This is a genomic window from Micromonospora sp. WMMD735 (assembly GCF_049178995.1).
Lineage (GTDB): Bacteria > Actinomycetota > Actinomycetes > Mycobacteriales > Micromonosporaceae > Micromonospora > Micromonospora wenchangensis.
This window is the reverse complement of record NZ_JBMHMJ010000002.1, coordinates 1157974-1388659: the sequence shown is the minus strand read 5'-3', so window position 1 is coordinate 1388659 and position 230686 is coordinate 1157974. Positions and strand designations below refer to the sequence as shown.

General features: G+C 73.5%; 199 protein-coding genes, 1 tRNA gene, 1 pseudogene and 2 riboswitches (2 of these 203 running past the window's edge). Of the genes and pseudogenes, 113 read left to right on the top strand and 88 right to left on the bottom strand.

Annotated elements, in window-relative coordinates; translation table 11 throughout:
- Positions 1 to 386: the 3' portion of a hypothetical protein gene (locus ACN268_RS06085; RefSeq protein WP_421482154.1), read on the top strand. Its footprint begins 334 nt before the window's first position; the window shows 386 of its 720 coding nt (coding positions 335-720); its start codon lies beyond the left edge, outside the window; the stop codon is at positions 384 to 386.
- A 54-nt stretch (positions 387 to 440) separates the two neighbouring features.
- Here the strand turns inward: ACN268_RS06085 and ACN268_RS06080 are convergent, their stop codons facing one another.
- The 3 genes from ACN268_RS06080 to ACN268_RS06070 form a co-directional block, all read right to left on the bottom strand.
- Positions 441 to 2066: an alkaline phosphatase D family protein gene (locus ACN268_RS06080; RefSeq protein ID WP_421482153.1), complete on the bottom strand. Its 1626-nt coding sequence runs from the start codon at positions 2064 to 2066 to the stop codon at positions 441 to 443.
- 123 nt (positions 2067 to 2189) lie between these two features.
- The gene (locus ACN268_RS06075) at positions 2190 to 3611 is read right to left on the bottom strand and encodes an MFS transporter (RefSeq protein ID WP_421486822.1); all 1422 of its coding nucleotides are present in this window, start codon (positions 3609 to 3611) and stop codon (positions 2190 to 2192) included.
- A 121-nt stretch (positions 3612 to 3732) separates the two neighbouring features.
- Positions 3733 to 3969, bottom strand: a complete 237-nt coding sequence (locus tag ACN268_RS06070) for a hypothetical protein (protein WP_204928348.1) — start codon at positions 3967 to 3969, stop codon at positions 3733 to 3735.
- 140 nt (positions 3970 to 4109) lie between these two features.
- Here ACN268_RS06070 and ACN268_RS06065 point away from each other — a divergent pair, with 140 nt between their 5' ends.
- Positions 4110 to 5267 (top strand): geranylgeranyl reductase family protein, encoded by a 1158-nt coding sequence (locus ACN268_RS06065; protein ID WP_421482152.1) that lies wholly within the window; start codon positions 4110 to 4112, stop codon positions 5265 to 5267.
- Between the two features lie 23 nt (positions 5268 to 5290).
- Here ACN268_RS06065 and ACN268_RS06060 read toward each other — a convergent pair whose 3' ends face one another.
- Entirely contained in the window at positions 5291 to 6325 is a 1035-nt protein-coding gene (locus ACN268_RS06060; protein WP_421482151.1) for an NAD(P)-dependent alcohol dehydrogenase, read from the bottom strand.
- Between the two features lie 79 nt (positions 6326 to 6404).
- Between ACN268_RS06060 and ACN268_RS06055 the strand changes: the two genes are divergently transcribed.
- Positions 6405 to 6581, top strand: coding sequence for a hypothetical protein (locus ACN268_RS06055; protein ID WP_421482150.1), 177 nt, complete (start codon positions 6405 to 6407; stop codon positions 6579 to 6581).
- A gap of 70 nt (positions 6582 to 6651) precedes the next feature.
- Here the strand turns inward: ACN268_RS06055 and ACN268_RS06050 are convergent, their stop codons facing one another.
- The gene (locus ACN268_RS06050; RefSeq protein WP_421486821.1) at positions 6652 to 8454 is read right to left on the bottom strand and encodes a bifunctional metallophosphatase/5'-nucleotidase; all 1803 of its coding nucleotides are present in this window, start codon (positions 8452 to 8454) and stop codon (positions 6652 to 6654) included.
- 234 nt (positions 8455 to 8688) lie between these two features.
- Between ACN268_RS06050 and ACN268_RS06045 the strand changes: the two genes are divergently transcribed.
- Positions 8689 to 9591, top strand: a complete 903-nt coding sequence (locus ACN268_RS06045; protein WP_421482149.1) for an SDR family oxidoreductase — start codon at positions 8689 to 8691, stop codon at positions 9589 to 9591.
- Positions 9592 to 9634: 43 nt separating this feature from the next.
- Here ACN268_RS06045 and ACN268_RS06040 read toward each other — a convergent pair whose 3' ends face one another.
- Positions 9635 to 10288: a nucleotidyl transferase AbiEii/AbiGii toxin family protein gene (locus ACN268_RS06040; protein WP_421482148.1), complete on the bottom strand. Its 654-nt coding sequence runs from the start codon at positions 10286 to 10288 to the stop codon at positions 9635 to 9637.
- Positions 10285 to 10617, bottom strand: a complete 333-nt coding sequence (locus ACN268_RS06035; RefSeq protein ID WP_421482147.1) for a hypothetical protein — start codon at positions 10615 to 10617, stop codon at positions 10285 to 10287. The genes ACN268_RS06040 and ACN268_RS06035 overlap by 4 nt, the downstream gene beginning before the upstream one ends.
- A 386-nt stretch (positions 10618 to 11003) precedes the next feature.
- On the opposite strand from ACN268_RS06035, the gene fdh reads away from it, so the two are divergent.
- The 8 genes from fdh (at position 11004) to ACN268_RS05995 (ending at position 20334) form a co-directional block, all read left to right on the top strand.
- Complete coding sequence (gene fdh / locus ACN268_RS06030; RefSeq protein WP_421482146.1) at positions 11004 to 14309, top strand: formate dehydrogenase; 3306 nt, start codon at positions 11004 to 11006, stop codon at positions 14307 to 14309.
- Entirely contained in the window at positions 14302 to 15375 is a 1074-nt protein-coding gene (locus tag ACN268_RS06025; protein WP_421482145.1) for a 4Fe-4S dicluster domain-containing protein, read from the top strand. Before fdh ends, ACN268_RS06025 begins: the two co-directional genes overlap by 8 nt.
- The gene (gene nrfD, locus ACN268_RS06020; protein ID WP_421482144.1) at positions 15372 to 16571 is read left to right on the top strand and encodes an NrfD/PsrC family molybdoenzyme membrane anchor subunit; all 1200 of its coding nucleotides are present in this window, start codon (positions 15372 to 15374) and stop codon (positions 16569 to 16571) included. Before ACN268_RS06025 ends, nrfD begins: the two co-directional genes overlap by 4 nt.
- Positions 16572 to 16616: 45 nt before the next feature.
- Positions 16617 to 16712: transfer RNA gene (locus ACN268_RS06015), tRNA-Sec, on the top strand.
- Positions 16713 to 16739: 27 nt separating this feature from the next.
- Positions 16740 to 18035: an L-seryl-tRNA(Sec) selenium transferase gene (gene selA, locus ACN268_RS06010; RefSeq protein ID WP_421482143.1), complete on the top strand. Its 1296-nt coding sequence runs from the start codon at positions 16740 to 16742 to the stop codon at positions 18033 to 18035.
- A 1-nt stretch (position 18036) separates the two neighbouring features.
- Positions 18037 to 19794 carry a selenocysteine-specific translation elongation factor gene (gene selB / locus ACN268_RS06005; protein WP_421482142.1) on the top strand — a complete coding sequence of 586 codons (1758 nt, stop codon included), beginning with the start codon at positions 18037 to 18039 and terminating at the stop codon, positions 19792 to 19794.
- Positions 19795 to 19867: 73 nt separating this feature from the next.
- Positions 19868 to 20065: a hypothetical protein gene (locus tag ACN268_RS06000; RefSeq protein WP_421482141.1), complete on the top strand. Its 198-nt coding sequence runs from the start codon at positions 19868 to 19870 to the stop codon at positions 20063 to 20065.
- 104 nt (positions 20066 to 20169) lie between these two features.
- On the top strand, positions 20170 to 20334 hold the full coding sequence (locus ACN268_RS05995; RefSeq protein ID WP_421486820.1) for an amidophosphoribosyltransferase: 165 nt from the start codon (positions 20170 to 20172) through the stop codon (positions 20332 to 20334).
- A gap of 12 nt (positions 20335 to 20346) precedes the next feature.
- Here the strand turns inward: ACN268_RS05995 and ACN268_RS05990 are convergent, their stop codons facing one another.
- Positions 20347 to 20997 carry a hypothetical protein gene (locus ACN268_RS05990; protein ID WP_421482140.1) on the bottom strand — a complete coding sequence of 217 codons (651 nt, stop codon included), beginning with the start codon at positions 20995 to 20997 and terminating at the stop codon, positions 20347 to 20349.
- Between the two features lie 131 nt (positions 20998 to 21128).
- Here ACN268_RS05990 and ACN268_RS05985 point away from each other — a divergent pair, with 131 nt between their 5' ends.
- Positions 21129 to 21329, top strand: coding sequence for a hypothetical protein (locus tag ACN268_RS05985; RefSeq protein WP_421482138.1), 201 nt, complete (start codon positions 21129 to 21131; stop codon positions 21327 to 21329).
- A gap of 78 nt (positions 21330 to 21407) precedes the next feature.
- On the opposite strand, the gene ACN268_RS05980 is transcribed toward ACN268_RS05985, so the two are convergent.
- Together ACN268_RS05980 and ACN268_RS05975 are read right to left on the bottom strand one after the other, a co-directional pair.
- Positions 21408 to 21617, bottom strand: coding sequence for a phosphatidylethanolamine-binding protein (locus tag ACN268_RS05980; RefSeq protein WP_145919976.1), 210 nt, complete (start codon positions 21615 to 21617; stop codon positions 21408 to 21410).
- Positions 21618 to 21708: 91 nt separating this feature from the next.
- Positions 21709 to 22599, bottom strand: a complete 891-nt coding sequence (locus ACN268_RS05975; RefSeq protein WP_421482137.1) for a universal stress protein — start codon at positions 22597 to 22599, stop codon at positions 21709 to 21711.
- Positions 22600 to 22758: 159 nt separating this feature from the next.
- On the opposite strand from ACN268_RS05975, the gene ACN268_RS05970 reads away from it, so the two are divergent.
- From ACN268_RS05970 to gcvP, 16 genes are all read left to right on the top strand, one after another.
- On the top strand, positions 22759 to 23934 hold the full coding sequence (locus ACN268_RS05970) for a PP2C family protein-serine/threonine phosphatase (RefSeq protein WP_421482136.1): 1176 nt from the start codon (positions 22759 to 22761) through the stop codon (positions 23932 to 23934).
- Positions 23935 to 23981: 47 nt separating this feature from the next.
- Entirely contained in the window at positions 23982 to 24452 is a 471-nt protein-coding gene (locus ACN268_RS05965) for a MarR family transcriptional regulator (protein ID WP_421482135.1), read from the top strand.
- A 278-nt stretch (positions 24453 to 24730) separates the two neighbouring features.
- Positions 24731 to 25357 (top strand): CDP-alcohol phosphatidyltransferase family protein, encoded by a 627-nt coding sequence (locus ACN268_RS05960; RefSeq protein ID WP_421482134.1) that lies wholly within the window; start codon positions 24731 to 24733, stop codon positions 25355 to 25357.
- The gene (locus tag ACN268_RS05955) at positions 25354 to 26307 is read left to right on the top strand and encodes a DUF881 domain-containing protein (RefSeq protein WP_421482133.1); all 954 of its coding nucleotides are present in this window, start codon (positions 25354 to 25356) and stop codon (positions 26305 to 26307) included. Before ACN268_RS05960 ends, ACN268_RS05955 begins: the two co-directional genes overlap by 4 nt.
- Positions 26304 to 26636: a small basic family protein gene (locus ACN268_RS05950; protein WP_067311500.1), complete on the top strand. Its 333-nt coding sequence runs from the start codon at positions 26304 to 26306 to the stop codon at positions 26634 to 26636. The genes ACN268_RS05955 and ACN268_RS05950 overlap by 4 nt, the downstream gene beginning before the upstream one ends.
- 9 nt (positions 26637 to 26645) lie before the next feature.
- Complete coding sequence (locus tag ACN268_RS05945) at positions 26646 to 27602, top strand: DUF881 domain-containing protein (RefSeq protein ID WP_421482132.1); 957 nt, start codon at positions 26646 to 26648, stop codon at positions 27600 to 27602.
- 54 nt (positions 27603 to 27656) lie between these two features.
- A complete protein-coding gene (gene gcvH / locus ACN268_RS05940) occupies positions 27657 to 28037 on the top strand; it encodes a glycine cleavage system protein GcvH (protein WP_204928412.1) in 381 nt (126 codons plus the stop codon).
- A 217-nt stretch (positions 28038 to 28254) separates the two neighbouring features.
- Positions 28255 to 28707 carry an oxoglutarate dehydrogenase inhibitor Odhl gene (odhI, locus tag ACN268_RS05935; protein WP_067311506.1) on the top strand — a complete coding sequence of 151 codons (453 nt, stop codon included), beginning with the start codon at positions 28255 to 28257 and terminating at the stop codon, positions 28705 to 28707.
- A 50-nt stretch (positions 28708 to 28757) separates the two neighbouring features.
- Complete coding sequence (locus tag ACN268_RS05930; RefSeq protein ID WP_204928411.1) at positions 28758 to 29453, top strand: MerR family transcriptional regulator; 696 nt, start codon at positions 28758 to 28760, stop codon at positions 29451 to 29453.
- 181 nt (positions 29454 to 29634) lie between these two features.
- The gene (locus ACN268_RS05925) at positions 29635 to 30099 is read left to right on the top strand and encodes a bifunctional nuclease family protein (protein WP_088647333.1); all 465 of its coding nucleotides are present in this window, start codon (positions 29635 to 29637) and stop codon (positions 30097 to 30099) included.
- Positions 30100 to 30275: 176 nt separating this feature from the next.
- Positions 30276 to 30878 carry a MerR family transcriptional regulator gene (locus ACN268_RS05920; RefSeq protein ID WP_357927684.1) on the top strand — a complete coding sequence of 201 codons (603 nt, stop codon included), beginning with the start codon at positions 30276 to 30278 and terminating at the stop codon, positions 30876 to 30878.
- Between the two features lie 395 nt (positions 30879 to 31273).
- Complete coding sequence (locus ACN268_RS05915; protein ID WP_421486819.1) at positions 31274 to 32476, top strand: nitric oxide synthase oxygenase; 1203 nt, start codon at positions 31274 to 31276, stop codon at positions 32474 to 32476.
- A 2-nt stretch (positions 32477 to 32478) separates the two neighbouring features.
- Positions 32479 to 33708 (top strand): globin domain-containing protein, encoded by a 1230-nt coding sequence (locus tag ACN268_RS05910; RefSeq protein WP_421482131.1) that lies wholly within the window; start codon positions 32479 to 32481, stop codon positions 33706 to 33708.
- On the top strand, positions 33705 to 34340 hold the full coding sequence (locus ACN268_RS05905; protein ID WP_421482130.1) for a hypothetical protein: 636 nt from the start codon (positions 33705 to 33707) through the stop codon (positions 34338 to 34340). The genes ACN268_RS05910 and ACN268_RS05905 overlap by 4 nt, the downstream gene beginning before the upstream one ends.
- 58 nt (positions 34341 to 34398) lie before the next feature.
- Positions 34399 to 35271: an NAD-dependent protein deacetylase gene (locus tag ACN268_RS05900; protein WP_421482129.1), complete on the top strand. Its 873-nt coding sequence runs from the start codon at positions 34399 to 34401 to the stop codon at positions 35269 to 35271.
- Positions 35272 to 35338: 67 nt separating this feature from the next.
- Positions 35339 to 35436: riboswitch (glycine riboswitch) on the top strand.
- Between the two features lie 78 nt (positions 35437 to 35514).
- A complete protein-coding gene (gene gcvP / locus ACN268_RS05895) occupies positions 35515 to 38337 on the top strand; it encodes an aminomethyl-transferring glycine dehydrogenase (RefSeq protein ID WP_421482128.1) in 2823 nt (940 codons plus the stop codon).
- A 119-nt stretch (positions 38338 to 38456) separates the two neighbouring features.
- On the opposite strand, the gene ACN268_RS05890 is transcribed toward gcvP, so the two are convergent.
- Entirely contained in the window at positions 38457 to 38657 is a 201-nt protein-coding gene (locus ACN268_RS05890) for a DUF5999 family protein (protein ID WP_088647339.1), read from the bottom strand.
- 123 nt (positions 38658 to 38780) lie between these two features.
- On the opposite strand from ACN268_RS05890, the gene ACN268_RS05885 reads away from it, so the two are divergent.
- The 3 genes from ACN268_RS05885 to def are packed head-to-tail and all read left to right on the top strand — an operon-like array spanning position 38781 to position 41308.
- Entirely contained in the window at positions 38781 to 39974 is a 1194-nt protein-coding gene (locus ACN268_RS05885) for a chorismate-binding protein (protein WP_421482126.1), read from the top strand.
- 28 nt (positions 39975 to 40002) lie between these two features.
- Positions 40003 to 40788: a TetR/AcrR family transcriptional regulator gene (locus ACN268_RS05880; RefSeq protein ID WP_421482125.1), complete on the top strand. Its 786-nt coding sequence runs from the start codon at positions 40003 to 40005 to the stop codon at positions 40786 to 40788.
- Positions 40789 to 40798: 10 nt separating this feature from the next.
- Complete coding sequence (gene def, locus ACN268_RS05875) at positions 40799 to 41308, top strand: peptide deformylase (RefSeq protein WP_421482124.1); 510 nt, start codon at positions 40799 to 40801, stop codon at positions 41306 to 41308.
- Here the strand turns inward: def and ACN268_RS05870 are convergent.
- Positions 41288 to 42082, bottom strand: coding sequence for a GNAT family N-acetyltransferase (locus tag ACN268_RS05870; RefSeq protein ID WP_421482123.1), 795 nt, complete (start codon positions 42080 to 42082; stop codon positions 41288 to 41290). The genes def and ACN268_RS05870 overlap by 21 nt on opposite strands.
- Positions 42083 to 42085: 3 nt before the next feature.
- On the bottom strand, positions 42086 to 42433 hold the full coding sequence (locus tag ACN268_RS05865) for a winged helix-turn-helix transcriptional regulator (protein WP_421482122.1): 348 nt from the start codon (positions 42431 to 42433) through the stop codon (positions 42086 to 42088).
- A gap of 97 nt (positions 42434 to 42530) precedes the next feature.
- On the opposite strand from ACN268_RS05865, the gene ACN268_RS05860 reads away from it, so the two are divergent.
- Entirely contained in the window at positions 42531 to 43145 is a 615-nt protein-coding gene (locus ACN268_RS05860) for a malonic semialdehyde reductase (RefSeq protein WP_421482120.1), read from the top strand.
- A gap of 54 nt (positions 43146 to 43199) precedes the next feature.
- Here ACN268_RS05860 and ACN268_RS05855 read toward each other — a convergent pair whose 3' ends face one another.
- Positions 43200 to 43958 (bottom strand): sulfite exporter TauE/SafE family protein, encoded by a 759-nt coding sequence (locus ACN268_RS05855; protein ID WP_421482119.1) that lies wholly within the window; start codon positions 43956 to 43958, stop codon positions 43200 to 43202.
- A gap of 190 nt (positions 43959 to 44148) precedes the next feature.
- On the opposite strand from ACN268_RS05855, the gene ACN268_RS05850 reads away from it, so the two are divergent.
- Positions 44149 to 44928 (top strand): endonuclease/exonuclease/phosphatase family protein, encoded by a 780-nt coding sequence (locus tag ACN268_RS05850; RefSeq protein ID WP_421482118.1) that lies wholly within the window; start codon positions 44149 to 44151, stop codon positions 44926 to 44928.
- On the opposite strand, the gene ACN268_RS05845 is transcribed toward ACN268_RS05850, so the two are convergent.
- Both ACN268_RS05845 and ACN268_RS05840 read right to left on the bottom strand, forming a co-directional pair.
- Positions 44851 to 45840, bottom strand: a complete 990-nt coding sequence (locus ACN268_RS05845) for a bifunctional 5,10-methylenetetrahydrofolate dehydrogenase/5,10-methenyltetrahydrofolate cyclohydrolase (RefSeq protein WP_421482117.1) — start codon at positions 45838 to 45840, stop codon at positions 44851 to 44853. The genes ACN268_RS05850 and ACN268_RS05845 overlap by 78 nt on opposite strands.
- Before the next feature lie 13 nt (positions 45841 to 45853).
- Positions 45854 to 45930, bottom strand: a riboswitch (ZMP/ZTP riboswitch).
- A 41-nt stretch (positions 45931 to 45971) separates the two neighbouring features.
- The gene (locus tag ACN268_RS05840; RefSeq protein ID WP_421482116.1) at positions 45972 to 46976 is read right to left on the bottom strand and encodes a tyrosine-type recombinase/integrase; all 1005 of its coding nucleotides are present in this window, start codon (positions 46974 to 46976) and stop codon (positions 45972 to 45974) included.
- A gap of 503 nt (positions 46977 to 47479) precedes the next feature.
- Between ACN268_RS05840 and ACN268_RS05835 the strand changes: the two genes are divergently transcribed.
- Together ACN268_RS05835 and ACN268_RS05830 are read left to right on the top strand one after the other, a co-directional pair.
- On the top strand, positions 47480 to 48895 hold the full coding sequence (locus tag ACN268_RS05835; RefSeq protein WP_421482115.1) for an OFA family MFS transporter: 1416 nt from the start codon (positions 47480 to 47482) through the stop codon (positions 48893 to 48895).
- Positions 48892 to 49017 carry an MFS transporter small subunit gene (locus tag ACN268_RS05830; RefSeq protein ID WP_421482114.1) on the top strand — a complete coding sequence of 42 codons (126 nt, stop codon included), beginning with the start codon at positions 48892 to 48894 and terminating at the stop codon, positions 49015 to 49017. Before ACN268_RS05835 ends, ACN268_RS05830 begins: the two co-directional genes overlap by 4 nt.
- Before the next feature lie 20 nt (positions 49018 to 49037).
- Here the strand turns inward: ACN268_RS05830 and ACN268_RS05825 are convergent, their stop codons facing one another.
- Complete coding sequence (locus tag ACN268_RS05825) at positions 49038 to 49766, bottom strand: SDR family oxidoreductase (protein WP_421482113.1); 729 nt, start codon at positions 49764 to 49766, stop codon at positions 49038 to 49040.
- Positions 49767 to 49929: 163 nt separating this feature from the next.
- Between ACN268_RS05825 and ACN268_RS05820 the strand changes: the two genes are divergently transcribed.
- Positions 49930 to 50391: a peroxiredoxin gene (locus tag ACN268_RS05820; protein WP_421482111.1), complete on the top strand. Its 462-nt coding sequence runs from the start codon at positions 49930 to 49932 to the stop codon at positions 50389 to 50391.
- A 66-nt stretch (positions 50392 to 50457) separates the two neighbouring features.
- Entirely contained in the window at positions 50458 to 51159 is a 702-nt protein-coding gene (locus ACN268_RS05815; RefSeq protein ID WP_421482110.1) for a hypothetical protein, read from the top strand.
- A gap of 72 nt (positions 51160 to 51231) precedes the next feature.
- Here ACN268_RS05815 and ACN268_RS05810 read toward each other — a convergent pair whose 3' ends face one another.
- From ACN268_RS05810 to ACN268_RS05800, 3 genes are all read right to left on the bottom strand, one after another.
- Complete coding sequence (locus ACN268_RS05810; RefSeq protein ID WP_421482109.1) at positions 51232 to 52434, bottom strand: GNAT family N-acetyltransferase; 1203 nt, start codon at positions 52432 to 52434, stop codon at positions 51232 to 51234.
- A 115-nt stretch (positions 52435 to 52549) separates the two neighbouring features.
- Positions 52550 to 53548, bottom strand: coding sequence for a cytochrome d ubiquinol oxidase subunit II (gene cydB / locus ACN268_RS05805; RefSeq protein WP_421482108.1), 999 nt, complete (start codon positions 53546 to 53548; stop codon positions 52550 to 52552).
- 14 nt (positions 53549 to 53562) lie between these two features.
- Entirely contained in the window at positions 53563 to 54969 is a 1407-nt protein-coding gene (locus tag ACN268_RS05800; RefSeq protein WP_421482107.1) for a cytochrome ubiquinol oxidase subunit I, read from the bottom strand.
- 172 nt (positions 54970 to 55141) lie between these two features.
- Between ACN268_RS05800 and ACN268_RS05795 the strand changes: the two genes are divergently transcribed.
- Genes ACN268_RS05795 through ACN268_RS05780 form a run of 4 tightly spaced genes read left to right on the top strand, consistent with a single transcriptional unit; the run spans position 55142 to position 58911 of the window.
- Positions 55142 to 55918 (top strand): lysophospholipid acyltransferase family protein, encoded by a 777-nt coding sequence (locus ACN268_RS05795; protein ID WP_421482106.1) that lies wholly within the window; start codon positions 55142 to 55144, stop codon positions 55916 to 55918.
- Positions 55919 to 55971: 53 nt separating this feature from the next.
- On the top strand, positions 55972 to 56739 hold the full coding sequence (locus tag ACN268_RS05790) for a glycerophosphodiester phosphodiesterase (RefSeq protein ID WP_421482104.1): 768 nt from the start codon (positions 55972 to 55974) through the stop codon (positions 56737 to 56739).
- 15 nt (positions 56740 to 56754) lie between these two features.
- On the top strand, positions 56755 to 58149 hold the full coding sequence (locus tag ACN268_RS05785; protein ID WP_421482103.1) for an MFS transporter: 1395 nt from the start codon (positions 56755 to 56757) through the stop codon (positions 58147 to 58149).
- A gap of 45 nt (positions 58150 to 58194) precedes the next feature.
- Positions 58195 to 58911 carry a thymidine kinase gene (locus ACN268_RS05780; RefSeq protein ID WP_421482102.1) on the top strand — a complete coding sequence of 239 codons (717 nt, stop codon included), beginning with the start codon at positions 58195 to 58197 and terminating at the stop codon, positions 58909 to 58911.
- A gap of 31 nt (positions 58912 to 58942) precedes the next feature.
- On the opposite strand, the gene ACN268_RS05775 is transcribed toward ACN268_RS05780, so the two are convergent.
- The gene (locus tag ACN268_RS05775) at positions 58943 to 59401 is read right to left on the bottom strand and encodes a hypothetical protein (protein ID WP_421482101.1); all 459 of its coding nucleotides are present in this window, start codon (positions 59399 to 59401) and stop codon (positions 58943 to 58945) included.
- Positions 59402 to 59512: 111 nt separating this feature from the next.
- On the opposite strand from ACN268_RS05775, the gene ACN268_RS05770 reads away from it, so the two are divergent.
- Positions 59513 to 61219: an acyl-CoA dehydrogenase family protein gene (locus ACN268_RS05770; RefSeq protein ID WP_421482100.1), complete on the top strand. Its 1707-nt coding sequence runs from the start codon at positions 59513 to 59515 to the stop codon at positions 61217 to 61219.
- On the opposite strand, the gene ACN268_RS05765 is transcribed toward ACN268_RS05770, so the two are convergent.
- The 5 genes from ACN268_RS05765 to ACN268_RS05745 form a co-directional block, all read right to left on the bottom strand.
- Positions 61212 to 61799 carry a TetR/AcrR family transcriptional regulator gene (locus tag ACN268_RS05765; protein WP_421482099.1) on the bottom strand — a complete coding sequence of 196 codons (588 nt, stop codon included), beginning with the start codon at positions 61797 to 61799 and terminating at the stop codon, positions 61212 to 61214. The genes ACN268_RS05770 and ACN268_RS05765 overlap by 8 nt on opposite strands.
- Positions 61800 to 61845: 46 nt before the next feature.
- A complete protein-coding gene (locus ACN268_RS05760) occupies positions 61846 to 62844 on the bottom strand; it encodes a tyrosine-type recombinase/integrase (protein WP_421482097.1) in 999 nt (332 codons plus the stop codon).
- 127 nt (positions 62845 to 62971) lie between these two features.
- On the bottom strand, positions 62972 to 63394 hold the full coding sequence (locus tag ACN268_RS05755) for an Hsp20/alpha crystallin family protein (protein WP_421482096.1): 423 nt from the start codon (positions 63392 to 63394) through the stop codon (positions 62972 to 62974).
- Between the two features lie 117 nt (positions 63395 to 63511).
- The gene (locus ACN268_RS05750) at positions 63512 to 63589 is read right to left on the bottom strand and encodes a hypothetical protein (RefSeq protein ID WP_421486818.1); all 78 of its coding nucleotides are present in this window, start codon (positions 63587 to 63589) and stop codon (positions 63512 to 63514) included.
- A gap of 55 nt (positions 63590 to 63644) precedes the next feature.
- The gene (locus tag ACN268_RS05745) at positions 63645 to 64757 is read right to left on the bottom strand and encodes an FAD-dependent oxidoreductase (RefSeq protein ID WP_421482095.1); all 1113 of its coding nucleotides are present in this window, start codon (positions 64755 to 64757) and stop codon (positions 63645 to 63647) included.
- 48 nt (positions 64758 to 64805) lie between these two features.
- Here ACN268_RS05745 and ACN268_RS05740 point away from each other — a divergent pair, with 48 nt between their 5' ends.
- The 5 genes from ACN268_RS05740 to ACN268_RS05720 all read left to right on the top strand — a co-directional run bounded on the left by ACN268_RS05740 (position 64806) and on the right by ACN268_RS05720 (position 70539).
- Positions 64806 to 65495 (top strand): TetR/AcrR family transcriptional regulator, encoded by a 690-nt coding sequence (locus tag ACN268_RS05740; RefSeq protein ID WP_421482094.1) that lies wholly within the window; start codon positions 64806 to 64808, stop codon positions 65493 to 65495.
- A gap of 294 nt (positions 65496 to 65789) precedes the next feature.
- Positions 65790 to 66020 (top strand): hypothetical protein, encoded by a 231-nt coding sequence (locus ACN268_RS05735; RefSeq protein ID WP_421482093.1) that lies wholly within the window; start codon positions 65790 to 65792, stop codon positions 66018 to 66020.
- Positions 65993 to 66304: a hypothetical protein gene (locus ACN268_RS05730; RefSeq protein WP_421482092.1), complete on the top strand. Its 312-nt coding sequence runs from the start codon at positions 65993 to 65995 to the stop codon at positions 66302 to 66304. The genes ACN268_RS05735 and ACN268_RS05730 overlap by 28 nt, the downstream gene beginning before the upstream one ends.
- 92 nt (positions 66305 to 66396) lie before the next feature.
- Positions 66397 to 66774 carry a hypothetical protein gene (locus tag ACN268_RS05725; protein WP_421482091.1) on the top strand — a complete coding sequence of 126 codons (378 nt, stop codon included), beginning with the start codon at positions 66397 to 66399 and terminating at the stop codon, positions 66772 to 66774.
- A 105-nt stretch (positions 66775 to 66879) separates the two neighbouring features.
- Complete coding sequence (locus tag ACN268_RS05720) at positions 66880 to 70539, top strand: hypothetical protein (RefSeq protein WP_421482090.1); 3660 nt, start codon at positions 66880 to 66882, stop codon at positions 70537 to 70539.
- A gap of 384 nt (positions 70540 to 70923) precedes the next feature.
- On the opposite strand, the gene ACN268_RS05715 is transcribed toward ACN268_RS05720, so the two are convergent.
- On the bottom strand, positions 70924 to 71829 hold the full coding sequence (locus ACN268_RS05715) for an alpha/beta fold hydrolase (RefSeq protein ID WP_421482089.1): 906 nt from the start codon (positions 71827 to 71829) through the stop codon (positions 70924 to 70926).
- Between the two features lie 144 nt (positions 71830 to 71973).
- Here ACN268_RS05715 and ACN268_RS05710 point away from each other — a divergent pair, with 144 nt between their 5' ends.
- Complete coding sequence (locus tag ACN268_RS05710) at positions 71974 to 72678, top strand: hypothetical protein (RefSeq protein ID WP_421482088.1); 705 nt, start codon at positions 71974 to 71976, stop codon at positions 72676 to 72678.
- 82 nt (positions 72679 to 72760) lie between these two features.
- Here the strand turns inward: ACN268_RS05710 and ACN268_RS05705 are convergent, their stop codons facing one another.
- Entirely contained in the window at positions 72761 to 73489 is a 729-nt protein-coding gene (locus tag ACN268_RS05705; RefSeq protein WP_421482087.1) for a TetR/AcrR family transcriptional regulator, read from the bottom strand.
- 87 nt (positions 73490 to 73576) lie between these two features.
- On the opposite strand from ACN268_RS05705, the gene ACN268_RS05700 reads away from it, so the two are divergent.
- Positions 73577 to 74473 (top strand): NAD(P)H-binding protein, encoded by an 897-nt coding sequence (locus ACN268_RS05700; protein WP_421482086.1) that lies wholly within the window; start codon positions 73577 to 73579, stop codon positions 74471 to 74473.
- A gap of 52 nt (positions 74474 to 74525) precedes the next feature.
- Positions 74526 to 75110, top strand: coding sequence for a maleylpyruvate isomerase N-terminal domain-containing protein (locus ACN268_RS05695; protein WP_421482085.1), 585 nt, complete (start codon positions 74526 to 74528; stop codon positions 75108 to 75110).
- 8 nt (positions 75111 to 75118) lie between these two features.
- On the opposite strand, the gene ACN268_RS05690 is transcribed toward ACN268_RS05695, so the two are convergent.
- Both ACN268_RS05690 and ACN268_RS05685 read right to left on the bottom strand, forming a co-directional pair.
- Positions 75119 to 75595, bottom strand: a complete 477-nt coding sequence (locus tag ACN268_RS05690; protein ID WP_421482084.1) for a DUF1992 domain-containing protein — start codon at positions 75593 to 75595, stop codon at positions 75119 to 75121.
- 80 nt (positions 75596 to 75675) lie between these two features.
- Positions 75676 to 76224 (bottom strand): GNAT family N-acetyltransferase, encoded by a 549-nt coding sequence (locus ACN268_RS05685; RefSeq protein ID WP_421482083.1) that lies wholly within the window; start codon positions 76222 to 76224, stop codon positions 75676 to 75678.
- 120 nt (positions 76225 to 76344) lie between these two features.
- Here ACN268_RS05685 and ACN268_RS05680 point away from each other — a divergent pair, with 120 nt between their 5' ends.
- Entirely contained in the window at positions 76345 to 76995 is a 651-nt protein-coding gene (locus ACN268_RS05680) for a LysE family translocator (protein WP_421482081.1), read from the top strand.
- A 5-nt stretch (positions 76996 to 77000) separates the two neighbouring features.
- Here the strand turns inward: ACN268_RS05680 and ACN268_RS05675 are convergent, their stop codons facing one another.
- A complete protein-coding gene (locus tag ACN268_RS05675; protein ID WP_421482079.1) occupies positions 77001 to 78287 on the bottom strand; it encodes an O-antigen ligase family protein in 1287 nt (428 codons plus the stop codon).
- Between the two features lie 10 nt (positions 78288 to 78297).
- On the bottom strand, positions 78298 to 80391 hold the full coding sequence (locus tag ACN268_RS05670) for a beta-galactosidase (protein WP_421482078.1): 2094 nt from the start codon (positions 80389 to 80391) through the stop codon (positions 78298 to 78300).
- 155 nt (positions 80392 to 80546) lie between these two features.
- On the opposite strand from ACN268_RS05670, the gene ACN268_RS05665 reads away from it, so the two are divergent.
- The 5 genes from ACN268_RS05665 (at position 80547) to ACN268_RS05645 (ending at position 90263) form a co-directional block, all read left to right on the top strand.
- Positions 80547 to 82883, top strand: a complete 2337-nt coding sequence (locus ACN268_RS05665) for a TIM-barrel domain-containing protein (RefSeq protein WP_421482077.1) — start codon at positions 80547 to 80549, stop codon at positions 82881 to 82883.
- 205 nt (positions 82884 to 83088) lie between these two features.
- A complete protein-coding gene (locus ACN268_RS05660) occupies positions 83089 to 84309 on the top strand; it encodes an ROK family transcriptional regulator (protein WP_421482076.1) in 1221 nt (406 codons plus the stop codon).
- Positions 84310 to 84544: 235 nt separating this feature from the next.
- Positions 84545 to 87007: a glycoside hydrolase family 3 C-terminal domain-containing protein gene (locus ACN268_RS05655; RefSeq protein WP_421482075.1), complete on the top strand. Its 2463-nt coding sequence runs from the start codon at positions 84545 to 84547 to the stop codon at positions 87005 to 87007.
- The gene (locus ACN268_RS05650) at positions 87004 to 88062 is read left to right on the top strand and encodes a LacI family DNA-binding transcriptional regulator (protein WP_421482074.1); all 1059 of its coding nucleotides are present in this window, start codon (positions 87004 to 87006) and stop codon (positions 88060 to 88062) included. The genes ACN268_RS05655 and ACN268_RS05650 overlap by 4 nt, the downstream gene beginning before the upstream one ends.
- Positions 88059 to 90263, top strand: a complete 2205-nt coding sequence (locus ACN268_RS05645) for a glycosyl hydrolase family 95 catalytic domain-containing protein (protein WP_421482073.1) — start codon at positions 88059 to 88061, stop codon at positions 90261 to 90263. Before ACN268_RS05650 ends, ACN268_RS05645 begins: the two co-directional genes overlap by 4 nt.
- Before the next feature lie 28 nt (positions 90264 to 90291).
- Here the strand turns inward: ACN268_RS05645 and ACN268_RS05640 are convergent, their stop codons facing one another.
- Positions 90292 to 90801, bottom strand: a complete 510-nt coding sequence (locus tag ACN268_RS05640; RefSeq protein WP_421482072.1) for an NUDIX hydrolase — start codon at positions 90799 to 90801, stop codon at positions 90292 to 90294.
- Between the two features lie 81 nt (positions 90802 to 90882).
- Here ACN268_RS05640 and ACN268_RS05635 point away from each other — a divergent pair, with 81 nt between their 5' ends.
- Positions 90883 to 92010, top strand: a complete 1128-nt coding sequence (locus ACN268_RS05635; RefSeq protein WP_421482071.1) for a hypothetical protein — start codon at positions 90883 to 90885, stop codon at positions 92008 to 92010.
- Here the strand turns inward: ACN268_RS05635 and ACN268_RS05630 are convergent.
- A complete protein-coding gene (locus tag ACN268_RS05630; protein ID WP_421482069.1) occupies positions 91995 to 92909 on the bottom strand; it encodes a molybdopterin dinucleotide binding domain-containing protein in 915 nt (304 codons plus the stop codon). The genes ACN268_RS05635 and ACN268_RS05630 overlap by 16 nt on opposite strands.
- On the opposite strand from ACN268_RS05630, the gene ACN268_RS05625 reads away from it, so the two are divergent.
- On the top strand, positions 92895 to 93062 hold the full coding sequence (locus ACN268_RS05625; RefSeq protein ID WP_421482068.1) for a hypothetical protein: 168 nt from the start codon (positions 92895 to 92897) through the stop codon (positions 93060 to 93062). The two genes, ACN268_RS05630 and ACN268_RS05625, sit on opposite strands and share 15 nt — an antisense overlap.
- Here ACN268_RS05625 and ACN268_RS05620 read toward each other — a convergent pair.
- On the bottom strand, positions 93047 to 95131 hold the full coding sequence (locus ACN268_RS05620) for a molybdopterin-containing oxidoreductase family protein (RefSeq protein ID WP_421482067.1): 2085 nt from the start codon (positions 95129 to 95131) through the stop codon (positions 93047 to 93049). The genes ACN268_RS05625 and ACN268_RS05620 overlap by 16 nt on opposite strands.
- Positions 95132 to 95372: 241 nt before the next feature.
- Here ACN268_RS05620 and ACN268_RS05615 point away from each other — a divergent pair, with 241 nt between their 5' ends.
- On the top strand, positions 95373 to 95714 hold the full coding sequence (locus ACN268_RS05615) for an RNA polymerase-binding protein RbpA (RefSeq protein WP_007070998.1): 342 nt from the start codon (positions 95373 to 95375) through the stop codon (positions 95712 to 95714).
- Between the two features lie 55 nt (positions 95715 to 95769).
- Here the strand turns inward: ACN268_RS05615 and ACN268_RS05610 are convergent, their stop codons facing one another.
- The 9 genes from ACN268_RS05610 to ACN268_RS05570 all read right to left on the bottom strand — a co-directional run bounded on the left by ACN268_RS05610 (position 95770) and on the right by ACN268_RS05570 (position 106102).
- Complete coding sequence (locus ACN268_RS05610; RefSeq protein ID WP_421482066.1) at positions 95770 to 96300, bottom strand: FxsA family protein; 531 nt, start codon at positions 96298 to 96300, stop codon at positions 95770 to 95772.
- 99 nt (positions 96301 to 96399) lie between these two features.
- A complete protein-coding gene (locus ACN268_RS05605; RefSeq protein ID WP_421482065.1) occupies positions 96400 to 97173 on the bottom strand; it encodes a polyprenol monophosphomannose synthase in 774 nt (257 codons plus the stop codon).
- A gap of 22 nt (positions 97174 to 97195) precedes the next feature.
- On the bottom strand, positions 97196 to 98791 hold the full coding sequence (gene lnt, locus ACN268_RS05600; protein ID WP_421482063.1) for an apolipoprotein N-acyltransferase: 1596 nt from the start codon (positions 98789 to 98791) through the stop codon (positions 97196 to 97198).
- 525 nt (positions 98792 to 99316) lie between these two features.
- Positions 99317 to 100663 (bottom strand): glutamate mutase L, encoded by a 1347-nt coding sequence (locus ACN268_RS05595; RefSeq protein WP_421482062.1) that lies wholly within the window; start codon positions 100661 to 100663, stop codon positions 99317 to 99319.
- Positions 100660 to 101052 (bottom strand): hotdog domain-containing protein, encoded by a 393-nt coding sequence (locus tag ACN268_RS05590; protein ID WP_421482061.1) that lies wholly within the window; start codon positions 101050 to 101052, stop codon positions 100660 to 100662. The genes ACN268_RS05595 and ACN268_RS05590 overlap by 4 nt, the downstream gene beginning before the upstream one ends.
- Entirely contained in the window at positions 101049 to 101801 is a 753-nt protein-coding gene (locus ACN268_RS05585) for an OAM dimerization domain-containing protein (protein ID WP_421486817.1), read from the bottom strand. Before ACN268_RS05585 ends, ACN268_RS05590 begins: the two co-directional genes overlap by 4 nt.
- Positions 101802 to 101857: 56 nt before the next feature.
- On the bottom strand, positions 101858 to 103417 hold the full coding sequence (locus ACN268_RS05580) for a lysine 5,6-aminomutase subunit alpha (RefSeq protein ID WP_421486816.1): 1560 nt from the start codon (positions 103415 to 103417) through the stop codon (positions 101858 to 101860).
- 64 nt (positions 103418 to 103481) lie between these two features.
- Positions 103482 to 105047: an amidohydrolase gene (locus tag ACN268_RS05575; protein WP_421482060.1), complete on the bottom strand. Its 1566-nt coding sequence runs from the start codon at positions 105045 to 105047 to the stop codon at positions 103482 to 103484.
- Positions 105048 to 105052: 5 nt separating this feature from the next.
- On the bottom strand, positions 105053 to 106102 hold the full coding sequence (locus tag ACN268_RS05570) for a zinc-binding alcohol dehydrogenase (protein WP_357761254.1): 1050 nt from the start codon (positions 106100 to 106102) through the stop codon (positions 105053 to 105055).
- Between the two features lie 173 nt (positions 106103 to 106275).
- Between ACN268_RS05570 and ACN268_RS05565 the strand changes: the two genes are divergently transcribed.
- Complete coding sequence (locus tag ACN268_RS05565; RefSeq protein ID WP_421482058.1) at positions 106276 to 107682, top strand: KamA family radical SAM protein; 1407 nt, start codon at positions 106276 to 106278, stop codon at positions 107680 to 107682.
- 55 nt (positions 107683 to 107737) lie between these two features.
- Here the strand turns inward: ACN268_RS05565 and ACN268_RS05560 are convergent, their stop codons facing one another.
- Both ACN268_RS05560 and ACN268_RS05555 read right to left on the bottom strand, forming a co-directional pair.
- On the bottom strand, positions 107738 to 108073 hold the full coding sequence (locus ACN268_RS05560; protein ID WP_421482056.1) for a YnfA family protein: 336 nt from the start codon (positions 108071 to 108073) through the stop codon (positions 107738 to 107740).
- A 64-nt stretch (positions 108074 to 108137) separates the two neighbouring features.
- Entirely contained in the window at positions 108138 to 108329 is a 192-nt protein-coding gene (locus ACN268_RS05555; protein ID WP_088647084.1) for a CsbD family protein, read from the bottom strand.
- Positions 108330 to 108520: 191 nt separating this feature from the next.
- Between ACN268_RS05555 and ACN268_RS05550 the strand changes: the two genes are divergently transcribed.
- Positions 108521 to 109087: a histidine phosphatase family protein gene (locus ACN268_RS05550; protein ID WP_421482055.1), complete on the top strand. Its 567-nt coding sequence runs from the start codon at positions 108521 to 108523 to the stop codon at positions 109085 to 109087.
- Positions 109088 to 109103: 16 nt separating this feature from the next.
- Here the strand turns inward: ACN268_RS05550 and ACN268_RS05545 are convergent, their stop codons facing one another.
- Genes ACN268_RS05545 through ACN268_RS05535 form a run of 3 tightly spaced genes read right to left on the bottom strand, consistent with a single transcriptional unit; the run spans position 109104 to position 111022 of the window.
- Positions 109104 to 109595, bottom strand: coding sequence for an Lrp/AsnC family transcriptional regulator (locus ACN268_RS05545; protein ID WP_421482054.1), 492 nt, complete (start codon positions 109593 to 109595; stop codon positions 109104 to 109106).
- A gap of 59 nt (positions 109596 to 109654) precedes the next feature.
- The gene (locus tag ACN268_RS05540; protein WP_088647100.1) at positions 109655 to 109870 is read right to left on the bottom strand and encodes a DUF433 domain-containing protein; all 216 of its coding nucleotides are present in this window, start codon (positions 109868 to 109870) and stop codon (positions 109655 to 109657) included.
- 9 nt (positions 109871 to 109879) lie between these two features.
- Positions 109880 to 111022, bottom strand: coding sequence for an acyl-CoA dehydrogenase family protein (locus ACN268_RS05535; RefSeq protein WP_421482053.1), 1143 nt, complete (start codon positions 111020 to 111022; stop codon positions 109880 to 109882).
- A gap of 187 nt (positions 111023 to 111209) precedes the next feature.
- Here ACN268_RS05535 and ACN268_RS05530 point away from each other — a divergent pair, with 187 nt between their 5' ends.
- Positions 111210 to 112322 (top strand): glycoside hydrolase family 5 protein, encoded by a 1113-nt coding sequence (locus ACN268_RS05530; RefSeq protein ID WP_421482052.1) that lies wholly within the window; start codon positions 111210 to 111212, stop codon positions 112320 to 112322.
- Between the two features lie 16 nt (positions 112323 to 112338).
- On the opposite strand, the gene ACN268_RS05525 is transcribed toward ACN268_RS05530, so the two are convergent.
- A complete protein-coding gene (locus ACN268_RS05525; RefSeq protein ID WP_421482051.1) occupies positions 112339 to 113406 on the bottom strand; it encodes a DUF4037 domain-containing protein in 1068 nt (355 codons plus the stop codon).
- Positions 113407 to 113495: 89 nt separating this feature from the next.
- Between ACN268_RS05525 and ACN268_RS05520 the strand changes: the two genes are divergently transcribed.
- The gene (locus ACN268_RS05520) at positions 113496 to 114449 is read left to right on the top strand and encodes a 5'-3' exonuclease (protein WP_421482049.1); all 954 of its coding nucleotides are present in this window, start codon (positions 113496 to 113498) and stop codon (positions 114447 to 114449) included.
- A gap of 25 nt (positions 114450 to 114474) precedes the next feature.
- Here ACN268_RS05520 and ACN268_RS05515 read toward each other — a convergent pair whose 3' ends face one another.
- Both ACN268_RS05515 and ACN268_RS05510 read right to left on the bottom strand, forming a co-directional pair.
- Positions 114475 to 115362 (bottom strand): MHYT domain-containing protein, encoded by an 888-nt coding sequence (locus tag ACN268_RS05515; protein WP_421482048.1) that lies wholly within the window; start codon positions 115360 to 115362, stop codon positions 114475 to 114477.
- A gap of 167 nt (positions 115363 to 115529) precedes the next feature.
- Positions 115530 to 118328 carry a DEAD/DEAH box helicase gene (locus tag ACN268_RS05510; protein WP_421482047.1) on the bottom strand — a complete coding sequence of 933 codons (2799 nt, stop codon included), beginning with the start codon at positions 118326 to 118328 and terminating at the stop codon, positions 115530 to 115532.
- Positions 118329 to 118414: 86 nt separating this feature from the next.
- On the opposite strand from ACN268_RS05510, the gene ACN268_RS05505 reads away from it, so the two are divergent.
- Together ACN268_RS05505 and ACN268_RS05500 are read left to right on the top strand one after the other, a co-directional pair.
- Positions 118415 to 119182: an HAD family hydrolase gene (locus tag ACN268_RS05505; RefSeq protein WP_421482046.1), complete on the top strand. Its 768-nt coding sequence runs from the start codon at positions 118415 to 118417 to the stop codon at positions 119180 to 119182.
- Positions 119179 to 120069 (top strand): EamA family transporter, encoded by an 891-nt coding sequence (locus tag ACN268_RS05500; protein ID WP_421482045.1) that lies wholly within the window; start codon positions 119179 to 119181, stop codon positions 120067 to 120069. The genes ACN268_RS05505 and ACN268_RS05500 overlap by 4 nt, the downstream gene beginning before the upstream one ends.
- Here ACN268_RS05500 and ACN268_RS05495 read toward each other — a convergent pair.
- Together ACN268_RS05495 and ACN268_RS05490 are read right to left on the bottom strand one after the other, a co-directional pair.
- Complete coding sequence (locus tag ACN268_RS05495) at positions 120032 to 120958, bottom strand: diacylglycerol kinase family protein (protein WP_421482044.1); 927 nt, start codon at positions 120956 to 120958, stop codon at positions 120032 to 120034. The genes ACN268_RS05500 and ACN268_RS05495 overlap by 38 nt on opposite strands.
- Positions 120959 to 121064: 106 nt before the next feature.
- On the bottom strand, positions 121065 to 121931 hold the full coding sequence (locus ACN268_RS05490) for an oxidoreductase (RefSeq protein ID WP_421482043.1): 867 nt from the start codon (positions 121929 to 121931) through the stop codon (positions 121065 to 121067).
- Between the two features lie 102 nt (positions 121932 to 122033).
- Between ACN268_RS05490 and ACN268_RS05485 the strand changes: the two genes are divergently transcribed.
- Complete coding sequence (locus ACN268_RS05485; protein ID WP_421482042.1) at positions 122034 to 122867, top strand: helix-turn-helix transcriptional regulator; 834 nt, start codon at positions 122034 to 122036, stop codon at positions 122865 to 122867.
- 465 nt (positions 122868 to 123332) lie between these two features.
- Here the strand turns inward: ACN268_RS05485 and ACN268_RS05480 are convergent, their stop codons facing one another.
- On the bottom strand, positions 123333 to 123656 hold the full coding sequence (locus ACN268_RS05480; RefSeq protein ID WP_421482041.1) for a TraR/DksA family transcriptional regulator: 324 nt from the start codon (positions 123654 to 123656) through the stop codon (positions 123333 to 123335).
- Positions 123657 to 123994: 338 nt separating this feature from the next.
- Here ACN268_RS05480 and ACN268_RS05475 point away from each other — a divergent pair, with 338 nt between their 5' ends.
- The 3 genes from ACN268_RS05475 to ACN268_RS05465 all read left to right on the top strand — a co-directional run bounded on the left by ACN268_RS05475 (position 123995) and on the right by ACN268_RS05465 (position 128056).
- Positions 123995 to 125653 carry an FAD-dependent oxidoreductase gene (locus ACN268_RS05475; RefSeq protein ID WP_421482039.1) on the top strand — a complete coding sequence of 553 codons (1659 nt, stop codon included), beginning with the start codon at positions 123995 to 123997 and terminating at the stop codon, positions 125651 to 125653.
- Entirely contained in the window at positions 125650 to 127101 is a 1452-nt protein-coding gene (locus ACN268_RS05470; protein WP_421482038.1) for an ATP-binding protein, read from the top strand. The genes ACN268_RS05475 and ACN268_RS05470 overlap by 4 nt, the downstream gene beginning before the upstream one ends.
- 199 nt (positions 127102 to 127300) lie before the next feature.
- Positions 127301 to 128056: a MerR family transcriptional regulator gene (locus ACN268_RS05465; protein WP_421482037.1), complete on the top strand. Its 756-nt coding sequence runs from the start codon at positions 127301 to 127303 to the stop codon at positions 128054 to 128056.
- Between the two features lie 20 nt (positions 128057 to 128076).
- Here the strand turns inward: ACN268_RS05465 and ACN268_RS05460 are convergent, their stop codons facing one another.
- The 3 genes from ACN268_RS05460 to ACN268_RS05450 all read right to left on the bottom strand — a co-directional run bounded on the left by ACN268_RS05460 (position 128077) and on the right by ACN268_RS05450 (position 132504).
- Positions 128077 to 130899 carry an ATP-binding protein gene (locus ACN268_RS05460; RefSeq protein ID WP_421482036.1) on the bottom strand — a complete coding sequence of 941 codons (2823 nt, stop codon included), beginning with the start codon at positions 130897 to 130899 and terminating at the stop codon, positions 128077 to 128079.
- A 181-nt stretch (positions 130900 to 131080) separates the two neighbouring features.
- Positions 131081 to 131767 (bottom strand): DUF305 domain-containing protein, encoded by a 687-nt coding sequence (locus ACN268_RS05455; protein ID WP_421482034.1) that lies wholly within the window; start codon positions 131765 to 131767, stop codon positions 131081 to 131083.
- On the bottom strand, positions 131752 to 132504 hold the full coding sequence (locus tag ACN268_RS05450; RefSeq protein ID WP_421482033.1) for a lytic polysaccharide monooxygenase: 753 nt from the start codon (positions 132502 to 132504) through the stop codon (positions 131752 to 131754). The genes ACN268_RS05455 and ACN268_RS05450 overlap by 16 nt, the downstream gene beginning before the upstream one ends.
- Positions 132505 to 132639: 135 nt before the next feature.
- Here ACN268_RS05450 and ACN268_RS05445 point away from each other — a divergent pair, with 135 nt between their 5' ends.
- The gene (locus ACN268_RS05445) at positions 132640 to 133800 is read left to right on the top strand and encodes an MGDG synthase family glycosyltransferase (protein ID WP_421482032.1); all 1161 of its coding nucleotides are present in this window, start codon (positions 132640 to 132642) and stop codon (positions 133798 to 133800) included.
- Entirely contained in the window at positions 133797 to 134525 is a 729-nt protein-coding gene (locus ACN268_RS05440; protein WP_421482030.1) for a polysaccharide deacetylase family protein, read from the top strand. The genes ACN268_RS05445 and ACN268_RS05440 overlap by 4 nt, the downstream gene beginning before the upstream one ends.
- A 79-nt stretch (positions 134526 to 134604) precedes the next feature.
- Here the strand turns inward: ACN268_RS05440 and ACN268_RS05435 are convergent, their stop codons facing one another.
- The 4 genes from ACN268_RS05435 to ACN268_RS05420 are packed head-to-tail and all read right to left on the bottom strand — an operon-like array spanning position 134605 to position 137802.
- The gene (locus tag ACN268_RS05435; protein WP_421482029.1) at positions 134605 to 134967 is read right to left on the bottom strand and encodes a hypothetical protein; all 363 of its coding nucleotides are present in this window, start codon (positions 134965 to 134967) and stop codon (positions 134605 to 134607) included.
- The gene (locus ACN268_RS05430; RefSeq protein WP_145920058.1) at positions 134964 to 135827 is read right to left on the bottom strand and encodes an extradiol ring-cleavage dioxygenase; all 864 of its coding nucleotides are present in this window, start codon (positions 135825 to 135827) and stop codon (positions 134964 to 134966) included. The genes ACN268_RS05435 and ACN268_RS05430 overlap by 4 nt, the downstream gene beginning before the upstream one ends.
- A gap of 35 nt (positions 135828 to 135862) precedes the next feature.
- A complete protein-coding gene (locus tag ACN268_RS05425; RefSeq protein ID WP_421482028.1) occupies positions 135863 to 136660 on the bottom strand; it encodes a citryl-CoA lyase in 798 nt (265 codons plus the stop codon).
- A complete protein-coding gene (locus ACN268_RS05420) occupies positions 136642 to 137802 on the bottom strand; it encodes a CaiB/BaiF CoA transferase family protein (protein ID WP_421482027.1) in 1161 nt (386 codons plus the stop codon). The genes ACN268_RS05425 and ACN268_RS05420 overlap by 19 nt, the downstream gene beginning before the upstream one ends.
- A gap of 247 nt (positions 137803 to 138049) precedes the next feature.
- Between ACN268_RS05420 and ACN268_RS05415 the strand changes: the two genes are divergently transcribed.
- The gene (locus tag ACN268_RS05415; protein WP_421482026.1) at positions 138050 to 139510 is read left to right on the top strand and encodes an amidohydrolase family protein; all 1461 of its coding nucleotides are present in this window, start codon (positions 138050 to 138052) and stop codon (positions 139508 to 139510) included.
- Between the two features lie 62 nt (positions 139511 to 139572).
- Positions 139573 to 140391 (top strand): IclR family transcriptional regulator domain-containing protein, encoded by an 819-nt coding sequence (locus ACN268_RS05410; protein WP_421482025.1) that lies wholly within the window; start codon positions 139573 to 139575, stop codon positions 140389 to 140391.
- Between the two features lie 61 nt (positions 140392 to 140452).
- Here the strand turns inward: ACN268_RS05410 and ACN268_RS05405 are convergent, their stop codons facing one another.
- Positions 140453 to 141103: a TetR/AcrR family transcriptional regulator gene (locus ACN268_RS05405; protein ID WP_421482024.1), complete on the bottom strand. Its 651-nt coding sequence runs from the start codon at positions 141101 to 141103 to the stop codon at positions 140453 to 140455.
- Positions 141104 to 141253: 150 nt separating this feature from the next.
- Here ACN268_RS05405 and ACN268_RS05400 point away from each other — a divergent pair, with 150 nt between their 5' ends.
- Together ACN268_RS05400 and ACN268_RS05395 are read left to right on the top strand one after the other, a co-directional pair.
- A complete protein-coding gene (locus tag ACN268_RS05400; protein ID WP_421482023.1) occupies positions 141254 to 142420 on the top strand; it encodes an acyl-CoA dehydrogenase family protein in 1167 nt (388 codons plus the stop codon).
- Positions 142410 to 143549 (top strand): CaiB/BaiF CoA transferase family protein, encoded by a 1140-nt coding sequence (locus ACN268_RS05395; protein ID WP_421482022.1) that lies wholly within the window; start codon positions 142410 to 142412, stop codon positions 143547 to 143549. Before ACN268_RS05400 ends, ACN268_RS05395 begins: the two co-directional genes overlap by 11 nt.
- Before the next feature lie 91 nt (positions 143550 to 143640).
- Here ACN268_RS05395 and ACN268_RS05390 read toward each other — a convergent pair whose 3' ends face one another.
- Positions 143641 to 144354: a DUF2238 domain-containing protein gene (locus ACN268_RS05390; protein WP_421482021.1), complete on the bottom strand. Its 714-nt coding sequence runs from the start codon at positions 144352 to 144354 to the stop codon at positions 143641 to 143643.
- A 158-nt stretch (positions 144355 to 144512) separates the two neighbouring features.
- Here ACN268_RS05390 and ACN268_RS05385 point away from each other — a divergent pair, with 158 nt between their 5' ends.
- The 3 genes from ACN268_RS05385 to ACN268_RS05375 all read left to right on the top strand — a co-directional run bounded on the left by ACN268_RS05385 (position 144513) and on the right by ACN268_RS05375 (position 148000).
- Complete coding sequence (locus ACN268_RS05385; protein WP_421482019.1) at positions 144513 to 146123, top strand: RICIN domain-containing protein; 1611 nt, start codon at positions 144513 to 144515, stop codon at positions 146121 to 146123.
- 75 nt (positions 146124 to 146198) lie between these two features.
- Entirely contained in the window at positions 146199 to 147176 is a 978-nt protein-coding gene (locus ACN268_RS05380) for an ATP-binding cassette domain-containing protein (protein ID WP_421482018.1), read from the top strand.
- Positions 147173 to 148000, top strand: coding sequence for an ABC transporter permease (locus ACN268_RS05375; RefSeq protein WP_208565998.1), 828 nt, complete (start codon positions 147173 to 147175; stop codon positions 147998 to 148000). Before ACN268_RS05380 ends, ACN268_RS05375 begins: the two co-directional genes overlap by 4 nt.
- On the opposite strand, the gene ACN268_RS05370 is transcribed toward ACN268_RS05375, so the two are convergent.
- Positions 147960 to 151181 (bottom strand): BTAD domain-containing putative transcriptional regulator, encoded by a 3222-nt coding sequence (locus ACN268_RS05370; protein ID WP_421482016.1) that lies wholly within the window; start codon positions 151179 to 151181, stop codon positions 147960 to 147962. The two genes, ACN268_RS05375 and ACN268_RS05370, sit on opposite strands and share 41 nt — an antisense overlap.
- A 48-nt stretch (positions 151182 to 151229) precedes the next feature.
- On the bottom strand, positions 151230 to 152348 hold the full coding sequence (locus ACN268_RS05365) for a hypothetical protein (protein WP_421482015.1): 1119 nt from the start codon (positions 152346 to 152348) through the stop codon (positions 151230 to 151232).
- A 272-nt stretch (positions 152349 to 152620) separates the two neighbouring features.
- On the opposite strand from ACN268_RS05365, the gene ACN268_RS05360 reads away from it, so the two are divergent.
- From ACN268_RS05360 to ACN268_RS05350, 3 genes are all read left to right on the top strand, one after another.
- Positions 152621 to 154267: an ABC transporter transmembrane domain-containing protein gene (locus ACN268_RS05360; protein ID WP_421486815.1), complete on the top strand. Its 1647-nt coding sequence runs from the start codon at positions 152621 to 152623 to the stop codon at positions 154265 to 154267.
- Positions 154264 to 155997 (top strand): ABC transporter ATP-binding protein, encoded by a 1734-nt coding sequence (locus ACN268_RS05355; protein ID WP_421482014.1) that lies wholly within the window; start codon positions 154264 to 154266, stop codon positions 155995 to 155997. Before ACN268_RS05360 ends, ACN268_RS05355 begins: the two co-directional genes overlap by 4 nt.
- Positions 155998 to 156129: 132 nt before the next feature.
- Positions 156130 to 156834 (top strand): VOC family protein, encoded by a 705-nt coding sequence (locus tag ACN268_RS05350; RefSeq protein ID WP_421482013.1) that lies wholly within the window; start codon positions 156130 to 156132, stop codon positions 156832 to 156834.
- 57 nt (positions 156835 to 156891) lie between these two features.
- Here ACN268_RS05350 and ACN268_RS05345 read toward each other — a convergent pair whose 3' ends face one another.
- Both ACN268_RS05345 and ACN268_RS05340 read right to left on the bottom strand, forming a co-directional pair.
- A complete protein-coding gene (locus ACN268_RS05345; RefSeq protein ID WP_357927539.1) occupies positions 156892 to 157191 on the bottom strand; it encodes an STAS domain-containing protein in 300 nt (99 codons plus the stop codon).
- A complete protein-coding gene (locus ACN268_RS05340) occupies positions 157188 to 161297 on the bottom strand; it encodes a SpoIIE family protein phosphatase (RefSeq protein WP_421482012.1) in 4110 nt (1369 codons plus the stop codon). Before ACN268_RS05340 ends, ACN268_RS05345 begins: the two co-directional genes overlap by 4 nt.
- Positions 161298 to 161657: 360 nt before the next feature.
- On the opposite strand from ACN268_RS05340, the gene ACN268_RS05335 reads away from it, so the two are divergent.
- Complete coding sequence (locus ACN268_RS05335; protein WP_421482011.1) at positions 161658 to 162674, top strand: LacI family DNA-binding transcriptional regulator; 1017 nt, start codon at positions 161658 to 161660, stop codon at positions 162672 to 162674.
- Between the two features lie 59 nt (positions 162675 to 162733).
- On the opposite strand, the gene ACN268_RS05330 is transcribed toward ACN268_RS05335, so the two are convergent.
- Positions 162734 to 163384: a formylglycine-generating enzyme family protein gene (locus ACN268_RS05330; RefSeq protein ID WP_421486814.1), complete on the bottom strand. Its 651-nt coding sequence runs from the start codon at positions 163382 to 163384 to the stop codon at positions 162734 to 162736.
- A gap of 59 nt (positions 163385 to 163443) precedes the next feature.
- Entirely contained in the window at positions 163444 to 165102 is a 1659-nt protein-coding gene (locus ACN268_RS05325) for an FAD-binding dehydrogenase (RefSeq protein ID WP_421482009.1), read from the bottom strand.
- Between the two features lie 96 nt (positions 165103 to 165198).
- Between ACN268_RS05325 and ACN268_RS05320 the strand changes: the two genes are divergently transcribed.
- From ACN268_RS05320 to ACN268_RS05305, 4 genes are all read left to right on the top strand, one after another.
- The gene (locus tag ACN268_RS05320) at positions 165199 to 166443 is read left to right on the top strand and encodes a PucR family transcriptional regulator (protein WP_421482008.1); all 1245 of its coding nucleotides are present in this window, start codon (positions 165199 to 165201) and stop codon (positions 166441 to 166443) included.
- Positions 166444 to 166475: 32 nt separating this feature from the next.
- The gene (locus ACN268_RS05315; protein ID WP_421482007.1) at positions 166476 to 168113 is read left to right on the top strand and encodes a copper resistance protein CopC; all 1638 of its coding nucleotides are present in this window, start codon (positions 166476 to 166478) and stop codon (positions 168111 to 168113) included.
- 114 nt (positions 168114 to 168227) lie between these two features.
- Complete coding sequence (gene kynU, locus ACN268_RS05310; protein ID WP_421482006.1) at positions 168228 to 169481, top strand: kynureninase; 1254 nt, start codon at positions 168228 to 168230, stop codon at positions 169479 to 169481.
- An 80-nt stretch (positions 169482 to 169561) separates the two neighbouring features.
- On the top strand, positions 169562 to 171127 hold the full coding sequence (locus tag ACN268_RS05305; RefSeq protein WP_421482005.1) for a Na+/H+ antiporter: 1566 nt from the start codon (positions 169562 to 169564) through the stop codon (positions 171125 to 171127).
- 71 nt (positions 171128 to 171198) lie between these two features.
- Here the strand turns inward: ACN268_RS05305 and ACN268_RS05300 are convergent, their stop codons facing one another.
- Positions 171199 to 171531 (bottom strand): hypothetical protein, encoded by a 333-nt coding sequence (locus tag ACN268_RS05300; RefSeq protein ID WP_421482004.1) that lies wholly within the window; start codon positions 171529 to 171531, stop codon positions 171199 to 171201.
- A 335-nt stretch (positions 171532 to 171866) separates the two neighbouring features.
- Here ACN268_RS05300 and ACN268_RS05295 point away from each other — a divergent pair, with 335 nt between their 5' ends.
- The 4 genes from ACN268_RS05295 to ACN268_RS05280 all read left to right on the top strand — a co-directional run bounded on the left by ACN268_RS05295 (position 171867) and on the right by ACN268_RS05280 (position 176782).
- The gene (locus ACN268_RS05295; protein ID WP_421482003.1) at positions 171867 to 172034 is read left to right on the top strand and encodes a hypothetical protein; all 168 of its coding nucleotides are present in this window, start codon (positions 171867 to 171869) and stop codon (positions 172032 to 172034) included.
- A 141-nt stretch (positions 172035 to 172175) separates the two neighbouring features.
- A complete protein-coding gene (locus ACN268_RS05290) occupies positions 172176 to 173879 on the top strand; it encodes a pectinesterase family protein (RefSeq protein WP_421482002.1) in 1704 nt (567 codons plus the stop codon).
- 127 nt (positions 173880 to 174006) lie between these two features.
- Positions 174007 to 175386: a carbohydrate-binding protein gene (locus ACN268_RS05285; protein WP_421482001.1), complete on the top strand. Its 1380-nt coding sequence runs from the start codon at positions 174007 to 174009 to the stop codon at positions 175384 to 175386.
- Between the two features lie 58 nt (positions 175387 to 175444).
- A complete protein-coding gene (locus ACN268_RS05280) occupies positions 175445 to 176782 on the top strand; it encodes an MFS transporter (protein ID WP_421481999.1) in 1338 nt (445 codons plus the stop codon).
- On the opposite strand, the gene ACN268_RS05275 is transcribed toward ACN268_RS05280, so the two are convergent.
- Together ACN268_RS05275 and ACN268_RS05270 are read right to left on the bottom strand one after the other, a co-directional pair.
- Positions 176694 to 178529 (bottom strand): right-handed parallel beta-helix repeat-containing protein, encoded by a 1836-nt coding sequence (locus tag ACN268_RS05275; protein ID WP_421481998.1) that lies wholly within the window; start codon positions 178527 to 178529, stop codon positions 176694 to 176696. The genes ACN268_RS05280 and ACN268_RS05275 overlap by 89 nt on opposite strands.
- Positions 178530 to 178696: 167 nt before the next feature.
- Positions 178697 to 180889 carry a carbohydrate-binding module family 20 domain-containing protein gene (locus tag ACN268_RS05270; protein WP_421481997.1) on the bottom strand — a complete coding sequence of 731 codons (2193 nt, stop codon included), beginning with the start codon at positions 180887 to 180889 and terminating at the stop codon, positions 178697 to 178699.
- 301 nt (positions 180890 to 181190) lie between these two features.
- Between ACN268_RS05270 and ACN268_RS05265 the strand changes: the two genes are divergently transcribed.
- On the top strand, positions 181191 to 182486 hold the full coding sequence (locus tag ACN268_RS05265; RefSeq protein WP_421481996.1) for a low temperature requirement protein A: 1296 nt from the start codon (positions 181191 to 181193) through the stop codon (positions 182484 to 182486).
- Between the two features lie 97 nt (positions 182487 to 182583).
- On the opposite strand, the gene ACN268_RS05260 is transcribed toward ACN268_RS05265, so the two are convergent.
- A complete protein-coding gene (locus tag ACN268_RS05260) occupies positions 182584 to 184059 on the bottom strand; it encodes a pectinesterase family protein (protein ID WP_421481995.1) in 1476 nt (491 codons plus the stop codon).
- A 203-nt stretch (positions 184060 to 184262) separates the two neighbouring features.
- Between ACN268_RS05260 and ACN268_RS05255 the strand changes: the two genes are divergently transcribed.
- From ACN268_RS05255 to ACN268_RS05225, 7 genes are all read left to right on the top strand, one after another.
- The gene (locus ACN268_RS05255; RefSeq protein ID WP_421481994.1) at positions 184263 to 185195 is read left to right on the top strand and encodes an STM4015 family protein; all 933 of its coding nucleotides are present in this window, start codon (positions 184263 to 184265) and stop codon (positions 185193 to 185195) included.
- A 6-nt stretch (positions 185196 to 185201) separates the two neighbouring features.
- Positions 185202 to 186152 (top strand): STM4015 family protein, encoded by a 951-nt coding sequence (locus ACN268_RS05250; protein ID WP_421481993.1) that lies wholly within the window; start codon positions 185202 to 185204, stop codon positions 186150 to 186152.
- Between the two features lies 1 nt (position 186153).
- Entirely contained in the window at positions 186154 to 187272 is a 1119-nt protein-coding gene (locus ACN268_RS05245) for an STM4014 family protein (RefSeq protein WP_421481992.1), read from the top strand.
- Entirely contained in the window at positions 187260 to 188063 is an 804-nt protein-coding gene (locus ACN268_RS05240; protein WP_421481991.1) for an STM4013/SEN3800 family hydrolase, read from the top strand. The genes ACN268_RS05245 and ACN268_RS05240 overlap by 13 nt, the downstream gene beginning before the upstream one ends.
- Positions 188060 to 189385, top strand: a complete 1326-nt coding sequence (locus ACN268_RS05235) for an STM4012 family radical SAM protein (RefSeq protein ID WP_421481990.1) — start codon at positions 188060 to 188062, stop codon at positions 189383 to 189385. Before ACN268_RS05240 ends, ACN268_RS05235 begins: the two co-directional genes overlap by 4 nt.
- Positions 189382 to 190440 (top strand): STM4011 family radical SAM protein, encoded by a 1059-nt coding sequence (locus ACN268_RS05230; RefSeq protein WP_421481989.1) that lies wholly within the window; start codon positions 189382 to 189384, stop codon positions 190438 to 190440. The genes ACN268_RS05235 and ACN268_RS05230 overlap by 4 nt, the downstream gene beginning before the upstream one ends.
- Before the next feature lie 125 nt (positions 190441 to 190565).
- Positions 190566 to 193529 (top strand): COR domain-containing protein, encoded by a 2964-nt coding sequence (locus ACN268_RS05225; RefSeq protein WP_421481987.1) that lies wholly within the window; start codon positions 190566 to 190568, stop codon positions 193527 to 193529.
- 13 nt (positions 193530 to 193542) lie between these two features.
- Here the strand turns inward: ACN268_RS05225 and ACN268_RS05220 are convergent, their stop codons facing one another.
- The 7 genes from ACN268_RS05220 to ACN268_RS05190 form a co-directional block, all read right to left on the bottom strand.
- On the bottom strand, positions 193543 to 195033 hold the full coding sequence (locus tag ACN268_RS05220; RefSeq protein WP_421481986.1) for an MFS transporter: 1491 nt from the start codon (positions 195031 to 195033) through the stop codon (positions 193543 to 193545).
- On the bottom strand, positions 195030 to 196814 hold the full coding sequence (locus tag ACN268_RS05215) for an IucA/IucC family protein (protein WP_421481985.1): 1785 nt from the start codon (positions 196812 to 196814) through the stop codon (positions 195030 to 195032). The genes ACN268_RS05220 and ACN268_RS05215 overlap by 4 nt, the downstream gene beginning before the upstream one ends.
- Positions 196811 to 197386 carry a GNAT family N-acetyltransferase gene (locus ACN268_RS05210; protein ID WP_421481984.1) on the bottom strand — a complete coding sequence of 192 codons (576 nt, stop codon included), beginning with the start codon at positions 197384 to 197386 and terminating at the stop codon, positions 196811 to 196813. Before ACN268_RS05210 ends, ACN268_RS05215 begins: the two co-directional genes overlap by 4 nt.
- Positions 197383 to 198675, bottom strand: coding sequence for a lysine N(6)-hydroxylase/L-ornithine N(5)-oxygenase family protein (locus ACN268_RS05205; RefSeq protein WP_421481983.1), 1293 nt, complete (start codon positions 198673 to 198675; stop codon positions 197383 to 197385). The genes ACN268_RS05210 and ACN268_RS05205 overlap by 4 nt, the downstream gene beginning before the upstream one ends.
- 46 nt (positions 198676 to 198721) lie before the next feature.
- A complete protein-coding gene (locus ACN268_RS05200; RefSeq protein ID WP_421481982.1) occupies positions 198722 to 200251 on the bottom strand; it encodes a pyridoxal phosphate-dependent decarboxylase family protein in 1530 nt (509 codons plus the stop codon).
- A gap of 144 nt (positions 200252 to 200395) precedes the next feature.
- Entirely contained in the window at positions 200396 to 201637 is a 1242-nt protein-coding gene (locus ACN268_RS05195; RefSeq protein WP_421481980.1) for an MFS transporter, read from the bottom strand.
- A complete protein-coding gene (locus ACN268_RS05190; RefSeq protein WP_421481979.1) occupies positions 201634 to 202344 on the bottom strand; it encodes a siderophore-interacting protein in 711 nt (236 codons plus the stop codon). Before ACN268_RS05190 ends, ACN268_RS05195 begins: the two co-directional genes overlap by 4 nt.
- A gap of 106 nt (positions 202345 to 202450) precedes the next feature.
- On the opposite strand from ACN268_RS05190, the pseudogene ACN268_RS05185 reads away from it, so the two are divergent.
- Together ACN268_RS05185 and ACN268_RS05180 are read left to right on the top strand one after the other, a co-directional pair.
- Positions 202451 to 204469 (top strand): annotated as a pseudogene (locus tag ACN268_RS05185) (penicillin acylase family protein); the annotation flags it as partial.
- Between the two features lie 36 nt (positions 204470 to 204505).
- Positions 204506 to 205066 carry a GNAT family N-acetyltransferase gene (locus ACN268_RS05180; RefSeq protein WP_421486813.1) on the top strand — a complete coding sequence of 187 codons (561 nt, stop codon included), beginning with the start codon at positions 204506 to 204508 and terminating at the stop codon, positions 205064 to 205066.
- Between the two features lie 54 nt (positions 205067 to 205120).
- On the opposite strand, the gene ACN268_RS05175 is transcribed toward ACN268_RS05180, so the two are convergent.
- Positions 205121 to 205711: a hypothetical protein gene (locus tag ACN268_RS05175; protein WP_421481978.1), complete on the bottom strand. Its 591-nt coding sequence runs from the start codon at positions 205709 to 205711 to the stop codon at positions 205121 to 205123.
- Positions 205712 to 205933: 222 nt separating this feature from the next.
- Positions 205934 to 206401 carry a hypothetical protein gene (locus tag ACN268_RS05170; RefSeq protein ID WP_421481977.1) on the bottom strand — a complete coding sequence of 156 codons (468 nt, stop codon included), beginning with the start codon at positions 206399 to 206401 and terminating at the stop codon, positions 205934 to 205936.
- A 116-nt stretch (positions 206402 to 206517) separates the two neighbouring features.
- Between ACN268_RS05170 and ACN268_RS05165 the strand changes: the two genes are divergently transcribed.
- Complete coding sequence (locus tag ACN268_RS05165) at positions 206518 to 206745, top strand: hypothetical protein (protein ID WP_204924296.1); 228 nt, start codon at positions 206518 to 206520, stop codon at positions 206743 to 206745.
- A gap of 40 nt (positions 206746 to 206785) precedes the next feature.
- Here ACN268_RS05165 and ACN268_RS05160 read toward each other — a convergent pair whose 3' ends face one another.
- Complete coding sequence (locus tag ACN268_RS05160) at positions 206786 to 207283, bottom strand: DinB family protein (RefSeq protein WP_421481976.1); 498 nt, start codon at positions 207281 to 207283, stop codon at positions 206786 to 206788.
- Between the two features lie 185 nt (positions 207284 to 207468).
- Between ACN268_RS05160 and ACN268_RS05155 the strand changes: the two genes are divergently transcribed.
- Complete coding sequence (locus ACN268_RS05155; protein WP_421486812.1) at positions 207469 to 208167, top strand: GyrI-like domain-containing protein; 699 nt, start codon at positions 207469 to 207471, stop codon at positions 208165 to 208167.
- On the opposite strand, the gene ACN268_RS05150 is transcribed toward ACN268_RS05155, so the two are convergent.
- Complete coding sequence (locus tag ACN268_RS05150) at positions 208152 to 208499, bottom strand: hypothetical protein (RefSeq protein ID WP_421481975.1); 348 nt, start codon at positions 208497 to 208499, stop codon at positions 208152 to 208154. The two genes, ACN268_RS05155 and ACN268_RS05150, sit on opposite strands and share 16 nt — an antisense overlap.
- Positions 208500 to 208869: 370 nt before the next feature.
- Between ACN268_RS05150 and ACN268_RS05145 the strand changes: the two genes are divergently transcribed.
- From ACN268_RS05145 to ACN268_RS05125, 5 genes are all read left to right on the top strand, one after another.
- Positions 208870 to 209337, top strand: a complete 468-nt coding sequence (locus ACN268_RS05145; RefSeq protein ID WP_421486811.1) for a hypothetical protein — start codon at positions 208870 to 208872, stop codon at positions 209335 to 209337.
- On the top strand, positions 209337 to 210734 hold the full coding sequence (locus tag ACN268_RS05140) for a hypothetical protein (protein ID WP_421481974.1): 1398 nt from the start codon (positions 209337 to 209339) through the stop codon (positions 210732 to 210734). Before ACN268_RS05145 ends, ACN268_RS05140 begins: the two co-directional genes overlap by 1 nt.
- Positions 210731 to 212263 carry a VWA domain-containing protein gene (locus tag ACN268_RS05135; RefSeq protein ID WP_421481973.1) on the top strand — a complete coding sequence of 511 codons (1533 nt, stop codon included), beginning with the start codon at positions 210731 to 210733 and terminating at the stop codon, positions 212261 to 212263. The genes ACN268_RS05140 and ACN268_RS05135 overlap by 4 nt, the downstream gene beginning before the upstream one ends.
- Before the next feature lie 14 nt (positions 212264 to 212277).
- Positions 212278 to 213390 carry an ATP-binding protein gene (locus tag ACN268_RS05130; RefSeq protein WP_421481972.1) on the top strand — a complete coding sequence of 371 codons (1113 nt, stop codon included), beginning with the start codon at positions 212278 to 212280 and terminating at the stop codon, positions 213388 to 213390.
- Between the two features lie 74 nt (positions 213391 to 213464).
- Positions 213465 to 216284, top strand: coding sequence for a DUF5682 family protein (locus ACN268_RS05125; protein ID WP_421486810.1), 2820 nt, complete (start codon positions 213465 to 213467; stop codon positions 216282 to 216284).
- A 151-nt stretch (positions 216285 to 216435) separates the two neighbouring features.
- Here ACN268_RS05125 and ACN268_RS05120 read toward each other — a convergent pair whose 3' ends face one another.
- Entirely contained in the window at positions 216436 to 218073 is a 1638-nt protein-coding gene (locus ACN268_RS05120; protein ID WP_421481970.1) for a hypothetical protein, read from the bottom strand.
- A gap of 528 nt (positions 218074 to 218601) precedes the next feature.
- Here ACN268_RS05120 and ACN268_RS05115 point away from each other — a divergent pair.
- The 3 genes from ACN268_RS05115 to ACN268_RS05105 all read left to right on the top strand — a co-directional run bounded on the left by ACN268_RS05115 (position 218602) and on the right by ACN268_RS05105 (position 224874).
- Positions 218602 to 220107 carry a phosphoesterase gene (locus tag ACN268_RS05115; protein WP_421481969.1) on the top strand — a complete coding sequence of 502 codons (1506 nt, stop codon included), beginning with the start codon at positions 218602 to 218604 and terminating at the stop codon, positions 220105 to 220107.
- A 274-nt stretch (positions 220108 to 220381) separates the two neighbouring features.
- Entirely contained in the window at positions 220382 to 223201 is a 2820-nt protein-coding gene (locus ACN268_RS05110; RefSeq protein ID WP_421481968.1) for a M14 family zinc carboxypeptidase, read from the top strand.
- Between the two features lie 116 nt (positions 223202 to 223317).
- Positions 223318 to 224874, top strand: coding sequence for a class I SAM-dependent methyltransferase (locus ACN268_RS05105; RefSeq protein WP_421481967.1), 1557 nt, complete (start codon positions 223318 to 223320; stop codon positions 224872 to 224874).
- 69 nt (positions 224875 to 224943) lie between these two features.
- Here ACN268_RS05105 and ACN268_RS05100 read toward each other — a convergent pair whose 3' ends face one another.
- Positions 224944 to 225834: a hypothetical protein gene (locus tag ACN268_RS05100; protein ID WP_421481966.1), complete on the bottom strand. Its 891-nt coding sequence runs from the start codon at positions 225832 to 225834 to the stop codon at positions 224944 to 224946.
- A gap of 483 nt (positions 225835 to 226317) precedes the next feature.
- Between ACN268_RS05100 and ACN268_RS05095 the strand changes: the two genes are divergently transcribed.
- Positions 226318 to 227787: an RICIN domain-containing protein gene (locus ACN268_RS05095; protein WP_421481965.1), complete on the top strand. Its 1470-nt coding sequence runs from the start codon at positions 226318 to 226320 to the stop codon at positions 227785 to 227787.
- 164 nt (positions 227788 to 227951) lie between these two features.
- Positions 227952 to 229079: a helix-turn-helix domain-containing protein gene (locus ACN268_RS05090; RefSeq protein ID WP_421481964.1), complete on the top strand. Its 1128-nt coding sequence runs from the start codon at positions 227952 to 227954 to the stop codon at positions 229077 to 229079.
- A 3-nt stretch (positions 229080 to 229082) separates the two neighbouring features.
- Here the strand turns inward: ACN268_RS05090 and ACN268_RS05085 are convergent, their stop codons facing one another.
- Positions 229083 to 230686, bottom strand: the 3' portion of a protein-coding gene (locus ACN268_RS05085; RefSeq protein WP_421481963.1) for an ATP-binding protein. The gene runs 634 nt beyond the window's last position; 1604 of the gene's 2238 nt are visible here — the last part of the coding sequence; its start codon lies off the right edge, out of view; its stop codon occupies positions 229083 to 229085.

Sequence of the window (230686 nt, the reverse complement as noted above, 5' to 3'; positions counted from 1 at the left end):
CGCTCGACGACGCGCAGCTCGCCAACGCCAAGGAGATCATCGCCGAGGCCAAGCGCAGCGGCGTGGGCGAGCGCGGCGCGGTGATCGGCGTGGCCACCTCGCTGCAGGAGTCGAAGCTGTACAACCTGGGGCACCTCGGCGCGTACAACGACCACGACTCGCAGGGCCTGTTCCAGCAGCGCCCGTCGTCGGGGTGGGGCACGCCCGAGCAGGTCACCGACCCCCGGTACGCCTCCCGGGCGTTCTTCGGCGCGTTGAAGAACGTGCACGGGTGGCGGGACCTGCCGCTGACCACCGCCGCGCAGACCGTGCAGGTCTCGGCGTACCCGTACGCGTACGCCCAGTGGGAGCAGCAGGCGGCGGACATCGTCCAGCAGCTCTGGTGACCCACGACCGGCCGGCCCCCGTCGCGGGGGCCGGCCGGTCGGCGTCTGTCCGGGTCAGGCCGGCGCGTCCTCCCGGCGCAGCTTCGCCGACCCGACGCCGACGGAGAACCCGGCGGCCCAGCGGCTCGCGCTGTCGGGCCGGGTCCGGTCGACCAGGTGGTACCAGTCCATCCGGCAGCGCTGCGGGGTCACCTCCAGCACGCCGTAGCCGTGCCCGTCCAGCTCCGTCCACTTCACGTGCGGGTTCGTCGAGCGCAGCAGGGTCGCGCCGAGCAGGCTCAGCCCGTTGCCGGCCGGCAGCCCGAGGACGTCGTCGAGGTTGTCGCTGGTCACCGAGGGCACCACGAACTCGGCGGCGGCCGGGTTGGTCAACCCCGTCGAGCGGGTGGTCACCTCGCTGGCCCACGAGGTGTGGATGTCGCCGGTGAGGAAGACCACGTCCCGGGTGCCGGTGGCCCGCAGGTGGTCGACCAGCCGGTCCCGGTCGGCGTTGTAGCCGTCCCACTGGTCGGGGTTGAGCACCGCGCCGTTCTGCGGGATGCCGAGCAGCTTGGCCAGCGGGCCGAGCAGCCACGCCGGCAGCGAACCGAGGTCGACCCGGGCCATCATCACCGGGTTGCCGACCAGCTTCCACTGTGCCGTCGAGCCGGACAGGCCGTCGGCGAGCCACCGCAGCTGGGCCGCGCCGGCGATGGTGCGGGCCGGGTCGTCCACCGCCGTGCCGCCGGCCTGCTGCGACCGGTACGACCGCAGGTCCAGCATGGACAGCTCGGCGAGCCGGCCGAAGCGTAACCGCCGGTAGATCGTGCCGTCCGCGCCGATCCGTACCGGCATCCACTCCTGGTACGCCTGCCGGGCGGCGGCGACCCGGTCGGCCCACGCGCCCTCGCTGCCCGGGGTGTGGTTCTCCGCCCCGCCCGACCAGGCGTCGTTGGCGACCTCGTGGTCGTCCCAGGTGATCACCCAGGGCAGGGCGGCGTGCAGCGCCTGCAGGCCCGGGTCGGTCTTGTAGAGCGCGTGCCGGACCCGATAGTCGGCCAGGGTGAGCGTCTCGTGCTCGGGCGCGACCGGGCGCACCACCGTGCCGCCGGCGTCGAACTCGCCCGTGCCGTACTCGTAGAGGTAGTCGCCGAGGTGCACGACCAGGTTGAGGTCACCCCGGTCGGCCAGCCGCCGGTAGGCCGCGAAGTGCCCGGCCTCCCAGTTCGCGCAGGACACCACGCCCAGCCGCAGCCGGTCGATCGCCGCGTCGGCCGCCGGGGCGGTCATCGTCCGGCCGGTCGGCGACCAGGTGTCACCGTGACCGAACCGGTACCAGTAGGTCGTCGCCGGGGCCAGCCCGGTCACCGTGACCTTGACGGTGTGGTCGCGGGCCGGGCCGGTCGGTGCCACGCCCTGCGCGGTCACCGTGGCGAAGTCGGGGTCGGCGGCGACCTGCCAGCGTACGTCGACGTCCGGGCCGAGGCCCGAACCGGGCAGCGCCTCCGGAACGGGGGTGACCCGGGTCCACAGCAGGATGCCGTCGGGCAGCGGATCGCCGGAGGCGACCCCGTGCCGGAACGCGCCGTCCGCCGCGTGGGCGGGACCGCTCGCGGCGAGGGTGGCGCCGGCGAGGACGGCGGTGCCGGCGGAGGCACCGGCGAGGCGCAGCATGGTACGACGGTCGAGGGTGTTCGTCATGGTCTATGTGTCTACCGGGTGCTGCGGTACGTGCGCAGCCCCGCGCGGTGAGTGTTCGCCGACGGTTCCCCCGCGGTTGGTGTCGCCTGTGGACTCCGGTTTCGGCGGCGGTGCTCGGCGGACTCAGTGGCGGTGGGCGGCGCGGTGGTTCAGCACGATGTCGGTCGCCGCGGCGACCAGGGCCAACGCGACGATACCCATGGCCAGCAGCAGGGAGTGCCGGAACGCGGCGGCCCACTGGCCGTCGGTGCTGGCCAGCGACGAGAAGAACAGCGCGCCGACGGCGGCGATGCCGGCGGCCGACCCGATCCGCTGCCCGGTCTGCAGCATGCCGGCCGCGCTGCCCGCCTGCGGCACCGGCACCTCGGACAGGGTCAACGTCTGGTTCGGGGTGATCACCAGGCCGCTGCCCAGTCCGGCGAGCAGCAGGGGCAGCGCGGTGAGCAGCGGGACCGAGCCGTGCGGGTCGCCGCGCAGCACGAACACCACCCCACCCAGCCCGACCAGCACCATGACCAGCCCGATCCCGACCAGCGGCCGGCCGAACCGGGTGACCAGCCGGCCACCCAGGGCGGCGGCCAGCGCCGAGCCGAGGGCGAACGGGGTGATCGCCAGGCCGGCGGTCAACGCCCGGTAGCCGAGGCCGTTCTGCAGGTAGAGGGTGAAGATGAAGAAGATCGCGGTGAAGCCGCCGAAGTAGATGAGCGCGATCACCGCCCCGATCGTGTACGACCGCAGCCGGAACAACCCCAGGTCGAACAGGGGGGTGCGGGTGCGCCCGTACCGGTGCTCCCAGAACCCGAAGCCGGCCAGGACCACCAGCCCGGCCGGGATCAGCGCCCACTTCCACGGGCTGGGCCACTGTTCCCGCTGCACCAGCGGCAGCAGCAGGAGCGTCACGCCGACGCCGAGCAGCAGCACCCCGACCGGGTCGAGCCGGTGCCGGTCGAGCCGGCCGGCGGCCCGGGTGGGCAGCAGCCGCCAGCCGAGCAGCACCGCGAGCACCCCGACGGGGACGTTGACGAAGAACACCCACCGCCAGCCGTGGTCCTCCCCGCCGAGTTGGATGAGCAGGCCGCCGAGCAGGGGGCCGACGGCGGTGGAGATGCCGATGGTCGCGCCGAGCAGGCCGAACGCGCGCCCCCGCTCCGCGCCCCGGAACAGCTGCTGGATCAGGCCGGTCACCTGCGGGTTGACCACGCCGGCGGCGACGCCCTGCAGGAGCCGGGCGGCGACCAGCCAGGTCGGTGACTGGGCCAGCCCGGCCAGCGCGCTGGTGACGGTGAACAGGGCGACCCCGACGACGAAGGCGTTACGTCGCCCCCGGGCGTCGCCGAACCGGCCGGCCGGCACCAGGACCAGGCCGAAGGTCAGCGCGTAGCCCGACAGCACCCACTGCAGGTCGCTCGGGCTGGCCTGCAACGCGCGGTCCATCGACGGGACGGCGACGTTGACGATGCTGACGTCCAGCAGCGTCATGAACGCCGCGACCAGGCCGACGCCGAGGGCCTGCCAGCGGCGGCGGTCGTCGGTGGGGCCGCTCATGGGACCGTCGGCGGTGGTGCGGTCCCGCACGGACCGGTGATCGGGCATGCCGCAGCGCTACCCGGGGGCGGGGGTGGCAAACCGGTGTCCGGCCCGGCCGTCCGGCGGGGTGCGACGGTGCTCACGCCGGCTGGCGGGCGCACCAGCGGGGGCCGAAGTCCAGCCCGGCCAGCGGCGAGTCCTCCCGGTGCAGCAGGCCCTTCTCGGTGAGCTGGCGCAGGGGCGCGTGGACGTCCTGCTCGGCCAGCCCCGCCTCCTCGGCGATCAGGTCGGGGTAGGGGACCTGACTGCGTGTCTCCAGCACGCTGACCGCCTCGTAGACGCGCACCTCGACCTCCGACAGACGTACCTGCTGCATGGTGCCCCTCCTTGCCGTGGCCCCGGCCGGCCGGTCGGGCGGTCCGGGTGGCGCGGCTTACCCGCTGGCCGCCCGACGATGCCTGCCGGACGGCCGGTCGTGCGCGCCACCGGACGGGCCGGTGCCCTAGGCTGGGCGGCATGATCATCTGGGATCTCGTCGTGGTCGGTGCCGGGCCGGCCGGGCTCAGCGCGGCCCGGGAGGCCGCCGCGGCCGGCGTGCGGACGCTGGTGCTGGACCGGGCCGTGCATCCCCGTTACAAGACCTGCGGAGGTGGCCTGATCGGCACCTCGCTGTCGATGGTGGCCGGCCGGATCGAGGTGCCGGCGCACGACCGGGTCGACCGGGTCACCTTCACCCGCGACGGCCGGTGGGGCTTCACCCGCCGGCACGGCACACCCCTGGTGACGATGGTGCGCCGCGAGGAGTTCGACGACCGGCTGCGCGCGGCGGCGGTGTCCGCCGGGGCCGAGGTCCGCGAGGGCGTCGCCGTGCGCGCCCTCGACCAGGACCCCGACACGGTACGCGTCCGACTGGCCGACGGTTGCACGGTGACCGCCCGGACGGTGATCGGGGCCGACGGTTCCGCCGGGGTGACCGCCCGGCACGTGGGGGTCCGGTACGGGCAGGTGGACCTGGGCCTGGAACGGGAGTTGCCGGTGTCACCCGCGCAGGCGGCCCGCTGGCGGGGGCGGCTGCTGCTGGACTGGGGCCCGTTCCCCGGCGCGTACGGCTGGGTGTTCCCCAAGGGGGACCTGCTCACCGTCGGCGTGATCGGGGCCCGGGGCGAGGGCGAGCGCACCCGCGCCTACCTGCACAGCTTCCTCGACCGGCTGGGCCTGGCGCAGGTGCCCGCCGCGCACGACTCCGGGCACCTGACCCGGTGCCGGGTCGACGACTCCCCGCTGCGCCACGGCCGGGTGCTGGTGGCCGGCGACGCGGCCGGCCTGCTGGAGCCGTGGACCCGGGAGGGGATCAGCTACGCGCTGCGCTCCGGGACGCTGGCCGCCGCGGCGGTCGCCGCCGGTGACCTGGACCGCTACCCCCGCGACGTGCACGAACGCCTGGTGCCGTCGATGCGCGCCGGCCGGCGGATGCTGACCCTGTTCGCCCGCCGCCCGCAACTGTGCCACGCGTTCGTGGCGACCCCGGCCGGCTGGTCGATGTTCGTCCGGTTCTGCCAGGGCCGGCTGAGCTTCGACCGGACCATGGACCGGCTGCCGGTGCGGGCCGTGGAGGCCCTGCTGGACCGGCTGCCCGCCCGGGGTCCGCAGCCGGCCGGGCCGTCCGGCCGCTGACCCGCCGGGCCGACGGAGCCGGGTCAGGGCACGATCACCGCACGGCCGTGGATCTCGCCGGCCCGCAGCAGGTCGTACGCCTCGGGCGCGCGGTCCAGCGGGAAGGTCTGCACGTCGGCGGTGAGCAGCCCGGCCCGGCCCAGGGCGATCACCTCCCGGAGTTCGGCCCGGGTGCCCCAGAACGGGACCGTGACGCTGGTCTCGAACGGCACGGTGGGCGGCTCGTCGGCGACCGGCCGCACCGGCAGGGTGCCGCCGCCCAACCCGACCAGCAGCAGCCGGCCGCCGGTGGCCACGACGCTGCGGGCGGTGGTGAGGGTGGCGTCCACCCCGACGCAGTCGATGACCACGTCCGCGCCGTCGGGCGCCGGGCCGACCAGCTCCCGGAGCCGGTCGACCGTGTCGGGGCCGGCCGGTACCACGTGGTGCGCGCCGACCCGGGTGGCCAGGTCGAGGGCGGCGACGTTGCTGTCCACCGCGATGATCCGCACGGCGGTGGTGGCGGCGAGGATCTGCACCGCCATGTGCCCCAGTCCGCCGATGCCGATCACCACGACCGACGTCCCGGGTCGCAGCGCCGGCCGGGCCAGCTCGATCGCGTGGTACGGGGTCAGCCCGGCGTCGGTCAGCGGCGCGGCCTGGGTCATCTCCAGGTCGCCGACGGGCAGCAGCCGGGAGGCAGGCACCACCACGTGCTCGGCCAGCCCGCCGTCGCGGCTGAGCCCGATCCCGCCGGGAGGCACGGTGCGGCACTGGTTCTCCGAGCCCCGCAGGCAGCCCCGGCAGGTGCCGCAGCCGATGATCCCGTAGACGGCGACCCGGTCCCCGGCGGACCAGCCGGTGACGCCGTCGCCGGGGGTGTCCACGGTGCCGGCGATCTCGTGGCCGAGGGTGATCGGGGTGGGGTAGAGGCCCGGCGGGGCGTCGAGGATGTGCAGGTCGGAGTGGCAGGCACCGACCGCGCCGACGCGTACCAGCACCTCGCCGGGGCCGGGCGTCGGGGTGGGCACCTCCACCTGTTCGAGCACCCCGGGGGCGGTCATCCGTACCGCGCGCATGGTTTCGTCCTCTCGTCGCCGACGGTCCCGCGCGCTTACCCCTCCCGCCGGCCTTGATGCCGGGCGCACACTGAGCGTCATGAGCGAACCGTTCACCGACGAGCAGTACGCGTTCCTGCGGCACGCCCGTTTCGGCGAGCTGCCACCGGCGGTACGTCCCGACGAGCGGTCGGCGTCGACCGAGACCGACCCGCCCCGCTACCAGCCCGATCCGACCCCCGGCCAGTACGAGCAGGACCTGCGCGCGGGCGGCTGAACCGACGGGCCCCGGGATGCCACCCCGGGGCCCGTCGGGCAGGCCGTGCGGTGAGCGACGGCCGGTCGGCTCAGAAGACCGGCACGCCGGCGCGGACCAGTCGCCAGTTCGGCACGAAGAAGTCGGCCGGGTCGATGGTGCCCCGGGCCTGCGCCCAGTCGATGAGCAGCTGGCGGATCTCCTGCTGCGCGTTGTAGACCTGGGTCTTCACGATGCCGGGGAAGTTCCCGCCGCCGCTGCGCCGGTAGTTGTTCACCGCGACCACGAACTGCGCGTCGGCGGCGACCGGGGTGTCGGTGCCGGGTAGCACCAGCCGGGTGATCCGCTGCCCGACCGGCCGGGAGACGTCGACGTCGTAGTCCAGCCCGGAGATCACGTCGTAGTTGTAGTCCGGCACGGCCGGGTCGCTGATCGTCGCCGGGTCGACAGGTGCGCCGACCGGCAGCGTGGTGAAGTACTTCGCCGAGTACTCCAGGTACGCCTTCACCTCGGCGCCGGTGAGCACCACCGCCTCCAGGGTGTTGTCGTAGACGTACAGCCCGGCGACGTCCCGGATGCGCACGTCACCCTGCGGGAACACGGCGGTGCGGCTGAACGGCGCGGCGATCGACAGCACCGGCAGCGCCGCGTACGGGCCGCCGGTGAGCGCGGCGGTGACCACCTCGGTCTGCACGTGGTTGATGAAGTCCAGGATCGGGGTGTCCCGGTAGCGCGACTCGGCCGCCGACAGTTCCTGCGCGGACCGGGCGACCACCGTGTTGACGTACCCGACGGTCGTGGCGTGCTGGCCGCGTACGGCGGCGAGCACCGTCGGGTCCTCGACCACGGTGTTGGTGTTGAGCATGGTGGCGCCCTTGGCGACGACCTTCCAGCGGCCCCGCTCCCGGGTGAGGGTGAAGTCCATCCGGGTCAGCCGCTGCCCCCACTTGGACGGTTCGGCGGTGAGCACCTGCGCACCGGTGGCGGTGTTGGTGACGAACTTCTCCACCACCTCGTTGTGGGCGTGGCCGAACAGGATCGCGTCGATGCCGGGGACCTGCTGGGCGATCAGCGCGACCGGGTTCTCGTTGGGCAGCTCCGGGCCGTAGCTGGAGGTGCCGCTGTCGCCGCCGTGGGCGGAGACGATGACCAGGTCCGCGCCGCGTGCCCGCATGACCGGCACCCACTTCGCGGCGGTCTCCACCATGCCGGGGAAGACCAGCTTGCCCTCCACGTTGCCCTTGTCCCAGATGGCCACCCCGGGGTTGGTCAGGCCGAGGATGCCCACGGTCAGGGTCGGCGAGCCGGGCCCACCGGGCCGCACCCGCTTGAGCACGTACGGCTGGAACGCCGGCCTGCCGGTCTTCGCGTTCACCGCGTTGGCGGCCAGCGCCGGGAAGCCCAGCTGGCCGATCCAGGTGGCCAGCAGCGGCAGCCCGTAGTTGAACTCGTGGTTGCCCAGCGTCACCGCGTCGTACCGCAGGATGTTCATCGCGCGGGCCATCGGGTGCGTCGCGCCGGTGACGGTGATCGGCTCCTGCTTGGCGTAGTACGTGGCCAGCGGGGTGCCCTGGATGGTGTCGCCGGCGTCGAGGACCAGGGTGGCCCGGCCCCGGCGCTCGGCGCGGATCTGGTTGACCAGGGTGGCGAGCTTGGCGATGCCGACGTCGTTGTGCTTGCTGTCGTCGAACTCGGCGTCGCGGTAGTAGTCCCAGTTGTAGACGTTGCCGTGGGTGTCCGAGGTGCCCAGGACGGTCAGGTCCCAGGTTTTCGGACCCTTCGGGCCCTGCCGCCCGGCCGCCCGGGCGGGCGCGCCGGCGATCAGCGGGGCGGTGGCCGCGGCGGCGGCGACGGCCAGCACCTGGCGGCGCGACGCGCCGGGGGAGGAGGTCATGGGGGTGCCCTTCGACGGGGATGGACGCGCCTCGTAAGCGCCGTTGCGCACCATAACGACCAGCGGTCGCTCCTGCCACAGTGGCCCGCACTGTTCCACCACCACGCCGTCGCCGGTCACCTGCCGGTCACACCACCGTCGACGGGTGTCAGGCACGGGTTGTTTCCGGCCGACCCGTCGGGGTAGGTGACCGAGAGACCCAGAACGGACCAAAGCAGACAGGGGAGCCGCACGGTGAGCCAGGACCAGTACACCCCGCAGGACCCGAACACCCAGTACGGCCACCAGGAGGGTCAGCCGGCCCAGCAGCAGTCGACGCCCGGCCGGACCGACCGGATGGGCCCGGAGCCCGACCACGGCGAGACGTCGTACCGGGGCAGTGACCGGTTGGCGGGCAAGCGGGCCCTGATCACCGGCGGCGACTCGGGCATCGGCCGGGCGGTGGCGATCGCGTTCGCCCGGGAGGGCGCCGACGTGGTGGTGTCCTACCTCGACGAGGACGAGGACGCCGACGCCCGGGAGACCGTCCGGCTGATCGAGGAGGCCGGCCGCCGGGGGGTCGCGGTGCGCACCGACCTGACCGACGAGCAGCACTGCCGTGACCTGGTCGACCGGACGGTGACCGACCTCGGCGGGCTGGACATCCTGGTCAACAACGCGGCGTACCAGATGGCCCAGGACGACGGCATCGAGGCGATCAGCACCGACCAGTTCGACCGGGTGATGAAGACCAACCTGTACGCGATGTTCTGGCTCTGCCGCAGCGCCCTGCCGCACCTGAAGGAGGGCGCGACGATCATCAACACCACCTCCATCCAGGCGTTCGACCCGTCGCCGCCGCTGCTGGACTACGCCACCACCAAGGCGGGCATCGCCAACTTCACCAAGGGGCTCGCCGCGCAGCTCGCCGACCGGGGCATCCGGGTCAACGCGGTGGCGCCCGGCCCGATCTGGACGCCGCTGATCCCGGCGACCATGCCGCCTGAGAAGGTGGAGAAGTTCGGCACCGACACCCCGCTGGGCCGGGCCGGGCAGCCCGCCGAACTGGCCCCCGCGTACGTCTTCTTCGCCTCGCAGGAGTCCAGCTACGTCACCGGGGAGATCCTGGGCGTGACCGGCGGCCGGTTCACCAAGTGACCGCCCCGTCCGCCGGGCCGGGGCCCCGGTCCCGGTCCGGCGGTCAGCGGGGCCAGTCCGCCAGCCGGCGACGCACCTGCGCGATCTGCGTCGGGTCCAGGCCGTAGCGGGCGAGCCGCCGGTCCGGCAGCCGGTCCAGGTAGCGGCCGGCGGCCCGCACGTCCTCGTCGGCCAGCGCCGGGTCCACCTGCCGGGCCAGCATCAGCAGCTCGTCGACCGGGTACTGCGCCAGCGCGGCGGCGACGTCGATGTAGTCGCGGGCCTCCCGCCGGTTGACCAGGGCGGCGGTCTTGTTGGCGATCAGGTCGCGGACGTCCATCACCGGACCGAGGTCCATCACCACCGGTGAGCGGTAGCGGTCGAGCCGGGCCAGGCTGAGCCGGATCTGCCGGTCGTCCCGGCCGACCACGAAGTCCCGGATGTCCCGGTCGAAGCCCTCGAACAGGTCGCCGAGGTCGCTGTCCGGGTCGGCCGGCGCGACGGTGTACCCGGCGCGTTCCAGCGCGGCGCACACCTCCGCCGCCGCGGCGGCGGCCGCCCCCTCCACGTCGGCGAACAGGTCGACGTCCTCGGTGGGGCGGGTGACCAGGCCGTGCGCCGCCCACGCCACCCCGCCGCCGAGGACGAACCGGTGCGGCCCGGCCGCGGTGAGGGCGACCCGGGCGACCTCCCGGTAGAAGTCGTGCAGGTGGGTCACGCGGTCCGCAGACCCCGGTGCCGGCTCTCCCAGGCCGACCGGACCCCCCGGGGCAGGTTGAGCCGCCGCCACACCCGGCGCAGGGTGCGTCCGTCGATCAGTGCCCGCAGGTCGTCGGCGCGGGTGGTCTCGCGCAGCACGTTCTCGTACAGCCAGAGCAGGTCGTCCGGTTCGGCCAGGTCGAACGTGCGTTCGCTGCTCCACATCAACCGGACCGGCAGCTCCACCACCCCGCCGGTGGGGCCGGTCAGCTCCGCCAGGGTGCGCGCCACCACCACCGGCCGGCCGGGCCGGGCCAGGTGGGTGGTGGTCGCCAGGGTGGCCTGCATGGTGTCAGGGTAACGCCGCCGCGACCTGCGCCGGCACGCGACTTTCCCCGGACCCGCCTGCGCCGGCACGCGCCGGCCCTGCGCGACCGGGGCGCGGACGGTCGGCGCGGGGTATCCTGGTGGGCAGGAGCGTCGGTGTGTCCAGTGTCCCCGGGCCTCACCTGAATTGCCGTCGCGGAGTTCCGTTCGGCTGGAGCCGCGTTGCGCCACGCGCCGAGAGGCGACATGCACACCGGCGCTCCGCCACCGTGATACGGCGTTGCCCCCGACCGGCCCGGTCGGGGGCAACGCCGTATCCGTGCACGGAGATCCCCACCCGGGTCGCATCCTCCGCTCCGCTGGCCTATGTTCAGTAGGTCGGATCATGCCCGGGAGGGAGGTGCGCGGTGGGTCTGCGGACGTTCATCGCGGGCTGGCCGGTCTACCGGCAGCTCACCGGCACCGACCCGCTCGGCCGGGGCGCGGCGGCACAGTCGGACCGTTCCGCCGGGCTGACCGCCCGCACCGGGACCGCCGACCGGGTGGCCCGTTCGGTCTGTCCGTACTGCGCGGTCGGCTGCGGGCAGCGGGTGTACGTCTCCGACGACCGGGTCACCCAGATCGAGGGCGACCCGGACAGCCCGATCTCCCGGGGGCGGCTCTGCCCGAAGGGCTCGGCCAGCAGGAGCCTGGTCACCAGCCCGCTGCGGCAGACCACGGTCCGCTACCGCCGACCGTATTCCACCGAGTGGGAGGATCTCGACCTCGACACCGCGCTGGACATGATCGCCGACCGGGTCCTCGCCGCCCGCGAGCAGACCTGGGAGGACGTCGACAGCGACGGCCGGCCGCTGCACCGCACGCTGGGTATCTCCAGCCTGGGCGGGGCGACGCTGGACAACGAGGAGAACTACCTCATCAAGAAGCTGTTCACGGCGATGGGGGCGCTCCAGATCGAGAACCAGGCCCGCATTTGACACTCCGCCACCGTCCCCGGTCTGGGGGCCAGCTTCGGTCGCGGTGGCGCGACGGACTTCCAACAGGACCTCGCCAACGCTGACGTCATCGTCATCCAGGGGTCGAACATGGCCGAGGCCCATCCGGTGGGCTTCCAGTGGGTCATGGAGGCCAAGCGGCGCGGCGCGAAGGTCTTCCACGTCGATCCCCGGTTCACCCGCACCAGCGCGGTGGCCGACTCGTACCTGCCGATCCGGGCGGGCACCGACATCGCCCTGCTCGGTGGCGTGGTCCACTACATCCTGGACAACGAGCTGGACTTCCGGGAGTACGTGCTGGCGTACACGAACGCGGCGACGATCGTCAGCGAGCAGTTCGCCGACACCGAGGACGGCGACGGCCTGTTCTCCGGCTACGACCCGAACACCGACAGCTACGTGCAGACCAGCTGGCAGTACGCCGGGCACGAGGGGGACTCCGGCAGCGGGCACACCGCCAAGGAACGCGACAGCGCGGCCGGCCTGCGGCACGAGTCGCACGGTGCGGAGGTGGACGGGCGGGTCCAGCGGGACGAGACGCTCCAGCATCCGCGCTGCGTCTACCAGATCCTGCGCCGGCACTTCGCCCGCTACACCCCCGAGATGGTGGAGCGGGTCTGCGGCATCCCTGCGGAGAAGTTCCTGGAACTGGCCCGCGCCTGGACGGAGAACTCGGGCCGGGACCGCACCGGCGCGCTGGTCTACTCGGTGGGCTGGACCCAGCACAGCGTCGGTGTGCAGTACATCCGCACCGGGGCGATCATCCAGTTGCTGCTGGGCAACATGGGCCGGCCGGGCGGCGGCATCCTGGCGTTGCGCGGGCACGCCAGCATCCAGGGCTCCACGGACATCCCGACACTGTTCAACCTGCTGCCCGGTTACCTGCCGATGCCGCACCACGCCGACCACCCGACGTTCGACGAGTGGGTGGACAGCATCCGTCACCCCGGCCAGAAGGGCTTCTGGGGCAACGCGCGAGCGTACGCGGCGAGCCTGCTCAAGGCGTACTGGGGGGACGCGGCGACCCCGGACAACGACTTCTGCTACGACCACCTGCCCCGGATGACCGGCGACCACGGCACCTACCAGCAGGTGCTGAACATGATCGACGGCAAGATCAGGGGATACTTCCTGCTCGGCCAGAACCCGGCGGTCGGCTCGGCGCACGGGCGGGCGCAGCGCCTCGGCATGGCCAACCTGGACTGGCTGGTGGTCCGCGACCTGTTCATGATCGAGAGCGCCACGTTCTGGAAGAACGGCCCCGAGGTGGCCACCGGCGAGATCGTCCCGACCGAGTGCCGCACCGAGGTGTTCTTCCTGCCGGCGGCCTCGCACGTGGAGAAGGAGGGCACCTTCACCCAGACCCAGCGGCTGTTGCAGTGGCGGGAGAAGGCCGTCGAACCGCCGGGCGACGCCCGATCCGAGCTGTGGTTCTTCTACCACCTGGGGCGGCGGCTGCGGGAGAGGTTGGCCGGTTCCCCGCACCGCCGCGACCGTGCCCTGCTCGACCTGGCCTGGGACTACCCCACCCACGGCCCGCACGACGAGCCGAGCGCCGAGGCGGTGCTGCGCGAGATCAACGGCTACGACGTGTCCACCGGCCGCCCGCTGTCCTCGTTCACCGAGGCGAAGGACGACGGCAGCACCGCCGTCGGCTGCTGGATCTACTCCGGCGTCTACGCCGACGGCGTCAACCAGGCCGCCCGCCGCCGGTCCCGGCACGAACAGGACTGGGTGGCCGCGCAGTGGGGCTGGGCGTGGCCGGCGAACCGGCGCATCCTCTACAACCGGGCGTCGGCCGACCCGCAGGGCCGACCGTGGAGCGAGCGCAAGAAGTACGTCTGGTGGGACCCGCAGGCCGGCGAGTGGACCGGCTACGACGTGCCGGACTTCGAGAAGACGAAACCGCCGGGGTACCGCCCGCCGCAGGGGGCGTCCGGGCCGGCGGCGCTGGCCGGCGACGACCCGTTCATCATGCAGGCCGACGGCAAGGGCTGGCTGTACGCGCCGAGCGGGGTGCTCGACGGTCCGCTGCCGACGCACTACGAGCCGGCGGAGTCGCCGATGCGTAACCCGCTCTACGGCCAGCAGGCCAACCCGACCCGCAAGGTGTACGCCCACCCGGTGAACTCGGTGAACCCGAGCCCGCCGCAGGAGCACAGCCAGGTCTTCCCGTACGTGTTCACGGTCAGCCGGCTCACCGAGCACCACACGGCCGGAGCGATGAGCCGCACGGTGCGTCCGCTGGCCGAGCTGCAACCGGAGATGTTCGTGGAGGTGTCCCCGGAGTTGGCCGCCGAGGCGGGCCTGACCCACCTCGGTTGGGCGCACCTGATCAGCGGGCGTGCGGTGATCGAGGCGAAGGTGCTGGTCACCGACCGGCTCACCCCGTTGCGGGTGGACGGTCGGATCATCCACCAGCTCTGGCTGCCGTACCACTTCGGCTACGAGGGCCTGGTCACCGGCGACTCGGCCAACGACCTGTTCGGCATCACCCTGGACCCGAACGTGCTCATCCAGGAGAGCAAGGTCGGCACCTGTGACGTCCGGCCGGGCCGGCGACCGACCGGCCCGGCGTTGCGGGACCTGGTCGAGGACTACCGTCGACGGGCCGGGATCGTGCCCGGCGAACGCCCGCCGACGGTGACGACCCCGGTGCTGCGACCGGCCGGTCGCAGCGACGACGGCCCACGGGAGAAGGGCGCCGACCATGCCTGACGCCAACAGCCTCTACGGCCCGCTCGATCCGGCCCCGGACGCGGGCTGGACGGCTGCCGGGCCCCGGATGGGGTTCTTCACCGACACCAGCGTCTGCATCGGCTGCAAGGCGTGCGAGGTGGCCTGCAAGGAGTGGAACGCCGTCCCCGAGTCCGGCTTCGACCTGCTCGGCATGTCGTACGACAACACCGGCGCGTTGACCGCGAACTCCTGGCGGCACGTGGCCTTCATCGAGCAGCCGGTGCCGGCCGGGCACCGTACGGCGACCTTCGCCGGGAACCCGACCGGCGGCTCGGCGGGCGCCACGTCGGCGGCGGTGGCCGCCGGCACCGGCAGCGCCAGCGGCACGAACCCGGGCGTCCCGCCGGGTGACGCCGACGCCGCCGCCCGGATGGCCGACGCCGGGTCGCCAGTCGCCCCGGACGGCACGGGCACCCGGTTCCTCGGGATGCCGGGGGCCGCACCGCCCGGCCGGGGCACGGGGGCCGAGACCCGCACCGACTTCCGCTGGTTGATGATGTCGGACGTCTGCAAGCACTGCACCCACGCCGCCTGCCTGGACGTCTGCCCCACCGGGTCGCTGTTCCGCACCGAGTTCGGCACCGTCGTGGTGCAGGAGGACATCTGCAACGGCTGCGGCTACTGCATCTCCGCCTGCCCGTACGGGGTGATCGACCAGCGCAGGGGCGACGGCCGGGCGTGGAAGTGCACGCTGTGCTACGACCGGCTCGGCGCGGGCATGACCCCGGCCTGCGCCCAGGCGTGCCCGACCGAGTCCATCCAGTACGGCCCCCTCGACGAGCTGCGGGAGCGGGCCGCGCAGCGGGTCGCCACGCTGCACGAACGGGGTGTGCCGCAGGCCCGGCTCTACGGCCACGACCCGACCGACGGTGTCGGCGGCGACGGCGCGTTCTTCCTCCTCCTCGACGAGCCCGAGGTGTACGGGCTGCCCCCGGACCCGGTGGTCACCACCCGGGACCTGCCGAGGATGTGGCGGCGGGCGGGGCTTGCCGCGCTGGCGATGACGGCGGCGGCCGTCGCCGCGTTCGTCGGGGGGTCGTCGTGACCGCCGGCCGGGTTCCGGTGGGGGAGCGGTTCCGGGGCTTCCGCGCCCGGCTCGCCGCCGACGGTGTGTTCCGGCCGCAGCGTTCCTCGGCGCGGCTCGGCCACGGCCCGAAGGTCGGCGTCGGCCCGATCGACGCTGCGGGCCCGACCGGTGCGGTGGGCGCTGCCGACGCACCGGTCGTCGTACCGCCCCGGGACGTTGCACCGGTGGCGAGGCGGCGGCGTGGCCGGGGTGGGCGCGGCGGCGAGGAGCTGCGCGTCCCGGAGGCGGAGTTCACCTCCTACTACGGCCGGCCGATCCTCAAGGCCCCGGTGTGGCGGTGGGACATCGCCGCGTACCTGTTCACCGGTGGGTTGGCCGCCGGGTCGTCGCTGCTGGCCGCCGGAGGGCAGCTCACCGGCCGGCCGGCGCTGCGCCGGGCGGGTCGGGTCACCGCGTTGGGCGCGGTCACCGCCAGCGCCTACTTCCTGATCCACGACCTCGGGCGGCCGGCGCGCTTCCACCACATGCTGCGGGTGGCGAAACCGACCTCGCCGATGTCGGTGGGCACCTGGATCCTCACCGCGTACGGCCCGGCCGCCGGGTTGGCCGCCGTCGCCGAGGGCGCACCGCTGCTACCGGCACGCGGCGTGTTCGCCCCGGTGCGTCGGCTGCTGCCGCCGGCCGGGCAGGTCGCCGGGTTGGCCGCCGCCGCCGTCGCGCCGGCGCTGGCCACGTACACCGGGGTGCTGTTGGCCGGCACGGCGGTGCCGTCCTGGCACGAGGCGTACCCGGAGCTGCCGACCATCTTCGCGGGCAGCGCCCTGGCCAGCGGCGCCGGTGTCGGGCTGCTGGCCGCGCCCTGCGCCCAGGCCGGCCCGGCCCGGCGGATGGCGGTAGCCGGGGCGGCCCTGGAACTGTGGGGCGCGCACTCGGTGGAGACCCGGCTGGGGCTGCTCAGTGAGCCCTACCGGCTCGGTACGGCGGGTCGGCTGCTGCGCGCCGGTCGCCTGCTCACCGCCGCCGGGGTGGTCGGGGCGCTGGCCGGGCGACGCAGCCGGGTGCTGTCCGCGCTGTCCGGCACGGCGCTGCTGGCCGCGTCGGTGGCCACCCGGTTCGGCATCTTCCACGGCGGGGTGGCCTCGGCACGGGACCCGAGGTACACGGTGCTGCCGCAGCGGGAACGGATCCGTCGCCGCGAGGCCGGGCAGGTCTGACACCTCGCCGCGCCACCGCCACGGCCCTGTGGTTGACTCGGGGGCGGAGGCGTTCAGGCGGCTGGTGCCCCTCCCAGCCTTCAAAGCTGGTGTGGTCCGGGACCCGGGCCAGGCGGGTTCGATTCCCGTCCGTCTCCGCCAAACCGTCCGCGGGGGAGATGACGACGCATGGGTGAGGCGGTCGATCCGCGTCGGCGGGTGCCCCGCACCGACGCGGTGCTGGCCGACCCGGCGCTGGCCGCAGCGGTGGCGACCCTCGGCCGGGCCCGGGTCAAGGCCGCCGTCGCCGACGCCCAGCAGCGGGCCCGGCACGGTGAGATCGGCCCCGAGCAGGTCCGCGACGCCGCCCTCGCCGCGCTGCCCGCCCCGAACTCCCGGGCGGTGCTCAACGCCACCGGGGTGGTGCTGCACACCAACCTCGGTCGGGCCGTGCTGTCCCCGGCCGCCGTCGACGCGCTGGTCGCCGCCGCCGGCAGCACCGACGTGGAGCTGGACCTGGGCACCGGCCGGCGCGCCCGCCGTGGCCGGGAGGCGCTGGCCGCGCTGGCCGCCGCGGTGCCCGACGCCGCCGCCGTGCACGTGGTCAACAACGGGGCGGCGGCCCTGGTGCTCGCCGCGACCGCGCTGGCCGCCGGCCGGGAGATCGTGGTCAGCCGGGGTGAGCTGGTGGAGATCGGCGACGGGTTCCGCCTGCCCGACCTGCTGGCCAGCACCGGCGCCCGGCTGCGCGAGGTCGGCACCACCAACCGCACCACCCGCGACGACTACGCCCGGGCGCTCGGCCCGGACACCGGTTTCGTGCTGAAGGTGCACCCGTCCAACTTCGTCGTCACCGGCTTCACCTCCGCCGTCGGCGTCGACGACCTGGCCACCCTCGGCGTGCCGGTGGTCGCCGACATCGGCTCCGGCCTGCTCACCGCCGACCCGCTGCTGCCGGCCGAGCCGGACGCGGCGAGCACCCTGCGGGCCGGAGCCCACCTGGTCACCGCCAGCGGCGACAAGCTCCTCGGCGGCCCGCAGGCCGGGTTGCTGCTCGGCGACGCCGACCTGGTCGACCGGTTGCGTCGGCATCCGCTGGCGCGGGCGCTGCGGGTCGACAAGCTGACCCTCGCCGCGTTGGCGGCCACCCTGCACGGGCCGAGCACCCCGACCCGCGACGCCCTGCACGCCGACCCGGCCGTGCTGCGGGACCGCTGCGAACGGTTGCGCGACGCCCTCGGTGCCGAGGGGCGCAAGGCCGAGGTGGTGCCCAGCGTCGCCGTGGTCGGCGGGGGCGGTGCCCCGGGCGTCGAGCTGGACTCCTGGGCACTGGCCCTGCCCGAACGGTACGCCGCCGCCCTCCGGGAGGGCGACCCGCCGGTGCTCGGCCGGGTGGTCCGGGGCCGGCTGCTGCTGGACCTGCGCTGCGTGTCCGCCGACGCCGACGACACGCTGCGCGACGCGGTGCTGCGGACGGTCGACTGAGATGCACGTCGTCGCCACCGCCGGGCACGTCGACCACGGCAAGTCCACCCTGGTCCGGGCGTTGACCGGGATGGAACCGGACCGGTGGGCCGAGGAACGCCGCCGGGGGATGACCATCGACCTCGGCTTCGCCTGGACCGCCCTGCCCGGCGGCGACCAGGTCGCCTTCGTCGACGTGCCGGGGCACGAACGGTTCGTGCCGAACATGCTCGCCGGGGTGGGGCCGGTGCCGGCCGCCCTGGTGGTGGTCGCCGCCGACGAGGGGTGGATGCCGCAGTCGGCCGAACACCTGGCCGCCCTGCACGCCCTCGGGGTGTCCCACGGGCTGCTGGTGGTGACCCGGGCGGACCTGGCCGATCCGGGGCCGGCGACGGCACAGGCCCACGCGCGGCTCGCGGCGACGTCGCTCGGCGCGGTGGAGTCGGTGGCGGTCAGCGCGGTCACCGGCGTCGGCCTGCCGGAGCTGCGCGCCGCCCTGGACCGGCTGGTCGCCCGGCTGCCCGCGCCGGACACGGACCGGCCGGTGCGGCTGTGGATCGACAGGGCGTTCACCATCCGGGGCAGCGGCACCGTCGTCACCGGCACCCTCGGCGGAGGTGAACTGCGCGTCGGCGACCGGTTGACGCTCGCCACCACCGGCGAACCGGTCCGGGTGCGGGGCCTGCACCGGCTCGGGACGCCCGCGTCCCGGGTCGCCGCGGTCGCCCGGGTGGCGGTCAACCTGCGCGGGGTGCCCCGGGAGCGGCTCGGGCGCGGCGACGCGCTGCTCACCCCCGACCGGTTCCACCGGACCGACCTGGTCGACGTGCGGCTGGCCGGTGATCCGGCAGGTGACCTGCCGGCGACGCTGACCCTGCACGTCGGGTCGGCGGCCGTTGCCGTCCGGGTCCGGCCGTTGGGCGGCGACACCGTACGGTTGCGGCTGGCCCGGCCGCTGCCGCTGCTGACCGGGGACCGGGCGTTGCTGCGTGACCCGGGTCGGCACCACGTCTGCGGCGGGGTGACGGTGCTGGACGTGGCTCCGCCGCCGCTGTCCCGCCGGGGTGCCGCCGCCGCCCGCGCCGCCGTCCTGGCCGACCTGGACGGGCGTCCCGACCTGGCCGGGGAGCTGCGCCGCCGCCGGCTCGTGCGGGCCGCCGAGCTGACCCGGATGGGCGTCACCGGCGACGCGACCCCGGTCGTCGGGGACTGGCTGGCCGACCCGGCGCACTGGCGGTGGCTCAGGGAGCGGCTGGTCGAGGAGGTGGCCGCCTGGGCGGCCGCGCACCCGCTGGAGCCCGACGCCCCGACCGAGGCGGTGCGGCAGCGTCTCGGCCTGCCCGACCGGGCCCTGGTGGAGGCGCTGGTCCGGCCGCCGTTGACGCTGCGGGCCGGCCGGATCGGCACCGGCGTCCCCGGGCTGCCCGAGCCGGTGGCCCGCGCGATCGACCGGGTCCGGGGCGAGTACGCCGCCCATCCGTTCCGCGCGCCGGAGGCCGACCGGCTCACCGCGCTGGGTCTGGGCCCCCGGGAGGTGGGCGCCGCCGTACGGGCCGGCGCGCTGCTGCGGCTGGCGGAGAACGTGGTGCTGCTGCCCGACGCCGCCGACGACGCGGTACGGGTGCTCGCCCGGCTGCCGCAGCCGTTCACGCTCAGCGCCGCCCGGCAGGCCCTGGACACCACCCGTCGGGTGGCGGTGCCGCTGCTGGAGCTGCTGGACCGGCGTGGGGTGACCCGACGGCTGCCCGACGACGCCCGGATGGTCGTCGGCTGCGGTTGACCGGCAGGTGTTTCCGGTTCGCGGTGCCGGCGAACAGCCCTCGGCCCGGTCCGGGGTCGCCTACCGTGACGCCATGGACCCTTCGGCGGTCTGGCGGGACCGGAACCATCGCTGGCGGATCGAGGCGTACCGGGTGCCGGACCTGCGGTTCGCCATCTTCGCCACCAACGGCCCCACCGAGTCGGCCCCGCTGTGGTTGTTCGGCATGGCGGCGCTGGCCCGCTGGTTGATGACCCACGCTATCTCCCTGGACGACCTGGAGACGGTCTGACCGGGAGCGTCGCCCGGACGGGGGAATCCGCCCGGAACGTCGGCCTGCGCGCCGGGGACGCGCTTACGGTGCGGGGCGTGAAGGACCGAGGAATACGGACGTTTCTGGCGGTGCTCGCCGGCCTCGCGGTGTTCTACTTCGGGGTGACCGGGCACCGTTCCACCGAGGACGGTGGCGGGGTCTCCGGCGGTGTGGTGCTGCTGGCCCTGCTGGCGGCCCTGCTGGTGTGGTACCTGACCAGGCCGGCGGGCAACAAGCCGGTCGACTGACCGACCGTCCCCCTAGCGGGCGGCGGTGCGGGTCACCTCGCCCGCCGACTCCTCACCGAGGGCCACCCGCACCAGCGCCGACGCGAGCCGGCCGAAGTCCGGCGCGGCGACCAGCCCGGCCAGCCCGTGCGGATCGGCCGGGAGGCCGAGGCGTTTCGCCCCGGCCAGGGTGCGCCGGTCGGCGTACGGGCGGACGTCCGGCCAGACCGTCTGCACCTCCCGCAGGAAGATGTCCGCCCCGGTCGGGCCGATCCCGGGGAACTCGGTCAGCCGTCGCCGCAGCGCCGCCGGTTCGCCCTCGGTCTCCCGGTGCATCCGCCGCAGGTCACCGTGCCAGCGGTCCAGGCACAGCCGGGCACCGGTGCCCAACATGGTCGCGGTCCGCTCGTCGTAGCGGCGGTAGTGGCCGCGTCCCAGCGCGTCGACCCGGTCCTGCCAGCCCGACGCCTCCATCGCCTGCGGGGTACGCCAGCCGGCGGCGAACAGTTCGCGGGCGGCGGCCACCGCCACCTGGGCCCGGATCCGGGTGCTCAGCAACGTGGTCAGCACCAGCAGTTGGTAGAGCGGACCGGGCCGGTCGGCCAGCGTGATGCCGGCGTCCTCGGCGTAGGTGCTGCCCTGGCGGGCCAGCAGCGTCCGGGCCACCCGTCGGTCGTCTCCCATCACCCGGTACTACCCGTCCTGGCGCCGCTCAGCCCTGCTCGGGCGCGGCGGTCCGCATGCGCACCGTGCTGGCGGGTAACCCGACGACGGGCGCGGAGCAGCCGTGCCCGTCCACCCGGAAGGAGACACCCGTGACGAACGTGCAGCAGCCCGAGATGCGCCGCAACGGGAAGAACCCGACCGTGCAGGACAGCAAGGGGCCCGGCGCGACCGGTCACCCGGCCAACCCCGGCAGCTCGGCGGGGGACCGGGGCCGCCCGACACCCCGCGGCCAGGCGTCCCCGTACGGTCCGGGCGCGTCGACCGCCGACGACGACAGCGACCGCCGCTGACCGCGCCGCCGCATGACCGCCGGGCGGCGTGAGCGACGGCCGGGCCGACGCCCCTGTGGGGAGCGTCGGCCCGGCCGCTCACTTCGGGTCGCCGGGTCCGCGTTCGCCCTTGGGGCCGTAGGCCCGCTCACCCCGGACCATGCCGCGCTGGCCCCGGTCCTCCTGGAGGATCCGGTTGGCGACCTGGTTGGCCTCCTGGTCCGACGCGCGTCCCGACTGTTCGATCAGGTCGCGCAGCCGCGCCCGTTCCTTGTCGTACGCGTTGCTTCCCGGCCGTGGTCCTGGCATGTCGCCTCCTCGGTGGTCCGCCTGCGGTACCCGCGCCGACTACCCGTCCCCGGCCCGGCCAACCGCCCCCCGCCGGGTGCCGGAGGGTGGCCTACCGGTCGGTCGCCGGCTCCCGTACCACCGCCACCGGGCAGACGCTGCGGTGCAGCACCCCGTGGCCGACCGAGCCGAGCAGCAGCCCGGCCAGTTCGCCGTGGCCCCGGCCGCCGACCACGACCAGTTGGGCCCGGCGGGACGCCTCGGTGAGGGCGGCGACCGGGCGGGCGCGTACGGGCTCCCGGTCGACCGGCAGGTCGGGGTGGCGGTCGGCGAGCCCGGCGAGGCTTGCGGCGAGCACGTCGTCCTCCTCGTCGCGCAGCCGGGCCTCGTCGTACACCAGGGGTTGGAAGTCACCGGGGCCGGCGGAGGCCGGATGGGTGTAGGCGTGCACGGCCCGCAACCGGACCCCACGCCCGGCGGCCTGCGCGGCGGCGAAGTCCACCGCGGCGCGGGAGGCCGCCGACCCGTCGACCCCGACCACCACCGGGCCGTCGTCGGTCGGGGTGCCCCGGGCGACCAGCACCGGGCAGTCGGCGTGGGTGCTGACCTGGATCGCCACCGAGCCGACCACCAGGGCGCCGAAACCACCGAGACCCCGGTCGCCGAGCACGATCATCGCCGCGGCGGGGGAGGTGCCGAGCAGCACCGCCGACGCCTCACCGTCGATGATCTCCCCGGTGACCCGGAGGCCGGGGCTGACCGCGCGGGCCTGCGCCACCGCCGCCTCGACCAGGTCCTGGGCGGTGCGGCGCAGCCCGCCGCCGGGCGGGTCGGCGGCGACCGGGTCGACCGGGGTGTGCAGCAGCGGCCAGATGAAGCCGTGCACCACCCGCAGCGGTCGGCGCTGGCGGGCCGCCTCGGTCGCGGCCAGCCGGACGGCGCGCAGTGCCGGCTCGGAGCCGTCCACGCCCACCACGATCGCCGCGTCGTCCGTCGAGTCCACCGTGCGCACCTCCTGCCCGGGTCAGTATCGCGGCTGGTGGGGGCCGGCGGGCCGATACCGCCGCCGGTTCCTCCCGGGTCGCCCGGTGCCCCGGGTGGGGGTGGACCGGCCGCTCCGTATGATGCTTGCTCTGTAGCAAGAATCTCGGAGGACAAAACCATGCCGGACGCGCTCGCAGCGATGTCGCGCGCGCTACGTGAGGCCCCGCCCGACCAGGTGGTGGAGGCCGCCGATCGGGCGCTGCGGTCGGAGTTGGCCGCGGTGCGGGTCGACGCGTTCCTGGCCGACTACCGGATCAGCGGGTTGTGGTCGGTGCTCGATCCGGAGGCGTCCGCCGGGTCGCTCACCGGCCGGAGCGCCGCCCAACGCTGTTTCTCAAGCCAGCAACCGGTGCGCGAGCCGTCCGACGGCGGATGCTGTCGGGTCTGGGTGCCGCTGACCACCCGGGGGGAGCGGCTGGGGGTGTTCCTGGTCGAGCTGGCCGTCAGCCCGGACGATCCGACGGTGGAGCTGATCGTCGACCTGGGCGTCGACCTGGCGACCACGTTGCGGGCGGCCGACCGGGAGACCGACAGGTACCGGCGGACACGGCGTCGGGAGCGACTGAGCATGGCCGCGGAGATGCAGTGGGACCTGCTACCGGGGCGCAGCGTCACGCACGAGGCGTTCCTGCTGGCCGGGCAGCTCGAACCGGCGTACTCGGTGGGCGGTGACCACTTCGACTGGTCGGTCGACCCGGGGCGGCTCACCCTCACCGTCCTCAACGGCGCCGGCACGGGCCTGTCGGCGGCGATGCTCACCGCGCTCACCGTGAACGCCATCCGCAACGCGCGCCGCTCGGGCGGCGGGCTGGTGGAGCAGGCCGAGTTGGCCTCGGACACGCTGTTCTACCAGCACCGGGGGCAGCGGCACGTGGCGACGCTGCTGTTGTCGGTGGACACCGCCACCGGCCGGGCGCGAGCGGTGGACGCCGGTTCGCCGCGGGTGCTGCGGCTGCGGGGGACCACTGTCGAGCGGATCGCCCTGGAGCAGCAGTTGCCGTTGGGCATGTTCGCCGAGACCCGCTACACGGTGCAGGAGTTCGACGTACTGCCCGGTGACCGGCTCTTCGTGGTCAGCGACGGCGTGTACGACGCGCAGCCGGGCGGTCAGGAGGCCTACGGTGAGCGGGCGATGGCCCGGTCGATGCGGTCGACTCGGCTGCAACCGGCGACGGAGGCGGTTGGTACGGTGATGCGCGAGCTGTTCGCCTATCATGCCGACACTGATCTACGTGACGACGCCGTTGTCGTGTGCCTGGACTGGTGCGGGCCGGGCGGGCGGCGCGAACGGTGATCGGCCGTCAGCGACTTACGACAGCGGACAATCGCAGGGGACAGCGGGTGGAGCGACCTCCGGATCTTGCTGCGGCGATCGATGCCGCGGCTGAGGCGCTCGTCGGCGTGCTCGATTCCGCCACCTCCCGTCACCAGGTGGCGGTCCCGCCGACCCAGCTGCGGGTGCTGGCGCTGATCCGGGACCGGCCGGAGACGAACGTCAACGGGCTGGCCGAGCTGCTCGACGTGGTGCCCTCGTCGGCCAGCCGGCTCTGTGACCGGCTGGAGGCGACCGGGTTGCTGCGTCGGACCCCGGACCCCCGGGACCGGCGGGAGGTGCGGTTGGTGCTCACCGCTGCGGCGGTGAGCCTGCTGACCGAGCTGCGGGAGCGTCGGCACCGGGCGGTGCAGGCGGTGCTGGACCGGATGCCACCGCGGGTCCAGCACGAGCTGCTGCTGGCGCTGTTGGCGTTCGGGCAGGCGGCGGCTGCGGGCACGCCCACCGCCCAGCCCGACACCCCCGCCCGCACCGCGTGAACCGTTCCCCCATCGTCCACTAGTGTCCTAGGATGCCTTAGCGGTGGTGACGCACCACACACACCGCCGGACCACCCCGAGGAACGCGCGCCCCGCCGGGGCAGCCGTCCGCGCCCGATATAGTGGCTGCCGGTCCGGGGTGCCGAGCGCCCCGGACCACACCAGGGGGAGGTCCCGGCCCGGGATCACCGAGACACCGGCGAGCGCCGGTCCGGTAAGCGCACGGCTGACCGTGGTGCCCACCCGGGCACCCGGACCGTGCTGCGGGGGGAGGTTCGGTGTCACGTCGGGCTCGGGCAGAGCATCCGCGCGGACCGGGCGGTGACGCCGCCGACCGGGTGCTGACGTTGCCGAACCTGATCAGCTTCGTCCGGCTGCTCGGCGTACCCCTGTTCCTCTGGTTGTTCCTGGTCGTGGAGGCGGACGTGGCGGCGATCGTGGTGCTCGCCATCGGCGGCACCTCCGACTGGGTGGACGGCTGGATCGCCCGCCGCCTCGGGCAGGTCAGCCGTCTGGGCGAGCTGCTCGACCCGCTGGCCGACCGGCTCTACATCCTCGCCACGCTGCTCGCCTTCACCGCCCGGGAGGTGGTGCCGTGGCAGTTCACGGCGGCGCTGCTGGCCCGGGAGGTGCTGTTGCTCGGTTCGTTGGCGGTGCTGCGCCGGCACGGGTACGGGCCGCCGCCGGTGCACTACGTCGGCAAGACCGCCACCTTCCTGCTGTTGGCCGCGTTCCCGGTCCTGCTGCTGGCGGCGGCGACCACGTCGGTGACGGCGACGACCGCCGCGGCCATCGGCTGGGGGCTGGCCTGGTGGGGTCTGGTGCTGTACTGGGTGGCCGGCGCGATGTACGTGGTGCAGGCGGCCCGGCTGGTCCGTGCGGTCCGGCGGGGGGTCGCCGCGTGAGCGCGCCGGGGGACGGGTCGAAGCGTCCGACGCGGTTGTTCACCCCGGACTTCCTCACCGAACTGTTCCAGAACCCGTTGGACCCGGGTTACACCGACGCGGCGGCCCGGCGGCGGCGGGACCCGGCGTCGGGTTCCGGGTGGCGGGGGGCGTCCGCGCGGGCGGTGGCGGTCGTGGTGGTCGCCGCGGTGGGGTTCCTGTTCGCGGTGGCGTACCGGGAGACGATGGCCGACGAGCCGAGTCGCAGTCAGGCGCGGGCCGCGTTGATCGCGCAGATCAAGCAGCGGGAGGCGGAGACCGACGCGATGACGGCGCGGGCGGCGCGGTTGCGTGAGGAGGTCGGTCGGCAGCGGGACGCGGCGTTGAGTGGTTCGCAGGCGGCCCGGTTGCGCAACCTGGAGGCGGGTACGGGGCTGGGCCGGGTGCGGGGTGACGGGGTGGTGGTGACGTTGACCGACGCCGCGGTGCAGGACGGCGGCGCGGTCAACGGCGACTCGTCGGCGGGTCCGTCGCGGGTGATCTATTCGGATCTGCAGAAGGTCGCCAACGACCTGTGGGCCGCGGGCGCGGAGGCGATCGCGATCAACGGGCAGCGGTTGACGGCGACGTCGACGATCCGTTCGGCGGGGGCGGCGATCCTGGTCGACTTCCGTCCGGTGACCAGCCCGTACGAGGTGTCGGCGATCGGGCCGCGGTCGTTGCGGGACCGGTTCGACGACAGCCGGTCGGCGTATCTGATGCGTCGGGTGGCCCGGGACACCGGGTTGTCGTTCGAGGTGCGCCGGGCGGAGGACCTCACGTTGCCGGCCGCGCCGGAGCCACGGCTACGCTACGCGCAGCCGTCGGTCAGTCCGAGTCCGTCGCCGGCGGGTTCGGGTGCTGTCGGTTCGTCCGGTGCCGGGTCGTCCGGTCCGGGTTCGTCTTCCCGTCCCTCCGGAGGTGTCCGATGATCGCGGTGCTGGCGTTGCTCGCCGGTGTGGTGCTGGGGATCTATCTCGATCCGACGGTGCCGGCGGCGTTGCAGCCGTACCTGCCGATCGCTGTGGTGGCCGCGCTGGACGCCGTGTTCGGTGGGGTTCGGGCGAAGCTCGACCGGATCTTCGACGACAAGCAGTTCGTGGTGTCGTTCATCTCGAACGTGTTGGTGGCGGGTCTGATCGTGTATCTGGGTGACCAGTTGGGGGTGGGTGGGCAGTTGTCCACGGGTGTGGTGGTCGTGTTGGGGGTGCGGATCTTCGGGAATGTGGCGGCGATCCGTCGGCACCTGTTCCGGGCGTAGGTTGGTGTCGTGAGCGACGAGCATCGGGAGACGGGTACGGGGTGGCCGCAGCCGGTGGAGCCGGTGCGTCCGCCGGGGCCGGCGGGTGAGCCGGATCCGCGGCCGGACGCGCCGGATGCGGACGAGTTGAGTCCGTTGGTGCCGGATGAGCCGTCGCGGGAGCGGCCGTCGGGGTCGGGTGACGACGACGGGGCGACGGTGAACCTGGCGGAGGTGGCGTCGGCGGAGCCGTCGGGCGCGGCCGGGCCCTCGTCGGCGGGTCCGGCGGGGCGGAAGGTGTCCTCGGCGGCGGTGATGATCGCGGCGTTGCTGGCGTTGTTGGGGTTCACGTTGGTGGTGCAGTTGAAGACGACTTCGACGGATCCGACGTTGGCGGCGACCCGGCAGGAGGACCTGGTGCGGATCTTCTCGGATCTGGATTCCCGGGAGAAGCGTCTGCAGCAGGACATCGAGGGCCTGGAGGACAGCCAGCGGCAGTTGCGTTCGGGTGAGCAGGGTCGGCAGGCGGCGTTGGAGGAGGCGACGAAGCGGGCCGACGAGTTGGGCATCCTGGCGGGTACGTTGCCGGCGCGGGGGCCGGGGTTGGCGGTGCGGTTCGAGCCGGGTGGTAAGCCGATCCGGGCGGACCGGGTGTTGGACGCGGTGCAGGAGTTGCGGGGTGCGGGTGCGGAGGCGATGCAGATCTCGGGTGGGGATCGGGCGTCGGCGCGGATCATCGCCTCGACGTACTTCCTGGACGGGGCGGGGGACGTGTTGGTGGTGGACGGGCGGCCGTTGACGGGTCCGTACACGATCACGGTGATCGGTGACCCGGAGACGATGCGTACCGCGTTGAACATTCCGGGCGGGGTGGCCGCATCGGTTCGCGGTGACGGCGGTAACGTGAGCGTCGAGGATCGTGAGGTTGCCGAGGTTTCGGCGCTGCACGCGCCGTTGAAGCTGGAACACGCCCGTCCGGTCTCCTGACCGGCGCGGCCGCGCCGGGTGGTCCCGGTGCACCGATGGATGAGGGACGCGCTGGTGATTCCTGAGGATCTGCGTTACACCGCCGAGCACGAGTGGGTGGTGGGTGCCGAGGGCGGTAACGTCCGGGTGGGTATCACCCAGTTCGCGCAGGATGCGCTGGGTGACATCGTGTTCGTCCAGTTGCCGGACTCCGGTGCGGTGGTGGAGGCCGGTGAGTCGTTGGGTGAGATCGAGTCGACCAAGAGCGTGTCGGAGATCTACGCGCCGGTGAGTGGGACGGTGGCGGCGCGCAACGAGGCGTTGGCCGACACTCCTGAGGTGATCAATTCTGATCCGTACGGTGCGGGTTGGTTGGTGGAGATCGTGCCGGCGGACCCGGCGGCGGTGGACGGGTTGTTGACCGCTGCCGCGTATCGTGAGCTCACCGAGAGCTGAGTGGTGTCGTGCCGGGCGTGGGTGTTTGTGCCGCGCGTCCGGTTGCCCTGCATTTCGGCGCTGGCTAGGCTCGCCCAGTCGACCGAGAACCCCAAATTGGTGCAGTGTTGGGTGATTGCCTTTCGTGGGCAGGGGGAGCCAGCCGTCGGGTGATCTTCCCGGGGGCCGTACCCGCCGTTATCCTGTGCTGACCGAAACTGATCCGTGAGGTGGTCCCATGACGCGCCCAGGCGACGAGTTCCCCCCGCTCGACGTCACTTCGACGCTCAATCTCGGTTCGTTGGACGAAGTGCTGGAGGGTCCGGACACCGATGTGGTGCCGAGTCGGATGTCCGGCTCGTTGCCGCCGGGTATGGCGCTGCTGGTGGTTCGTCGGGGCCCGAATGCGGGTGCCCGGTTCCTGTTGGACCATGATGTGACGACGAGTGGCCGGCATCCGGACAGTGACATCTTCCTGGACGATGTGACGGTGTCGCGGCGGCATGCGGAGTTCCATCGGGATTCCGGGACGTTCACGGTGCGGGATGTGGGGAGTCTGAACGGCACCTACGTGAACCGGGAGCGGGTGGAGGCTGCCACGTTGAGTAATGGCGACGAGGTGCAGATCGGTAAGTTCCGGGTGGTGTTCATCGCCGGTCCTCGCCCGGAGGAGGAGGCCGGCCGGGGGTGAACGAGCCTGCGGCCTCCATGCCGTCCGGGGCGGCCCGGTCGCACCCGCTGATGAGTATCGGTGAGGTGTTGGGTCAGCTGCGGGTGGAGTTTCCGGACGTCACGATTTCGAAGTTGCGGTTCCTTGAGGCCGAGGGTCTGGTGGAGCCGCAGCGGACGGCGGCGGGGTACCGGAAGTACAGCTGGGATGATGTGGCCCGGTTGCGGTTCGTGTTGACTGCGCAGCGTGATCAGTATCTGCCGTTGCGGGTGATTCGTGAGCAGTTGGCGCAGTGGGACGGTGGTGAGGAGGCGCCGGGTCGGCAGCGACCGACGTTGGTGGCGGTGGGTCCCGGTGGTGAGGTGCCGGGCCGGTCGGCGGAGGAGCCTGAGTCGCAGGTGCGGCTCGGGCGGGCCGATCTGGTGGCGCGTAGTGGGATCGCCGAGTCGACGTTGGGTGAGTTGGAGCGGCTCGGGGTGTTGGTGCCGGATCCGCCGGGGTGGTATGACGCGGATGCGTTGATCATCGCGCGGGCGGTGGCGGGTTTGGCGGCGTACGGGTTGGAGCCTCGTCATCTGCGGGGTTACCGGTCGTCGGCGGATCGTGAGGTGGGTTTGTTCGCGCAGTTGGTGGCGCCGTTGGCGCGGCAGTCTGATCCGGCGGCGCGGGCGCGGGCGGCGGAGACGGCGCGGGAGTTGGTGGCGTTGTCGCAGCAGTTGCATGCGGCGTTGGTGCGGGTGGGGTTGCGGTCGACGTTGGGTCGGTGAGGGGTTCGGCTGGTGTGTGCGGAAGGTTCTGCCCCGGGAAGCGTGCCGTAGGCTTGCCGGGGTAACCCCTTTTCCGGCGCGGTGCGGGGCTGGTGCGGTGGGGACTGCCGTGTCGTGGTCCGTGTACCGTGCAGGGACGGGGCGCGGTGCGGGTGTAGGCGACAACGACACGGAGGCGGCGGTGCGCGAGCTGAGCGTGGTCGGGGTTCGGGTGGAGCTGCCCAGCAACCAACCGATCGTCCTGCTCAGGGAGGTCGAGGGCGACCGCTATCTGCCGATCTGGATCGGTGCGGTCGAGGCCACGGCCATCGCTTATGAGCAGCAGGGGGTCAAACCGGCCCGGCCGTTGACGCATGATCTGTTGCGGGACGTGCTGGCGGCGTTGCAGGCGCCGTTGCGGGCGGTGGAGATCACCGAGTTGAAGGAGAACGTCTTCTACGCTGATCTGTTGCTGGGTGACGGGGTGCGGGTGTCGGCCCGGCCGAGTGATTCGATCGCGTTGGCGTTGCGGGTGGGTGCGCCTATTCGTTGTGCGGAGCAGGTCCTCAGTGAGGCGGGGATCGTGATTCCCGACGAGCAGGAGGATGAGGTGGAGAAGTTCCGGGAGTTCCTGGAGCAGGTGCGTCCGGAGGATTTCGCGGGCTGATCGTGGCTTCGTCGTGGGTGTCGCGGTGGCGATGCCGGTGTCGTGGTGTGTCGTCGCGCGGCGTGTCGCGGCGGTTTCTCCGTGGTAACCGCTTGGTGCGGCGTTAGGGTTGCCGTGTCGAGGGGTGTGCGTCGGTGGCACCGGCGTGTTACCGCACTGACGGGGAGGTTGTCGGGATGCACGAGCCGCGGGAGCCTGAGCCAGGTGTGGAGCGGGGCGAGTCGGTGGCGCCGTCGGTGCCGGTGGACGGGGACGGTGCGGTTGGTTACCGGGGTGTGACGGCCTGTCATGCGGCGGGGATCAGTTACCGTCAGCTGGACTACTGGGCGCGGACGACGCTGGTGGTGCCGAGTGTGCGGGACGCGTCGGGTTCGGGGACGTCGCGGTTGTACTCGTTCCGCGATCTGGTGGTGTTGAAGGTCGTGAAGCGGCTGCTGGACGCCGGGGTTTCGTTGCAGAACATCCGTAAGGCGATCGAGGCGTTGCGGTCGCGTGGGGTGGAGGACCTGGCGGGGATCACGCTGATCTCGGACGGGACGACGGTGTACGAGTGCCGGTCCCCGGAGGAGGTGGTGGATCTGTTGCAGGGTGGCCAGGGGGTGTTCGGGATCGCGATCGGTGGGGCGTTCAAGGAGATCCAGGGTTCGTTGTCGCATCTGCCGGCGGAGCCGGCGGTGCCGGGTGGTGGTGAGGTGGTACCGGCGGCGCAGGAGGGTGTGTCGTCGGAGGTGGTGGGGGACGAGTTGGCGGCGCGGCGGGCGCGGCGTCGGGCGGGTTGATTCAGGTGGTGTGGACGCCGCGGCCGGGTTCCGGTCGCGGCGTCGTCGTGTCCGGGTGGTGCCGGAATTCGGCTCGGTGTGCCGGGTGGACTCTGGTGGTCCCGGGGGTGGGTCGGGCCGCCGTTGCCGTCCATAAGGGACGTTCTGGGATGGAGCGCTGTTGTTGACAGGTGTTCTCCGGCCAGGAATCCTGTCCAGGGCGATCACCAGAGACACCGATCGGGTCACGGTGAGTGACGGTTGGTGGTGGCGTCGAGCTGATGCGTGGAGCATGGTGCGGGGGTCGCATCCGTGGTCCCGCCGAGGACGGGAAACGAACCGAAGTGCACATCGATCACTATGTCGGCCTGGGTTCCGCGCGGGCCGGCGGTGCTGTCGCCGATCATGCCGCCGAGTTGCGTTGCCCGGTCACCGCCGCGTCGCCTGCCGAGCCGGTCGGCTCCGATGGGGACGTGCTGGCCGAGGCGACGGAGTTCCTGGGGGCGTTGCACGCCGAGCGGCAGCTGCCGGGGTTGGCGGCGCGGCTGGCGGAGGTGCGGGAGGAGGTCGCGTTGACCGGCTCGTACCGGCACACCCGGGAGGAGTTGGAGTACGGGGCGAAGGTGGCGTGGCGGCAGTCGGCGCGGTGTGTGGGTCGGGTGCGGTGGGCGGGGTTGCGGGTGCGGGACCGTCGGCACGTGACGACGGCGGCGGGGATCGCGCAGGAGTTGGCGGCGCATCTGGCGGCGGGGGACAACGGGGGTCGGATCCAGTCGGTGATCACGGTGTTCGCGCCGGACCGGCCGGGGGTGGGTCCGCGGGCGCGGATCTGGAACGACCAGTTGGTGCGGTACTGCGGTCATGTGCGTGCCGATGGCGGGGTGTTGGGTGATCCGGCGCAGGTGGCGATGGTGCGGGCGGCCCGCCGGTTGGGGTGGCGTCCGCCGCCGGTGCCGGGTCGGTTCGATCTGTTGCCGTGGGTGATCGAGACGGCGCACGAGTCGCCGTCGGTGTGGGAGGTGCCGCGGGAGTTGGTGCGGGAGGTGGCGTTGACCCATCCGGATCATCCGTGGTTCGCGGATCTGATGCTGCGTTGGCATGCGCTACCGGTGATCAGTAACATGCGTCTGCGTATCGGCGGGGTCGACTACAGTTGCGCGCCGTTCAACGGTCACTATCTGGGTGACGAGATCGGGACCCGGAACATGGGCGATCGGGAGCGGTACGACCAGTTGCCGGTGGTGGCGGCGGGGTTGGGGTTGGACACGTCGCGGGAGGACACCCTGTGGCGGGAGCATGCGGCGTTGGTGTTGAACCAGGCGGTGCTGCACTCGTTCCGGGTGGCGGGGGTGCGGGTGTCCGATCCGCACACCGAGTCGGAGTTGTTCATGAAGTTCTGTGCGCAGGAGGAGCGGGCGGGTCGGCCGGTGCACGGTGACTGGTCGTGGTTGAACGGGAGTGTGGGGTGGGCGGCGTTGCATGCGGTGCATCACCGTTACTACGACACCCGGGTCCCGAATCCGAATCTCTGGCAGACTGACCGCGTTTACGACCCGGATGGTGTGGTGGCGATGACGTTGCGTGAGCGTCACGACGTGGCTCGCGCGCAGGAGGACTGACGATGGACAACGCGGCGTTGCGCCAGAGTTGGAGCCAGTTCTCCGCCGCCGGGCCGGAGGCGGCGAAGTATTTCTATGCCACGTTGTTCGTGGTGTCGCCGGAGGCCCGGTCGATGTTCCCGACGAACATGCAGTACCAGGAGGACAAGCTCCTGGCCGCGTTGGGTCACATCATCACCAGTTTGGACGATCCGGAGGCGTTGACGGCGTTCGCGCAGCGGTTGGGTGCGGACCACCGGCGGTTCCACGGCCACGACCAGCGGGGTAACCCGGTGGTGTTGGGGGAGCGGCACTACATCTGGGTGGGTCAGGCGTTGCTGGCCACGTTGGAGCGTTTCCTCGGCCCGTACTTCACCCCGGCGTTGCGGGCGCAGTGGGCGGCGGCGTACGAGCTGGTGGCGAAGATGATGCTCGACGGGGCGGCGGAGGCGGAGCTGTCGTCGCCGCCGCACTGGGAGGCGGAGGTGGTGACGGCGGAGCGTCGTCGCGCCGACATCATGGTGTTCACGGTGCGTCCGAACTATCTGTGCAACTACCGGCCGGGGCAGTCGTTGCCGGTGCAGGTGCCGCAGTTGCGGACGTGGCGGTACCTGTCGCCGGCGAACGCGCCTCGGGCGGACGGGACGATCGAGTTCCACGTGCGGGCGGCGGGCCGGTTCTCCACGTATCTGGTGCGCCGGTTGCGGGCGGGGGAGCGGTTGTTGTTGGGGCATCCGACGGGGTCGGCGTTGTCGTCGTACGACCGGTCGCCGCACCTGCCGTTGTTGCTGATCGCCGGTGGGACGGGGTTGGCGCCGTTGCGGGCGGTGGTGGAGGCGGTGCAGCAGGGCGCGGGGCGGCGTACGACGCTGGTGGTGGGTGGTCGTACCCCGGATGACCTGTACGACGAGGCGGCGTTGTCGCGGTTGGCGGCGATGCCGCCGGCGGCGGGGTGGCAGCATGCGGGCGCGGGGTGGTTGCGGTATGTGCCGACGGTGGAGACGGGCTGGGGTTGGCAGGGGGCGATCGGTCGGGCGGGTGACACGGCGGTGCGGTTGGGGCCGTGGGTGGACACGGAGATCCTGGTGTGTGGGAGTCCGGAGATGACCCGGGACACGGTGGCGATGCTGGTGCGTGCGGGTGTGGCGCCGGAGCAGATCCTGACCGAGAGCTATGATCATTCTCTCTATCCGCCGCTCGCCGAGGCCGGTGCCGTGGGCCCGCGCGACTTCAGTGGGACAGGTGCCCGATGAGCGTCGACCACTCCGACCGGGTTTTGGCCGAGCAGGGTGAGATCGCCCGCCAGTTGTCGGTGTTGGAGGAGCGGCGGTTCCGGGGCAGCCACTGGTTGTCCGCCGACGAGGTCGCGGCGGTGGTGCGGGCGGCCGACGACCGGATCGGGTTGCTGACGGCGGAGTTGGAGCGGCAGCGGCGGGAGAACCAGGGGCTGCTGAGTCAGGTGGAGATGCTGCGGCACGGGACGTTGCCGAGCACCGCGCCGCAGGGACCGGATCCGATGACCGTCGAGTTGGCGATGCGGGCGCAGGACGAGGCGAACCGGACGATCGGTGAGGCCAGCGCGGAGGGCGCGGAGATCATCGCCGATGCGCGGCGGCAGGCGGAGGAGATCCTCGCCGATGCGCACCGGCGGGCCGGTGAGGTGGGTGCGGCGGTTGCGCCGGCCGCCGTGCCGTCGCCGGAGTTGGCGGGGAAGTTGCAGGCGTTGGAGGAGCGGCACGCGGCGGCGTTGGCGGCGGTCGCTGCGGCGCAGCAACAGCTCAACCGGTGGCAGTCGTATCTTGCGGCGCAGTCGGAGCAGCTGCGGGCGGACGCGGCGGCGGCCGGTGGGGCCAGTGCGCAGCTGCGGGCGGTGCTGGGCGGTTGACCCCGTGCGACCCGCACGCGCGTGTGCGGGTCGCCGCGGGTGGGGTCGCTGAGGCAGCATGGGACGGGTGACGGAGACGATCGACGCGGTGGCCGCGCTGGTGGCGGCCGGTGGGGTCGTGGTGGTGAGTGGGGCGGGCCTGTCCACCGAGTCGGGTATCCCCGACTACCGGGGGCCGACGGGTGCGGCCCGCCGGCACACACCGATGACGTACCAGGCGTTCGTCGGGGATGCGGCGGCGCGGCGACGGTACTGGGCGCGTAGTCACCTGGGGTGGCGCACGATCGTGGGGGCGACGCCGAACGGCGGGCACCGGGCGGTGGCCCGGTTGCAGGCCGCCGGCCTGGTCGACGGGGTGATCACGCAGAACGTCGACGGTCTGCACACGGCGGCGGGCAGCGGGCAGGTGGTGGAGTTGCACGGCCGCCTGGACACGGTGGTGTGCCTGCGCTGCGGTGACCGAACGGCGCGGGCGCAGCTGCACCGGCGGCTGGTGGCGGCGAATCCGGGGTTCGACGCGACGGTGGCGGTGGTGAATCCCGACGGTGACGTGGATCTCGATGACGCCCGGGTGGCCGGGTTCCGGATGGTCGACTGCGGCTGTTGTGGCGCGGGGATGCTGAAACCGGACGTGGTGTTCTTCGGGGAGTCGGTGCCGGCGGCGCGGGTGGCGCGGTGTTTCGCGATGGTCGACGCGGCGCGGGCGGTGCTGGTGCTGGGGTCGTCGTTGACGGTGTTGTCGGGGCGTCGGTTCGTGCTGCGGGCGGCGAAGTCGGGCATTCCGGTGGTGATCGCCAACCAGGGTCCCACCCGCGGTGACGGGTATGCGACGCTGCGGGTGGACGCACCGCTGGGCTGGTTCCTGCCGGCGCTCGCCGACCGGGTGGCGGCGGCCGTGCCACCCGGGTCGGGTCTGGTGCCGGCCGGCTGACATCCACCCGGGCGGGGGTACGACATCCGTCGGTAACGGGGGCGCTGGTAGCGTTGACCATGCCGACACCACCCGCGCGGGAGAGATCGCCCAGCAGTATCCGGGCGGCGCCGAAGGGGCAGATTCTCCCCGGAACCTCTCAGGCAGAAGGACCGCGACGGGCAGGCACTGTGGAGCGCCCGTGGCGTGACTCAGGGGGAGGCCGATCCGTCGACCTCGCCGCCTGAGTCAGGAGCGTCACGCATGACCGTAGAGCAGTTCGCCGACCGGCACATCGGTCCCGGCCCGGACGACGAGCGCCGCATGGTGGAGGCCGTCGGGTACGGGTCGATCGACGAGCTGATGGACGCGGCGATCCCCGAGGTGATCCGCTGGCACGGGGCGTTGGATCTGCCGGCGCCGGCCACCGAGCGGGAGGCGATCGCCGAGCTGCGGGCGTTGGCGTCCCGGAACACGGTGGCGGTGTCGATGATCGGTCTGGGTTACCACGGCACCCACACCCCGGCGGTGATCCGCCGCAACGTGCTGGAGAACCCGGCCTGGTACACGGCGTACACGCCGTACCAGCCGGAGATCAGTCAGGGCCGGTTGGAGGCGCTGCTGAACTTCCAGACGATGGTGACGGACTTGACCGGTCTGGCGACGGCGAACGCGTCGATGCTCGACGAGGCGACCGCGGCGGCGGAGGCGATGACGTTGGCGCGGCGGGCGTCGAAGAGCCGCAGCGCCGTGTACGTGGTCGACGCCGACGCGTTGCCGCAGACCGTCGCGGTGCTGTGCGGTCGGGCCGAGCCGTTGGGTATCGAGGTGCGGGTGGTGGACCTGGCCGTCGAGGAGTTGCCGGCGGAGTTCTTCGGGCTGCACCTGCAGTATCCGGGGGCGTCGGGGCTGGTGCGGGACCATGCGCCGCTGGTGGCGGCGGCGCACGCGGTGGGCGCGTTGGTGACGGTGGCGGCGGACCTGTTGGCGTTGACGCTGCTGCGGGCGCCGGGGCGGATCGGGGTGGACATCGCGGCGGGCACCACCCAACGGTTCGGGGTGCCGATGGGCTTCGGGGGGCCGCACGCCGGTTACCTGGCGGTGCGGGCCGGGTTGGAGCGGATGCTGCCGGGTCGGCTGGTCGGGGTGTCCCGGGACGCGGCCGGTGAGCCGGCGTACCGGTTGGCGTTGCAGACGCGGGAGCAGCACATCCGGCGGGAGAAGGCGACCAGCAACATCTGCACCGCGCAGGTGCTGCTGGCGGTGATGGCCGGCATGTACGCCGTGTACCACGGGCCGGACGGGCTGCGGCGGATCGCCGACCGTACCCGGTCGATGGCGCTGCGGTTGGCGGCGGGGCTGCGCGCCGGTGGCGTCGAGGTCGTCGACGGGGTGTTCTTCGACACGGTGACGGCGGTGGTGCCGGGTCGGGCGGCGCGGGTGGTGGCGGCGGCGCGGGAGCGGGGGGTGAACCTGCGGCTGGTCGACGCCGACCGGGTGGGGGTGTCGTGTGACGAGACGACCGCCGGGGGGCACCTGGCGGTGGTGTGGGAGGCGTTCGGGGTGGACCCGGTCGTCGGGGACGTGGCGGAGGCGGTGCCGGCCGGGTTGGCGCGGGACACCGACTTCCTCACCCATCCGGTGTTCCGCAGCCACCGGTCGGAGACGGCGATGCTGCGGTACCTGCGTCGGCTGGCGGACTTCGACTACGCCCTGGACCGGGGCATGATCCCGTTGGGGTCGTGCACGATGAAACTGAACGCGACCACCGAGATGGAGCCGGTGACGTGGCCGGAGTTCGCCCATCTGCATCCGTTCGCCCCGGACGAGCAGACCGCCGGTTACCGGGAGCTGATCGGGCAGCTGGAGGGGTGGCTGGCGGAGGTGACCGGCTACGACGCGGTCAGTGTGCAGCCCAACGCCGGGTCGCAGGGGGAGCTGGCCGGGTTGTTGGCGATCCGCGCGTACCACCGGGACCGGGGTGACGGTCACCGGGACGTGTGTCTGATCCCGTCGTCGGCGCACGGCACGAACGCCGCGTCGGCGGTGATGGCCGGGATGCGGGTGGTGGTGGTCGGCTGTGACGCCGACGGCAACGTCGACCTGGTCGACCTCGACGCGAAGATCGACAAGCATCGGGACGCCCTCGCGGCGATCATGGTGACGTACCCGTCGACGCACGGCGTGTACGAGACGGGCATCGCGTCGCTGTGCGCGAAGGTCCACGACGCCGGCGGCCAGGTGTACGTCGACGGGGCGAACCTCAACGCGCTGGTCGGGTTCGCCAAGCCGGGCCGGTTCGGGGCGGACGTGTCGCACCTGAACCTGCACAAGACGTTCTGCATTCCGCACGGCGGCGGCGGGCCGGGGGTGGGTCCGGTGGCGGTGCGGGAGCACCTGGCGGCGTATCTGCCGGGTGACCCGTCGGGTGCCCGGGTGGCGGGTGCGCCGGCGATCTCGGCGGCCCGGTACGGGTCGGCGGGCATCCTGCCGATCCCGTGGGCGTACCTGCGGATGATGGGCGCGGCGGGGCTGGCCCGGGCGACGGGGGTGGCGGTGCTGGCCGCGAACTACGTGGCGGTGCGGCTGCGCGACCACTTCCCGGTGCTGTACACCGGCAACAAGGGCCTGGTGGCGCACGAGTGCATCCTGGATCTGCGGCCGTTGACGAAGGCGACCGGGGTCAGTGTCGACGACGTTGCGAAGCGTCTGATCGACTACGGGTTCCACGCGCCGACGATGTCGTTCCCGGTGGCGGGGACGCTGATGGTGGAGCCGACCGAGAGTGAGGACCTGGCCGAGCTGGACCGGTTCTGCGACGCGATGATCGCCATCCGGGCGGAGATCGACGAGGTGGCGTCGGGGCGGTGGCCGGCGGGGGACAACCCGCTGAGCAACGCCCCGCACACTGCGGCGATGGTGTCCGGGGACGAGTGGCCGCACCCGTATCCGCGGTCGGTGGGCGCGTACCCGGCCGGGGTGGACCGGGTGGGGAAGTACTGGCCGCCGGTGCGGCGCGTCGACGGCGCGTACGGCGACCGGAACCTGGTGTGTTCGTGTCCGGCGCCGGAGGCGTTCCAGGACTGAGGCGCGGTGCCGGGGCGGCGGTCGTGTGCCGCCCCGGTGCGGCGACCGGGGGAGGGCGGCCCCCACGTGGGGGCTAGCCTGGTGCGACGGGTCGGCGTCGCCGACGCATCGTGATCGGGTCAGGCGACGAGGGCGTGCCGGGCCGGCCCGCGGTGCGGGGCGATGGTGCTGCCGTCAGGGAGGAGTTCACCGGTGTCCTCGAAGACGATGACACCGTTGCAGAGCAGGCTCCAGCCCTGCTCAGGGAAGCAGGCGATGACTCGGGCGGCGTCCCGGTCGGTCGCTTCGGCGGAGGGACAGGGGATCTGGTGCTGGCACATCGGGTTCTCCGGACTGTGGGGGCACTGTGTCATGGTTCACATGACCAGTGACGCACAGTACCAAGGGACGGCGCACCGGATCGAGCAGCCTTCCGCCATGTTGCCCGGAAATCCGCTGAACGGATGAGGAGGAATCAGCCACCCGGCGTGGAAACGCTCCCAACGGTCCCGGTCGACGTACCCGCAGTGCCGGCCCCCTGCCGCAGCGTGCTCGTCGAACGCGACCGCTACGAGTGGCAGATCACCGACGGTGGTGACCCGGCCGCGCAGATCACCGCTTTCCTCACCGCCCACGGCCTGCCCGTCGACGACCTGACCCGCCCGGCGGCCCACCGCGCCGACGGCCCCTGCGGCGCCGCCCTGTTCGTCTCCGCCGCCGCCGGGGCCCGGATGGCCGGCGCACCCACCGGCCCCGCCAGCCCCGTGCCCGCCCTGCCCGACGTCGCCGTCGTCGTCTACGACCACGGCCCCCGCCGCCCGCCGCCCGCCGCACCGGCACCCGACCGGCTGCGGCTCGGCCCGTGGCGGGACAGCTGGACCGGCACCCAGCACGCCGACGCCGTACGTGCCGTCCGCGCCGCCATCGCCCGCGGCGACGTCTACCAGGTCAACGTGGTCGGCCACGCCGCCGCCACCTACACCGGTGACCCCCGGCCCGCCCTGGCCCGCCTCGCCGGACTACCCGGCGCCCGCTACGGCGGCACCCTGCACGGCGACGGCTGGAGCATCGGCTGCGCCTCACCGGAAACCCTCGTCGCCGTGCACGCCGGCCGGGTCGTCACCCGCCCCATCAAGGGCACCCGCCCCGCCACCCCGGCCGGCCGCCGCGACCTGCTCGCCTCCGCCAAGGAACGCGCCGAACACATCATGATCGTCGACCTGGAACGCAACGACCTCGCCCGCATCGCCCGCACCGGCTCGGTGACCGTCGACGACCTGTTCACCGTCCGCCGCTGGTGTGACCTGTGGCAGGCCGAGTCGACCGTGTCGGCGGCCCTCGCCGACGGGGCCGGCCTGACCGACCTGCTGCGCGCCACCTGCCCCGGCGGCTCGGTCACCGGCGCGCCCAAACACGCCGCGCTGGCGCTGATCGCCGCCGTGGAACCCGTCGGCCGGGGCGCCGGCATGGGCGCGTTCGGCTGGATCGGCCCCGGCCACCTCGATTTGGGCCTGACCATCCGCACCGCCGCCGCCGACCACGACCGGCTGCACCTGTGGGCCGGTGGCGGCATCACCTGGGACAGTGACCCCACCGCCGAGGTCGCCGAGGCCGCCGCGAAGGCCGCCCCGCTACGGGCCCTGCTCGCCGCCGGCTGAGCGCACCCGGGCCGTTAGGGTGGCGGACATGCACGTCGAGTACAGCGGCACCGGTGACCCCGCCCGCAGCCTCGCCCTGCTGTGGCGCACCCGCGAGCGGGTCAGCCGCAGCGGCGACCTCGGCGTCGACCAGATCGTCCGGGCCGCCATCGACGTCGCCGACGCCGAGGGGCTCGCCGCGCTGTCCATGCGTCGGGTCGCCGAACGTCTCGGCGTCGGCACCATGTCCCTCTACACGCACGTGCCCGGCAAGGGGGAACTGCTCGACGTCATGCTCGACACCGTGCACGGCGAAACCCCCCGCCCCACCGACGTCCCCGGCGGCTGGCGCGGCCGACTGGAGCGCATCGCCCGGGACAAGTGGGCGTTGTACCTGCGCCACCCGTGGCTGCTGCAGGTCGCCACCACCCGCCCCCCGCTGGGCCCCCAGGTCACCGCCCGCTACGACTACGAACTACGCGCCGTCGAGGGCACCGGCCTGACCGACCTGGAGATGGACGCCGTGGTCACCCTCGTCGACTCCTACGTCCACGGCGCGGTACGCGGCGCGGTGGAGACCGCCCAGGCCACCGGTCGCACCGGCCTCACCGACGAACAGTGGTGGCACGCCCACGCCCCCTACCTGGAGAAGGTCATGGACCCGGCGAGGTTCCCCACCGCCGCCCGGGTCGGCGCCGCCGCCGGGCAGGAGTACCAGGCCGCCACCGACCCGACCCGCGCCTTCGAGTTCGGCCTGGCCCGCGTCCTCGACGGCATCGCCGCGCTCATCGCCGACCGGTGCGCCGACTCACCGCCACCGGCGACCCCCCGATAGCCTTCCCGACATGACCGTACGCCCGATCCGGATCATCGGTGACCCCGTCCTGCGCACCGCCTGCACCCCGGTGACCCGCTTCGACGCCGCCCTGCAGCAGCTCGTCGACGACCTGATGGACACCCTCACCGGCGAACCCGGCCGGGCCGGTGTCGCCGCCCCCCAGATCGGCGTCGACGCCCAGGTGTTCGTCTACGACGCCGACGGCCACCGGGGACACCTGATCAACCCCACCATCGAACTGTCCGACGACATCCAGGACGACGACGAGGGCTGCCTGTCCATCCCCGGCCTGTACTTCCCGACCCGCCGCGCCCTGCACGCCACCGTGCACGGCGTCGACCGGCACGGTGACCCGCTGACCATCTCCGGCAGCGGCTTCCTCGCCCGCGCCCTGCAACACGAGACCGATCACCTCGCCGGCCGGCTCTACGTCGACACCCTGCGCGGCGACGTCCGCCGCAAGGCCCTGCGGGAGATCCGCGCCGGCCGGTTCGACTCACCCCGCCGACGCGGCTGACCCCGCCCCGACGGTCAACGTGTACTCGCCGAACCCGGCGACGCGGGTGAACCCCAACCGTTCGTAGAGGCGCACCGCCACCGCGTTGTCGGCCCGCACGTTCAACGTCACATGGTCGACGCTCGCCGCCAACCGGGCACACAACGCGGCCACCACCGCAGCGCCCAGACCCCGCCCCCGCACCTGCGGGCGGGTGGTCACGTTCCCCACCGCGGCCACCCGGTACGTCGGCGACCACACGTGCACCCCGGCCACCGCCAGCAGCGCGTCGCCCTCGCGTATCCCCACGTAGTGGCCGGTGTCGAGCATCCGCGCGTCGAACCAGTTCCCCGGGTACGCCACCGCGTACAGGTCCCGCAACGCCGGCAGGTCCGCCGCGTCGAGCACCTCACCGGTGGCGGCGGTGCCGGCGAGCCGCCCCGGGTCGGTCAACGCCATCCGCAGGTGCGCCCCGGCCGGGGTGAGGACGTACCGGCCCGCGAGGACCCGCTCCAGGCCGGGGGACAGGTGCGCGTACAGGCGGGCCGGCAGCACCGGGGCCACCTCGTCGAGCAGCGCCGCCATGGCCGCGCTGTCGCGCTGCGCGGCGAACGCCAGCAGCACCGGCTCGACCGCCCCGTGGTAGAGCAGCACCACCTGGTCACCGCGCCGGAACCACGACGTGTACGGCCAGAAGAACTCGTCCAGGTCACCCAGCTGGTAGGCGTGCAGCACCGGATCACGGCGCAGCAGCGCGGCCAGCACGGCACGGTCGTGTTCGGCGCGGACCGGCACCGGTCAGCAACGACCCGTGGGAAGGTTCTCGTCGGCCCACCGGGCCAGCTCGTCCAGCGCCGGCAGCAGGGCCGCGCCCCGCCCGGTCAACTGGTAGCTGACGCCCAGCGGGGGACCCTCGCGCACCGTGCGGCTGACCAGGTCCACCCGGGCCAGCTCACCGAGTCGGTCCGACAGCACCGACTCGCTGATGCCGGGCAGCGCCCGCGCCAGCTCGGCGAAGCCGGCCGGCCCCTGGGCGAGGGTGCCGAGGATCATGCCGTTCCACCGCTTGCCGAGGAACGCGAACGCCCGGGACAGCCCCCCGGGGCAGGCGCGGGGCCCGCCGTCGGTCGGGGAGCACGTCGTCATCGTCCCAGCATACGTGGTCCGCAACTCACCCTAGTAGCTTCGAAAAAACTAGCTGCTACTCTGGTCGCAGTAATCGTCGTTCCGACCGGAGGACACCATGACCGACGTACTGCCCGGCCACCTGATCACCCTCGACCCGCAGGCCCAGGCCCAACTGTTCACCGAAGCCCGCACGGCCAACACCTTCACCGACACCCCCGTCAGCGACGAACAACTCCGCGCCATCTTCGACCTCGCCAAGTACCCACCCACCGCCATGAACGTCCAACCCCTGCGCGTCCTGTTCGTCCGCCCCGGCGACGGCCGCGACCGCCTCCTCACCCACGTCGCCGAGGGCAACCGCGCCAAGACCGCCACCGCACCCGTCGTCGCCGTCCTCGCCGCCGACACCGACTTCCACGAACACCTCGACACCGTCTTCCCCATCCGCCCCGGCATGCGCGAACACTTCGCCGCCGACCCCGCCACCCGCGACGGCATGGCCCGCTTCAACGCCGGCCTCCAGGTCGGCTACTTCCTCCTCGCCGTCCGCGCCGCCGGCCTCGCCGCCGGACCCATGGGCGGATTCGACGCCACCGGCGTCGACAACGAATTCTTCACCGGCACCGGCTGGAAGTCCCTGCTCCTGGTCAACATCGGCCACCCCGGCCCCGACGCCTGGCACCCCCGGCTGCCCCGCCTCGACTACGACACCGTCGTCCGGCACGCCTGACCCACCGACACACCCCGCACCAACCCCGGCTGGCCGGCCGAGCGCCACCCACGCTCAGCCGGCCAGCCACTGGTCGTACCCCAACTTCGCCACCAACGCCAACACCACCACCAGCAACACCACCCGCACGAACCCCGCACCCCGACGCAACGCCATCCGCGCCCCCACCGCCGCCCCCGCCACGTTGCACACCGCCATCACCGCACCCAACGCCCACCACACGTGCCCAGTCAACCCGAACACCACAAGCGCACCCAGATTCGTGCCAGCATTCACGACCTTCGCCATCGCCGAGGCGTGCACGAAATCCGAACCCAGAATCGCCGTGAACGCCAACACCAGGAACGTGCCCGTACCCGGCCCGATCAACCCGTCGTACAGGGCGATACCCAGACCCGCCACCCCCACCGCCACCACCACCCGCACCGGCGTCCGCCGCTGCGGCCACGCCACCACACCCAGCGACGGCCGCGCGAGCACGAACACCGCCACCGCCACCAGCACCACGAGCACCACCGGCCGGTACGCGCTACCCGGAACCGCACCCGCCAACGCCGCACCCAACCCCGCCGTCAGCACCGCCAACCCCGCCGCCGGACCCGCCACCGCCCAGTCCAGCTCCGTCCGCCGCGCATACGTCACCGCCGCCGTCGACGTGCCGAAGATCGCCGCCAACTTGTTCGTCCCCAACGCCGTCGCCACCGGCACCCCCGGCGCCGCCACCAACAACGCCGGCAACAACAACAACCCACCCCCACCCACCACCGCATCCACCCACCCCGCCAGGGCAGCCGCAGTCAGCAGAGTCGTCAACGACACAGCATCCACGGCCCGCCATTCTCCCCACCCCACCCGGCCACCCACCCACCCGAGTGGCCCACCTCACCGCCCACGCCGCCTGCGCAACCACATCCCCACCACACCCACCGCCACGAACACCAGCACCGAACAACACAACAACCTGATCATCCAGCAACTGTCCCACGCCACGTAGGGTGCACACGTGCGCCTGGCCACCTTCAACCTGCTCCACGGCCGCTCCCTGACCGACGGACTCGTCGACCCCGACCGGCTCACCGCCGCCGTCCACGCCCTCGACGCCGACATCCTCGCCCTCCAGGAAGTCGACCGCGACCAGTCCCGCAGCGGCCACCACGACCTCACCACCATCGCCGCCCACGCCCTCGACGCCCCCGAACACCGCTTCGCCGCCGCCGTCGTCGGCACCCCCGGCGAACACTTCCGCCCCCTACGCCACGACGACGACGGCCACGGCGAACCCTGCTACGGCATCGGCCTGATCAGCCGCCACCGGGTCCGCAGCTGGCACGTCACCCGCCTCAAACCCGCCCCCATCCGCTCACCCCTCTACGCCCCCGGCCCCGGCGGCGGCCTCATCCTCCTGCGCGACGAACCCCGCGTCGTCCTCGCCGCCGTCCTCGACACCCCCCACGGCCCCCTCACCGCCGCCGCCACCCACCTGTCCTTCGTCCCCGGCTGGAACGCCTACCAACTCCGCCGCGTCGTACGCGCCCTACGCGCCCTACCCGCCCCCCGCATCCTCCTCGGCGACCTCAACCTCCCCGCCGGCCCCGCCCGCCTCCTCACCGGCTGGCAACCCCTCGCCCGCCACCCCACCTACCCCGCCACCGCACCCCGCGTGCAACTCGACCACATCCTCGCCGACCCCCACGACCGGCACCGGCTACCCCCGGTCACCGCCACCGCCACCCCCCGCTCCACCATCTCCGACCACCGCCCCCTCGTCGTCGACCTCGGCTGAACCGCCCCACCCGGGCACCCCCGCCCCGCACGCCCGCCGCGCCGCCCGCAACGCGTTACGGAACAACATCGCCACCGTCGTCGGACCCACCCCACCCACCCGCGGCGTGATCGCCCCCGCCACCCGCGCACACGACTCGTCCACATCCGGCAACAACCGACGACCCTCGTACCGCACCCCACCACCCACCACCACCGCACCCGGACGCACATGCTCCGGACGCACGATCCCCGGCACCCCCGCCGCCGCCACCAGGATCTCCGCCCGCCGCGTGTACCGCGGCCAGTCCGCCACCCCCGTGTGCACCACCGTCACCGCCGCGTTCGCCGTCGGCCGCTTCTGCGCCAACAACATCGCCAACGGACGCCCCAACGTCGCACCACGACCCAACACCACCACCTCCCGCCCCGCCACCGGCACCCCGTGGAACGCCAACAACGCCTCGATCCCCGCCGGCGTACACGGCAACGGCCCCGGCAACCCCAACGCCAACCGGCCCATGTTCACCGGATGCATCCCGTCCACGTCCGAATCCGGATCCAACACCTCCAACGCCCGGTCATAGTCCAGATGCCCCGGAACCGGATGCTGCACCAACACCGCGTGCACCCCGGCGTCGTCGTTGAAATCCCGCAACACCCGGTGCAGATCCGCCTGCGACGCCGACCCGGGCAACCGCACGTGCGGCGACGCGAACCCCAACTCCGCCGCCTGCCGAGACTTGATCCGGATGTACCCGGCACTGGCGTCGTCGTCACCCACCAGCACCGTCGCCAACGCCGGCACCACCCCGACCGCCCGCAACGCCGCCACCCCCTCGGCGACCTCGGCGAGAATCCGCTCCGCCACCGGCCCACCCGGCAACAACCGGGCCGGACCGGACGTGGGGGACAGGGAACAGGAAACAGACATGGCTCACCTCGACCACGGAGGCCCAGGCGGTCGACCCCCGCGACGAGCTCCCTGATGGTTGACCCATCCCCGTGCCGCCAGTCGCGTCCACCCACACCATCCCACACCCACCCCCTGACACACCGCCCCGATCACTCACCCGGCCCACCCGACACCAACCCCACCAACACCCGGTTCGTCCGGTTCGACCGCACCGCCGCCCGCTGCTGACCCGCCGTCACCTCGATGTACGTCTGCGACGACGCCAACGACGCATGCCCCAACAACCGCATGATCTCCGCCGCCCCCGCCCCGTCCTCGGCCAACCGGGTCGCGAACGTGTGCCGCAACGCGTGCAACCGCGCACCCGCCGGCACCCGGTCGGTGATCCCCGCCCGCCGATAACAGGAATCCACCAGATACTGCAACCCGCCCCGACGCAACGGCTCACCCCGCCGGTCCACGAACAACACCCCGTCCGGTCGGACGCTGCGCGCCCCGAACCGCCGCCGCCGACTGTCCAGGTAGGCCGACACCACCTCGTCCAACTCCGGCTCGACCGGCACCACCCTCGGCCGACCGCCCTTACCGGCCACCGCCACCCGACGCTCACCGGCCCGCCCCGACACCGACGACACCCGCAACGCCAACAGCTCCGCCAGACGCAGCCCCGCGCACAACGCCAACGCCAACACCGCCACGTCCCGCTCCGGCCACGGGTCACGCTGCCGCGCGTCCTCCCGCGACACCGACTCCAGCAGCAGCTCCGGGGTGTCCTCACCCCGCAACGGCTTGGGCTGGGGGAGCGGCGCCCGGGGACGCCCCACCGCCGGCATCGGATTGCCCGCCACCACCTGCTCGGCCACCAGGAACGAGAAGAACCCGTTCCAGCTCGACCAGGCCCGGTGCACCGACGCCGCCGCCCGGGGCGCGGCGAACCGGGCGAACGCCGCCCGCATCACCCGGGGGGAGAGGGTGGAGATCATCAACTGGTCGGGGGACAGGGGAGGGGTGCACTCCTCACCGGCCAGTGTCGCGACGGCCAGCAGGTCCCGCCGGTACGCCTCCTGGGTGTGTGGGGAGGGCTTGCGGGTGGCCCGCGCGGTCAGGAACTCCTCGATGAGCCGTCCAACCGATTCGTCCTGTTTGTCATGCATAAGGGATATTATGCAGCTTTCTCGGGTTGCCGGCCACCCAGGGGAGGGGAGCGACATCAGGCTGTTCCGCAGTGCATCCGGACCGGGCCGGGTTCCACCTGCCGGCATCCGCTCGGGTCGTTGTCCGCACCGGCAGTCCACGCACACCAACTGACGTCCCACGGGGACACCGGTGGCTCGTCGGCTGCCTGACCCGCACAGGCGTCCCGTCGGATCAGCGCGGCAGGGCGCGGCCCGCCGTTGTGCGGCGTCTACCGCGCGGGTGCGGGAAGCGGTTGCGGCCCCGAAGGTGGGCAGTCGCATCCAGGGTGTCCGAAGGCCGGCAGGGGGCTCCTCTCCCGGTTTACTTTACATAATGCACATTATCGAATCAGCATCGGGGCGGCTGCGGTGACCGTCCGGCTCACCGGGGCGACCGCTGGGCGCGGCACCGGTTTGCCCGCCGTGGGCGGCGGGGGCATGTGAGGGGCACGTCACCGCGATGTCCCGGAGAGGAAGCACCGATGCTGTCCGCACTCGACCGTCGGCACACCGTCGCGCCGCCCGGGTACAGCCGCTGGCTGATCCCCCCGGCGGCGCTGGCGATCCATCTCTGCATCGGCCAGGTCTACGCGACCAGCGTCTACAAGAACTCCCTGATCGCGCACTTCGACGCGAGCCAGACGGCGATCGGGGTGATCTTCAGCATCGCGATCGTGATGCTGGGGTTGTCGGCGGCGGTCGCCGGCACCTGGGTCGAGGCGAACGGGCCGCGCAAGGCGATGTTCGTCTCGGCGTGTTTCTGGGCGGCCGGGTTCGGCGTCGGCGCGCTGGGCATCGCCACCGGGCAGCTGTGGCTGTTGTACGTCGGGTACGGGCTGTTGGGCGGGATCGGGTTGGGTATCGGCTACATCTCCCCCGTGTCCACGTTGATCAAGTGGTTCCCGGACCGGCCGGGGCTGGCCACCGGTCTGGCGATCATGGGTTTCGGTGGTGGGGCGATGGTGGCCTCTCCGTTGTCGCGTCAGCTGCTGTCGTTGTACGACTCCGGGTACGACCCGGCGGACGCCGGGTCGACGGCCTCGGGACCGGCGTTGGTCTGGTTGTTCGTCACGCTGGGTGTCGGCTACTTCGTGATCATGATGTTCGGGGTGGTCAACGTGCGGGTGCCGGCGGCGCACTGGCGGCCGGACGGGTTCGATCCGGCTGCGGTGGCGGCGAAGCCGCTGGTGACCACGGCGAACGTGTCGGCGGCGAACGCGGTGCGGACCCGGGCGTTCTGGCTGCTGTGGGTGGTGTTGTTCTGCAACGTGACCGCCGGCATCGGGATCCTGGAGCAGGCCAGCCCGATGATCCAGGACTTCTTCCGCGACGGGGGCGGCTCGGCGGTGTCGGTGGCCGCGGCGGGCGGGTTCGTGGGCCTGTTGTCGTTGTTCAACATGGCCGGTCGGTTCGTCTGGTCGTCGACGTCGGACGTGCTCGGCCGCAGGCCGGTCTACCTGGTGTACCTGGGTGTGGGGATGGTGCTGTACGCGGCGCTGGCCCTGGTCGGGCAGACGGCGACGGCGCTGTTCGTGCTGCTGGCCTGCGTCATCCTGTCGTTCTACGGTGGTGGGTTCGCGACCGTTCCGGCGTACCTGCGGGACCTGTTCGGCACGGTCGAGGTGGGGGCGATCCACGGCCGGTTGCTGACCGCGTGGTCGGCGGCGGGGGTGGCCGGGCCGTTGATCGTCAACGCGTTCCTGGACGCGCAGGGTGAGCCGGGGACGTTGACGGCGTCGGCGTACCGGCCGGCGTTGTTCACGATGGTCGGGGTGCTGGCGGTGGGCTTCGTGGCGAACCTGCTGGTGCGTCCGGTGCCGCAGCGGTACCACGAACGGGCCGGTGGGCGGGACGGGGATACGGATGTGGTGACGACGCGGAGGGGTGGCGCGCGATGAACGAGGACGGTCCCCGGGGGCAGCGGGTCCGGTTGTGGGTTTCCTGGTCGCTGGTGTCGGTGCTGCTGGGTTACGGGGTGGTGCAGACGGTGCTGACGGCGGCGAGGCTGTTCACCGGGTGAAAGGGTATGGCGCTGGGCGGTCAGAGGCCGCCGGCGACGCGTAGTACCGCGCCGGTGGTGTAGGTGGCTTCGGGTCCGAGCAGCCAGGCGACGGCGCCGGCGACCTCGTCGGGTTCGCCGGCGCGGCCGAGGGGGATGCGCCCGGCGGCGGTGTCGGCGCGGTCGGGTACGCCGGAGTCGGTGTGGATGTCGGTGCGGATGATGCCGGGGGCGACGGCGTTGACCCGGATGCCGCGGGGGGCGAGTTCCTTGGCCAGGCCGATGGTGAGGGTGTCGGTGGCGGCTTTGACGGCGGCGTAGTGGATGTACTCCCCCGGGCTGCCGAGGGTGGCGGCGGCGGAGGAGATGTTGACGATGGCGCCGCCGTGGGTGAGCCGGTGGGCGGCCTGTTGGGCGCAGAGGACGTACCCGATGAGGTTGACGTCGACGACGCGGCGCAGGTCGTCGGGGCGCAGTGCGGTGAAGGGGCCGATGGGGCTGGTGACGCCGGCGTTGTTGACCAGGGCGGTGAGGGGGCCGAGGTCGGCGGCGGTGGTGAAGAGGCGGTCGATCTGGGTGGGGTCGGTGGTGTCGGCGGGGACGGCGACGGCGCGGCGGCCGAGGCGGTGGATGTCGGCGACGACGGCGGCTGCGGCGGCGTGGTCGTGGCGGTAGCCGATGGCGAGGTGGTGGCCGGCGGCGGCGAGCCGTCGGGCGGTGGCGGCGCCGATGCCTCGGCTGCCGCCGGTGATGACGGTGACCGCGGTCATTGTCCCTGCTCCCCTGCCGGTGCGGTGTGCGGTGGTGTGACGGTACCGTCCGCGCCGGTGGGTGGGCAGGGTGTGGGTGCTCACGTGGCGCGGTGGCGCGGCGGTGGGTGGGGTGATCGCTTACGCTCACCGCGTTTCGGACGGATCGGATCGGTGGAGGTGTGTGGTGGGTGTGAGTGTCGGTGATCGGGTGGAGGATTTCGTGCTGCCGGATCAGACGGGTGCGCCGCGGCGGTTGTCGGAGTTGTTGGCGGCGGGGCCGGTGGTGTTGTTCTTCTATCCGGCGGCGATGACACGTGGGTGTACGGCGGAGAGTTGTCACTTCCGGGATCTGGCGGCGGAGTTCGCGGCGGTGGGGGCGCAGCGGGTGGGGATCAGTCGGGACCCGGTGGAGAAGCAGGCGGAGTTCTCCCGGATGCACGGGTTCGACTATCCGTTGTTGTCGGATGTCGACGGTGTGGTGGCGCAGGCGTTCGGGGTGCGGCGGCGGTTGCCGTTGGGGCCGTTGAGCACGCGGCGGATGACGTTCGTGATCGGTCAGGACCGGCGGGTGCTGGCGGTGGTGCACAGCGAGTTGGGGATGAACGAGCACGCGGACGAGGCGTTGCGGGTGCTGGGGGGCTGATCGTCGGGTTGTCGTGGTGGGCTGGTATCAAGGCAGGATCAGACACGTGTACGAAAGAGGGTTGTGATGGCGGGCCAGGGTTTGTCCGATGACGAGGTGCGGGGTATCCGGGAGGCGTTGGCGGCGGGGCGGAAGCCGAGGGTGGTGTTCACCGCGTCGGCGGGGCAGATCGCCGGGCAGGTGGGTCAGGTGGTGGAGGTGACTGATCCGGCGGTGTCGGACGAGTTCGTGGTGGTGCGGTTCGGGCGCGACGAGTTGCCCTTCTCCCCCGCCGATCTGGCGGTGGCGCCGCGGGGTGCGGGTCGTCGGGTGGTGGAGGCGAAGTCGGAGCCGGTGGTGGAGCAGGTGGAGCCGGCGGCGAAGGTGGAGCCGGAGTTCGTGTTGGACACGCCCCGGGTGCCGGTGCAGAGGCGGGAGGAGCCGAAGGTGGAGCAGCAGTCGGTGGCGGTGGAGAAGCCGGCGGCGCGTCGGCCGGCGAAGGTGGCGAAGCCGAAGGGGCCGGCGGGTTTGACGGTGACGTTGGCGTATGCCGACGGTGAGTGGACGGTGGCGGCGCAGCAGGGGGCGAAGGCGTTGGCGAAGCCGTACGTGGTGAAGCCGGCGGAGGCGTTGCGGATGGTGGCGTTGGTGGATGTGCCGGGGGTGCAGGAGGCGGTGGAGCAGATCCTGTCGGCGGAGCGGTCGGAGGCGGAGCAGCAGGCGGAGAAGTTGCGGGCGGAGTTGGCGGAGATCGAGGCGCGGTTGGCGGAGTTGCGTGAGGCGCGGTGAGGTGGGGCCGGTGACGGCTGTGGTGGGGGCCGGTGGGGGGCGGTCGCCCCGCAGGCCCCCGGTGGGGGTGGGTCAGAAGTAGTCGCCGAGTTGGGCGGGGCCGCCGGCGGCGAGCAGGTCGAGTGGGGTGGGGTCGGTGCCGGTGGGGTGGTGCAGCAGGCCGGCCTGGGCGACGGTGCGGGCGGTGGCGGCACCGGTGTAGAGCAGGGCGAAGCCGCGGACGGTCAGGTGCAGGTCGGCGGGGGTGGTGGTGCGGCGCAGGTCGGCGTGGCCGTCGGTGATCTCCAGGTGCCAGGTGCCGGTGTTCCAGTCGGCGAGGGGGTCGTCGAGGGTGAAGGTGGCGGTGCCGTGCAGGTGTGGTGGCCAGCCCCGGTCGCGGATGGCGCGGGTGATGTCGACGGGGCGGTGCATCCAGGTGTCCTGTTCGTGTTCGCGGGCTTTTTCCACGGGCAGGTGGGGGGTGAGGGGGTCGCCGGGGAGCAGGGTGAGGCGCAGGGTGGGGGCGACGCTGTGCCAGCTGGCGAGGATGCCGACGAGTTCGCGGGCGGCGTCGGCGGTGGTGGCGGCGAGGTCTTCGACGGTGATGGTGCCGTCGTCGCCGTAGTGGTTGCGGCGGTCCCAGCCGGCGTAGCCGACGAGGTGGCCGTGGTGTTCGACGAGGGTGAGGCCGTCGTAGGGCAGGGTGTCGTCGGTGGTGTGGCGGGTGCGGTGGTGGTCGTGCAGGGGGCCGCTGCGGGCGAGTAGGCCGCGGCGGTGGCGGACGGTGCGGGTGTGTAGTTCGTCGACGGCGGTGAGGTCGGCGGCGGTGCCGGGGCGGACGGTGAGGTGTGGGCTGGGGTGGTGGCGGGTGAGCAGGGCGGTGGGGAGGTTGACGGTGCGTAGGGTGCCGGCGGTTTCCCAGCCGCAGGCGCGGTAGGGGGCGGCGACGGTGGGGAACAGCGCGCTGACGGCGGCGCCCCGGTCGTGTGCGCCGCGTAGGAGGGTGGTGAGCAGGGCGCGGGCGATGCCGCGGCCGCGGGCTTCGGGGGTGACGGCGACGCCGGCGATGTCGGCGGCGGCGATGGTGCGGCCGTCCCACCACTGGTGGTGGTGCAGGTCGACGGCTTTGCCGATGAGGCGGCCGGTGTGGTCGAACGCGCCGTAGCGGGTGGTGCCGGGGGTGGTGGTGGGTGGTGGTGCGGGTTGCGGGTCGGAGCCGAAGGCGGTGCGGCCGAGGTGCCAGGCGGCGGCGTGGTCGTCGTCGGTGAGTTCCCGGACGTGGGGGTCGTGCGGCATGCGGCGACGATAGCGGTGGGTGGGCGGGTCGGCGACGGGTTTGTGGTGGACGCGTTGCGGGGCCGGTGCGACCCCCTCGCTCCGGCCCCGCGTCCCCGCGCCCCTCGCGCGTCTTTCAGTGTTGCGGGATGTTCTGTACCCCGATTCGCTTGCGGAACACCCAGTAGGTCCAACTTTGGTAGGCGAGGACGATCGGGGTGAAGACGACGGCGACCCAGGTCATGATTTTCAGCGTGTAGGGGGTGGAGGCGGCGTTGGTGGCGGTGAGGGTGCCGGTGGGGTCGCCGGTGGAGGGCATGACGTTGGGGAACAGGGCGGTGAAGAGGGTGGCGACGGCGAGGGCGATGGCCAGGGCGGTGCCGGTGAAGGCCCAGCCTTCGCGGCGTACGCGGGCGGCGGCGAGTGCGCCGAGCAGGGCGAGTGCGGCGGCGGCGGCGAGGACGATGGCGGCGGGGTTGGAGCGGATGGTGAGGGTCCAGGTGAGGAAGGCGACGGCGACGACGGCGGTGCCGACGCCGAGGGTGACGGCGAGGGTGCCGGCGCGGTGGCGGATGTCGCCGGTGGTCTTGAGGGCGAGGAAGACCGCGCCGTGGGTGAGGAAGAGGCCGAGGGTGGTCAGGCCGCCGAGCAGGGCGTAGGGGTTGAGCAGGTCGAGCAGGCCGCCGACGTATTCGTGGTCGGCGTCCAGGGGTACGCCGCGGAAGATGTTGGCGAAGGCGACGCCCCAGAGCAGGGCGGGGATGGCGGAGCCCCAGAAGATGGCGTGGTCCCAGCGGCGTTTCCAGGCGGCTTCGGGGCGCTTGTGGCGGTATTCGAAGGCGACGCCGCGGGCGATGAGGGCGAGCAGGATGAGCAGTAGGGGTAGGTAGAAGCCGGAGAAGAGGGTGGCGTACCACTCGGGGAAGGCGGCGAACATGGCGCCGCCGGCGGTGATGAGCCAGACCTCGTTGCCGTCCCAGACGGGGCCGATGGTGTTGATGAGGACGCGGCGTTGCCGGTCGTCGCGGCCGAGGACGGGTAGGAGCATGCCGACGCCGAAGTCGAAGCCTTCGAGGATGAAGTAGCCGGTGAAGAGCACGGCGACGAGGAGAAACCAGATGGTGGTGAGTTCCACGGTGGGGCTCCGGGTCAGTAGGCGAAGGCGAGCGGGCGCTCGGCGTCGTCGGTGTCGTCGGGGGTGGGGGTGACGTCGGGTACGCCGGCGCGGGCGTAGCGCAGGAGGAGTTTGAGTTCGATGACGGCGAGGGTGGCGTAGATGAGGGTGAAGGCGGTGAAGGAGGTGAGGACTTCGGTGAGGGAGACGCTGCGGGAGACGCCGTCGCGGGTGAGCATCTCGCCGAAGACGATCCAGGGTTGGCGGCCCATCTCGGTGAAGATCCAGCCGAAGGAGTTCGCGAGCAGTGGGAGCACGGGCATGATCAGGCCGGCGCGCAGCAGCCATCTGTTGGTGGGGGTGCGGCCCTTGCGTTGGGTCCAGAGGATGAGCAGGGCGATGGCGGCGGCGGCGAGCCCGAAGCCGATCATGAAGCGGAAGCTCCAGTAGGTGACCGGGATGATCGGGGTGTAGCTGCCGGGGCCGTACTGGCTGGCGTACTGGGCCTGGAGGTCGTTGATGCCGTGGACGGTGCCGTTGGGGTCGCCGGTGCCGAGGTAGGACAGCAGGTAGGGGATCTTGAGGGCGAAGACCTCGCGGCTGCCGTCGAGGCTGCCGACGGTGAGTACGGAGAACGAGGCGGGGCTTTCGGTGGTGTAGAGGCCTTCGGCGGCGGCCATTTTCATGGGCTGCACCTGGGTCATGATCTTGCCTTGGATGTCGCCGGTGAGGACGACGAGGGTGGCGGAGATGAGCACGACCCAGGCGCCGAAGCGGGTGGCGTGACGGTAGGCGTCGGTGTCGGGGGTGTCGCGGCGGCGCATGACGTGCCAGAGGCCGACGGTGGTGACGAGGGCGCCGGCGACGAGGAAGGCGCCGGCGAGGGTGTGCGGGAAGGTGATGAGGGCGACCTTGTTGGTGAGGACGGCGACGAAGTCGGTGAGTTCGGCGCGTCCGGTGTCGGGGTTGAAGCGGTAGCCGACGGGGTTCTGCATGAACGAGTTGGCGGCGAGGATGAAGTAGGCGGACAGGTTGGTGCCGATGGCGGCGGCCCAGATGCTGGCGAGGTGCAGGCGTTTGGGGAGCCGGTCCCAGCCGAAGATCCACAGGCCGATGAAGGTGGATTCGAGGAAGAAGGCGACGAGGGCTTCGATGGCCAGGGGTGCGCCGAAGATGTCGCCGACGAAGCGGGAGTAGTCGGACCAGTTCATGCCGAACTGGAATTCCTGCACGATGCCGGTGACGACGCCCATGGCGAAGTTGATCAGGAAGAGTTTGCCGTAGAACTTGGTGAGTTTGAGGTACTTCTCGTCGCCGGTGCGGTGCCAGCGGGTCTGGAGGATGGCGACCAGGACGGACAGTCCGATGGTCAGTGGTACGAAGAGAAAGTGGTAGACGGTGGTGACACCGAACTGCCAGCGGGCGACGTCCAACGCGTCCACCGGGATCCCCCTGCCATTGATACTACGAGACGTAGTAGATACTACCGCGCGTCGTAGGTCGTCGGGCAGGGTCGGGGGTCCCGACCCGACCCGGGACCAATGACCCTGATCACCACGGGCCGCACGACCCGGCTCCGGTCCTCCCCCACGCCCGTGCGACCATCGGCGACTGATGGACACCCCGCGCCCCGGCTGGCAGCCACCACGGTTCTGGCGTGCCGCCCAACTGCTCGCCCGGCTGGTCGTCGCCCTGTGCGCCCGACTGGAGGTCAGCGGGGACGTCCCCGAGCACCTGCGCCGGGGGCCGCTGATCCTGGCCGCCAACCACATCAGCCCCTTCGACCCCATCGTGCTCGGCGCGGCCTGCCGGGCCCGGGGCGTGTCGCCCCGCTTCATGGCCACCGGTGGGCTGTTCCGCACCCCGGGCCTCGGCGCGCTGATGCGCCACGCCGGGCACCTGCGCGTCGACCGGGGCACCACCGGCGTACGCCGGGCACTCGACGACGCCGCCGCGGCGGTCACCGCCGGGTCGGTGGTGCTGGTCTACCCGGAGGGACGCATCGGCCTGGACCCCGGCATGTGGCCCGAACGCGGCAAGACCGGCACGGCCCGCCTCGCCATGGCCTGCGACGCCCCGGTGGTGCCCGTGGCCCAGTGGGGGTCGCACGAGGTGCTGCCCTACCGGGCACCCCGGGGGATGCTGCGCGCGCTGGGCCGGGCGCTGGTGCGCCGCCCGGTCATCCGGGTCCGCTTCGGCGTGCCGCTGCACCTCGCCGACCTCTCCCCCGACGCGCCCGGCGCGGCCCGCCGGGGCACCGACCGGATCATCGACGCGATCACCGCCACCCTGGTGCCGCTGCGGCCCGACGAACCGGACCGGCCCCGCCACGTCGACCCGGGGCGTCCCGTCGACACCAGCCGGGTCCACCGCCGCCCCACGTCGGCCTGACCCGCCGCCGGTCGGCCGCCCGCCGGCCAGCGGGGGCGGGCATACTGCGCTGCGTGTCGACCCGAGCCGGCTACCTGGATGCCCCCACCCCGCTGGCCTTCGCGCACCGCGGTGGCGCCGCCGACGGCGACGAGAACACCGTCGCCGCGTTCACCCGGGCCGTCGAGCTGGGCTACCGGTACGTGGAGACCGACGTGCACGCCACCGCCGATGGGGTGTGCGTGGTCTTCCACGACGCCACCCTGCGTCGGGTCACCGGGCAGCGGGGCCGCATCGCCGACCTGCGCTGGGCCGACCTGGCGACGGTGCGGGTCGGCGGCGCGGCGGTCGTGCCCCGGCTCGACGAGGTGCTGGCCGCCTGGCCGCAGATCCGGTTCAACATCGACGTGAAGGCCGACACCGGCGTCACCCCGGCGGTCGGAGCGGTCACCCGGGCCGGCGCGGCCGACCGGGTGCTGCTGGCGTCGTTCAGTGACGCCCGGTTGGCGCGGCTGCGCGCGGCCACCGGCGGCCGGGTCGCCACCGGCCTGGGCGCGCGGGGGGTGGCCCGGCTGTGGCTGGCGTCGCGGCACGGCCGGCCGGTGCGGTTGCCGCCGTCGGTGGTGGCCGCGCAGGTGCCGCCCCGCTACGCCGGGGTGCCGGTGGTCGACCGTCGGTTCCTGGCCTACTGCCGCCGGCTGGGGGTGCAGGTGCACGTCTGGACGATCGACGAACCTGCCCGGATGCACGACTTACTGGATCGTGGTGTGGATGGCATCATGACCGATCACGTCGGCGTGCTGCGCGACGTCTACCGCAGCCGCGGCCTCTGGGCCGCCTGAGCCCCGAGGACCGCGATGGCCGACCCGGTCGCCACCACCCCCACCGCCACCGGCACCCCGGCGGGCCTGCGCCGGGAGCGGCGTGGCTGGTACCTGTACGACTGGGCCAACTCGGCCTTCCAGACCACCGTGATCACGGTGTTCCTCGGCCCGTTCCTCACCACCGTCACCGAACTGGCCGCCGGCTGCGAACTCGGCGCGGACACCTGCGACGGGTACGTGCACCCGCTGGGCATCCGGGTCGCCGCCGGCTCCTACTACCCGTACCTGATCTCGCTGTCGGTGCTGTTGACCGTGTTCGTGCTGCCGGTGGTGGGGGCGATCGCCGACCGGACGGTGCACAAGAAGCGGCTGCTGGCGGGGGCGGCGTTCACCGGTGCCGGGGCGACCATCGCGATGGCGCTGGTCACCGGCGAGCGGTACCTGCTCGGTGGGGCGTTGTTCCTGGTCGCCAACATCGCCTTCGGCGCGGCGGTGGTGGTGTACAACTCGTTCCTGCCGCAGTTGGCCGGCCCGGACGAACGCGACGCGGTGTCCAGTCGCGGCTGGGCCATCGGCTACCTCGGTGGTGGTCTGCTGCTGGCGTTGAACCTGGTGGCGGTGACCCTGCTCAGCGAGGACGACAACCCGCAGCGCACCCTGGACCTGGCCCGCTGGTCGATCGTGTCGGCCGGGGTGTGGTGGGCGGTGTTCACCCTGGTGCCGCTGCGGTGGCTGCGGGAGCACCCCACCGCCGAGGCGTTGCGCGGGGCGGGCCGTAACGTGGTCACCGACGGGTTCCGGCAGCTCGGGCGGACCCTGCGGGAGATCAAGGCGTACCCGTTGACGCTGTTCTTCCTGCTGGCGTTCCTGGTCTACAACGACGGTATCCAGACGGTGATCACCCTGGCCAGCCAGTACGGCACCGAGGAGCTGCGGCTGGGGCAGAGCACGCTGATCGTGACGATCCTGCTGGTGCAGTTCCTCGCCTTCGGCGGGGCGTTGGCGTTGGGGGCGCTGGCCCGGCGCATCGGTGCGTGGAAGACGGTGCTGCTGTCGCTGGTGCTGTGGACCGGGGTGATCATCGGGGCGTTCCGGTTGCCCGCCGGGGCCCCGCTGCCGTTCATGATCCTCGGTGGGGCGATCGGTCTGGTCCTCGGCGGCAGCCAGGCGTTGAGCCGGTCGCTGTTCAGCCAGCTCATCCCCGCCGGCAAGGAGGGCGAGTACTACGGGTTCTACGAGATCAGCGACAAGGGCACCAGTTGGCTCGGCCCGCTGGCGTTCGGCCTGGTCTTCCAGCTCACCTCCTCCTACCGGGTGGGTCTGGTCTCCCTGCTGATCTTCTTCGTGGTCGGGTTCGCGCTGCTGGCCGCGGTGCCGATCCGCCGGGCCATCGTCGCCGCCGGCAACACCCCGCCCCGGGTGCTCTGACCATCGGCCCGATCCACCCGCACCGATGGGCTAGGCTGCCCCGACGTGACCGACGACGCCGCTGCCACCCCCACCTGCCTGGCCCGTCCCCTGCCCGGCCCGCACGACGGGGGGACCGGCTGCGCCGCCGCCCGGGGCGTCGACGGCCGCCCGTTGCACGCCGCCGCGTTGAAGTTCTTCTGGGGTCCGATGGACTGCGGCAAGTCGACGATGGCGTTGCAGATGAACTACAACCACGCCCGGCAGGGGCGGCGGGGCCTGGTCACCACCCGCATCGACCGCTCGCTGGGGCCGCGGGTGACCACCCGCATCGGGTTGGCCCACACGGCGGTGGAGGTGACCGACGAGCTGGACCTGCGGGCCCTGGTCCGGGACACCTGGGCCGAGGGGGTCCGCATCGACTACCTGATCTGCGACGAGGCGTCGTTCTACGACGTGGCGCACGTCGAGCAGATGGCCGAACTGGTCGACGGCTACGACGTCGACGTGTACGCCTTCGGTCTCGCCACCGACTTCCGGTCGTGCCTGTTCCCGGCCGCCCGGCGGCTGTTCGAACTGGCCGACGAGGTGGCCCGCATCCAGGTGGAGGTGCTGTGCTGGTGCGGGCGGGAGGGGCTGCTCAACGCCCGCGTCGTCGACGGGCGGGTGGTCCGTGAGGGCGCGCAGGTCGTCATCGGGGACACCGTCGACACCGCCGACGTGCGCTACCAGGTGCTGTGCCGGCGGCACTACCGCTCCGGCGACCTGGGCCCGCGCGCCTGACCCGGCCGGCGGTCAGTACGGGTCGCCGTGGTCAGTACGGGTCGCCGCAGATCCGCCACTTCCCGTCCTCCTTCACCACCGGCAGCCGCCGCTGCTCGTCGGCCCCGCCGTCGCGGGTGACCCGCACCGCCACCTCCCCCGCCGGCCGGCCCCCCCTGGTGCGGACCGACACGTCGAGGATCTCGTAGCCGGTGACCACCGGCGGGGTGCGGACCCAACCGGCGAACCCGACCTCGCTCCACCGGCCGCGCGTCGGCGCGCACAACCGCCGGTACGCCTGCTCCACCTCACCGGCGGACAGTTCCCGCAGGAACCCGTCGGCGGTCTCCCGCACCGGGCCGGTGGCGCCCGCCACCACCTGCACGTTCCACAGCCCCAGCCCGGCCACCCCGACCAGGCACAGGCCGACGGCCAGACCCCCCAGGAACAGGCCGGTGCGCACCGGGCGACGCCGCCGCGCCGGTCGGGTCCACGCCTGCTGCACGCTCATCACCTGCGACGGTAGGCGGGCGGGTCGGGGCGGCGCAGGCGGTTCGCCCCCTGTCGCACCGCCGGGGCGATCGTCTACGGTCGGCGCACACCCCTGGTGAAGGAGCGACGGATGAGCCGCTACGTGCAGCCGGTGCCGGACATCGACGACCCGTACGCCGGTGACCGGCTGCTGCGGTCGTGGCTGACCCGGCAGCTCGGCGCGGACGGGCACACCGCTGCCCGGGACCGGCTGACCGCGCTGGCCGCCGACGTCGCCGGGCCGCTGCGCGCCGCGCACGCCGACGCCGAGGCCCACCCGCCGACGCTGGTCCGCTACGACCCGTGGGGCGCCCGCGTCGACCGGATCGACACCAGCGCCGGCTGGCAGGCGCAGCGGGCCGCCGCCGCCCGCCACGCCGTGGTCGCCCTGCCCTACCTGGATTCGGCGCGCGGCACGTGGGGGGCCGCCGCTCGCGTCGTCCAGCACGCCCTGCTGCACCTGTACGGGCCGGAGTCGGCGACGTTCTCCTGCCCGGTGGCGATGGCCGACGGTGCCGCCGCGCTGCTGAGCACCCCCGACGTCGACGCACAGGTGCGCGACGCGTGGCTGCCCAGGCTGGTCGCGACCGACCCGGACACGGCGATCGTCAGCGGGCAGTGGATGACCGAGTCGCAGGGCGGCTCCGACCTGTCCGGCACCGGCACCCTCGGCCGGCCCGCCGCCGACGGGTCGTGGCGGTTGAGCGGGGAGAAGTGGTTCTGCTCGGCCGCCGACGCGGCGATGGCGGTGGCGTTGGCCCGGCCGGAGGGCGCCGGGCGGGGCAGCCGGGTCCTCACCCCGTTCCTGGTGCCCCGCTACGCGGCCGACTCGCCGCTGGCCGGTGCCACCGCCGCCCCGGACGGCCCGGCCCCCGGGGTGGTGGTGCGGCGGCTCAAGGACAAGCTGGGCACCCGGGCGTTGCCGACCGCCGAGATCGGGTTGCGGGACGCGTACGCGCTGCCGTTGGGTGATCCGGCGGTGCCGGGGCTGGTGCGGGCGATGACCCTGGTGGTGGTGACCCGGGTGCACAACGCGTCGGCCGCCGCGTCGGGAATGCGTCGGGGCCTGTCCTATGCGCTGGCGTACGCGCGTGCCCGGCGGGTGGCCGGTGGGCTGCTGGCCGACAATCCGCTGCACCGGGCCACCCTCGGCGCGTTGGCGGTCGACGCGGCGGGCGCGTTCGCCCTGGCCGGGCACGCGTTCGCGTTGCTCGGCCGGGTCGAGGTCGGCGGCGACCCGCAGGCCGCCGCGGAGCTGCGGGTGGTCGCGCCGCTGGCGAAGCTGGCCACCGGACGGCTGGCGGTGTCGTCCGCCGCCGAGTACGTGGAGGCGTTCGGTGGGGCCGGCTACGTCGAGGACACCGGCGTGCCGAGGCTGCTGCGGGACGCGCAGGTCCTGCCGATCTGGGAGGGCACCACCAACGTGCTGGCGGTGGACGTGCTGCGCGCGGTCACCCGGGAGGACGCGGCCGGTCCGCTGCTGGCGCGGCTCACCGCCGCCGCCGACGTGGCCCGTCCGCTGTCCCCGGTCCTGGCCGACACCCTCGCCGCGGTGGCCGCGGAACTGCGGGCCACCCTCGGTGAGGTCACCGCCGACCCGGCGTCGGCGACGGTCCTGGCCGGCGCGCGTGCCCTGGCCCTGCGGATGGCGTACGCGCTGGCGGCGGCGCTGCTGGTGGAGCACGCCGCGTGGGGTGACGGGCAGGCCGAGGTGGCCGCCCGGTTGTGGGCGCGGCGGTGGCTGCGGCACGAGGACATCTGCGCCGACGCCCACCACCACCTCGACCTGCTCACCTGACCCGGGTCAGCGCGCCGTGCAGGAACAGGTCGACCAGGTCGGTGGTGGACGGCGTCGTGGTGGCCAGCGGGCCCGGCGGGGACAACAGACCGAGGAACAGGTCGGCGAGCTGGTCGGGCGGCAGCCGTAGCCGGTCGACGTCGGGGGTGAACAGGGCGGCCACCGCCGAGCGGACCGCCGTCGCCGCCGTGCCGGCCGGTGGCGGGTCGGGGCGGGCCCGACCGGTGGCGTGCAGGGCACCGAGCACCGCGCCCAGCCGGGCCAGGTGGGCGTGGACCGCCCCGGCGGCCTCGGTGAGCCGACCGGCCAGGGGCTGGCGTCGGTCGATGCGGGCCAACCGGTCGAGCAGCGGGTCGGGGCGCAGGGCCTCGGCCACGCAGGCGTCGAGCAGCGCCTGCTTGTCGGCGAAGGCGCGGAACACGGTCGCCTCGCCGATCCCGGCGGCCCGCGCCACCTCGGCCGTGGTCAGGGTGGTGCCCCGGCGGGTCAGCAGGGGCAGCGCGGTCTGCACGATCATGGCGCGGCGGCGGTCGGCGGCCATGGCCGGCGCGCGTCGTCGGCGTCCCCCGGGTGCCGTCATGGCACCACACTCGGGAGTGAGCGCTTACTCCGTCAACCGGTTTTCCTCAGCCGCGCCGCCGGGCCCGCGCTGCCCAGATGACGTACGCCGGGTCCCGGTCGAGGTTGTGCCGGTCCCGGTCGTAGCGGCGGGTGGTCCGCGGGTCGGCGTGCCCCATCGCGTCCTGGACGTCCTCCAACGGCACCCCCTCCTCACGGGCGGTGGTGGCGAAGGCGTGCCGCAGCGAGTGTGGGGACAGCTTCGCCGCCGCGGCGATACCCGCCGTGGCGGCCAGCCGGCGCACCAGCCGGAACACCGAGTGCCGGTCGAGTCGACCGCCGGTGGTGGTGGCCAGCAGCGGGCCGGTCAACGCCTCGACGGCCACCCCGGCCGTCGCCGCCCGCTCGGTCAGGTAGGCGTCGAGGGCGTACGCGGTGCCCGGGGTGAGCGCCCGGCGGCGGGACTTGCCGCCCTTGCCGACGAACCGGACGCTGCGGTGCCCCCGTTCGGCGCCGAGGTCGGCCAGGTCGAGGGAGACCAGTTCACCGACCCGCAGGCCGAGGTCGGCCAGCAGGGCGACGGCGGCCCGGTTGCGGGCCGCCGTCGGTCCGGTGTCGGCGTCGGCGGCGGCCAGCAACGCGTCGACCTCCTGCGGGGTGAGGCCGACGGTGGCCGAGTGGTCCCGGTCGATGCGCGGGCGGTCGGCCCCGGAGACCGGGTTGGCGTCCACCGCCCGCAGCTTCACCAGGAACTCGTACCAGCTGGACAGGGCGGACAGTTTCCGGGCGACGGTGGCCGGGGTCAGCGGCCGGCCGCTGCGCGCCGCCGGGGTGGCCTCCAACTGCCGGGCGTAGGCGTTGACGTCGAGGAAGGTGGCCCGCAGCGGGTCCAGGTCACCGCCGGCACACCAGGTGAGCCAGCCGGCGATGTCGCGCCGGTACGCGTCGCGGGTGTGCGCCGACAGTCGACGGTTACGCAGCCACGCCTCGGTGAAGTCGACGGGTGTGCCGGTCAGCGCCGGGCGGGTCGCGGTGCGGGGCAGGACGGGGCCGTCGGGACGCAGCATGCGAGAAAGACTCTCAGCCCCGGTCGGTAATCACGGTGAGGCGCGCCCGAGCGGATTGCCCGACGCCCGGGCGCGACGACGTCGGGCCCGGTGGGGGCCGGTGCGGCCCCCACCGTGGGCGTGGTGGTCAGGCGGTGATCTGCCGGTGTCCGTTACCGGCAGTGACCGGGACCCGACGCGGCTTGGCCCGCTCGGCGATCGGGATGCGCAGCGTCAGCACCCCGTGCTCGTAGGCGGCCTCCAGCCGGTCGGTGTCGAGGGTGTCGCCGAGGAACAGCTGCCGGGAGAAGGTGCCCATCGGCCGTTCGGCGGCGACCAGTTCGACGCCGTCGGAGGTGGGACGGCGGCGCTGCGCGCGGACGGTCAGCACGTTGCGCTCCACCGTGCAGTCGATGCTGTCGGGGTCCACCCCGGGCAGGTCGAACGCGGCGTGGAAGTGGTCGCCGTCGCGCCAGGCGTCCAGGTGCATCACCGCGGGGCGGCTGGTGGTGCCGAAGAGCTGCTCGGCGAGCCGGTCGATCTCACGGAAGGGGTCGGTACGCATCAGCATGGTCGTGCCTCCTCGGTTTCCTCGGGCCGAAGGTTTCCGGTGAAGTTGAGCCGGGTCGACTCAACTCGTACTTCAGTATTTACCTCGTCCCGGCGCGCCCGTCAACCCCGTCGTCGGTCACGGCCCGGTACGCCGGTAGACCCGCTGGTCACGGCGCAGCAGGGCCCCGTCGACCAGGTGCCGGCGGACCGTCACGTGGTCGGTGCCGCGCCGGCAGACGTTCTCCGACCGGTCCCGGGAGCCGGGGCGGTCAGGAGGGCTGGACCTCGTCGAACAGGGCGAGTGCGGTGGCCGGGTCCGGGCCGACCAGGCGTTCCAGACCGGCCGTGGTGATCGCCGCCCACCTGCCGGCCCGCGCCCACATCCGTTCCTCCCAGACCCGCACGACCCCGTCCAGATCGTCCGGGTCGGCGGCGACGGACTCCGCGAGCTCGGCGCCGTCGAGCATCGCCAGGTTCGCCCCCGCCCCCAACGGCGGCATCAGGTGCGCGGCGTCGCCCAGCAGCGTCACCCCACGCACGTGGGCCCACGTGTGGGACACGGGAAGGACGTGGATCGGACGGTGGACGAACGCGGTGCCCCGCCCGAGCAGGTCACGCACCGGTTGCGCCCACCCGTCGAACAGGGCGAGCAGAGCCGACCGCGTCGCCTCCACATCGGCCAGGTCCAGCCCCGCGTGCCAGTCCAGCGGCGCGCGGAGCTGCGCGTACACCGTGACGTGGCCGCCGCTGTTGCGTTGGGCGACGATCGCGCGGTTCACCCCGTACACGGCGAGCGCGCCGTCGCCGATCAGCTCGGCCAGGTCGGGGTGGCGGGTGTCGACGTCGTCGAGGGAGGTCTCGACCGCGGTGACGCCGGTGTAGTACGGGGTCGCCGGCGACACCGCGGGCCGCACCCGCGACCACGCGCCGTCCGCGCCGACCACGAGGTCGAACGTCTCCTGCCGGCCGTCGGCGAGGTGCACGAGCGCGCCGTCGGTGGGCACCACCTGGGTCACCTTCTGGCCCCACCGCACGTCGAGCGAGTCGAGCAGCAGGCCACGCAGTTGCCCACGGTCGATCTCCGGATTGGCCCGCTCGTCCGGTCGGGGTCGCCAGTCCCGCAGCACGGTTCCCGCCGGGTCGAGGATGCGCATGGCCTGCCCCTCGGGACGGGACAGCTCGCGGAACCGTGCCGTCAGCCCCGCCTTGTCCAGCGCCAGTTGGCCGAGCCCCTCGTGCAGGTCGAGGGTGCCTCCGGGGGGACGGGAGTCGGGCCCGTGATCGCGTTCCAGGACGGCGACGGGATGGCCGAGGCGGTGCAGGACCCGGGCGAAGGTGAGGCCACCGGGCCCGGCACCCACCACCGCGATACGCTGTCTCATGGCGATACACTGTATCGGTCGTGAACGTGTCGTCGCCAGCAGCCGGAGGTGACCGTGACCGTGTGGGACCGGCCGGAACCGCCGCCTCCCCCGGTGCCGCTCGACCGGGAGCGGATCGTCGTCGCCGCCGTCGCGCTGGCCGACGAGGGCGGCCTGACGGCGGTGTCGCTGCGCAAGGTCGCCGCTCGCCTGGACGCCGGCCCGATGCGGCTGTACGGCCACCTCGCCACCAAGGACGAGCTGCTCGACCTGATGGTGGACGCCGTCCACGCCGAGATCCTTCCCGACGAACCGACCGCCGACTGGCGGGAGACGCTGCGGGTCGTCGCCCACCGCACCCGGCGTACCGTGCTGCGGCACGAGTGGCTGGCCGACCTGCTCGGCGGCCGCCCCACCCTGGGACCCAACGGCCTCGCCGTGACCGAGACCCAGCTGGCCGCCCTCGACGGGCTCGCCGACACCGACACCGTCCTGCGTGCCGTGGAGACCGTCGGCGCCTACGTCACCGGCGCGCTCCGGCGGGAGGTCGCCAACCTGCGGGCGGAACGCGCCACGGGCCTGTCCAAACGCGACTGGCAGCGCGCCCACGGCCCGCACGTGACGAGGATCCTGGCCACCGGCCGCTACCCGGCACTGGCCCGGGCGGTGCACGACGGCACCGAGGTGGACGCCGAGACGTCCTTCACCGCCGGCCTGGACTGGGTCCTCGACGCCGTGGCCACCCGACTGCCCGGATAACCCGGTTGTCGTCGACGAGGCCGTCGGTGACGGTGTGCCCATGTCCCACGAACTGTTCGCCGTCGTCGCGGCCACCGGCGCCCTCGGCCGCCGCGCCGTCACTCGGCTGCGTGAGCGGGTCGTGGCCGTCGTCCGCGATCCCCGCCGCGCCCGCCCTCTGGCGGTTGCCGTACGCCACGGCGACTACGACATCCCCGACACGCTGGTCGAGGCGTTCGCCGGGGTCACGCGACTGCTGTTCGTCTCGTCCCCCGAACTCGATCCCGCCTGTCGCACCGAACAGCACCGCGCGTCGTGGCGGCGGCAGAGCGGGCCGGGGTCACCGATGTGGTCTACACCAGTTTCCATCCGATCGCCGGCCTCTTCGACGCCCACCGGGCCACCGAGGAGGCGCTCGCCGCAGCGGGCCCGGTCCACACGGTGCTGCGGAACCCGTTCTACACCGCGAGCCGTTCGTCGACGCGGCGCTCCGGGACGCCACATCCGGGGCGGCGTTGGTGCACGCGACCGGGGGCCGGAACCTGACCACCGCCACCCGGGCCGACCTAGCCGATGCCGCAGCGGCCGCCCTGCTGCGCCCCGACACCCGGGGGCGGACCTACACCCTCAACGGCCCGCCGTGGACGTACCAACAGGTGGCCGCCGCGCTCGGCGTCGAGGCCCGAACCGGCGTGGTGACCGGCCCGATGGGCTGGCTGCACGGATTGGCCCGTGCCGGCACCCTGGACGTGTCGACCGACCACCTACGTGAACTGCTCGGACGGACGCCGGCCGGCATCCTCGACGACCTCCCTCGGGCCAACTGCTGACCCGGGTTTGTCAACCGCGGGACGGGACTGGTGAACAACTCCGGCCTGCCCTATCTCTGGAGCGCAGGCACCCTTCGATGGAGGAGAACAGGATGCGAACCAGACCCAGTCTCGCGGCGGTCATGACGCTCGCCGTGACGGCCGCAGCGATGACGGTGGCCGATCCAGCACTGGCCCTCAATCAGAAAACCTGCCAGGTGAAATACGACGGCGTCGACCGCGACTGCATCACCCAGACGCTGGATCTCGCCGGATCGAACCTGTTTCACGTCGCCTCGACCGGTGCCCCGGCAGACCAGTCCTGGCTGTTGATCGTCACGGATGTGAACAACGGCAAGGTCGTCGTCAATGATCCCCCAATCTGGGGCAACGCGAACGTCTGGCGGACCAAGGTCTACTCCGACTACACCGCCTACGCGTGGTGTAACCGGCCCTGCCCCGGACTGACGCTGTACTTCGCCAACGGCTGACCTGGATGCCCTGCTGGCGTGAATCCGACTTCACCGACGGCTTCGGCCTCTTCTCACGTGATGCTGATCCCACGTGATTAGTTGAAGTCGGTGGATGTGAGGGCGATGCCGCGTCCGGAACGTTCGATGGATCCTGCTGCCGGTCCGGTGCAGATGCTGGCCACCGAGCTTCGTGACCTGCGTCGACGTGCGGGGAACCCGGGATATCGGGAGCTTGCTTCCGAGGCCGGCTACTCGGTCACCGCCCTGGCCAACGCCGCCGGGGGCCGGCGTCTGCCGAGCTTGCCGGTGACGTTGGCGTTCGTCCGGGCGTGTGGTGGCGACCCGTCCGTCTGGGAGCGGCGGTGGCGGCAGGCGTCGGCCGAGTGGGCGGCGTCGCAGGGCCACGGCGCACGGCGGCAGTCCCCGGCAGCGGACGGGCGGCCGCCCTATCTCGGACTGGTCGGTTACGGCGTGCAGGACGGGGACCGCTTCTTCGGGCGGCGGCGGATCCTGGCGCAGTTGGTGCAGATGCTGGAGGAGCACCGGTTCGTCGCGGTGTTCGGCGCTTCTGGTAGCGGTAAGTCCTCGCTGTTGCGGGCCGGTCTGATCCCCGCCATCCGGTGCGGTGACCCGGCCCGCGGCGGCGGACACGTCGTACTGATCACCCCGGGTGCCGAGCCGACCAAGGCGTTACGCAAGGCGTTGGAGCAGGTGCCGGCCACCACCTCGGTGCTGCTGGTGGTGGATCAGTTCGAAGAGCTGTTCACGCTGTGCCGCGACCCGCTCGAACAAGCCGCCTTCATCACCGTGCTGACGGCCTCGGTCGTCGACGCGGACGCGGCGGAGGACACCGCGCCGCGGATGCGGGTGGTGATCGGGGTCCGCGCCGATTTCTACGCCCGCTGCGCGGAGTCCGCGCCACTGGCCCAGCTGCTCGCCGGGGCCAACGTCCCCGTAGGCCCGCTGGCCCCGGACGAGCTGCGCGAGGTGGTCACCGAGCCGGCCCGGCGCGCCGGTCTGACCGTCGAACGGGCCCTCCTGACCAAGATCGTGGCCGATGCCGAGGCACAACCGGGAGCCTTGCCGCTGGTCTCGCACGCCTTGCTGGAGACCTGGCGGCAACGCCGCGGCGAGGTCCTGACACTGGCCGGGTACGAGGCCGCGGGCGGGATGAGCGGTGCGATCGCCCAGACGGCGGAGTCGGTGTACCAGGGTCTGAACGCGCGCGATCGGGAAACGGCCCAGCACGTGCTGACCCGGTTGGTCGCGCTGGGCGAGGGTGTGCCGGATACCCGGCGCCGGGTACGACGTGACGAGTTGGACCGGCCCGGGGTGGGTGCGGTGCTCACGAAACTGGCCGACGCGCGCCTGCTGGTCCTCGGTGTCGACACCGTCGAGATCGCGCACGAGGCGCTGATCAGGGCCTGGCCCCGGCTGGACGACTGGCTGCACGACAACCGGGACGAGCTTCACCTGCGCCGCCAGCTCACCGAGGCGAGCCAGATCTGGCTGTCCCATGACCGCGACAGCGGCGCGCTCTACCGCGGCGCGCCGCTGGCCGCCTGGGACGGACGCAGCCTTCAGCCTCTCAACGTCCTGGAACGCGCCTTCCTGACGGCCAGCCGCGATCGGCAGGCCCACGAGATGACCACCCGGCGCCGCCGCGTCCGGCTCGCGCTGACCGGTCTGACCGTCGCTGTGGTGGTGATGAGCGTGCTGGCCGCCATCGCCGGGGTCCAGGCGCGTCGGGCGAACGAGCAGCGTGACCTTGCCCGCTCCAGCCAGCTGGTGGCTCAGGCCCGCGCCCAGTTGCAGGTCGATCAGGAGGTCGCACTGTTGCTCGCCGTCGAGGCGTACGACACCGAGCCCACCGGGGAGGCGCAGTCGGTCCTGCGGCAGGCGGTGGCCTATTCGCGGGGGCGGGCCACCGTGGCCGCCGGCCAAGGCCAGGTGCTTGAGGTGGCGTACAGCCCGGACGGCCGCACGGTCGCCAGCGCCGGCGACGACGGCACGGTCCGCCTGTGGCAGCGCGCCGAGCCGGAGGGACTGCAAGCTGCCCCACGAGTCCTGCGGCGTGGCGACGCGGCACTCAACGGTCTCGCCTTCAGCCGGGACGGGCGGTCGCTCGTGGCAGGCGGGGATGACGGCCTCGTCACTGTGTGGAATCTGGCCGGCGGCGCCCCGGTGGTGCTGCGTGGGCACGGTGGCGTCGTGCACGCGGTCGCGTTCAGTCCGGACGGCCGGTGGGTCGCCAGCGGCAGCGACGATCGCACCGTCCGAATCTGGGACTCCGCGGGCCGGCGACATCCGGTGGTGCTGACGGCCGGGAGTCCCGCGCTCGGCGTCGCCTTCAGTCCGGACGGCAAGCAGGTCGCCGCCGGCGGCACTGGGACGATCCACATCTGGGATGCGACCGGCCGGGGCGCGCCGAGGGTGCTCACCGGCCATGAGTGGACGGTCAAGGATGTGGAGTTCAGTCCGGACGGAAGCCGGCTGGCCAGCGCAGGCAGCGACGGCACGGTGCGCATCTGGCCGACCTCGGGCCCGGCGATGCCGGTGGTCCTTCATGGCAACGACTCCTACGTCGAGTCTGTGGCGTTCAGCCCGGACGGCCGCCGGGTGGCCAGCAGCCACAGCGGCAGCAACACCATCCGGGTGTGGAACACGACCGGCGAGCAGGACCCGGTGGTGTTGCGCGGGCATGACGGAGCGGTGTGGAGTGTCGCGTTCAGCCCGGACGGGCGGCGGCTGGCCAGCGCGAGCACCGATGGCACGATCCGGTTCTGGGATCCCGGCGTCGCCGGGAGCCCGCTCGTGCTGCGCGGTCATCACGGGGAGGTGTGGACCGTCGCCGGCAGCGCCGACGGGCGGCTGATGGCCAGCGGCGGGGTGGACGCCACGGTGCGCGTCTGGCGAGACCCGTGGCGCGCCGACCCGTTGGTTCTGCGGGGCAATCAGGACGAGGTCCTGGTGGTGGCGGTCAGCGCGGACGGCCGCTGGGTGGCGAGTGGCGGACTGGATCAGACCGTCCGCGTCTGGAACGCGCAGACCGGCGAGGAGCGGGTGGTGCTGCGCGGCCACACGGGACCCGTGTTCGGCGTCAGCTTCAGCCCCGACGGGCAGCGCCTGGCCAGCGCCGGCAGAGACGGAAGTGTACGCGTCTGGTCGCTGGCCGGCGGCGCACCACTGGTGCTGCGTGGCCACGAGGGCGGCGTCCGTGCGATCGCATTCAGCCCGGATGGACAGCGCGTGGCCAGCGCGAGCACCGACGGCACAGTCCGGATCTGGTCCGCCGACGGTACCGGGACCCCGACGGTGGTGCAGGACCAACCGTCCGGCCGCCCGGTCTGGGCCGTCACGTTCAGCCCGGACGGCAGGCGTCTGGCCGTCAGCGCAGGACGGCGCCGTGCGGATCTGGTCCAGCGACGGCCACGGACCACCGGTCTCCCCCTGCAGGGTCACCGCGATGTCGTCTGGAGCGTCGATTTCAGTCCGGACGGCCGGCTACTCGCCAGCAGCGGCCAGGACAACGACGGCGTACGGGTCTGGCAAACCGCAACCGGCCGGGAGTTGGTCACCATGCGCGGCCACGGTGCCTCGGTCGAACAGGTCAGGTTCCTCCCCGACGGTCGACTCGCCACCGCGCACGGCGACAGCACCGTCCGGATCTGGCGATGCGACGTCTGCGGACCGATCACCGAGGTGCGCGCCAAGGCGGACACCTTGGCCACCCGGACCCTCACCGCCCAGGAACGCGAGACCTTCGTCCTTCCCACCCGGTGACCTGCCGTTGTCACCTCCGGACCGGGCTGCCAGGAGGTGTTGCCGCCGGCTGCGGTAGGTGGGATGCAGCCGAGCAGGGCGGAACCCGTCATCAGGTTCACCGAGTTGCCTCCCGGGCCCGCAGGTCATCGGTGCAGACGGCCGACGCGTAGCGATCTCAGGCGGATGGAAGGGTTGCAACAGAACAGACATTATGGTGCTCCACCGTTATGCCCGTTTTGACCGCCCTAATTAACGGTTTGTCATTACCGGTTATTCGTTAATTCGCCAGCACGGGTTGGGGTGACCACCGGGGCGGGCCGTCGCCGCCCCGCCGGACCAACAGCCCGCCGTCACCCCGCACCCGGGCCACGGACCATCCGCCCGGGTGCGGGGTGACGTGGTTCAGGTCGTGTGGCGGATGATCGAGCCGGCGATCCGCTCGGTGAGTCCGGGGGCGAAGAACGGGTGGTGGCCCATCCCGGGCACGATCTCCAGTTGCGCCGTGGGGATCTGCGCCGCGAGTGCCTCGCCGTGGGCCGGCGGGAACAGCGGGTCGTCGCTGCCGTGCAGGACCAACGTCGCGGCCGTGATGCCGGACAGCGACGCCCGCCGGTCGTCGTCCCAACGCCGACCGGCCAGATCGTGGTTCGCCGCGGCGGCGAGGTTGCCGGCCCGGTCGTGACAGTGTTCGACGAACCGCCGCGCGGCCGGCTCGTCGAAGGGCAGCACGTCACCGTTGAGCACCCGCCAGGTCTGCACGTCGGCGTCCACCCGCTGCTGCGCCGTCGCGCGGGGTGCCCTCGCCGCGCCCATCAGGTGGTCGAGGAACCGTGCCGTCGGAGGTGGGAGTTCACCCTCCGCGGCCGGTTGACCCGCCAGCGCCCGCGCCCACGCCGGTCCGGGGTTGTTCCCCATCGGGGAGGAGGCCATGGCCGTCAGCGTGCGGACCCGGGCCGCCCGGTGCACGGCGAGCCACTGCCCGATCGCCGCACCCAGCGACGTCCCCACGATGTGCGCGGCGGCGACACCGTACGCGTCCAGGACGGTGACCGCGTCCGAGGCCAGGTCGGCGAGCGCGTAGGGGTGCGTCGCGAAATCGACGGAGTCGGACCGGCCGGTGTCACGGTGATCGAAACGGATCACCTGCCGGCCGCTGTCCACCAGGGCTTCGACCAGTTCGTCGGGCCAGCCGACGCCCTGGGTGGACGTGCCCATGACCAACAGGACGGTGGGGTCGTCCGGGTGCCCGAAACGCTCGGTCCACAACCGGACGGCCCCGCGAACGAACTTCTCCTCGCCAGTAAGCATGGCGGCACGGTAGCGGTCACCAGTTCACACGTATGCCACTACCCTTTGTAGTGAAGAAACGCGCCCGTGAGATAATAGAGGGGCAGGACGGCGCCTACGGCGAGCCGGCTGCGGTCGTCGACCCGCCGGCCCGAGAATCGACGGATGGCGACGGCCCTGCGCTACCACGCGGCTCTGCACTACTACGTGGTCCACGACGGTGCCGGCGAGCCGGAGGGGTTGCTGGCCGAGGAGTTCCTCCTCGCGGCGGACCACTCCTGCATCGGGTTGGTGGGTGGCGGCTGGAGCCGCTCGGAGCACCGGTGGCACGACGCGTCGGCCACCAGCCGGCGGCTGCGCGTCGATCCCGCGCTGCGGGCCCGGCTGACGCCCGTCAGCCGGGACGGGGCGGCGACGCTCTACCGGGAGCTCTGCGGTGCCGCCCTGCCGGACGAGGCCGCGCTGCGGACGTGCTTCGGTGCGCCTTCCGCGCCGCCGTCACCGCCCCTGTCGCTGCATCGGCCCGAGGCCACACCGGGGTTCCGCGAGACGCGCACCTACCGGATCCTGTTCGCCGGCGGGCTGGCCCCGGGTGGGCTCACGGCGCTCGGCGGAGCGTGGCAGATGCCGCTCACCGGCGATCTCGCGGATACCGGGGTACGCGTCCTGGGCACGGTGTGCCGTCAGGTCGGCCGGGACGCCTTCCGCTGGGAACTGCGCCGCATCGCCGCGGGCGCCGCGTGGGGACTGGACGTGACGTGTGACCTGACGGGCGACCGTGACGAGGCGGTCGGTGTGCTCCTGCGCGCCCTGACGACGCAGGTGCAACTCCAGGGGCTGGTCCCCGTCACCGTCGACCGGTTCCGCTGAGCGCTGGCTGCGTGAGGCGGTGGGCTGAGGATCGCGTCGTGGCCAGGCGGGGTGGGGGACGGTGACGTCGGGTCCGGGCCGGCTAGGGCTGCGGGTGGCGTAGCCGGGCCAGTGACCGGTTGAGCCACTCGGTCAACAGCGCGCGTTCGGCGTCGGTGAGGCCGGGCAGGTCCGGCGTCAACGCCGCGAGGGTCACCGCGACCGTGCGCAGGGTCGGGTCGGGGGTCACCGGGGCGGCGGTGAGGATGCCGCCGAGGACGGCGTCGAACACGGCGTCGCCCAGTCCGGGGTCGCGTTGCGACGCGGGGGTCCCCAGCAGGGTGAGGATGACGCCGGTGCCGGCGGCGTGGATCATCATGGTGGCCCGCTGCTCGTCGACCCGCAGCCGGCCGGCGGCGGCGAGCCGGCGCACCCGCGAGCGCAGCACCGTCAGGCCCGCCACCGACGCCGGGGACGGGTCGCCGGGCCCGCGCGTGCCGAGCAGCCGGAACAACTCGGGGTTGGCCAGGCCGAACTCCACGTGCGTACGCCACCCGGCACGCAGGTCGGCCACCGGATCCTGCGGCGCGGTGTCCGTGGCCATCGTCTTGGTGGCGACGTAGCTGGCCAGCACGTGTTCGGCGACGGCGTCGACGAGGCCGTTCTTGTCCCCGAACAGCCGGTAGATGGTGGGTGCCTGCACGCCTGCGGCCTGGGCGACGGCGCGGGTGGTCACCGCGTGCGCCCCGTGCTCGCGCAGCAGGCGGGCGGCTGCCGTGACGATGTCGGATCGCACGTCGTCGCGGGGCGGGGTGTCGGGCGTCACGGTCACGAATCAACGATAACAGCACCTTGTTAGCAGCGAAGTATCGATGTTAACGTCTGCGCCGTAACGCTGGTTCGTCGAAGGGGTCCCCTCGTGTACGTCATCACCGGTGCCACCGGGCAGCTCGGCTCCCGGATCGTCGACCAACTGCTGGCCCGGGTGCCCGCCACCGCCGTCGGGGTGAGCGTGCGCGACACCGACAAGGCCATCCACCTGGCCGAACGAGGCGTACGGGTCCGTCGGGGGGACTTCACCGACCCCGCCACGCTGGAGCGCGCCTTCGCCGGGGCCGACCGGGTGCTGATCGTGTCCGCCGCCATCCGGGGCGGCGACGCGGTCACCGCGAACCGGGCCGCCGTCGACGCCGCCCGCGCCGCGGGAGCCGCCCGCATCCTGTACACCAGCCACCAGGCCGCCTCCCGCGACTCGCTTTTCCCCGCCCAGGTCACCCACGCCGCCACCGAGGAGCATCTCGCCGCGACCGGGGTGCCGTTCACCGCCCTGCGCAACGGCTTCTACGCCGGCGCCCTCGGGTTCGCCATCGGCGACGCCCTGACCACCGGCCGCCTGGTCGCGCCGGCTGACGGGCCGGTGTCCTGGACCGCGCACGACGACCTGGCGGAGGCCGCCGCCATCGCGCTGACCGGCCAGGGCGTGCTCGACGGCGTCACCCCCGCGTTGACCGCCGGGCAGGCCCTCGACCTGGCGGACGTCGCCGGCATCCTCACCGACCTCACCGGGCGCACCGTCACCCGGCTCGTCCTCGACGACGACGAGTGGCGGGCCGCCGCCGTCGCCCGGGGCATGCCCGCAGCCGCCGCCGACTTCACCCTCGGCATGTACCGGGCCGCCCGGCGGGGCGAGTTCGCCGTCACCGACCCGACGCTGGAGGCTCTCCTCGGTCGGCGTCCGACACCCGCCCGGCGGGTGCTGGAAACCCTCGTCGCCGCCGCGTCCCCCACCGGTCCGCAGCCGGTACGTCGGGCCTGAGCCGCGCCACACGGCCCGGCGCGCGGGACCCGGCGGTGCGAGGATCGGTCGCATGCCCACCGAGGAACGACTGGCCGGTCGCGGGGTCCGGGACGCCGTCGACGAACTGACCCGTACGCTCGGCCCGCACACCGACCGGGACTGGAGCGCCCCCGCCGGGGACCTGGAATGGTCGTGCTGGACGACCGCCGCGCACGTCGCCTACGACCTGCTCGGCTACGCCACCCAGCTCACCGGTCGGCCCGACACCGGGTACCTCCCGCTCGACCTGCGGGTACGCCCCGACGCCACCCCCGCCCAGGTGCTGGTCGTGGTGGCCGCCTGCGCAGGGCTGCTCGCCGCCGCGCTCGACACCGTCCCCGCACGCACCCGCGCCTGGCACTGGGGTCCCTGCGACCCGGCCGGCTTCGCCGCCATGGGCATCGCCGAGACGCTGCTGCACACGTACGACATCACCCGGGGGCTCGGGGTGACGTGGCGGCCGCCGACGGCACCCAGCGCGGCGGTGCTGGGGCGGCTGTTCCCCGACGCGCCCGCCGGTGATCCGGCCGACGTGCTGCTGTGGATGACCGGGCGGGCCACCCTGGGTGAGCGGCCCCGGCGCACCGCGTGGACCTGGCGGGCCGCCGTCGACTGACCCGGCGGCTACGCCGGCGGTCGCCGCCACGGCCAGCGGAACCGGGGGCGTCGGGCGGGGGGCGCGGGCGTCGGAGCGGATGCAGCGGGCACGGCGCGGGTGGCGCGGTGGGCCCGCCACTGGCGCAGCACCGCCTCGGTGTCGACCGGGCGGACCGCCACCCGGGGCCCGGTGGGATACCGCAGCCACGCCACGATCTCCTGGTTGAGCAGCCCGACGAACTCCCGGACCGACTCCTCGGTGGGCAGGTCACGGACCTCGTCGGGCACCTGCTCGACCCGGCGGCGCAACTGCAACGGGGTGGGCAGCAGCAGGTCGGTGGGCAGCGCCTCCCGCTCCAGGAAACTGGTGATCCACCAGGACTCGTCGTAGGGGACGTCGCGGCCGGGGATCGGCTTGCCCATGCCGGGCAGGTTGTCGAACTCGCCCCGTTCCTGGGCGCTGCGGATCTGCGCCTCGACCGAGGCCTCCCACGCGTCCACCATCCTCCGGACACCTCCCCCGCCACCGTATCCGCCCGGCCGTCACCGGTGCAGCGCCCGCGGGGCGGGCGGCATTCCCCGGTTCAGCGGTGGTGCCGCACGTGGCGGTGCCCGTCGAGGGGGAACGGCGGCCGGGCGGGCAGCACCTCGACGAACGGGAAGCCGCTCTTCTCCGCCACCCGGCAGGACGCCGGGTTGTCCAGTTGGTGCAGCAGCTCCAGCCGGGCCAGCCCGGTCGCGGCGAACCGGGTGAACGCCCACCGGCTCACCGCGTCCACCGCCCGGGGCGCCACCTGACGGCCGCGTGCCGGCCCGGCCGTCCAGTAGCCGATCTCCGCGTCGGCGCGGCCCGGCACCACGTCCTTGAGCAGCACGCAGCCGACCACCAGGTCGCCGTCGGGGGTGGGTTCGCAGACGGCGAAGCTGAACCGGCGGCCCGCCGCCCAGCCCTGCCGGTTGCCGTCGACCCAACGTCTGGCCTGTGCCGGGGTGGTCAGCGGGTTACGGGTCCGGGCCCGCAGCTCCGGATCCCGGTGCGCCTCGACCAACGCGTCGACGTCGTCGTCGCGCCAGCAGCGCAGGAGCAGTCCGGGTGCGGTGACGGTGGGGGCGGCCCGCAGGGTCACAGACATCTGAGCAGTGTGGCCGCTGTCCGGCCCGTCCGGAACCCCCGACAGGGTCGGGCACCACGGGGCGTCGCCCGACGACGGCGCGGCGTAAGGTGCGGGGCAGGACGGCGGACGGGGGCGGCGATGGTCACGGTCGGTGCGGTGGCGGGAATCGCCCTGGTGGCGCTCGGTCTGGTGCTCACCCCGGGGCCGAACATGGTCTACCTGGTGTCCCGGTCGGTCAGCCAGGGCCGCCGGGCCGGGCTGGTGTCCCTGCTCGGGGTGGCCGCCGGGTTCGGCGTCTACCTGGCCGCCGCCGTCGCCGGCATCGCCACGGTCTTCGTGCTGGTACCGCCGCTGTACACGGCGGTGAAGCTGGCCGGTGCGGCGTACCTGCTGTGGTTGGCGTGGCGGACGCTGCGCCCCGGTGGGCGCTCGGCGTTCACGCCTCAGGAGCTGCCGGTGGACCGGCCGCGCCGGCTGTTCGCCATGGGCCTGCTCACCAACCTGCTCAACCCCAAGATCGCCATCCTGTACGTGTCGTTGCTGCCGCAGTTCGTCGACCCCGCCCGGGGTGACGTGGCGGTGCAGAGCCTGCTGCTCGGCGGCACCCAGATCGCCGTCGCGTTGACGGTGAACACGCTGATCGTGCTGACCGCCGGGTCGGTGTCGGCGTTCCTGGTGCGCCGGCCGGGCTGGGCGCGGGTCCAGCGGTGGGTGACCGGCAGCGTGCTCGCCGCGATGGCCGTGCGGATCGCGGCGGACCGGTCCCGGGCCGCGGTGGCGACCGGTTGATCCGCTCAGACCGGTGACGGCCGGGGTGCCGCCGCCGGCAGTTCCCGGTTCACCGGGCCGTCGACCGCGGCCACGGCCAGCCCGATCGCGTAGAACATCACCGACAGGTTCATGTCGGTGAAGCCGTAGAACGGGGCGAGGGCGAGGGCGACCACCGGCACCACGCTCAGCCACCTGCCGGCCGCGGACACCGCGACGGCGGTGCTGCGGACCAGCACCACGAGCAGGGCCAGCAGCGTCAGCAGGGCGGGGATGCCGTAGCTGTACATGGTCAACCAGACCTGGCCCTGGGTGCCGAGGGGTTCCGCGCCGGTGGTCGTGTCGGCGCTGCGTGGGGTGCCGTAGCCGAGCAGCGGCGAGTGCAGGACCGCGTCGAGGGTCTGCCGGTACAGGTCGGCGCGGTCGCGGGTCGAGTCGGTGTTCTCCACCCGGTTCATGATCATGTCGCCGACCGGGACGACCAGGGTGACCACCCAGGCCACGGCCATCCCGGCGGTGATCGTGCCGATCAGCCGGACGTCGCCGCGCACCAGGGCGCGCAGCCCCAGGTAGAGCAGGCCCACCCCGAGGCCGACGAACATGCCCCGGTTGAGGGTGAGGAACGCCGGCACCAGCGCCAGCGGCAGGGACACCAGCAGCACCCGGCGCAGCGGTCCGGTGCGCACCGTCGACAGGTACGCCAGCACGCACGGCACGAGCAGCGCGAACCCCGTACCCCAGTTGTTGGTGTACGGGTACGGGGCGGCCGTGCGGTAGTACGGGTTGCGACCGGTGGGGTTGAACTCGGTGGAGTGCACGTGGGTGACCGCCCGGATCATCCGCTGCCCGGCCAACCCGTCGGGCAGCAGCACCTCCACCGGGGTGGTCAGCGCGAGCCGGGGGGCCAGCACGCCGAGCCAGCCGAGCGCCACCATCCCCAGCCAGAAGAACAGCACCGGTTGGAACAGCCGGTCCCAGCGGGCCCCCTGCCGGGCAGCGGTGTAGACGTACAGGTAGACCACGAGGGCGGTGAGGACGAAGCCCAGCCGTAGGCCGTAGCCGAGCAGGCTGCTGGCCTTCTCCAGCCGGGTGGCGCTGACCACGACGAGGCCGACGAGGACGAACCACAGCGCCGAACCGGGTGGCCAGGACACCCGGCCGTGGGTGAGCAGGACCACCGCCAGCAGCATCCCGAACAGCGCCCAGCCGAGGTAGAGGCCGCCGAGCGCCCACCACAGCGGCATCGCCGCGAACATCAGGTACAGCGGCCAGAGCGGCAGCGTGCGCGGTGCCGTCGTGTTTCTCGTCCCCACCGGGGCAAGGTTAGGCCGGTGGGGTCCGGTCGGTCATCGGCGGAGTGGCTGTGACGGACACCATCGGGGCCGTTTCCTCGCGGATCACCGCGACGCCGCCGGCCGGCAGGACCACCGTGCCGTCGGCGGGGGCGTCGGTGAGCAGGTCGACGCCGGTGGTGGGCACCCGCTGCGGCCGGTCGGTGTGGTTGAGCAGGAACAGCCAGCTCCCCTGCGGGCCGGCGCGGCGGACCGCCTCCACCCCGGGTGGGGCGTCCGGGCAGACCGGGGCGAGGCCGGCGGTCCGGGCCACCTCGGTGAGCAGCCGCCGGTAGGTGCGGTCGTCGGGCCGGGTCGACAGGTACCAGGCGGTGCCGTCGCCGGTGCGGTGCCGGGTCACCGCCGGTCGGCCGTCGAGGACCCCGCCGACGTACGTGCCGACCGGTTCGGCGCCGCACAGGTGCACGGTCTCCGACCAGATCCGGCCGGTCCCGCCGCCGGAGAGCAGCACCTGTTCGTCGGCGGCGAGCGGGTGGAACTCCTCCACCCGCAGGCCGAGCAGGTCCCGGTACGCGCCGGGGTAGCCGCCGAGGTGTACCCGGCCGTGCGGGTCGGCCACCCCGCTGAGGTAGCTGACCAGCAGGTGTCCGCCCGCCTCGACGTGGGCGCGGACCCAGCCGGCGGTGGCGTCGTCGGCCAGGTAGACGGCGGGCAGGACGAGCAGCCGGTACCGGTCGAGCGGGTCGCCGGGGACGACGATGTCGCAGCCGTACCCGGCCCGCCACAGCGCCCGGTGCGCGGCGGCCAGTTCGGCGTGCCCGTCGAGCAGGGTCGAGGGCATGCCGGGGTGGCGCAGCGCCCAGCCGCTGGCCGCGTCGAAGGCCAGTGCGACCGATGCGGTCACCTCGCCGGCGGTGACCTCGGCGAGCCGGTCGAGGTGCTCGCCGAGGCGGACCGTCTCACGGAAGACCCGGGTGTCCGGGCCGGTGTGCGGCACCAGCGCGGAGTGGAAGCGTTCCGCGCCGCCGGCCGGGGCCCGCCACTGGAAGAACATCGCCCCCCGGGAGCCGCGGGCGACGTGGGACAGGCTGTGCCGGGCCATCCGGCCGGGTTCCTTGGTGTGCGAGCGGCCGGTGGTGTGGATCTGGCTGGCGGCGCTCTCCATCAGCAGCCAGGTGGCCGGCCCGTCGGCGGGAGGCGCGCCGCGTCGGGTGGTGGCCCGGCGGCGGCCGTGTCGCGCCCAGCCGCGGGCCAGGTCGGCGGCGAGGGCGGTCTGTTCCTCGGCGCCGCCGTCGACGGCCGACGGGTAGTGGTCGACGGCGACCAGGTCCACCTCGGCCGCCCAGCGGGCGTGGTCGACCGGCACCCAGTCGCCGAGGACGTAGTTGGTGGTGACCGGCAGCGCCGGGTTGGCCGCGGTGAGCAGGTCACGTTGTTCGACGTACGCGGCGAGCAGGGTGTCGGACCAGAACCGCCGGAAGTCCAGCAGCTGGCCGGGATTGCCGAGGTACTGGGTGGCCCGGGGGGTGCTCACGTACGCCCAGTCGGTGTAGTGCTGGCTCCAGAAGCTGGTGGCCCAGGCGTCGTTGAGGGTGTCGAGGTCGCCGTGGCGTTCGATGAGCCAGCGGCGGAACGCGGCCTCGGCGTGCGGGCAGTGGCAGGTGGTGCCGTACTCGTTGTGCACGTGCCACAGGGCGACGGCCGGGTGGTGGGCGTAGCGGGCGGCGAGGGTGGCGGCGATGCCCCGGGCGGCGGCCCGGTAGGCGGGGGCGGCGGCGCAGTAGGTGTCGCGGCTGCCGTGGTGCAGTCGGACGCCGTCGGCGGTGACCGGCAGCGCGTCGGGGTGCGCCAGGGAGAACCAGGGTGGTGGGGACGCGGTGGGGGTGGCCAGGGCGACCCGGATGCCGCCGTCGTGCAGCAGGTCCAGCACCTCGTCGAGCCAGCCGAGGTCGTAGCGGCCGGGGGCGGGTTCGAGGCGGGACCAGGCGAACACGCCGACGGTGACCAGGTTGATCCGGGCCCGGCGCATCAGGGCGACGTCCTCGCGCCAGGTGGCGGCGGGCCACTGCTCGGGGTTGTAGTCACCGCCGTAACAGAGCCGCCCGTCGTCCCACATACCCACCATCCCGTCGACTTTGTTTGATAGATGTCCAAACTATGGAGGTGATTTACCCATGTCAATCGGGTAGACCGCTGGTCAATCGAAGTCGCTCGTTGACAGTTCGTTGGGAAGGCAAAGAAACTGTCGGTACCGCCGGAAAACGTGCCGAGGAGACGCCGATGCCGTACCGACCGCCACTGGTCCCGTACGAGACGTTCGTGGCCGACCCGCCCGACCTGCCCGTACGGGAACCGGGCGAGGACGGGGTCGCCACCGTCGGCCGGGCCGAGGTCGTCGCCACCGACGGGCACGGCGTCACCGTCAAGGCCACCCTGTCCGACGGCGGCAGCCTGGTGGTCCGCCTCGACGCCGCCGGCCACGGCGTGATCCGGGTCCGCCTCGCCGAGGACCCCCAGGCCCGCAGCCGCTCGGCCCGCGCGCTGCCCCTGGTCCACCCCCGGGCCCACCCCGCCGCGATCACCGTGGACGACACCCACGTGCTCATCGACGCCGGCGCGGTCGTCGCCGAGATCCGCCTCGACCCCTGGCACCTGCGGTTCCTCACCCCCGACGGACGGGTGCTGCTCGACCAGGACCCCGGCACCCGGGACATCAGCGGCCGCCGCCGCACCCTGCCGTTCGGCCGCAGCAGCGTCGACGGCACGCCCGTCGCCTGGCACGAGAGCTTCGTGGCGTTCGGCGACGAACGGTTCGTCGGCTTCGGGGAGAAGTTCACCCCGCTGGACAAGCGTGGCCAACGGGCCCTGATGTGGAACTACGACGCCTTCGGCGGGGAGTCCGAGCGGTCCCACAAGAACGTGCCGTTCTACCTGTCCGACCGGGGCTACGGGGTTCTCGTCGACAGCGGCATGCCGGTGCAGTTCGACGTGTGCCAGTCCACCCACAGCGCCGTGCAGATCCTCGTCCCCGACGACCTGCTCGACTACTACGTGCTCGCCGGCCCCACCCCCGTGGAGGTGCTGGACCGGTTCGACGAGCTGACCTGCCGGCCGTACCTCCCGCCGAAGTGGGCCTTCGGGGCGTGGATCTCCTCCGGGTTCTACCCCGACAGTCAGCAGCGGGTGCTGGAGCGGGCCCGCCGCATCCGGGACCGCGACATCCCCTGCGACGTGCTGCACCTGGACTGCTACTGGCAGGTCGCCGGCCGCTGGTCGGAGCTGCGCTGGGACGACGAGGCGTTCCCCGACCCGGCCGGGATGCTGACCACCCTCGCCGGGCAGGGCTTCCGGGTGTGCCTGTGGATGAACCCGTACCTGATGACCGACAGCCCGCTCTACGCCGACGCGGCCCGCGCCGGCTACTTCCTGCACCGCGCCGACGGCAGTACCTACGTGGCGGACGTGTGGCACGGCAGCTACCCGGCCAGCGCCATCGTCGACTTCACCAACCCCGACGCCGTCGCCTGGTTCCGGGGACTGCTGCGCCCCCTGCTGGAACAGGGGGTGGCGGTGTTCAAGACCGACTTCGCCGAGGGGGTGCCGGCCGACGCGGTGGCGCACAACGGCATGACCGGCGTCGAACTGCACAACGTCTACACCCTGCTGTTCAACGACATCGTCGCCGACCTCACCGAGGAGGTCGCCGGGCACCGTACGGTGTGGGCCCGCTCGTCGTACCTGGGCGGGCAGCGGCACAGCGCGCAGTGGAGCGGCGACGTCAACGCCACCTGGCCCGGACTGGCCAGCACCCTGCGCGGCGGCCTGTCGCACGGGCTGTCCGGGGTGCCGTTCTGGAGCCACGACACCGGCGGTTTCCACGGCACCCCCGAGGCGGACCTGTACGTGCGGTGGACCCAGTTCGGGGCGCTGTCACCGCTGGTCCGGCTGCACGGCACCACGAGCCGGCTGCCGTGGGACTTCCCCGCCGACACCGAACGCGACGCGGTCGCCGCGCTGCGGCTGCGCTACCGGCTGATGCCGTACCTGTGGTCGGCGGCGGTGGAGTCGGCGCGTACCGGAGCGCCGATGATGCGGGCGCTGCTCGTCGACACCCCCGAGGACCCGACCGCGTGGACCACCGACCTGCAGTACCGGCTCGGCACCGACCTGCTCGTCGCCCCGGTCACCGACCCGTCCGGACGGCGGGCCGTCTACCTGCCCACCGGCGACGACTGGATCGACGCCGGCACCGGCGAACGGCACGGCGGCGGCCGGCACCTGCGGGTGGCCGTGCCGCTGCACCGGTTGCCGCTGTTCGTCAGGTACGGCGCACTGGTGCCGCTCGTCGCGGCCTCAGGCACCGTCGGCGACGGCCCGTTCGACGACGTCACCCTGGTCAGCTGGGGTGGTGTGGACGCCCGTACGGTGCTGCACGACGTCGACGGCGACACCGTGGTGCAGGCGCTGCGTGACGGCGACACCCTACGGGTCCGCACCGACGGGCCGCTGCGGGTCCGCCGGCTGAGCGTGGTCGGCGACGACGCCCCCCGCCGGCTGCTGCTCAACGGCGAACCGGTCACCCCGACGCCGTTCACGCCGTGGTTCCCGCCGGACTGACCCCACCGGGCCGGGTGGCTGTCCGGGCTCCGGACGTGCCGCTAGAGTTAGTTGAGTTTCCAGCCGAACAGACGCACCGACGGCGCACCGGCCCGCCGACGGCGTCGCCCACCGGCCGACCCGGCGTGCCCGTGCGGGGTCGACGGTGGGCGATGACGCACCGGCACGGCACCACCCACCGTCGGGCGCAGGGAGCGGACAGACCGTGATCAGCATCCACAACGAACCGCAGCCGACCGACCTGGGCGACGTCCGGGTGGCCAACCGGGCCGTGGTCCTGCGGCACGTCCGCCTGCACGCCCCCTGCTCCCGGGCCGACATCGCCGCCACCACCGGGCTCAACAAGGCCACCGTGTCCAGCCTGGTCACCGAACTGCTCGACAGGCGGCTGGTCCGCGAGACCGGGCTGACCGGCAACCGGGTCGGCCGGCCGGCCACCATGCTCGTCCTCGACGGCTCCCCGTACGCGGCACTGGGCCTGCAGATCGGCGCGGACGACCTGGTGGTGGTCGCCGTGGACCCGGGCGGCAACCGGCTGCTCACCTGGCGACGGGCGTTCCCCGCCCCCACCGCCTCCCCCGCCGACACCGTCCGGGCGCTGGTCACCCTGGCCCGCCGCGCGATCGGCCGGGTCACCGGGCAGGGCCGCACCGTGCTCGGCCTGACCGTCGGGGTGCCCGGCCTGGTCGACACCGCCGGCGGGGTGCCCCTGGCCAGCGGCCTCGGCTGGCGGGACGTCCCGCTCGCCGCCGACCTGCGGGCCGCGCTGCGGGAGACCGGGTTCACCGTCGCGGTGGACACCGACGCCAACCTCGCGGTGCTGGCCGAACAGCGCCACGGCGCGTACGCCGGCGCCACCGACCTGGTCCACGTCACCGGCGGGGTCTCCGTCGGCGCGGGGGTGCTCGCGGGTGGCCGGCTGCTGCGGGGCGGCCGGGGCCACGCCGGTGAACTCGGCCACCTCTGCCTCGACCCGGCCGGGCCACCGTGCCCGTGCGGCCGACGTGGCTGCCTGGCCGCGTCGACCGCGCTGCCGGCCGTGGTGGCCCGCCTGCTGCCCGACGCCACCCAGGACGGCCCGGTCACCGACTACCTGCCGGAACTCGACCGGATCGTGGCGTCGGCCCGGCAGGAGGACCCGGCCGTGCTGGCCGGGCTCGCCGAGATCGGCCGGCACCTCGGGCACGGGGCGTCGGTCCTGGCGAACCTGCTCAACCCGGAGGCGATCGTGGTCGGCGGGCACTTCGCCACCCTCGCGCCCTGGCTGCTGCCGTCGGCCCGCGCGGAACTGGTCGCCCGGACCCTCGCCCCGCAGGCAGGGGGCTGCCGCCTCGACGCCTCCACGCTGGACTCCGCCGCCCCCGCGCTGGGCGGTGCCACCGCCGCGTTGGCCACCATCGAGGCCGGTCGACTCCCCGCCGGCTGATCCGGGGGCCGGTCACCTCTTGACCGGCCGACGCGCAGGTGCCAACCTCGAACCGCCGCCCCGTCGTTCGGGCACCCGGGGCGGCACGTTTTCCGCAGTCGTCGAAGCGCTTCGCCGCTCCGGGCCGACGACCGCCACCACCCTCACTCCGCGATGCCGCACGTCACCACGACCGTCGAAACGCTTCGACGGTCGGCCGGACGCCTCACCGCGAGCCACCGGAAGGTAACCGCAGATGAACGACCCCACCGGACCGTCCCCCGAAACGCACGCCGACGAGCTGCTGGCCCAGCTCACCCTGCCGGAGAAGATCGGCCTGCTGCACCAGTGGCAGGCCCCCGTGCCCCGGCTGGGCCTGCCCGGCTTCCGCACCGGCACCGAGGCGTTGCACGGGGTCGCCTGGCTCGGCCCGGCCACCGTCTTCCCGCAGGTCGTCGGCCTGGCCAGCAGCTGGAACCCCGACCTGATCCGGGCCGTCGGTGACGCCGTCGGCACCGAGGTGCGGGTCAAACACCAGGCCGACCCCGCCGGCGTCGGACTCAACGTGTGGGCGCCGGTGGTCAACCCGCTGCGCGACCCCCGCTGGGGCCGCAACGAGGAAGGCTGGTCGGAGGACCCGTGGCTGACCGGCCGGCTCGCCACCGCCTACGCGTCCGGGCTGCGCGGCGACCACCCCCACCGGCTGCGCACCGCCCCGACGGTGAAGCACTTCCTCGGCTACAACAACGAGACCGACCGGGCCACCACCTCCAGCGACCTGCCACCCCGGGTCCTGCACGAATACGAACTGCCCGCGTTCCGCGCGCCCCTCGCCGCCGGGGCGGCGGTCGCCGTGATGGCCTCCTACAACCTGGTCGACGGGCTGCCCGCGCACCTGAGCCCGCTGCTCAACGACGAACTGCGCCGGTGGACCAGCGACGAGGTGATGGTCGTCGGCGACGCCGGGGCGGTCACCAACATCGCCGGCGTGCAGCGCCACCTGCCCGACCACGTCACCGGATTCGCCGCCGCCCTGCGCGCCGGCATCGACAACTTCACCGAGGACGACACCGACAGCGCACCGACCGTCCAACGCCTCACCGAAGCCCTACGCCGGGGACTCGTCGACGAATCCGACGTGGACCGGGCGGTCCGCCGCATCCTCAGCGTCCGCATCCGCCTCGGCGACCTGGACCCACCCGGACAGGACCCGTTCGCCGGGGTCTCCCCCGACGTGCTCGACAGCCCCGCCCACCGGGACCTGGCCCGCGAGGCCGCCCGCCAGTCGATCGTGCTGCTCGACAACGACGGGCTGCTGCCACTGCCCATCCGCACCCCACCCCGGGTCGCGGTCCTCGGGCCGCTCGCCGACACCGTGTACGAGGACTGGTACAGCGGCACCCTGCCGTACGCGGTCACCGTCCGGGAGGGCCTCGCCCGGGAACTGCCCACCGTCACCCACCACTGCGGGGCCGACCGGATCGCGTTGCGCGTCGGCGACCGGTACGTCCGCTGCCCCCGCTCCTCCGAGGGTGGGCCGCTGACCGCCGACGACGGCCGCGACGGCACCTGGTTCGACGTGTTCGACTGGGGACAGGACGTGGTGGCGCTGCGCGCCGTCGCCAACGGCCGGCACGTCGGCGCCGACGACGACGGGGCCCTGGCCAACGACCGCCCCGGACCGGGCGGCTGGATCGTGCGGGAGACCTTCCGCTTCCGGCACCGCCCCGACGGCACCACCCTGCTGCACCACCTCGCCACCGGCGCGTACGTGCGGGTCGACGAGGACGGGCGGCTGCGCGCCGACGCCACCGACCCGGACACCGCCACCACGTTCACCGTCGAACCCGTCGCCGACGGCGTGGCCGAGGCCGCCGCGCTGGCCGACGCCGCCGACGTGGCCGTCGTCGTCCTCGGCAACCACCCGATGGTCAACGGCCGGGAGACCGAGGACCGCGTCGACCTGGCCCTGCCCGCCGGGCAGGAACGGCTGCTGCGCGCCGTGCACGCCGCGAACCCGCAGACGGTGCTGGTGCTCACCAGCAGCTACCCGTACGCGGTGGGCTGGGCGCACGAGAACCTGCCGGCGGTGCTGTGGTCGGCGCACGGCGGGCAGGAACACGGCACCGCCCTGGCGCAGGTGCTGCTCGGCGCAGCCGACCCCGGTGGCCGACTCACCCAGACCTGGTACCCCGACGCCGCCGACCTGCCCGACCTGCTCGACTACGACGTGATCGGCGCCGACAGCACCTACCTCTACTACCGGGGTGAGCCGCTGTACCCGTTCGGCCACGGCCTGAGCTACGCCCGGTTCCACTACGCTGACCTGCGGGTGGACCAGCCGACGGTGACCGCCGGCGGCGAGGTCGAGGTGAGCGTCGAGGTCACCAACACCGGCGACCGGGAGGGTGAGGAGACCGTGCAGCTCTACACCCGGCAGCGACGGTCCCGGGTCAAGCAGCCGCTGCGGCAGCTCCGCGACTTCACCCGGGTCACCCTCGCCCCCGGCCAGCGGCGCACCGTCACCCTGCGGCTGCGCGCCGACGACCTGACCTGGTGGGACGAGCAGCGCGGCGGCCCGGTGCTGGAGGACGCCACCCACACCCTGCTGGTCGGCCGCTCCGCCCGCGACATCCGCGCCGTCGGCGCGGTGACCGTGCACACCCGCGCCGCCGCGCCCCGGCCCCGCCCCACGGTGACCGCCGGCGGTGCCCGGTGACCGGCGCGTCCGGGCGCAGCCGCAAATCGCCCGACCAGGTCACCATCGTCGACGTCGCCCGGCACGCCGGAGTGGCGGTCAGCACCGTGTCGTACGTGCTCAGCGGCAAACGGGCCATCTCCGAGGTGACCCGCACCCGGGTCCTGGCGAGCATCCGGGAACTGGGCTACCACCCCAACGCCGGGGCACGGGCGCTGGCCAGCCGACGCGCCAACACCATCGCCCTGGTGCTGCCGTTACGCGCCGGCATGCAGGTGCCGGTGGTGATGCAGTTCGCGATCGCGGTGGTCACCACGGCCCGCCGCTTCGACCACGACGTCCTGCTCGTCACCTCCGACGAGGGGCCGTCGGGGCTGCGCCGCATCGCCGGCAGCGCCATGGTCGACGGGATGCTGGTGATGGACGTCGAGCTGGACGACTCGCGGGTGCCGCTGCTGCGGGACCTGACCCGACCCAGCGTCCTGATCGGCGTCCCCGCCGACCCGACCGGCCTGACCTGCGTGGACCTGGACTTCCACCGCGCCGGTCAGGTGTGCGTGGAACACCTGGCCCGGCTCGGGCACCACCGGGTGGCGCTGCTCGGCGCTCCCGCCGCCGTCTACGACCGGGGCACCGGCTTCGCCCACCGCACCCGCGCCGGGGTGGCCGCCGCCGCCGACCGGCACGGCGTCACCGTCGTCACCCAACCCTTCGAGGAGGGGCCCGCGGCGATCCGTCAGGAACTCGCCGACCTGCTCGACCGGCACCCCGACCTGTCGGCGCTGGTGGTGCAGAACGAGGCGGCCGTCGGGCCGGTGCTGGCCTGCCTGCCTGCCCTTGGCCGGCGGGTGCCGCAGGACATGTCGGTGGTGGCGATCTGCCCCGACCAGTTCGCCGAACAGGCCGCGCCCCGGATCACCTCGGTGCCGGTGCCCGCCGAGGAGATCGGCCGGCAGGCGGTCGCGTTGCTGATGCGCAAACTGCACGACGAGCCGGTGCCGGAGGTGACGCTGCTGCCACCCCGGTTGACCATCCGGGACAGCACCGCCGCGCCGACGGCCCGGACCCCCCGGTGACCGGCGGGCCACCCCCGTCGGCACACCGCATCTGGGACGACGCACCGGCCGCCGACTGGACCGACGCCTTCCTCACCGGCAACGGCGAGTACGGACTGATGGTCCCCGGTGACCCGCACGCCGAACGGCTGGTGGTCAACCACCACCGGTTCGTGCTGCCCAACGGCACCCACGACGCGCGGGCCCCGCACCTGGCCGCGTTGCTGCCCCGGATCCGGGAACTGGTCCTCACCGGCCGCCGCGCCGAGGCCGGTGAACTGCTCACCGGCGGTCGGGACCTGGCGTGGACCCAGTCGTACCATCCCGGGTTCGCGCTGACCGTCGACGCCCCCGCGACGACGGTGCGGGACTACCGGCGGCACACCGACTTCACCACCGGCGAGGTGGTGGTGCGGTGGTCCGGGCGGCGACGACGCAGCTTCGTCTCCCGCGCCGACCGGCTGGTCGTCACCCACCTGGACCAGGGCGACTGTGTCGTCGGGGCGACAGGTGACCTGCCCGGCCGCCCCGACACGGTGCACTACGACACCACCGCCCACCGCCACGACGGGCTGGTGTTCCTGCGGGTCCGGGGCCGCTACCCCGACGTCGGCGGCGCGTACGGCTTCGAGGCGGTGACCCTGGTCCGGGGCGACGCCGAACCCGCCGGTGACCGGGTGCTGGTACGCGGACCGGCGCTGCTGACCACCGCCCTGGAACGCACCGCCACCGCGGCGTGGCCCACCGCCGCGCAGCAGCGGCGACTCGCCGACGGCCCGACCGACTACCCGACGCTGCTGGCCCGGCACGTCACCCGGCACACCGGCCCCTACCGGCGGGTCGACCTGGACCTGGCGGTGCCGGCGGCGGACCGGGACCTGCCCGTGGGTGCGCTGCTCGCCCGGCAGGTCACCGCCGGTGACCGGTTGGACCCGGCGCTGCTGGAACGGCTCTTCCACGCCGGCCGGTACCTGCTGTTCAGCGCCAGCGGGGTGCTGCCACCCCGGCTGACCGGCATCTGGACGGGTTCCTGGGACGCGGCCTGGGCGGGGGACTTCACCACCGACGCGAACCTCAACCTGCAACTGGCCGGCGCGAACGTCGGCGCGTTGCCGGAGGTGACCGCCGCGCACGCCCGGCTGGTCCGCGCCCAGGTCGGACACTGGCGGGCCAACGCCCAGGCCGTCTACGGGGCACGGGGTCTGCTGGCGCCCAGCCGCACCGACGGTGAACACGGGCACCTGTTCCACGTCCACCCGCACTGGCCGTTCACCGCGTGGCTGGCCGGCGCGCACTGGCTGCTGCACCCGCTGTACGAACACCACCAGGTGACCGGGGAACCGTTGGGGGAGGTGGCGGGGTGGCTGGCCGAGGTGGCCGACTTCTTCACCGACGTGCTCACCGACGTCGACGGGCAGCCGGCGCTGGTGCCGTCGTACTCGCCGGAGACCGGCCCCCTCGACGACACCGACCGGCCGGTGCCCGTCGCCGTGAACGCCACCATGGACGTCGCCGCCGCCCGGCACGCCATGACCGTCGCCGCCGAGGTGACCGGGTCGCAGCGGTGGGCGGCGGCCCGGGACCGGCTGCCCGGCTACCGGGTCGACGCGCGGGGCGCGTTGGCCGAGTGGGCGTGGCCCGGCTACCGCCCCGACGACGACCACCGGCACGTCAGCCACCTCTACCCGGTGTGGCCGACCGGGGAGATCGACCCCGACGACACCCCGGAGCTGGCGGCGGCGGCGCACCGGGCGTTGACGCTCCGCGGCGACGAGGACGGCTCCGCCCACGGCACCCTGCACCGGGCCCTGGTGGCCGCCCGGCTCGGCGACGGGCCGCTGGTCGGGGCGTACCTGCGGCGGATCGTCGCGGCGGACATGTTCTTCCGGTCGTTGATGAGCGCCCACAACCCCGGCCGGGTGACCTACAACGCCGACGCCGCGCACACCCTGCCGGCGGTGCTGATCGAGGCGCTGGTGCAGTCCCGGCCGGGACTGCTGCGGCTGCTGCCGGCACTGCCGCCGGGCCTGCACCGGGGGACGCTACGCGGGGTGACCTGCCGGGGCCGGATCACCGTCGAGGAACTGACCTGGGACGACGGTCGGGTCACCGCCCGGCTGGTCGCCGCGAGCAGCCGCCGGATCCGGGTCCGCAGCCCCTACGGCGACACCGGCTGCGACCTGCCGGCGGGCACGGCGGTGCGGGTGACCCACCGCCGGTGACCCGCCCAGGGGCCGGCAGGCACGCGGGTCACAGCGCGTCGGGTCGGCACAGGGCGGGATGCCGCTGCCCGGGGCGCGCGTACCAGGGGGCGGCGTCGGGGGCGGCGGCGGTGTCCAACCGCAGCCGCGCCCACTCGTCCAGCTGCGGCAGCGCGTCGGGGGCGAACCAGCCCACCTCGGTGGACTCGTCGCCGTCGGCGCGGGGCCGCCCACCGACCGGCCGGCACCGGAACCACACGTTGAGGTATTCGCAGGCGTCGCCGTTGGGGTAGACCACCGGGTGGGTGGCGACCCCGGCGAGCCGGTCGACGACGACCCGCACCCCGGTCTCCTCCCACACCTCCCGCACGACCGCGTCGGCGGGCTGCTCACCCGGGTCGACGACGCCGGCCGGCAGCGACCAGCGGCCGTTGTCGCTACGGCGGGCCAGCAGCACCCGACCGGCGTCGTCGTGGACCACCCCGGTCACCCCGGGCAGCAGCAGCAGGTCGTGTCCGACGTGGGCGCGCAACTTCACGATGTACGGGGAGACGGCCACCGGCCCACCGTAACGGTCCCGGCGGCGCGGGTCGTACCGGTTGCGGTGGCGTGCCCGGGCAGCCTCTAGACTTCCCCGTCGATGGACCCGCAGCCCACCACCCCCGCCGACCTGCGTCCCTGCGCGTACTGTGGACGTGACGTCCCGCAACGTGCCGGTGCGGGACGCCCGTTCCGGTACTGCCGGGACAACGACGGCGCCTGCCAGCGGGCGTCGCGTAACTCGCGGATGCGCCACCGCAACGCCCCCGGACTCCCCGGCCAGGTGGCCCGCACCTGGGAGGTCGTCGACCGGCTCGACCAGGTGGTGGAAACCCTCACCGAGGCGTTGCACGCCGAGTTGTCCCCGGCGGGGGTGCAGCGGCAGCTCGCCCAGGCCCGCGCCGACGCCGCCACCGAGATCGCCGCCGCGCACACCGCCCGCGACGAGGCCCGCGAGGCCGCCGAGACGGCCGCCGCCGACACCGCCCGCGCCCGGCAGGAGACCCGGGCCGCGCTCGCCTCGGCCGACGCGGCGCAGCAGCGCGCCGAGCAGGCCGACACCCGCGCCGCCGCCGCCCGGGAACAGGCCGACCAGGCGCTCACCGCCGCCGACACGGCCCGCCGCGACGCCGCCGCCGCCCAGGCGCTGCGGGTGCAGGCCGAACGGGACCGCGACGCCGCCCGCCACGAGCTGCGGACCCTGCGCGCCGAACGGGACAACGCCCGGCAGCTCGCCGCCGACCTGACCGTCGACCGGGACGCCGCCCGCGCCGACGCCGCCCGGCACGCCGCCGACGCGCAGCGGGCCGTCGCCGACGCCACCGCCGCCCGCCAGGAGACCCGGCAGGCGCAGGCCGCCGCCACGGCGGCCCGCGCCGACGCCACCGCCGCCGCCGACCAGGCCCGGCAGGCGCAGGCCGCGACGCAGGAGGCCCGCCGCGACGCCGACGCCGCCCGCGAGGAGGCCGCCGCGCGGACCGCCCGCGCCGGGGAGGAACTGGCCGCCGCGCTGGCCCGGGTGGACGCCCTGACCACCGAGCTTGCGCAGGCCCGCGCCGAGGTGGCGCGGGCGCACCAGGCGTCGGCCGCCGACCGGGCCCGACTGGCCGAGCTGGACCGGGCGCTGGCTGACCGGGACGCCGCCCAACGCCGTGCCGCTCAACTCGCCGACCAGGTCAGCGACCTGGCCACCGCGTTGGCGCGGATCAGCGCTCAGTCGCCGGGCTGATCGGGCTGAATCGTGCCGGTCGGGGCGGCCTGCACCTCGACCCGGGTGTCGTGGAACGTCGGCCCACCACCGAGGTCGGTGTCACGGACCCCGGTGACCGCGTTGACGGTGCTGCCGCCGGGACTCAACCGCGCCCAGTACGCCTTGTAGGTGAACGCCAGCCCCGGGCGGGTGGCGTCGTCCACGGCGACGGTGGCCAGGAACTCCCCCCGGTCGTTGTGCACCCGCGCCGGGTCGCCGTCGGTCAGGCCCCGGGCGGCGGCGTCGACGGGATGCAGGTGGATGCGGGGCGGACCGGTGCGGCTGCGGTGCCACGGCAGCGACGCGAACGTCGAGTTGAGGAAGAACCGGCCGGCCGGGGAGATCAACGCCAGCGGGAACCGGCGGGCCAGCGCGGCGTCGGCCACCTCCACCGGCGGCGTGTACCCGACGAGCGGGTCGACGCCCTGCCCGGTCAACCGCGGATCGTGGAACCGGGCCCGCCCGTCGTGGCTGGGAAACCCACCCTCGGCGTACGGGGCGGAACCGACGGGCACACCGGTGGCCCGCACGTACGTCCGGCGGGTCAACTCGTCGTAGTCGACGCCGGTGCCGTCGAGCAGCTGCCGTGCCAGGTCCTCGTCGCTGTCGCGCAGCCGGGGATGGTCCAACCCGAGCGCGGCGGCGATCCGCCGGAAGATCTCCGTGTTGGGCAGCGCCTGCCCCGGCGGGTCGAGCACCGGCCGGTTCAGGGTGGCGTAGTGGTGGCCGTAGGAGGTGTGCAGGTCGAGGTGTTCCGGCTGCATGGTGGCCGGCAGCACCACGTCGGCGAAGTCGCAGGTGTCGGTCCAGCGCTGGCCCGGGTGGACGCCCTGACCACCGAGCTTGCGCAGGCCCGCGCCGAGGTGGCGCGGGCGCACCAGGCGTCGGCCGCCGACCGGGCCCGACTGGCCGAGCTGGACCGGGCGCTGGCTGACCGGGACGCCGCCCAACGCCGTGCCGCTCAACTCGCCGACCAGGTCAGCGACCTGGCCACCGCGTTGGCGCGGATCAGCGCTCAGTCGCCGGGCTGATCGGGCTGAATCGTGCCGGTCGGGGCGGCCTGCACCTCGACCCGGGTGTCGTGGAACGTCGGCCCACCACCGAGGTCGGTGTCACGGACCCCGGTGACCGCGTTGACGGTGCTGCCGCCGGGACTCAACCGCGCCCAGTACGCCTTGTAGGTGAACGCCAGCCCCGGGCGGGTGGCGTCGTCCACGGCGACGGTGGCCAGGAACTCCCCCCGGTCGTTGTGCACCCGCGCCGGGTCGCCGTCGGTCAGGCCCCGGGCGGCGGCGTCGACGGGATGCAGGTGGATGCGGGGCGGACCGGTGCGGCTGCGGTGCCACGGCAGCGACGCGAACGTCGAGTTGAGGAAGAACCGGCCGGCCGGGGAGATCAACGCCAGCGGGAACCGGCGGGCCAGCGCGGCGTCGGCCACCTCCACCGGCGGCGTGTACCCGACGAGCGGGTCGACGCCCTGCCCGGTCAACCGCGGATCGTGGAACCGGGCCCGCCCGTCGTGGCTGGGAAACCCACCCTCGGCGTACGGGGCGGAACCGACGGGCACACCGGTGGCCCGCACGTACGTCCGGCGGGTCAACTCGTCGTAGTCGACGCCGGTGCCGTCGAGCAGCTGCCGTGCCAGGTCCTCGTCGCTGTCGCGCAGCCGGGGATGGTCCAACCCGAGCGCGGCGGCGATCCGCCGGAAGATCTCCGTGTTGGGCAGCGCCTGCCCCGGCGGGTCGAGCACCGGCCGGTTCAGGGTGGCGTAGTGGTGGCCGTAGGAGGTGTGCAGGTCGAGGTGTTCCGGCTGCATGGTGGCCGGCAGCACCACGTCGGCGAAGTCGCAGGTGTCGGTCCAGCGCTGCTCCAGCACCACCGTGAACAGGTCGGCGCGGGTCAGGCCGCGACGCAGCCGGTTCTGGTCGGGGACGGTCGCGACCGGGTTGGTGTCGAAGACCACCAGCGCGGTGACCGGCGGGTCGGCCTCGTCGGTGAGCGCGGCGGCGAGCCGACTCATGTTGATCGACCGGGCCGGCGGGGCGGGCATCCCGGCGGGCCGGGCGACCCGGTCGGCGTCGATGCGGTGGTGCCCGCTGGTGGTGGCCAACGCCCCACCGCCGGGATACCGGAAGTCCCCGGTGAGCAGGGGGATCGCCGCGATCGCCCGGACCGCCTGCCCGGCCCCGGCGTGCCGCTGCAGACCCAACCCGATGCGGATGGCGGTGGGGCGGGTGGTGGCGATCCGCTCGCCGAGGTCCCGCACCACTTCGACGTCGAGACCGCACTCGGCGGCGGCGCGGGTCACCGGCCACTCGTCGAGGCGGGCCTGCAACCGGTCCCAGCCGACGGTGTGCGCGGCCACCCACGGCAGGTCGACCGCGCCGAGATCCCGGATGTGCCGCATCAACCCCAGGGCGAGCGCGGCGTCGGTACCGGGCAGCGGCGCGACGTGCGTGTCGCTGCGGGCGGCGGTGTCGGTGCGCAGCGGGTCGATGGTGACGACGTGGGCGCCGCGCTGCTGGGCCTGCCGCACGAACGGCCAGTGGTGCAGGTTGGTGGAGAGCAGGTTCGCCCCCCACAGGACGACCAGTTTCGCCTCGACCACCGACTCCGGTTCGAAACCGACGGACCCGCCGTAGACCGACGACAGGGCGGCCCGGGACGCGGCCGTGCAGATGGTGGTCCGCAGCCGCGACGCCCCCAGGTGCGCGAACAGCCGCGGCCCCATCGACCAGCCCTGCACCAACCCCATCGTGCCGGCGAAGTAGTAGGGCAGGACCGACTCCGGGCCGTGCACGTCGATGCTGGCGCGCAGCCCGTCGGCGACCCGACGGACCGCCTCGTCCCAGCCGGCCGGCCGGTACGACACCGGCCCGACACCCTTCGGGCCGACCCGCACCAGCGGAGTGGTCAGCCGGTCCGGCCCGGTGACCGCGTCGAGGTACCGGTTCACCTTGCCGCACAACGCGCCCCGGGTGAACGGATGCTCCTGGTCGCCGCGCAGCGCCACCGGTCGACCGTCGGTGACGGTGAGCTGCCACACGCAGGTGTCGGGGCAGTCCAGGGGGCACGCGCCGGGATGCACGGTGGTGGCCATGCCGCGGATGCTATCGTCACCGGCCGCCCCGCAACGGCCCGTCACCGCTGCCACCGCATCCGGCGGCGGCTACCATCGCGGTGCACACACCGATGTCGACCCGGCCGGGACGAACCCGCCGGGTCGGTGTGGTGGCCGGCTACCCTTGCGGGGGTCGTCCCACCCGTCGGGGCGGGAATGCCCCGGCGGTGACCGGCCGTTACACCGGAAGACCAGCACCACGAGCGAGGGGAAGTCGAACATGGGCGAGCGCATGCTGCGCGGTAGCCGGCTGGGCGCGGTCAGCTACGAATCCGACCGCAACACCGAGCTCGCGCCGCGCCAGACCCGCGAGTACCTCTGCGCCAAGGGCCACCAGTTCGAGGTGCCGTTCGCCGTCGACGCCGAGGTCCCCACCACCTGGGAATGCAAGTTCGACGGCAGCGTCGCCCGGCTCGTCGACGGCACCGAACCGGAACAGAAGAAGGCCAAGCCGCCGCGCACCCACTGGGACATGCTCCTGGAGCGGCGGTCCATCGCCGAGCTGGAGGACATCCTCGCCGAACGGCTCCAGGAGGTCCGCACCCGCCGCGGCCGCGCCTGACCCCACCGCGACGACGACGCCCCCGGGACCTCCCGGGGGCGTCGTCGTGTCCGGTTCAGGGCCGGCGGGGCTCCACGATCTCCCCCTCGATGGCCCGACCCTCGTCGACCACCTGCGCGGCCACCACATCCTGCTCGGCCGGCGGCGCGCCGGCCGGTTCCCCCCGCCGCACCCGCACCGTCCGCGGACCGAACAGGTCACCGGCGACCATCGACGACACCCGACGCTCGGTGGCCCGCTGCACCCCGGCACGCGCCAACCGGCGCACCGGCGGCACCAGCAGCAACACCCCCACCAGCCCACTGAGCAGGCCGGGAATCGCCAGCAGCAACGCACCGGCCAACCCGACCAGCCCGTCGGTCACCTGCCGGCCCGGCGGCTGCCGGGACTCCACCGACGTGCGGAACCCCCGCCAGGCGCGCATCCCCTCCCGGCGCAGCAACACCAGCCCCAGCAGGGACGCGGCGAACACCAGCAGCACCGCCGCACCGAACCCGACGGCCCGGCCCACCCCGATGAACACGGCCAACTCCGCCACCACCGCCAGCAGCAGGGCCGGTGGCACGAACCTCAGGTATCGGCGCATCTCACCTCATCCGCGTCGCGCGGCAACCCGCTCACCGCCACCGGCCGGACAATGCCCGCGGGGCGACAGGCCCGCTCCTCCAGCATGCCACGCCCCCACTCACGGCCACCGGTCGTGACCGCGACGCCACCGCACCGGCCGCCGGTCCCGCAACCCCCAGGTGGTGATCCGCCACAACGCCTCGGCCACGATCAGCGGACTCATCTTGCTGGCCCCCCGCTCCCGCTCCACGAACGTGATCGGCACCTCCACGATCCGCACCCCCGCCCGGTGCGCCAACCGCGACAACTCCACCTGGAACGAGTACCCCTGCGAACACACCGACTCCAGCCGCATCGCCCGCAACGCCGACAACCGGTACACCCGGAACCCGCCTGTCGCATCCGACACCGGCATCCCCAACGCCATCCGCGCGTACAGGTTCCCGCACCGCGACAGCAGCAGCCGCCGCCACGGCCAGTTCACCACCCGCGCCCCACCCACCCACCGCGACCCGATCACCACGTCGGCGTCCCGGGCCGCCGCCAACAACGCCGGCAGGTCCTCCGGGGCGTGCGAGCCGTCGGCGTCCATCTCCACCACCGCGTCGTAGCCGTGCTGCCGCGCCCACCCGAACCCGGCCAGGTACGCCGCCCCCAACCCCTGCTTGCCGGGCCGGTGCAGCACGTGCACCTGAGCGTCGGTGCCGGCCATCGCCTCCGCCAACGTCCCCGTACCGTCGGGGCTGTTGTCGTCGGCGACCAGCACGTCCACCGCCGGCGCGGCCCGGCGCACCCGGGCCACCACGTCGGCGACGTTGTCGGCCTCGTTGTAGGTGGGGATGACCACCAGCACCCGGCCCACCCCCGGCTGTCCCCCGGCTGCCTCGCCCACCGTCTCCCCCGTTCCTGCCGGCTCACCCGGCGGCGGTGACCTCCCGGCGACGCCGCAACGCCCCCGCGACAACCAGCGCCACGACCGCCAGCCCGGCCAACGCCACCTCCGGCCACCGTCCGGCCCGGGTGGCCGGGGTACGCCCCTCGGCGAGCGTCACGTCCCGCACCACCACCGCCCGGGTGTTGAACCCGGTGGCGTCGCTTACCCGCCCGTCCGGGGCGACGAACCCGGACACCCCCACCGTCGAGGCCATCAACGCCGCACGACCGTGCTCCACCGCCCGCAACCGCACCATCGCCAACTGCTGCCGGGCCTCCGCCACATCGAACGTGGCGTTGTTCGTCTGCACCACCAGCAGCTGCGCCCCACCGTCGACGGTGTCGCGCACCAGCCCGTCGTAGGCCACCTCGAAACAGATCACGTCCCCGAGCACCACCGCACCCGCATCGACCACCCCCGGCGACGCCCCCGGCACGAAATCGGCCCGCACCCGGTCCACCTGCTTGGACACCGCACGCGCCAACGACCGCATCGGCACGTACTCGGCGAACGGCACCGGATGCCGCTTCGTGTACACCTGACCCAGATCCGGCCCGCCACCCGGCCGCCACAGGATGCCCGCGTTACGGACCTCACCCTCACCCGGGCCGGCGAGCACCGCACCGACCAGGATCGGCGCGCCGATCGCGTCGGCGGCCTGCGAGATCCGCGCCCCGGCCGCGGCGTTACGCAACGGGTCGATGTCCGAGGAGTTCTCCGGCCACACCACCAGGTCGGGACGCCGCTCGACACCCGCACCGACGCGCTCCGCCAACTTCAACGTCGCGTCGACGTGGTTGTTCAGCACCGCCTGCCGCTGGGCGTTGAAGTCCAGACCCAACCGGGGCACGTTGCCCTGCACGATCGCCACCCGCACCGTACGGCCCCCCGTGCCGGCCCCCGACGGCACCAGCCACCCCACCGCCACCAGCGCCACCACACCCGCCGCCACCCCGGCCACCGGCTGCCACCGCACCCCCGGCCACCGCCGCCACACCGCCACCAGCAGCAACCCGCCGACCACCGCCACCACCGCGGTGACCAGCGGCGCACCCCCCAACCACGCCCACCCCAGCAGCGGCGACGCATCCTGACCGAACGCCAGCCGCCCCCACGGGAAACCCCCGAACGGGGTACGGTCCCGCAGCGCCTCCTGCCCCACCCACAACACCCCGGTCACCGGCGGCCACGCCCACCGCCACCGGTCCACCACCGGCGACACCCACGCCGTCGCCGCACCCAACAGCGCCAGGTAGCCGGCCTGCAACAGCGACAGCAGCACCCACGGCAGCAGCCCGGTGTGCAGGTTCGTCCACGCCAGCAGCGGCCCGAACAACGCCACCCCGGTCAGGAAACCCAACCCGGCGCCCGCGCGCAGCCGACGCCGGTGCGTAGCCGCCGCCAACCCGGCCACCCCGACCGCCGCCAACGGCCACCAGCCGTACGGCGGGAACGCCACCAGCAACGCCAGCCCGGCGGCCACCGCCACCGGCACCGCCACCCGCAACGGCAACGGCGACCGCACCGGCCGCACCACGGTCGGGGTACGCGTCTCATCCCGGTCGAGCGTCGTCACCGGCACCTCACCACGATCACGGGCCGAAGGCTACCCGCCCCACCCCGCCACCCCGAGACCACCGAGCCCGAACCGACCGAGGTCACCCCGCCCCCACCCGCCCTGATCCGGGGACCGGTCGTGGTGGGCGGACACGAAATCGGGGCGCGGCCTAAGCCGCGCCCCGATGCTCCCAGGCCCTTCCCGGCCGGTGGGGCGAGAATGAGCGGCGCCGACCTTCGGACCGACCCGACGGTGGACTGGCTGCCCCCGCCTGGCCGTTGTCTACTGGCCGTGCCCCTCACCCTGCCCGTACACCGGTAACCGCGGCCGGTTCGCGCCGCCCCGCCGACCCCCGCCCGCTGGACCTGGCCGCCGCGACGCGATGCACCAACAATGTCGCTCGGCCAGCGGACGAAGGGACGAAGCGAACAACAGCCGCTTCCCGTAGTAGGACTCAAAGACGGTACGGCCTACACCCCCGCCGCTGTCAACCCACCCACGGCCAGTCGCACCCGCCGACCCGGCGTGTCGCGTCGGCGGGTCTCAATCCCCACCCAGATGCCGCCGCAGCAACGCCCCCGCCGCCGCCCGATGCTCCGCGGCGAGCAACCCCCCGGCAGCCAGCACGTAATCCACGTCCACCACCGGCCGCGCCGCCCGCGGCAACGGCCACCCCCCGGCATGATCGGTCAACACCTGCGTCAACACGCCCACCGCCGCCCCCGCGTCAGCGTGACGCAACACACCACCGGAACCCACCAGCAACCGCACGTCCCGCAGATCCCGCCCCGCCCGCTCACCCGTCGCCGCACCCCGGGCATGCCGCCGCAACGCCACCGTCGCCGCCAACGCCGCGATCCGCCCCTCCACCACCCGGTCCCGGCCGTCGACCGGCAGGAACCCCGGATCGGCCGCCCGCACCGCCGCCGCCACCCCCAACGCCTCCTGCTCCACCGCATCGAGCAGCCGCTCCTCCACCGCCGCCCGCACCACCCCCGGCGCGCTCCACCGCATCCCCAGATCACCCTCCACCGTGCGGGCCCGCCACAGCGACCCCGCCACCTCCCGACCCGGCCCGTCGGCCCGCTCGTCCGGCGTCAACACCGAATACACGTCGGTCGTCGCCCCACCCACGTCCACCACCACCAGGTCACCACCCACCACGTCGGCGAGGACCTCCACCCCCGTCAACACCGCATCCGGGGTCGCCGCCCGCACCAACCGGCCGAACCGGGCCCCCCGCGACAACCGCTTCCCCCCGATCACGTGCCGCAGGAACACCTCCCGGATCGCCGCCCGCGCCGACACCGGCGCCAACACCCCGATCCGGGGCAGCACGTTGTCCGCCACCGTCACCGGCACCCCCGCCGCCGCCAACACCCCCCGCAGCGCGTCCCGCACCTCCACATTGCCCGCCAGCACCACCGGCACCCGCCACCGCGCCCGCGCCAACCGGGTCGCGTTGTGCGTCACCGTGTCGACGTCCCCACCGTCGGTGCCACCCACCAGCAACACCACGTCCGGGCGGGCCGCCCGCACCGCCGAAAGCTCCGCCGCCCCCAACCGGCCCGCCGCCACGTGCACCACGTTCGCGCCCGCCGACAACCCCACCCGCCGACCCGCCTGCGCGGTCACCAACGGCTCGTAACCCACCACCGCCAGCCGCAACCCGCCACCCGCCGACGAACACACGTACCACGGCAGCACCCCGGCCGGCCCCACGCCGGCCCCGTCGGCCGCCGCACCCACCGCCGCGTCCAACCCGTGCAGCACATCCGTGCCCACCGACGTGGGCGCCGACGCCGCCCCCACCAGCCGGCCCGCGTCCAGATCCACCACCGCCGCCTTCGTCCAGGTCGACCCGACGTCGGCGCAGACCGCCAGCCTCACGCCGCCGCCGGAACGACCACGGTGCCCGTCGCCGTCACCGCCACCACCGGCTCCGCCAACACCTCCGCCGCCGACCCACCCCGCTCCGGACGACCCCGGCACACCACCCGCGCCACGAAGTCGATCCCCCGGCTGCGGGTACCCACCCGCACCACCGTCGCCGTCACCTCCACCAAGTCACCCGCCCGCACCGACGACACGAACTGCACATCCGAGTACGACGCGAACAACCCCTCGTCACCATCGGTACGGATACACACCTCCGTCGCCACGTCCCCGAACAACCCCAACACGTACGCCCCGTCCACCAGGTTCCCCGCATAGTGGGCATGCGCGTACGGCACGTACCGCCGGTGCGTCACCGTCAACCCCAACCGTTCGTCACTCATCCCCGCGCCTCCCTGTCCGTCACCAACGCATGCACCAGGTACGACGCCACCTCACCCGGCGTGGTACCCCGACCGAAGATCCGGTCCACCCCCAGCTCCGCGGTCATCGTCTCGTCGAACCGCGGCCCACCCACGATCAGCAACGGCCGCCTCCCCGCCGGCATCGCCTCCCGGAACGCCGCCGACATCTCCCGCGTGTTGTGCAGATGCGCGTCCCGCTGCGTCACCACCTGCGACACCAGCACCGCATCCGCCCGCTCCCGCCGCGCCGCCTCCACCAACTCCGGCACACTCACCTGCGCACCCAGATTGGTGACCTTCAACTCCCGGTAGTACTCCAGGCCCTTCTCCCCGGCGATACCCTTCACGTTCAGGATCGCGTCGATACCCACCGTGTGCGCGTCCGTGCCGATACACGCCCCCACCACCGACAGCTTGCGACGCAACCGCCGCTTCACCACCGCGTTGACCTCCTTGGCCGACAGCAACGGATAATCCCGCTCCACCACCTGCACCGCCGCCAGGTCCACCAGATGGTTCACCCGCCCGTACACCACGAAGAACGTGAACCCGTCACTCATCGGCTTCGCGTGCACCAGCATCGCCGGATCGATGCCCATCTTGTTCGCCAACTGCACCGCCGCACCCTCGGCCCGCTTGTCGTGCGACACCGGCAATGTGAACGACACCTGCACCATGCCGTCACCCGTGGTGTCCCCGTACGGCCGCACGACCGTCTTCTCACTCATGAGGCTGCGCTGGCCGGGCATGGGTTCGCGGCCCTCGCTGCGCTCGGTGCGCTCACTCATGCCGCCTGCTCCAGGATCTCCGTGGCCGGGTTGTAGTAGTCCACCTCGTGCCGCGCCACCCCGGACAGGCCCTTGCCCCGGTCCGCCGGCCGCTTCATGATCCCGAACGTGCCCTCGGCGATCGCCGTCAACAACGACTGGTCCCCGATCCGCTCCAGCAGATCCACCGCCTCACCCAACACCCGGTGCGCCCGCTGCTGGATGAACCCACCAGGCGCCGGCACGAAATCCTCGTGCAACCCACCCGCCGCACCCAACACGTACCGCACGTTCTGCAACGCGATGTCCCGGTCCGACAACCACGGCGTCACCACCGCCTCGGTCATCATCCCCACCAGCAGGATCCCCTGCCCCGTCATCGTCCCCACCAGATTGAAGAACCCGTCCAACAGATTCCCCCGGAACACGTCCCCCGTCATGTGCTTCGTCGGCGGCATCCACTTCAACGGCGCATCCGGGAACAACTCCCGCGCCAACAACGCATGCGCCAACTCCAGCCGCAACGACTCCGGCACCTCCGGATTGATCTCGAACGCGTGCCCCAACCCCAACTGGGCGTCGGCCAACCCCGCCTCGTGCGCGAAGAACTCGTTGAGCAACTGCGACACCGTCACCGTGTGCGCCTCGTCCACCGCATCCGCCGTGGTCAGGTAATTGTCCTCACCGGTGTTGATGATGATCCCCGCCCGCGCGTGCACCTGCCGCGAGAACCGCTGATCCACGAACGTCCGAATCGGATTGATGTCCCGGAACAGAATCCCGTACATCGAATCGTTGAGCATCATGTCCAGCCGCTCCAGGCCGGCCAACGTCGCCATCTCCGGCATGCACAACCCCGACGCGTAGTTCGTCAACCGCACGTACCGGCCCAACTCCCTCGACGTCTCGTCCAACGCCGCCCGCATCAACCGGAAGTTCTCCTGCGTCGCGTACGTACCCGCGAACCCCTCCCGGGTCGCCCCCTCCGGCACGTAGTCCAACAACGACTGCCCCGTCGACCGGATCACCGCGATCACATCCGCACCCGCCCGCGCCGCCGCCTGCGCCTGCGGAATGTCCTCGTAGATGTCCCCCGTCGCCACGATCAGATAGATCCACGGCCGCTGCTTCGGATCCCCGTACCGCTTCACGAGGCGATCCCGCTCCGCCCGCCGCCTGTCGATCCGCCGCACACCCGCAGCCACCGCCCTGCGCGCCGCCCGACGCGCCACCGTCGCAGCCCTGCCAGCGGGCAGCGTGAACCGCACCGAACCCGCCGCCGCCTTCTGCGCCAGCAACGTCACGTCGTCCAACTGCTCCCGCACCAACGCGTCGAACACCGGCGCCGCCACCCCGTGCCCCAGACCCACGTCCGCGACCACCGCGTCCACCAGGCGGTTCACCCACGGAATACCGTCCGGGTCCGCGCCCGCCACCCCCGCCAGGCGCAGCACCGCCCGCTCCACCGACACCGTGGTGTGGGTACGCGCCAACTCCACCACCGGCTGCCCGGCCCGACGCGCCAACTCCCGCGCCCGCGCCACCAGCACCGGATCCAGGTCGAGCTTCCCGCTCACCACGACGACCCGCCGCACCCGACGACGGCACGGACCCGCGCCGGCACCTCAATGGTCCGCTCGCTCACGACACGCCTTCCTCGTAGATGACCTCACCGCGCAGCACCGTCGCCCGACACACCGGCAACGGCGTCGGATCACCCGGCCCCCGCAACTCCGGATCGTCGGACTGCACCACCGGCAACCCCCGCTCCACCCCCGCCGGGGCCTCCCACACCGCGAACGTCGCCGGCGCCCCCTTGGCGATCACACCCTCGTTGTCCAGATGCACCGCCCGCCACCCGCCCCGGGTGTGCGCCGCGAACGCCGCCCGCACACTCATCCGCTGCGCCGGATTGTGGTGCGCCGCCGCCGCCCGCACCGAACCCCACGGATCCAGCGGCGTCACCGGCGAATCCGACCCGAACGCCAACGCCACCCCCACCGAGTGCATCGCCCCCATCGGGTTCGACTCCCACGACCGGTCCAACCCCAACCGCGACTCGTACATCCGGCCCGCACCACCCCACAACCGGTCGAACGCCGGCTGCATACTCGCCACGATCCCGTACTCCACGAACCCGGCGATCAACCGCTTGCTCATGATCTCCGCATGCTCCACCCGGTGCCGGGCCGCCCGCACCCGATCCGTGCCCAACACCGCCACCGCCCCCGCGAAACCCGCCAGCACCGTCCCGATCGCCGCGTCACCGATCGCATGGAACCCGCCCTGCACCCCGTGCGCCGCACAGTCCAGCAGATGATCACGCACCTGATCCGCGCTCAGATACCCGTGCCCACACCCCTCACCATCGCGGTACGGCCCCGACAGATGCGCCGTACGCGACCCCAACGCCCCGTCCGCGAACAGATCACCACCCGCACCCACCGCCCCCAACTCCCGCGCCCGCGCCGCCCCCGACAACTCACCCCAGTACCCGTACACCTCCGGCACACCAGCACCCGACAGACCCAACAGACCCGTGAAATCCTCCTCGTCGGAGATCTCCGGCCCACCACACTCGTGCACCGCCCCGATCCCCAACGACGCCGCCCGCGCCAACGCCACCCGCTGCGCCGCCACCCGCTGCCCCCGCGTCACCCCGGCCCGCGCCGCCGCCCGCACCACATGGTGCGCGTCCCGCCGCAACCACCCCGACGCGTCGAAACCCGGCAGCTCCACCACCTGCGGACACGCCGCCAGCAACGCCTGCGACACCAACGCCGAATGGATCGACGCCTGCGACAGATACACCCGCCGGCCACCCGCCGCCCGGTCCAACCCCGCCGCGTCCGGCAACGCCGCATCCACCCAACCCGACTCGTCCCAGCCGTGCCCCAACACCACCGCGTCCGACGGCAGACCCGCCGCGAACACCGCCACCGCATCCAGCAACTCCGCCGCCGACCGCACCGACGACAGATCCAGGCCCGACAACACCAACCCGGTGTCCGTGGCGTGCACGTGCGCGTCCACGAACGCCGGCGTCACCAGCGCCCCACCCAGCTCCACCACCCGGTCGGCGACCGGCGCGTCCGCGTCCGCACCCAACCAGGCGATCCGCCCGTCCCGCACCAACAGCGCCGTCGCGCTCGGCTCCGCCGGACAGTGCAGCACTCCACCGCGGTACAACGTCGAGGGGTTCGTCATGGCACTCAGTCTGCCGCCAACCGGGACGCGAAGAGACCACGTACCCCCGGCTCCGACCGCACCAACCCCAACGCCAACTCCGCGTGACCCGGCACGTAACCGTTGCCCACCAGCATCGTCACGTCCGCCGCCAACCCCTCCGCGCCCAGGGCCGCCGCCGCGAAACTCGTCGCCATCGAGAAGAAGATCACCGTGCCGCCGTCCGCCGTGGCCAACACCGCGCCGTGCTCACACCCCGGCACGTCCACGCACACCACCGTCACGTCCGCCGGCCCACCCAACGCCGTCGTCACCGCCGACGACACCCCCACCGGATCCCGGGCGTCAGCCAACGCCACCACCGACGCCAGACCGGCCGCCACCAGCGCGTCCCGCTCCGCCGCCACCGGCACCACCCCCACCGTACGACCAGCACCCGCCCGCCGCGCCGCCGCCAACGACAACGACCCGCTCTTACCCGCCCCACCGATCACCGCCACCGTCACCGGCGACCCGTCACCCGCCCGCTCCCGCCGCGCCACCTGCTCGGCGACCACCCGGGCCGTCAACGCCGGCGCCCCGCACACGTCCAGCACCGCCAACGCCAACTCCGGATGCAGATCCGCCGGCAACACCGCCGCGATCGACCGCGCGAACAGGATCGCGTACCCGTCACACGGCACCTGCTCGCTGCGCCCGTCCCAGCGGGCCAACCCGTCGAGGATCACGAGCGGGGTCAGCGTCAACGACACCAACGTCGCCACCCGGTCACCCACCGCCAACCCCAACGGCGACCGCCGGCCGGCCTCCTCCACGGTGCCGATCAGCATCCCACCCGACCCGGTCACCGGATTCTGCATCTTGCCCCGCGCCGACACGATCTCCAGCACCTCGGCACGGACCTTCTCCCCGTCCCCGCCGTGCTTCTGCGCCAACTGCCGGAAACTCGCCGCGTCCAGGTTCAGCCGCTCCACCCGGATGCGCACCTCGTTGGGGGCGATCCGCGGGTCGGCGTCCAACCGCCAGGCCGCCTGCGGCAGCACCCCCGCCGGTTCCACGACACGGTGCAGACCCACAGGTGACGTCACGCCGACCTCCCCTCTCCACCGCCCGAAGCCCCGATCAGGACTCGCATCGCGGGAAAACTTACGGCAGACTAATTTCTTCGCCGGATATTTTCCAGTAGCCTTCGGATCTACCGATCATCGCCCGCCGGTCAACCCGGCCGCACGCACCACGAGGAGGGGCCGTGACCCAGACCCAACCGATGGCGACCATCCCCGGCCCCCGCCCCGCCCCGGTAGCCGTACCGACCGCCGGGCAGCCCTACGAATACCGCCGCAGCCCCCTGGTCGAACCCGACTGGACCCGCTTCCCCGGCTGGCGGGACGTCACCCGCGAACAGTGGGAGAACGCCCAGTGGCAACGCGTCAACTGCGTCAAGAACACCAAGCAGCTCCGCGCCGTCCTCGGCGACACCGTCGACGAGAGCTTCTACACCGACCTCGCCGCCGACCAGCAGGCCCTGGCCACCATGTCGATGCTGGTCCCACCCCAGATGATCAACACGATGGTGCCGTTCGCCCCGATGACCACCGAGGCGTTCCGCGCCGACCCCATCCGCCGCTACATGATCCCCGTCGCCGCCGACCGGCGCACCGACTGGCCGTCACACCCCTACGCCAGCCGCGACTCCCTGCACGAACACGACATGTGGGTCGCCGAGGGCCTCACCCACCGCTACCCCACCAAGGTCCTCGCCGAACTGCTCTCCACCTGCCCCCAGTACTGCGGCCACTGCACCCGGATGGACCTCGTCGGCAACTCCACCCCCGCCGTCGACAAGCTCAAGCTCACCCTCAAGCCCGTCGACCGCTACGACGCCCACATCGCCTACCTCAAGGCCCACCCCGGCGTCCGTGACGTCGTCGTCTCCGGCGGCGACGTGGCCAACGTCCCCTGGCGCAACCTCGAGTCGTACCTGATGCGGCTGCTCGAACTGGAGACCGTCCGCGACATCCGGCTCGCCACCAAGGCCCTGATGGGCCTGCCCCAGCACTGGCTGCAGAACGACGTCGTCGAGGGCCTGGAACGGGTCGCCCGCACCGCCGCCCGACGCGGCGTCAACCTGGCCATCCACACCCACGTCAACCACGCCCAGTCGATCACCCCGCTGGTCGCGAAGGCCGCCCAGACCGCCCTCGACGTCGGCGTCCGCGACGTGCGCAACCAGGGCGTGCTCATGCGCGGCGTCAACGCCACCGCCCCCGACCTGCTCGACCTGTGCTTCGCCCTGCAGGGTGAGGCCGGCATCCTGCCGTACTACTTCTACATGTGCGACATGATCCCCAACGCCGAGCACTGGCGGGTCCCCGTCTGGCACGCCCAGCAGCTCCAGCACGACATCATGGGCTACCTGCCCGGCTACGCCACCCCCCGGATCGTCTGCGACGTGCCCTTCGTCGGCAAGCGCTGGGTGCACATGCTCACCGAGTACGACCGGGAACGCGGCATCTCCTACTGGACCAAGAACTACCGCACCTCCATCGAGTCGGCCGACCTGGAGGCGCTCAACAAGCGCTACGCCTACTACGACCCGATCGACACCCTCCCCGAGGCCGGCCAGCAGTGGTGGGCCGCCCACCGCGACGACTGACCCGCACCACCCCGTCGCCCCCGTGACCCGGACCTGGTCGCGGGGGCGACGGCCGTCACGCCCCGCGCGGGGCGTACATGATCACGGCGACGCCGAGCAGGCAGATCGCCGCGCCCGCCAGGTCCCACCGGTCCGGCCGGAAACCGTCGACCAGCACCCCCCACGCCAGCGACCCCGCCACGAACACCCCGCCGTACGCGGCCAGGATGCGCCCGAAGTTCGCCTCCGGCTGGAACGTCGCCACGAACCCGTAGACACCCAACGCGAGCACCCCCGCGGCGACCCACCACAGACCCCGGTGCTCCCGCCAGCCCTGCCAGATCAGCCACGCCCCACCGATCTCGGCGAGCGCGGCCAGGACGAACAACACCAGCGAACGGGCGACCAGCATGCCCGCACGCTAACCCGGGTGGCCCCCGCACCGGGTCCGGGGGCCACCCGACCGGCGCGGACCGTCACCGCATGGCGTCCCGGACGTCCCGACCAGCGTCCTTGACGTGCTCGCCGGCCTGCCGGGCCCGCGCCTCGCTCTGCTCGGTGGCGCCCTCGGCCCGCATCCGCTCGTTGTCGGTCATGTCGCCGAGCCGCTCCTTCGCGGCGCCGGTCAGCTCCTGGGCCTTGTTCTTCGCCTTGTCGGTGAAGCTCATGTCGCCTCCTGTCGCTGCGGCGGTCACGGAGCCGCTGCCCCGTACCGGTGGCGTCCCCGATCCGGCCGACCCGAAACAAAACCGCGCCGCAGGCGCTGGTCAGAAGGGGTGCGCCGGGGCGCACCATCTCTAGGGCATCCTAGGACAATAGGTGGCGGGCTGGGACCGGCGGATGCTGGTTGACTGGGCGGATGAGCGAGATCATCCTGATCCGGCACGGCGAGACGACGTGGAGCGCCAGCCGACGGCACACCTCGTACACCGACCTGGAGCTGACCCCCGACGGCGAACGGCAGGCGCGCGCCCTGGCCGGGGTGCTGACCGGGCAGCGCCCCGCCACCGTGCTCGCCAGCCCCCGACGACGGGCCCTGCGCACCGCGCAGCTCGCCGGCCTCACCGTCGACGCCACCGACGACGACCTCACCGAGTGGAACTACGGCCAGTACGAGGGCCGCACCACCGCCGACATCCGCACCGAGCGCCCCGACTGGGACCTCTGGACCGACGGCTGCCCCGGCGGGGAGACCCCCGACCAGGTCGGGGCCCGGGTAGACCGGCTGCTAGCCCGGGTCACGCCACTGCTGGACCGGGGCGACGTGGGGCTGGTCGGGCACGCCCACCTGCTCCGGGTCGTCGGTGCCCGGTGGATCGGCCTGCCCGCCGCCGGCGGCGGCAAACTACGCCTGGACACCGCCACCGTCAGCGCGCTCGGCCACGAACACGGCCGACCGGTGATCCTGCGCTGGAACGGCCGCTGAGCGCACGGGGCGGCAGCTACGCCGGGGCCTCCGCGCCACTGCGGCCACGGCTCCGCAGCTCCCCCACCGCCACCTTCGGCGGACGCCCCTCGTACGGCGTGGACAGCACCACCGTGGTGCGGGTGGTGACGTTCGCGGCGGTGCGGATCTCCTGGAGCACCCGTTCCAGGTCCGCCGGCCCGGCCACCCGCACCAGGAGCAGGTAGAAGTCCTCCCCCGCCACCGAGTAGCAGGAGTCGATCTCGGGCAGGTGGGCCAACCGCTCCGGCGCGTCGTCCGGCTGCGACGGATCGAACGGCCGGATCGCCACGAACGCGGTCATCGGCAGGTCCAACGCCTCGAACGACACCCGGGCGGTGTACCCGTTGATCACGCCGCGCTGTTCCAGCCGGCGGACCCGCTGGTGCACGGCCGAGACCGACAGGCCGACCCTCTCCGCCAGGTCCGTGTACGACAGGCGGCCGTCGGCGGTCAGCGCGGCGACGATGGCACGGTCGATCTCCTCCACCCGTGCAACCTACCCGGTGGAGCGCTCCCCTGGCGACGACGTCCCGCCCGATGTGACGCTCAGCGGGCCGCCCGGTCGCGCACCGCGTCCGCCGCGAAGTTGAGCACCTCGGCCAGATCCTCCTCGTCGAGGAAGGGCAGATCGGTGAGGATGTCCGTCACCGACATCCCCTCCGCCATCATCGCCAGCAGGGTCGCCACCGGGACGCGGGACTGCCGCACGCAGGGCGCGCCGCCCATCACCTCGGGGTCGATGGTGATCCGGGGAAACGTCACCGGCACAGGCTAGTCCCTCGCCATCGCCCGGGAGATCACCAGCCGCTGGATCTGGTTGGTGCCCTCGACGATCTGGAGCACCTTCGCCTCGCGCATGTACCGCTCGACCGGGTGGTCGGCCACGTACCCGGCCCCGCCGAGCACCTGCACCGCGTCGGTGGTCACCCGCATCGCCACGTCGGTGGCGAACAGCTTCGCCTTGGCCGCCTCGATCGAGTACGGCCGGCCGGCGTCGCGCAGCCGGGCCGCCGCCAGGGTCAACGCCCGCGCGGCGGAGATCTGGGTGGCCGCGTCGGCCAGCAGGAAACCCAGCCCCTGGAAGTCGATGATCGACCGGCCGAACTGCTGCCGCTGGCGGGCGTAGCCGACCGCGTAGTCCAGCGCCGCCTGGGCCAGGCCCACCGCACAGGCCGCGATGCCCAGCCGCCCCGAGTCCAGCGCCGACATCGCGATGGTGAAACCCGCGCCCTCCCCGCCGATCAGCCGCTCGGCCGGCACCCGGGCGTCGTCGAAGGCGATCTGCGCCACCGGCGACGAACGCAGCCCCATCGTCCGCTCGGCCGCCTGCGGGGCGATGCCCGGCGTGCCCCGGTCGGCCAGCAGGCAGGAGATGCCCTTCGGGCCCGGCCCGCCGGTCCGGCAGAACACGTTGTAGAAGTCCGCCACCTGGGCGTGCGTGATCCACGCCTTGACCCCGGTGACCCGGTAGTCGTCGCCGTCGCGGACCGCCCGGGTGGTCAACGCGGCGGCGTCCGAGCCGCCCTGCGGCTCCGACAGGCAGTACGCCCCGAGCAGCTCCCCACCCACCAGCTCCGGCAGCAGCTTGCGCTGGGCGTCGGTGCCGAACGCGGCGAGCGGGTAGCAGGACAGGGTGTGCACGCTGACCGCCTCGGCGACCGCGAGCCACCGGCCGGCGAGGATCTCCAGCACCTGGAGGTAGACCTCGTACGGCTGGGCCGCGCCGCCGTGCTCCTCGGCGTACGGCAGGCCCAGCAGGCCGGCCCGGCCCAGGGTGCGCAGCACCTCGCGGGGGAACTCGGCGCGCTCCTCGAAACCGGCGGCCCGGGGCGCGAGTTCCCGGTCGGCCAGTTCGGTGGCGAGGTCGAGCAGGTCGTGGGCCTCGTCGGTGGGGAGGATGCGGTCGACAGTCATAGCGCGATGAGCTCCAGAGGTGGGTGAGCCGTCGCCCGTCGTCCGTCGGGCGCCACCCCGCAAGCTTAACGGTCGTTCGGGTCGGGGCCCAGTCCGGCGTCTGCCGGCACCCCGGTGAACCGCGCCCGCCGCAGTTACGTACCACCTGACGCCTTCCCCGGTCCCGACGAGCCCGACCGGAGTCCCCATGCACCGACGCGCAGCACTGACCTCGACGGCGGTGGCCCTCGCCGCGCTCGTCGCCGGCTGGGCGGCCCTGACCGTCCCCACCGCGAACGCCGAGACCGACGCCGCACCACCGGCCGCCACCAGCCCGGCCGGCACCGCGACGCCCGCCCCGCCACCGGCCCCCGCCACCGCGACGCCGGCCGCCGCGCCCGCCGGGTCCCCGGTGGACCGGCACGGCCGGCTGCGGGTGTGCGGGGTGCACCTGTGCGACGCGGCCGGCGAGCCGGTCCAGCTGCGCGGGATGAGCAGCCACGGCCTCCAGTTCTTCCCTGACTGCCTCAACCCCGACTCGCTGGCCGCGCTGCGCACCGACTGGCGGGCCGACTTCGTCCGGGTGGCGATGTACGTCCAGGAGGGAGGGTTCGCAACCGACCCGGCCGGCTTCACCCGCCGGGTCGACGAGGCGGTGCAGACCGCCAGCGCGCTGGGCCTCTACGTGGTGGTCGACTTCCACGTCCTGACCCCCGGCGACCCGCTGGTCAACCTGGACCGGGCCCGGTCGTTCTTCGCCGAGGTCGCCGCCCGGCACGCCGCACGGACCAATGTGCTCTGGGAGATCGCCAACGAACCCAACGGGGTCGACTGGGCCACCATCAAGAGCTACGCCGAGCAGGTCATCCCGGTGATCCGGGCCGCCGACCCGGACAGCGTCGTGCTGGTCGGCACCCGGGGCTTCTCCTCCCTCGGTGTCTCCGAGGGCGCCGACGAGACCGAGGTGACCGACGACCCGGTCGACGCCGGGAACATCATGTACACGTTCCACTTCTACGCCGCGTCCCACCGGGACCTGCAACGCGACACGGTGACCCGGGCCGCCCGGAGCCTGCCGCTGTTCGTCAGCGAGTTCGGCACCCAGACGTTCACCGGCGACGGCCCCAACGACCTGGACAGCGCCACCACCTGGCTGGACCTGCTACAACGCCTGAAGATCAGCTACTCGATGTGGAGCTACTCCGACGGCCCGGAGAGCAACGCGGTGTTCCGGCGGGGCACCTGCGCCGGCACCGACTTCACCGGCACCGCCGTGCTGACCGAGTCGGGAGCGTTCATCCGCACCCGGCTGCGGCGCTGACCGGTCGCCGGGTCCGTCAGCCGGCGACGACCGCCGAGACCCGGCGGACCCGGTCGGCGTGGGTCAGCACGTCCACGCTGTCGACGTACTGGTCCACCGCGCCGACCAGCGGCCGGGCCCGCAGCGCCGGGTCGACGATCGCGGCCCGCAGCGCGGTAGCCAGGCGCGGCGCGTCCAGCACCAGGAAGGGCCGCCCGTGAAAGGGCCGGGCCGCGACGTCGACCGGCCCGGCCAGCCCGGTGTCGTTGGTCCACCCGGCGACCGTCTCCAGCGCCCGCACCAGCCCCGCCTGCCGGTGCGGCCAGTCACCCGGACCGAGCGCGTCCCCCAGCGCCGCCACCACCGGGCCGGCGTCCGGCAGCGCGGCGAACACACTGCCGAGCCACTTGTCGTACGGCGGCCAGCGGCGACGGACCAGCAGGCCGAGCCGCATCAGGTCCCGGGCCACCCGGGCGGCCACCAGCCGGCTGCCCAGCTCGTCACCCACCTCGGCACACCTGCCGACGAGATGCTCGGCCTGCCCCACCCGGGTCCACCCGGCGGCCAGCACGTGCCGCCACACGTCGTCCGGATACCAGGCCAGGGCGGCCCGGACCGCGCCCACCGTGCCGGACAGGCCGTCGTGGAACACCGCCCCGCCGGTCAGCTCGGCCAGCCGCTGCGTCGGCAGGGACAGCCAGTCGTCGGTGGTGACCGCGACGCGCGGATCGAAGCCGAGCCGGCCCCGCAGCCAGTCCCGCCACGGGAACACCTGTACCCCGCTGCGGTCCCCGCCGACGTCGGGCACCCCCAGCCGGGCGGTCGGCCAGCTGAGGAACCGGGTCGGCCGGCCCAGGAACGAGGCCGGCAGATCGGCCAGCGCCGCCCGTACCGACGCCACCTCGCTCGCGTCGGCCAGGAAGACCTGCGCCCGGGGACCCCAGTCGTGGTCGGTGGAGCGCTCGGTGTCCAGCCCCAGCAGCTCCGAACCGCCGTCGAGCAGCCCGGCGGAGTAGCGCAGCCCCGGCAGACGCCGCGCCAGCAGCGGCCCGACGACCTCGTCGTGGAAACGCCGGCACAGCACCAGAGCGGGCACGAACTCCATGCCCGCAGTCTCGCCCGGCGGCAGCCGTGCCGTCACGCCGGTTTCCCCGACGTGCCGACCGTGGCGGGTACGGCCGGTGGGCGTCCCCCATGTCGTCGGTTAGGTGTGCCACGCTGTCGGGCGTGGCAGACCAACAGCCGATCCTGCTGATCGACGCCCCCAGCCTCTACTTCCGGGCCTACTTCGGGGTGCCCGAGTCGGCGGCACGGACCGACGACGGCCAGCCGGTCAACGCCGTGCGCGGGTTCCTCGACATGCTCGCCCAACTGGTCCGCACCCGCCGGCCCGACCGGATGGTCTGCGCGCTCGACCACGACTGGCGGCCCGCCTGGCGGGTCGAGCTGCTGCCGTCGTACAAGGCGCACCGGGTCGCCCCGGCCGGCGGCGAGGAGGTGCCGGACACCCTCTCCCCGCAGGTGCCGGTGATCCTCGACGTGCTGGCCGCGATCGGCATCACCGCCGTCGGCGCGACCGGCTACGAGGCCGACGACGTGCTGGGCACCCTGTCGGTCACCCAGCCCGGCCCGGTGGAGGTGGTCTCCGGCGACCGGGACCTGTTCCAGCTCGTCGACGACGAGCGCCGGGTCCGGCTGCTCTACATCGGTCGTGGGGTGGCCAAGCTCGACGACTGCGACGACGCCGCCGTCCGGGCCCGCTACGGTGTCCCCGCCGACCGGTACGCCGACTTCGCCGCCCTACGCGGTGACCCGAGCGACGGCCTGCCCGGGGTGCCCGGGGTGGGCGAGAAGACGGCCGCCCGGCTGATCGACCGCTACGGTGGCCTGCCCGGCATCCTCGCCGCGCTCGACGAGCCCGGCTCCGGGTTCGCCCCGGGGCTGCGCGCCAAGCTCGACGGTGCCCGCGACTACCTGGCGGTCGCCCCCAAGGTGGTCCGGGTCGCCACCGACGTTCCGCTGCCGGCACTGCCGACCGCGCTGCCGACGGCACCCGCCGACCCCGACCGGCTGCTGGAGCTGGCCCAGCGGTGGAACCTGGCCGGCTCGTGCCGGCGACTGGTCGACGCCCTCGCCGCGCGGCCCTGACCGGCCGCCGGCGTCCCGACGCCGGTCAGCGTGGCGGTGGGGCGTCCCGGCGGGACGGGAACGGGGTACCCGGCCGGCCCAGGGTGGTCGACCGGGCACGCAGGCCCACCGGGTCGGGGGCCGTCTGCGGTTCGACGACCGGCGCGTCGACCTGCCGGGCCTGCAGGTAGGCGGCGGCGGCCCGGTCGTCGTCGGTGGGCGCGGCCAGCAGCGCGTAGACCAACCCCACCACCACGAAGATCACCGCGAGGACGATCGGCACCAGCAGGGTGCTCACCCCCGCGCCGGTCACCTCGCCGCGCTGCCCGTGCAGGTGCACCGACAGGGCACTCATCCCGGTGAAGTGCATGCCGTTGACCGCCACCCCCATCAGCAGGGCGGAACCGACGATCGCCAGGCCCCGGCGGACGGTCATCGCCAGCCACAGGGCCACGGTGGCCGCGACGATGGCGATGGCCACCGACAGCCCGACCCGGGTGGCGTCGTAGTTCAGGTCACCGTTGAGCCGCATCGCGGCCATCCCGGTGTAGTGCATGGCCGCGACGCCGATCCCGGTGAACAGGCCGCCCCCGAGGACCTTCGCGGCACCGAGCCGGCCGGTGCCGACGATGGCCAGGCCGATCCCGACGGCGGTGACGGCGATCACCGTGCTCGCGGCGGTCAGCGGCACGTCGTAGCGGATGCGGGTGCCGGTGACCGCGAACCCGAGCATGGCCATGAAGTGCATCGCCCAGATCGCGGTGCCACCGATCGCCCAGGCGGCCAGCAGGCCCCACCAGAACCGCTGGCCGGAACCGGTGGCGGTACGGATCCGCCCGGCACAGACCAGACCGAGGAACGAACCGAGCACGGACAGCGCGTAACTCAGCGCCGGTGTGATCCACCCGTACTCAAAGTGATTGATCTCCGCCACGGCGGTCTTCCCCCCACTCGTTACCGGCGCGTAGGCGACCGCGCCCGAGCAATGATCGGGGAGCCTGCAAGCAGGCGCAACAGCGACCCCCCGGCAATCCGGGGGGTGCTGTCACGGTGACCGTCCGATGCGTCGATTCACCGCCCGACGGTGACCGAAAGTGATGATCAGGCGGAGGGGTAATGGGCGAGTACGCCCCGGTTCACGGCGGCGATCGCCTGCCGCGCGGTAGCCCGCAACTCCGTCGACGCCCCACCGGAGTCGGATAGTTGACCGAGCAGGTCGGCGACCTGTCGGGCCCAGCGGACGAAGTCCCCGGCCGGCATCTCCCCGTCGAACTGGTGCCCACTGGCGAGCACCTTGGCCAGGGTCTCCCCCCGCGCCCACCGGTAGATCGGCCAGGCGAACCCGAGATCCGGCTCCCGGGTGGCGGTCAGGCCCCGCTGCGCCTCGTCGGCCTCGATCTCGCTCCACAGCTTGAGCGTCTCGTCGACCGCGTCGGCGACCGGCCCACGCGGCAGCGACGCCCGCTCGTCGACGTCCCGCCGGGCCTCGAACACCACCACCGAGACGGCGGCGGCCAGCTCCGCCGGGGACAGACCGTCCCAGACGCCCCGCCGCAGACACTCGGCGACCAGCAGGTCGGCCTCCGTCCAGATCCGGCCCAGCATCCGACCGGCGTCGGTCACCCCACCGTCGGCGGACAGGTAACCCCGTGCCGTCAGCAGGGCGACGATCCGGTCGAAGGTGCGGGCCAGGGAGCCGGTGCGCCCCGACACCCGCTGCCGCAGCTCGTCGGTGTCCTTCTCCAGCCGCCGACGCCGCTCCGCCCACCGGGCGTGGTCCTCCCGCTCCGGGCAGGCGTGGCAGGGGTGCCGCCGCAGCTCGGTGCGAAGCTGGCTGAGCCGGTGGTCCTCACCGGCGGCCTGCTTGGACCGGCCGCCCCGCCGGCCACCGTGCCGGTCCAGCCCGGTGCCGCTGACCTCGGCGGCGAGATCCCGCCGCGCGGCCGGCGAGCGGTGGTTGAAGTGCTTGGGCACCCGGATCCGGGCCAGCACCTCGGCCGGGGTGGTGAAGTCGCCGGGACTGACCCGCCCCGCCCAACGGTCCTGGGTCAGCACCAGCGGCCGGGGCTCACCGAACCCCCCGGTCGCCGGATCGAGGACGACCGCGAGCCCGGCCCGCCGCCCGGACGGCACCCGGATCACGTCACCCACCCGCAACCGCTCCAACGCCGCCACCGCGGCGGCCTTGCGCTGGGTCTGCCCCTGCCGGGCGATGGCCCGCTCCCGGTCGGCGATGGCCACCCGCAGCGCGAAGTACTCGTCGAAGTCACCCTGGTGACACGCCGCCTCGGCGCCGTACGCGTCGATGGTCTCGGTGTTGCGCTGCACCTGGCGGGCCAGCCCGACCACCGACCGGTCCGCCTGGAACTGGGCGAACGACGACTCCAGCAGCGCACGCGCCGGCTCGGCGCCCACGCTGCCGACCAGGTTGACCGCCATGTTGTACGACGGCCGGAAGCTCGACCGCAGCGGATAGGTACGGGTGGAGGCCAGGCCCGCCACGTGCCGGGGATCGGTCTCGGGTGACCACACCACCACGGCGTGCCCCTCGACGTCGATGCCCCGCCGCCCGGCCCGCCCGGTGAGCTGCGTGTACTCCCCCGGGGTCAGATCGACGTGGGCCTCGCCGTTGAACTTGACCAGCCGCTCCAACACCACGCACCGGGCCGGCATGTTGATGCCCAACGCCAGGGTCTCGGTGGCGAAGACCGCCTTGACCAGCCCCCGGACGAACAGCTCCTCGACGACCTCCTTGAACACCGGCAGCATCCCGGCGTGGTGGGCGGCCAGGCCACGTTCCAAGCCGTCGAGCCACTCCCAGTAGCCCAGCACGCTCAGGTCCTCGCCGGGGATCGCGGTCACCCGGGACTCCACCACCCGACGGATCTCGGCGCGTTCCTCCGCCGAGGTCAGCCGCAGACCGGCCGCCAGGCACTGCTGCACGGCGGCGGCGCAGCCGGCCCGGCTGAAGATGAACAGGATCGCCGGGAGCAGCCCCTCCCGGTCGAGCCGGTCGACGATGTCCGGACGCAGCGGCCCCCGCCAGCGCGGCCCCCGCCGACCGCCGCCGGGACCGGCACCGCGCCCCTCCCCCAGCTCCAGCCGGCGGGTCTGCTCCCGGGTGTAGCGCAACAGCTCCGGGTGCACGTCGTGCTTGCGGGCCGCGTCGGCGTCGTGGAACAGGTCGAACATCCGCCGGCCGACCAGCATGTGCTGCCACAACGGCACCGGCCGGTGCTCACTGACCACCACCGCCGTCTCACCGCGCACCGTGACCAGCCAGTCGGCGAACTCCTCGGCGTTGGAGACCGTCGCCGACAGCGACACCAGGGTCACCGAGGAGGGCAGGTGGATGATCACCTCTTCCCAGACCCCGCCCCGGAACCGGTCGGCGAGGTAGTGCACCTCGTCCATCACCACGTAGGCCAGGCCGGCCAGGGTGGTCGACCCGGCGTAGAGCATGTTGCGCAGCACCTCGGTGGTCATCACCACCACCGGGGCGTCCCCGTTGATCGCGTTGTCGCCGGTGAGCAGCCCCACCTGGGCGGCGCCGTAACGCTGCACCAGGTCGTGGTACTTCTGGTTGGACAGCGCCTTGATCGGCGTGGTGTAGAAGCACTTGCGCCGGGGAGCCGGGGACGCGTCCCCGGCCGGCGACGCCGCACCCGGCACACCCCGCAACGCCAGGTGCACGGCGAACTCGCCGACCACCGTCTTGCCCGCCCCGGTCGGGGCGCAGACCAGCACCCCGCTGCCCCGCTCCAGCGACTGGCACGCCTCACGCTGGAAGTCGTCGAGGTCGAACCCCAGGTCGAGGGTGAACTCCTCCAGGGCCGGGAACTGGGCGGCCTGGGCAGCCCGGCGACGGGCCTCGGCGTACCGCTCGGCGGGGCTCGACATGTCAGCAAGATTAATCGGTACCACCGACACCCACCGCCCAAGGCCGTCCGGCACGGCCGTCGGGGCGGGTCGGTAGGGTGCACGACGTGCCGGATCATGCCGAACCGTCCCCCACCCCGAACGGCGTCACGCACGCCACCCGGGCGGGCGCGTCCCGCCATCGCGTCCAGGCGGTGCTCTTCGACTTCCACGGCACCCTCGCCCAGGTCGAACCGGCCCACGACTGGGTGGTCGCCGCCGCCGCGACGTGCGGGGTCGAGCTGGAGCGGATGCGGGCCACGGCGCTTGCCGACCGGCTGCTCACCGCCGGCCGGGCCGGCGGCCCGCTGCCGGCCCGGGTACCGCCCCGGCTCGCCGAACTCTGGGCCGACCGGGATCTCTACGAGCACGCCCACCGGGCCGCGTACACCGGGCTGGCCGAGACGGTGGACGCCGGGATCGACGGCTTCGCCGAGGCGCTCTACGAGCGGGTGCTGACCCCCGACGGCTGGGTGCCCTACCCGGACACCGCGCCGGTGCTCACCGCGCTCCGCGACGCCGGGATCCCGGTGGCGGTGGTCAGCAACATCGGCTTCGACATCCGCCCCCACTTCGCAGCGTGGGGCCTGGCCGACCTGGTCGACGCGTACGCGCTGTCGTACGAGGTGGGGCGGTGCAAGCCGGACCCGGGCATCTTCCTGCGCGCCTGCGGGATGCTGCGGGTGGACCCGGAGCGGACGCTGATGGTCGGGGACACCCCGGCCGACGCCGGGGCGGTCGCCGCCGGCTGCGGGGTGCTGGTGCTGCCGGCCGCCGGACCGGGCCGACCCAGCGGCCTCGGCACCGTGCTCGACCTGGCCCTGCCCTCCCCGTGACCGGCTCGTCCGGCCGGGCGACGGCGGTCGGGCTGGTGCTCGGCGGGGCGTTGTCGGTGCACTTCGGCTCCGCCGTCGCCGCGCTGCTCTTCCCCCGGGTCGGCGTCCCCGGCACGGTCACCCTGCGGCTGGCCATCGGGGCGGCGCTGATGCTGCTGGTCTGCCGCCCCCGGTTGCGCGGGCACGACCGGGCCGACTGGCTGGCCGTCGGCGCGTTCGGGCTCGCCCTGGCCGGCATGAACTCGGTCTTCTACCAGGCCATCGAACGGATCCCGCTCGGCCCGGCGGTGACCCTGGAGGTGCTCGGGCCGCTCACCCTGTCGGTGCTGACCGCCCGCCGGTGGACGGCCTGGTGCTGGGCGGGTCTCGCGCTGGCCGGGGTGGCGCTGCTGGGCCAGGGCGGCTTCGACCGGCTGCACCCCGTCGGCGTCGGCCTCGCGCTCACGGCCGGTGCGCTGTGGGCCGCGTACATCGTCTGTTCGGCGCGGGTCGGCGGGCGGTTCCCCCGGGCCGACGGGCTGGCCCTCGCGCTGGCCCTGGCCGCGCTGCTGTCGCTGCCGTACGGCCTGGCCGACGCCGGGGCCCGGCTGTGGCATCCGGGGGTGCTGGCCCTCGGGGCGGGGCTGGCGCTGCTCGCCTCGGTGCTGCCCTACACGCTGGAACTGTTGGCCCTGCGCCGGCTGGCCACGTCGACCTTCGCCGTGTTGATGAGCCTCGGTCCGGCGCTCGCCGCGCTCGCCGGCTGGCTGATCCTGGGGCAGGACCTGCACCCGGTCGAGGTACTGGCGATCGGCCTGGTGGTCGTCGCCAGCATCGGCGCGGTCCGCGCCGCCGCCCCCCGGGGGCCGCTCACCGCAGCAGACGCACCGCCCGAGGCACCGCGCTGATCCGTACCGGCAGGTCCAGGGACCGTTCCCCGTCGGCGTACGTGGTGATGCCCTCGGCGGCCAGTTCGACGGTGCGGGCCCGGAAGCTGCTCGCCAGCGGATGCGTCACGTGGGTGCCCGCGTAGATGCGGGGTTTGACCCGGATCAGGGTGCGCCTGTCGAAGCGACCGCCGACCACCACGTCCAGCAGCCCGTCGGTGAGGTCGGCGGCGGGGCAGATCCGCATACCGCCCCCGTAACGGGCACCGTTGCCCACCGCCACCAGCACCGCGTCCACCTCGTGCGCGACACCGTCGAGGCGCAGCGTGTAGCGGCGCGGGCGCAACCGGGCCAACTCGACGAGGATCGCCACATCGTACCGGCGGGGGCCGCGCGGCCAGCGCATCCGGTTGGCCCGCTCGTTGACGATCGCGTCGAAGCCGGCGGCGAGGACCGCCCCGTACCAGCGGTGGGTGCCGTCGCCGCCGGTCATCCGGGCCAGGTCGACCGCACGGGTACGGCCGGCCCGCAGCGCGGCGGCGATCACCGCGACGGCGGCGAGTGGATCGGCCGGGAACCCCGCGTCGGCGGCGAAGTCGTTGCCGGTGCCGACCGGCACCGGGGCGAACGGCACCGGCGTGCCGCCTACCGCCTGCAGCGCCCGGTGGACGGTGCCGTCGCCACCGACCGCGACCAGCGCGGACGCACCGTTGGCGACCGCCGCGTGGCAGGCCGCCTCGGCCCCGGCGGGGTCGCGGGCGGTGAGCAGTTCCACCGGGTGGCCGGCGGCGGCGAGGCCGTCGAGGACCCGGGGCAGCAGCGCCCGGTGCCGCCCCCGGCCGGCGACGGGGTTGGCGAGCACGGCGACCGGGCCGGCCGTCCGGCGATCGTCTGCGGTCACGGCGAGCACCGTACCGGCTCGACCGGCCCGTGGGCCGACCCCGATCCCCCCTCTCGACGGGTGGAGTGGGCCATCACCCCTAAGGCATCCTAGGCTGCTAGGTGGGTTCCCTCAGCTACGGCCTGCTCGGCAGGGGGAACGTGGTGGCCGTCATGCTCTCGGAGAGGGCCCAGAGGCGGCGGGCGAGTTCGGGGTCTCGGGCCGCCTTCGACGGAGTGGTGACCCTGGGGCGGCCCCGGGACTGGGTCACGCCGCTCGGTGAGACGTAGCTGTTGCCGGGCAGGTCGGCGGTGGCGGCGTGCACGGTGGTCCGGGCGCCGCCCACGTCGGACTGGGACAGGGGGCGCAGCAGGGCGTTCGTCCAGCGGGCCGCCCGGCTGCCGCCGTGACTGAGCAGGTTGGTGGCGGCCAGGCCGGGGTTGGCGGCGGTGGCGAGGACGGCCGAGCCGGACGCGGTGAGGCGGCGCTGGAGTTCGGCGGTGAAGAGCAGGTTGGCGAGCTTGGACTGGGTGTACGCCGGGAACGGCCGGTAGGGGCGGTTCCTCCAGTGCGGATCGTCCAGGTCCAGGGTGCCGGCCCGGTGCCCGCCGGCGGACACGGTGACGACCCGGCCGGTGATCCGCGGGAGCAGTAGGTTGGTGAGGGCGAAGTGGCCCAGGTGGTTGATGCCGAAGTGCGGTTCGAAGCCGTCGACCGTCAGATCCGGCGGTGGCATCATCACCCCCGCGTTGTTGATCAGCACGTCGACGGGTTCGGTCCAGGCCGCAGCGAACGCGCGGACCGAGGACAGGTCCGCCAGGTCGAGGCGCCGCACCTCGGCCCGGCCGGGCATGTCGGCGGCGGCGGCGCGGCCCCGGTCCAGGTCGCGGACCGCGAGAACGACGCGGGCACCCCGGGCTGCCAGGGTACGGGCGGTGGCGCGGCCGATGCCGCTGTTGGCTCCGGTGATCACGACGGTACGCCCGGCGAGAGATGGTGTCATACGTCGAGGGTCGTCTGGTGCCGGCCGGGTAGCCAGGGCCCGCCGCTACGGTAGGAACGGCGTTACCAGGCAACCCGCCGGGAACGCGGCCATCATGGGGCCATGACGAACGATCTCGGCAGTCTTCTGCGGGCGTGGCGGGACCGGTGCTCCCCCACCGACGTGGGCCTGTCCGGGCACGGGCGGCGTCGGGCGCAGGGGCTGCGCCGTGAGGAGCTGGCCGGGTTGGCCGGGGTGAGCGTCGACTATCTGGTCCGCCTGGAGCAGGGCCGGTCGCGGCGGCCCAGTCAGCCGGTCGTGGCCGCGCTGGCCCGCGCCCTGCAACTCGACGAGGCACAGAACGCCCTTCTGCACCAGGCCGCCGGGCTGCCGGTGCCGGCCGGCCGGGTGGTGCCGGTGCACATTCCGCCCGGGGTCCAGCGGCTGGTCACCCGGATGACCGACTACCCGGTGGCGGTCTACGCGGCGGACTGGAGCCTGATCACCTGGAACACCATGTGGAGCGCCCTCTGCGGTGACCCGGCGGGCAGTCCGGCCGCCGACCGCAACGTGATCCGGGCGACCTTCTGCGCGCCCCCGAACTGGGCTGACACCCACGGGCCGGACGAGGAGATCGAACGGGCGCTGGTCGCCGACCTGCGTCAGGCCGTCACCACCTATCCGCAGGACGAGGAGCTGCGTACCCTCGTCGCCGAGGTCTCCGCGGCCAGCCCGCGCTTCCGGGACCTGTGGCGGTCGGGCGCGGCGGGACGGCATGTCAGCTCCCGCAAGACGGTGCACCACCGGCTGGTCGGTGACCTGGAGCTGGACTGTGACGTGCTGACCGTCACCGGCTCCGACCTGCGGATCACCGTCTACACCGCGGCGGCCGGCAGCGCCGCCGCCGAGCGCCTGGAGTTCCTGCGGGTCGGCGCGGTGCACACGGTCACGCCGTGAAACAGGTCCGGACGATCCGCGTCAGCGACCTCACACCGGACAGTCGGTCCGCCACCGCCCCGGCCACGTTGACCTGGGCCCTCCGTACGGGCGTCGAACGTCAGGAACGTCGGGATCATCCTCGGCGTCACCACGCGTTCCGAGATTCCTCACGGGCCGGACGTACGGGGCAGGGATGGTCGTTGCGCGTCCTTTCGATCTGACGACGTCGACGACTCAACTCCGGTCAGCCGATGTCGGCCGGCACGGACGGGTGTGACACCGGCGGCGGGTGGAGGCGTTGCGGCGGGTGATGCGTCGACGTCATCAGCTCGAAAGGACGCGGACCACCCACCGGTCCCGCCCGCCGGTGCCGGGCCCCACCGTCTCCCCGTCCCCGCAGGGGCCCGACACCGGCCGACCATCCCGCCGGCCGGAGCCGGCGGTGGCACACGCCACCGCCGCGCCGGGTCCGGGTCGGACGGGTCAGCCGTGGGCCTTCTGCTGGCAGGGGACGCAGAAGCGGGCCTGCGGCAGCACCTCCAGCCGTTCGGCGGGGATCGCCACCTGGCAACGTTCGCAGCGGCCGTAGCTCCCCTCGGCGATCCTGCGCAGCGCGCCGGCCAGGTGGTCCAGGCTCTGCCGGGTGGCCGCGATCAGCGCGCCCCGGGTGTGCGCCTCGGCCGGGTCGCCGGTGTCGGCGGTCAACTCGGTCAACCGGGCGGTCTGCGACGCGAACTGGTCGGTGAGGCTCTGGCGGAGCATGGTCAGCCGGTGCTGGTCGGTCTGGTCGTGCAGATCGGTGCTCATGGACGGGTCCTTTCGGGCTCGGTGTCCGGGTACGGGGTCGGGAAAAACAAAAAGGGCCGAAGCCTGCTGGCTTCGCCCTGGTGGCCGTTGCGGAGGATGTCCGGTCTCCGGGTGGGCCACGCCCGGCGGGGATCGGGCTCGGCCGCCGGTGGGTGGGCACGACCACCGCCACCGGGGAACCGGTGGCGGTGATGCGGGGGCTGACGGCCGGGTACATGGGGGCAACCATAGGCCGGGTCCGGGAGAAAACCAACGGATAACCACCGTCGGCCCGGCCGCTCCCGGACCGCGTCGGCGGCACGGACGCCCGGCCCGACGGCTGTGCTTACATGGGCACCATGGCACAGCCGGTGATCCTCACCATCGACGACGACCCCGCCGTCTCCCGGGCGGTCGCCCGCGACATCCGCCGCCGGTACGGCGACCGCTACCGGGTGGTCCGGGCCGACTCCGGCCCCGGCGGCTTGGAGGCGCTGCGGGAGATCAAGCTGCGGGGCGAACGGGTGGCGGTGATGCTGGCCGACTACCGGATGCCCGAGATGAACGGCATCCAGTTCCTGGAGGCCGCGATGGACCTCTTCCCCGCCGCCCGCCGGGTGCTGCTGACCGCGTACGCCGACACCGAGGCGGCGATCGACGCGATCAACGTGGTCGACCTGGACCATTACCTGCTCAAGCCGTGGCACCCGCCGGAGGAGAAGCTCTACCCGGTGGTGGACACCCTGCTGGAGGCCTGGGCGGCCAGCCCCGACCAGGCCAGCGACGAGATCCGGGTGGTCGGGCACCGCTGGTCGGCCCCGTCGTTCGCGGTCCGCGACTTCCTCGCCCGCAACCTGGTGCCCTACCGCTGGCTGCTCTCCGACGACCCGGAGGGTGGCCGGTTGCTCGCCGCCGCCGGGGCCGACGCCACCGACGTGCCGCTGGTGGTCACCCCGGACGGCAAGGCGCTGGTCGCCCCGACGGAGGCGGAACTGGCGGCGGTGGCCGGGCTCACCGTCGCCCCGTCCGCCGACTTCTACGACCTGGTGGTGGTCGGTGGTGGGCCGGCCGGGCTCGGCGCGGCCGTCTACGGGGCGTCGGAGGGGCTGCGCACCGTGCTGGTGGAGCGGCGGGCCACCGGCGGCCAGGCCGGGCAGAGCAGCCGGATCGAGAACTACCTCGGTTTCCCCGACGGGGTCTCCGGTGCCCAGCTCACCGACCGGGCCCGCCGGCAGGCGCTGAAGTTCGGCGCGGAGCTGCTCAGCACCCGCGAGGTGGTGGGGCTGGAGAGCGCCGGGGCGGCCCGGCTGCTGCACTTCGGCGACGGCAGCACCATCGCCGCGCACACGGTCGTGCTGGCCACCGGCGTGTCCTACCGGGTGCTCGACGCGCCCGGCCTGGCCGACCTGACCGGGCGCGGGGTGTTCTACGGCGCGGCGTCGACCGAGGCCCCGAGCTGCGTCGACCAGGACGTCTGGATCGTCGGCGGGGCCAACTCCGCCGGCCAGGCGGCGGTGCACTTCTCCCGGTACGCCAGCCGGGTGCACCTGCTGATCCGGGGCGCCGACCTGACCGCGTCGATGTCGTCGTACCTGATCCAGCAGCTGGACCGGATCGACCGGATCGTGGTCCACCCGTACACCGAGGTGGTCGGCGGCGACGGTGACGGGCACCTGGAACGGTTGCGGCTGCGGGACACCCGCGGCGGCGACGTCCGCGAGGTGGACGCCTCGTGGCTGTTCATCTTCATCGGCGCGGAGCCGCGCACCGAATGGCTGGACGGGGTGCTGGTCCGCGACGGGCGGGGCTTCATCGTCGCCGGCCCGGACCTGACGGCCGGTGGCCGCAAACCACCGGGGTGGACCCTCGCCCGCGACCCGTACCACCTGGAGTCGAGCCTGCCCGGGGTGTTCGCCGCCGGTGACGTGCGGGCCTCCTCGGTCAAGCGGGTCGCCTCGGCGGTCGGTGAGGGTGCCATGGCCGTCTCGCTGGTACACCGCTACCTGGAGGCACAGTGAGCGACTCCGACGAACGACTCACCCCGGACCAGGTGCGGGAGCTGTTCCTGTTCGCCGCCCTCGACGCCGACCAGCTCGACTGGCTGGCCGAACACGGTCGGGTCGAGCACCGGGCCGCCGGCACCGTGGTCTACGCCGAGGGCGAGGAGGCGACCTGCTTCTTCACCCTGCTGTCCGGCACGGTGTCGATGAGCCGGCGGGTGCACGGCGACGACCTGGAGGTCACCCGCACCGACCAGCGCGGCGTGTACGGCGGGGCCACCCAGGCGTACCTCGGTGGGCAGGTCGACCAGGTCTACCTGAACACGCTGCGGGCGGTCACCGACGCCGCGTTCCTGGTGCTGCCCGCCGAGACGTTCGCCCACGCGGTACGCACCTGGTTCCCGATGGCCATGCACCTGCTGGAGGGGCTGTTCTTCGGGATGCGTGACACCCAGACCATCATCGGCGAGCGGGAACGGCTGCTCGCCCTGGGTTCGCTGTCGGCCGGGCTCACCCACGAGTTGAACAACCCGGCCGGCGCGGCGGTACGGGCCACCTCGGCGCTGCGGGACCGGGTCGCCGGGATGCGGCACAAGCTGGCGATGATCGCCGACAGCCGGCTCGACGGCCGGCGGCTGCACACCCTGGTGGAGTTGCAGGAGGAGGCGGTGAAGCGGGCCGCCCGCGCGCCGCAGCTGTCCCCGATGGCGGCCAGCGACGCCGAGGACGCCCTGGCCGACTGGCTGGACGAGCAGCGGGTCACGGCCGGCTGGGACCTCGCGCCGACGCTTGTCGCCGCCGGCCTGGACACCGCGTGGCTGGAGCAGGTCCGCGAGGTGGTCGGCCCGCAGGACCTGGAGTCGGCGGTGCGCTGGCTGTCGTACACGTTGGACACCGAGCAGTTGATGGCCGAGATCGACGACGCGGTCACCCGGATCTCCACCCTGGTCGGTGCGGCCAAGCAGTACTCGCAGCTCGACCGGGCCCCGCACCAGGTGGTGGACGTGCACGACCTGCTCGATGCCACCCTGGTCATGTTCAAGGCGAAGGTGCCGCCGGGGGTGCGGGTGGTCCGGGCGTACGACCGGGACCTGCCCCCGATTCCCGCGTACGCGGCCGAGCTGAACCAGGTGTGGACGAACCTGATCGACAACGCGCTGTCGGCGATGGGCCCTGCGGGCACCCTGACGCTGCGCACCGGCCGGGCCGGCGACCTGCTGGCCGTCGAGATCGTCGACACCGGGCCGGGGATTCCCGAGGCGGTCCGGCCGCGTATCTTCGAACCGTTCTTCACCACCAAGGCCGTCGGTGAGGGCACCGGGCTGGGGTTGGACATCTCGTACCGGATCGTGGTCAACAAGCACCACGGCGACATCCGGGTGGACAGCGTGCCCGGGTCGACCGTGTTCCGGGTGCTGCTGCCGTTCACCGCCCCGGCCCGCGCCACCGACGCCCCGGGACGCTGACAGCGAATCCGGCCGTCCGGGGATACTGTGATCGCGCGGTCACGGAGGATAATGGTTCGTCGCCGCCGGAGGCAAGTAGTGGTTCCCCTCATGTCGCCGGGGAGTGCCCGGCCATACGCTCGGCCACGGGGGGTCTGCCGTCCGCCGCAACCGGCCGGCAGGTCGCCGTACCCCGTCCCCGACGCAGGCGGAGGCTACCGTGACCATCGACCGGGTGACTACCGGGCCGGCGAACGCCGGCACCGCGGTCGGCTACACCGTTGAGGAACTCGCCCGCAAGGTGGGCATGTCGGCGCGGAACATCCGCGCCCACCAGGCCCGCCGGCTGTTGGCACCCCCGGTGCGCCGGGGCCGGGTCGCGCTCTACGACGACTCCCACGTGCGCCGGCTGGAGGCCATCCTGACCCTGCAACGGCAGGGTTTCAACCTGGTCTCCATCGAGGCGATGCTCGGCGTGCGGGGCGGCGACGACACCCCCGACGGGCTGACCGCGATGCTGCAACGGCTGGCTGCCGAACGGCCCGCGTTGACCCACGCGTTGACCCGGCACGGGGTGATCGGCCGGGCGCCGGACGGGACGGTGCGCACGGTGCGGCCCCGGCCGTTGCGCGCCGCGTTGGACCTGCACCGGGTCCGGATGGGGACGGTGCCGGCGTTGCAGGCGCTCAGTGAGGTGCTCGACAGCGTCCGGCCCCTGGCCGACGAACTGGTCGCGGAGGTCACCGCCCGGATGTTGACGCTCGCCCCCGAGCTGGGTGGCGGCGGGCCCCGGCCGTCGTGGTCCGACGGGGACCGGGAGACGATCCTGCTGACCCAGGGGGTGGTCAACGTACTCACCGAGGCGTTCCGGTTGGCGGTGGAGCACCAGGCCGAGGCGCACATCGCGGGCCTGTTGGACACCAACGCTCCACAGCAGACATCCGTCGGGGAGGGCGCTCTGGCCGACAAGGGCTGACGTCGCCGCGGCGGCCCGGGTCAGCGGTCGGTGTCGTCGAACCGGGACACCCAGGCGACCAGACCGGAGCGGGACTCCACGCCCGCCTTGCGGTAGATCCGGGTCAGGTGCGCCTCCACCGTGCGGGGGCTGATGTGCAGCTGACGGCCGATCAGCCGGTTGGTGACGCCGGTGCTGGCCAGCCGGGCGATGTGCCACTCCCGGTCGGTCAGGGCGGTCTCGGCGAGCGCCCGCACCGGCCTAGCCAGTCGCAGGCCGACCCGTTCGGTGCCGCACCGGGCGGCCAGTTCCTGTGCCCGGCGACGGGCCCGGCCGGCGGGGCCGTGCTGGTCCACCGCCTCGGAGGCGCGGGCGATGGCGACCAGGGCGAGGCTGTGCCGCAGTGTCATGCCGGCGGCCCGGAACCGGTCCGCCGCGGTGCGCAGGTACGGCAGCGCCGTCAGCACCTCGCCCCGGGCGAGCAGCACCTCCCCGTACGCCGACTCGGCGAAGGCGTGCTGGCCGGGCAGGCCGAGCAGGTCGGCGGCGGCCAACGCGGCGCGGGCCCGCCGGTACGCCTCGGGCAGGTCCCCGGCGGCCAGGGCGGCGGAGCAGAGCAGTTCGTGCCACATCGGTCGCAGGGAGGCCTGCAGGCGGGTCAGCCGGCTGTCGCCACCGGCGTCGGTGAGCATCTCCACGCAGGTGTCGGGATCCCCGGCGAGCAGCGTCGCGGTGGCCAGCGCGGTCGCCGCGGTCCGGCCCGACCAGCTGTCGAGGTCGTTGGCGAGCTCCACGGAGGTGCGGGCCAGGGCCACCGCGCGCTCGTCGTCACGTGGGCCGCCCCGCCACGCGGTGGCCTGGGCCTCGAAGGCGAGGGCGAAGCTGAGCAGGGAACGGCTGCCGATCCGGCGGGCGATGCCGCCGGCCTCGGTGGTCAGCCCGATCACGGTGGCGAGCTGCCCCCGGTGGTAGGCGACCTGGCTGCGGCCGAGCAGCAGTTGGCAGAGCCCGTCGTCACGGTGGGCGTCACGGACCAGGGTGATCCCCCGGTCGAGGTGCCGGGTGGCGTCGGCGGGTCGTTCCAGGAACAGCTCGGCCAGCCCGACCGCCAGCAGGCAGTCGGGGCGCTCGCGCAGGTCCCGGTCGGGCAGCGCGTCGACGATCGGCGTGCCGGCGGCGAGCAACTCCCGGGCGATCCGCACCTCGCCGTCGTGGGCGGCGGCGAGCCCGCGGACGGCGAGCAGGCCGGCCCGGTCGATGCCGCTGGCCTCGCCGTCGGGTGCGCCGCCGGGCACAGGCGACGGGTGACCGGACAGGATGCCGATCGCGCCGAGTTCGGTGGCGAGCTGGAACGCCCCGGCGGTCGGTGTCCCGACCAGTTCCCGGCGGCTGATCGCGGCGGCCTCGGCGTAGTTGCCGAGCAGGCGCTCCACCCGTACCCACTGGGCGACGGCTGCGGTCCGGCGGCCGGTCGGGTCGACGGGCAGTTCGGGGACGACCTCCCGCAGCAGGGTGCGGCTCTCGGCGAGGTTGCCCATCTCGCCGGTGATCCGGGCCAGCAACAGGGTGACGGCGTGCCGGCTGTCCGGGGAGCCGGCCGGCGGGCGTACCGCGCGCAACGCCGTACGCAGCCAGCGGACGGCCGACTCAGGGGCATCGCCACGGATCTCCTCGGCGGCCCGGCAGAGCACGTCGACGTAGGGTTCGACCGGCCGGCCGTGGGGCAGCCCGAGCAGGTGTTCGGCCTGCGCCGCCCGCTCGGCCGGCGGGGCCTGCCGGGCGAGCAGCACGGTCAACGCCCGGTGGTGCGCCTCCGCCCGCCAGGCCGGGTCGGTGTCCTGCGCGACCGCCGCACGCAGCACCGGGTGTCGGAAGGTGAACCGTGCCGTGGTCGGGACGACCCGCAGCAGGTCCCGGCGGACCAGACGCCAGGCGGACTCGGTCACCTGCCCGGCCGGCAGCCGGGCGACCTCGGCGAGCAGGTCCACCCCGCACGGGGTGCCGCACACGGCCGCGGCTCGCAGGCAGGTCGCGTCGACCGGGGACAGGCCGGCCCACTCGGCGCGCAGGGTGGCCACGGCCCGGTCGGTGAGCCGGGGCCCGGTGGTCGGCGCAGCGTCCCGGTCGCCGTCGGCCGGCCCGACGCCGGCCAGCGCGGCGAGGTAGCCGGGGTTGCCGGCGGCCCGGTCGTGGCGGCGGCCCAGCTCGGCCGGGTCCTCGTCCGGGTACAGCGCGACGGTTTCGGCGAGGCTGAGTGGTCCCAGTTCGATCCGCTCCCGGCCCCGGCCGCCGGGGACGCCGGCCTCGGGCGGGCCGAACGGCATCGCGGTGTCGAGCTGGCGGGGCCGGTAGACCAGGATCAGCAGCAGCGGCGCGGGCACCGGGTAGCGCAGCAGGTGGGCGACGAGCCCGGTGGACGAGGTGTCGGCCCAGTGCAGGTCGTCCAGGACGAGGGCCAGCCCGTCGCGGGCGGCCAGGGTGAGCAGCCGGCGGGCCAGTTGGTAGGTGCGGAACTGGCGTACGTCGAGCGGGGCCGGCAGGCCGTCGGGCACGACGGTGGAATGCTGCGGGTCGGCGCTCACGGGGTGGGGGGCGCCGAAGGCGTGCCGGAAGACGTGGAACGGGATGTCCCGCTCGGCCTCCACGCAGGTGCCGACGGCCCGGGGCAGGGCCGGGACGCAGCCGTCCAGCGCGGCGTGGACGAGGCGGGTCTTGCCGATTCCCGGGTCGCCGACGACCTCGCACACGACCTGGGTGCCGGTGCGGACGCTGTCGGCGTGGGCGGCGCGGATGCGGGCGACCTCCGGCCGCCGTCCGACGAATGGTGAGCCGGACAGCGCATCCTCCAGCCCAGCTGCCGTCACGCAGATCACGTGTATTCCCTGCGACCCTCCAATGGGGATTGCCGGGACTATACCGGTGGCCGGAAACACGAGGAACATCGATGTCGCGGGGGTGACCGAACGATTCGGCCCGCTGACCGTACGGGTGGGGGAATCGGCCGTTTCCGCTGTGGCGTCGGGCGTTTCCGGCGTCGGCCGACGGTCAGCGGGTGGGCGGGGTGACCGGCAGCGCGGCGATCATTCGGATCTGCGCGGTACGGGACTCGTCGATGCGCCGGGCCAGGTCGCGGACGGCCGGGGCGACGGCCACCGCCAGGTGTGCCCGGGCCAGCGCGGCGGCCTGCCGCTGCTGCGGCACCAGCACCGCCACCAGGGCGGCGTCGTAGCCGGCGTCCGGGGTGCCGCGCAGCAGTGCCACCGGATCGGGGGTGTCGCCCGGGTCGGGGTGGGCGTGCCGGTGGCGGTCGCCGGCCGGTCCGGCGGCGGCGATCCACTGCCTGGCCTGGGCCACCTCGTCGGTCTCGGTGGCGTCGATCGCCGCGACGAGGGTCCGCAACCGGGGTTCCCGGACCCGCTGTGGTGCGGCCCGGACGATGGCCAGGGTCCGTTCCTGGTGGGCGGTCATGGTGTGCAGGAACACCAGGTCGAGTCCGTCGACCACGGTCGTGGTGCCCGACGGCGCGGGGGTGGCCGGGGGCGCGGTGGGCGCGCATCCGGCGAGCAGCAGGGCCGCCACGGCGACCACGGCGCTCCGGCGTCGGCGGGCGGGCCGGTCGGCGGGCACGGGTGGCCGCCCGCCGCCGGCCCGTCCGGGGCCGGCGGCGGGTGGGGACGCGATGCCCGGTCGGCGCGGCGGCATGGTCGACGGCCGGGTCAGATCCGGGTCCACAGGGCGGGCACGTACGGCGGTTCCCAACCCGGCAGGGCGGTGTGCGCCTGCCGGCACCGGTAGCTCACCGCCTGGTAGGTGACGACGTCGCCGACCTGGTAGCTACGGCCGGCCGTCCAACTGCCACCGGCGGTCGGCGGGGCGGTCGGGGTCGGGGTGGCGGTACGGGTGGGGGTGGGCGTGGGGGTCCGGGTCGGCGACGGACCCGGCGTGGGGGTGGGTCCGGTTCCGCCGATCTGCACGTCCACGCAGGAGTAGAACGCGTTGGCGGTGTCGGCGATGTTCCAGACGGCCAGGATCTTCTGTCGGCCGGTGAAGCCGCCGAGGTTGACGGTGTGCGAGACGGTGGCGTCGGGTTGCCGGCCGCCGCCGTCGACGACGCCGACCCGGGTGCCGCCGATGAAGTACTCCCAGGTGCTGGTGGCGTGCCGGGCGGTGTTCACCCAGGTGAAGGTGACCGTGCTGCCGACCGGGGTGGCCGGCCAGCCCCGGTTGTCGTCGTTCAGGACGTCGAACTGGGTGATCCCGGCGTTGCAGCTGCGCAGGCCCTTGACGCCTTCGACGCTCTGCGGCTCGTAGCGGATCTGACCGCAGTCGGGCACCTTGCCCTGGGCGCAGAGGGCCTGGCGGCTGGGCGGGGCGGAGACGTAGCCGTGGGCCTGGGCGGGCGTGGCGAGGCCCAGGGAGGTGACGACGGCACCTGTCGTCACCAGGGGGACGGTGATCGTGCGGCGCATGGGCACTCCTCGACGGGGGGATTGCCACCACGGTAAATTAAAGTTTGTTAACAGTAAAGACGTCTTTCTGTTTTCGACATCGGATGCGGCGCTCCCCCGGGACTGTCCCGACCCGCGACGGGTATCCGCGCCCGCATGGAGTGCCGAGGGCGGGTTCTCGGGATCTCGGCGGACGTCGGCGCCGGCCACGACACCGCAGCCGGCGAACTGGCCAGCCGGCTGCGGGAACGCGGCCTCACGGTGGACCGGCTGAACCTGCTGGACGTGCTGCCGCGCCCGGTGCGCTGGATGTTGCGGGAGGCGTACCGCGACGTACTGCGTCGACTCCCCCGCGGCTACGACGCGCTGTTCACCCTGACCGCCCGGTCCCGGCTGTCCGTCGCGCTGATCCGCGGCCTGCTACGACCGGTGCGACGCCGGATGGGCCGGGCCATTCCGCCGGACACCCTCGCCGTGGTGACCACCTACCCCTTCGCCAACCAACTCCTCGGACCGCTGCGGCGGCAGGGCCGGCTCACCGTCCCGGTGGTCAGCTACGTCACCGATTTCGCCCTGCACCCCACCTGGCTGAGCCCCGGCGTGGACCGGTACTACGCGCTGCGGCACGCCGAGGCGCCCCCACTCGACGCCGACACCCCGGTCACGACGGTGCGACCGCTGGTGTCACCCGCCTTCCGCGGCGCGCACCGCACCGACCGGCGGCAGGCCCGTCGCCGGTTCGGGCTGCCCGAACAGGACCGGCTGGCGTTGATCGTCGCCGGGGCGTGGGGCGCCGGGGACGTCGAGACCACGGTGGCGGAGGTCGGCGCGACCGGCTGGGCCCGACCGGTGGTGGTGTGCGGGCGCAACGTCCCGCTCTACGAGCGGCTACGCCGGGACTGGGAGCACGTGTTCGGCTGGGTGGACGACATGCCGACCCTGATGCGCGCGGTCGACGTCGTGGTGGAGAACGCGGGCGGCCTGACCTGCCAGGAGGCGCTGGCCGCCGGGGTGCCCGTGGTGACCTACCGGCCGCTGCCCGGACACGGGCGGGCCAACGCCGGCATCCTCGCACGGGCCGGCCTGACCCGACGGGCGGCGTCGGCGGAGCAGTTGCGGCCGGCGCTGGCGGAGACCGCCGGCCGGCGCGACCGGACCGCCCCGCTGTCCGTCGACCCGGCCGACGTGGAGGCACTGGTCACCGAGATGGCCGCCGCACCCGGTGACGGCCGGGCGTACCACCGGCCACGCCGGGGCCTCGGCGACGCCGTGGCGGTGGTCGCGACGCTGCTCGCCCCGACGCGGGGCCGCCGGTGAGGCAACGGACGGCGGGCCTGCTGGCGGCGGGGCTGGTCGCCGTCGGCGCGGGCCTGCACGGGGCACCGGCGGTCACCGCGCTGCCGGTGCTGCGGGGGCGGCTGCTGCACCGGCTCGACGGGGTGGGACCGCCGGACCGGATCGCGCTCACCTTCGACGACGGCCCCGACCCGCGGTCCACCCCGCACTTCCTGGCGGTGCTGGCCGCCCACCGGGTCCGGGCGACGTTCTTCCTGCTCGGCACGATGCTGCGCCGGCACCCCGAGCTGGGACGGCGGCTGGTCGCCGCCGGACACGAGGTCGCCCTGCACGGCGGGGAACACCGCAACCTGCTGCTGCGGGGGCCGCTGGCCACCGGCCGGGACCTCGCCGCCGCCCACGAGCTGACCGTCACCGTCACCGGGCAGACCCCCCGGTTCTACCGCCCGCCGTACGGGGTGTCGACCGGGCCGGCCCTGCTGGCAGCCCGCCGGTTGGGTCTGCGGCCGGTGCTCTGGACATGCTGGGGACGGGACTGGACCCGTACCGCCGACGCCCGGTCGGTGCTGGCCGAACTCCGTCGCGGACTGCGTGGCGGCGGCACCGTGCTGCTGCACGACTCCTCCTGTGCGGCCGCGCCCGGCGCGTGGCGGTCCGCCCTCGACGCCCTCCCCCACCTGCTCGACGAGTGCCGGCGACGGGGGTGGACGGTGGGCCCGCTCGGCGACCACCTGGACGCGACGTGACCCTCGCGGTGCTGGCCGCGCTCGTCGCGGCGTTCGCGTTCGCCCTGTCCACCACGCTGCGCCAGCGGGCGGCCGGCGGTCAGGTGGCGATGTCGGGGTACGGCAGCGAGAAGTGGGCCAGCCGCAGGCCGTACTGCTTCTGGTAGGCCATCGGCTCGGCGTGGTCCCGTTCGAACATGGCGATGAACAGGGTCAGGGTGAGGAACGGGTGGGCGCCGAGGGCGAAGAGCCGGACATGGTCGTGGTTGGCCAGCGCGTCACGTTCCTCGTCGGTGAAGCGCAGCCAGGTGCTCGCCTCGCCGGTGTGGCAGTTGAGGACCGCGTTGGCGCGTTCGGCCTCCCACCAGGCCACCGTCCCGTGCGGGTCGGTGCGGTAACGCTCGACCAGCTCCGGATCGCGGTCGACGGTGTAGAGGAACTTGTCGACCAGGTAGCGGCTCATGCCGGTGCTCCGTTCGGGTACCAGGTGAAGTACGCCTCCATCGTGTGGAACAGGTCGAGGGTGTCCACGTGGTCGGCCTTGGCGCCCGCGCCGGCCACCCCCATCATCAGCATGAAGTCCATGAAGCCGTGGGTGGCGTTGCCGGGGGCGTGCAGGCTGTCCAGGGTCACCTCGGACAGGCAGCCGTCGAGGTCGCCGTTGGCGATCCACTCCACCGCCCGACGGTCGAACTCCGGGTCGGGGCCCTGCGGGCCGAACTGGCGCGGCCCGCCCAGCTCCAGCGACAGGTGGCCGGTGCCGATGACGGCCACCCGCAGGTGGCTGGGCCAGCTCTCGACGATCTCCCGGATGGCCGCGCCGAGCTGCACGAACCGTTTCGGCTGCGGCAGCGGCGGGGCGAAGATGTTGGTGTAGATGGGCACGATCGGCAGGTCCGCCTCGGGCCGCAGCGTGATGATCGGGCAGGTGATGCTGTGGTCGATCCGCAGCTCGTTGCTGAAGGCCAGGTCGAACCCGGCGTCCAGGCCGGCGCGCAGCACGTGGGCCGACAGGTCCTCCTGGCCGCGCAGCAGCATCCGGGGCAGGCCGAACTCGCGTTCCTCGTTGTACCAGTTGGCGTCGTAGAACGGGGCCTTGCCGACCAGGAACTGCGGCATGTTGTCCAGCCAGAGCTGGTGGAAGTGGTCGGAGCCGACCATCACCAGCACGTCCGGCCTGGCCCGGGTGAGGGTCTCCCGGAACGCGAGGATCTTGCGGGCCCACTCGTCGGCGAACGGGGGCCGGTCCTCGCCGGTGGCGGTGGTGGCGCGGTAGTAGAACGGATGGTGGGTGGAGGCGATGACCGCGACGACCTGGGCCATGGCCGCTCCTCTCGCAGACGGTGGCGGTGGGGGGATCAGTCGGCGTCGTCCGGCACGTACCGGGCGTTGCGGTCGACGGTGCGGTAGATGTCCATGCCGAGCGGGCGACGGCGCTCCTCGGCGAGGTGGCCGAGCAGGCCGGCGGTGCGGGCCAGCAGGGCGAAGCCGCGCAGCAGGTCGATGGGCAGGCCGAGGTCGGCCAGGGCCGCGCCGCACACCCCCGCGCCGTTGAGCGGCAGGGTACGGCCGAGCACCTGCGGGTGGACCCGGCCGATCGCCTCGAACAGCCGCAGGTGCGGCCCGCGCAGGCCCTCCTGCTCGGCGATCGCGACCAGCACGGGGGTGCGCGGGTCGGTCTCCTTGTGCACCGGGTGGCCGAGCCCCGGCACCAGACGCCTGTCGACGCGGGCGGCACGGACCGCGTCCAGGGCGACGGCGTCCCAGCCGGCGTCGTCGGTGGGCAGCTCGGCGACACCGGCGAGGGTGTCGGCGAGGAACCGGCCGCAGTCCTCGGTGACGCCGAGGAAACGGGAGCCGCCACCGAGCAGGCCGGCGGCGATCGCCCCCTGCAACGCCTCCGGCGCGCTGAGGTACGTCAGTCGGGCGGCGATCGCGGTGGGGGTGAAGCCGTGGTCGGCCAGGGCCACCAGGACGGCCTCGAAGACGCGTACCTCGCCGGGGCCCGGGCGACGCCCGGCGACCAGCCAGAAGGCCAGTTCACCGAAGCCCACCCGGCCCATCAGGTCGCCGGCCAGGTCCTGACCGAGCAACCGGATGGTGGTCGGGTCGGAGGTGCCGATCGAGGTCGGGAAGTCTAGCTGCCGGTCAGCCACGCGCGGATCTCCTCGCCGTGTTCGTCGAGCGCGGGCGGCGGGGCGCCGTACCGCGCGGGGGTGTCCGAAAGGGTGATCGGGTGCCGGATGCCCGGCACCGCGGCGGCGCCCTCGCCGACGGTCACCACCGGGTCCAGCCCGAGACGTTCGGCGAGCGCGACCCCGCCGTCGATGGTGTTGATCGGGGCGCAGGGCACCCCGGCGGCCATCAGGTCGGTGAACCACTCGTCGCGGGTGCGTCGGCGCAGCCGTTCGACCAGCAGCGGACGCAGTTCCTCCCGGTTGGCGGTGCGGTCCTGGTTGCGGGTGAACCGGGGGTCGTCGACGAGCTCCGGCAGGTCGAGCACCTGGCAGAGCCGGCGGAACTGCCCGTCGTTGCCGGCGATCACGATCAGCTCGCCGTCGGCGACGGGCAGCGGCTCGTACGGGAAGAGGCTGGGGTGGGCGTTGCCCATCCGGTAGGGCACCACCCCGCCCGCGACGTAGCCGCTGCTGTGGTTGACCAGCCCGGACAGCGCCGAGGAGAGCAGGTTGACCTCGACGTGCTGGCCACGGCCGGAGTCGTGCCGGTGGTGCAGGGCGGCCAGGATGCCGATCGAGGCGTGCAGCCCGGCCATCACGTCGAACACGGAGATGCCGGCCCGGTAGGGCGGGCCGTCCGGGTCGCCGGTGAGGCTCATCAGCCCGGAGATGGCCTGCACCATCAGGTCGTAGCCGGGGTAGGCCGCGCCCGCGCCGGTGCCGAAGCCGCTGATCGAGGCGTAGACCACCCGGGGGTTGCCGGCGGCGACGGTGTCGTAGTCCAGCGCGAATCGGCGCAGCCCGCCGGGCTTGAAGTTCTCGATCAGCACGTCGGCACGGGCGGCCAGCCGGTGCGCCACGGCCAGGTCGTCGGGGTCCTTGAGGTCGAGCGCGATGGACCGCTTGTTGCGGTTGATGCCCAGGTAGTAGGTGGCCACGCCGTCGCGGACCGGGGGCATCCAGGTGCGGGTGTCGTCGCCGCCGGGCCCCTCCACCTTGATCACCTCGGCGCCGAGGTCGGCCAGCAGCATGGTGGCGTACGGCCCGGCGAGGATGCGGGAGAAGTCGGCCACCACGACGCCGTGCAGCGGCCCGGTCCTGCTCGGTGTCTCCTCCACCATGCCCCACCCCTCGACTTGACCGCCAGACGGACGACTGTCCGCATGGCCAGTTTCCCGACGAGCCCGCCGGGCGTCAACACCCCGAGGCAATTCTCGGGAAACTCCCAGCTCCACGCCGTTTGCAACGACCGGAAACAGTTCGGCAACTCGCCCTTGACATGGCCGGTGACCGGGAACACACTGGCGAAACTTGATCTGACCGTACAGCGGACGATCGTCCGCAGACCTCGGAACGGAAGTGGCGGCGATGAGCGCGAACGAGGGGCGGACACCGGTGGTGGGCCGGCCGGTGGTCTTCCGCAACGGCCTGGTGCTGACCATGGACGACACCCACACGGTGCTCCCCCGCGCCGACGTGCTGGTCGTCGACGACCGGATCGCCGCCGTCGGCGTGGGGCTGGACGTGCCGGAGGGCACCTGGGAGATCGACGCGGCCGGCGGCATCGTCATGCCCGGCATGATCGACACCCACCGGCACATGTGGCAGACCGCGATGCGCGGCTACGGTGCCGACTGGACGCTCACCCAGTACTTCGTCTGGTACTACCTGGAGTCCGGCAAACTGTTCCGCCCCGAGGACGTCTACGCCGGCAACCTGCTCGCCGCCATCGAGGCGATCGACGCCGGGGTCACCACCACCGTGGACTGGTCGCACGGCCTGCAGACCCCGCAGCACGCCGACGCCGCCGTCGACGCCTTGGAGGCGGTGCCGGGCCGGTTCGTGCTCGCCTACGGCAACCTGCAGCAGGGACCGTGGGAGTGGGCCACCACCCCCGAGTTCCGCGACTTCGTCACCCGCCGCGTCCACGGTCGCGGCGACCGGCTCGGCTTCCAGATGGCCTTCGACGTCACCGGCGACCCGGCCTTCCCCGAGCGGGCCGCCTTCGAGGTCGCCCGGGACCTCGGCGTACCGGTCACCACCCACGCCGGGGTCTGGGGGGCCACCAACGACGACGGCATCCGGCTGATGCACGAGCACGGGTTCATGACCGAGTCGACCGTCTACGTGCACGCCGCCACCCTCAACCGCGACTCGTACCACCGGATCGCGGCCACCGGCGGCTCGGTCTCGGTGTCCACCGAGAGCGAGCAGAGCGCCGGCCAGGGCTACCCGCCCACCTGGCAGCTACGCCAGCACGACATCCCGGTCTCGCTGTCCATGGACACCAGCGTCTGGTGGAGCGGCGACCTGTTCTCCGCGATGCGCGCCACGCTGAGCGCCGACCGCTCCCGGGAACACCTCGAGGCGCACGGTCGACAGGAGACCGTCACCCACTGTCACCTGCGCGCCGAGCAGGTGGTGGAGTGGGCGACCCGGGGCGGTAGCCGGGCGCTCGGCCTCGACCACCTCGTCGGCGCCCTCACCCCGGGCCGCCGGGCGGACGTGGTGCTGATCAAGAACGACCGGTCACCGGTGATGTTCCCGATCCTGCACCCCTACGGCCACGTGGCGTTCCAGGCCCAACGCGGCGACGTGCACACCGTGCTGGTCGACGGCCGGGTGGTCAAGCACGAGCACCGGCTGGTCGACGTCGACCTCGCCGCCGCCCGCGCCGCCGTGGAACACACCGTCGAGCACCTCACCGGCACGATGGGCGTCGACGCGTGGGAGAAGGGGATGAACCCGGACGTCCCCGAGACGGCGGTGCTGGACAACCCGTACACCTACACCGAGTGGGACGCCGGCTCGGCACAGTGGAAACATTAGCCATCCGACGCGCCCGGCGGGTGACCGCCCGCCGGGCGCGGGGCAGCCAGCGAAGGGACTCCATGGGGCGCGAGGCCGGAACCGACTTCATCGAGGCGCTGGCGCGCGGCCTCGACGTGCTGCGCTGCTTCCGTCCGGGCCAGCCGACGATGACGCTCAGCGAGATCGCCACGGTGACCGGGCTGGCCCGCCCCACCGTCCGCCGCATCCTGCTCACCCTGGAGGAGCTTGGCTACGTGCGCGCCGCCGACCGAGGCTTCGCGCTCACTCCCCGGGTGCTGGAGCTGGGCGTGGCGTACGTCAACTCGCTGAGCATCTGGGACGTCGCCCGTCCGCACATGCGCCACCTGGTCACCGAGACCGACGAGTCGACCTCGCTTGCCCAGCTCGACGGCAGCGACATCGTCTACGTGTCCCGGGTCGCCGTGCCCAAGATCGTCACGCTCGCGGTGACCATCGGCACCCGGTTCCCGGCGGTGGCCACCTCGATGGGCAAGGTGCTGCTGGCCGCCCTCACCCCGACGGAACTCACCGCCGTGCTGGCCGTGCCGAGCCGCTCCGGCATCGCCGCGCGCTGGCAGCCGGACCGCGACGAGCTGGACCGGGAACTGCGCGAGGTGCGGGCACGCGGCTGGGCCCTGGCCGACCAGGACCTGGCCGCCGGCATCCGGTCGGTCGCCACCGGGGTACGCGACGGCGACGGCCGGGTGGTGGCCGCGCTCAACGTCACCGTGCACGCCGCCGAGACCTCCCTGGAACGGCTCACCGACGAACATCTGCCCCGGCTGCTGCGCACCGCCGCCGAGATCAGCCGGGACTGGGCCCGGCTGGACACCGTGCCGATGACCGTGCAGCGGCCCGCCACGGACCGTCCGGGCTGAGCCGTCGGTCGAGCGGTGTCGACGCGCGTCACCCGCAGTCGGCACGGCCGGCCGGTGACGATCAGGTCGGCGGCGGGTGGGCCACGGCCTGCCGGCGGGCGACGATGGCCGGGTAGACCTGCTCCACGATGGTCAGCAGGGTGGCGGTCAGCAGCAGGTGCACCTGGTCGCGGTCCAGCGTGCCCCGCTGGAGCCACTCCCGGGCGGTCGAGGTGGCCAGCCCCCCGTACGCCCGGATCATGCCGCGCAGCTCGGCCCGGCAGGTCGCGACGTCGGCCAGCCCCACCGCGACGAGCACGCTGTCCGCCGCGACCTCCTCGGCCTCGCTGAGCACCCGGGCCACGTCGGCGTCGTGGCCCATCCCGCCGGCGGTCACGGCGGCCAGCCAGGAGTCGCGGTGCCGGGAGACCACGTCGAGGAACCAGGTGACGCTGGCGTCGACCCGGGTGCGCAGGTCGCCGTCGGGCAGCCGTTCGACGGCGACCCCGGGCACCGTCACCATCACCCGCACGACCTCCAGGTAGAGCTGCTTCTTGGTGCCGAAGTAGTGGTTGATCAGGCCGCGGGCCACCCCGGCCGCACGGGCGACGTCGGTGGTCGACACGTCCGCGTACGGGCGCGCGCCGAACAGCCGTACCGCGCAGGCGAGGATCTGTCCCCGCCGGGCGTCGGGCTCCAGCCGCCGTCGCCGGGGTTCGGTGTCAACGCTCATCCGCCGAACCCTATCGGCAGGTGGCGCGGCGTGTCCCGGGTCGGCGGGCCGGTCCCGTCAGCCGGGGTGCCGGTCGTCGGCGGGCGGGTCGACGCCGGACGATGATCAAGGATTGTTGACACGTCGCCAACAGGGCGTGAGGGTGGACCCATGCCGACGCCTGGACTCGACACCTACACCTCGCCGTGGCGCGCGCCCGAACACGACGACCTCGCCGAGCTGGCCCGCGACTTCTTCACCCGGGAGGTGCTGCCGCACACCGAACGGCTGCTGGCCCAGGGCCACCCGGACCGCGACCACTACCGGCGCGCCGGTGAGCTGGGCCTGCTCGGCCTCTCCGTGCCCGAGGAGTACGGCGGGGGCGGCGGCGGCTTCACCCACGAGGCGGTCCTGCTGCATGAGCAGACGCACGTCGGGGAGAGCACCCTCGGGCTGGGGGTGCACAGCGGCATCGTCACCGGCTACCTGGTCGCCTACGGCAGCGCCGAACAGAAGCGGCGCTGGCTGCCGGGGCTGTGCCGGGGGGAACTGGTCGGGGCGATCGCGATGACCGAACCCGACGGCGGCTCCGACCTGCAGGCGATCCGGACCCGGGCCGTGCGCGACGGCGACGACTACCTGGTCACCGGGGCCAAGACGTTCATCAGCAACGGCGGCCTCGCCGACCTGGTCGTCCTGGCCGTCAAGACCGACCCGACGCAGGGCGCCGCCGGCATCTCCCTGCTGGTCTGCGAGGTCGGCGACGAACCGGCCGGATTCCGGCGGGGCCGGCTGCTGTCCAAGATCGGGCTGCACGGCAACGACACCGCCGAGCTGTTCTTCGACGGGCTGCGGGTGCCGGCCGACCACCTGCTCGGCGGGGCCGAGGGGCTCGGCTTCGGCCAGATGATGCGGCAACTCCCCCAGGAACGCCTGGTCATCGGCATCGGCGCGGTGGCGGCGATGCAGCGGGCCGTCGAGCTGACCACCGCGTACGTCAAGGAACGCACCGCCTTCGGCAGGCCGCTGATCGGCCACCAGAACACCCGGATGGTGCTGGCCGAGTGCGTCACCCGGACCCGGGTCAGCCGGGTGTTCCTCGACGACTGCATCGGCCGGCACGACCGGGGCGAACTGGACGTGGCCACCGCGGCGATGGCGAAAGCCTGGCTCACCGAGGGACAGTGCGAGATCGTCGACAGGTGCCTGCAACTGTTCGGCGGCTACGGCTACACCACCGAGTACCCGATCGCCCGGATGTACGCCGACGCCCGGGTGCAGAAGATCTACGGCGGCACCAACGAGATCATGAAGGAGCTGATCGCCCGTGCCCTCTGACCCCGACGCGCCCACCGGTGCACCGCTGGCCGGGGTACGCGTCGTGGAGCTTGCCAGCCTCGCCCCGGCCCCGTTCGGCTGCATGGTGCTGGCCGACCTCGGCGCGGACGTGGTGCGTGTCGACCGGCCGGGCGGCGTCGGCCCGGGACGGCTGAGCGTCCCGACGACCGGCCCCCTGCACCGGGGGCGGCGGGTCACCACGCTGGACCTGAAGACCCCCGCCGGGGTCGCCGACCTGCTGCGTCTGGTCGAGCGGGCCGACGTGCTGGTCGAGGCGTACCGGCCGGGGGTGGCCGAGCGGCTCGGTTTCGGGCCGGAGACCTGCCGGGACCGCAACCCCCGCCTGGTGTACGCCCGGATGACCGGCTGGGGGCAGGACGGTCCGCTGGCCGACCGCGCCGGGCACGACATCGACTACATCGCGCTGGCCGGCGCACTGGAGCCGCTGGGCCGCCCCGGGCACCGCCCGCACGCCCCGCTGAACCTGCTCGGCGACTTCGCCGGGGGTGGGATGCTGCTCGTCACCGGGGTGCTGGCCGCGCTGCTGGAGCGGGAACGCTCCGGCCTCGGGCAGGTGGTCGACGCCGCGATGGTCGACGGGTCGGCGCTGCTCACCGCGTTCCTGCACGGGATGCTCGGCGCGGGCCGGTGGAGCGCCCCCCGGGGCGGCAACCTGCTCGACGGCGGCGCACCGTTCTACGACACCTACCGCACCGCCGACGACCGGTTCGTGGCGGTGGGCGCGCTGGAACCGGTGTTCTACGCCGCGCTGCTGACCGGCCTCGGCCTGGCCGACGACCCGACGCTGCCCGCGCAGTACGACCCGGCCGGCTGGCCGGAGCTGCGACGGCGGTTCACGGCCCGGTTCGCCGAGCGGACCCGCGACGAGTGGACGGCGGTCTTCGCCGACCGCGACGCCTGTGTCGCACCGGTGCTCGCCCCCACCGAGGCGCACCGCCATCCCCACAACGCCGCGCGGGGCACGTTCGTCGCGGTGGACGGCGAGGTGCAGCCGGCGCCGGCGCCCCGGTTCGACCGGACGCCCGCGCCGCCGCCCCGGCCGGCACCGGACCCGGCCGAGGCGCTGGACGTCAGCGCCGTCCTGGCCACCTGGCCCACCCGCCGGTGACCAGCCGCCCCGGGTCCGTCAACGCCATCCGCAGGTCCCGCGCCCGGCCGCCCCGACCGGCCCCGCCGTGGTCCGGGGTCGGGGTCGGCGGTCAGCCCACCGGGACGGCAGCGGGGCGCGTGGGCGTCGGGGCCGGCAGTTGGCGGTCGTGCCACCGGCTGAGCAGGACCAGCGAGGTGACCGCCCCGACCAGCGCGAGGAACATGTCCCACTGGGTGTCCCAGACGTCGCCCTGGGTGCCGAGGAAGTCGTCGGCGGCGGAGCCACCGGCCACCGAGGACCACCACTCGATCATCTCGAAGAAGGCGCTGAAGGCGAGGCAGGCGCAGACCACCAGCGGGGCGAGCCAGCGGCTGCCGCGCAAGGGGGACCGCCGGACGAGGATCTCGCGGACCAGGACCGCCGGGACGAAGCCCTGCACGAAGTGCCCGAGCCGGTCGTACGGATTGCGGGACAGGTCGAGCGCGTCGCGTACCCAGTCGCCCAGCGGGACCCGCGCGTAGGTCCAGTGTCCGCCGACGACGAGGACCAGCGCGTGCGCCGCCAGCAGGCAGCACAGCAGGGTGGTCAACGGGAAACGCCGCCACACCAGCAGCACCACCGGCACGCCGACGATCACCCAGACCGTCTCCAGCAGCCAGGTCAGCCGGTCGTACGGCCGGATGCCGGACAGCACCAGCGCCACGACGACGAGGCCCAGCAGCACCGGTGGGACGAGGGTACGGGGCCGGGTCACGGCGACCACCTGTTCGATGTGGGGGCCGCCCAGTCGCCGCCCGGCCGCCGACGATAACAGCGCCCACATCGGAGCACCGTCGTCGGGCCGACCGCGTGTCGGACGGGTGGGGCGGATGTCCGGGCCTGCCCGGTCGACACCGACCGGCGGGGTTTGCCCGAATCCATGAGTGTCGATACGGTGCAGGCGGCCCGTCCCGGCACCCCGTCACCGCAGAAAGGAGCCCCATGCCACCCGCCACCCGCACCCGAGGTCCCCGCCCCCGGCGGCTCGGCCTGCTGGCCGTCACCACCCTCGCCCTGGTCGCCGCCGCCACCGCCGTCGTCCCGACCGCCGCCTCCGCGGCCACCGTCGACACCGGCGTGGACCACGTGCTCGTCAACCGCAACAGCGGCAAGGCGATGGACCTGTACGACTGGTCCACCGCCGACGGCGCGCCCGTCAGGCAGTACACCCGCAACGACCTCGCCGTACAGCGGTGGCGGTTCGTCGACGTCGGCGGCGGCTACTACCAGCTCCGCTCGGCGCACAGCGGCAAGGTCCTCGAACTGCCCAACGCCCTCGACGGCACCGCCCTGGTGCAGAACCCGGCGATCAGCGGCAACACCCGGCAGCACTTCCGGCTCGTCGACTCGGCCGGCGGCTACGTCCGGCTGCTCAACCGGCACTCCGGCAAGGCCCTCGACGTGTGGGAACGGTCCACCGCCGACGGGGCGACCATCTCCCAGTACCAGGACCTCGACGGGACCAACCAGCAGTGGCAGCTCGTCCGGCCGGGTGCCACCGCCGACTGCGGCAGTGGTGCGTTCCAGGCCGAGGCGGTGCTGGCCGGCGGCACCTGGACCGTCCGCAACGGCGCGACGACCGTGCACACCGGCACCGACCTGCGGGCCGCCGTTCAGGCCGCGGTGAACAGCCTGACCGCCGGGCGGACCAGCAAGCAGCGGGTGGTGGTGCGCGGCTCGGGCTCGATGAGCGCCAACTCCCGCATCTCGCTGCCCAGCTACACCACCCTCGACGTGTGCGGGACGATCAACGTGACCGGCACCGGCTCCGGTGACCAGGCCCCCGTCTACTCCCGGGGCACCACCCAGGTCGAGGTGCAGCACCTCACCCTCACCGGCACCCCGCTGTACGGGGTCTTCCTGCGCAACGTCACCAACGTCGTGCTGGGGCAGCTCGACATGCGGCTCTCCGCCGGCCTCGGCGTGCGCATCGACAACCGGGGCGACACCAGCCAGTGGACCCGCAACGTACGCATCGACAACGTGTACGTCTCGGGCGCCAGCTCGCACGCCGTCGAGACGTACGGCGTGGACGGGCTGACCGTGGGCACCGTCACCGCCCGCAACGTCGGCGAGTCCGGTCTGCTGCTCAACCAGACCATCAACGCCACCGTGTCCACCGTCGACGCCGAGAACGCCGGCACCGGCACCGGCTACGCCGCGTTCCGGATGGCCAACCGCAACGGCCGCATCGGCGACAGCTACCCGACCAACATCCGGGTCGGCACCGTCCGGGCCCGGGGCGGCGGCCGGGGCGTGTTCTGCGTCTCCGAGTCCGGCGGCGCGACGATCGACCGGGTCGACATCGCCAACACCGGCAACAACGCCGTGCTCATCGAGAACTGCTACGGGGTGAGCCTGGCCACCAACGGCGGCACGATCAGCGGCGGCGGCGAGGTGCGGCTCGCCGAACGCGCCGAGTTCCCCGGCAACCGGGACCTCACCCTGCGCAACTTCACCCTGGTCAACAACCGGATCGTGGAGAACCCCTGCGCCGACAACCTGACCATCGGCAACATCACCCTGAACAACGCGACGATCGTCCGCTGCTGACCCCCGGGCGGGGCGTCGGCGGCGTGTCGGTGGCATGTCGGCGCGGTGTCAGCCGGCCGGCGCACGCTGGCCGGCATGACAGCTGAGTTGATGATCGAAGCCGAGGGGCTGGTCAAGACCTTCGGGTCCACCCGGGCGTTGCAGGGGGTGGATCTCGCCGTGCCCCGGGGCACCGTGCTCGGGGTGCTCGGCCCGAACGGGGCCGGCAAGACCACCGCCGTGCGCATCCTGTCCACGCTGCTGGTCCCCGACGCCGGCACCGCCCGGATCAACGGCCTCGACGTGGTACGCCAGGCCGAGCGGGTCCGGCAGTCCATCGGCCTCACCGGCCAGTACGCCTCGGTCGACGAGGACCTGACCGGGCGGCAGAACCTGGAACTGTTCGGGACCCTGCTGGAACTCGGCCGGGCCGGCGCGCGGCGGCGGGCGGCCGAACTGCTCGACTGGTTCGACCTGACCGCCGCCGCGAACCGGCCGGCCAAGACCTACTCCGGCGGGATGCGCCGCCGGCTGGACCTGGCCGCCAGCCTGGTCGGCTCACCGGACGTGATCTTCCTGGACGAACCGACCACCGGCCTCGACCCGGCCAAACGCGAGGACATGTGGGACGTCGTCCGGTCGCTGGTGGGCAACGGGGCGACCGTGCTGCTCACCACGCAGTACCTGGAGGAGGCCGACGCGCTGGCCGACGCCATCACGGTGATCGACCACGGCCGGGTCATCGCCCACGACACCCCGGACGGGCTCAAGCGGGTCGTCGGCGGGCAGACCCTGGAGGTGCGGCCGACCGACCCGGCCAACCTGGCCCCGACGGCGGCGATCCTGTCCCGGGTGGGCTCCGGCTCGCCCGCCGACGAGATCCGCAGGGGCGTGCTCGCGGTGCCGGTCACCGACGACTCCGCGTTGACCGAGAGCGTCGCCCGGCTGGCCGCCGCCGGCATCGCGGTCACCGAACTCTCCCTGCACCTGCCCAGCCTCGACGAGGTCTTCTTCACCCTCACCGGCCGGACCGCGGCCGACGACGACACCACCCGTACGGAGGTCGCCGCATGAGCACCCTGACCGGCACCCCGCCGCGCACCGGGCCGACGCTGTCCACGGTCGTGGCGCAGCCCCGGCCGTTGCGCCTGCTGCGGCACTCGCTGGCACTGGCCAAACGCAGCCTGATCAAGACCTGGCGCACCCCCGAGGCGCTGATCGACGTCACCCTGCAACCGGTGCTGTTCCTGGTCATCTTCGTGTACGTCTTCGGTGGCGCGGTCGCCGGCTCCACCCACGACTACCTCCAGTACCTGCTGCCGGGCATCCTGGCGCAGACCATCGCCACCGGGTGCATCGCGATCGGCGTCAACCTCAACACCGACATCGCCAAGGGCATCTTCGACCGGTTCCGTTCGCTGCCCGTCCCCCGGTCCGCACCGCTGGTCGGCGCGGTGTTCGGCGACGTGGTGCGGTACGTGATCGTGACCGTGTCGACCCTGGCGATCGGCTACCTGCTCGGCTTCCGGGTCGAGTCCGGCCCGGTCCAGGCCCTCGCCGGTTGCCTGCTCGCGGTGCTGTTCGCGCTCTGCCTGAGCTGGCTGCCGGTGTACGTCGGGATGAAGGTCCGCACGCCGGGCGCGGTGCAGGGGGTGATGTTCGCGCTGATCATGCCGTTGAGCTTCGCGTCCAACGTGTTCGTCGCCGCCGGCACCCTGCCGGGCTGGATGCAGGCGGTGGTGACGGTGAACCCGCTGACCCACCTGGTGACGGCGATGCGCGGACTGTTCCTCGGCACCCCGGTCGGCAACCACGTGTGGTGGACGCTGCTGTGGTGCGCCGGCTTCGTGGCGGTGTTCATGCCACTGGCGCTGCGGGCGTACCGTCGGCGGGTCTGACCCGGCCGAGCAGGTCGTCCATCAGCTCGCCGATGCGGGTGGCGGCCGCGGCGGCCGGCCGCGCCCGCCACCCGGCCAGCAACGGCTCCCGCCGCGCCTCGTCACCGAGGGCGGCGGTGAGCCGTTCGCCGATGCCGGACGGGAAGAACGCCGCCGAGTTGCTGCCCAGCCGGGTGCCGAGCGCGAACAACTCCCGGGCGGTCCCGACGTCGTCGCGCCAGGCGGCGAGTTCCGCGCCCCCCAACGCCCAGGTCCCGATCACCGGCAGGTCCCGCGACGACAGCGCCTCCGCACCGGCGGCGGCCAGCAGGTCGGTGGCCCGGAGGTCGACGTCGCGCCGGGCGGCCGGCCAGACCTCGGCGATCCGCAGGCGCAGCACCGCCACCGCGACCCGCAGCACGACCCGGGGCTGCGGCGGCGGGCCGGTCCAGCCGGCCAGCGTGCGGACCACCGTGTCGGCGTGGTCGAGCGCCTCGGCGTGCCGCCCGCGCTGCCAGGCCAGGCGGGCCAGCCCCAGGCCCGCCTGCGCGGTCTCCACCTCCTCCCCCTGGCCGGGGATCGCCGTCTCGACCAACCGCCGCTCGGCCGCCGGGTCACCGCGCAGCGCGAGCTGCACGTCCAGCACCACCCGGGCGGCGCGGACGTCCTGGGTGGCGCCGATCAGCTCCATGTGGTGCACTCCGCGCGCCAGCCACTCGGTGGACCCGCCGTCGGTGGGGGTCAGGCCGTGCCCGACGACCTGCGCCGCCATCGCCATCCCCCAGTGGTCGCCGGCCGCCTCGAACCGGCGGTACGCCTGCTCGGCGTCGGCCACCGAGGCCGCCGGCAGACCCCCGCTGTCCCCGATCGCCGCGCGGGCGAACAGACCGAAGCCCTGCACGTACGGGTCGGGATGCTCGATCAGGGCGGCGGTGCCCGGCAGCGCCAACTCCGGGTCGAGCTGGTCGAACGCCGGCAGCACCGTGGCGAGCACCGCGTGCCGGGAGGAGACCTCCCGGGGCCGCTCGGCCAGCAGCCGGAACAGGGCCCGGCGGGCGAGCACCGCGAGCCGGAGCGGGCCGGTGATGCCGGCGTTGACCACCACCAGCAGGCACATCCAGGCCAGCCGGTCGGCGTCGGGCAACGGCCGACCGCTGGCCCGGCCGGAGACGATCGCGGAGCCGCCCCGCCGGTCGGGGGCGTCGAGGTGCAGCAGGCCCCGGGACCATCCGGAGACCTCCAGGTGCAGGCCCCGCACCGCCCACAGGTGGAACAGCGGGGTGGCGATGTCCACCACCGCCGGTTCGTCGTCGTGCCCGGCCGCCCAGCGCAGGCCGGCGACGAGATTGTCCTGCTCGACGGCGCACCCGGCGAACGCGTCGAGCTGATCGGGGCCGATGAACCGGTCGAGCAGCCCGACCGCCTGCCGCCGGGCCCAGCCGACCAGACCGGCCATCGCCGGGGCGCGGTCACCTGCCGCGTCGAGCCGGGCCTCGCCGTACTCGCGGACGGTCTCCAGCATCCGGTAGCGGGGTGGGCCGTCGCCCTCGACGAGGGTCAGCAGGGACTGTTCGACCAGCCGTGCCAGCCCACGCCGGACGTCGGGCAGGCCGGCGACGGCGGCGGCGAGGTCGGCGGTGAACGGGGCGGGGACCACCGCGACCCGCTGGAGCAGGTCCCGGTCGGCGGGGGCGAGCAGTTCCCGGCTCCAGTCGACCATCGCCCACAGGCTCGCGTGCCGCTCCGGCAGGCCGCGCAGCGCGGCGTCGAGCAGCGCGAACCGGTCGGTCAGCCCGGCGAGCACGTCGTCGATCGGCATGTGCCGCAGGCGGGCGGCGGCCAGTTCGAGGGCCAGCGGCAGGTTGTCCAGCCGGTGGCACAGGGCCAACGCCCGGTCGGTGTCCCAGGTGGGCACCGCACCCCCGGCGCGGGCCCGGGACTCGACCAGCGCCACCGCGTCGGCGTCGGGCAGCACGGTCAACCGGTGCACCCGTTCAGCGGCCAGGCCCAGCGGCGCCCGGCTGGTCGCCAGCACGGCCACCTCCGGTGGGCTCACCGCGACCAGGTCCGCGACGACGGCCGCCACCGGGTCCAGGAGGTGTTCACAGTTGTCCAGCACCACCAGGCCGTCGAGATCCGGAGCCAGGGCACGCAGCCGCTCCTGCGGGGTGAGCACCCGACGGTCGCGGCCCAGGGTGCCGCCGCCGGCCGTCGTGGTGTCCGCCCCGCCGAGAGCCGCCAGGACGGTGGGCAGCACCTCCTCCGGGGCCCGCAGGCCGGCCAGTTCGACCACCCGGGCCGGCCGGCCGGCCGCCACCGCCCGGCGTACCACCTCGGCGGCGAGCCGGGTCTTGCCCGCGCCGCCGGTGGCCACGACGGTCACCAGGGCCGCCTCGGCCAGCGCCGTCTCCACCGCCTCGACGTCACGTTCCCGGCCGACGAACGCGGTCACCGGCCGCCGCCAGGCGGCCGGCAGGACCGTCCGGGTCGACCCGACCGGCGACGCCGGGCCGGCCGGGGTGGTCAGTTGACCCCGCAGCAACGCCAGGTGGACCTCGCTGACCACCGGTGACGGGTCGGTGCCGTAGCGGTCGGACAGTTCGGTGCGCAACCGCGCGACCACCTCCAGGGCCTCGGCGTCGCGCCCCTGGGCGGCGAGCATCCGCACCAACAGGGCGGCCGACGGCTCGTCCGGCGGGGTCCGCGCGACGAGCCGCCGCAGGTCGCTGTCGTCGTACGGGCCGGGGCCGGTCAGTGCCGCCTCGGCGCGCAACGCGACGACGTCGGCGAACAGCCGGCGGGTCTGCTCGGTGTCCCACTCCGGGACTTCGGGGAACAGGGCCCGGGCCGCGTCGGCGGCGTCCCGGGCCGCTGCCCCGGCGCCGTCGCGCAGGGCGGCCCGGCCCCGCTCCAGCAGCGACCGGGCCCGGACCGCGTCGACGGTGACCTGATCGGCGGGCAACCGGTAGCCACCCGGGACGGCGACCACCGGCAGTCCGAGCCGACGTACCCGGGAGACCAGGGCCTGCACCGCGCCGGTCGCGTCGTCCGGTGGTGCGCCGTCCCACACCGCGTCCACCAGCAGCGGGGTGGAGACCGCCCGGCCCCGCGCGTCGACCAGCGTACGGATCACGGCGGCGAGCCGTTCGCCCCGGACCGGCCGGCCGTCGACGGCGAGCGGGCCGAGGATGCTGATCTGCACGCGTCCAGCATCCCCCACCGGCGCATCCCGCCGTCGCCGTCCCCCGGTTCAGCGGCGGGTCCGCCGCGACCTGACCACCCCCACCAGCGCCGCCAGCAGCAGGCCGACGCCGATCACCCCGACCCCCAGCAGCAGCGACCGCGTTCCACCGACGTCGGCCCGGGGCCCCGGAACGGGGGCCGCGCCCGGGGACGCCGCCGCCGGTGCTGCGGTGGACGCCGCCGGGGCGGGCGGGGACGACCCGGCCGGCGTGGGGGTCGACCGGGCCGACGGGGCCGCCGGGCGGGCGTAGCGCAGCACCGTCGGCAGGGTGCCGGGCGGCTGACCGGCGGTCTCGGAGACGGTGAGCAGGAAGCGGCCGTCGCGGCTGTAGCTGACCGACTCACCCTGCGGCTCGTCGGGCAGCGCCACGGTCCGGGGCGTGCCGCCGGTGAGCGCGGCCACCACGTCGCCGTCGGTCACCTCGTACTCGAAGGCGTCGGCGTAGGTGCGCAGCACCACCCGGCGGCCGTCCGGGGCGACGGCCCCGCCGGTGACCAGCCGACGACCGAAGAACGAGTACGGGTTCGAAGTCGTGGTGAGCGGCAACCGGACCTGCCCGGCCGGCGTCAACGGCACCGTCGCGCCGGCCCGCAGCGGCCCGGCCGGCACGTAGACGCCGGCGCTGCCGCCCTGCTTGGTCACCACCACCGGGCGGCCCGCCCCGTCGAGCAGCAGCGCCTCCGCGTCGTGCGCCCCGTCGGGGTACGTCAGGCGGTGCAGCACCGGCCGGCGGGCACCGGGGGCGAGCTTCCACAGCGCCACCGTCGACCGGGTCCGGTCGTTGTCGCCGATGTCGGCGACCCAGACCGTGCCGTCCGCGCCGAGCGCCAGGTCCTCGGTGTCGCGGGGCCGCGACGGGTAGGCCACCGTGCGCACCACCGCGCACCGGGAGTCGAGGAAGAAGATGCGCCGCCGGGAGGCGTCGTCGGCGCCGTCGTTGACCACCACGAACCCGGAGTCGGTGGCGGCCATGCCGGAGATCTCGGTCAGCCGCCCGTCGCGGACCCGGCACACCGTGGCCGGTGCCGCCGCGCGGGCCGGGTCGGGGACGGCCACCGTCGCCGCGCCGACGACGAGCAGCGTGGTGAGCAGCGTCGATACGCGGATGGCCGTCCGCCGCGTCATCGACCCTCCCCCGCCGTGGCCGGCGACGCCCGCCGCCGACGATCCGAGCACAGGAGCTTGCCGGTCGTCGTACGCCGCGTCAATGCCGCCACCGGGCCGGGCACTGAGGTGTACGCCACCGCGTCGCGGCCGCGTACGGGCCGGTGCGGGCGGCGGCCGGTGACTAGCCTGGGTCGGTGCCTCCACGCCTGCCCCACCCGGACCCGGGCACGCCGGACACGGCGGGGCCGCTGCGGTACATCTGGTGGCTGGTCCGCTGCCAGCCGTGGCGGGTGCTGCGCGGGTCGCTGTTCGGCACGGTCTGGATGGTGGGGCTGTCGGTGCGGCCGTTCCTGGTCGCCCGCGCCGTCGACGACGGGCTGCGGACCGGTGACACCGCCGCGTTGCTCGGCTGGGTCGCCGCGATCGTGGTCGCCGGGGCCGCGCTGGCCTGGGCGGGCATCATGCGGCACCGGACCATGACGTTCATCCGGGAGGACGCCAGCGCCCGCTCGGCCGCCGTGCTGCTGCGCCAGCTCGCCCGGGTCGGGGCGGTGCTGCCCCGCCGGCTCGCCGCAGGTGACGTCGCCACTGTCGGCGGGTACGACATCGTGCGCACCTCGCAGGTGCTCACCCTGACCGGCCCCGGCGTGGGCGCGGTGCTGGCGTACGCGGTCGCGGCCGTGGTGCTCTGGTCCATCGACCCGGTGCTGGCGCTGGTGACGCTGCTCGGGGTGCCGGTGGTCGCACTGGTGGTCGGCCCGCTGCTGCGCCGGCTGGAGCGGGCCGAGGCGGTCTACCGGCAGCAGCAGGGCGAGCTGACCACCCGGGCCGACGACATCGTCGCCGGCCTGCGGGTGCTCGCCGGGGTGGGCGGCCGGCACCTGTTCGCCCGCCGGTACGCCGCCCGGTCGCAACGGCTGCGGGCCGAGGGCTACCGGGTGGGCGCGGTGCTCAGCTGGGTGGACGCGCTGACCGCCGTCATCCCCGGGCTGTTCCTCGCCGTGGTGGTGTGGCTGGCCGCCCGCACGGCCGCAGCGGGCGGGATCACCGTCGGGCAACTGGTGGCCGTCTACGGCTACGTGGCGGTGCTCATCGTACCGGTCTGGTTCCTGTTGGAGGGCAGCTACCAGTTGATCCAGGGCCGGGTCGCCGCCCGGCGGATCGTCGACCTGCTCCGGCTCGCCCCCGACCCGGTGGGCGGCCCGGCGACCCGTCCCGCCCCGGCCGGCCCGGCCCCGCTGCACGACCCCGACAGCGGGCTGACGGTCCCGGTGGGTCGGTTGATCGGCGTCGCCGCCGACGACCCGGCCGACGCGGCGGCCCTGGCCGACCGGCTGGGCCGGTACGTCACCGGCGCGGTCACCTGGGGCGGGGTTGCGCTGACGGCCGTCGACCTCGACGAGGTGCGCTCCCGCATCCTCGTCGCCGACCACGACGGGTACCTCTTCGCCGGGACGCTGCGGCAGATCCTCGCCGGTCCGCAGGGCACCGTCGACGACGCCCGGATCGACGCGGCGTTGCACGTGGCGTCGGCCCGCGACATCGTCGAGGGGCTTCCCGACGGGCTCGACGCCCCGGTCGGCGACCGGGCCCGCACCCTCTCCGGCGGCCAGCGGCAGCGGGTCCGGCTGGCCCGTGCCCTGCTCGCCGACCCGGAGGTGCTGATCCTGGTCGACCCGACGTCGGCGGTGGACGCGCACACCGAGGCCCGGGTCGCGCAGCGCCTGCGGCAGGCCCGGACGGGTCGCACGACGGTGTTGCTGAGCACCTCACCGGTGCTGCTCGGGCACGCCGACACGGTCGCCCACCTGCGCGCCGGCCGGATCACCGGCACCGGGACGCACACCGCGCTGCTGGCCGCCGACCCGGACTACCGGCGGCTGGTCTGGCGGACCAGCGGCACCGACGACACGCCGGTGGGGCGGGCCGGACGATGACGAAGCTCCCGGTCGCGAGTGCGGCGGTGGTCCGGCGGGCCGCCCGCGACGTGCTCGCCGGTGACCGGTGGGCGGTCGTCGGGGTGCTGGCGTTGCACAGCGCCGCCGCCCTCGCCGGGCTGGCCGCGCCGTGGCTGATCGGGCGGATCGTCGACCAGGTCACCGCCGGGGCCGGGGCGGGCGCGGTGGACCGGCTGGCGCTGGCCATCGGCGGTTGCGTGCTGGTGCAGGGGCTGCTCGCCCGCTACGCCCAGTACGCCGGGCACCGGTTCGGTGAGCGGGCCGTGGCGCGGCTGCGCGAGGACTTCGTGACCCGCCTGCTCGGCCTGCCCGTCTCGGTGGTCGAGCACGCCGGCACCGGTGACCTGGCCACCCGCAGCTCGGTGGACGTGTCCACGGTGGGCACCATGCTGCGTGACGTGGTGCCGGTACTGGTCATCGCGGGGACCCAGTTGACGCTGCTGTTCGGCGCGGTGTTCCTGCTGGACCCGCTGCTCGGTCTGGTCGCGCTCGCCGGGTTCCCGTCGATCGGGTTGGCGGTCCACCGGTATCTGCGCCGGGCCACCCCCGCCTACCTGGCCGAGGGAGCGGCGACGGCGGAGCTGACCGAGGCGCTGACCACGACCGCCGAGGGTGCCCGCACCGTCGAGGCCTTGCGGCTGGGCCGTGAACGGGTCGCCCACGGCACCGCCCGCATCGGCGCGGTGTGGACCACCCGACGGGCCACCCTCGCCCTGCGGTCGGCGTTCTTCCCGGTGGTGGAGGGCAGCTATCCGCTCCCGATCGCCGCCGTGCTGCTCACCGGGGGTGTCCTGCTGTCGCGGGGACGGGTCAGCCTGGGTGAGGTGGTCGCCGCCGCGCTCTACCTGCAACAGGCGATCGACCCGCTGGACCGGCTGTTGCTGTGGGTGGAGCAGGCGCAGCGCGGCGTCGCCTCGTACGCCCGGGTGCTCGGGGTGGGGCAGGTGCCGCCGGAGCCCCGGGGCCGGGCAGCCCTGCCCACCGGGCGCGTGGTGCAGGTGCGCGGGGCCACGTTCCGGTACGCGGACGGCCCGCAGGTGCTGCACGGCATCGACCTGACGGTCGCGGCGGGGGAACGGCTGGCCGTGGTCGGCCCGTCCGGGGCGGGCAAGTCCACCCTGGCCCGGTTGCTCGCCGGCATCGACGTGCCCGCCCAGGGAACGGTGACCCTCGGCGGGGTCGCGGTCACCGACCTCGACCCGGCCGAGCGCCGTCGCCGGATCGCCCTGGTCACCCAGGAACACCACGTCTTCCTCGGTACGCTGCGGGACAACCTGGTGTTCGCCGCGCCGGGCGGCACCGACGCGCAGTTACGGGCCGCCCTGGCGGCGGTGGGGGCCGACTGGTTCGCCGACCTGCCGGACGGCCTCGACACCCCGCTCGGGGCCGGGGTGCGCGACCTGGGCCCGGCCGAGGCCCAGCAGCTCGCGCTGGCCCGGCTCGTCCTGGCCGACCCGGACATCCTGATCCTCGACGAGGCGACCGCCGCGTTGGACCCGACGACCGCCCGGCGCACCGAGCAGGCGCTCGGTGCGGTGCTGGCCGGCCGGACGGTGATCGCCATCGCGCACCGGCTCAACACCGCGCACGACGCCGACCGGGTGGCGGTGCTGGAGGACGGCCGGATCACCGAGATCGGCCGACACGACGACCTGGTCGCCGCCGACGGCGTCTACGCGTCGCTGTGGCGGTCCTGGCACGGCCACTGACTGGCACGACCCCGCCGCTGATCATCCCGGGCGGACCTTCCGGCCGGACCCGTGTGCCGCCACCGCCGGTGTACCCGGCCGGCCCGGCGCAATCGCCTTGTCGCCCCACCGGTCGGCGTCTACTGTGCGGTGATGCTCTCGGGACCCCTGACGTTGACCCTCGATGCGCGACATCCGGTGCGGCTCGCGCGCTTCTGGGCCGGCCTGCTCCACCGGGAGGTCGTCGAGGACGCCACCGGTGGTGCGCTCCTGCCCGGCACGGCCACCCAGCTCGGCCTCCGGTTCGTCCCGAGCCCCACTGAGAAGCGCGGGCCGAACCGGATGCACCTGCACCTGACCAGCACCAGCCCCGACGACCAGCAGCGGCAGGTGGCGGCCGCGCTGGATCTCGGCGGCAGCCACCTCGACGTCGGGCAGCGTCCCGAGGAGGGGCACATCGTCCTGGCCGACCCCGAGGGCAACGAGTTCTGCGTCATCGAGGCGGGCAACGGCTTCCTCGCCGGGTGCGGTCCGCTCGGCGAGATCGCCTGCGACGGCACGCGGGAGGTCGGCCTCTTCTGGAGCGAGGCGTTGGGCTGGCCGCTGGTCTGGGACCACGATCAGGAAACCGCCGTCCAGTCACCGTACGGCGGCACGAAGGTCGCCTGGGGCGGCCCGCCCCTGGCCCCGAAGCAGGGCCGGAACCGGCAACGCCTGGACCTCACGCCCGAGGGCGACCAGCAGGCGGAGGTCGACCGACTGGTCGCCCTCGGGGCCACCCGCCTTGAGATCGGCGCGGACGGCGACGTCGTGCTGGCCGATCCGGACGGCAACGAGTTCCGCGTGACGGCGAGCTGACCGACCGGCCGTCCGCCGGGCGTCCCGGCGGCCCCCGGCCGGTGTCGGCCGGTCGGGTCAGTCGCGGATCGTGACCGTGGTGAGTCGACTCAGGCCGGAGATGGTCAGGACGCTTGCCAGCAACGGGTTCGCCACCACCGACAGGCCGTCGACGTGGGCGAACAACGCGGCCAGAGCGGCGCTGTCCAGGTATTCCACGCCGGTCAGGTCCACGGTCAGCCGGTGCCCGTCGACGGCGGCGTCGGCTATCGCCGCCCGGAACTCGTCGGCGTTGCTCATGTCGATCTCGCCGGTGACGGTCAGCACCGGCGCGCCGTCGGCCTGCCGGCCGGTGGCCAGGCCCAGGGGCGTGTTCATGCGGGAATCCTCGTGTGCAGCTCGACGGTAGTGCCGGCATCGGTGGTCCGGATGTCCACGTGCGACATCAACGCGCGCATCAGGTTGATGCCGCGTCCCCGGTCGTGGTCGATCTCGGGCACCTTCCACCGTCCGGAGTCGACCACCGTGACGAACAGGTCGGTGCCGGCGGCCACCGCGAGCAGACGGATCAGACCGGGACGGGCGTCGCGGTGGCCGTGCTCGACCGCGTTGGCGCAGGCCTCACCGGTGGCCACCAGCACGTCCTGGGCCAGGTGCGGGTCGGCGCCGGTGCGGCGCAACCACTGGCGCAGGGTGGACCGCACCGGGGCCATCTGCGAGCGGTCGGCGGGGAACGACAGCTCCAGCGGTGCCGGATGGCGGTAGAGCAGCAGGGCGATGTCGTCGTACCCGCCCTGCGGGGTCATCCGCCGCATCACCCGGTCGGCCAGCTGCTCCACCCCGGCGGTGTGGTCCTCCCGGACGGCGGAGGCGGCCTGCGCGATCCCCGCGTCGAGCGACTGGCGGCGGCGTTCCACCAGGCCGTCGGTGTAGAGCAGCAGCACGGCCCGGGCCGGCACGATGCTCGTCGCGTCGGGGCGGCCACCGCGCGACGGGATGCCCAGCGGGCTGCCCCGGCCGTCGGCCAGCAGTTCGGTGTGGCCGTCGGGATGGGTGAGGATCGCCGGCGGATGCCCGGCGCTGCTGTAGGTCAGCTTCCCGGTCTCCGGGTCGAGGATGCCGCAGAACACGGTGGTGCAGGCCGCGCCGGGCAGCATCCGGGCGAACCGGTCCAGGGCGGTGAGCACCTGCGCCGGGCCGGACGCCTCCAGCAGCAGGGCCCGGCAGGCGCTGCGCAGTTGCCCCATCACGGCGGCGGCGGGCAGGCCCCGGCCGACGCAGTCGCCGACGACGATGCCGATCCGGCCGTCGGGCAGGGTCACCGCGTCGTACCAGTCGCCGCCGACCTCGAGGGGGCGGGTCGCCGGCTCGTAGCGGACGGCGAACCCGGCGGGGAGTTCGGCGGGGCCGAGGATGGAGCGTTGCAGGGCGACCGCCACCTCACGTTGCTGGTCGGCGGCGTGGGCCCGGTGCAACGCCTGCCCGAGCGCCCCGCACAGCAGCAGCAGGAGCATCTGGTCCTCGGTGCCGAAGCCGCGCGCCGGGTCGAGTTCGAGCCAGATCACCAGCGGGCCCTGCGGCGAGTCGACAGTGGTGCCGACGCCGACGGGCCGGGACCCGGTGGCCGGGTCGATGGTGATCCGCAGGGGTGGCTGCGCCCGCAGCGTGGTGACCGTCTCGCGGACCGGGCCGGACAGTTGCTCCCAGTCGGTGCCGGGTGCGGCGGTCACCGTCGGCGTGCCGTCGGACGCCCAGCGGACGGCGACCGCCCGGTGGGCCTGCCAGAGCTGGCTCAGCTCCTCGATGCCGGCGCGCAACGCCTCGCTGGTGCTGGCCGCCCGGGACAGCCGCTGGTTGAGCGTGCTGAGGGCGGTCTCCCGCTGCACCGCGTACCGTTCGGCGGTGACGTCGCGGATGGTGCCGACGACCATCCGCCGGCCGTGGTCGTCGGTGACCGCGTTGAAGGCGACCGCCGTCCAGAGGCGGTGCCCGTCGCGGTGCCGCAACGGCACCACGAACGATCCGTGGGAGACGGTCATCGCCTGGGCGAACGCGTCGGCCACCAGCCGGTTCGCCGAGGCGTCGGCGACGTCGTCGGGCCACCACGGGTAGCGGGGGCGGTAGGGCAGGCCCTCGGGGCCGTACCCGAACAGTTCGGCGAAGGCGGTGTTCATCTCCACCAGCGCGCCGTCGGCGTCGAGGACGAAGAACCCCTCCTGCAACGAGTTGATCATCGCGGCCCGCCAGTTGGCGTGGTGGTTACGCAACCGGGCCAGGTCGACGTTGGCCCGGACCCGGGCCAGCAGCTCCTCGGCGGAGAAGGGTTTGACCAGGTAGTCGTCGGCACCCGCCTCCAGCCCCTCGACGGCGGCCTCCTGGCCGGCGCGGGCCGACAGCAGCAGCACCGGCACCCCCATCGTGCGGGGCTCGGCGCGCAGGGCGGCGACCAGTTCGAGGCCGTCCAGGCCGGGCATCATCACGTCGCTGACGATGAGGTCGGGCGGTGCGGTCCGGGCCCGGGCCAGCGCGGCGAGCCCGTCGCCGACGGCGGTGACGTCGTAGCGGGACCGCAGCAGCCGGTGCAGGTACTCGCGCATGTCGGCGTTGTCGTCGGCGATCAGCACCCGGGGCCGGTCCGCGCCGGGAAGGTCGGCCGGTGCCGGCTGCGGCACCGGCCGGTCGTCGGTGTGGGCGGCCGGCAGCCAGCGCAGCGCCTCCGCGACGAACGGTTCGGCGCTGTCCGACGGCACCGGCTCGCCGACGCCGGTGACGACGTGCTCGGCGGGCAGGTGGGCGACGCCGTACGGCAGCCGGACGGTGAAGGTGGTGCCGACGTCCGGGGTGCTGTCCACGGTGATCGTGCCGCCGTGCAGGCCGACCAGCTCCCGGACCAGGGCCAGGCCGATGCCGCTGCCCTCGTGGGACCGGGAGCGGGCCTGCGGCACCCGGTGGAAGCGCTCGAAGAGCCGGGGGATCTCGTCGGCCGGCACCCCGATGCCGGTGTCGGTGACCTGCACCGTCGGGGTGCCGTCGCGGTCGGCGACCGTGACCCGGATACCGCCGTGGAAGGTGAACTTGAGGGCGTTGCTGAGCAGGTTGAGCACCACCTTCTCCCACATCGCCCGGTCGACGTGCACCGGCCCCGACAGCGGCGGGCAGTCCACGTCGAGGGTGAGGCCGGCGCGTTCGACCGCCGCCCGGAACACGCTGGCCAGCTCGGCGGTGAACCGGGACAGGTCGACGGGCTCGTAGCTCGCCTGCATCCGGCCGGCCTCGATGCGGGAGAAGTCGAGCAGCGCGGTGACCAGCTTTCCCAGCCGCAACGCGTTGCGGTGCATGACATCCAGCTCGTCGCGGACCTGCGCGTCCCCGTCGCCCAGTCGGGCCCGCAGCTCCTGCAACGGGCCGCTGATCAGCGTCAGCGGGGTCCGGAACTCGTGGCTGATGTTGGAGAAGAACGCCGTCTTGGCCCGGTCCAGCTCGACGAGTTCCTCGGCCCGCTGCTGCTGCACCTCGTAGGCGACCGCGCCGTTGATCAGGGCGGCGCTCTGCTGGGCCACCAGGTCGAAGAAGGTGCGGTAGCCGTCGTCGAGCGCCCGGCCGGCGCTGGCGGCCAGCACGATGACGCCGATGTCCTCGGCGCCGGTCTCGCCGTGCAGCGGCAGCACCATCGCCTCGGTGGGCGCGGTCTGCCAGCCGCCCGCCGGCAGTTCGCCGGCCCGGTCGAGCAGGTCGGTGACGTGCGCCGGTCGACCGTCGGCGAGCACCTGCGCCACCGGCCACACCACGGCGGCGGCCCCGCCCGCGCGGTCGACCTCACCGGGGCGGGTGCTGGCGGTCAGCCGCAACCCGCCGTCGCGGGCCCGCAGGTACACCGCCGCGTACGGCACGTCGGCGCCGGCCCGGCCGAGCGACCCGGCGACCAGCCCGCACGCCTCCCCGACGGTACGGGCGGTGCCGGCCTGGGCCCCGAGGTCCTGCAACGTGGCGAGCCGCCGCTGGCCGATCACCCGTTCGGTGGTGTCGCTGACCGCGGTGAACACGCCGCGCACCACACCGTCGTCGTCGTGCAGCGGGCTGTAGGAGTACGTCCAGTAGGTCTCCTCCCAGTAGCCGTGCCGGTTCATCGGCAGCAGCAGGTCCTCCGACCAGGTCGCCTCGCCGGTCTCCACCACGCCGCGCAGCATCGGCCCGATGATGTGCCAGATCTCGCCCCACACCTGGTCGCCGGGCTTGCCGAGGGCCGGGTGTTTGCTGCCGAGCAGCGGGCCGTAGGCGTCGTTGTAGAGGAAGCGCAGCTCCGGGCCCCACCAGACGATCATGGGGAACCGGGAGGTCAGGCAGATCCGGGTGGCGGTGCGCAGGCTCGCCGGCCAGTCGTCGACCGCGCCCAGGGAGGTGGCGGGCCAGTCGAAGGCGCGCATCCGGGCCGCCATCTCGCTGGCGCCGGTGAACACGGAACGCCTCGCCTCAGCCTCGGCCATCGCCGCCCCGCCCTCCCGCACGTCTCGCGCAGGGACGACCGCGTGTCCGCGGCTCGTCGCCGGTCACCGGCAGAGTCTCCTGCCACTGCGGCACAGCATGCCGCATGCGCCGCCGCAGCAGAAATCGGGCGGGGCGTGAAGGCCCGTCGACCCCCGGCCCGACCCACCGCACCCGACAAGTCGGTTTCGGGAAAGTTTCGGCTGTCCGACCCCCGGCGACCCACGTCCCGGGAACGGACCGGCACGCCGCCGGGAGCCGGTGTCGGGCGGTCGCATCGCCGCAACGACCAGGGCGTCACCCGACCTCCGAAACTTTCGGGCTATGCTGCCGACGGGCGCACGACTGCGGAGGAGATGGGCATGGCGGAGGACCGGGCGACGCTGTCGGAGATCGCGACCGCCGCGGGGGTGTCCGTGCCCACCGTCTCGAAGGTGCTCAACGGTCGACCCGACGTCGCCCCGGCGACCCGACGCCGGATCCAGGATCTGCTCGACCGGCGGTCGTACACCGCCCGCCGGGCGCCCTCGATGCCCGGTGCCGCCGGCCTCATCGACCTGGTCTTCCGGGATCTCGGCAGCCCCTGGGCGATGCAGATCCTCGACGGTGTCGAGGATCTGGCCTACCGGGCGGGCGTCGGGGTGGTGGTCTCCGCCGTGCACGGGCGCAGCCGCAGCCGTCCCGACCGGCGGTGGATCGAACAGCTCTCCAAGCGCCGCTGCGACGGGGTGCTGCTCGTGCTCTCCGACCTGTCCCCCAGCCAACAGGGTCAGCTCGAAGAGCTGGGCATCCCGGTGGTCATCATCGACCCCGCCGGCCAGCCCGGCGCGGGCATCCCGTCGGTGGGGGCGACGAACTGGTCCGGCGGGGTGGCCGCCGCCGAGCACCTGCTCGACCTGGGTCACCACCGGATCGCGGTGATCGGCGGCCCGCCGACGGTGCCGTGCAGCCGCGCCCGGGTCGACGGGTACCGGGCCGCGATGAACGCGGCCAACCGCAAGATCCCCGCCGGGTACGTCCGGCACGGCGACTTCACCTCCCCGTCGGGCTACCGGGAGATGAACGCCCTGCTGGACCTCGCCCAGCCCCCCACCGCCGTGTTCGCCTGCGCCGACGAGATGGCGTTGGGCGCCTACGAGGCGCTCTACGAACGCGGCGCCCGGGTCCCCGACGACATCAGCATCGTCGGCTTCGACGACCTCGACTCGGCCCGCTGGGCGGCCCCGCCGCTGACCACCGTGCGTCAGCCGCTGGCCGAGATGGCCGGCATGGCGACCCGGATGCTGCTCTCGCTGGTGGCCGGGGAGGGGCTGGACAGCCACCGGATCGAGCTGGCCACCCCGCTGATCGTGCGGCACAGCACCCGCCGGATGGCCTGACCGGCCCGGTTCCCGCCCGCGGAGGCGCCACGGACCGTCCGGGGGCACCGGTCGCGGGGTCAGCGCGGCAGGGACCGTGCCAGCCGGAAACCGACGTCGTCGATGCGCAACGTCGGGTGGCTGCGGCGGCGTACCGAGGCGCGGCAGCTCCAGTGCTCGTCGAACCAGCCGCCCCCGCGCAGCACCCGGTAGCCGCCGTACACCTCGGCGTCGTAGACGTCGAAGCACCACTCCCAGACGTTGCCGAGCAGGTCGTACAGGCCCCACGGGTTGGCGGCGCGCCCCGCCACCGGGTGCGGCCGTTCGCCGGAGTTCCCCCGGTACCAGGCGATCTCGTCGAGCGGGCCGTAGCGCGGACCGGTGGTGCCGGCGCGACAGGCGTACTCCCACTCGGCCTCGGTCGGCAGCCGGTAGCCGTCGGCGCGCGGGTCCCAGTCCGCACCCTCACCGTCGTCGTGCAGCCGGTACGCCGGGGTCAGCCCCTCGTGGCGGGACAGGGCGTCGCAGAAACGCACCGCGTCGACCCAGGACACCCCCTCGACGGGCAGCCGGTCGCCCCGGGTGGTGCTCGGCCGTTCCCCGGTCACCCGGGCGTACCACCCCTGGGTGACCGGTACGACGCCGAGCCGGTACGCCGCCACCCCGACCGACCAGCGCCGCTCGGTGCGCCTGTCGGAGAGCGTCACCTGCCCCGCCGCCACGGTCACCATCGCGGTCAGCGCGTCGTCGTCCACGGCAGCCGAGCCTAGCGAGGGCCCGGCCGGGGCGGTCAGCCGACGGCCGCCGCCGCCGCGCGACCGGCGGTACGACCGGAGAACAGGCAGCCGCCGAGGAAGGTGCCCTCCAGGGCGCTGTAGCCGTGCATGCCCCCGCCGCCGAAGCCGGCGACCTCGCCGGCCGCGTACACCCCGGCCAGCGGTTCGCCGTCGGGACGCAGCACCCGGGCGGACAGGTCGGTGTGCAGCCCGCCGAGGCTCTTGCGGGTCAGCACGTGCAGTTGCACCGCGATCAGCGGGCCGGCCGCCGGGTCGAGCAGCCGGTGCGGGGTGGCGACCCGGATCAGCCGGTCACCCCGGTAGCGACGGGCCCCCCGGATCGCGGCGAGCTGGGCGTCCTTGCCGAACGGGTGGGCGATCTCCCGGTCCCGCGCCTCGACCAGCGCGGTCAGCGCGGCGGTGTCGAGCTGCGGGCCGTCGGTCTCGGCGGCCAGCTTGTTCATCCCGGCCACCAGCTCGGGCAGCGAGTCGGCGACGACGAAGTCGGCCCCGTGCCGCTTGAACGCCTCGACCGGCCCGGGTGCCCCCGGCCTGACGCGTTGCAGCACCTGCCGGACGCTGCGGTTGGTGAGGTCGGGGTTCTGCTCGGAGCCCGACAACGCGAACTCCTTCTCGATGATCTTCTGGGTGAGCAGGAACCAGCTGTAGTCGTGGCCGGTGGCGCGCAGGTGCCGCAGGGTGGCCAGGGTGTCGAAGCCGGGGAACAGCGGTGCCGGCAGCCGGGCCCCGGTGGCGTCGAGCCAGAGCGAGGACGGGCCGGGCAGGATGCGGATACCGTGCTGGGGCCAGATCGGGTCCCAGTTGCGCAGGCCCTCGGTGTAGTGCCACATCCGGTCCGGGTTGATCACCTGCCCGCCGGCGGTCTCGGTGATGGCGAGCATCCGGCCGTCGACGTGGGCGGGGACGCCGGTGACCATCCGGGTGGGCGGGGTGCCGAGCCGGGCCGGCCAGGCCCGCCGGACGAGGTCGTGGTTGCCGCCGATACCGCCCGAGGTGATGATCACGGCCTGGGCGTCGTGCTGGAAGTCGCCCACGACCTCCCGGGAGCTGCTGCACCCCCGGGGCGCGTCGTCGGGGGCGAGGAGCGCGCCGCGCACCCCGGTGACGGCTCCCGCGGTGGTGACGAGTTCGTCGACCCGGTGCCGGAACAGCAGCGTCACCCGGCCCTGCGCGACGGCCTGCCGGACCCGCCTGGCGAACGGCTCGACCACGCCGGGGCCGGTGCCCCAGGTGACGTGGAACCGGGGCACCGAGTTGCCGTGCCCGTGGGCCGCTCCCCCGCCCCGCTCGGCCCAGCTCACCACCGGGAAGACCCGGTGGCCCATCGACCGCAGCCAGGCCCGCTTCTCACCGGCGGCGAAGTGCACGTACGCCTGCGCCCACTGGCGCGGCCAGTGGTCCTCGGGCCGGTCGAAGGCGGCGCTGCCGGTCCAGTCCTGCCAGGCCAGCTCGACCGAGTCGCGGATGCCCATCCGCCGCTGCTCGGGCGAGTCGACGAAGAACAGCCCGCCGAACGACCAGAACGCCTGCCCGCCGAGGTTGTGCTCCGACTCCTGGTCCAGCAGCAGCACCCGACGGCCCGCGTCGGCGGCCTCGGCGGCGGCGACCAGGCCGGCCAGGCCGGCGCCGATCACGATGACATCCGTCTCCATGCGCCGACCCTACGTAGCGTGGTGCCAAGATGATCCGTGCCGGGGTGCAGTATTCACCAGCGGAATTGTCACCCGGATGACAAAGGATGGCCGATCGTGTCCGACGCCCTGCTCGACATCGAGCCCGGTCTCGCCGGTCTCGCGCCGTCGGTCGGCGACCACCTGCGGGGGCTGCGCGGGCCGCTGCACGGGCGGATCCTCGCCACCGTCCGGGCCGCGATGGCCGCCCAGGGCCGGTCGCTGACCGGTGGGCAGGGGCAGGGCCTGGCGCTGGGCGTGCAGACCGCCGTCGACACCTTCGTCGAGGCGGTCGCCGACCCGGCCCGGGAGCTGACCGCAACCCGGGAGGTGTTCCACGCCCTGGGACGCACCGAGTACCGCGAGGGGCACCGGGTGGACGCGCTGCGGACCGTGCTCACCCTCGGGGCCCGCGACATCTGGGCCTTCCTGGTGGAACACGCCACCGCGCCGGCCGGGCCCGGCGGGCCCCCCACCACGCCGGCCGGCCCGGCCCCGGCCGACCTGTACGTGATCGCCGGGGCGCTGTTCGGCTACGTCGACGCGCTGGCCGGGGCCGCCGCCGAGGGGTTCCTCGCCGAGCAGCGGGACACCGCCCAGGACTGGGTCACCACCCGACGCCGGCTGGTCACCCTCCTCGTGCAGCCCGACCCGCCGACCGGGGCGGTGCTGCACGCCGCCGCCGACGCGGCCCGCTGGCCGCTGCCGGCGACCGTTGCCGTGTTCAGTGTCGACGGCACCGACGCCGAACACGTGGCCCGGGGCATCGGCGCGGGCGCGCTGGCCGCCGTCGTCGGCGACGCCATCCGGGTGGTGCTGCCCGATCCCGGTACGCCGGGACGGCTCGACCGGGCCCGGCAGGCGCTGGTCGGACGCCGGGCCGCGCTCGGGCCGACGGTGCAGCGGCAGCGGGCGCGGCTGTCGTACCGGCTGTCCCGCCGGGCGCTGGCCCTGCACCAGCAGGGTGCGCTCGGCCCGGACCCGGTGGTGTCCTGCGACGACCACCTGCTCACCCTGCTCACCGCGTGGGAGCCGGGCCTGGCCGGGCACCTCGCCGGCACGGTGCTGGCCCCGCTGGCCGGGCTGCGGCCCACCACCCGCCGGGCCCTGGCCGAGACCCTGCACGGCTGGCTGCGCCGGCAGGGGCAGGTGGTCGCCGTCGCCGAGGACCTGCACACCCACCCGCAGACCGTCCGCTACCGGATGCGGCAGCTGCGCGGCCTGTTCGGCCCGGCCATCGACGACCCGGACGCCCGCCTCCTGCTGACCCTCGCCCTGCACCAGCACCCGACCGGCGAACCGGATCGTTCCGGCCACGGTTGAACCATGTGATCACGAAATACGAACCACTGTGCGTGCGTACCACCCGTTCCGCCGTGCTGTTGGGCTTGCTCCTCGCGCTGCTGTCCGTACCGCTGACCCCGGCGACCCCGGCCGCCGCCCACGCCGCGCTGGTCGCCACCAGCCCGGTCCGCGACGCGGTGATCGGCTCCCCGCCCGGGGAGGTGGTGCTGGTCTTCAGCGAGTCGGTCTCCCCGGTCATCGGCCGGGTGCAGGTGCTCGGCCCGGACGGGCGGCGGGTCACCGCCGGGGAGCCGGTCGCGGACGGGGCCACCCTGCGCATCCCGGTCCGGGTGCCGGACCGGCCGCTCGGCACCTACCTGGTCAGCTACCGGGTCATCTCGGCCGACAGCCACCCGGTCGCCGGCAGCTTCGCCTACTCGGCCGGAGCGCCGTCGGCGACGCCCCCGGAGCCGGTGAGCGTCGACGAGCGCCCCTCGGGCGGGTGGACCCCCGCCGCCCGCTACGTCGGCTACCTGGGCCTGGTGCTGGCGGTCGGCCCCACCCTGCTGGGCGCGGTGCGCTGGCCGCGCCGTCGCCGCCGTCGCGCGGTGACCGCCACCGGGTACGTCGGTCTCGCCCTGGTGGTCGTGGGCGCCGCCGGAACGTGGGTGACGCAGGCCGCCGACATGGTCGGGGTGCCGGTCGGCGACCTGTCGCGTGGTGACCTGACGGCGGTGGCGGGCAGCGACGTCGGGCCGGTGCTGGGCGCGCGGCTGGCGCTGGCCGCGATCGCCGCCGGGCTGCTGGCGGCGGTGGCCGCAGGGCGGGCCGGGCGCGGCCGGCGGGTGGCGCTGGCGGTGGTGGGCCTGGCCGGGCTGGTGACCTGGCCGCTGGCCGGGCACCCGGTGGCCTCGCCCCTGCCGCCGGTGAGCGTCCTCGCCGACGTGGTGCACCTGGCCGGGATGAGCGTGTGGCTGGGCGGGCTGTTCACCCTGGCGGTGTTCCTGCTGCCCGGCACCCACCGGCGGGTGCTGGGCCGCATCCTGCCGGCCTGGTCGCGGTGGGCGACCGTCGCGGTGGGGTGGCTGGTCGCCTCCGGCGTCGGGCAGGCCGCGATCGAACTCGGCCGGCCCGGCGCGCTGGTCGGCACCGCGTACGGCCGGCTGCTCTGCGCCAAGGCGGCGCTGCTCGCCGCCGTGCTCGGCGTCGCGGCCTGGCAGCGGCGGGCGGTGCGCGCGGGCCGGGCCGCCGACCGGCCGGGCCGGGTCGCGTGGGCCGCCGGGGTGGAACTCGCCGCCACGGCGGTGGTGCTGGCGCTGACCGCCGTGCTGGTGCAGACCCCGCCCGGCCGGACCGCCGACACGCAAGCCGCCCGTGCCACCCGCGAGGGCGTCGCGCAGACCCTCACCAGCGGCACCTACACCCTCCAGTTCGACATCTACCCGGTCCGGGTGGGGGTGCCGAACTCGCTTCACGCGTACGTCTACACCCCGCAGGGGCTGCCGCTGCCGGTGGCCCAGTGGACGGTCAGCCTCGCCCTGCCGGCGGCCGGGATCGAACCGATGACGGTGCCGGTGGACACCCCGGAGCCGCACCACGGCAGCGCCGAGATCAGCCTGCCGGCGCGCGGGGACTGGACGATCCGGTTCACCGTACGCACCAGCGACATCGACCAGGCCACCGTCACCGCGACCGTCCCGGTCCGCTGACCCGCTGCCGACCCGGCGGGGTACGGGGTGGCCGGGCCACCGGCCCTTACGGTTCGCCGGGCCGATCGGCTAGCCTGCATCGGCCCGGGTGTCCCCGGGCGGAGGGAGGACACCATGACCACACCGACATCCCGGGACGTCGCGCAGGAGTGGGACGCCGCCGATCCACTCGCCGGCCTGCGGGACCGGTTCGTGGTCGACGACCTGCTCTACCTCGACGGCAACTCGCTGGGCCGGCTGCCGGCCGCCACCGGCGACCACCTGGCCGGCCTGGTCCGTGGCGGGTGGGGCACCGAGCTGGTCCGGAGCTGGTCGACCTGGATCGAGTGGCCGCGCCGCATCGGTGACCGGATCGCCGCCCACGCGCTGGGCGCCCGCGACGGTGAGGTGATCGTCTCCGACTCCACCTCGGTCAACCTCTACAAACTGGCCGCCGCCGCCCTCGACGCCCGGCCCGGCCGGGGCACGATCCTGGCCGACGCCGAGGAGTTCCCCACCGACCGGTACCTGCTGGAGGGGCTGGCGGCCCAGCGCGGGCACACCCTGCGGCTGCTCCCCTCCGACCTCGACGAGGGGCTGGACCCGGACACCCTGGCGGCGGCGCTGACCGAGGACGTGGCGCTGGTGGTGCTGTCGGCGGTGTCGTACCGCTGCGGGGCCCTGCTAAACGTCGCGGCGGTGACCGAGGCGGCCCGCCGGGTCGGCGCGCTGGTGCTGTGGGACCTGTCGCACGCGGTCGGCTCGGTGCCCCTAGACCTGACCACCGCCGGGGCCGACCTCGCGGTCGGCTGCACCTACAAGTACCTCAACGGCGGCCCCGGGGCACCGGCCTTCCTCTACGTGCGGCGGGAGCTGCAGGAGTCGCTGCGGCAGCCGATCTGGGGCTGGTTCGGCCAGCGTGACCAGTTCCGGATGGGCGCCGGCTACGAGCCCGCGCCCGGCCCGGAGCGGTTCCTGGTGGGCACCCCGCCGGTGCTCGGGATGGCCGCCCTCGACCCGGCCCTGGACGTGCTGGCCGACGCCGGGATGGACCGGGTCCGGGAGAAGTCGGCCCGCCTCGGCGAGCTGATCGTCGAACTGGCCGACGCCTGGCTCGTCCCGCACGGCTTCCGGCTCGCCTCGCCCCGCGACCCCACCCGGCGCGGCGGGCACGTGTCGCTGTACCACCCGGAGGCCCTGCGGATCTCCCGCGCCCTGGTCGATGCCGGGGTCGTCGGCGACTACCGGGTGCCGGACCGGTTGCGGCTCGGCCCGGCGGCGCTCTACACCCGGCACGTCGACGTGTGGGACGCGATGGACCGGCTGCGGGACATCGCCGAGCGGCGGGCCTGGACCGGGGTGCCGGCGGAGCCGTCCCGGGTCACCTGAGCCGACCCGGGCAGATCCCGGATTCTCCCCGCCCCGCCGCCGACTTCGTACCAGCATGTCGGGTGGAGGCGGGGGGTGGCGTGGACGTCCTGGTCCTGATCGTGGTGCTGGCCGCCACCGTGCTGGTCGGCACCACCATCGGCGGCCGGTACCGGGTCGCCCCGCCGGTGCTGCTGATCACCATGGGTGGCCTGCTGGCGCTGCTGCCGCCGCTGTCGGACGTGGTGCTCGAACCCGACGTGGTGCTGCTGCTCTTCCTGCCGGCCGTGCTCTACCGGGAGAGCCTGGTGATCAGCCTGCGGGAGATCCGGTCGAACCTGCTGGTGATCGCCTCACTGGCGGTGGCGCTGGTGGTGGTGACCATGGTGGCGGTGGCGCTGGTCGCCAAGTCACTGGGGATGAGCCCGCAGGCGGCCTGGGTGCTGGGCGCGGTGCTCGCCCCCACCGACGCGGCGGCGGTGGCCGGCCTGGCCAAGCGGATGCCCCGCCGCATCCTGACCACGCTGCGGGCGGAGAGCCTGGTCAACGACGGCACCGCGCTGGTGCTGTTCTCGGTCACCGTCGGCCTGATCGTCGGTGGTGCCGCGCCCGGGGTGTTGGGGTTCCTGGGCCGGTTCGTCGGCTCGGCCGGGGGCGGGGTGGCCGCCGGTCTGGTCGTCGGGCTGGTGGTGGTGCTGATCCGCCGCCGGCTGGACGACCCGCTGCGCGAGGGCGCGCTGAGCGTGCTCACCCCGTTCGCCGCGTTCCTGCTGGCCGAGGTGGTGCACGCCAGCGGGGTGCTCGCCGTCGTGGTGGCCGGGCTGCTGCTGTCGTACGCCAGCCCGAGGATCATCCGGGCCCGGTCCCGGGTGCTGGCGTACGCCTTCTGGGACCTGTCCACCTTCCTGATCAACGGGGCGCTGTTCGTGCTGCTGGGGATGCAGATCCCCCGGGCGGTGAACCACGTGACCAGCACCTCGCTGGTGCGGTCGGTGGCGATCGCCGCCTCGGTCACCCTGATGGTGGTGGTGGTCCGGCTGGTGTGGTTGCAGCTGTTCTCCTACGGCCTGCCGGTGGTGGGCCGGGGCGCCACGGTGAGCCGGCGGGTCCGGGTGGCGGCCGGCTGGGCGGGGTTCCGGGGGGCGGTGTCGCTGGCCGCCGCCCTCGCGGTGCCGGTCACCACGGCCACCACGCACACGCCGGTGCCGGAGCGGGATCTGATCATCTTCTGCACCGCCGTGGCGATCGTGTCGATCATGTTGGTGCAGGGCACCACCCTGCCGGCGGTGGCCCGCTGGGCCGGCCTGCGGGGCGACGAGGCACGTGGGGACGAGGTGCGGCACGCCCGCCGCCGGGCCACCGAGGTGGCGTTGGCGGCGCTGCCGGGCGTCGCCGCCGACCTCGAGGTCGACGGCACGGCGGTGGACCGGTTGCGCGCCGACTACCAGCGTTACCTGGACCTGGTGACGGAGTCCGGTGGCGGGCCGGAGGCCGACCGGGCCCAGGAGTCGGACACGCGGCTGCGGTTGGGGGTGCTGGAGCACAAGCGCCGCGAGGTGACCCGGCTGCGCGACAACAACGAGATCGACGACAGCGTGCTGCGCGAGGTCCAGGCGGCGCTGGACATCGAGGAGATCCGCCTGCTCGGCCCCCAGACCGAGGACTGAGCCGGGGGTGCCGCCGACGGTCCCGGTCGGAGAAGGGCGTGCCCGGCGGGATCATCCTGCGGGCGGGGGTGTCAGCCGGGCGGAGGCGGGCACTCGAGAACGGCGATCGAGTTTCCGGTGAACAGTCCCAGGTGCGGATGTCCGGAGAAGATGCGGACCGCCTCGTCGTGCGAGTCCGCCTCCACGATGGTGTAACCCGTCATGCCGTCGGTGAAGTCCTCGACCCCCTGCGCCGTGACCAGCTTCTTCGCGAACAACGGAGCGCCCGGGTCGACGAGAGCCCGCTCGTTGGTCTGGGCCCACGATGCCCAGGCGTCGAGGAACTCGGCCTGCTGCTGTTCGCTGAGTGTGGCCTTGCCTGCCTCATCGGCCGCGCCGTTGAAGAGCGCGAGGAACCTACCCATCCGCGCATCGTACCGGCGGCCGGCCGGGGCGTACCTGCGCGCCTCGCGGACACCGGCGAGGCGGGCGGAGCGGTCAGCGTCCACGAGCGGGTCCGGAAACCCGGACACGTCACCAGCGCGACCAGCGTCGTTGAGCAGGCGGAGACCGCTGTCTGCGCATTGTCCGCACGTGGCCGGCGGACCTCCCCGCTCTCCACCGTATCTGTCCGATCACTGAGTGCTGATCTCGGGTGTGGCTCGCAGGACAACTGCCCTTGCGGCCAGGAGCCACGCCCGCGTCCGGCGCGCCGGCCTCCCTCCCCGGGCACCGTCGCGCCCCGTCGAAGGAGGATCGGGTGGACAGCGTGCAGGGCGAGCCGGCACCGAGTCGGGGCGAGCGGATCCAGGCCGCGGAACACGAGGCGGCGAAGCGACGGCTCCTCGCGCAGGCCGAGGCCGAACGGATACCGGCCGAGGAGACGACCCGGGCACTGCCGGACCGCCGGTGGCGTCACGGACAGTAGCGGACCGTCGCGGGCGGGGCCCGTCCGTTCCCGACGACGGCATCGATTGACAGTCGCGTATGGGTGGCGTTACGGTGCGCCGGGAAAGCGCTTTCACGCACCGTCGCCCGCCTCCATCCCGTCCCCGGAGGTTCATCCGCCATGCGCCGAAGCCGCCGCCCGCTCGCCGTCGCCGCGCTCGCCACCGCGCTGCTCGCCGTCGCCGCGCTCGCCGGCACGCAGATCGCCCACGCCGCCACCCTGTTCAGCGACGACTTCACCGACGGCGACCTGCGCGGCTGGTCGAGGTCCGGCGGCTCCTGGTCGGTGGCCGCCGACGACACCCCCGCGTTGCAGCAGGCCAGGGCCGACACCGGCGACGCCCGGCTGTTCGCCGGCAGCGCGTCCTGGGCCGACCAGGCCGTCCAGGCCCGGGTGAAGCCGCTGACCCTGACCGGCACCGGCATGGTCGCGCTGCTGGCCCGGGCCAGCGGCGCGACCAGCTACTACCGGCTCGCCCTGCACGCCGGCGACCAGGTCCGGTTGGAGGCGGTACGCAGCGGCCGGGTCACCCCGCTGGGCGCGGTGTCCCACCCGGTGACGGTCGGCGACTGGCACACGCTGCGGATCGAGGTCGCCGGGACGGTGGTGAGCGGCTGGGTCGACGGTGTCCCCGTCGGCTCCGGCACCGGGACGCTCACCGCGACCGGTCGGATCGGCGTGCAGACCGGCTACGCCACCGCCCGCTTCGACGACGTACTGGTGACCGGGGGCGGTTCCGCGCCGACCAGCACGCCACCGACCCCCGGCGGCACGCCGACCGGCACGTCAGCCACCGCCACCCCGTCCGGCACGCCCCCACCGGGGAGCCCGACGCCCACGCCCACCGACACCGGTCCGGCGCAACGGTCCTCCGTGGTCGCGCCCGACGGCAGCGGGGACTTCACCAGCGTGCAGGCGGCCGTGGACGCGGTGCCGGCGGGCAACGCGAGCCGGTACACGATCACCATCCGGCCGGGCACGTACCGGGAGACGGTGACGGTGCCGGCCGGCAAGCCGTACGTGTCGTTCGTCGGGTCGACCGGGGACCCCCGGGACGTGGTGATCGTCTACGACAACGCCTCGGGCACCCCGAAGCCGGGCGGCGGCACGTACGGCACCTCGGGCAGCGCCTCGGTGACCATCGACGGCAACGACTTCACCGCCCGGCACCTGACCTTCGCCAACGACTTCGACGAGGCGGCGCACGACTACAGCGCCGAGCAGGCGGTGGCCGTGCTGACCCGGGCCGACCGGCTGGTCTTCGACGACGTGCGGTTCCTGGGCAACCAGGACACGCTCTACCACAACAGCGCCTCCGCCGACGCCGTCGGCCGGGCCTACTTCCGGGACTGCTACGTCGAGGGCGACGTCGACTTCATCTTCGGCCGGGGCACCGGGGTCTTCGACGGCTGCGAGATCCGCTCGCTGGACCGGGGCTCGACCGGCAACAACGGCTACGTCACCGCCGCCTCCACGATGATCGGCAACCCGTACGGCCTGCTGTTCACCGGCTGCGCCCTGACCACCGACGCGGCGGCGGCGCAGAGCGTGCACCTCGGTCGGCCGTGGCACCCAAGCGGGGACGTCAACGCGATCGGTCAGGTGGTGTTCCGCGACAGTGTGCTCGGCGCGCACGTGAAGGACTCCCCCTGGATCGACATGTCCGGCTTCTCGTGGCGCGACGCCCGGTTCGCCGAATACCGCAACAGCGGTCCCGGGTCGACGGTCACCGCCGACCGGCCACAGCTGACCGACGCGCAGGCCCCGGACTTCACCCCGCAGCGCTACCTGGCCGGCGTCGACGGCTGGAATCCGGTCCCCTGAGCACCCGCGTCGCCGCCGGCCACGGTCCGCCCCGTGGCCGGCGGCGGCGCGGACCCGACGACGGCCGGGCATTTACATTTAACAAACTTAACTGCTAGCCTCCCCGCCATCGACGAGGAGGTATGTCATGCGACTTCGACCTGCGACGACGGCCGTGCTGGCCGGCGCGGTGCTGCTCGCCGCCGCGCTGCCCGCCGCGACCGGCGTCGCCGCGCCGACCACCGCCACCACCACCGCCGGCACCCTCGCGGCCTGCTCCGCACCGGCCTGGGCCGAGGGCGTCAGCTATCCGGCGGGCACCCGGGTCAGCTACCTCGGCCGCCTCTACGAGTCGCTGGTGACCCACACCCCGCCGGCCGGCGCCGGCTGGAACCCGGCCGCCGTCCCGGCGCTCTGGCGCGACCTCGGCGTCTGCGCCGGCACCCCCTCCCCCACCCCGTCGCCGACCCCGACCGCCACGCCCACCCGGCCCCCGACACCGACCCCGACGCCCACCCGCACGCCGTCCCCGACCGCCACCCCCGGCACGACCACGCCGCCGCCGGACGGCACGGGCTGCGCGCTGAAGTCCCGGCCGACCGGCACGGTGCTCCAGGGCTACTGGGAAAACTGGGACGGCGCGGCCAACGGCGTCCACCCGCCGCTGGGCTGGATACCGATCACCGACGCCCGGATCACCGGGCACGGCTACAACGTGGTCACCGCCGCCTTCCCGGTGATCCGCGCCGACGGCACGGTGCTCTGGGAGGACGGCATGGACGCCACCGTCCGGGTGCCCACCCCGACCGAGATGTGCCAGGCCAAGGCCGCCGGGCTGACCCTGCTGCTGTCGATCGGCGGTGCCACCGCCGGCATCGACCTCGGCTCGGCGACCGTCGCGGACCGGTTCGTCGCCACCGTCGTGCCGATCCTCAAGCGGTACCACTTCGACGGCATCGACATCGACATCGAGACCGGGCTGACCGGCAGCGGCGACATCACCCGGCTGTCCCCCTCACAGGCGAACCTGATCCGCATCATCGACGGGGTGCTGGCCCAGATGCCGGCCGGCTTCGGCCTGACCATGGCCCCGGAGACCGCCTACGTCACCGGCGGCAGCGTCACCTACGGCTCCATCTGGGGCGCGTACCTGCCGGTGATCAAGCGGTACGTCGACAACGGGCGGCTCTGGTGGCTGAACATGCAGTACTACAACGGCAGCATGTACGGCTGCGCCGGTGACTCGTACCCGGCCGGGACGGTGGCGGGCTTCACCGCCCAGACCGACTGCCTCAACGCCGGCCTGGTCGTCCAGGGCACCACCATCCGGGTCCCGTACGACAGGCAGGTGCCCGGCCTGCCCGCGCAGCCCGGCGCCGGCGGTGGCTACCTCGCGCCGGCCTCGGTGGCGCAGGCGTGGAACACCTACCGGGGCGGCCTCAAGGGGCTGATGACCTGGTCGGTGAACTGGGACGGCGCCAAGGGCTGGACCTTCGGCGACAACGTCCGCACGCTCCAGGGACGCTGAACCCGACGGGTCGGGGCCCCGCTGCGGCCGGGGCCCGACCGGCGGGAGCATTCCGGGAATGACAGCCGACCCCGTACCCGCGCCGCCGATGACCTACCGGCAGGTCCTCGCCACCCGCAACGTGCCCCAGCTGCTGCTGTCGGCCTCGTTGTCCCGCCTGGCGTCCGAGATGCTGCTGTTCGTCGTCGTGCTCTACGTCCTCGCGCGGTTCCGTTCCCCGGTCCTGGCCGGGTTGAGCGGGTTCTTCCTGACCCTGCCCGGCTTCCTGGTCAGCCCGATGGCCGGCGCGCTGCTCGACCGGGTGGGTGCCGCCCGCGCGGTCATCCTGGACAATCTCGTCAGCGCCGTCCTCATCGGTCTGATCGCGCTGGCCTCCGTGGGCGGCCGGCTCACCCCCGCCGTGCTGCTGACCCTGCTGGGGCTCTTCTCGTTGACCAGCCCGCTCAGCGCGGGCGGGATCCGCACGCTGATCCCCCGGTTCGTGCCCGACGACGCCTACGACCGGGCCAACGCGCTGGACCTCAGCACCTACTCGGTCATCGAGGTCGTCGGTCCGCTGGTCGGCGGTACCGTGATCGCGCTGATCGGCCCCGACCCGGCGCTGGTGCTGGTGGCCGCGATGTACGTCCCGGCCGCGCTGAGCCTGCTGCTGCTGCGCGGGTCAGCCGCCGGACCGCCCCGGACGGAGCGCCGGCACCTGCTGCGCGAGGCGTGGGAAGGCGTCACCTACCTCGTCCGCGACGCCACCCTGCGCGGACTCGCCCTGTCCTACTCCTGCTACCAGGTCACCTTCGGCATCCTCGTCGTGGCGGTGCCGGTCTCGGTGGCCCAGCGGGTCGGCGGCGCGGGGCACAACGAGCAGTACGCCGGCGCGCTCTGGAGTCTGGTGGGTCTGTGCGGTGCGGCCGGTGCGCTGACCGCCGGACGACTGCTGCGGGCCGGTCGCGAACGGCTGCTGCTGATCGTCACCACGGTGCTCTCCGCCGTCGCGATCCACCCGCTGGGCGCCATCGCGACGCTCGCCACCCTGGCGGTCGGGCTGGCGCTGTTCGGCCTGCTGGAGGGCGCTCTCAACGTGGGTGTGCTGTCGCTGCGGCAACGGCGGACCGATCCCGCCCGGCTGGGCCGGGTGATGACGGTCTCCATCAGCGTCAACCTGATCGGGTTCCCGGTCGGCACCGCGCTCGGCGGGGTCCTGGTCGAGCGTTCCGGGTCGCTCGCGTACGCGGTCGCGGCGGGCTTCGCGCTCCTCGCGGCGCTGTGGGGCGCCCTGGTCATCCCCCGCGAGCCGGCCGGGACGCCCCCGGTCAGAGCCGGGCGCCCACGTCGACGCCGCTTGCGGGGCGCAGGAAGTCCGACGTCGGGACGGACCCGTCGGTGGCCCGGGGGCCGGTGATGGTCGACGGGTCGGTGCTGGCCAGCGGCCAGGTGCCGCCGAGGTCCCAGGAGTTGCCGGTCCCGGTCGAGGAGCCGGGCGACACCTCCGGGGCGTTGTCGACCGCGAGGTTGCGGTACAGCTGGGAGGCGGAGCGGGAGACGTCGAAACCGGCCCTGCCGTTGCGCCACGCGGTGTTGCGGTCGAAGACCAGCGCGCCCGGGTTGCCGTTGTCGATGAAGCCGCCGGCCGAGTTGCCCCAGGCCATGCTGTTGCGGGTGACGTGGTCGACGGCGGGGCGGGGATCGTTGCCGCCGCCGTGCTTGAAGCCGTTGCCGTCGCCTGCGTAGTCGGGCAGGTCCCAGTAGTTGTAGCCGTTGTCGTAGGCGACGCTGTCCTCGATCAGGATGGGCGACTGGAACAGCCAGGCGTCGAACCCGTCGTCGGAGTTGCGCCACAGCCGCGCGCCGCGTACCTGGTTGTCGAGGCCCGAGCCCTCCTTGATGGCCAGCCCGTCGGCGCTCTCGCCGTTCTTGCGGGGGTCCCGGTTGCCGTAACTGTCCAGGTTGATGATCCGGTTGCCGCTGGACTCGCCCTGCAGGTGCAGCCCGGACTCGTAGTTGTCCCGGGTGACCAGACGCTCGTACCTGCCGTAGTTGGTGTCCACCCCGAAGATGCCGTACGGGCCGTGGACGATCTCCAGGCCGACGAACCGCCACCAGTCCGCCTCGACGTGCAGCACGCCCCGGTCGGCCCGGGGGATGCTGGTGCCCACCGCGGCCGGCGTGTACGGCATGTTCTCGCCGTCGATGACCACCTTCTCGCCCTGATAGTTCATCAGGGTGATCGGATGGTATCCGTTGCCGTCCTTGAGGATCTTGATGGTGCTGGTCGGCGCGTAGGTGCCACCGCGTAACGCGATGGTGGTGCCGGGCTCGGCCAGGTCGTGGGCCCGCTGGATGGTGCGCAGCGGCCGGGCCAGCGTGCCGGGGTTGGCGTCGTCACCGTCGGTGGCGACCACCAGCACGACGGTCCCGGGCGGCGGCACGGTGGGTGGCGGGGTCACGGGCGGCGTGGTGGGTGACGGCGTGACCGACGGGGTGGGGACCGGGGGTGTGGTCGGGCTCGGCGGCGTGGTCGGCGCGGTGCCGCCGTCGCGGACCAGGACGTCGTCGAAGGTGGCCGCCGACGACGCGGTCTGCAGGCCGATCCGGCCGGCGGCGACCAGCGGGCTGGTGGCCTGCCCGACGGGGACGCCGTCGACGCTGCCCCGCACGGTGCTGCCGGTGACCTCGACGGCGAGGGTGTACCAGACGCCGGTCGTCACGGTGCGGGTGGCGCTGGCGAGCACGGTGACCGCGCTGCCGTTGACCGCCTGCAACTGCACCCGGTCACCGGGCAGCAGCGCCAGCCGGTGGTAGCGCGTCGCGCCGGACGCGCGGGCCAGCAGCCCGACGTGGCCGCCGGGCCCGAGGCTGAGCGGCTTCACCCGGGCCTGGACGGTGTAGTCGGTCCAGCCGGCGTTGCCGGCGAAGAGCCGGGCGTTGCCGCTGCCCGCGTCGGACTGCCGCAGGGCCGGGGAGCCGTCGGTGACGACACCCCACTTCCCACCCGACCGGGACCAGCCGGCGGTGTCGCCGTCGGTGAAGTCGTCGCTGAACAGGGTGGCGGCCGAGGCGGTGCTCACCGACCCGGCCAGGAGGGCGGCCGTGGCGGTGAGCACGGCGGCGAGCAGCGGGGCCAGCCGGCGCAGCGGGGACGGACGCATGGGGCGTACCTCCGGCGGGGTGGGCGGCGCGGAGCAAGAAAGCGCTTGCCGGACGATACGAGAGGGCATCGACATCCGTCAACCTGATGGGGTCGAAACCGACCGGAGGTCGAACGGCACGGCGGCCGACCCCCGGAAAGGGATCGGCCGCCGTGATCCGCCAGGCGTCACCGCCAGGTGTCGTTGGCGCTCCACGAGCCGGTGGACCCGACGGTGCCGCTGCGGTTGCCACCGGACTCCCAGGTCACCGTGCCGTTCGGGTTCTTCTTGAGGTACTTGTACTCGAACGTCGTGTTCGCCGGCAGGGCGACCGTGGCCCGCCACAGCGGGTAGGCGGCCGAGGAGAGCGCCACCGCGCCGGCCGGGTTCCACGAGCCGAGCGCCGCGACGCTGCCCACCACGTAGACGTTCTGCCCGTACGCGGTGGTGGCGTTGACGGTGAACGACGCGCCCTGGGTGCCGGCCGGGTCACCCCGGAAGGTGTCGGTGACCGACGCGGTGCCGCCGCTCGGCGTGGTCAGCGTCCGGTTGCTCCCCGACTCCCAGGTCACGACGCCGGCCGCGGTCTTCTTGAGGAACTTGAACTCCACCGTCGAGGACGCCGGCAGGGTGACCACCGCCCGGTACGTCCCCCCACCCTGCGCGGTCAGCGCGACGGCGGCGGCCGGGGCCCACGAGCCCAGCGCCGGGACGCTGCCGACGACGTAGGCGCTCTGGTCACCGCTCAGCGTGGCGGTCACGGTGAAGGTGGTGGCGACGGAGCCGGCCGGCGCGGTCGGCGTCGGCGTGGCGGTGGGCGTGGGCGTCGGGGTGGCGGTGGGCGTGGGCGCCGGGCCGGCCTTCGCGTTGACGTGCAGCGCCACCGCGCCGTTGGCGGGGATCTGCACGGTGGCCCGGCCACCGCTGACGGTCACCGTCGTGCCGGTGCAGCCGGACCCGCCCCGCGCCCCGGAGATCACGTCGCAGTACGACCCGTCGGCCAGGCCGGTGGTGAAGGTGGCGGTGGTGGCAGACCCGGAGTCGTTGATCCCGATCCAGGCGCGGTCGCCCCGGTGGAAGCCGATGACGTTGCTGTTGACCACGGTGAAGTCGGAGACGGTCCTGACCGACTTCGCGGCGTTCGCCCAGCCGACCATGCCCTTGATCCCGGTGGACCGGGTCAGACAGTTCCAACTGCCGCCGCAGACGGTGTCGGTGACGTAGCCGTTGCCGTCGGCGGGCGGCGACTGGTTGCGGTTGGACCAGGTGAAGCTGTCGTAGACCGACGGCTTGCCGTGCGGGTAGGCCAGCGCGAAGTAGTTGGCCAGGACGTAGTCGCTGCCGTCGCGGTAGGACAGCACCACCCCGTCGCGTTCCAGGTCGTGGTTGGTGACCATGGCGAACACGTTGGCACTGGGCGCGTCGAGGTTCCAGCTGCCGACGTTGGCCAGGTTGGCGATCGAACCCTGGAACGCGGACTTCAGGCCCTTGGCGTACCCGAAGTCGAGCACGTCGCCGTTGCCGGTGAAGGCACGCGCCTTGAGCGCGTCGTTGCTGGCTCCGTCGAAGATCTCCTGGGCGACGTACGGACGCTTGTTCTCGGCGGTGGTGTTGCGCACCTTGCCGAGGATCGCGGCGAAGTCGTCCTTCTTGACGTGCTTGACCGCATCCACCCGGAACCCGTCGACGCCGAGGCCGACCAGATCGTTGAGGAACCCGGCGATCTTGGTGCGGACGCTGTCCTTCTCGGTGTAGAGGTCGGTCAGGGACAGCAGCTCGCAGCTGGTCACCTGGGCCTCGTTGTTCCAGTCGTTGATCGCACCGGAGGTCGGGCAGTTGTCCCCCGGGCGGTGGAAGTCGCCGGTGCCGTAGGGCACGGCGGGGAAGCTGTAACCGGGGCCGGAGAAGTCGGTGCCGGCGTACCCGACGACCGACTCGGGGTTGTTGGCGCCGGCCATGTGGTTGACCACCGCGTCGACGTACACCCGCACGCCGGCGGCGTGGCAGGTGGTGACCATGTCGGCGAACTGCTGCCGGGTGCCGAACCGGCTCTCCAACCGGTAGGAGACCGGCTGGTAGACCTCGTACCAGGGGTGGACGCCGTCGGCGCTGCTCGGCAGGCTGACCGACTCCTGCGGCGGGGCGACCTGCACCGCGCCGTAGCCGGCCGGGCCGAGGTGGTCGGTGCACGCGGCGGCGACGGAGCGCCAGTTCCATTCCCAGAGATTCGCGGTGACCTCGCTGTCGTTGAGGGCGACGGCGGCGGAGGCGGGAACGGTCGCCGGCAACGCGCTCAGGCCGGCGAGGGAGGTGGCGGTGACGGCGAGGGCGAGGAGACCCCGTCGCAGACGGGTTCCCCGGGAGACGCGGGGTGTGGACATCGGGAGTTGACCTACTTCCGGGGGTCGAAGAGGCGCTTGACGGTGGGACGGCCGTCCGGTGGAGAAGACGATGCGGCATCGATGAAAGGTTTTGCAAGAGCTTGCGGCAAACTTTTCGACATCCGCCGGCAATGATCCGTAAGGAGTTGCAGCGTGCGGTGTGCCGGCCACCCGGCGTCGCCACCGCTCCGAACGGGGGGTTTGCCCTACGTCGCGCCGGGAACCCGGCGTCGTCCGTACCGTCACGAGGGGGTGCCGTGACCCGTCCGCCCGCCGGCCGGGCCGGCACCGCATGGCACCGGTGACCACGTCGTTACGCCGGGGCCTGCGGCCGGTCACCGAAGCCACCCGGGTGAGCACCACCGAGGTCTTCTTCGACCTGGTGTTCGTCTTCGCGTTCCTCCAGGTCACCACCCTGATGATCGCCGAGGACAACGACCTGGGCGTGCTGCACGGGCTGCTCGTGCTGAGCCTGCTGTGGTGGTCCTGGTCGCTGTTCGCCTGGCTCGGCAACCGGGTACGCGCCAACTACGGCATCGCCCGGCTCACCCTGCTGGCCACCACCCCGGTGATGTTCGTGCTCGCCGTCACCACCCGGGAGGCGTTCCAGGACTCACCGGGCGGGATCGACACACCGCTGTGGTTCGTGGGCTGCTATCTCGCCGTACGGTGCTGCTACCTGGGCCTGCGCCTGTACTCGTCGCCGGAGCTGCGGGCCCGCGACGTCCTGGCGCTCACCGGGCCCCCGGTCCTGGCCGCGGCGCTGCTGACCGGCGCGGCGCTGCTGCCGCGCACCGCGCTGCCCACCGACCGGATGGTCGCCGCGCAGGTGCTGCTGTGGGTGCTGGCCGGCATCGTCGACTATGTCGCCGGCCAGGCCCTGCCGCTGCCGCCGCGCAGGATCTTCTCCGCCCGGCACTGGACCGAACGGCACAACCTGATCGTCATCGCCGCCCTCGGGGAGGTGCTGATCGCGGTCGGCATCGCCGGCTCCCAGCTCACCAACTCGATCGGCCTACTGACTGCCTCTGCCCTCGCGGTGGTGGTGGCGGGCGCACTGGAGTGGATCTACATCGACCTGTCGACGCTGGTCGGCGAGCACGCCCTGCGCGCCGCCCCACCGGCCGAACGGACCGCGCTCGCCCGGGACTGCTACTCCTTCCTGCACCTGCCGATGATCGCCGGCATCATGCTGCTGGCCCTGGGCTTCAAGCACATGCCCACCCTCGTCGGGGAGGCCGGCACCTACACGGGCGGTCAGCCGCTGGACCACACCGGCCGCTACGCGCTGTACGGCGGCGTGGTCACCTTCCTGCTCTCCCACGCGACGTTCCAGTGGCGGCTCAGCCGTACCTGCCGGAACCTGATCTGGCCCCGGCTGGTCGCCGCCGCGACGCTGCTCGCCCTGCTGCCGGTCACCGCCGGCATCCCCGCCCTACGGGCGCTGGCCTGGCTGGCCCTGGTCTGCCTGGCCACGGCGGCCACCGAGTTCCTGGTCAGCCGCCGTGAGCGGCAACGACTGCGTCGCGCCCTCATCGAGGAGCGCGAGGGCACCTGCCCGGTCGAGCGGCACGGGCCGGGCCGGTCGGTCGGCTGACCGGCCCGGCCCGTGCCGCGGACCGTCCCCGCGTCGGCACCCGACGCGGGGACCGGCGTCACCCCGGGTGCTCCTCGTCCACCGTCACGTCACACGCTCACATCGGGTTCCAGCCGTCGCTGCCGGCCAGGTACCGCTGCGGCGTGTAGGTGGCCGCCTGGGCGTCGCTGAGCTGGGGACGGTTGCCGTTGGTGCCGGCACCGGGCCCGGTGTTGCGGTACTCGCGGAACCGCGCGTTCTGCCACACGTTGCCGGACATGTCGGTCCAGGGCTGGGCGGTCTTCATGGTCGCGCTCAGCGTCGACTCGCGGTAGAGGACCTGGGCGTCCGGCCCCCACGGGCGGCCGAGCTGGGTGGTGTTGTTCGTCGCCCCGGTGATCGTCGACCGGTAGATCAGCATTCCGTACGTCTTGCTGGCCGGCGTTCGCGCGGCGGTGATCGGTCCACCCGTCGACCGCTTCTCGTAGATCGAACTGCCGTCGATGACGATCGTGCCGCCGCCGAAGATGAAGTCGACGGTGCCCTCCACGTAGGAGCCCACCACGTACGCCCGGGTCTTGTCGTTGACCAGGAAGGTGTCCTGGTCACCGAGGAGCCGGACGTTGCGCAGCACCGCCCGGTCGGCGTTCAGGTGCAGCGCCACCGCCTGCTGGTCGACCCCCGAGGAGTTCTCCACGAAGTCGTTGGCGATGGTCAGGTTCTCGGCGACGAAGTTCGCCCCGTCGACGAACATGCTCGCGCTGTTGAAGGTGCCGTAGGTCGTGCCGTCCGGCTTGCGGGTGCCGGCGGAGTTGTTGTAGACCAGCACGACGTTCGACGGCGCCGAGCCGAGGCCGCGCAGGGTGACGTTGGTCTTGTTCGACGCCACCCGGACGACCTCGCGGTAGGTGCCGGGCTTGATGGTGATCGTGGTACGGCTGGAACTGTTCGCCGGCACCGCGTCGAGGGCGGCCTGGACCGTGCGGTACCTGCCGGTGCCGTCCGAGGCGACCGTGGGCGTCCCGCTGGTCGGCGGCGGCGTGGTCGGGGGCGGCGTGGTCGGCGGCGGCGGCGTGGTGGGTGGCGGCGTCGTCGGCGGCGGGGTGGTGGGTGGCGGCGTCGTCGGCGGCGGCGTGGTCGGGGGCGGTGGCGTCGTCGGCGCGGCGGTGGTGGGGGTGGTCGACCCCGTGCAGGCGGTGCCGTTGAGGGTGAAGCCGGCCGGGTCGGGGTTGCTGCCGGTCCAGGTGCCGTTGAAGCCGACGTCCACGACACCGCCGGTGGCGATGGCGGCGTTGTAGTCGAGGTTGGTGGCGACCACGGCGCCGCTGGTCGGGCTGGCGGTGAAGCCCCACGCGCTGGTGATGGTCTGCCCCGCCGGGAAGGTCCAGCCGAGCCGCCAGCCGGTGACGGGATCGCCCAGGTTCCTGATCGAGATGGCGGCGGTGAAGCCGCCGGCCCACTGGGCGCCCACCTGGTAGGTGACCTGACAACCGGCGGCGGCCTGCGCCGAGACGGCGGTAACCACGCCGGCGACGAGGGTGGTGGTGACGGCGGTGGCGACGATCGACGCCGCCCGCCGGGTGCGATTTCTCACGAACGAACTCCCCAGGGGTATCCGACACGGACAGCCGTGGGAGCGCTTTCCTGAGCCTCCCACACCCGCCTTCCGCTGTAAAGCGTCACCGACCGGACACCCCCGGTGGAGGCGGACCCGTCCGGTCACCCGGTGCTGATCATCCTGTCGGTCGGGCCTGTTACGGTCGCGCCGCTGTCACACCAGTCGAGCCGGAGGTAGGCGTGATCCGTTCGCACTTGTCGTCGTTCGCCGGAATGCCGGTGGTCCCCTTCACACCGGGGATGACCCTGCCCGACGACCCGTCGGCCGTCGCCTGGCGGCTGGAGGTCGAGGACTTCGAGGCCGAGCCGGAGGAGTTCGCCGGCCTGGTCGCGGCGCTGCGGGCCGAGGTGCCCGGTGACGCGGTCCGCGCCCTGGTGATCGGCGAGTGGGGCTCGGCGTACGAGCGGGCGCTCCCGGTCGACCTGCTGGCCGACGCCGCGAAAGACTGGACCGCCCTGCGCGCGGTGTTCCTGGCCGACCTGGTCAGCGAGCAGTGCGAGATCTCCTGGCTCACCCACGGTGACCTCACCTCGCTGCTGACCGCCTACCCGGAGCTGGAGACGCTGTGGGTACGCGGGGCCAACGAGCTGACCCTGCAACCGGTACGCCACACCGGGCTGCGGGAGCTGGGCTTCCAGACCGGCGGCCTGCCGGCCGAGGTGACCCGGGCGGTGGGCGACTGTGACCTGCCCGCCCTGCGCCGGCTCGACCTGTGGCTCGGCCGGCAGGACTACGGCGGCGACACCGGCGTCGACGACCTGGCCGCCGTCCTGACCGGCGACCGGCTGCCCGAGCTGCGGCACCTGGCGGTCTGCAACGCCGAGTTCGCCGACCACGTCGCGCAGGCGGTGGCCACCGCCCCGGTGGTGTCCCGGCTGGAGGTGCTCGACCTGTCGATGGGGGTGCTCACCGACCCGGGCGCCGAGGCGCTGCTGGCCGGGCAACCGCTGACCCACCTGCGCCGGCTCGACCTGCACCACCACTTCCTCTCGCCCGAGGTCGCACAGCGGCTGGTGGACGCGCTGCCCGGTGTCCAGGTCGACCTGGACGACCCGCAGACGCCCGACGAGTACCACGGCACGGTCTACCGGTTCACCGCGGTCGGGGAGTGAGCGACGATGACCTTCGGTTCCCACGCCCGGACGTTCGCCGGCCGGCCGGTGGTCGAGTTCCCCGCCGACGGGCCGCCACCCGTTGTGGACGGCCCGGTCTGCTGGCGGATCGCCGACTGGCACTTCGACGGCGACACCCGGCAGGACATCCTGTCGGAGCAGTTCCGGGACCGGTTCGACAGGTTCGTCGAGCAGCTCGGTGACCAGGTCGAGGCGCTCGTCGTCGGGGCCTGGGGATACGCGGCGTTCCACCACGCCCCGATCGCCCAGCTCTGCGCGGCGGCGGACCGGCTGCCCCGGCTACGGGCCCTGTTCCTGGGCGACATGGTCACCGAGGAGTGCGAGGTCTCCTGGATGCGGGTCGGCGACGTCAGCCCGTTGCTGACCGCCTACCCGGAGCTGGAGGTGCTGCGGGTACGCGGCGGCGAGGATTTCAGCTTCTCCCCGGTGCGGCACGGGCGGCTGCGGACGCTGTCCGTGCAGAGCGGCGGCCTGTCCCGGGAGTTCGTCGCCGCGGTGCTGGCCTCGGAGCTGCCCGCGCTGCACCACCTGGACCTGTGGCTGGGCACCGACGACTACGGCGGGGACACCACCGTGGCCGACCTGGACGCGCTGCTGGCCGGCAAGCTCTTCCCGGCGCTGCGCCGGCTCGGGCTGCGCAACGCCGAGATCGCCGACGAGCTGGCCGCCGCGCTCGCCACCGCCGCCGTGGTGCCCCGGCTGGAGCGGCTCGACCTGTCACTGGGCACTCTGTCCGACGACGGGCTGGCCGCGCTGCTCGCCGGGCAGTCCCTGACCCACCTGTCCGCCCTCGACCTGCACCACCACTACCTGTCGGAGGAGGCCGCCAACCGGGTGGTCGCCGCGTTGCCCGGCGTCGAGGTGGACGTCTCCGAGCCGCAGGAACCGGACGAGGACGACGGGGAGACCTACCGCTACACGGCGGTGTCGGAGTGACATGCGACTGACCGTGGTGGGCAACCCCGACAACCGGCGGGTCGCGCTGTTCCGGCGGGCCGTACGCGAGGCGGGGTTGCCCGACCCGGCGGTGCTGCCCTGGGCGCGGGTGCTCACCGGGGCCGCCCCGCCGGACGCCGACGCCCTGGTCCGGGTCGACTCCCCCGGCGAGGACGCGGAGGTGGACCGGCTGCTGCGCGGCGCGGCCACCCCCGCCCGGCACGGGGAGCTGATCGGCCTCGCCGACACGTACGCCGGGCTGGTGGCCGGAATGGGCCGGGTGGCCGCCGGGGGCGCGACGCTGCTCAACCACCCCGACGACGTGGCGGCGCTGTGCGACAAGCGCCGCTGCCACGCGCTGCTGTCGGCCGCCGGGGTGCCGGTGCCGGCGGCGCTCCCGCCGGTCGGCGGCTATCCGCAGTTGCGGGCGGCGATGACGGCGGCCGGCTGGCACCGGGTGTTCGTCAAGCCGGCACACGGCTCGTCGGCGGCCGGCGTGATCGCGCTCGCGGTGGGACCGCACCGGGTGCAGGCGGTCACCCCGATCGAGATCACCCCGGACGGTCTGTTCAACTCGCTGCGGCTGCGCCGCTACGACGACGAGGCGACCATCGCGGCGCTGGTCGACCGGCTCGCCCCGGAGGGCCTGCACGTGGAGCGGTGGCTGCCCAAGGCCGGGCTGGCCGACCGGGTGGTCGACCTGCGGGTGGTGGTGGTCGCCGGCCGGCCCACCCACGCCGTGGTCCGGGCGGCCCGGGGCCCGCTGACCAACCTGCACCTCGGCAACGCGCGTGGCGACCTGGCCGCGCTGCGGGCGGCGGCCGGCCCGGAGTCCTGGGCGGCGGCGATGCGGACCTGCGAGCGGGCGGCGGCGTGCTTCCCCCGGTCGCTGCACGTCGGCGTCGACCTGATGTTCCTGGTGGGCTGGCGGCGGCACGCGGTGGCCGAGGTCAACGCGTTCGGCGACCTGCTGCCCGGGGTGCTGGCCGACGGCCGGGACACCTACGCCGAGCAGGTGCACGCGCTGGCCAGCGGCCGGTGGGACCGGTGGCGGGCGACGGCCACGGCGGCCGGCGGGCCGGCGACGACCCGACGGGAGGAGGTCGGATGCGTACGCTGATCGGCAGTCACGACATCTGCCTGGTCACCCTCGACACGCTGCGCTTCGACGTGGCGGCCGAACTGGCCGCGGCCGGGCGGACGCCCCGGCTGGCCCGGGTGCTGCCCGGCGGGCGGTGGGAGCGGCGGCACTCCCCCGCCAGCTTCACCTACGCCGCGCACCACGCCTTCTTCGCCGGTTTCCTGCCCACCCCGGTCGGGCCGGGCCGGCACGAGCGGCTGTACGCGGCGGCGTTCCCGGGCAGCGAGACCGCCGGGGACGACACCTGGGTCTTCGACGCCTCCGACCTGCCGACCGCACTGGCCGGGGCCGGCTACCACACGCTCTGCCTGGGCGGGGTGGGCTTCTTCAACAGGCGCAGCCCGCTCGGGTCGGTGCTGCCCGGTCTGTTCGCCGAGGCGCACTGGGAACCGGAGTTCGGGGTCACCTCCCCCACCTGCCTGGACGCGCAGCTCGACCGGCTGGCCGAGGTGCTGCCCGGCCAGCCCGCCGACCGGCCGGTGTTCACCTTCCTCAACGTCGCCGCCCTGCACCAACCCAACCGGCACCACCTGCCCGGCGCGGCGCACGACAGCCGGGACAGTCACGCCGCCGCCCTGGAGTACGTCGACTCCCGGGTCGACCGGCTGTTCGCCCTGCTCACCGGGCGGGGACGGCCGGTGTTCACGATCATCTGTTCCGACCACGGCACCGCGTACGGCGAGGACGGGCACACCGGCCACCGGATCGGCCACGACGTGGTGTGGACCGTCCCGTACGCCCACTTCGTCCTGCGACCGGGGGAATGGTGACCAGCACCGACACGGGCCTCGACGGCTCGCCGTACCAGCAGTACCTCTACGCGTACCCGCACAAGACCTCCTACCGGGCGCTGCGGCCCCGGCCGCTGCTGGCCGACGTGTGGCGGGCCGAGGCCCGCGACGCGCTCTTCCTCTACGTGCACCTGCCGTTCTGCGAGATGCGCTGCGGCTTCTGCAACCTGTTCACCCGGGCCAACGCCCCGCAGGAACAGGTGACGGCCTACCTGCGGCAACTGCGCCGGCAGTCCGAACGGGTCGCCGACGCGCTCGGCGACGACGCCGGGTACGCCCGGGTGGCGCTCGGCGGGGGCACCCCCACCTACCTGACCGCCGACGAGCTGACCGACCTGTTCGACATCGTCACCGGCACCTCCGGGGCGCGGCTGCCCGGCGTACCGCTGGCGGTGGAGACCTCGCCGGCCACCGCGACGCCGGACCGGCTCGCGGTGCTCTCGGCGCACGGGGTGCACCGGGTGAGCATCGGCGTGCAGAGCTTCCTCGACGTCGAGGCGCGGGCCGCCGGCCGGCCGCAGCGCCGCGCGGAGGTCGAGGCGGCGCTCGGTGCGATCCGGGCCGCGGCGGTCCCCGTGCTCAACATCGACCTGATCTACGGCATCGACGGGCAGACGGCGGCGACCTGGCGGGAGAGCCTGGACGCGGCCCTGGCCTGGCGGCCGGAGGAGCTGTACCTCTACCCGCTGTACGTGCGGCCGTTGACCGGGCTGGGTCGGCGGGCGCACGGCCGGGCCGACTGGGACGCCCACCGGCTGGCCCTCTACGAGCAGGCGGTGCAGGTCCTCGGCGCGGCCGGCTACCGGCAGGAGTCGATGCGGCAGTTCCGCCGTGCCGACGTGCCCACCCCGGACGGGCCGGACTACTGCTGCCAGGACGACGGCATGGTCGGCCTGGGCTGCGGGGCGCGCTCCTACACCACCGCGCTGCACTACTCGTTCGACTACGCGGTCTCGGTGACGCAGGTCCGGGCGGTGCTGGACGACTACCTCGCCCGCCCCGCCGACGACTTCCGGCACGCCGAGTTCGGCTTCACCCTCGACGGCACCGAGCAGCGCCGCCGGTGGTTGCTCAAGTCGCTGCTGCGCGCCGAGGGGGTCGACGCGGCGGCCTACGCCGCCCGGTTCGGCCGGCCGCCCGGCGAGGACTTCCCCCAGCTGGGGCGGCTGGCCGACCGGGGCTGGGCGGACGCCGACGGGCTGCGGCTCACCCCGGCCGGGCTGGCCCGGTCCGACGCGATCGGCCCGTGGCTGACCTCCGCCCGGGTCCGGCAGGCGATGACCGGGTACGTGCCCCGGTGACCGCCCGGCCGCCGCACGTCGTCCCGCCCCGCACGGCGCTGCCGCTGTACCCCGTCCCGCCCCGGGCGGCGCGGTCGGGGTGTTCCGGGGCGGGTGCCACCGACGCCGGGGCGGGTGCCACCGACGCCGGGGCGAGGGCCGACGACCTCGGGGCGGAGCTGGCGGTGCTCTACCGGGGGCCGTTGGCGAGCTGCAACTACGACTGCCCGTACTGCCCGTTCGCCAAGCGGGTCGACCCGCCGGAGCTGCTGCGCGCCGACCGGGCGGCGCTGGACCGGTTCGCCGGCTGGGTGGCGGCCACCACCGACCGGCGGCTGTCGGTGCTGTTCACCCCGTGGGGCGAGGGGCTGACCCGCAGCTGGTACCGCGACGCCATGGTGACGCTGTCGCACCTGCCGCACGTCGACCGGGTGGTCATCCAGACCAACCTGGCCGCCCGGGTGGACTGGTTGGCCGACGCCGACCTCGCGACGGCGGCACTGTGGACGACGTACCACCCGGGGCAGGTCACCCGGGACCGGTTCCTCGCCCGCTGCGCCCGGCTGTCCGAGCTGGGCGTGCGCTACTCGGTCGGGGTGGTCGGCCTGCCCGAGCACCTGGCCGAGGCGCGGGCGCTGCGCGCCGCCCTGCCCGAGACGGTCTACCTGTGGGTCAACGCGGCCGACGGGCACCGCTACCCCGCCGAACAGGAGGCGGCCTGGACGGCGCTGGACCCGCTGTTCGGCTGGAGCGTCCGTCCGCACCCGTCGCTCGACCGGCCCTGCCACGCCGGGGAGACGGCGATCTCCGTCGCGGGCGACGGCACCGTGCGCCGTTGCCACTTCCGGCCCACGCCGATCGGCAACCTCTACGACGGGTCGTGGCGGGCCGCCCTGAAGCCCCGGGCGTGCGACGCCGCCCTCTGCGACTGCCACATCGGGTACGTCCACCTCAAGCCGCTCGGCTTGCGCGACGTGTTCGCCGGTGGGGTGCTGGAGCGTATTCCCGCTGCCTGGCCGACGGTCACCCCGCCGTCGGTCCGGACGGCCCAGTCGATCCCCTCCCCCGGCCGGTAGGAGCCGGACGTCGGCTGGCACGTCCTCAGTACGATCGTCGATCTGCCGTCCCCCGGCATGTTCGACGTGGGCGGGCGGCACGACCGCACCACCACCGTCCGTCACCGTCATCAGGGGACCGCTGGATGTCGACGTCCGTGCTCGACCGGATCAGTGAAGCCGACCGGACGAGAAGCACCGTCCTGTCGTTGGCCGGGACGCGGGAGACCGAACTCCCCGCGACGGTCGGCACCCTGCGCCGGTTGCGGACCCTCGACCTGCGACACAGTCGGATACGTACGCTGCCCCCGACCATCGGGGCGCTGAGCAGGCTGGAGGTGATCGACGCCAACGGCGGGGCGCTGACCGGGTTACCGGCAGAGATCGGTCGGCTGCACCGGCTACGCGAGCTGGACCTGGGTGGTTGCCCGGTGCGGGAGATCCCCCGCCAGTTGTGGGAGTGCGCCGCCCTGCGCCGCCTGCGGCTCGACGGCGACTACCAGCAGCTACCCCCGGGCATCGGGCAGCTCCGTCACCTGGAGTGGCTCTACATCGAACCGACCTGCCGGCTCGTCTGGCTGCCGCGCGGCTTCTCGGCGCTGCCGTCGTTGCAGGAGCTGGCCCTGGCGCCGGCCCCCGACGGCACGCTCGCCGGGGCGGTGTTCCGGCTGCCCCGGCTGCTCCGGCTGACCGTGCTCGGTGACGGCCCGGTACGGCTGCCCCCGGAGACGGGCCAGTTGAGCCGGCTACGCGAACTCGATCTCGGTGACGCCGTCGTCACCGACCTGCCGACCGAGCTGGCGGACCTGCCCGACCTGATCACCCTGCGGGCGCGGGCGGACCGGCTGGCCGAACCGCTGGGCGAGCTGTACCGGCGTGGTCTGCCAGCGCTGCTGTCCTACCTGCGTGACGAGGGCCGGGACGGGGTGCCGCTGCACGAGATCAAGGTGCTGCTCGTCGGCGAGGGCGAGGTGGGCAAGAGTTCGCTGGTCGGCGCGTTGCACCGGCATCCGTTCCTGGTGGGCCGGCCGACCACCCACGGGATCGAGCTGAGCAGGCTCGCCCTGCCCCACCCGGAGACCCCGGAGGTGGACATCACCCTGCGGATGTGGGACTTCGGCGGCCAGGAGGTCTACCGGATCACCCACCAGTTCTTCTTCTCCCGCCGGTCGCTGTACCTGCTGGTGTGGAAGCCCCGGCAGGGTCAGGACGAGAACGCGATCGAGTTCTGGCTGCGGCTGATCCGGTTACGCATCGGCCGGGACGCCCGGGTCCTGATCGTGGCCACCCACGGCGACGAGCGGCAACCCGAGATCGACCTGCCCCACCTGCGGGCGAAGTTCGCCCCGTCGCTGCTCGGCCAGTGGGTGGTGGACAACGCCTCCGGCCGGGGCGTCACGCAGATCGAGGCGGAACTGGCCCGGCAGGCGGCCCGGTTCCCGCAGATGGGACGGCGGCTGAGCAAGCGGTGGGTGGCCGTGCGCGACGCCCTGGCCACCTTCACCGAACCACAGATCCCGTACGCCACCTACCATGCGCTGTGCGCGCAGCACCAGCTCGACGCCGATGCCGAACGGACGCTCATCGAACTGCTGCACGACCTGGGCACCGTCGTGCACTTCTCCGGGGACGACGGGCTGCGCGACATCATCGTCCTGCAACCGGAGTGGTTGACCCGGGCGATCGGCTACGTCCTGGAGGACCGCCGGACGCGCGCCGACGGCGGGGTGCTCGACCATGCCCGGCTGCGCGAGATCTGGCAGTCGCCGACTCCGGGACGGGAGCAGTACCCGACCGCCTACCATCCGTACTTCCTGCGGCTGATGGAGAAGTTCGACGTCTCCTACCGGCTGCCCGAGAACGACCGCAGCCTCGTCGCCCAGCTGGTCCCCTATCAGAAGCCGGAGGTGCCCTGGCAGGAGACGCCGCTGCGGATGCCCCGGGTCAACACGGTCAGCCTGATCTGTGAACTGTCCGACGAGGCCCCAGGGTTGATCTCCTGGCTCACCGTCCGCAACTACCGGTTCTCCACCGGCCTGCACTGGCGGCGGGGGGTGTTCCTGCGGCACCGTGCGTACCACCTCGATGCGTTGATCCAGCTCGACGACGACAGGCGGCTGTCCCTGGTGGTCAAGGGAGGTGCCCCGGTCTACTTCTTCAGCATCCTGCGCGACGCCATCGAGGACCTGCTGCGCAGCCGGTGGCCCGGCCTGGCTTACCGCCTGCTGGTGCCCTGCGTCAACACGCTTGCCGACGGGCCGTGCCGGGGCACGTTCCCGCTGGTCGCGCTCGACGGGTTCCTTCGGGAGAACCGGACGGTGGTGGCCTGCCACACCTGTCTTCAGGACACCGACCTGTGGCTGCTGCTGAGCGGTTTCCCCCCTGAGCAGGGTCCCGCCTTCGCCGCGTTGGCCCGCCAGGAGCGGCGGATCGCCGAGATCGAACGAAGCATCTCGGCGGTGCACGCCACCGTCGGCCACCTGGAGGAGATCGCCAGCGACACCGCGCTGATGCTGCACGGCATCCGCCGGATGCTGGCCGTCGAGGTGGCCGACTGCCCGGCGCTGGTCAGCATCTGCGAGGTCCCCAGGTCGCGGTACAACCCGGCCCGACTGGTCACGCACCAGTTCCAGCTCAGCCTCTGGTGCGAGGTCCCCGACCAGCAGCACCGGTGTACGCATCCCGGTTACCCGTTCACCCGGTCACGGGACTGGTTCCTGCGGGCCGGGCCGTACCTGGAGCGGCTGGCCATGGTGTTGCGGCTGATCCCGCTCACCGGCGCGGTCACCGGGCTGCTCGGTGTGCTCGAACCGGCCCGCGCCGCCGAGATGGCCCGGCTGAAGGCAGAGATCGACCTGATGGGCGCGGCGACGAACCTGCTACCGGGCGACCGCGGCACACCACCGCGACCGGCGGTGCCCGACTCCCCGGACGCTGCCTTCCGCGGCGACGAGGTAACCGGTTTCCGGGCCGTCCGCGAGCTGCTGTTCGCGCTGGACCCGGCGCGGGAGTTCGCCGGCCTGCGGCGGGTGGTGGCGGAGTCGGGCGACTACCTCTGGGTCTGCCCGGAGCACTACCTGCACTACGACCCGGGGCTGCCGGAACTCTGAGCGGCCCGGCCGGTCAGCGGGTGCGCTCGGCGCGGCGCAGCAGCCCGGCGGCGAGCAGCCCACCGGCCAGGACCGCCACCGCCCCGGCGGTCTGCCCGGTGACCAGCGCCGACGCGAACGCGTCGGTGACCTGGGCGCGTTCGGTCTCGTCGGCGGCGGCCAGCGCGGCCGGATACGACCCCGCCCCGGCCACCGCGACCGGCACCAACGCGGCGAACCGGGCGTTGAGCACCGCGCCGAGCACGGCGATGCCGAGGCTGCCGCCCACCTCGGCCATGGTGCCGTCGATCCCGGCGCCGACGCCGGCCTTGGCCGGCGGGATGGAACTCATCACCGCCTCGACGATGGCCGGATTGGCCAGGGCGCAGCCGAAACCCATCACCAGCAGCCCGGTCAGCAGCACCGCGTAGCCGTCGGAGCGGACGTGGGTGACCAGGGTGAGACCGGCGGAGAGCAGCACCATGCCCAGCGCGATGGCCCCGGGCACCCCGAGCCGGCGGATCAGCCGGGTGGCGACCCCACCGAGGTTGAGCAGCACGATGGACAGCGCGAACGGCACCATCCGCAGCCCCGCCTCCCAGGCCGGGTAGCCACGGACGAACTGGAGGTCCTGGGTGAGCAGGAACAGCGCGCCGGTGGACCCGAAGGTGATCAGGACGACGCCGGTGACCGCGCCGACGAACCGCCTGTCGGTGAAGAAGTGCATGTCCAGCATGGGGGCGGTGATCCGCCGTTCCCACCAGACGAACGCGGCCAGCAGGAGCACACCGCCGCCGGCCGCGCCGAGCACCGCCGGTGCCGTCCAGCCACGCCCGGGACCGTCGATGATCGCCCAGACCACGCCGGTGAGGCCGGCGGTGGACAGCAGCACCCCGCCGACGTCGGGCCGGCCGCCGACCGGGTCGCGGGACTCCGGCACCAACGTGAGGCCGGCCGCCAGGCAGACCAGCACGATGGGCACGTTGACCAGGAAGATGGCCCCCCACGGCAGGTGGGCGAGGATGATCCCGCCGATCGGTGGGCCGGCGGCGTACCCGAGGGCGCTGGTGGCCGCCCAGATGCCGATCGCCCGGGAGCGTTCGGCACCGTCGAAGACCTGCATGGCGACGGCGAGGGTGGCGGTGACCAGCAGCGCCCCGCCGACACCCATGCCGGCACGGGCGGCGATCAGCTGGTCACCGGAGCGGGCCAGCCCGGCGGCCAGCGAACCGACGCCGAACAGCACCAGGCCGGCGACGAGCATCCGGCGGCGGCCGTAGCGGTCGGCGGCGCTGCCGGCGGTGAGCAGCAGCCCGCACTGCACCAGCGCGTACGCGTTGATCATCCACTGGATGTCGGTGGTGCTCGCGTCCAGCTCGGTGGTGAGCACCGGCACCGCCACGGTGAGCACCGTGTTGTCCAGCACCACGGTCAGCTGGGCCAGGCAGAGCACCGCCAGGATCAGCCAGCGGGACCGCAGCGGGGTCGCCGGGCCGGGCCGCGCGGCGGACAGCGCGGTGGTCATCGGGGCGGAGCGTAGCGGGCGAGCGGGTTGGTCAGGGTGCCGGCGAACTGGAGCGCCGCCGACGGGTCGGCGAGGTCGACCATCTGCTGGTTGTTGCGCAGTTGCAGCCGGTTGAGGCAGGACAGGGTGAACTCCGGGGCGAACAGGTCGTGCCGGCGCAGCCGGTCGGCCAGGTGCGGCACCCGGGCGGCGTAGTCGGTCGCGCAGTCGGCGACGGTACGCCAGAAGTCGTCCTCGTCGAGCACCCCGGCCCCGGCCAGCACGGCGTTGAGGTGGCGGAAGAAGCAGTCGAAGACGTCGGTGAAGATGGTCAGCAACTGCTCGTCGTCGGGGATGGCGGCACGGACCCGGCGTACCAGCGGCGGCAGGTCGGCGTCGGGGTCCATCACCACGATCTCCTCGGCGATGTCCTTGAAGATGACCCGCTCCACCACGCCGTCGTGCAGCACCAGGATGACGTTCTCACCGTGTGGCATGAAGGCCAGCCGGTGGGCGTAGAAGCTGTGCAGCAGCGGCACCAGGTAGGCGTCGAGGTAGCGGCGCAGCCACTCCCGCGCGGGCAGGCCGGACGCGGCGATCAGGGCGGCGGCCAGCGACCGTCCGTCGCGGTCGGTGTGCAGCAGGGCGGCCATGGTGGACAGCCGCCGGCCGGGGGCCAGGCCGGACACCGGGCTCTCCCGCCACAGCGCCGCCAGCATCTTGCGGTACGGCGAGTAGCGGTCGGTGGCCGCCTCGTACTGCGGGTGGCGGTAGCCGACGGCGGCCCGCTCGCGCAGGATGGTCAGCCCGGTGCCGGCGAGCACCGGGTCGCCGGTGACCAGGTCGAGGAGCCAGTCGTTGATCGCCGGGGTGGCCTCCATGTAGGCCGCCGACAGGCCGCGCAGGAACCCCATGTTCAGCACGGACAACGCGGTCTTGACGTAGTGCCGGCGCGGCTCGGTGACGTTGAAGAAGGTCCGGATGGACTGCTGCGCCAGGTACTCGTCGGGGGCCTCGCCGAGGCAGACCAGGCGCTGCCGGGCGACCTCCCCGGCGAAGGTGACGGCGAGCCGGTTCCACCACTGCCACGGGTGCACCGGGATGAGCAGGTAGTCGTCGGGGTCGAGGCCGGCGTCGGTCAGGGTGGCGGTGAACCGGGCCAGGGTGTCCGGGCCGAGTTCGGTGTGCAGCAGGGTGGCGTAGTCGAGGTCGGCGGCGCTGCTGAAGGTGGCGTGGTCGCGGTGCGCGGCGACCCAGACCAGCCGCACCGGCCGGCCGGCCTCCGGGGCGTACGCGTGGTATTCACCGATGCCGAAGCCGATCCGGCCGTTGTTGGCCACGAAGCACGGGTGGCCCTCGGTCATCCCCGTCTCGATGGCCTGGAAGTCGGCGCGGGCCAGCTCGTCGGCGCCCACCGCCGGCCGGGTCAGCTTGTAGGCGGTGCCGGCCAGGGTGGAGGTGATCTCCTCCAGGTAGACGGGGAGCACCTCGTCGCTGAGGCCGAGCGCGCCGCGCAGTTCGAGGCAGAGGTCGACGGCGTCGAGCGGCAGGTCCTCGTCGCCGCGCCGCCTGGTGATGCTCTCCGGGTCGATCTGCCAGTGGTCGAGGGTGAACCGGCGGGCGGTGAAGCGGTACTCGACCGTGTCGTCGTCGCAGCGGACGGCCCACCGGTCGTCGCCGGTGGGGGCGGGCTCGATCAGGCGTTCGTGGGCGAACTCGGCAAGCGCCTTGGCGACCAGCAGCCGGTTGGCGTGGGCCCAGGTGGCGGGGGTCAGGTGGGCCACGGATGCGGCGGGGTTCACGCGGGCACGTCTCCTCGGGTGGCGGCCAGGAACTGGTCGCGGGTACAGACGCTGAGCAGGGCGTCCTTCTCCGGTTTGCGGATCGGTCCGACGACGGTGAAGCCGACGGCGGCGTTGAGGGCGTGCACGGCGGTGTTGCGCACGTCGGGTTCGACGACCACCCGTCGGGTGGCCGGGTCGGCGAACAGCCAGTCCAGGACGGTGGTGATGACGGCCCGGGTGAAGCCGTGCACCGGCTGGTCGGTGGGGGCGCAGAGGAAGTGCATGCCGACGTCGCCGGGCTGCGCGGGGTGCAGGCCGACCAGCTCGACCCGGGCCGGGTCGTAGCGTTCGGCGAGGAACGTCGGTTCGCCGCGCCACAGCCCGAGGTACGCGTCGTGGTGCGGGTGGTCGGCGATCCCCCGGTACTCCCGGGCGACCCGGTCGACGTCGGCGTCCTGCATCAGCCAGAACGCCGACTTCGGGTGGGTCACCCAGCGGTGCAGCAGCCCGGCGTCGCCCTCCGGGTCGAGGGTACGCAGCGCGAACTCACCGAGCGCGGGGTCGTGCCGGCGGTGGACGACGTGGGTCACGAGGTGCCGCCCGCCGGGACGCCGAACTCCTGGAAGGCGATCCGGTCCTCGATCGGGTAGTGCTCGCGTCCGGTCAGCTCCCGGATGATCCAGGAGTTGCGGTACGGGCCCATGCCCAGGTCGGGTGAGGTGATGCTGTGCGTGTGGGTGCCGGCGTTCTGCAGGAACACCCCCCGACCGGTGTGGTCGATGCTGTAGTTGCGGGCCACGTCGAAGCGGCCGTGGGCGTCGAAGCGCAGCCGGTCGCGGATCGGGTCGAGGAACTCGGGCACCCGGTAGTGGTAGCCGGTGGCCAGCACCAGCCCCTCGGTGTCGAGGGTGAGGTCGCGCTCCTGTTCGATGTTGCGCAGCCCGAGGGTGTACGTGCCGGCAGCCTCGTCGTACCGGGCGCTGGTGAGTTCGGTGTTGGTCAGCAGCCGGGTCGGCACCGGCCCGTGCACCCGGTGGGCGTAGAGCAGGTCGAAGATGTCGTTGATCAGGTCGGCGTTGATCCCCTTGAACAGGCTCTTCTGGGCGCCCTCCAGCCGGTAGCGGGTGGCCTCGGGCAGCGCGTGGAAGTAGTCCACGTAGTCCGGGGAGGTCATCTCCAGGGTGAGCTTGGTGTATTCGAGGGGGAAGAAGCGCGGCGACCGGGTGACCCAGTTGAGCTGGTAGCCACAGGTGCCGAGGTCGGTGAGCAGGTCGTGGTAGATCTCGGCGGCGCTCTGCCCGCTGCCGACGACGGTGATGCTGCGCTTGGCGCGCAGCGCCGCCCGGTGCTCGCGGTAGCGGGAGTTGTGGATGACGTCGCCGCCGAGGCCCCGGCAGGCGTCCGGGACGTACGGCGGGGTGCCGGTGCCCAGCACCAGGTGCCGGGCCCGGTGGGTGACCCGTTCGCCGGCCACCTCGGCGTGCACCACGTACCGTTCGTCGGCGGGGTCGTAGGAGATGCCGGTGACCTGGTGGCCGAAGCGGACCGAGGGCAGCTTCGCCGCCGCCCAGCGGCAGTAGTCGTTGTACTCGTGGCGCAACGGGAAGAAGCTCTCCCGGATGTAGAACGGGTAGAGCCGGCCGACCTCCTTGAGGTAGTTGAGGAACGAGTACGGCGAGGTCGGGTCGGCCAGGGTGACCAGGTCGGCGATGAACGGCGTCTGCAGCCGGGTGGACTCCAGCAGCATGCCGGGGTGCCAGTCGAACTCGTCGCGGGCTTCGAGGAACAGGCCGTCGAGGTCGTCGAGCGGCGCGGTCAGACAGGCCAGCCCGAGGTTGTACGGGCCCAGCCCGACGGCGATGAAGTCGTGGGTCGACACAGGGGTTTTCTCCAGGGCGGGGTGGTCAGCCGACGGGGCTGGGCAGCTAGGCGGTGGCCCGGGTGCGGGCGTACCAGCCGGCGTGTTCGGCGATCAGGTCGCACACGTGGGCGATGTCGTCCAGGGTGGTCTCGGGGTTGAGCAGGGTGAGCTTGAGGTGGTGCGCGCCGTCGACCTTGGTGCCGGCGACCAGCGCCGCGCCGGAGGCGGCCAGCGCCTCCCGGGCGTACAGGTTGGCGTCGTCGACGACGTCCCGGCCGGCACCGGGGGGCAGGTAGCGGAACACCACCGTGCTCAACTGCGAGCGGGTGACCACCTCGAAGCGGGGGTCGTCGGCGAGCAGCCGCCAGGCGGCGGCGGCGAGGTCGACCACCTCGTCGAACAGGCTGCCGATGGCGTCGGGGCCCATGGTGCGCAGGGTGAGCCAGAGCTTGAGGGCGTCGAACCGGCGGGTGGTCTGCAGGCTCTTGTCGACCTGGTTGGGGATCCGCCGCTCGGCCATCCGGGCCGGGTTGAGGTAGTCGGCGTGCCAGGTGGCGTGGCGCAGCACCCGCCGGTCCCGGACGACCAGGGCGCTGGAGCTGACCGGCTGGAAGAACGACTTGTGGTAGTCGACGGTGACCGAGTCGGCCCGTTCGATGCCGGCCAGCAGGTGCCGCCGGGTGGGCGAGACCAGCAGCCCGCAGCCGTACGCGGCGTCGACGTGCAGCCAGACCCCGGCGGCGGTGCAGATCTCGGCGATCCGGTCCAGCGGGTCGATGGTGCCGAAGTCGGTGGTCCCGGCGGTGGCGACCACGGCCAGCACGGTCTGACCGTCGCGACGGCACCGGTCGAGGGTCTCGGCCAGTTCGTCGGTGCGCATCCGCCGGCCGGCGTCGGTGGCGATGGTGAGCACCGCGTCGGCGGCGAGGCCGAGCAGCTTGGCGGCCTTCTGGACGCTGAAGTGTCCGGCGGTGGAGGTGATGATCCGCAGCCGGGACAGCACCTCGGGCCGGCTGGGCCGGTCGGGGCCGCCGCCGACGATCCGGGCGTACGCCTCCTCCCGGGCCAGCAGCAGCGCCTGGAGGTTGGACTGGGTGCCGCCGCTGGTGAAGACGCCGTCGGCGGCCGGACCGAAGCCGATCCGCCCGGCGGTCCAGTCGACCAGGCGACGTTCGATCAGGGTGCCGCCGGCGCTCTGGTCCCAGGTGTCCAGGGAGGAGTTGACCGCGCTGAGCACCGCCTCGCCGACCAGGGCGGGGATGACCACCGGGCAGTTGAGGTGGGCCAGGTAGCGGGGGTGGTGGAAGTAGACGGCGTCGCGCAGGTAGACGTCGTGCAGTTCGTCGAGGGCGGCGGCGGTGTCGCCGAGCGGTCGGTCCAGGTCGATGCCGGCGACCCGGGGGGCCAGCTCGTCGGGGGTGATGCCGGTGCCGGGCCGGTCGACGCCGGCCACCCGGGCCGCGACCCGGTCGATGCCCTCGGTGACGGCCCGACGGTAGTCCTCGACGGTGCCGGCGGTGAACAGGTGGGCGCGGGGCGGGGTGGGACGCGTCCCGGTCACGGGGGCCTCGATTGTGGATCCGGGCAGGCTCATGAGCAGTCCTCGACGGTCGGTGACGGGGGCGCGGGCGGGACGGGGGCGGGTCAGGTCGTCCCGGCAACCCAGTTGATCTCGCTGAGTTAGGCTACCCTAACCTAACTACTTGTCAATGCCGACACCCCCGCCCCGCCCACCGGCTCAGCCGACCGGGGCGGGCGCAACCACCGGCTCGGCCGGCCGGATCGCGCCCGGCCGGAACCGACGCTGGTGCCCCAGTCCGACCAGGACGCCGACGGCGACCAGCACCACCGAGGCGAGCGCGACGGCGGGATAGCCGACCCGGTCGGCGGCGGCCAGCCCGACCGAGGCCGCCAGGAACGAACAGATCAGCCCGAACGACGACAGCACGGTGAAGTCGGTCCCCCCGGTGCCCGGCCGCGAGTAGTCCATGTTGACCACGTAGAGCACCACGTTGGCCACCGTGTACGCGGCCATGAAGCAGCACAGCGCGGCCACCGTCGATCCCAGCGGCGCCCGCCCGTTGAGCAACGGCAGCAGCAGCACCGTGGAGACCGCGAGCGCCGCTCCCCCGACGACGAGCAGCCGCGCCCGGCCGAACCGGTCCACCCCGACCCCGGCGAGCAGGCCGGCGACGATCGCCGGTGCGCTGATCACCACACCGGTGACCACGCCGATGCGGGAAAGCGACCAGCCCGCGTCGACCAGCGCCGGGGTGACCAGGGCGTAGGCGGCACCGGCTCCGGTGTAGACCAGCGGCACCACGCCGAAGGTCCACCAGCGGCAACCGGGCTGCCCGAACACCGACAGCAGCGCCCGGTACGCCTGCCCGGCGCCGGCCACCCGGGCGACCCGGTCCGGTTCCCGCAGCCGCCACACCACCACCAGGCCGACGGCGGTCAACGCGGCCAGCAGACCGATCGCCGGCAGCCAGCCGAACCGGTCGTAGACCAGCACGCACGCGCCGCCACCGAGCAGGTTGCCCAGGTAGCTCGCGGCGACCTGGATGCCGTTGCCGGCACCCCGCGTCCCCTCGGACAGCACCCGGACGGCGACCGCGTCGACCGCGATGTCCTGGGTGGCGGAGAGGAAGACGTAGGCGGCGCAGATCGCCACCACCGGGCCGAGCTGCCGGGTCGGGTCGGCGAACGGCAGCAGCGCCAGCAGGCTCAGCACCAGACCCGCCTGCAACGGCAGCAGCCAGGACCGGTAGTGCCCGTGCCGGCGGGAGCCGTACCTGTCGAGCAGCGGGGCCCAGAGGAACTTCAGCGGCCAGACCAGGCCGACGAACTGGAGCAGGGCCAGGGTGTCCAGTGAGGTGCCGCCGTCGCGCAGGATGGCGGTCAGCCCGACGGTGATGAACCCGATGCCGAGATACTGCGTGACGTAGAGCGTGGTGAGCGTGCCGAGGCGTCCGGTCACCGCGCGCTCCAGTAACCCAACGCGGTGAGCTGCTGCTTGCCCAGACCGAGGGTGCGGCGCACGTGCCAGGTGAGCGCGCGGGTGCTGCCCGCCTCGCAGGCCAGCCAGTAGTGGGCGTCCGGCGCGGCCGGCAACTCCGCCCGGACGGTGTCGACGAGCTGCTGCCCGTCCTGCCCGCGCGGCACCCAGGTGACCCGGTGCTGCTCCCCGGCGCGGGGGGTGAGTGCCTGCTCCCCGGGGTGGGCGTACTCCAACCAGACCGTGGCGGGGATGTCGGGGGCGGCGTCGAGCAGGCTGTTCACCGCCGGCAGCGAGGCGGCGTCACCGACCAGGTAGAGGTGGGCGGGGACCGGGTCGGGCAGGGCGAAGGCGCTGCCCTGCAGGGTGGCCACGATGGTGTCACCGACCTGCGCGCGGGCCGCCCAGCGGGCCGCGCAGCCGTCGTGCAGGGCGAACTCCAGGCTGAACCGGCCGGTCGCCGGGTCCGGGTCGACCAGGGTGTACGCCCGCTGGTGCGGGCGGCCCGCGTCGTCGAACCAGAGCCGGATCCACATGGTGGGGTGCACCTTGGCCGCCGCCAGCAGGCCGCCGTCGTCCATCAGCAGACGCCGGTAGTGGTCGCCGACCGGCTCGGTGCCGCGCACGGTCAGCCGGAAGTCCCGACCGCCCATGGCCTTGAGCACCAGGGCCTCCCAGTTCCGTTTCACACGCCCTCCAGGTAAGGTCCGCCTAAGTTAGGCGAGGGTAACTTACCTGGGGAGTCCTGTGGAGAGTGGGACCGGCACGCAACCGGGCGGTCGTCCGGCCACCGGCGTGCACCGCGACCGGTGGGGCGTACCGCACCTGTGGGCCGACACCGTCGACGAGCTGGCCCGATGGCAGGGCCGGGTGGCCGCCACCGACCGGGCCTGGCAGCTCGAGGTCGAACGGTGGCGGGCCGAGGGCCGGCTCGCCGCTCACGTCGGGCCGACCGAACGCGACTGGGACCGGTTCGCCCGGCGCTCCCGCCTCGACGACACCGCCCGGCGCTGCTTCGAACGGCTCACCCCGGCCACCCGGCGCTGGGTCACCGCGTACGCCGACGGGGTCAACGACGCGTTGCCGGCCGGCGCGGCGGCGGCCCCGGAGTTCGCCGCCACCGGCAGCACGCCCGGCCGGTGGCGACCCTGGACGCCGCTGGGCGTGTTCCTGGTCCAGCACATCCTGTTCGGCACCTTCCCGCAGAAGCTGTGGCACGCCCACGTCGCCGCCACCCTCGGCCCGGACGCGACCGAGCTGTTCGCCGTCGAGGGACCCGGCGGCTCCGGCAGCAACGCCTGGGCGCTGCCCGCCGACCCGCTGACCGGACGCGGGCCGGTCATCGCCGGTGACCCGCACCGGCTGCTCGAACTGCCCGGCATCTACCAGCAGATCCGGCTCGCCTGCCCCGAGTTCGACGTGGTCGGGCTGGCCTTCCCCGGCGTGCCGGGGCTGCCGCACTTCGGTCACGCCGGTGACGTCGCCTGGGCGGTCACCAATGCGATGGCCGACTACCAGGACCTCTACCGCGAACAGCTGCGCCGCGACGGCGACCGGGTGCTGGTCCGCGACGCCGACGGCTGGGTGCCGGCCCACCGGCACGTCGAACGGATCGAGGTCCGCGGCGGCGCGACCGAGACCGTCGAGGTGATCGAGACCCCGCGCGGGCCGGTGATCGACCACGACCGGCACACCGGCGAGGCACTCAGCCTGCGCACCCCGACCCGGGTCACCGGGAACCTCGGCTTCGAGGCGCTGCTGCCGCTGCTACGGGCCCGCACCGCCGACGACGTCGCCGACGCGCTGCGTGGCTGGGTCGAACCGGTCAACAGCGTGCTCGTCGCCGACCGGCACGGCACGGTACTCCAACTCGTCGCCGGCCTAGTGCCGCAGCGCGACGACAGGTGCCGGCGGGAACCGGTGCCCGGCTGGGAGCCCCGCTACCGGTGGTACGGCGACTATGCCACGGCCAAGCCCGTCGAGGTCGGCGGGCCGGCGGTCTGCGCCAACGACCGCCGCGACGACACCGCCGCCCTCGGCGTCGACTTCGCCCCGCCGCACCGGGCCCGGCGCATCCGTGACCTGCTCGCCGACGGCGTCGCCGCCGCCGACGTACACATGGACACCCGGCACGGGTCGACGGTCCTGCGGGACCTGCTCGCCCGACTCGACCCGGCCCCGCTGAGCGCGCCGGCCCGACGGCTGCGGGACCGGCTGACCGGGTGGGACGGTCGGATGGCCGCCGACAGCGTCGACGCCGGGGCGTTCGCCGCCTGGCGGGCCGCGCTGGTCCACCGGCTGGCCGCGCACCCCGCGCTGGGGCCGTTGCACTCCCCCGGCGGCTACGACCCCCTCTTCGCGCCGTGGACCGACCCGCTGGCCCGCATCGGGCACGCCGTGGAGGGGGTGGTCGCCGGGCTGCCCCGCCTCGGCGGTGCGGTCGAACCGCTCGCCGTCGCCGCCCTGGAGGACGTCGCCGCCGGCGACCCACCCGGCCCCTGGGGGCGGCGACACCTGCTGCACCCGCTGCACCTCGGGGTGTCCGACGCGGTCACCGCACGGGTCGCCGCGATGCGGGCGGGCACCGCCCTCGGCGGTGACACCGACTGCGTACTGGCCACCTCCAGTGTTCCCGGGGTCTCCGACGCGTGCTGGCGCGGGCCGGTCGCCCGGTACGTGTGGGACCTCACCGACCGGGCGGCGAGCCGCTGGATCGTCCCCTTCGGCGTCTCCGGCCGCCCCGACGACCCGCACTTCGCCGACCAGTTGCCGCTGTGGGCCACCGGTGGGCTGATCCCCGTCGGCACCGACTGGCACACCCTGACCCCCGCACCCCGAGACGAGGACCCCGTGACCTACCAGGAGCAGATCCCCGGCTTCGGTGAGCTGACCCTCACCGTGGTCGACCCGGACGCCCACGCCACGCTGCTGCACGGCTGGGTGACCGAGCCCCACGCGACGTTCTGGGGCATGGGGTCGTACACCGTCGAGGAGGTACGCGAGGTCTACACGTTCGTCGACGGCCTGAGCACCCACCACGCGTACCTGATCGGGTTGGACGGCACCCCGGTCGGCCTGTTCCAGACCTACCAGCCGGAGGCCGACCCGGTCGGGGAACGCTACCGGGTACGCCCCGGCGACATCGGCATGCACCTGCTGCTCGCCCCGGGCCGCCGACCGCCGCGCGGGCTCACCGACGCGGTCGGCCCGGCGCTGGCCCGATTCCTGTTCCGCGACCCCACCCGGCTGCGGATCGTGGTCGAGCCCGACGTGCGCAACCGGTTCGCGCTGCGCCGGCTGGAACGCGAGGGGTTCACCTTCGCCGACGAGATCGACATGCCCGACAAGCGCGCGCAGTTGGCGTTCCTCACCCGCGAGCGGTTCGAGGCGGACCACCCCGTCCCGGCGTGAGCCGTCCGGCCCACCGCCCGTCGAGCGGGTGTGCCGGACGGGCAGGCGGGCCGGTCAACACGTACGGATCCGGCCGTTGTGGCCGGCCGGCACCAGTCGTCCCGCGTACGCCCAGCCCTGCAACGGGTCGGACGACTGGGACGAGCGCATGTCGTCCCCGGGATCGAGTCGTGGCCAACGGATCTTGATCCAGACGCCCGCGACCTCGTCGTCCAGGACCGGATCGAAGCTCGTGGTGGTCGAACAGCCGGCGTAGACCAGGGTCTTGTCCCATGCCGCACCGGCCCGCCTGCCCTCCGGCCCCGGCGACGTACGGACGAACAGGTGGCCGGGAGCGACGACGAGGTACGGTGCCAGATCACCTGCCGGGGGCGCAACGTCCGCGTAGCTCTCGGCCCGCTCCAGTGCCTCTTCGCGGGTGAGTTCCCTGGCGCCGTTCTGGAAGATGTTGGCATTGTTGATGACGTCGGCGGCCTGGCCACCGTTCTGCGCCTGCTTGTTGCCGGTGCCACCGGTCTGGGACTGACTGTCGCCGTGCCCTTCGCCCTGCTCGGACTGCAGGCACGCCACCACACCGAAGAGGACGGTCGCCAGCACCCCGCAGATCGCGACCGCCAGGTTCTTCCTGTTCCAACTCCACGCCATGGCACTCACTCCGCAACTCGGCGTACGACCTCGGAGGTGCGGGACAGCGGACGATCGCTGGGCGATTCGCCCGGAATCTCGACCTGCGGTCAATACAAGCACCGGTTTCGATGTCCACCAAGGCCACGAACTGTCCCGAAGGCGACAAAGTTCACCGGAACCCCGGGCAGAGCCGTTCGCCCCGACGGCGGGCCAACTTCCACCTTCGGCCACCATCGGTGCTCAGTGCGACGGCGTGTCGGCCCGGGTGCGGACGACCTGTGACCATGCGGGCACCGGCAGGCGGGCGGTGGAATTGATGACGAGTCGGTGCCGGTCGCCGAGCTGGTCGTCGGCCTGGATCCTGATCTCGAACGGATCGCACTGCACGAGCCCGTCGACGGTGAACGAGCCGAGCCGGTATCCCTCCGTGAGCTTGGGCTGCGGCGGTAGGGGCGCCCGACCCAACCAGAAGAACTCCGCGTCGGCCGGCCGCACGCCCCGCGCGGCCAACTCCTCCTGGAAGGTCTGGTACGGCAGCCAGGGTCCCGCGACATCGACGTTACGACGGACGGCTTCCCAGACGAAGTTCACACCCAGCAGCCCGAGTACGACCGCAGGAAGCACGGTGAACAGGCGTGATCGCCGCACCGTGTGCCAGTGCGGCACCCCACCCGGCGCGCGGGTACCCGTGAAGTCACCGGTAGTCACCGTTCGACCGTAGTCGAGGGCGGCAACGCGGCTCACGTACGCCCGGCGCCGACGGACGGCGAGCGGCGCGGCGTAATCGGGTCGCGGGCCGGCCCGCCGGTGGGGACGATGTGGCGATGTCCGGCACACCCGAGGGGTTCACCTACCGCCTACGCAAAAACGGTGACGTGGAACTGCTGCACCACGGCCGCCTCGCCACCGTGCTGCGGGGCGTCGCCGCGGCCCGGTTCCTGACCGACGTGGACAGCGACGACCCGCAGGAGTTGATGGCCCGCCTCACCGGCAACTACCGGCACGGCAACGAACGGACCGCCAAACGGCACCCCCGCAACCGGGGCCGCTGACCCTCCGCACGCACCCGTCCCGGACCGGGGCCGTGGACCGTCAACCGTCGACGATCTGCTCGCGGAGGATGTCGGCGTGCCCGCAGTGCTGGGCGAGTTCGCGGAGCACGTGCAGATACACCCACCGCAGCGGGACCGGTCCCCTCCGGTGCCCGGACAGGACGTCGTCCAGGCCCAGCGTCGCGGTCGCCCGGCGGGACGCCGCGCAAGCCTCCCGGTGGGCCTGGCGCACGGTGGCGACCGTGTCGCTGTCGTCGAGCACGAACGACTCCTCCGACGCGGCGGGGATGCCCAGTTCGGCGCGCGACCGGCCGGTGACGGCCTCGTCGAACCAGACCCGCTCCACGAAGGTCGCGTGTTTCACCAGGCCCAGCAGCGTGGTCCGGGAGGCCACCAGCGACCGGCGGGCCTGTTCCTCGGTCAGCCCCTCCAGGCAGCCGTCGAGCGCGGCGCGATGCTCGTCGAGGAACGCCTCGAACTGCGCAGCGAGCGGCTGGGCGACGACGGCTTCGGCGAAGGTCGGCGGAAAGGCGGGCATGCAGGACAGCATCCCAGACCCGCCGGTCGTCGACTGCCCGGGAGTCCTCCTGACATAGTGTCGGTCGCACCCGCACGGGCACGTGGTGCCCGACGGACCGCCGGAAGGAGGGTCGGGAGCATGACGAGGTGTCCGGTCCGCTCCGGCGACGGGTCGACGGGCCACGTCCCGGGCGGCGTCGACCGATGCCGGTGACGGGCCCCGCCGACGGGAAGGTCGACTTCCGCCGGGCCCTGGACGCCTACCGGGCGCAGAAGGGCCGGTTCCGGCTGGTCGACGTGCCCGACATGCAGTACCTGATGATCGACGGCCGGGGCGACCCCAACACCGCGCCGGCCTTCACCGCAGCGGTCGAGGCGCTCTATCCCGTGGCGTACCGGGTGAAGTTCGCCAGCAGGCGGGAACTCGGGCGGGACTACGTGGTCCCGCCGTTGGAGGGCCTGTGGTGGGCCGAGGACATGGCGTCCTTCACCACCGTGCGGGACAAGTCGCGGTGGCGCTGGACGCTGATGCTCATGGTCCCCGACTGGATCGGGCCGGGCATGGTCGCCGCCGCCGCCGCGCAGGCCGGGGCGAAGCGGCCACCCGGACGGCTGGACGACGTCCGCCTGGAGCGGCTGGCCGAGGGGCGGTGCGTGCAGACCCTGCACGTCGGCTCCTTCGACGACGAGGCCGCCGTGCTCGCCCGTCTGCACCACGAGTTCGTCCCCGCCCACCGGCTCCGCCTGACCGGCACCCACCACGAGATCTACCTGAGCGACTTCCGCAGGGTCGCCCCCGACCGGAGGCGCACCATCCTGCGCCAGCCGGTCGTCGCCGACACCCGGCCCGTCGGGGATCGTCGCGGGGCTGCCGCCGACGGCGGCGGTCAGCCGGCGCGGTAGCTCAGGTGGTAGCCCGTCGGCCAGCTGTGCAGGTTGTTGAGTTCGGCGGCCGGGCCGGTGCAGTCGGTCGTCCGGTAGCCGGACACGGAGTTGAAGCCCCCGCTCCAGGCGAGCAGCCAGGTCGCCGCGGCCGGGACGGGCCGGCAGACGCCGTCGGGCGTGGCCTGCCGACCGACGACCTCGGTCGGGTAGCTGGAGTAGAACACCAGCCCCGTGTCCGGGCTCTGGACGGGCTCGCCGGCGGTCGCGGACGACGTCGGCAGGATCGCGGTGAGCACGACGCCCAGGGCGGCGGCGAGACCCGCGGCTGATCGGTGAACGGCGGCGCGCATGGCGGTCTCCTTCGGCACGGCTGCGGTCCGTAATCCGGCGCGAGCCATAGAAAGTGACATTGCTCGATATAACAATCCGTCGGGATGCGGGCGGTGTCAAGGAGCCGGGGCGGGGCAGCGGCCTGCCGAGGGTGGCATCGGAACCCCGCAGAGTGATGGAACGGCCGGCCGGTGCGACCGCTCGGACCGGACCGCGGGACGGGGCGACGGGAGGCCGTGGAAGTGTCGTACCCGTGGGCCATGATCTTGTGGTCACGGCGACGCCGGCCCGGCCGGCGCACGCCATCAACCATGGTCGACGCCGGTGTACCGGCGGGTGGGAGGACATGCGGTGACGGACGCCGACGAGGCCGCGTGGCGGCGGCGGAGCGTGGTGGCGGTGGTGCCGCCGGCCCGGCCCCGCAAACTGGCCAAGGTGCCCTTCGTCGAGCTGGCCGACGGGCGGTTACAGGGTGTGGTGTCCAGCGGTTCCGACATCGAGCGGGTGTACGTCTCGTCGGTGACCGCCGGTAACCACGCCTACCACTGCAGCACCAACAACAACCGGCCCTGCGGCGGGCTGCGCGGCGCGCCCTGCAAGCACCTGGAGGCCCTGGCCGACGAGGCCGTCCTCCAGTACGGCGTCGACCGGGTCGCCCGCTACCTGCGGGTCGACGCCGGTGACGGCACGCAGACCGGGGTCGAGCTGCTGTCCCGGCTGGACGCCCGGCACGAGCCGACCTCCGCCGCCGTGGTGTTCAGCCGGTTCCTGCGTCACCTGGCCTACCTGGAGTTGCCGACCAGCACCACGGCGCTGCCCGAGCTGCACTGGTTCCCGTCGACCGCGGCAGGCCGCTGATGCTCGGCACACAGCTGGCACAGCTGCACGGCGACGCCCCCACCGGGCTGGCCGACGCCGACGACGTGGTCGCCGGACTCGACGAGGCCCTGCTGCGGGGCTTCGCCCGGGTCGGCGAGGCGGACGCCGCCGCGCTGACCGCACTGGCCGCCGCGGTCGCGGGCACGCCGCTGGGTGAGCGGGTGGCCGAGGCGGTCGGCAAGGTGACCGCCGGCTCCGTCGGGCAGGAACACCTGGCCGCCCTGGCCGGAGCCCGCACGGCGCTGCTGGGCGCGACCCACGACGCCCTGCTCGACCGGCTCGACACCGCCCTCGGGCGGGAACGCACGGCGTGGACGGCACCCGCCGGTGAGCCCGCCGACGGCTCCCCCGCCCGCGCCGCCGCCCGGTCCTGGCTGCACGAGACGGCCCTCGCCGGCTGGCGGGGCATCGACCACGAGCTGCTCTCCGCCGTCGGCACGCCGGTCGAGGCGGCACTGGCCGAGCCGGGGGCGCGCCGGCTGGCGGTGCTGCTCGACGGGCTCGCCGCCGAGCTGCGGGCCGGGTTGCCGGTGGCCACCATGGCGCAGCCGCCGGTACGCCGCTGGGCGGACCTGTGGGCCCGGGGCGTGCTGCTGGCCCAGGACGGGCCGGCCACCGACCCGACGGCCGGCACCACCACGGTGAGCGGTCGCCTGCTGCCGCTCGGGGTCGACGTCCACGAGCACGAGACCGCCGTCCAGGTGCAGCTGCACGCGATCCTCGAACCGGCCGACGCCGGCACGCCCCGGCTGGTCCGGGTGACGGTGGGCGCGGCCAAGGTCGCCACGATCGGCGGCCCGGCGGTGTGGCGGCTACTGTCGGCGTACCCGGTGCTGCTCACCGCGATCGCGCAGCGGCGGGCGCTGACCGTGACCGACCTGCCGGCGTACGGCGGCGACCTGCACTGGGTCGACGAACGGGCGCGGGCCGGCGAGCCCGCCGATCCGTTCGCCACCGCCCGGGTGCTGCTGGGCACGGCGACGTCGGCGGCCACCGCGCCGCTGGACCGGCACCCGGCGGCGATCGCCGAGCCGGTGCTGCTGGAGGGTTACACCGTGCACGACGGCGGGTCGACCGTCGACCTCGGCGGGCAGCGCCTCGCGGTCGCCCTGGACCGGCTGCCGGCCGCCGGGCCGCTCACCCCGGCGCTGGTCGCCGCCTCGTCGTCCTGCCTGGGCCTGGCCCGCTTCGACGGCGGCCGGTGGCTGGTGCAGCCGCTGGCGGTGCAGGCCACCGTCAAGCGCCGGCCGGTCGAGGCGCACAACGGCGACTGGGCCGACGGGGTGACCGACCCGAAGGTGGCGAAGGCCGAGGCCAGGGCGGGCGACGCCGTGGCCGTGCTGCGCGAACGCGCGGGACGGTTGCTGCGCCGATGAGCGACCCGACCCCCACGACCGGTGCCGTGCTCCCGGGTGACGCGCCGACCCCGGGCGATGTGGTGACCCCGGCCGACCTCGCTGCCGCCAACCGCCGGCAGGTGCTCTACTGGCGGCTGCTGGGGCGGCTCTTCGACCCCGACGAGCAGCCCACGCTGGAGGCGGCGAGCGTGGCCGTGGTCGACGACCTCGGCCTGCCCGCCGCCCTGCTGGACCCGACCGTGTCGGTGGACACCGTGGTGCAGCGTTTCCCCGCGCTCGCCGACGAACTCCGGGGCCTGCTCGCCCCCGCCCCGGCCGGCCCGACCGACGACCGGCCCGTCGCCGCCTCCCCCGACGCCGGGGCCCCGTCGGCCACGACGCCGGAGGCGACCACCGACGGCACGGAGGCGACGGAAGCGAGCATCGACGGCACGGGCGCGCCGGGCGGGGGTGACCCCGCCGACGGCGGGGTCCACCGGCCCGGCGAGGCCGAGGTGCGCCGGGCGGCGCTGGTGTCGAAGCTGCTGCTCAACGTCTTCGGCACCGGGTCCGGGCCGGTCAGCGCCGGCCAGTTGGCCCGGTGGCAGGCCGACGCCGGCTGGTTCGAGCAGGCGCTCGGCTGTCCTCCGGGGGAACTGCGTCGGCAGGGCGGCACCGGACTGGGAGCGACGCTCGCCGGGCTGGAGGGTGACCTGGTCCGCCGGATGCACCTGCGGGAGGTGCTGGCCGACCCGAAGCTGGCCGCCCAGCTCACCCCCAGCATGTCGCTGATCGAGCAGCTGCTGCGGGACAAGTCCAACCTGTCCGGGGTGGCGCTGGCCAACGCGAAGTCGCTGATCCGGCGGTACGTCGACGAGGTCGCCGAGGTGCTGCGGACCCAGGTCGAGCAGACCACCGTCGGCGCGATCGACAGGTCGGTGCCGCCGAAGCGGGTGTTCCGCAACCTCGACCTCGACCGCACCATCTGGCAGAACCTCACCAACTGGAGCCCGGAGGACGAACGCCTCTACGTCGACCGGCTCTACTACCGGCAGACCGCCCGCAAGACCACCCCGTCGCGGCTGATCGTGGTGGTGGACCAGTCCGGGTCGATGGTCGACTCGATGGTGAACTGCACCATCCTGGCCTCGATCTTCGCCGGGCTGCCCAAGGTGGACGTGCACCTGATCGCGTACGACACCCGGGCGTTGGACCTGACCCCGTGGGTGCACGACCCGTTCGAGGTGCTGCTGCGCACCAAGCTCGGTGGCGGCAACGACGGACCGGTGGCGATGGCGATGGCCCGCCCCAAGATCGTCGAACCGCGTAACACCGTCATGGTGTGGATCTCGGACTTCTACGAGTTCGACCGCTCCCAGCCGTTGTTCGACGGCATCGAGGCGGTGCACCGCTCCGGGGTGCGGTTCATCCCGGTCGGCTCGGTCAGCAGCTCCGGCCAGCAGAGCGTCAACCCCTGGTTCCGGCAGCGCCTCAAGGACCTGGGCACCCCGGTGCTCTCCGGTCACATCCGCAAACTCGTCTTCGAGCTCAAGAGCTTCCTCACCTAGGAGAATCACCCCTCATGTCCGAGATGTTGCGTGCCCCCGCCGAGGTCAAGTACGCCGACGAACTCGACTACCTGGAGTCGGTCGACACCGGCCCGAAGCCGTTCTCATGGCGGTTGAGCCCGCGCATGGTGCGGCTGTTCGTCCTCGGCTCGGAACGGGCCGACGGTCTGGAGCGGGAGATCCCGCAGAAGTGGTTCGGTGACCGCAGTTTCGTCGAACGCAGCATCGTGACCCTGGCGTCGGACCGGGGCCTGCTGCTCATCGGCGACCCCGGCACCGGCAAGAGCTGGCTGGCCGAGCTGCTGTCCGCCGCGATCTGCCGCAACTCGACGCTGGTGGTGCAGGGCACCGCCGGCACCACCGAGGACCACATCAAGTACTCGTGGAACGTCTCGATGGTCATCGCCAAGGGGCAGTCCCGGGAGTCGATGATCCCGTCGCCGATCATGACGGCGATGGAGCAGGGCGTGGTGGGCCGCTTCGAGGAGCTGACCCGCTCCACCAGCGACGTGCAGGACGCGCTGATCTCCATCCTGTCGGAGAAGTACGTCTCCATTCCCGAGCTGAACGACGACAACATCGTCTTCGCCCAGCCCGGTTTCTCGATCATCGCCACCGCGAACAGCCGGGACCGGGGCGTCAACGACCTGTCGTCGGCGTTGAAACGCCGGTTCAACTTCGTCCGCATCCCGGTGGTCACCAACAAGCGCAGCGAGGCGGAGATCGTCCGGTTCCGCACCGAGGAACTGCTGCGCCGGCACCGCATCGAACTGGACGTGCCGCCCACCCTGCTCGACATCCTGCTGCAGAGCTTCGCCGACCTACGGGCCGCCGCCGCGTCGGCGACCAGCGACGACGAGAAGCTGGAGTCGGCGCTGTCCACCGCCGAGCAGATCGGGGTGCTGGAGGACGCCATCCTGCACAGCCAGTTCTTCGGCGACCGGGCCCTGCGGGTGGAGACGCTGGCCTCCTCGCTGGTGGGGTCGCTGGCCCGACGCAGCCCGGAGGACCTGGCGATCCTCAACAAGTACCTGCACGGCGTGGTGGAGCCCCGGGCCAAGAAGGACGGCGAGGGCTGGGCCGGCTTCCTCGACGGCGGTCGCCAGGCGATCGCCTCGCTGTCGTGACCACCGCCGACACCGGCACCCCCGCGCCGCCCGGCGTCGCCCCGACCGCGACCGCCGTCGGCGACGCCGACGGGGTGACCGCCGGGCCGTTCGGGGCGCTGCGCGAGCAGCTCACCGACGCGGCGGCCACGTTCGCCGGTTCCGCCGACGCGCTGGCCGGCATCCTCGCCGGGATCGTCGACGACGTCGACCGGGCGCTGGGCGAGCGGTTGGAGATCTTCCCGGTCTGTCACCACTCGCCGGCCTCGGCGCTGGCGATGGTACGCCGGCTGCGGCACAAGCAGCCCAAGGTGATCTATCTGGAGCTGTGCGAGGATCTCCAGCCGCTCCTGGGCGAGCTGCGCAACTGCCGGCTGCCGGTGGCGGTGCAGGCGTTCGCCTCGGAGCTGGACGGCTTCCCCGCCGAGTGGGGGCCGCTGAGCGTCGTCGCGCCGGTCACCGAGGCATCCGCCGAGTACCAGGCGATCGCGTACGCGCTGGAGACACCCGGGGTGGAGCTGGTGCTGGTGGACCGCTCCACCGACCACGTCTTCCAGTGGTCACCGCGCGGCGACGCCCCGGCGGCCACCGACGCGCCGGCCGACACCGCACCGGAGGCGGCGGGTGGCGGGGCCGGCGAGGAGGCGGAACTGCACGGGGACGCGGTCGGCGTGGAGATCGGCGACCTGCGGCCCCGGTTCGCCGAGCTGGAGGCGTACCTGCTGCACCACGGCAAGGTGCGGCACTGGTCGGAGTGGTGGGACCAGTACGTCGAACGGCCTCTCGCCGACGCCGACCACGACACCTACCGGCAGGTGATGGTGCTGATCGGCAGCCTGTTCCGCCGGCTGCGGCCGGCCGGGTCGGACCGTACCGACCGCGACGAGGACCGGGAGCGCTACATGTGGACCCGGATGCGGGAGCACCTCGCCGCGTCCGGGGCCGACCCGGCGGACTGTCTCTACGTGTGCGGTGCGTTCCACGCCGCCAGCCGGGTCGAGCAGTTCGGCCTGGATTCCCCCGCCCCGGACTTCGCGATCACCCCCCGCACCGGCACCCGCTGGCGGTACGGGCTGATCCCGTCGAGCCACTCGGCCATCGAGGCGCAGTTCGGGCTGGCGCCGGGGTCGGTGTCGATCGCCGCCGCCAACTGGACGCGGGCGGTCGGCCGGTCGGGACTGGCCCCGTACCGGCTCGACGGTCAACGGGGCGTCAAGGGCGGGCGGGGCAGGCGGAAGGCCACCCCGCCGGTCGCCCCGTCGGCCGGTCCGGTCGCCGACCGGCTCACCGGCTTCCTCGCCGCGCCCCCGGCGCTCGACGGGCTGGACGAGGCGGAGCTGCGCGGGTGGTGCGTGGACATCGTCCGGTTGGCCCGCCGCAACGGGTACCTGGCCAGCACGGCCGACGCGATCGCGGTGTTCGAGACGTCGATCCTGCTGGCCGGGTTGCGCAACCGGGCCCGGCCCACCCCGTACGATTTCGCCGACGCGGCGGTGACCTGCATCGAGAAGGACGTCGTGCCGGGCCGCCGCGACGTGCGGCGGCTCTGCGAGATCCTGCTCGGCGGGGACCGGATCGGGCAGGTCGGCTACGACGCCCTGCCGCCGCTGGCCCGCGACGTGCTCGACCGGCTGCAACCCCTCGGCCTGGACCTGGAGAAGCGCACCATCCAACGGGCCCTGCTCGACCTGCACGCCACCCCGGCGCTGGCCGGCTGCTCGGATCTGCTGTGGATGCTGCGGCACCTGCTGCCCGCCGACGCGGTCCGCCCGATCATGGGTGAGCGCCGGTTGGGGCACCGGTCGATCCAGGAGAGCTGGGACCTGGCGTTGGGCCGGCACCAGCGGGCGCTGATCGAGCTGGGCTACGAGGGGGTGACCGTCGAGCAGGTGCTGGAGCAGCGGCTGCGGCGGTCGGTCCGGGGCCCCGACGCGACGGCCGCCGGCGCCCTCGCCGCCGTGGAGGACGCCATCCGGTTGCTGGACAGCCCCCGGCTGGTCGACGAGTTGGGCGCGCGGGCCGTGGAACTGCTGTCCACCGAACGCACGGTGGACGACGCCCCGGACGTGCTGCGGCGCATCCGCCGGTTGCTGGCCCACCACCGGGCCACCGCGCCGGCCCTGCCGGCCTGGTGCGAGGCGTTCGTGACGACCGGGTACGCGCACTACTGCACCCTGCTGCCGACCGCGTTCGTCGAGGAGGAGACCGGGGTCCGGCAGGTCGGGGCGATGCTCGGCTTCCTGTTCAGCATGGAGAGCCTGGCGCTGTCGCTGGGCTGCGACAGGTCCCAGCTCGAACTCGCGGTGGCCCAGTCGCATCCGGAGAGCCCGGCGAAGGTCGCCCTGCTCTGGGCGGCCCGGCACCAGCTCGGCCTGCTGCCGCTGGCCGAGCTGCGGCAGCGCTGCGCCGACCTGCTGGGTAACCCGCTGGTGGTGCCGGCGTTCCCGAGGTACCTCTCCGGTTTCGTGCACGCGCTGGAACCGGTGCCGGGGCTCGCGCCGTTCGTGGTGGAGACGATGTCCACCGCGTTCGCCCGGTTGCCCGACCCGGTGCTGCTGCCCTGGCTGCCCACGCTGATCACCACCCTGCGCGAGCACGGCCCGGAGCTGGTGCCGCTGCTGGTGCGGGAGGCGGCACGCACCTTCCCGGGGACGCTGCCCGAGCTGGACGCCTGGGTGCCGCCCTGGTCGGGGCCGTCGGCCGGGCCCGCCCCGGCGGCCCGGCCGGGCGCGCCGGCGGGGCAGGTGCACGGCCTGCTCGCGGCGCATCCGGTGGCGGTGGACGCGGTCGCCGGGCTGCTGGGCTGCGACGGCGGTTGGTCGGAGCCGGTCGACGCCCCGGCGGGGTCGGCGGCGGCGACGCTGCTGCTCGCCCATCCGGACACGGTGGAGGCGGTGTCGGTGCTGCTCGGCTGAGGCCGGCGGTCGTGCCGGGCGGCTGGTGCCCGGCACGACCGCCGGCCGCCGGTGGGGTGCCGCCACCACAGGTGCGGTGGCGGCACCCCACGGCCGGGTCACCGGCTGGGGGTCGTCGCCGGATCGCCGGGGTGGGTGGTCAGGGCCCACGTCACGGGGTGTACGTCACACCCGGGTAGTCGGCCTGGGCCTGGACGAACTGCGCCTGCCAGTCGGCGGGCCAGCCGCCGAATGCGGTGGTGGCCAGCGGCTTGAGGCTCACGCCGGCCGCGCCGCTCCAGAAGTGCACGAACTCCCCCCAGTTGAGGTCCCGGGCGTAGACGCCGTCGAACTGGTGGAAGTGCTGGGACAGCAGCTGGAAGAACTTGTTGAGCACGACCTTGCCGCCGTAGTTCTGGTAGATCGGGTAGAACCAGTCCCGGAACCAGTACGTGTTGGCGACGGGGAAGTTGTCCGAGGTGAGCAGCTTCGCGTTCTTCCAGCGGGTGGCGTCGGTGGTCCGGCCGGTGCCGACGTAGCAGTCGTACTGGAAGATCTCGGCCCACTTGCTGTCGCCCCAGATGCCGTACGCGGGTGAGCCGTTCACGCCGAACGCGGTGAACTCGACGGTGTGGTTCATCTCGTGGGAGATGACGTCCTCGTTGAGGTCGGTGTTTCCCCAGCCGCCGCCGCTCATGTCGTTGACGTCGCGGAATGCCGTGTTGGGGTCGAACTGGCTCAGCGCGAACCCGCCCGATCCCGCGTCGTCGTGCAGCACCTCGTACAGCCGCTGGCCGCTGAGGTTGCCGTAGTTGGCCTGGACGTACTCCCAGATCTGTTTGGCGTAGTCCTTCACCCAGGTCAGGTCGGTCGAGGCCAGTCCCGGATCGCGGTAGATGGCCACGTTGGCGTCGTAGTAGTAGCGGGTGAGCGTCTCGTTGGGGGCGTGCCAGGTCTCGGTCCAGGTGGTGGCCGGGGTGGCACTGAGGGTGGTGGTGTCGGCGGTGGCGTAGCCGGAGTTGCCGGCCACCCCCTCGGCCCGCAGCCGGTAGTAGTAGTGGGTGCCGGCCGGCAGTTTCAGGTTGTGGAACTTCGTGGTGCTGGCCGGCAGCACGTACGCGGTGCTCCAGGTGGTGCCGTTGGTCGAGCGTTCCAGCCGGTAGGCCGTCTCCCAGCGGGTGTTGTCGGTCCAGGTGAGCCGGATCTGGTCGCTGGCCGGGGTGGCGATCAGGCCGGTGGGCGCGGCCGGCGCCGGGGTGGTGGCGGTGGTGGTCCCGTAGATCTGCCATTCGCCGATCTGCATGTTGACCGACCCGTTGGTGGCGGTCACCCGCAGCCGGTAGTACCGGTAGGCGGTGGTGTTGCCGAACGAGTAGGTGTTGCGGTGGAAGCCGGTGATGAACGTCTGGTTGCTCTGGGTGTCCAGCGGCGTCCAGCTGCTGCCGGTGGTGGAGGCCTCGAAGACCCAGTTGCGCGGGTTGCGGTCGGGCCAGTCGTTGGCGGAGGTGACGGCGTAGCTGGTCACCACGGCCGCCGTGGTCGCCTCGAACTGGATCCAGCCGGCCCCGCTGTAGGTGAAGTACTTGCGGTAGGGCGTGTTGTCGATGACCTTCTCGATGCCCTCGTCGCCGGTGGTCGACCACTGGTCGGTGATCGTGCCGGGGGTGTCGGTGATGTCCACCGCGGCGGCGAGGTGGACACCGGCCAGCTGGCTCGGGGTCCCCGCGAGGAGCAGGACGATCGCGGCCACCGCGGCGAGCAGGGGCAGTGCCGTGCCCGGGGGGCGGCGGCGGATCGGGTCAGCGCGCATGGAGTGGGTTCCTCTCGGCGTGGTCGGTCCTGTCCGGTGCATGCCGGGAGTCGATGCCACCTCCCGGTGACCCCCGCGCACGCGACATGACGACCCGCCCGGCGTTTCTCGGGACCGGGTCGTGGAATAGGTGGCGGGGAATGGCTCCGAAATGGATTCGCCAGGAGCTTGACGAACAGGCCGGACGACACCGGAATAGCATTCGATGTGGATGCCGCCGACCACTCCCCGTTGACCTTCTGCGCACCGAATACTAGTTGCGGCATAGCAAGCGGTCAATGAGACCTCTTTCTCACCAATGACCCGGAAATGCAACCGCATAGATATCCCACCCGTGGGAGGCGACCCGGGACGGCAGCCGGGGCCACGACAGGTGATGGCCCGGCCACCGGCCGGGCCGGGCGCGCGGCGGCGCTGGCCGGCCGTCGTTCACCCCCCTCCCGCACGCCGTGCAGCGGCCGTTCACCCTCCTCTCGGAGGCTTCGTCACCGACACGGTCGACATCCGGATCACGTGGAGGGCTCCGCAGTGCAGCACAGGGATTCCGAGGACGCCACAGGCGGTCAACTGTCCCGCCGCCAACTGGTGAAATACGCGGGCGTCGGCGCGACGCTCGCCGCCGCCGGCCCGTTCGTGGGCGTCGAGGCGGCCCACGCCGACCCGGACCGGCAGGACCAGGCGACGGCCGGGGCAGGTCGGGCCGATGACCGGAGCTGGCGGGCCGGCGACCACCACATCCACTCCGAGTACAGCGGGGACTTCGACACCTCGACGAACCCGCCGACGTTCCGCAAGGGCGCCGACGCGGTCTACCCGATCGTCACCAACGCGATCATGGCGAAGAACTTCGGGCTGACCTGGGCCATGTGCACCGACCACGGTGGACCGACGCACTCCAAGGTGAACCTGGAGCAGGCGTACCCCGATCTGCTCCGGTCCCGCCGGCTGGTGCCCGAGGTGTTGCAGTTCTGGGGCATGGAGTTCGACGCCCCGGCGATGGACCACCACACCCTGATGATCCCCCGGCACGCCGACGAGGCGAAGCAGCTCTTCGAGCTGGAGAGCCGGTTCGCCAAGCGGGACCCGTTCCCGGCCGACCCGGGCCGCGACACCGAGGCCAAGATGGTGGAGTTCCTCAAAGTCGCGCGGACAATGCCGCACAAGCCGCTGGTGATCGCCCACCACACCTCCCGCTCGGCGACCGGGCTCGGGGTGTACGGGCAGGACCTCCCGCACGAGTTCCGCAACGGCAACGACGCGGCCCCGGACGTGTACGTCGGCTTCGAGGGCGCCCCGGGCCACCAGGCGGGCCCACTCAACGGCAGCGCCCGCGGCGGCTACGGCAACCACCCCACCTACGGCGGCTACGACCAGGCGACCGCCCGGGTCGGCGGGCTGTGGGACGCGCTGCTCGGCGAGGGGCGACGCTGGTGGATCACCGCGACGTCCGACTCACACGTGCACTGGACCCGGGGCGGCACCGACTTCTGGCCGGGTGAATACAGCAAGACCTACGTGCTGGCCCGGCAGGAGTACCACGACATCATGGACGGCCTGCGCCACGGGCGGATCTTCGTCACCACCGGTGACCTGATCAGCCGCCTCGACGTCACCGCCAGCAGCCAGGGGCACTCGGCCGGAGCGGGCGAGACCGTCACCGTCAGCCGCCGCGACCGCACCGACGTGGACGTCGTTATCCGGTTCCGGCCGCCGGCCGGGACGAACGGCAACGGGGACCGCCCACAGGTCCGCCGGGTCGACCTGATCGTCGGGCAGGTCACCGGCCCGAGCGTCGACCGGGACGCCGACACCAACCCCACCACCGCCGTGGTGGCCCGGTTCGGTCCGCGCGACTGGCGGCAGCAGGGTGCGCAGTACGTCATCCGGCACACCCTGCGCGACGTCGGGGTCGACAGCTACCTGCGGGTCCGTGGCACCAGCACCGACGAGGCGGAGCCGCTGGCCGACGGGCTGGAGAGCCCGTGGAGCGACCTGTGGTTCTACTCCAACCCGGTGTTCGTCCGGGTGCGCTGACCGCCCGGTCCCGGCCCGCGGGCGGCGGGCCGGGACCACCCCCACCCGGTCGACGACGGTGGATATGATCAGGCGTACGGCGAGGGTCTCCCCCGACGGACGAGGGTCCAGGGTGGACGCCAACTCGCCATCAAACGCCCGTGTTCGAGCGGGTGTGGGGCAATTGGCGAATCGCGTACCGGCCCCCGGTTGTGAATCTTGACCACCCGAAAGCGCAGGTCATACGCTCCGGGCACCCCTGATTCATTTCCCGGGAAGGGAAACGAAACGCCTCATGCGAACGCCGATAATCCGCTCCGCATCGCTTTCCCGCCAGCGGTTGGCCAGCGCCACCGCCATCGTCCTCCTGGCCGGAATCACCCCCCTGGTGGTCGGCCCGTCCGCCTCCGCCGCGCCCCCGACGACCTGTAGCACCGATCCCACCGACCGGTTGGCCTCGGTGCCCAGCCCGGAGAGCTTCCTCGGCTTCCCGCTCGGCACCGGCCAGGAACGGGTGGTCACCAACGAGGAGGTACGGGGCTACCTCGACGCCGTGGACACCGCCTCCAAGCGGGTCGTCACCGGCGTGCTGGGCACCAGCGTGCTCGGCCAGCCGCTGCCGTACGCGATCGTGTCCAACGAGCGCAACGTGCGGCCGGCCGTGCTCAGGGGCATCGCCGAGGACGTCCGCTCGCTGCGCGACCCCCGGACGGTCAACCAGCAGCAGGCCGGCGAGATCGCCGAGGCGGCCCCGGCCATCGTCTGGGTCACCGCCAACGTGCACGGCGGCGAGAAGAGCGGCACCGACGCCGCCCTCAAGACGCTGTACGAGCTGGCCGCCGGCCTGTCCTGCGAGGTCCAGCAGCGCAACGACAACCTGGTCACCATCATCGTGCCGACGCAGAACCCGGACGGCCACGACGCCAACCGCCGGCAGAACGAGTACGGCTTCGACATGAACCGGGACTGGTTCGCCCGGACCCAGCAGGAGACCGACGGCAAGCTCGAACTGATGCGCAGGTACCCGCCGCAGGTCTTCATCGACGCGCACGAGATGGGCGGCCGGCAGTACTTCTTCCCGCCCAACGCCGACCCGATCCACCACGAGATCTCCGGCGAGGCGGTCGACTGGATCAACCGGATCGGCGAGGCCAACAAGGCCGGCTTCGGCTACAACGGCGCGTGCGGTGGCGCGGTGACCACCGAGTGCTACTTCAACTACTCCACCTACGACCTGTTCTTCATGGGGTACGGCGACACGGTGCCGGCCGCAGGCTTCGGGGCCGCCGGCATGACGTTCGAGAAGGGCAGCTCGTCGGCGGTGGCCGACCGGGTGCAGCAGCAGTTCCACACCCAGTGGTCGACCCTCGGGTGGGCGGCGGCGCACAAGGGTGAGGTGCTGAACGGCTGGTACAAGGTCTGGAAGGACGCCCTCGCCCAGGGCCGGGCCGGCACGTTGGAGCCCAACGAGGTGGTCCAGCCGACCAACACCGTGCAGTTCCCGGTGCCGGCGCAGACCGTCCGGTCGTACTTCCTGCTGCCCGACCGGCAGCTCGCCGACGCCCGCCAGCTCGTCGAGCGGCTACGCCGGATGGACGTCGAGGTCTACCAGGTGAAGAAGGCCGTCAAGCTGCCCACCGCCAAGCTCTTCGGCGGCCGGTCGGCGACCAACCTGACCGTACCGGTCGGGTCGTACTGGATCCCGATGAACCAGCCGCAGAAGCACTGGATCCAGGCGATCATGGGCGAGGACCCGTACACGCCGTTCCCGTACTTCTACGACGTGTCGTCGTGGAGCAACCCGCTGCTGATGGGTGTGAACGCCGTCTACACCGGCGCGGACGTCAAGCCCAACGCGGAGCTGATCGACAAGATCCAGAACACCGGTGGCGGCAAGATCCTGGCCGCGCCGCCGTTGAAGGGCTCCTACACCTACGAGCTGGACTCCGCCGCCGCGGCCGAGTTCACCTTCACCCTGCTGGGTCAGGGCGTGCAGCTGGTGCGGGACCTCGACAACGGGCAGGTGGGGATGCCGGCCGGCGCGTTGACGCCGGAGCTGAACACCACGGCCAAGAAGCTGGGCGTCACGCTCACCCCGTACACCACGGCGGCGGTCGGCACCCCGATCAGCCGGCCGGATGTCGGCCTGTTCCAGGGCACCGGCATCTCCACCACCTCCGGTTCGCACGGCGAGGCCCGGTACGTGCTGGGCAAGCGGTGGGGCCTGGACCTCACCCCGGTCACCACCGCCGACATCAACGACAACACCCCCGCCTTCACCGGTCGCACGGTGCTGCTGGTGCCGGACGGCAGCAACGCGACAGGCGGGTTGACCGCGACCGGGCAGGCCAACCTGCGCGCCTGGATCGCCCAGGGCCACACCTACCTGGGCCTGCGTAACGAGGGCACCCGGATGGCCCGCGCCGCCGGTCTCACCTCGACCACGGAGAAGCCGAAGCCGACCGGCTACACGGTGATCGGTTCGCACCTGCGGGTCGACGTGGACCCGGACAGCCCGGTCGGGCTGGGCCGGCCCGCCGAGGACTTCGAGTTCAACAACAATGACCCGATCCTCACCCCGAGCAGCACCGGCCGCAACGTGCTGCGCTACCCGAGCGGGGACACCTTCTGGGCCAACGGCTACACGGTGCAGGGTGACGCGCTCAAGGGCACGGTCGCGGTGGTGGACGAGCCGACCGGCGCCGGACGGGCGGTGCTGTTCGCGTTCAACCCGCTGTTCCGGGCGTACAACGAGAGTGGCCTGCACCTGGTGGCCAACGCGCTGCTCTACCCGGGCGGCGGCACGGCGGCCCGGACCGCGTCGCCGGTCCCGGTCGACCCGGCCCGCGCCGCTGCGGCGGCCGCTCCGGTCGCCGAGAACCTGGGCGGACAGTGGCGGCCGTTCACCCTCCAGGTGGCCGCCGGTGACCTGGCCCGCACCGAGGCGGTCGTGCGGCGGTACACCGACACCGCGCGGGTCACGGTGGCGGACGGCTCCGCGTACCTGGTGATCCCCAACCCGGCGGGTCTCCAGATCGACGAGCACCCGTTCCTGGGTGACCTGGTGCGGAGCCTGCGGGCCGAGCAGGTCCCGCTGCGCTCGCTGGTGGGCTGATCCCGACCGGCCGGGGGCGGGCACCTCACGGTGCCCGCCCCCGGCCGTCCCGGCGGCCCGGTCGCACCCGGCACCCCGCGCACAGCCGGATAAGACGCGTCGGCTAGGAACATCGCATGCCCCGCTACCTGCTGTTTCCCGGCCGACATCACCTGCTGACCCGGTTCCAGGCCGACTATCTGCACCGGCTCGCCACCGCCGGTCACCACGACACCCCCGACGGCGACCGGGCCGGCGACGACGGGACGACCGTGGTGTGGGCGGTCACCTCGGCCAACCACGAGAACACCCGCCGCAACCCGGTCCCCTACCACCGGCGGGAGGCGGCGATCGAACGGTTCAGCGTGCTGGCCGGGCTGCGGTCGGTGGTGGTGCCGGTCTTCGACACCGCCGAGACCGACCGGTTCGCCGAGGTGACCCTCAAGAACGTGGCGGCCACCGCCGGCCTGGAGCTGACCCCGGACGACACCGTGGTCGCCTGCTCGACGCCGCAGGTCGCCGCCATGTACGCCCGGTTGGGGTTCCCGATCGCCGGGGTGGAGGCCGACGTAGACCCGACCCCCGCCCGGCCCTGGGACGTGCTGTTGCGGCTGGCCGCCGACGACCCGTCGTGGCGGGAGCTGGCCCACCCGGCGACCCTCGACGTCTACGCCCGCTACCGGCTCGACGACCTGGTCCGTTCGGTGGTCAACGACCCGGTGGTCGGCGACGAGGGCGGGCTGACCGCCACCCGCGACTACCGGACGTACGCCGAGGCGTTCGCCGACGCGGCGCAGCGCAAGTGGGCGGCGGTGCGCGAGCACGTGCGGCCCGGCCGGATCGTCGACGTCGGCTGCGGCGCGGGCGCGGTGCTGGAGCTGGCCGACCGGGAGCCGACGCTGCGGGAGAGCGACCTGATCGGGGTCGAGGTGGCCCGCCACCTGTACGAGGAGTGCGTGCACAAGAAGGCGCAGGGGGTCTTCGCCAACCCGAACGTCTTCTTCTACCGTCGCAACGTGCTCGGCGGGGCGGTGTTCGCGCCCCGGTCGGTGGACACCACGATGACCTTCGCGCTGACCCACGAGATCTGGTCGTACGGCGATCGGATGGCGTCGCTGCGCCGGTTCGTGCAGGCCATCTACGACCACACGGTGCCCGGCGGGGTGTGGATCAACAGCGACGTCTGCGGGCCGGACGGCCGGGACCGGACGGTACGGCTGCGGCTGTCGACCACCGACGGGGCGAACCCGACCCGGCCCCGCGAGGATCTGGCGTCACTGCCTGCCGACCGGGTGGCCGCGCACCTCGCCGGGCTGTCCACCCGGGCCCGGCTGGACCAGTTCGCCGTCGACTACCGGTTCCCGTTCGGGTTCCGCCCGGTCGACGACGGCACCGGCGCGGTGGTCGAGCTGCCGCTCGGCGCGGCGATGGACTTCCTCACCCGCAAGGACTACACCGACAACTGGCTGTCCGAGACGCAGGAGGAGTTCTGCGGGTTGGAGTGGGCCGACTGGAAGGCCCTGCTGGCCGACGTGGGGTTCGAGGTCGACCCGGCCAGCGGCCCGTACCGCAACGACTGGATCGTCACCCACCGGCTCGCGCCGACCGCGGCGCTGTCGACGGTGGAGGGGGCCCCGCTGGACTGGCCGGTGACGCACGTGCTGCTGGTCGCCCGCCGGCCGGTCAACACCTGATCCGGCGGGAGACGGAAGGCCGGGGGCGGGAGGGATCCGCCCGCCCCCGGCACCGCCGTCAGGAGCCGGTCAGGACAGGAACTTGTCCAGCGCCGCCTCGATGGTGCCGCTGTCCGGGGCCGCGTACGCCTTCATCGTCGTCTTGTTGTACGAGATGAAGCTCGGGCACCGGGTCGCCGGGGCGTTGACGACCCCGCCGTCGCCGATCTTCTCCGCGGTCTTCGCGGCGTAGAAGGTCAGCTGGTAGCGCGAGGAGATGTACGAGACGCTGACGTTCTTGCCGTCGCTGGCCTTGTAGTCGCACTTCTTGGGCGCGCCCTCGCTGCCCGGGACCATCGACATGCAGCCGACGACCGAGACGCTGGTGAAGTCGGCCGACTTGGCGTAGTACCGCTTGTCGGAGCCGACGATCTTCGACGACCAGAACGACGGCCGCTCCGGGTTGTTCGAGAAGACGTACGCCTTGGCGGTGGCCGGGCCGGTGTAGGTGGCCGCGTTGAGGATCGGGCTGCCGTCGCAGACCGACGACAGGTCGCTGGAGTAGCGGGCCGTCACCGCGTTGTTGTTGTTGTTCGGCTGCTCCGTGGGCGGGTCGGACGCCTGCGGAGTGGACGAGGGTTCCGTGCCGGAGCCCTGGTTGGCGGTCGCGCTCGGCGTCGGGGTCGGGTCGGGCTCGTCGTCGTTGCCGACCAGGGCGAGCCCGATGCCGGCGCCACAGAGCGCGAGGATGAGGACCACCGCGCCGATGATGAGGCCGATGACCAGGCCCCGGTTCGACTTCTGCGGCGGCACGGGAACACCGAACTGCGGGGCCTGGCCGAACTGCGGGGCCTGACCGTACTGCGGGGCCTGACCAGGCTGGCCGTACGCCGGGTAGCCGGCGGACGGTGCCGGCGGCCCGCTCCACGGGGTGACGTTCGGATCCGGCTGTTCTCCGTACGGAGGGTGACTGTTGCTCATCTGAAGCCCTTATCGCTGTCGACGGTACCCAGGCACTGGATCATCGGTCAGGGTAGTGAGCGGCACAAACCGAGGCGCTGGTTGTCGGACGGCAACGAACCCCGACCGACCACGGGCGGAGCGGGCACGACTACTTTCCGTGGCGAAGTGCGATCCTCCGCGATGCCCGCCGAGCCGCTGCGGGTGGCTTCGGCGGCGAAATGTGGGGTGCGGAAAAGGGATTCCGCCCGGATCGTGCCTTCCGTGCCGGACACCGCGAGAAGGGTTCACAATGTGATGTAGATCATGCATCACGATCTCGACAACCGCGACGACCGCTGCAAACCACGACGTGGCGCGGATCTCCCACCCACCCGCTATACATCGATGTTCATCACATCGAAGTATGGGCATGTGGCAGTGGATCGGCTTATCGTGAGGCTCATGAAAAGGTCCCGCCCGTCCCGGCGGGCACCCCGCGTCCACCGCACGAGGAGGCGGCCCATGCCTGCCGCGCCCCACCCCACCACCCTCCGTCGGATCGTCCTCGTCCTCGCCGCCTGCGCGGCCGTGCTCGCCCCGCTGACCCTCACCGCCCCCGCCGCACGGGCCGCACCCGTCACCGTGGTCAACGGCACGCAGTTCACCGACACCAACGGCGCCGGCGTGCACGCCCACGGCGGCGGCATGATCAAGGTGGGCGACTACTACTACTGGTTCGGCGAGAACCGCAACGACAACAACACCTTCCGGTACGTGTCGGTCTACCGCTCCACCGACCTGCGCACCTGGGAGTTCCGCAACAACGTGCTCACCCAGTCCTCGGCCGGCGAGCTGGCGACGGCGAACATCGAACGCCCCAAGGTGATCTACAACGCCGGCACCGGCCAGTACGTGCTCTGGATGCACTGGGAGAACGGCGTCGACTACAACCAGGCCCGGGTCGCGGTGGCCACCTCCAGCACGGTCGACGGCAACTACCGCTACCTGGGCAGCTTCCGCCCGCTGGGCCACGACTCCCGGGACCAGACGGTGTTCCGCGACGACGACGGCACCGCGTACCTGATCTCGGCCACCCGCAACAACGCCGACCTGAACATCTACCGCCTCACCGCCGACTACACCGGGGTCGCGTCGCTGGTGCGGACGCTGTGGCCGGACAACTACCGGGAGGCCCCGGCGATGTTCAAACGCAACGGGGTCTACTTCCTGGTCACCTCGGGGGCCACCGGCTGGTCGCCCAACCAGGCCCGGTACGCCACCGCCAGCAGCGTCGGCGGCACCTGGACCAACCCGACGAACTTCGCCGACGGCACCACCTACGACTCCCAGTCGGCGTACGTGCTGCCGGTGCAGGGCAGCGCCGCCACCTCGTACCTCTACCTCGGCGACCGCTGGGCCGGCGCGACGGGCGGCCCGGTGAACCAGTCCCGGTACGTCTGGCTGCCGCTGAACTTCCCCACCGCCACCTCGCTGACCATGAACTGGTTCCCGCAGCTCACCATCGACACCGCCACCGGCGTGGTCTCCGGCGTCGACGGCGGCTACACCTTCGACACGCTGCGCGCCCGGCACAGCGGCAAGTGCCTGGACGTGCTCGACCGGTCCACCGCCGACGCCGCCGCCGTGGCCCAGTACGGCTGCAACTCCGGCACCAACCAGCAGTGGCAGCTGCGCGACGCCGGCTCCGGCTACGTCCAGATCGTCGCCCGGCACAGCGACAAGTGCCTCACCGTGGCCGGCGGGTCCACCGCCGACAGCGCCGCGGTGCAGCAGTTCGGCTGCCAGTCGGGGCGTACCGACCAGCAGTGGCAGGTCCGCGACGCGGGCTCCGGGTACGTCCAGCTCGTGGCCCGGCACAGCGGCAGGTGCCTCGACGTCAACGGCTACTCCACCGCCGACGGCGCCCGGGTGATCCAGTACACCTGCGGCACCGGCGCCAACCAGCAGTGGCAGCGGGTCCGGGTGGCCTGACCGCACCCCGTCCGCCGGCCCGCCTCCCGCAGGCCGGGACGGCGGACGACCGCCGCCCCGCATCCCACCAGCACCGGAACCCGGTGTGACGATGACCTCACCCCACGTGTACCCGCGCCGACGTCTACTGGACCGGACAGCAGACGTCCGCGCGGGGGTACGGGGTGCGGGACAGCACGCAGGAACAGCTTCACCGGCTCCGGTCACTGCGGACCGCCGCCGGGCTGACCATCGGGGAACTCGCCGCCCGGTCCGGGGTGAGTGCCCGCACCATCGGAGGGATCGAGCGGCACACGATCCGCCGCCCGCACCCCGGCACACTGCGGGCGTTGGGCACCGCCCTGGGGCTGCACGGGCCCGACGCCGACCGGCTCGGCACCGCCGGCGGGCAGGTGGGTGTGGTCACCGGGCTGCCCGGGGTGACTCCCCACTTCACCGGCCGGCACGCCGACCTCGCCTGGCTGACCGCCCGGCTGGGCCACCGCCACGCGGTGCAACTGATCGGCCTGCCCGGGGTGGGCAAGACCGCGCTGGCCGTCCAGGCCGCCACCCGGCTGGCCGACCGGTTCCCCGACGGGGTGCGCTTCCTCGGCCCGGTCGGGGACGCCACCGCCGCCACGATCGCGCGACGGCTGCTGCCGGCCGCCACGACGGCATCGACCGGGTCGGACCCGGAGGCCGTCGGGGCGTACCGCGATCTGGTGCGCGCCCGGCGGATGCTGGTGGTGCTGGACGGCGTCCGGGACACCCGCCAGGTCGGGCCGTTGCTCCCCGTGGACGCCACCGCCGTCACCCTGGTCACCGGCGGGCAGCCGCTGGCGGGGCTACCGGAGGCCGACAGGTGGCTGGTGCCGCCGATGCCGGCCACCGACGCGCGGGCCGCACTGACCGCCATGGTGGACGGCAGCACCCCCGCCCCGGCGGTGGCCGAACTGGCCGCCTGCTGCGCCGGCCTGCCGCTGGCCCTGCGGGTGACCGCGAACCGGCTGCTGACCCGCCCGCAGTGGAGCGCACAGTGGCTGATCGACCGGTTGACCCGACCGGAACGGGTGCTCGGCGCGCTGGTCGCCGGGGACCTGTCGGTCCGCGACGCCTTCGAGCGGGCGTACGCCGGGCTGTCGTCGCCGGCCCGGCGCGCCCTGCGGCTGCTGCCCCGGCTGGTCGGACCCGCGCCCGCCGAGGCGGGTTTCCTCGATCTGGCCGAACGGGGCTGGCTCACCGCCGGCCGGGACCACCGCTACCAGCCCCATCCGCTGGTCCGCGCCTTCGCCCGGGTGGTGCCCGGCACCTGACGTTCAGTCGGTCCCGGACAGCTCGGCGAGCAGGTCCCCGGCCCGGCGGGCCAGGTCCGGGTCGTCACAGTCGTCGGCCAGCGCGATCGCCCGCGCCAGGTACGCCGGGGCCGACCGGGTCTCCCCGGTACGACGCAGCGCCTCGACCAACTCCACCAGGGCCAGCGCCTCGGTCGCCGGCATCGCGGTCGCGCGCAACCCGGCCACCGCCTCCCGCCGGACCGCGACGCACTCCGGCCACCGGCCGAGGGCGGCGAGGTCGTCGCCGATGCGCCGACAGGTCAACGCGTCGGTGCAGGCCCGGGCGAAAGCCGCGATCGGATGGTGCGGATCGCGCAGCAGCCGTCGGGTCCGCTCGTGCACCCGCAGCGCCTCGGCGGGCCTACCCAGCGCCAGCAGGGAGGAGCCGAGTGAGGCCATCGCCTGTGGCAGCCCCTCCGGGTCGGCCGCGCGGCGCAGCATCACCCAGGCCCGCTGCCGGTGCCGCAGCGCCGCCGCGTGCTCGCCCAGCCCGGTGTGGCCGCTGGCGGCGTAGAGCAGCGCCCACCCCTGCTGGGCCGGATCGCCCGCGCGGACGGCCCGCTCCAGCGCCCGGGTGGCGGTGGCGACGCTGCGCGCGTACTCACGTTGGCAGATCGCCTGCGCCCAGGACAGGTAGTTGAGGTGGACCGCCTCCGTGCGGGGGTCGCCCAGCCGGGCGGCGGAGCCGGCGGACAACCGGAAGACCTCCGGCCAGACGTCGAGGTGCACCCGGCTGTCGGAGAACCAGTGCAGCGCGTCGACGGTGTCGACCACCTGCCCGTGCAGGTCCTCGGCGGCGGCGGACCGCAGCGCCGCGAACCAGTTGCCCCGCTCGGCGTCGAGCCAGCCGGCCGCCGCCGTCCGGTCCGGGAACTCCGTCAGCGACGCCGGTCCACCCGGCTCGAAGTGCTGCCCGGCGGCCGTGGTGCGGGCCAGCCACCAGCGCAGCAGGATGGTCCGCAACGCACCGGTCGTCGCCGGCTCCTCGGCGGTCATCCGGTCGGCGGCGAACTCCCGGACCAGGTCGTGCAGCCCGTACCGGTCCGCCGGCACCGCGGCCACCAGGCCGCTCTCGACCAGGGCCTCCAGCCGTCCCTCGGCCTCCTCGGCGTCGGTGCCGCCGAGAACGGCGACCGGATCCGGGCCGAAGTCCGGGCCGGGCACCAGGGACAGCCGCCGGAAGGTGCGCCGCAGGTCCGTCCCCAGCCGCCGGTACGACAGGCTCAGCGCGGTGTGGATGCCGGCGGCCCCGGCGTCGATCACCGTGAGCCGGGCCTGCTCGCCGGTGAACCGCCGGTTCAGCTCCCCCACCGACAGCCCCGGCTCGTCGGACAGCCGTTGCCCGGTGACGCGCAGGGCCAACGGCATGTGCCCGCAGTGCCGGGCCAGCTCCGCCCACCCGGTCGGGTCGGCGGCGGCGTCGGGTGCGGCGATGGCCCGCAGCATCGCGGTCGACTCCTCGGCCGGCAACGGCTCCAGGGACAGCCACCGGGCGGCGTCCAGGCCGCTGAGCCGTCGCCTGCTGGTGACCAGCACGAGACCGGGCCCGGCCCCGGGCAGCAGCGGCCTCGCCTGGGCCTCGTCGG

What these genes read in the sequence shown, in the direction of transcription:
- ACN268_RS06080 (WP_421482153.1), bottom strand. Translation starts at nt 2,066, where the DNA reads ATGACGAACACCCTCGACCGTCGTACCATGCTGCGCCTCGCCGGTGCC.
- ACN268_RS06075 (WP_421486822.1), bottom strand. Translation starts at nt 3,611, where the DNA reads ATGAGCGGCCCCACCGACGACCGCCGCCGCTGGCAGGCCCTCGGCGTC.
- ACN268_RS06070 (WP_204928348.1), bottom strand. Translation starts at nt 3,969, where the DNA reads ATGCAGCAGGTACGTCTGTCGGAGGTCGAGGTGCGCGTCTACGAGGCG.
- ACN268_RS06065 (WP_421482152.1), top strand. Translation starts at nt 4,110, where the DNA reads ATGATCATCTGGGATCTCGTCGTGGTCGGTGCCGGGCCGGCCGGGCTC.
- ACN268_RS06060 (WP_421482151.1), bottom strand. Translation starts at nt 6,325, where the DNA reads ATGCGCGCGGTACGGATGACCGCCCCCGGGGTGCTCGAACAGGTGGAG.
- ACN268_RS06055 (WP_421482150.1), top strand. Translation starts at nt 6,405, where the DNA reads ATGAGCGAACCGTTCACCGACGAGCAGTACGCGTTCCTGCGGCACGCC.
- ACN268_RS06050 (WP_421486821.1), bottom strand. Translation starts at nt 8,454, where the DNA reads ATGACCTCCTCCCCCGGCGCGTCGCGCCGCCAGGTGCTGGCCGTCGCC.
- ACN268_RS06035 (WP_421482147.1), bottom strand. Translation starts at nt 10,617, where the DNA reads ATGCAGGCCACCCTGGCGACCACCACCCACCTGGCCCGGCCCGGCCGG.
- ACN268_RS06025 (WP_421482145.1), top strand. Translation starts at nt 14,302, where the DNA reads ATGCCTGACGCCAACAGCCTCTACGGCCCGCTCGATCCGGCCCCGGAC.
- selA (WP_421482143.1), top strand. Translation starts at nt 16,740, where the DNA reads ATGGGTGAGGCGGTCGATCCGCGTCGGCGGGTGCCCCGCACCGACGCG.
- selB (WP_421482142.1), top strand. Translation starts at nt 18,037, where the DNA reads ATGCACGTCGTCGCCACCGCCGGGCACGTCGACCACGGCAAGTCCACC.
- ACN268_RS06000 (WP_421482141.1), top strand. Translation starts at nt 19,868, where the DNA reads ATGGACCCTTCGGCGGTCTGGCGGGACCGGAACCATCGCTGGCGGATC.
- ACN268_RS05990 (WP_421482140.1), bottom strand. Translation starts at nt 20,997, where the DNA reads ATGGGAGACGACCGACGGGTGGCCCGGACGCTGCTGGCCCGCCAGGGC.
- ACN268_RS05980 (WP_145919976.1), bottom strand. Translation starts at nt 21,617, where the DNA reads ATGCCAGGACCACGGCCGGGAAGCAACGCGTACGACAAGGAACGGGCG.
- ACN268_RS05970 (WP_421482136.1), top strand. Translation starts at nt 22,759, where the DNA reads ATGCCGGACGCGCTCGCAGCGATGTCGCGCGCGCTACGTGAGGCCCCG.
- ACN268_RS05950 (WP_067311500.1), top strand. Translation starts at nt 26,304, where the DNA reads ATGATCGCGGTGCTGGCGTTGCTCGCCGGTGTGGTGCTGGGGATCTAT.
- odhI (WP_067311506.1), top strand. Translation starts at nt 28,255, where the DNA reads ATGACGCGCCCAGGCGACGAGTTCCCCCCGCTCGACGTCACTTCGACG.
- ACN268_RS05930 (WP_204928411.1), top strand. Translation starts at nt 28,758, where the DNA reads ATGAGTATCGGTGAGGTGTTGGGTCAGCTGCGGGTGGAGTTTCCGGAC.
- ACN268_RS05920 (WP_357927684.1), top strand. Translation starts at nt 30,276, where the DNA reads ATGCACGAGCCGCGGGAGCCTGAGCCAGGTGTGGAGCGGGGCGAGTCG.
- ACN268_RS05910 (WP_421482131.1), top strand. Translation starts at nt 32,479, where the DNA reads ATGGACAACGCGGCGTTGCGCCAGAGTTGGAGCCAGTTCTCCGCCGCC.
- ACN268_RS05905 (WP_421482130.1), top strand. Translation starts at nt 33,705, where the DNA reads ATGAGCGTCGACCACTCCGACCGGGTTTTGGCCGAGCAGGGTGAGATC.
- ACN268_RS05900 (WP_421482129.1), top strand. Translation starts at nt 34,399, where the DNA reads ATGGGACGGGTGACGGAGACGATCGACGCGGTGGCCGCGCTGGTGGCG.
- gcvP (WP_421482128.1), top strand. Translation starts at nt 35,515, where the DNA reads ATGACCGTAGAGCAGTTCGCCGACCGGCACATCGGTCCCGGCCCGGAC.
- ACN268_RS05890 (WP_088647339.1), bottom strand. Translation starts at nt 38,657, where the DNA reads ATGTGCCAGCACCAGATCCCCTGTCCCTCCGCCGAAGCGACCGACCGG.
- ACN268_RS05885 (WP_421482126.1), top strand. Translation starts at nt 38,781, where the DNA reads ATGAGGAGGAATCAGCCACCCGGCGTGGAAACGCTCCCAACGGTCCCG.
- ACN268_RS05880 (WP_421482125.1), top strand. Translation starts at nt 40,003, where the DNA reads ATGCACGTCGAGTACAGCGGCACCGGTGACCCCGCCCGCAGCCTCGCC.
- def (WP_421482124.1), top strand. Translation starts at nt 40,799, where the DNA reads ATGACCGTACGCCCGATCCGGATCATCGGTGACCCCGTCCTGCGCACC.
- ACN268_RS05865 (WP_421482122.1), bottom strand. Translation starts at nt 42,433, where the DNA reads ATGACGACGTGCTCCCCGACCGACGGCGGGCCCCGCGCCTGCCCCGGG.
- ACN268_RS05860 (WP_421482120.1), top strand. Translation starts at nt 42,531, where the DNA reads ATGACCGACGTACTGCCCGGCCACCTGATCACCCTCGACCCGCAGGCC.
- ACN268_RS05845 (WP_421482117.1), bottom strand. Translation starts at nt 45,840, where the DNA reads ATGTCTGTTTCCTGTTCCCTGTCCCCCACGTCCGGTCCGGCCCGGTTG.
- ACN268_RS05840 (WP_421482116.1), bottom strand. Translation starts at nt 46,976, where the DNA reads ATGCATGACAAACAGGACGAATCGGTTGGACGGCTCATCGAGGAGTTC.
- ACN268_RS05835 (WP_421482115.1), top strand. Translation starts at nt 47,480, where the DNA reads ATGCTGTCCGCACTCGACCGTCGGCACACCGTCGCGCCGCCCGGGTAC.
- ACN268_RS05830 (WP_421482114.1), top strand. Translation starts at nt 48,892, where the DNA reads ATGAACGAGGACGGTCCCCGGGGGCAGCGGGTCCGGTTGTGGGTTTCC.
- ACN268_RS05825 (WP_421482113.1), bottom strand. Translation starts at nt 49,766, where the DNA reads ATGACCGCGGTCACCGTCATCACCGGCGGCAGCCGAGGCATCGGCGCC.
- ACN268_RS05815 (WP_421482110.1), top strand. Translation starts at nt 50,458, where the DNA reads ATGGCGGGCCAGGGTTTGTCCGATGACGAGGTGCGGGGTATCCGGGAG.
- ACN268_RS05810 (WP_421482109.1), bottom strand. Translation starts at nt 52,434, where the DNA reads ATGCCGCACGACCCCCACGTCCGGGAACTCACCGACGACGACCACGCC.
- ACN268_RS05795 (WP_421482106.1), top strand. Translation starts at nt 55,142, where the DNA reads ATGGACACCCCGCGCCCCGGCTGGCAGCCACCACGGTTCTGGCGTGCC.
- ACN268_RS05785 (WP_421482103.1), top strand. Translation starts at nt 56,755, where the DNA reads ATGGCCGACCCGGTCGCCACCACCCCCACCGCCACCGGCACCCCGGCG.
- ACN268_RS05775 (WP_421482101.1), bottom strand. Translation starts at nt 59,401, where the DNA reads ATGAGCGTGCAGCAGGCGTGGACCCGACCGGCGCGGCGGCGTCGCCCG.
- ACN268_RS05770 (WP_421482100.1), top strand. Translation starts at nt 59,513, where the DNA reads ATGAGCCGCTACGTGCAGCCGGTGCCGGACATCGACGACCCGTACGCC.
- ACN268_RS05765 (WP_421482099.1), bottom strand. Translation starts at nt 61,799, where the DNA reads ATGACGGCACCCGGGGGACGCCGACGACGCGCGCCGGCCATGGCCGCC.
- ACN268_RS05760 (WP_421482097.1), bottom strand. Translation starts at nt 62,844, where the DNA reads ATGCTGCGTCCCGACGGCCCCGTCCTGCCCCGCACCGCGACCCGCCCG.
- ACN268_RS05755 (WP_421482096.1), bottom strand. Translation starts at nt 63,394, where the DNA reads ATGCTGATGCGTACCGACCCCTTCCGTGAGATCGACCGGCTCGCCGAG.
- ACN268_RS05745 (WP_421482095.1), bottom strand. Translation starts at nt 64,757, where the DNA reads ATGAGACAGCGTATCGCGGTGGTGGGTGCCGGGCCCGGTGGCCTCACC.
- ACN268_RS05725 (WP_421482091.1), top strand. Translation starts at nt 66,397, where the DNA reads ATGCGAACCAGACCCAGTCTCGCGGCGGTCATGACGCTCGCCGTGACG.
- ACN268_RS05720 (WP_421482090.1), top strand. Translation starts at nt 66,880, where the DNA reads ATGCCGCGTCCGGAACGTTCGATGGATCCTGCTGCCGGTCCGGTGCAG.
- ACN268_RS05715 (WP_421482089.1), bottom strand. Translation starts at nt 71,829, where the DNA reads ATGCTTACTGGCGAGGAGAAGTTCGTTCGCGGGGCCGTCCGGTTGTGG.
- ACN268_RS05710 (WP_421482088.1), top strand. Translation starts at nt 71,974, where the DNA reads ATGGCGACGGCCCTGCGCTACCACGCGGCTCTGCACTACTACGTGGTC.
- ACN268_RS05695 (WP_421482085.1), top strand. Translation starts at nt 74,526, where the DNA reads ATGCCCACCGAGGAACGACTGGCCGGTCGCGGGGTCCGGGACGCCGTC.
- ACN268_RS05690 (WP_421482084.1), bottom strand. Translation starts at nt 75,595, where the DNA reads ATGGTGGACGCGTGGGAGGCCTCGGTCGAGGCGCAGATCCGCAGCGCC.
- ACN268_RS05685 (WP_421482083.1), bottom strand. Translation starts at nt 76,224, where the DNA reads ATGTCTGTGACCCTGCGGGCCGCCCCCACCGTCACCGCACCCGGACTG.
- ACN268_RS05680 (WP_421482081.1), top strand. Translation starts at nt 76,345, where the DNA reads ATGGTCACGGTCGGTGCGGTGGCGGGAATCGCCCTGGTGGCGCTCGGT.
- ACN268_RS05670 (WP_421482078.1), bottom strand. Translation starts at nt 80,391, where the DNA reads ATGGTGGGTATGTGGGACGACGGGCGGCTCTGTTACGGCGGTGACTAC.
- ACN268_RS05665 (WP_421482077.1), top strand. Translation starts at nt 80,547, where the DNA reads ATGCCGTACCGACCGCCACTGGTCCCGTACGAGACGTTCGTGGCCGAC.
- ACN268_RS05655 (WP_421482075.1), top strand. Translation starts at nt 84,545, where the DNA reads ATGAACGACCCCACCGGACCGTCCCCCGAAACGCACGCCGACGAGCTG.
- ACN268_RS05635 (WP_421482071.1), top strand. Translation starts at nt 90,883, where the DNA reads ATGGACCCGCAGCCCACCACCCCCGCCGACCTGCGTCCCTGCGCGTAC.
- ACN268_RS05620 (WP_421482067.1), bottom strand. Translation starts at nt 95,131, where the DNA reads ATGGCCACCACCGTGCATCCCGGCGCGTGCCCCCTGGACTGCCCCGAC.
- ACN268_RS05615 (WP_007070998.1), top strand. Translation starts at nt 95,373, where the DNA reads ATGGGCGAGCGCATGCTGCGCGGTAGCCGGCTGGGCGCGGTCAGCTAC.
- ACN268_RS05610 (WP_421482066.1), bottom strand. Translation starts at nt 96,300, where the DNA reads ATGCGCCGATACCTGAGGTTCGTGCCACCGGCCCTGCTGCTGGCGGTG.
- ACN268_RS05590 (WP_421482061.1), bottom strand. Translation starts at nt 101,052, where the DNA reads ATGAGTGACGAACGGTTGGGGTTGACGGTGACGCACCGGCGGTACGTG.
- ACN268_RS05585 (WP_421486817.1), bottom strand. Translation starts at nt 101,801, where the DNA reads ATGAGTGAGAAGACGGTCGTGCGGCCGTACGGGGACACCACGGGTGAC.
- ACN268_RS05575 (WP_421482060.1), bottom strand. Translation starts at nt 105,047, where the DNA reads ATGACGAACCCCTCGACGTTGTACCGCGGTGGAGTGCTGCACTGTCCG.
- ACN268_RS05560 (WP_421482056.1), bottom strand. Translation starts at nt 108,073, where the DNA reads ATGCTGGTCGCCCGTTCGCTGGTGTTGTTCGTCCTGGCCGCGCTCGCC.
- ACN268_RS05555 (WP_088647084.1), bottom strand. Translation starts at nt 108,329, where the DNA reads ATGAGCTTCACCGACAAGGCGAAGAACAAGGCCCAGGAGCTGACCGGC.
- ACN268_RS05550 (WP_421482055.1), top strand. Translation starts at nt 108,521, where the DNA reads ATGAGCGAGATCATCCTGATCCGGCACGGCGAGACGACGTGGAGCGCC.
- ACN268_RS05535 (WP_421482053.1), bottom strand. Translation starts at nt 111,022, where the DNA reads ATGACTGTCGACCGCATCCTCCCCACCGACGAGGCCCACGACCTGCTC.
- ACN268_RS05530 (WP_421482052.1), top strand. Translation starts at nt 111,210, where the DNA reads ATGCACCGACGCGCAGCACTGACCTCGACGGCGGTGGCCCTCGCCGCG.
- ACN268_RS05525 (WP_421482051.1), bottom strand. Translation starts at nt 113,406, where the DNA reads ATGGAGTTCGTGCCCGCTCTGGTGCTGTGCCGGCGTTTCCACGACGAG.
- ACN268_RS05520 (WP_421482049.1), top strand. Translation starts at nt 113,496, where the DNA reads ATGTCGTCGGTTAGGTGTGCCACGCTGTCGGGCGTGGCAGACCAACAG.
- ACN268_RS05510 (WP_421482047.1), bottom strand. Translation starts at nt 118,328, where the DNA reads ATGTCGAGCCCCGCCGAGCGGTACGCCGAGGCCCGTCGCCGGGCTGCC.
- ACN268_RS05490 (WP_421482043.1), bottom strand. Translation starts at nt 121,931, where the DNA reads ATGACACCATCTCTCGCCGGGCGTACCGTCGTGATCACCGGAGCCAAC.
- ACN268_RS05485 (WP_421482042.1), top strand. Translation starts at nt 122,034, where the DNA reads ATGACGAACGATCTCGGCAGTCTTCTGCGGGCGTGGCGGGACCGGTGC.
- ACN268_RS05480 (WP_421482041.1), bottom strand. Translation starts at nt 123,656, where the DNA reads ATGAGCACCGATCTGCACGACCAGACCGACCAGCACCGGCTGACCATG.
- ACN268_RS05475 (WP_421482039.1), top strand. Translation starts at nt 123,995, where the DNA reads ATGGCACAGCCGGTGATCCTCACCATCGACGACGACCCCGCCGTCTCC.
- ACN268_RS05450 (WP_421482033.1), bottom strand. Translation starts at nt 132,504, where the DNA reads ATGCGCCGCACGATCACCGTCCCCCTGGTGACGACAGGTGCCGTCGTC.
- ACN268_RS05445 (WP_421482032.1), top strand. Translation starts at nt 132,640, where the DNA reads ATGGAGTGCCGAGGGCGGGTTCTCGGGATCTCGGCGGACGTCGGCGCC.
- ACN268_RS05435 (WP_421482029.1), bottom strand. Translation starts at nt 134,967, where the DNA reads ATGAGCCGCTACCTGGTCGACAAGTTCCTCTACACCGTCGACCGCGAT.
- ACN268_RS05430 (WP_145920058.1), bottom strand. Translation starts at nt 135,827, where the DNA reads ATGGCCCAGGTCGTCGCGGTCATCGCCTCCACCCACCATCCGTTCTAC.
- ACN268_RS05420 (WP_421482027.1), bottom strand. Translation starts at nt 137,802, where the DNA reads ATGGTGGAGGAGACACCGAGCAGGACCGGGCCGCTGCACGGCGTCGTG.
- ACN268_RS05415 (WP_421482026.1), top strand. Translation starts at nt 138,050, where the DNA reads ATGAGCGCGAACGAGGGGCGGACACCGGTGGTGGGCCGGCCGGTGGTC.
- ACN268_RS05410 (WP_421482025.1), top strand. Translation starts at nt 139,573, where the DNA reads ATGGGGCGCGAGGCCGGAACCGACTTCATCGAGGCGCTGGCGCGCGGC.
- ACN268_RS05405 (WP_421482024.1), bottom strand. Translation starts at nt 141,103, where the DNA reads ATGAGCGTTGACACCGAACCCCGGCGACGGCGGCTGGAGCCCGACGCC.
- ACN268_RS05400 (WP_421482023.1), top strand. Translation starts at nt 141,254, where the DNA reads ATGCCGACGCCTGGACTCGACACCTACACCTCGCCGTGGCGCGCGCCC.
- ACN268_RS05390 (WP_421482021.1), bottom strand. Translation starts at nt 144,354, where the DNA reads ATGTGGGCGCTGTTATCGTCGGCGGCCGGGCGGCGACTGGGCGGCCCC.
- ACN268_RS05385 (WP_421482019.1), top strand. Translation starts at nt 144,513, where the DNA reads ATGCCACCCGCCACCCGCACCCGAGGTCCCCGCCCCCGGCGGCTCGGC.
- ACN268_RS05380 (WP_421482018.1), top strand. Translation starts at nt 146,199, where the DNA reads ATGACAGCTGAGTTGATGATCGAAGCCGAGGGGCTGGTCAAGACCTTC.
- ACN268_RS05375 (WP_208565998.1), top strand. Translation starts at nt 147,173, where the DNA reads ATGAGCACCCTGACCGGCACCCCGCCGCGCACCGGGCCGACGCTGTCC.
- ACN268_RS05365 (WP_421482015.1), bottom strand. Translation starts at nt 152,348, where the DNA reads ATGACGCGGCGGACGGCCATCCGCGTATCGACGCTGCTCACCACGCTG.
- ACN268_RS05355 (WP_421482014.1), top strand. Translation starts at nt 154,264, where the DNA reads ATGACGAAGCTCCCGGTCGCGAGTGCGGCGGTGGTCCGGCGGGCCGCC.
- ACN268_RS05350 (WP_421482013.1), top strand. Translation starts at nt 156,130, where the DNA reads ATGCTCTCGGGACCCCTGACGTTGACCCTCGATGCGCGACATCCGGTG.
- ACN268_RS05345 (WP_357927539.1), bottom strand. Translation starts at nt 157,191, where the DNA reads ATGAACACGCCCCTGGGCCTGGCCACCGGCCGGCAGGCCGACGGCGCG.
- ACN268_RS05340 (WP_421482012.1), bottom strand. Translation starts at nt 161,297, where the DNA reads ATGGCCGAGGCTGAGGCGAGGCGTTCCGTGTTCACCGGCGCCAGCGAG.
- ACN268_RS05335 (WP_421482011.1), top strand. Translation starts at nt 161,658, where the DNA reads ATGGCGGAGGACCGGGCGACGCTGTCGGAGATCGCGACCGCCGCGGGG.
- ACN268_RS05330 (WP_421486814.1), bottom strand. Translation starts at nt 163,384, where the DNA reads ATGGTGACCGTGGCGGCGGGGCAGGTGACGCTCTCCGACAGGCGCACC.
- ACN268_RS05325 (WP_421482009.1), bottom strand. Translation starts at nt 165,102, where the DNA reads ATGGAGACGGATGTCATCGTGATCGGCGCCGGCCTGGCCGGCCTGGTC.
- kynU (WP_421482006.1), top strand. Translation starts at nt 168,228, where the DNA reads ATGACCACACCGACATCCCGGGACGTCGCGCAGGAGTGGGACGCCGCC.
- ACN268_RS05300 (WP_421482004.1), bottom strand. Translation starts at nt 171,531, where the DNA reads ATGGGTAGGTTCCTCGCGCTCTTCAACGGCGCGGCCGATGAGGCAGGC.
- ACN268_RS05290 (WP_421482002.1), top strand. Translation starts at nt 172,176, where the DNA reads ATGCGCCGAAGCCGCCGCCCGCTCGCCGTCGCCGCGCTCGCCACCGCG.
- ACN268_RS05285 (WP_421482001.1), top strand. Translation starts at nt 174,007, where the DNA reads ATGCGACTTCGACCTGCGACGACGGCCGTGCTGGCCGGCGCGGTGCTG.
- ACN268_RS05280 (WP_421481999.1), top strand. Translation starts at nt 175,445, where the DNA reads ATGACAGCCGACCCCGTACCCGCGCCGCCGATGACCTACCGGCAGGTC.
- ACN268_RS05275 (WP_421481998.1), bottom strand. Translation starts at nt 178,529, where the DNA reads ATGCGTCCGTCCCCGCTGCGCCGGCTGGCCCCGCTGCTCGCCGCCGTG.
- ACN268_RS05270 (WP_421481997.1), bottom strand. Translation starts at nt 180,889, where the DNA reads ATGTCCACACCCCGCGTCTCCCGGGGAACCCGTCTGCGACGGGGTCTC.
- ACN268_RS05250 (WP_421481993.1), top strand. Translation starts at nt 185,202, where the DNA reads ATGACCTTCGGTTCCCACGCCCGGACGTTCGCCGGCCGGCCGGTGGTC.
- ACN268_RS05245 (WP_421481992.1), top strand. Translation starts at nt 186,154, where the DNA reads ATGCGACTGACCGTGGTGGGCAACCCCGACAACCGGCGGGTCGCGCTG.
- ACN268_RS05240 (WP_421481991.1), top strand. Translation starts at nt 187,260, where the DNA reads ATGCGTACGCTGATCGGCAGTCACGACATCTGCCTGGTCACCCTCGAC.
- ACN268_RS05225 (WP_421481987.1), top strand. Translation starts at nt 190,566, where the DNA reads ATGTCGACGTCCGTGCTCGACCGGATCAGTGAAGCCGACCGGACGAGA.
- ACN268_RS05220 (WP_421481986.1), bottom strand. Translation starts at nt 195,033, where the DNA reads ATGACCACCGCGCTGTCCGCCGCGCGGCCCGGCCCGGCGACCCCGCTG.
- ACN268_RS05200 (WP_421481982.1), bottom strand. Translation starts at nt 200,251, where the DNA reads ATGAGCCTGCCCGGATCCACAATCGAGGCCCCCGTGACCGGGACGCGT.
- ACN268_RS05175 (WP_421481978.1), bottom strand. Translation starts at nt 205,711, where the DNA reads ATGGCGTGGAGTTGGAACAGGAAGAACCTGGCGGTCGCGATCTGCGGG.
- ACN268_RS05165 (WP_204924296.1), top strand. Translation starts at nt 206,518, where the DNA reads ATGTCCGGCACACCCGAGGGGTTCACCTACCGCCTACGCAAAAACGGT.
- ACN268_RS05160 (WP_421481976.1), bottom strand. Translation starts at nt 207,283, where the DNA reads ATGCCCGCCTTTCCGCCGACCTTCGCCGAAGCCGTCGTCGCCCAGCCG.
- ACN268_RS05155 (WP_421486812.1), top strand. Translation starts at nt 207,469, where the DNA reads ATGCCGGTGACGGGCCCCGCCGACGGGAAGGTCGACTTCCGCCGGGCC.
- ACN268_RS05150 (WP_421481975.1), bottom strand. Translation starts at nt 208,499, where the DNA reads ATGCGCGCCGCCGTTCACCGATCAGCCGCGGGTCTCGCCGCCGCCCTG.
- ACN268_RS05140 (WP_421481974.1), top strand. Translation starts at nt 209,337, where the DNA reads ATGCTCGGCACACAGCTGGCACAGCTGCACGGCGACGCCCCCACCGGG.
- ACN268_RS05135 (WP_421481973.1), top strand. Translation starts at nt 210,731, where the DNA reads ATGAGCGACCCGACCCCCACGACCGGTGCCGTGCTCCCGGGTGACGCG.
- ACN268_RS05130 (WP_421481972.1), top strand. Translation starts at nt 212,278, where the DNA reads ATGTCCGAGATGTTGCGTGCCCCCGCCGAGGTCAAGTACGCCGACGAA.
- ACN268_RS05120 (WP_421481970.1), bottom strand. Translation starts at nt 218,073, where the DNA reads ATGCGCGCTGACCCGATCCGCCGCCGCCCCCCGGGCACGGCACTGCCC.
- ACN268_RS05110 (WP_421481968.1), top strand. Translation starts at nt 220,382, where the DNA reads ATGCGAACGCCGATAATCCGCTCCGCATCGCTTTCCCGCCAGCGGTTG.
- ACN268_RS05105 (WP_421481967.1), top strand. Translation starts at nt 223,318, where the DNA reads ATGCCCCGCTACCTGCTGTTTCCCGGCCGACATCACCTGCTGACCCGG.
- ACN268_RS05100 (WP_421481966.1), bottom strand. Translation starts at nt 225,834, where the DNA reads ATGAGCAACAGTCACCCTCCGTACGGAGAACAGCCGGATCCGAACGTC.
- ACN268_RS05095 (WP_421481965.1), top strand. Translation starts at nt 226,318, where the DNA reads ATGCCTGCCGCGCCCCACCCCACCACCCTCCGTCGGATCGTCCTCGTC.